We start from the raw sequence: 230686 nt of genomic DNA, 5'->3' as shown, positions 1-230686 counted from the left end.
TCTCACGCCGAGCGAGCGCGCGGCGGCGATCGAGCTGCTCCAGAGCGCGACGCTCGACGGCGGTGTGCATCTGGTGTCGACGCTCGTCGCGGGTTCGGCGGCGCTGTCGGTGGAGGAGCTGCGCGCGCGCTACGACGGCTGGGCGGTGAGCGTGGAGCGCGACGGCGGCGGCGCGGCGAGCGCGCTCGGCACGACGTTTCTCGCGCGGAAGTCGGCGCTCGCGCAGTGACCGCGGGTGTCGCGTTCCGCGACACCTCGTGTCCTCGGAATGTCGCGGATCGCGACACCCGGCCGCCCGCGAGGCGGCCGTTAACATTTCCAAGATCTTGCCGTCCAACGACTTAACGAAAGCGTCCGACGTGGCACCGTCGCTGCCTTATGGGCGCGTGGTCCGGAGCCACCGGACGTACTCATACCGGAGAATCGGACATGAAGCAGATACGTCAGAAGAGCGACGTGCAGGAAGCGATGGGCATCGTCATCTCGGCCGGGAAGTCGTACGACGCGCCGCCGCGGTTCGCGGCGTTCGAGTGGGCGCCGGGGCCGGAGCCGATCGCGACCAACGACGCCACGGAGCCGCGCGCCGCGTGAGCGTGCACGCCGCATAGAAGCAGGATCCCGAAAACGATGAAGCCCCGCCTGAGGCGGGGCTTCAGTCGTTATCGGACCTACCGTTAGTCGCGACGCGCGACGATCACGCCGCGCCACCGGTGGCGCCACCGGCCGCGGCGCCCGACGAGCCGGCGCTCTTGCGGCCGCCCTTGCGCGCGCCGCCCTTCTTCGCAGAGCCGCGCTTCGCGCCGCCCTTCGATGCGCCCTTCCGCGCGCCGCCCTTCTTCGCCGAGGCGCGCTTCGCCGTCGACTTCTTCGCGCCGCCGCGCTTGGCGCCGCCCTTCTTCGCGCTGCCCTTGCGCGCGCCACCCTTCTTGGCCGAGCCGCGCTTGGCGCCGCCCTTCTTCGCGCCGCCCTTCTTCGCGCCGCCCTTGCGCGCGCCCTTCTTCGCGCCGCCCTTCGACGACGTCTTGGAAGCAGCCATCGTGTCGCTCCTTGTGCGAGTGAACGATCCGCGGTCCCCCGGTGGACCGTCGGCCGTGACACGCCGCCCAACATCGGCGGCGCTCCCTCCCCTGCGTCTCGCTGATCGCGTCGGCAGGGAGTCCCACCTCGCGACTCCGGCGGCGCACCGCCCGAGTCGCTCGACCTGCTCACTGCACTGCGGTCCTGCGTGTCGTTCAGCGCTGCTCGCGGCGCGTCGTCCTCCGTCATCCTCGCGCCGCTCGCTATCGGACGGTCGAACGCGCGAGAAGTAACTCGACCACCGCCCCGCGCCTCTACGATCATAATGCAACTATCGTGCATGACTTCGTAGCGATACGCGAAGTTAGATATTGGCGCACTTAGACGCAATACCAGTGCGCACGGTTTGCGCAACCCTCGCGCGACCGCTCGCGCAGCCTCACGACGTCGCGCGAGCACTCGCCGCACGCCGTCGCGCGACACGGCGATGGCGTCGCGGGTGCGATACGATGCGCGCGCGCCGCGGACGGCGCGCGCGCGGGCGAGACGCGTCGACGCGGCGACGTCACGCCGACCGCTGGAACGGCGCGGGGTACCGTGTCAGCTTTCGGGCGCGCCGGGCGGCTCGCGCCGCGGCGCCACCATCACGTACAGATCGCGGAGCAGCCGCCGTGAAGGCATTGGTGAAAGACCGGGCAGCGCCAGGGTTCTCGCTGCGCGAGGTCCCCGAGCCGCGCGTCCGGGACGACGAGGTTCTCATCCGCGTGCGACGCGCCGGCGTGTGCGGCACCGACGTGCACATCCACCAGTGGGACGCGTGGGCGAGCGCGCGGTGCAAGCCGCCGTTCGTCGTGGGGCACGAGTTCGCCGGCGACGTCGTGGAGGTCGGCGCGCTCGTGGAGACGGTGAAGGTCGGCGACCGCGTGACGGCGGAGGGCCACATCGTCGACGGGATGTGCCTGCTCTGCCGGACGGGGAACTCGCACGTCTGCCCGCACACGAAGATCATCGGCGTCGACCGGGACGGCTGCTTCGCGGAGCTGATCGCGATGCCGGCGTCCAACATCTGGCACCTGGACGCGTCGATCTCGTACGACGTCGGCGGCATCCACGACCCGATGGGGAACGCGTTCCACACCGCGCTGACGGCGGAGATCCCGGGGGCGACGGTGCTCGTCACGGGGTGCGGTCCGATCGGCATCTTCGCCGTGGGCATCTGCCGCGCAGCGGGAGCGTCGCACGTCATCGCCTCCGACGTGAACGACCGGCGGCTCGAGCTCGCGCAGCAGATGGGCGCCCACGAGATCCTCCACCCCGGTCAGGTCGCGGAGGCGGTGCGTCGATCGACGGCGGGCTACGGCGTCGACGTCGTGCTCGAGATGAGCGGCGTCCCGTCGGCGATCCACCAGGCGCTGGATCTCGTGCGCGTCGGCGGCCGCGTGCAGATGCTCGGGATTCCGTCGAAGCCGATCGAGCTGGACCTCGCGTCGGAGGTGATCTTCAAGGGGATCACGATCTACGGCGTGGTGGGGCGGCGAATGTACGACACGTGGCACCAGATGACCCGCTTCCTCCGCTCGGGCGAGTTCGATCCGACGCCGGTGATCACGCACCGGTTTCCGCTCGAGGGGTTCGAGGACGCGATGCACGTCATCAGGAGCGGCGAGGCGGGCAAGGTCATCTTCGAGATCACGTGAGGCCATGACGAGCGACTACGAGGACCACGAGGACATCCTCACCGCGGCCGCGGCGGGGGACATGGACGAGGTGGCGGCGGTGCTGTCGATGGACAACCGGCTGACGCGCGCGCGCGCGATGCGGCCGGGCGGACCGCGCTCCATCTCGCGGCGGCGAACGGCCACGTGACGACGGTGGAGACGCTGCTGCACAACAACGCCGACCCGAACGTACGCGACGCCGAAGGGCGCACGCCGCTGGCGCTCGCCGACGCGGCGGGGCATCGCGAGGTGGTCGACCGACTGCGCGCCGCGGGCGCGCGCTGAGGACGGAGCGCATGTCGATCAACACGGAGTTCACCGGCGCGCTGCAGGCCGAGCTGGATCAGCTCAAGGCCGATCGCGTGTACAAGCAGCTCAACCACCTCGAGTCGCCGCAGGCGGCGCGGGTGCAGATGGAAGGACGCGGCGAGGTCGTGATCCTGTCGTCGAACAACTACCTCGGCCTGTCGAACGAGCCGAGCGTGGTGGAGGCGGGGATCGACGCGCTGCGGCAGTTCGGCGCAGGAACGGCGAGCGTGCGGTTCATCTGCGGTACGTTCACGGTCCACCGCGACCTCGAGGAAGCGATCGCCCGCTTCGTGGGAACGGAGGCCTCGCTGTCGTACGTGTCGGCGTGGAACGCGAACGAGGCGCTCACGTCCACGATCGTGGAGTCGGGAGACTTCGTCGTCTCGGACGAGCTGAATCACGCGTCGATCATCGACTCGGTCCGGCTCGCGAAGGCGATCAAGAAGTGCACGACGGCGGTCTACAAGCACGGCGACCTGGACGACCTGCGCGCGAAGCTGGCGGCGAACCGCGGGGCGCGGCGAAAGATCATCTGGACCGACGGCGTGTTCTCGATGGAGGGCTCGATCGCCAAGCTGCCGGAGATCGCGCAGATCGCGCGGGACGAGGGCGCGATCGTGGCAATGGACGACTCGCACGCGACGGGCGTGCTCGGGGAGACGGGACGCGGCACGGCCGAGCACTTCGGCATGCTCGGCGAGGTCGACATCATCACGTCGACGCTCGGCAAAGCGCTCGGCGGCGCGGCGGGCGGCTTCATCGCGGCCTCGTCCGCGCTCGTCGACATGATGACGCAGCGCTCGCGTCCGCAGCTCTTCTCGAACGCGCTGCCGCCGACGGTGGCGGCGAGCTCGCTGCAGGCGATCCGATTCGCGGAACAGCATCCGGAGCGCGTGCGGCAGCTGCGCGAGAACGCGCGCTACTTCCGCGAGGCGATCACCGAGGCGGGGTTCTCACCGCTCGCCGGCGAGACGCCGATCGTGCCGATCATCGTGGGCGAGACGGCGAAGGCGATCGAGATGAGCAACCGCCTCCTCGACGAGGGCGTGTTCGTGACGGGATTCGGCTTTCCCGTGGTGCCGCACGGACAGGCGCGCGTGCGCTGTCAGCTCAGCGCGGCCCACACGCGCGAGGACATGGACTTCGCGCTCGCGGCCTTCAGAAAGGTCGGACGCGCGCTCGGCGTGATCTAGGTCACGTCGTGCGCGTCACGTTCGACACTCGACGCGCACGACGAGACGGCGCCAGCTCTCGACGTCGTCGGATCCGACCTTCTCCACCCACGCGCCGCATCGACCACCGGCGAACATCCAGGGCGCGAGCCAGGCGGCGATCTGCAGCGGGAGGTGACCGACCACGTCGCCTCCCGCTGCGTGCACCCACACGGCGGGGATCTGCGCGACGGGTGGATCGGGCACGAGGATGAGGCGGTCGCCGCGCTGCAGGCGGTGCACGACCTCTGTGCGTTTGCCGAAGACCGTCCCGAGCACGGCGGTACGGAACGGCTCGGGATAAGCGGGCGCGTACGGCGGCGCCGTCTGCATGGAGGTCCTCCGGTCGCGGAACTGGGCGGAGTGCTTACCGACGCAACTTCCGTCACAAACCATGGATGCGCCAGCGGGCGCGGAGCTCCTGTCGCGTCGATGCCACACCAGCGCGGCGTGACCGGAGCGGCCGGCACCTCGTCCCCATGACGATGCGCCGCGCCGACGCGCGGCACGCGATCAGTCCCCAGAGACCCGCACCATGCTGCGTCCGCGTCATCCGGCCCGCGCCGCGCTCCATCTCGGAGCGCTCGGCGTCGCTCTCGCCTCGCTCTCGCGCCCCGCATTCGCGCAGGGTGCCGCCGTCGGCCTTCCGAACCCGCGCCACGTGTTCGAGGACTCGTGGTACTGGGGCGCGAAGGGCGGCGTCACTCGCTTCGGCACGCTCGTCGACGGGCGCGTGACGGCACCGGTGACGGGCGCGGAGTGGCTCGTCACGCATCGTCAGGGCGCGCTGCTCGTGTCCGCCGAGCAGTCGTTCTTCGATCGCACGTCGGTGGTCGCGGATCCGTACGCGACCGACGGCGTGCGCCGAGTGTCGCTCCACGACGCGCGCCGGTACTCCGCGGCGGCGCTCGCGGCGCCGGTGCAATACGGCCGCGTGCGGCCGTACGCGGGGCTCGGGCTCGCGGTGCAGGTGATCCGCAGCGCGACGCCGATCGGCGACTTCACCACGCAGCAGCAGGTGGTGTACGTGCGCGACGCGCTCGACGCGGGGCAGAGCTTCGTGACGCCGTTCATCGTGGCGGGCGCGCAGGCGCAGTTCGGCGCGGCCGCGGTGTTCGTGCAGGGGAACCTCTCGTCGGCTCGCGAGCGCTCGCTGCTGAACCGCGGCGGCTCGTCGCAAATCGAGGCCGGACTGCGCTACAACCTCGCGTCGGCCTTCGAGCGGTAAGGCGCACGCGGGAAGCGCGCGGGCGTCGGCGACACGAACGGGTCGTCGCGCACGAGGAAGCGATAGGGGAGGTCCGCCGCGCGCGTGATGCCGATGCGCGGCGTGACCTCCACGCGCGCGTCGGGGAGCGGCGTGCCGGCGCGCAGAGTGAGCGCGCCCGTGTCGAGCGGCGCGCCGTCGAGGCGTCCATCGATGCCGAGCGCCGCGCACAGCTTGCCCGGACCGTTAGTCAGGTCGCGGTCGCGGCGCGCGCGCGGACGGCGGCGGCGCATGAGGTCGATGCCGAGCGTCGGCGCCAGGGCACGCAGCAGCACCGCGCAGCCGATGCCTTCCGGCAGCGTCACCGCGTTCACGCACCAGTGCATGCCGTAGATGCGGTAGACGTATGCGGTGCCGGGCGGGCCGAACAGGTGCCACGTGCGCGACGTGCGGCCGACCACCGCGTGACACGCAGGATCGTCTTCGCCCAGGTACGCTTCGGTCTCGACGACGACGCCGGCGGTGAGGCCCTCCGACGAGTCGCACACGAGCACGGTGCCCAGCAACTCGCGCGCGACGACGCGCGGGTCGCGGTCGTAGAACGACACGGGGAGCGGCGTGCCTAACGACACGACGGTCCCGCCGGCAGCTGCCGGCGGGACCGTCGCTCGTCGTGCGCGGGGCGATGCGGTACGCTGCCCCGCCCCGCTCCGTCGGCTCACGCGCCGCGACTCGCGGCGGGACGCTTGCGGGCCCCGCGTGCACCACGCGCGGGCGCGGCGCCCTCGCTCGCGGGAGGCGCGCTCGCGGCCGGTGCGCTCGGCGCCGGCGCCGCGGACGCGTTGGGCGCAGCGCCTGCGCCACCGCGTCCACGACCACGCTTCGTCGCCCCGGCGGCGGGCGTGCCGCGCTTCGTCGCCGCGGGCGTCGCGGTCCTCGGCGCCGGCGTGGGCGCTGGTGTGGGCGCCGCAGCGGCGGCGCTCGGCGCGCTCGGCGCCGTCGCGGCATTCGCGGCCTTCTTCGCACCGCGACCGCGGCGACCGCGCGCACCACCGGATGCGGCGCTCGTCGGCGCCGACGTCGTGGCCGGCGGCGCGGCGGGAGCCGGTGCTGGTGCCGGCGCAGGCGCGGCGGCCGTCTTTGCGGCGCTCTTGCGTGCACCACGTCCACCGCGTGCACCACGACGACGCGAGCCAGCCGCAGCACCCTCCGCGGGCGCAGCCGACGATGGCTCCGCGGCGGGCGCCGTCGCCGCGGCGCCGCCATCCTCGAGCGCGACGGGCGGCTGCGGCGCTGCGGTCTCGAGCGGCGGCGCGAAGTGCGCGGTATCGGTCGGCGTGTCGACGCGCACGACACCGACGGACAGCAGATCGGGCGGCGGCGCCGCACCCCGTCCGCCGAGTCGTCCGCGCGCGAGACCGCGCGGACCCATGCCGCGCGGCGTGGCCGAGCCACTCGGTGCGGCGGTCGCGGCGGGCAGCTGCGACGCCGCGGCGGCGCGATTGAGCTGGTCGGCGACCGACTCCGTCGCCGCAGCACGCGACAGCTCGAACGTGTCGCCGCGACGGCGCAGATCGAGCAAGCCTGCGTCGTGGGCGTCGCGCAGGATGCGCTCGAACATGCGCGACGTGAGGCTCTCGCTGTCGCGCCCGAGCAGCTCGTGCGCGCGCGTGCGCACGGCGTCCGCACCGACGCTCTCGTCGGTCGACGGCACGAGCGACTCCACGGCGCGACGCACGAGATCGAACGCCTCGTTGCGCGTGAGCCGCTCGCCACTGACGCCGATCGCGGGCGCGGCCGGAGCCGCCGTGGGCGCGGTGCGCGGGGTCTCGCGCGACGGCTCCTCGACCTCGCCGCCGACGTCGGTCGCGGCGCGCGGCGCGCGCTCGGCGTCGCGACCGCGACCACGCCGACTGCGACGACCGCGGCCACGCTCCTCGCGACGCCCCTCGCGCGCCGGCGCCTCGGCACCCTCGACCTCCACCTCCTCGCGCGGCGGCTGCGGGCGACGCTCCTCGCGGCGCGGCTCCTCGCGGCGTTGGGCAGCACGCGCCTCGGGCGCGGCGGCCTCCGCGGGCCCGATCTCGTACTGTCCGTCATCGCGCCGCGTGAGCGTGATGAGCCCACGTCCCGCGGCCTCGTGCACGAAGCGCGAGAACTTGGACATGCCGAGATCCTTCTCGTCGAAGGACGGATCGACGTCCTGCATGACCTGCTTGAGGCGGTCGGCGCGCATGACGTCGCCGTTGCGCGCCATGCGGCCGATCGCCTCGGTGACGAGCTCCCACGGGTCCCACCGCACGACTTCCTCGTCGCCGGCGCGCACGAGCCCCGCGAGCGCGTTGTAGCTGTAGTACTCGTCGCAGTTCTGGACGAGCAGGTCGCTCGAGCTCTCGCGGATGCCGACACCGATGACGTACTTGCCGTACTCCTTGAGCTTGATGACGAGGCTCGAGAAGTCGGAGTCGCCGGAGAGCAGGATGAACGTGCCGATCTCGGGGCGGGTGAAGACGAGCTCGATCGCGTCGACCGCGAGGCGGATGTCGGTGGCGTTCTTCTTCGCCGACCCGTACGCGGGCGCCCAGATCAGGTCGATCGAGTTCTCGGTGAGCGGGACGATGTAGCCGGGGTAGCGCCGCCAATCGGCGTACGCGCGCTGCACCGAGACCTTGCCCTTGATGATGTCGGAGGACAGCAGGTTGCGCAGCTCGCTCTGCATGTCCTTCTGGATCCCCATCGTGACGTTGTCGAAGTCGATGAGGAGCGCAGCGTTAGGCGCGTGGGCGAGATACGAGTACGGCGCCGCACCGGCGCCCTGCGGCATGGCCTGCGGGCCGCGGTGCACGGGGGCGACCGGCGCGGAGGCGCGCGGCGGCTGGAAGCGTGAGCTCATGTACCTGTGAGGACAGTGGGGTCGAGCGCGACGGTGCGCTCGAGCTCTCGGCGCCGCACCTTCCCGCTCCCGGTCATCGGGAAAGCGTCGAAGAAGCGCACGATGTCTGGGACCTTGAAATCGGCCATCGTGTCACGGGCGAACGCCTTGATCTCGTTGCCCGTGATGACGGCGCCCTCGACGGGGACGATGCACGCGCAGATCAGCTCCCCGAGCACGTCGTGGGGAACGCCGATCACGCAGACGTCGTCGACGCCAGGGTGTGCGCGGAGCCGATCCTCCACCTCGCGGGGAAAGATCTGGAAGCCGCCGCGCAGGATCGTCTCCTTTCGCCGCCCGATCACGCGGAGATAGCCGTCCTCGTCGATGATGCCGAGATCACCGGTGAGGAAGAAGCCCTCGGGCGTGAACGAGCGGGCAGTCTCGCCCGGCATGCGCGCGTAGCCGAGCATGAGGCCGGGGCCGCGCACCGCGATCTCGCCGACGGCCTCCGCGGGACCGTGCAGCTGTCCGGTGAGCACGTCCACCGCCATGACCTCGACACCGGGAAGCGGACGCCCCACGGTGGTCGCGCGCTTGTCCGCCGGGTCGGCGAAGCACGTGACGGTCACCGTGGGGCCGGTCTCGGTGAGGCCGTACGCCACCTGCACGTCGCACCACCGGCGAATGCGACGCACGAGATCCTCGCTCACCGGACTGCCGGCGACGATGCCGGTGCGCAGCCCCGCCTGACGCAGACGCGCGCCGTCGAAGCTCGGCTCCCGCATGAGCAGGTGGAAGGTGGTGGGCACGCCGTGCAGCACGGTGACGCGCTCGCGCACGATGAGCGCGAGCGCATCGCGCGCATCGAACTCCGGCTGGAGCACGAGCGTCGCGCCGGAGGCGAGCACGCCGACGGCGACGCTGAAGCCGAAGATGGCGAAGATCGGCACCGCGGCGAACACGCGGTCCGTGGGGTCGATCTCGATCGCCTCGCCGGTGCGCACCGCGGTCTCGACGACGCCGCGGTGGCCGAGGCGCACGCCCTTCGGCTTGCCGGTGGTGCCCGAGGTGTAGATGAGCGCCACGTCGGCGTCGTCGCCGACGTCGGCGCCCGACGGCGCCGGCCGCCCCTCGCCCTTCGAGAGCAGATCCTCGAACTGGAAGATGCGGTCGTCGTACCAGAGATCTTCGTCACCAACCGTGACCAAATACTGCAGGTCGGGAAGCTCGGTGATGAACTGCTCGAAGATCTGCAGGAAGTCGATCCCGCCGAGCCGCTCGACGGTGAACGCGCAGGACACCTCCGCGTGCCGAAGCTGGTACTTCAACTCGTGGAAGTTGAGCCGCGGACTCACCGGCACGACGACGGCGCCGAGCTTCGCGGTGGCCCCGAGCGCGACGAGCCACTCGAGGCAGTTCGGCATGTTGACGGCGATGCGGTCACCGGCACCGATGCCGAGCTCGGAGAGCGCCGCGGCCATGGCCGACGCGCGCGCGTCGAGCTGACCGTAGGTGAGCGTGCGCCCGTTCGCGGCGACGGCGGCGAGGCGCTCCGGGTGCTCGTGGGCACGGCGCGCGAACACCTGGGCCAGCGTCCAGTTCTCGGCCATCAGTGGGCTACGGGCGGGATCATCAACCGCGCAAGCTAAGTCACGCGGCGGGCGCCAGGTAGAGGCCGCGACGCGGCCACGCAGCGGCGGCGCCGCGGGTCATTCGCCCATCGCCTTCAGGATCACGCGCTTCGGGCGCTGGCCGTCCCACTCGCCGTAGAACACGCGCTGCCACGGACCGAAGTCGAGCCGCCCCGCAGTGACGGGGACCATCACCTCGTGCCCAACGGTGAGCGAGCGCAGATGGGCGGCGGCGTTGTCCTCGCCGGTGCCGGCGTTGTGCCGGTAGGCATCGGGGGACCACGGCGCGATGCGCTGCTCGAGCCACTGCAGGATGTCCTGCCAGAGCCCCGGCTCGTGGTCGTTCACGAAGACGGAGGCGGAGATGTGCATCGCGGAGACGAGCACGAACCCCTCGCGAATGCCGGCGGCGGCGCGGCAGGCCTCGACCTCGTCGGTGATGTCGATGATCTCCTGCCGCTTCTGGGTTTCGAACGTCAGGTACGCGGTGTGGGTCTTCATGGCACGAGGGCAGGTCCTTCGCTTCGCTCAGGAGTCGCCGGAAGGTGGGCGGAGGGGTAAGTTCTGGAAACCCCATCCGCGCGCACAGCGTACGGCGTTCCAGTGAAGCGTTACCGGTTCCGCTCGCGCCTGTTCACCATCCTGCTGCTCTTCGCCGTATGTCCGTCGGTGCTCCTGACGCTGCTGTGGGCGGGAACGGTGAGCCGCGCGTTGCCGCTCGTGAGCGGGAGCGCGGCGTGGGAGCGGGCAGCGACGACGGGCGAACGCGCGCTGGCCGTCGCACGCGCCCGCGCCGCGAGCGGCGCGGCGCTCGGGGCGGCGGAGCGCCGTGACCTCGACGCGCACGAGCAGGAGCTGCGTCGGTCGCTCGAGCTCGCGCGCCGCTACAGCTTCGTCGCCCCACGCGTGGTGCGCGCGGTGCTGGTCGTGGGCGTGCTCGGCGCGTTGGTGCTGACGGTGGTCGCGTCGCGCGTGGCGGGGCATCTCAGTCGGCAGCTCAGCCGACCGCTCGATCAGCTCGTGCGGTGGACGGCGCTCGTGCAGGCCGGCCGGTCGCTCCCCGAGGAGCCGGAGCCGCGCGGCGCACCGGAGTTCGGAACGCTGCGCGACCGCATGCGCACGATGGCGCGCGAGCTGGAGCTCGGACGCGCGCGCGCGCTGGAAGCGGAGCGCGCGGCGGCGTTTCGCGAGACGGCGCGCCAGGTCGCGCACGAGCTCAAGAACCCGCTCACGCCGATCCGGTTCGCGATCGATCGGCTGCGGCGCGACGCGACGCCGGCGCAGGCGGACGCGGTGGACGTGCTCGCGGCGGAGACGGCGCGGCTGGAGGCGATGGCGCGCAGCTTCGGCCAGTTCGGTCGCCTGCCCGATGGTCCGGCATCGGAGGTGGACGTCGGGGAGCTCGCGCGTTGGGCGGCGAAGACGACGGTGCCCGAGTCGCTCCCCGTGGACGTCGACGTGGCGCCGGATGTGCCGCTCGTGCGTGGACATTACGACGCGCTGGCGCGCGCGCGCTGTCGAACGTGCTGCTGAACGCGGTGGACGCGTGCGCGGGCGGCGGACGCATCGCGGTCCGCGTGTCACCGACACGGCTGCGCGACTGTACGGCCGTGGTGGTCGCCGTCGCGGACACCGGGTGCGGCATCGCGCCGACCTTGCTGCCGCGCATCTGGGATCCGTACGTGACACACAAGCCGAGCGGCACGGGGCTCGGCCTCGCGATCGCGCGACAGACCGTGATGGCGCACGGCGGCGCGGTGGAGGCGGAGAGCGCCGAGGGGCGCGGCACCGAGATCCGATTCATCCTGCCCGTCGCCGGTCCGCCGGCGTCGGCCGAGTCGTGGAGCGTGAGCGCATGATCTATCCCTTCCTCATTCCGATCGTCGGCATCATCGCCGCGACGGTGATGGTGATCGGCATCCCGCTGGCGCGCGCCTACGCGCGGCGCATCGAGAGCGCGCCGAGCGGCGTGCCGCCGGAGCTGAGCGCGCGACTCGCGCAGATGCAGCAGGCGATCGACGCGATCGCGGTGGAGGTGGAGCGCATCTCCGAGGGGCAGCGATTCACGACGAAGCTGCTCGCCGAGCGCACGAGCGCCGAGGTCGCACCGGGCGGCGCGCCGTGGGCCGAGAGCGCGCAGCGAGAGGAGCGGCCGCGATGAGCGTCTTACACGTGCAGCCACAGACCCCGGCTCCGCCGCCGGTCCCCGACGCGCGCGTGGCGAGCGAGCTGGCGCGCGCGCGTGACGCCGCGCGCGACGCGGAGCGCGCCGCCGGACGCGCGGGGCACGCCTCCGTCGACGTGCGCCCCGTGCTCGCGGCGCAGGCCCCGACGGGGGGCGTGGTGACGTCGTCCGATCAGGAAGGCACGCAGCAGACGACGATCCAGCACGACGGCAAGACGACGACGATCTCCACGGATCCGAGCGGCGTGACGACGATCCGCGAGAACGGCAAGGTCACGACGGTGATCGACCCACAGGCGATCGGGCGCGACGCGGCGCGGGCGGCGTCGCGCGCGATCGCGGCGCAACCGCCGATGGGGCCGTTCGGGCCGCCGCGCGGCGACTTGCCGGACGGCGTGATACAGTTGATCGGGATGGTGCTCAGCATCCTCGCGATCGTCATCATCGGCTTCCCGCTCTCGCGCGCGTTCGCGCGGCGGATGGACCGTCGCGGGGCGCCGCCGGCCCCGTCGGATCCGGAGCTCTCGCGCCGGCTCGACCGCATCGAGCAGGCGATCGAGACGATGGCCGTGGAAGTGGAGCGCGTGTCGGAGGCGCAACGCTACTCCGTGAGACTGCTCACCGAGCGGCTGCCGGAAGCGCCGGCGCGCTCGATCGCTGCCGCCGAACAGGTTCGCTGACCGATGCCGACACAATCCAACGACGACTCGTTCGGCCGCGGCGTGGAGGTGACGACGCGCGGCGGCGTGCAGGTGATCACGAGCCCGGACGGGCGCTCGACGACGATCACCGACCGCGGACGCGTGACGACTGTGACGACGACGCCCGAGGGCAAGGTGACCGTGACGGTGAACGGGCGCCCCGTCGTCGACCCGCGCGCGCTGAACGACGCGATCACGCGGGTGGCGTCGACGTCGCAATCGGGACGCGACGCGATGGTGAAGATCAACGGCCGCCCGCTGCAGGAGGACGACCTGCTCGTGCTCGGCGCGGTGGGCGGCGCGGTCGCGGCATCGCTCGCCGCGCTCATGCTGTACATCGTGCTGCACACGATGGGGCGCATGTTCCGGCGCGCGACCACGCGCCGCACGGACGACGCGCCGCGGCTGCAGCGCATCGAGCAGACGGTGGAGTCGATCGCGCTCGAGGTGGAGCGCGCCGCGGAGGCCCAACGGTACTCGGCGATGCTCCTCACCGAGCGACTTCCGGATCCGCCGGCGCGCGTCGCGGGGCCCACGCGCGCGGAGGCGGGGGGGCGCGTCCTAACGCCGCACTGATGCCGAGCGTCCTGCTCGTCGACGACGAGCCGAACATCCGCCGGATGGTCGGCGCGCTGCTCGCGTCGGAGGGCTACGAAGTGCGCGACGCGGCGGACGGGGCGAGCGGGCTCGCGCAGGCGGCGGCCGCGGAGCCGGACGTCGCGCTGCTCGACCTCATGATGCCGGGGGAGCTCGACGGGCTCGTGGTGCTGGAGAAGCTGCGCGAGCGTTTCCCGGACGTGCCGGTCGTGATGATGAGCGGACGCGCGGGGCTCGCCGACGCAGTGCGTGCCGCGAAGCTCGGCGCGTTCACGTTCCTCGAGAAGCCGCTGACGCCCGAGGGCGTGCTGCTCGCGCTCGCGGCGGCGCTTGAGCTGCGGCAGGCACGGCGCGCCGCACGCGCGCTGCGCGAGGACTTGGGGCTCGCCGGGACGATGATCGGCGACAGCGCACCGATGCACGCGCTGCGCGAGCTGCTCGCGCGCGTGGGGTCGAGCGACGCCCGCGTGCTGATCACGGGCGAGAGCGGCACGGGGAAGGAGCTCGCGGCGGCGGCGATCCACGCGGCGAGCCCGCGGCGCGACAAGCCGTTCGTGCGCGTGAACTGTGCGGCGATCCCGCGCGACCTCGTGGAGAGCGAGATGTTCGGCCACGAGCGCGGCGCGTTCACCGGCGCGACCGAGCGGCGCATCGGGCGGTTCGAGCTCGCGAGCGGCGGCACGCTGCTGCTCGACGAGGTGGGCGACCTCGGCGCGGAGGCACAGGCGAAGCTGCTGCGCGCGATCGAGGCCGGCGAGATCGAGCGCGTGGGCGGCGGAAAGCCGATCCGCGTCGACGTGCGCATCGTGTCGGCGACGAACAAGGACCTCGCGCGCGGCGCGAGCGAGGGGACGTTCCGCGACGATCTGCTGTTCCGCCTGAACGTCGTGCCGGTGGCGCTGCCGCCGCTGCGCGACCGACTGGAGGATCTGCCCGCGCTCGTGACGCACTTCACCGCGCTCTACCGCGCGCGGTCGGGGGCACCGGCGCCGCAGTGGGGCGAGGACGCGATGCGGGCGCTGGCGCGCTATCGTTGGCCGGGGAACGTGCGCGAGCTGGCGAACATCGTGGAGCGGCTCGCGATATTGCACGGCGGCGAGCGCGTGACCGGGTGGCACGTGCGCGAGGTGCTGCCGGTGGACGACACGCCGACGTCGGCGCTCGCCGCCGTGCCGGCCCCACGCGATGCCGCGCGGGGAAGCGTCGACGGCGAGGTGCCGCTCACGGAGGCGCTGGACGACTACGAGCGCGAGCTGATCTCGCGCGCGCGCTCGCGGCGGCCGCGGGGAACGTCGCGGAGGCGGCGCGCCGCCTCCAGACGGATCGCCCGAGCCTCTACCGGCGTATGAAGCGGCTCGGCATCAGCGGGCCGTGACCGTCAGACGACGATGATCCAGCGAATCCTGCGACTTCTGCTCGCCGTGCTGCTCGCGGCGCCCGCACTCCGCGCCCAGGTGTCGGAGCGCGACGAGCCGTCGCTGCCGCGCGACGTGGCGCGCGCGGTGGTGGAGCTGTACAACGCGCCGACGACGACGCGCGTGGTCGGTCCGCTCACCGTGGACTCGGGACGCACGATCACGGGGGACGTCGCGTCGCTCGGCGGGCCGGTGACGGTGGCGGGGCACATCACGGGACGGCTGCTCGCGATCAACGCGGACGTCACGTTCCAGCGCGGCGCGCGGGTGGACGGGGACGTGACCGTCGTGGGCGGGATCGTCGACGGGCGCGGGCAGGCGTTCATCGGCGGCGAGCTGCAGATCCATCGCCAGGTGCTCTACTTCCACCGCGACGGCGAGCGGATCGTCGCGGAGACGCCGGAAGAGGAAGGGACGATGCGGTGGTGGCGGTGGCTCAGCGGCGGCGCGCGTCGCAACTACGCCGGGCTCACGGTGACGTCCGCGCACACGTACAACCGCGTCGAGGGGCTGCCGATCATGGTCGGCCCCACGCTCGTGCACTCCAGCGGCCCGCTGCGCGCGCGCATCGACGCGTTCGTGATCTACCGCACGTCCGGCGGGTTCGACGGCGCGAAGGACAGCGCGTCGGTCGGGCATCTCGTGAAGACGGAGCTGGCGTTCGGCCGCTCGCGCGGGATCCGCGTCGGCGCGCGGCTGTACGACGAGATCGCGCCGGTGGAGTCGTGGCAGCTCGGCGACGGCGAGGTGGGGCTGGCGACGTTCTTCCTGCACCGCGACTTCCGCGACTACTACGGCCGCCACGGCGGCACCGCGTACGCGTCGCTGCACGCGGGCGACGACCGCACGCTCACGCTCTCGTTAGGCGACCAGCGATGGGCGAGCCGCGCCGCGCGCGACCCGTGGACGCTGTTCCGCAACACGGCGTCGTGGCGGCCGAACCCGCAGCTGGACGACGCGCGCATGCACGTCGCGAACGCGACGGTGCACATCGACACGCGCAACGACGAGGCGACGCCGTGGGCGGGCTGGTACCTCGACGCCGACTACGAGCACGGCGTCGGCGACGTGACGACGTTCGGGCCGGTCGCGGCGGACGTATCGCCGGTGTTCTCGCCGGTGCCGCTGCCCGGCGCGCGCGACGCGAAGCCGGGGCGCCACCGGTACGCGCGCGGGTTCCTCGACGCGCGGCGGTACAACCGGCTGTCGCCGGACGTGCAGCTCAACGCGCGCCTGGTACTCGGCGGATGGCTCGCCGGCGACCCGCTGCCGCTCGAGCGACGACTGTCGGTGTCGGGGCCGGGTGCGCTGCCGGGGTTCGACTTCCGCAAGCCGACGTCGAGCGCGACGGACCTCGGTCAGTGCGGCCTGCTCGGGCTGCAGCCGTCGGGATCTCCCGCGCAGTGCGAGCGGATGGCGCTCGCGCAGCTGGAGATGCGCGGCGCCGTGCATCTCGGTCTCCCGTTCGGCGACGCGCTGTGGGAGCACGTGGCGGTGCACACGGCGGCGCGCTGGGTGGTGTTCGCCGACGCGGGACGCGGGTGGCTCGTGGGCGACGCATACCGCGATCTCGTGTACCCGGCGAGCAAGTTCCCGCCACTGAGCACCTTCCTCTCCGACGTCGGCGCAGGGATCGACTTCGGGAGCGGCGGCGTGGCGGACGTGGCGAGCTTCGGCCTGTACGTCGCGAAGTCGGTGTCGCGGCCGAGTCAACCGGCGAACGTGTTCGTGCGCGTCCGGCGCCGCTTCTGACCCACGCGTGATGTCCGCGGCGAGCTTCCGCCGACGGTTCCTCGTCCCGCTCGCGTCCGTCGTCGCGTTCTCGACGGCGCCGGGGGTGGTGCGTCCGCTGTCGGCGCAGGGCGGACGGCCGGGGATCGAGATCCGGCTGCCCGACCCCGCGTCGCGCGCGACGGAGGGCCCGCTCGTGCTGATGTCGGGGGTGCTCGCCGAGCGCGAGATGCGCGACCTGCTCGAGCACGGGTTCCCGCTACGCGTGCACTTCCGGGTGGAGCTGTGGACGGTCGCGGGGTGGTTCGACGACCTGCGCGGCACCCAGGAGTGGGACGTGGTGCTGCAGTACGACCCGCTGCGCAAGTCGTACGGCGTCGCGCGCGTCGTCGACAACCGGGTCACGCCGCTCGGCGTGTTCGACTCCTACGAGGACGCGTCGCAGGCGGCGGAGCGGCCGTACCGCGTGCCGCTCACGGCGCGGCGCGGACGCCGCTCGTACTACAGCGCGGTGGTCGACGTGGAGACGATCTCGCTGAACGATCTCGACGAGGTGCAGCGGTGGCTGCGCGGCGAGCTGCGGCCTGCGGTGCGCGGAGAGCGCAATCCAGGCACGGCGTTAGGCCGCGGGCTGCGGACGCTGGCCACGCGACTGCTCGGGTCGGAGTCGCGGCACTACGAGACGCGGTCGGGGACCTTCCGCCCTTGATGGGGCGGCACTGATACATCGGCGTCGATACGGCGGCTCCGAAAAAGCGGCGCTGGACACGCGCGGTTCATAGGACCGCCGGTCCAGCGCCGATGCATCAGCGCCGCCGCATCAGCGCCGCCGCATCAGCGCCGCCGCATCAGCGCCGCCGCATCAGTGATGGTGATGCGTCCGCCGCTCGAGGCGTTCGACCTGATGCAGCGTCTCGGGCCCGTAGAAGACGCGGATGTACTTCGCCTGCGTCGGGGTGAGGCGTCGCACGGCCCAGCTCAGGTGGACGAAGTGCGGCTCGACCGGCACGGTGAGCGGGTGCATCCCGATCTCGTTCGGGAAGTGGTTCGCCTTGCGCGTGTTGCACGTGCTGCACGCGGTCACGACGTTCGTCCACTCGTTCGTGCCGCCGCGCGACATCGGGATGAGATGGTCGCGCGTGAGCGCCTCGCGCGGCTTCAGCTCGGCCGCGGACCGGCCGCAGTACTGGCAGCGGTAGTGGTCGCGCGCGAAGAGGAACGTGTTGGTCACCTGCCGGCGGAACCGACGCGGGACGTGCACGAACTTCGTCAGGCGGATGACCACCGGACGTGGCATGCTCAACGACGCGGAGCGCACGAGACGCGCCGGGTCGTGCTCCACGATCTCCGCCTTGCCGTCGATCACCAGGCGCAGCGCGCGGCGGACGGGGACCATGGTGAGCGGCTCGAACGAGGCGTTCAGGGCCAGGCAGCCGACGATCACGCACACCTCCGAAGTGCGACCGTTGACGAACCGTCCTTAACAGTATAAACGCACGCGCGAAGTTGATGCCACCGGCACCGATGCAGTTTCTCGCGTGACGTTCCCGCTACGAGAGGACCCGCCCCTGCCCCACCACGGTCACCCGCCCCCGATCAGCGCTGGGCCGCGGCCCACGTGCGCAGGGCGTCCGTCGTGGCGGCGACACGACCGGGAAGCTCCGGATCCGCGTCGAGCACGCGGCCATCGCGCACGAGCTCGCGGCCGGCGACCGTGACGAGCGTGGCCCGTCGGCCGGCGATCGAGTAGACGAGCGTCGCGACGACGTCGCCGGCCGCGATGCCGCGCGGCTCGTCGAGCGCGAACGCGGCGAGGTCGGCATCCTTGCCCACCGCCAGCGATCCGACGCGATCCGCGAGGCCCAGCGCGCGAGCGCCGCCCAACGTCGCGAGCTCGAGCGCGCGCGTCGCATCGAGCGCGTCGTGACGGCCGGTGCGCGCGCGCTGCACGAGCACCGCCTGGCGCGCCTCGTCGAGGATGTCCATGCGGTTGTTGCTCGCCACCGAGTCGCTCCCGAGCCCCACGACCGCACCCGCGTCGAGGAGCTCGACGAGCGGCGCGGCGCCGTGGCCGAGCTTCGCGTTCGACGCGGGACAGTGCGCGACCGGGCAGCCGTACTCGGCGACGAAGTGCACGTCGCTCGCGTCGAACGTCACGCCGTGGATGAGCAGCGGCCGCGCGACGGCGGCGACGCCGAGCTCCACGAGCAGATGCACGGGCGAGTGCGCGCGCCTAACGACCTCGATGCCGCGCGCGCGCAGGCCGTCGGCGAACGGGCCACTCGCCTCGCGCAGGAACTCGGTCTCCTGCCGACTCTCCGAGACGTGCATCGCGACGGGGAGGCCCTCGCGCATGGCGAACGCGCACGCGTCGACGAGCAGATCCTCGTGCACGGTGAACACGGCGTGCGGAGACACGCCGACGCGCACGAGCGGCGTCGCCAGCGCGCGGAGGCGGGCGACGGCCTCGCGCAGGCCCGCCATCGACGCCTCGCGCTGCTCGGGCGCGGGGCCGAACACTTCCTGGTAGACGATGCCGCGCGCGCCGGCCTCGACGAGCGCGCGCATCGGCGTGCCCGAGGCCGACGTGTCGGCGAACGTCGTGATGCCCGCGGCGAGGCCCTCGGCCACGCCCAGCCGCGCGGCGTCGAGCAGCCGCGCGTCGTCGAGGACCTCGCCGCGGGCGCGCGTCAGCGTGCGGATCCACGTCACGAAGTCGAGCTCCTCGAGGAAGCCGCGCATCGCGGTGAGCTCGAGGTGCGTGTGCGCGTTCACGAGGCCGGGGAGGAGCGCGGCGTCGCCGAGGTCCACGCGCTCGCCGGTGGGCGCGCCGGCGGCCGACCCGACGTACGCGATGCGGCCGGCCTCGTTCACCGCCACGGCGGCGTGCTCGATGGGCGGAGCGACGACGGGGACGACCCAGCGGGCGTGGTAGACCCGCATGCCTAACGGTCGTGACGCCGACGGCCGTGCGCGTCGGGATCGTACAGATCCTCGTCGCGCACGCCGAGCGCGCGCGCGACCGAGAGCGGCCACGCGACGTCGGCGACCTGCTCCGGCGTGTGCCCGTCGGAGCCGAGCGAGAGGCGCACCCCGGCGTCGACGGCGCGGCGCACGAAGCGCTCGTGCGGGCGATAGCGGTTGCTGACCTCGAACGCGACGCCCGCCGCGGCGAGCGCGCGCACCGCGCGCTCCTCGCGCGCCTCGGTCCACAGCTCCTCGAGCGGCCGCTTGCGCAGCGCGAGCGGCAGGAGCGTCGGATGCGCGAGCACGTCGACGGGCATCTCGACGGCGAAGCGCTCGAGGTTCTCGACGTGGCTGTCCATGTACGCGTCCGCGGTGAGGCCGTCCGGCCAGCGACGCTGGAACGCGTGCAGCGACGTGCCGTCGTCGAGCCACACCGCGTGGAGGGAGCCGACGGTGTGCGTGAAGCGGTCCCACAGCTCCGCGGGGAGCTCGCGCCACAGCGCATCGTGCCAGCAGAACTCCCCGCCGCGCGCGAGGTCGGGCGCATCGGACGCGGCGAGCGACTCGAGCGCGCCGAGGTAGGCGCGCACCTGCGCGACGGTGGCCACGCTGAGCGACACGTCGCCCGACAGGTGGTCGGTGATGCTCGGCCGGACGCCGCGCGCGCGGGCCGTGGCGACGACGTCGCGCGGCTCGAGCGCGCCGTCGGAGAACGTGGAGTGCGCGTGGCAGTCGCGCGGACGCCAACCCGCGTCGGCGGGCGGGCTCGCGCGCCCCGTCATCGCGGGATGGTGTCGGGTCGCGGCCGCCGCAGGCTGTCGGTCGCGGCGCGGCGCGCGCTGTCGGCACGCGGGCGGCGCGCGCTGTCGGCGCCGGGGAACGATGGCGCCGGACGGCGCACCACCGCCGAGTCGGGTGCCGGCACGGTGGGGCGCGGCACCGGTCCGGGCTCGGCGCGGGGCGGCGCGTTCGGCAGCGGCCGCGGCGCCGGGTACGCGCCGGTGTCGGGCGTCACGCCGCCGAGCGTGTCGCCGGGGAGACCCGAGCCGGGGTACGGCATGGTGGCGCAGGTCTCCACCGGCTCGGTGCCGGCGATGAAGATGTCGGTCGATACGGGCGCACCGGGACAGGCCGCGGGGTCGTACAGCACGTTCGTGTTCGCGACGAGCTGCCGCTCGACGATCCCCGGCGGGACCGGCCAGTCGGGCGGCGCCGGCTTGCGGCGGTAGACCTCCGTCATGAACGCCGTCCACGCCGGCGCCGCGAGCTCGCCGCCCTGCGCGTTGTTCTTGATCTTCTGCGGCTTGTCGAGCCCCATCCACACGCCGGCGACGAGGTCGGACGTGTAGCCGACGTACCAGACGTTCGTGCCGTCGTTCGTGGTGCCGGTCTTTCCCGCCGACGGGATGTCGAAGCCGGCGCCGGCGACGGCACCCGCCGCCGTGCCGCGCACGTTCACGTCCTTCATCATGCTCACCATGAGGTAGGACTCCTCCGGCGACATGATCTGCATGCGCTGCGGCTCCGGCTGCCAGAGCACGTCGCCACGCTGGTTCTCGACGCGCGCGATGGCGAACGGCACCGCGCGTGTGCCTAACGTGGCGAACGTGGAGTAGGCGGAGATGAGCTCGAGCGGGTAGACGTCCGCGGAGCCGATGAAGATCGACGGGTACGGCGGGATGGGCGTGGTGATGCCGAACTTGCGCGCCTCGTCGATGACCGCGCTCTCGCCGAGCTCCATGCCGGTCTTGATGGCGATGATGTTGCGCGACGTGTAGAGCCCTTTGCGCATCGGCATGGGCCCGAGGAACTTGCGGTCGTAGTTCTCGGGCGTCCACGTCTGGCCGCCCATGTTGTCGATGCTCACCGGCGAGTCGTCGACGATGTACGACGGCGGGCGGCCGTTCTGCACCGCGGTCGCGTAGACGATGGGCTTGAACGTGGAGCCGGGCTGCCGCTGCGCCTGCACGGCGCGGTTGAACTTCGAGTCGTCGAAGTCGCGGCCGCCGACGAGCGCGCGCACGGCCCCGGTGCGCGGGTCGATGGCGATGAACGCGCCCTGCAGGTACGGGCTGTTCGGCGCGGCGCGCGACGCCTCGGGGTCCTCCTGGCCGCGCGCGACGTACTGCTCGTACGTGGTGTGCGCGAACGGGCCGTAGCGCCCCGCCTCGATGTTGCGCAGCTGTCGCTCGAGCGCGCGCTCGGCCGCCGACTGCATGTCGAGGTCGAGCGTCGTGTAGACCTTCAGACCGTCGGAGTACAGCTGCTTGCCGAACTTCGCCTCGAGCTGCTGGCGGATCCACTCGACGTAGTAGGGCGCGATCTCGCCGCTCTCCGTCTTGCTCGCGAGCTGCAGCGGGTACGCCTTCGCGAGCGACGCGTCGGCGTCGCTCACGACGCCATTCTTCCGCATCAGCTCGATGATGGTGTTGCGGCGCTGGACCGAGCGCTCGGGATAGCGGCGCGGGTCGTAGCGATTGGGCCCCTTCGGCAGCGCGGCGAGCGTCGCCGCCTCGGCGAGATTGAGATCGCGCACGCTCTTGCCGAAGTAGCGCTGCGCGGCCGTCTCCACGCCGTACGCGCCGGAGCCGAGGTAGATCTGGTTCAGGTACAGCTCGAGGATCCGGTTCTTCGGATACCGCGCCTCGATCGCGCGCGCGACCTTCGCCTCGCGGAGCTTGCGCACGGGCGTCTTCTCGCGCGTCAGATCCTCGGTGAAGATGTTGCGCGCGAGCTGCATCGTGATCGTGGAGAAGCCCTCCTTCCACGACCGCGAGACGATGTCGCGGGCGAGCGCACCAGGGATGCGCAGCCAGTCGATGCCGCCGTGGCGGTAGAAGCGCTTGTCCTCGACGGTGAGGAACGCCTGCCGGACGACGGGCGGGATGTCCTCGAGCTTGATGAGCGTGCGGCGCTCGTTGCCGATCTCGGCCAGGAAGCGGCCGTCGGCGGAGAACAGCTTGGACGTCTGCGCGGGCGCGTAGCCCTCCAGCGCGTCGGCCGACGGGCAGGTGCCGCCGCGGCACGCCAGCGCCCACGACGCGTACAGGCCGCCCGCGGCGCCGGCGGCAAGGAACGTCATCACGAGCAGCGTGGCGCGGATGGCCCCCGCGTGCCGCTTGCGGAACGGGACCCGGCGCGGTGGCGGCGACGCGGCGGGACCGCGTGGACGCGGCGCGGCGGCCGCGGGCGCCGGCGCGGGAGCCGGATCAGCCACGGGACGACGGTGGAGGTTGCTGCATAGATGGAAAAGCTAACGGTCGATGAACCCGACGCGCGACTGACACGCGTCACCAGCCCGCCTATCTTCCGCGAATGTCCGTGACCACATCTCTACTCGACGAGCTCGCCTGGCGCGGGATGCTGTACCAGTCCACCGACGGTGCCGCGGAGGCGCTCGCCGCCGGCACGGTGCGCGGGTACTGCGGGTTCGACCCGACCGCGCCCAGCCTGCACGTCGGCAACCTCGTGCCCGTGATGGGGCTCGTGCATCTGCAGCTCGCCGGTCACCGCCCGGTCGCCCTCGTCGGCGGCGGCACCGGAATGATCGGCGACCCGAGCGGCAAGACGGCCGAGCGGCAGCTCAACCCGCGCGAGGTCGTGGAGCAGAACGCGCGCGCCATCCGCGACCAGCTCGCGCATTTTCTGGACTTCGAGGGGCCGAACGGCGCGATGATGCTCGACAACGCGGAGTGGCTCGCGAAGCTGAACCTGATCGAGTTCCTGCGCGACGTCGGCAAGCACTTCTCGGTGAACGTGATGCTCGCCAAGGAGTCGGTGCGCGGCCGCATGGAGTCGGGGATCTCGTACACCGAGTTCTCGTACATGCTCCTGCAGGCGTACGACTACCTCGAGATGCATCGTCGCCACGGCGTGACGCTGCAGCTCGGCGGCAGCGACCAGTGGGGGAACATGACGGCCGGCACGGACCTCATCCGCCGCATGGATGGGGGCTCGGCGCACGCGCTCACGCTGCCGCTGCTGACGACCGCGTCGGGCACGAAGTTCGGCAAGACGGAGGCGGGCGCGGTGTGGCTCGATCCGCAGCGCACGTCGCCGTACCAGTTCTACCAGTTCTGGATGCACGCCGACGACCGCGACGCGGGAAAGCTGCTGCGCTACTTCACGCTGCTGCCGCGCGACGAGATCGAGGCGCTGGACGAGGCGACGGCGGAGCGGCCGGAGCGGCGCGAGGCGCAGCACGCGCTGGCGTACGACGTCACCGCGCGCGTGCACGGCGCGGAGGCGGCGCGCGTGGCGCAGGAGGTCTCGGGGCTGCTGTTCGCGAAGGGCGACCCGCGGCGGCTGTCGCCGGCGGCGTTCGGCGCGCTGGCGAAGGAGATCCCGTACGTGGAGGTCGCCGCGCCCGACCCCGGCACGTCCCTCGACGCGGTGGACCTCTTCGTCACGGCGGGGCTCGTGAAGTCGAAGGGCGAGGCGCGCCGGCTGCTCGACCAGGGGGGCCTAACGGTGAGCGGGCGCCGGCTCACGGCCGACACCCGCTTCGTGACCGACGAGGACTACCTCGCGGGACGGTACCTGCTGCTCCGAAAGGGCGCGCGCGACTACGCCCTGGTGCGGGTGAACTGAGCGGCGTGGCAGGCCGGGCTCCACGTACAAGTTCTTGAAGGACTGAAGAAGGACTGAAGGAGGACTGAAGCAGGACTCTTGAAAGGTTCCTTCTTCAGTCCTCCTTCAGTCCTTCTTCAGTCCATCAGAAACACGTACGTGGAGTCCGGGAAAGGCGCGCCACTCGTCTCAGGGCCGCTTGGCACCAGCGGGCGCGGCCTGCGACGTGGCCGCCTGGCCGCCGGCGGGCGGGGTGGCCGTGGCGTTCGTCGCGGCAGGGGCGATCATGGACGTGTCGGTGTTCTGGCCGGCCAGGGGACCGGGCTGCGGCGCGGGGCCGGCACCGTTGCCCGACTCGCCGGCGGCGTCCCGGCCTCCGTCGTTGCGGCCACGGACGCAGCCGGTGGAGGCGAGCACGGTGAGCGTGAGCGCCAGAGCGGCGGCGGCGCGGATCCTGGACATGGCGTGTCGTCGTTCGTGTGAGGAGTGACGCCGTCAGCCGGCGAGGGCGTCGAGCGCGCGGTCGATCTCGTCGTCGGTATTGTAACAGTGCGGGGCCAGTCGCACGGCCCCCTCGCGCAGCGAGTGGATGACTCCCGCCGCGCGGAGTCGCGCCGACGCGGCCGCCGGATCGCGCGGTGCCACGGAGACGATGCCCGCGCGCCGCGCCGGGTCGGCCGGCGTCACGAGCCGCACGTCGTCGCGGTCGAGCGCCCACGCGACGATGCGATCCCCGAGCCGGCGCACCTGCGCCGCGACGGCGTCGAGCCCCAATCCGTGCAGCAGCTCGAGGCTCGCGATCATGCCGACGAACGCCTGATAGTCGTGCGTCACCACCTCGAACCGCCGGGCGTCGTCGCGCAGCGTGTAGTCGTAGTCGACGAGGCGCGAGAAGTCGTCCGAGCCGCGCACCGCCATCCAGCCGACGCTCGACGGCTCGAGATCGGCGATCAGCTCGCGGCGGACGTACGTGAACCCCGAGCCCCACGGGGAGAGCAGCCACTTCTGCGCGCCGCACGACAGCACGTCGACGTTGCAGGCGCGCACGTCGAGCGGCCGCGCGCCGACGCCCTGGATCGCGTCGACGACGAGGAACTTGCCGCGCTCGCGGCAGCGCGCGCCGAGCCGCGCGAGGTCCACGCAGTAGCCGGTGGCGAACTGCACCCAGCTCACGGTCACCGCCCGCACCTCGGGACGATCGAGCGCGCGCTCCAGTGCCGCCTCGTCCGGGAGGTCGTCGAGGCACGGGAGCTGCTCGAAGCGCACGCCGCGCGAGCCGAGCGCCATCCACGGGTACACGTTCGCCGGGAACTCGCGATCGAACGACAGCACGACGTCGCCGTCGCGGAGCGGCAGCGCGCGCGCGCGGCGACGTTGATCCCGTACGTCGTGTTCGACATCAACGCGATCTCGTCGCTCGTCGCGCCGATGAGCCGCGCGGCGAGATCGCGCGAGCGGCGCATGATGTCGAACAGCTCCGTGTCGCCGATGCGCCATGGCTCGGCGCGGCGGCGCGTGAACTCGGCGACCGCCGCGACGGTGCGCTCGGGCAGCGGCCCGGTGGACGCGTTGTTCAGGAACACGACGTCGCCGCGCTCGGTCCAGGGGAACTCCGCGGCGCGCAGCGCGTCGACGTCGTAGTCGAGCGCCGGGGCGGTGACGTGCCTAACGTCGGTCATCGGGTGGTGCGGACGGTGCCCGCTTCGGTCGGCATGTCGGAGCGGCGCATCTTGCGGAGCCCCGCGGCTCGCGGGTCGAGCGCGTCGCGCAGCGCGTCGCCGAGCAGGTTGAAGCCGAGCACCGCGGCGCCGATGGCGAGCCCCGGGAACAGCGACGTCCACGGCGCGCCGCGGAGCTGCGACAGGTCGCGGCCGTCGGCGATCATCGCCCCCCAGCTCGGCGTCGGCGGCTGCACGCCGAGCCCGAGGAACGACAGCGCCGCCTCCGCCATGATGGCGCCCGCGACGCCGAGCGTGGCGGCGATGACGACGGGCGCGATGACGTTCGGCAGCACGTGACGGAGCATGATGCGGGTGTCGCCCGCGCCGAGCGCTCGCTCGGCCTGCACGTACTCCGTCTGCCTGACGACGAGCACCTGGCCGCGGACGAGGCGCGCCATTCCCGCCCATCCGACGACGCCGATGGTGAGCATCACGGTGCCCAACGACGGCGAGAGCGCGGCCGCCATCGCGATGAGCAGCAGCAACGTCGGGAACGCGAGCGTGATGTCGGCGAGCCGCATGACGACGTCGTCGACCCACTTGCCGTAGAAGCCGGAGACGAGCCCCGCGCCGACGCCGAGGACGAGCGCGAGCGCCTGCGACACCACGCCGACGGTGAGCGACACGCGCGCGCCGTAGACGAGCCGCGCCCACACGTCGCGTCCCTGCACGTCGGTCCCGAGCCAGTGGACCCCCGAGGGGGCGGCGAGGGTGTTCGTGAGGTCGATCGTGGTCGGGTCGTGGCGCGCGATGAGCGGCGCGAGCAACGCGCCGAGCCCGAGGATCAGCACCACCGCGACGCCGAATCGCGCGCGTCCGTCGCGGCGCAGCAGCGGCCACACGCGGCCGGACGGGCGCGAGAGGCCCGACTCGCCGATCTGCGCGGCGGGCGCGTTCGTCGACGGGAGGTCGGCGCGCGGCGTGCCGGCCTGCGCGGGTTGGCTGTTGTACGGAGTCGGATGGGTCATGGCTCGCGCAGGTGCGCCGGCGTGTCCGGCGGCTGGTGGCGCCAGCGGCGGTGCTGCCAGAAGTACTGCTCCGGCACGCGTCGTACCCACGCCTCGAGCGCCTGCGTGTAGCGCGTGACGGTGGCGTCGACGTCGCGCTCGCGGTCGCCCGTGTCGACGATGGGCACGCGCTCGAACGTGAGGACGAACCGCCCGTTAGGCTGGCGCAGCGACACTGCGAACAGCGTCGGCGCGCCGAGGCGCAGCGCGAACACGGCCGGCCCGCGCGGCGTCTTCGCGAGCCGGCCGAAGAACGGCACGTACGTCGACGCAAGGCCGAGCGCGCCCTGGTCGGCGAGGAACGCGACGGCGCGCCCCTGCCGCAGCGCGCGCGGCGTGCGCCGCACCGCGTCGGCGTCGTGCACGATGCGCATGCCGAGCCGCTCGCGGGTCTCCGTCAGGTAGCGGTCGAACAGCGGGTTCGCCATGCCGCGCGCGATGCCGTCGATCGGCACGCCGCGCGCGGCGACGTACGAGCCGCCGATCTCCCAGTTGCCGAGATGGCCGGTGACGATGATGACGCCCTTCCCTTCGGCGCGCGCGGCCTCCAGCACGTCCCACCCGTCGACGCGCTCGAACAGGTCGAGCACGCCCTTCTTGCCGAGCGACGGCAGCAGCGCCGCCTCGACCGTCGTGCGGCCGAGCGACTCGAACGACGCGACCGCGACCTGACGCACGCGCGCCGCGTCGAACTCGGGGAACGCGGCGGCGATCTGCCGCTCGACGACCTCGCGACGGATGCCGAACGGCGCGTAGCCGAGGCGTCCGAGCCGCGCACCGATCGCCGTCGCTCGGCGCCAGCTCAAGCGATCGAGTCCCGCGAGCGCGGCGCGCAGCGCGTAGTACTCCGCGCGGTGCGCGGCGGTCGGCGCCGCGCGCTCGCGGTCGACGGGCGACACCTCGGCAGCGGCCGACGGCGGTGCGGAGTGGAGCGGAGCGGAGGCGCCCATCGGTCAGCGCGCGTTGCGCGTGCGGAGCTCCGCCGGCTCGGACGCGCGCGGACCGCCGCGCACCGCGTACGAGCGGTCGCGCCGCGAGAGCGCCCAGAGCTGCGACCAGCGGAGCGCCATCTCGGTCGCGTCGAGCGACGCGAGACCGAGGCCCGCGCGTCCGTCGCGCCAGCCGCCGCGCCACACGAACGACGCGAAGAACTGGCCCACGAAGTGGCGCACCACGGCGAACGACGACGCGCGCTCCCCGCGCGTGAACTGCTGCAGCGCCCAGTCGCGTGCCGCGCGCACCATGCGCTCGGCCACCGCGTCGTGCGCGACGTCGACCTCTCGCACGAGCGTCGACGAGAGCGTGCCGACGGCCGCGTGCTCGGTGTCGAGCCGGTCGGCGCCGGGGATCTCGTCGAACCGCAGCCGGCGACGGAACAGTCGCACCGGCGCGTCGGGGCGCCACCGGCCACCGCGCAGCGCGCGTCCGTCGAACAGGCTCGTGCGCGGCACGGCGAACGCGTCGCGTGCGGCGCCGCCGAGCATCACCGGGGCGCCGGGGAGCGCGGAGGCGACGAGGTCGCGGACCTCCGTCGCGAGCTGCGGCGTGCATCGCTCTTCGGCATCGAGCACGAGCACCCACTCGTGGCGCGCACGCTCGACCGCGAGGTTGCGCTGCCGGCCGATGGTGGAGAACGGGTGCGTGAACACCGTCGCGCCCTCGGAGAGCGCGAGCAGCCGCGTGTCGTCCGACGAGCCGCCCTCGACGACGAGCGTCTCGGCGGCCCATGCCGCGCTCGCGACGCAGCGCCCGATGTGGGCGGCCGCGTCGCGCGCGGCGATGACGACGGTGATGGGGACGGGAGCGTACATCGCGGGACCCGGCACCATGCCTAACGAGGCGCGACGCGCGGCGTGGCGGCGCGCTGCTGGGTGGCGGCAGCCGCGCGCGCGAAGCCGTCGATCATGCCGGCCTCGCCGAACGTGCGCGCGACGCGTGCACGCCCCGCGTTGCCCATGGCCTGCCGCGTCTCGTCGCGCGCGAGCAGCGTGGCGAGCGTGGCGGCGGTGTCTGGCACGTCGCCCGGCGTGATGTGCGCGCCGGTGATCGCGTCGGCGACGTAGCGCGCGCCGATCGACCCGCGGTCGACGAGCACCGGCACGCTGGACGCCATGAAGTCGAGCGCGCCGAACGCGCCGTCGTCGCCCGCGGCGGTCACCCATCCGACGTGCGCCGCGCGACGGTGCGCGACGTCCTCGTCGCGCGTGTGCGCCGAGCGCACGAAGCGGTGGATGCCGAGCGCCGCCGCGTGCAGCCGCAGCTCCTCGTCGTCGGCGCCCGGGCCGACGAGCACGAGACGCAGGTCGCGGTGACGCGGCGCGAGCATGGCGACGGCGCGCAGCACCACCGCGGTGCGCGCGCGATTCCCGCGGTCGCACACGCAGACGAGCCGCTTCTCACCGGGCCACGCCTCCGCGTCGGGGAGCGCGGTCGGCGGCTCGGCCGGGACGTCGACGCCGAGGTCGGCGACGACGGTCGGCACGGGACCGAGGTCCGACGGGAGCTTCGTCTGGTCGGTGGAGGTGAGGAGCAGCGTGGTGGGCGCCGTGCGGAGCGCGGCGCGCGTCGGTCGGCCGGCGACGAACGACTCGCCCGCGCACACGCGGCGCACGACGACGCCGCGCCGCGACCGTCGCACCGCGTTGGCCGCGGCGACCTGCTCCTGCTCGCCGTGCACATACACGACGTCGACCTCGCGGTCGAGCAGGGCGCGGCGCAGCCGGTCGGCCTCCCCGAAGAACGACGGGCGCGACGGCAGAGGGACGACCTCCAGCCCCGCCTCCGCCACGCGCTGCTGCACCACGCCGTCGGCGAGACAGGCGAACGCGACGCGCCAGCCGCGCGCGGTGAGCCCGCGCGCCGCGGCGAGGAACGCGCGCGCGCCGCCGGACCATCGCTCCGACTCGTGCAGAAAGATCGCGTCCACCTACGCCGCCTCCTCCCCCGCGGCTCTGAACTGCAGCGCGTGCAGCCGCGCGTACATGCCGCCGATGGCGAGCAGCTCCGCGTGCGTGCCGCGCTCGACGATCGCCCCGCGGTCGAGGACGAGGATCTGGTCGGCGTGCACGACCGTGCTGAGTCGGTGCGCGATCACGAACACGGTGCGGTTCGCGAGCAGCCGGTCGATCGCCTCCTGCACGAGGCGCTCGCTCTCCGTGTCGAGCGCGGAGGTGGCCTCGTCGAGGACGAGGATCGGCGGGTCGACGAGCAGCGCGCGCGCGATCGCGATGCGCTGGCGCTGGCCGCCGGAGAGTCGCGCGCCGCGCTCGCCGAGCACGGTGTCGTAGCCGTGCGGCAGCTCGGCCACGAAGCCGTGCGCGTTCGCGGCGCGGGCGGCGGCCTCCACCTGCGCGTCGGTGAAGCGGTCGCCCGCGCCGTAGGCGATGTTGTTCCGCACCGTGTCGTTGAAGAGCACCGTGTCCTGACTGACGATCCCGATCAGCGCGCGCAGGGCATCGAGGCGGAACTCGCGCGTGTCCACGCCGTCGAGCAGCACGCGGCCGGCGGTCGGCTCGTGGAAGCGGGGGATGAGGTCGACGAGCGTGCTCTTCCCCGCCCCGCTCGGGCCGACGAGCGCGACCACCTGGCCGCGGCGCGCCGTGAGCGAGACGTCGCGCAGCACGGGGTCGCCCCCGTACGCGAACGTCACGCGGTCGAACGTCAACGAACGCTCGAAGCGTGCCGGGGCGATCGTGCCGCGGTCGAGAGCCTGCTCCGTCGGCCGGTCGAGCACGTCGAACAGCCGCTCGGCCGCCGCGAGCGCCTGCTGCGCCGTGGTCGGCACCTGCGAGAGCTGCTTCAGCGGCCGCAGCATGTTCATGACGTAGACGAGGAACAGGATCAGCGCCGAGGCGCCGAGCGTGTGGTCGACGATGACGAGCCGCGCGCCGTACCAGAGCACCGCGACCGCGATCCCCGTCGACACCACCTCCGTCACCGGCTGGGCCATCGTCGCGAGACGCGCCGCGCGCACGCCGCCCTTCGCGAAGTCGTGACTGGCCGAACGGAAGCGCTCGATCTCGTAGCGCTCGCCGCCGAACGACTTCACGAGCCGCACGCCGTTCACGGTCTCCTGCGCGACGCTCGTGATCTCACCGTACTGCGCGCTCTGGCTGCGGTGCCGCTTGCGCAGCTTGCGCAGCAGCGGGTTCAGCGCGCCGACGAGCGCCACCGCGGCGACGGGGATGATGAGCGACAGCCGCCACGAGATCGCGATCATGAGCGCGACGGTGACGAGCACCTGCGCCGCGCTCTGCAGCGACCGCGTGACCACCTCGACGACGAGCTGCTTCGCCTGCGCCGTGTCGGTCAGCACGCGGGCGAGGATCTGCCCCGTCTTCGTCGAGAGGAAGTAGCCGAGCGGCAGCCGGGCGAGATGCGCGTAGACGGCGTCGCGGAGGTCGCGCGTGACGTACTCCTGCAGCTGCGCGCCGAGGTGGCCGGCGAGCCACACGAACACGTTCTTCACGAGCACCGCGGCGATGATCACGAGCACGACGCGCTGCAGCGACGCCATCTGGTCGCCCGGCACGAGCAGCGTGCTGACCGTCGCGCGGAGGACGCGGCTCACGAGGTCGGTGCCGGTCACGCCGTAGCGCGGCTCCTGGAACAGCGCGCCGAGGAACGGGATGAGCAGCGCGAGCGTGAACGCGTCGAACACCGCGGCGAGCAGCGAGCTGCCGATCGCGCCGACGAGCCGAGAGACGTGGGGGCGGAGGAACGGCAGCAGCCGGCCGTACATTCCTCCACGCTCCACGCTCCACGCTCCACGCTCGACGTGTTCGCGAGTCATGGTGAGCGTGGAGCGTGGAGCGTGGAGCGTGGAGCGGACGCGCTCATCTCGGCGTCAGCAGCGCGAGCGGCAGGATGCACTCCTCGGGCGTCACGCCGCCGTGCAGGAACGAGCCGCGGTAGCGGCCCTGGTACTCGCGCAGCTTGGTCGGGTAGACGAAGAACGTGTCGCCGACCGCCATGAGCGTGTTCGCGCCGCCGCCCCATCCGCGGCGCGGCAGCTTGAGGTCGTCCGCGTTCGCGAACGACAGCGCGTGCTCGGGCCGCTCGGCGCGCAGGTCCTCGCCGAACTTGTATCGGAGGTTCGCGGTCGCGTCGCGCTTCGCGAACACCGTCGCCGGCGTGTTGCAGTGGATGGAGCCGTGGTCGCTCGTGATGACGACTTTGACTTTGCGGCGCGACGCTTCCTTGAGGAGCGTGAACAGCGCCGAGCGCTGGAACCACTGCAGCGTGAGCTGGCGCAGCGCCACCTCGTCGCGCGCCACCTCGTAGAGGATCATCGACTCCGATCGGCCGTGCGTGAGCAGGTCGATGAAGTTGAACACGAACGCGGAGACGCCCTCGCCGACGAGCAGCCCCGGGAGGTGCCGCTCGAGGTCGTCCGAGTCGAGCGCGTTGGAGACCTTCTGGTAGCGCACGTTCGTCGCGCCGCGAACGCCCTCGAGGTGCGCGGTGAGCAGCTCGCGCTCGTGCGCGTTCAGCGTCTCGTCCTCGCGCTCGCCCCACCAGTCAGGGAACCGCGCGGCGAGCTCGCCGGGAAAGAGCCCGCTGAACAGCGCGTTGCGCGAGTACGGCGTGGCGGTCGGCAGCACCGCGTAGTAGTGCGTGGTCTCGACGTCGAAGAAGGGCGCGAGCAGCGGCTCGAGCACGAGCCACTGGTCGAGGCGCAGGCAGTCGACGACGATGAACGCGGCCGGCCGCTTCTCCTCGATGATGGGGAGCAGGAACTCGCTCACCACGTCGACCGAGAGCGGCGGGCGGGGCCCGTCGAGGTTCTTGAGCCACGCCGGGTACGCCGTGCGCATGAACGCGGCGAACTCGCGGTGCATGTCGGGATAGAGCGAGCGGAGCGAGTCGTACAGGCCGCTCTCGCCGGCGTTCGCGAGGTCGACGTCCCAGCGCGTGAGCTCCGCGTAGCGGTCGATCCAGCCGCGCCAGTCGAGGTCCGTGTCGCGCTCCAGCTCGAGGGCGCGGAACCGCTCGACGAACGCGCGGGCGACGGCCTGCTGGCGAATCGTGGGCCCCTCGAGCAGTCGGGCGACGGCGGTGAGGACCTGGCGCGGGTTGATCGGCTTCACGAGGTAGTCGCGGACGTTCGCGCCGATCGCCTCGCGGAACGTGGCGTCCTCCTCGCTCTTCGTGACCATGACGACGGGGAGGTTCGGGGCGAGCTCGCGCAGCTCGCGGTAGACCTCCAGCCCGCGCTTGCCCGGCATCTGCTCGTCGAGGAGGACGAGGTCGAACGGCCGGCTGCGCACGAGGTCGAGCGCGTCGTCGGCGTTCGACGCGAGCTCGACGTCGTAGCCGCGCTCCCGGAGAAAGATCCGGTGCGGCTCGAGCAGGTCGGCTTCGTCGTCGACCCAGAGGAGGGACTTGGGCATGCCCTAACCTAACCAGAGGCCCTCCGCGCTCCACGCTCCCCGCTCCACGCTCGCTCCGGCGGACGTGGAAGTGAGCGGGGAGCGTGGAGCGTGGAGCGCAGAGGCTCTATATTGTTCGACTGCACCGACTTGTCCCCTCCTCAGGTCCGAGATATGGCTGGTCACAGTAAGTGGAAGCAGATCAAGCACTACAAGGCGGCGACCGACGCGAAGCGCGGCGCGCTGTTCACGAAGCTCATCCGCGAGATCACCGTCGCGGCGAAGGCGGGCGGCGGCGACCCCGAGCACAACGCGCGGCTGCGACTCGCGATCGACACCGCGAAGCAGAACTCGATGCCGAAGGAGAACATCGAGCGCGCGATCAAGAAGGGGACGGGTGAGCTCGAAGGCGTCGACTACGTCGAGGTCATGTACGAGGCGTACGGCCCGGGCGGCGTCGCCCTCATGATCCAGACGCTGACCGACAACCCCACGCGCACCGTCGCCGACGTCCGCCACAAGCTCTCACGCAACGGCGGCAACATGGGCACCTCGGGCTCCGTCGCGTTCCTGTTCGACCGCAAGGGACAGATGCAGGTCGACGCGAACCGGTGGGACGAGGACGCGGTGATGGAGGCCGCGCTCGAGGTGGGAGCCGAGGACGTGACGCGCGACGAGGACGTGTGGGTCGTGACCACCGAGCCGGCGGCGCTGCACGCGGTGCGCGAGGGGCTGCACGCGAAGGGGATCGAGACGACCGAGGCGGCGCTGAACTGGGTGCCGAAGAGCACCGTGCGCGTCGAGGGCGCCGACGCGTCGGCGCTCGTGAAGCTCATCGAGGCGCTCGAGGATCTCGACGACGTGCAGAAGGTCGAAGGGAACTTCGACATCGACGCCGAAGCTCTTGCCGAGGCCTGACGCCCGCTCCACGCTCCACGCGCCACGCTCGCTTCGTGGACCGGCGAGGCGAGCGTGGCGCGTGGAGCGTGGAGCGTGGAGGAGCCGTGCTCGTTCTGGGAATTGATCCGGGCACGGCGACCACGGGCTACGGCGTGGTGCGACGCGACGACCGCGGGCTCACGCAGCTCGTGGAATGCGGCGTGGTGCGCACCCGCGCGCGCGATCCGCTCCCGGCGCGGCTGCGCGAGATCTTCGAGGGCGTGCAGGAGCTCATCGCGCGCCACCACCCCGACGTGCTCGCGGTCGAGAGCATCTTCTACGCGAAGAACGTCCGCACCACCGTCACGCTCGGCCACGCGCGCGGCGTGATCCTCCTCGCCGGCGAGCTCGCTCACCTGCAGGTGCACGAGTTCCCCCCGGCGGAGATCAAGAAGGCCGTCGTCGGCACGGGCGCGGCGACGAAGGAGCAGGTGCAGTTCATGCTCACGCGGCTGCTCCGACTGAAGGCCGTGCCGCAGCCGTCCGACGCCGCCGACGGTGTCGCGGCCGCGCTCACGTACTGCATGGCGCCGAACCTCGCCTCCCGCGCCCGTCCCTCCTCGCGCCTCCTCGTTCCGTGATCGTTCACGTCGCCGGCCGCGTCGTCGCCAAGGAGCTCGACCGCGTCGAGATCCTCACCAAGGGGGGCGTCGGCTACGAGCTGCTGATCCCCCTCTCCGTCTACGAGTCGCTGCCGAAGCTCGGCGAGGATGCGGCGCTGCACACGCACCTCGTCGTGAAGGAGGACGGCTGGCAGCTGTTCGGCTTCTCGACGCCGTTCGAGCGGCGCGTGTTCCAGCGGCTGCTCGGCGCGAAGGGCGTCGGCCCCGCGCTGGCGCTCGGCATGCTCTCCACGCTGAGCGCGGAGCGCGTGGTGCGCGCGGTGCGGGAGAAGGATCTCGCGACGCTCCAGAGCGTGCCGCGCATGGGGCGGAAGAAGGCCGAGCAGCTCATCCTCGACCTCGCGGACAAGATGGACGACGTGCAGGTCGACACCGGCGCCGGCGGCCCGCGCCCCGCCGGCGGGTCGGCCGACGACGCGATCCGCGCGCTCGTGTCGCTCGGCTACACGACGGGCGATGCGGAGCGCTACGTGAAGGCGGCGATCGACGGCGGCGGGGGCAAGCTGACCGCGCCGGAGCTGATCCGCGCGGCCCTCGGCAAGGTCGGCACGCGGTAGCGCGCCAGCCGCGCGTTAGGCACCCGCGGGTCGTCCGACCCGGGTCGTTCGGCTCACGCGGCTCGCAGCGGGCGCGCGCATCATCGGTCCGACTTCCCACACGAGGAGAACGGACCATGCTGCGCTCGCTCACCGCCATCTCGCGCCGCGCCATCGCGGCCGCGATGCTGCTCGCCGCCGCGGCGTGCAGCGACTCTGCCACCGAGCCCGCGTCCGCCGGCGAGACACCGGGGACGCCGACCGGCACGCCGACCGGCACGCCGACCGGCACACCGACCCAGAGCGGCACCGCCGCGCCGGCGAACATCCCCGGCAACTGGGTCTACGGCGTGCTGTCGATGAACGACTACTACAACGTCCAGAACGGCTCGTACGTCGGCAACGGCTACGGCACGTCGGTGCTGTTCAAGTTCACCGCCGACGGCAAGTACGAGCAGTCGATCTACATCGAGGCGACGACGTACAGCTGTCACACCAAGGTGTGGGTCTACAACGCCGGCACCGTGAAGTGGGGCGCCTCGGAGTTCCGCGTGTATCCGACGACGGGACGCGTGCGGTCGAGCGACACCTGCAACGCGCAGTTCAACTTCGACCGCGCGGACGACATCGCACGCAAGCAGGGCGACCTGTACTCGTGGGCGTTCGAGCGGAACGCGAGCGACGGCAAGGTCTACCTGATGATCGGGCCGAACGGGACGACGGAGAACCGGTCGTCGTTCCGGCGGGCGGACTGAGCGGGGGCGGCCGGGCACGCGGCGCCTTGACGGCGACGCGCCCGCGTCGTGTTCTTCCGTCCGTCCCGAGCCGCCCCTGTCGCACTCCGCACCCGACCCCGCGATGCCGATCGCCGCACGTGCCCGGACGTTCACCGAGTCGGTCATCCGCGAGATGACCCGCGTCGCCCAGCAGCACGGCGCGATCAATCTCGCCCAGGGCTTTCCCGACTTCCCGATGCCGGAGCCGATGAAGGACGCGGCGTGCGCGGCGATCCACGGCGACATCAACCAGTACGCGGTGACGTGGGGCGCGCCGGCGCTGCGCCTCGCGATCGCGGAGAAGTACCACCGCTGGTACCAGATGGACGTCGACCCGGATCGCGACGTCACGGTGACGTGCGGCGCGACGGAGGCGATGGCGTCGGTGTTCCTCGCGCTGATCGATCCGGGCGAGGAAGTCGTGGTGTTCGAGCCGTTCTACGAGAACTACGGCCCGGACGCGATCCTCGCCGGCGCGACGCCGGTGTTCGTGCCGCTGCTCGCGCCCGACTGGCGCGTCGACGAGGAGCGCCTAACGGCGGCGATGGCCCGGCGGCCGAAGGCGATCGTCCTGAACACGCCGCACAACCCGAGCGGCAAGGTGTTCACGCGCGCAGAGATCGATCTCATCGCGCGGCTCGTGCTCGAGCACGACGTGCGGTGGGTGATCACCGACGAGATCTACGAGCACATCGTCTACGCCGGCCATCATCATCCGATCGCGACGTGGCCCGGTCTGCGCGAGCGCACCGTGACGATCAGCGGCCTGTCGAAGACCTACAGCTGCACGGGCTGGCGGCTCGGCTACGCCATCGCGCCGGAAGCGGCGTCGAACGCGATCCGCAAGGTGCACGACTTCCTCACCGTCGGCGCGCCGGCGCCGCTGCAGGCGGCGGCCGCGGTGGGCATGGCGTTCGACGCCGACTACTACAACCACCTCATGATGGACTACCGCGCGCGCCGCGACCTGCTGTGCGGCGCGCTCGTCGAAGCGGGATTCACGCTCACGCCGCCGGAGGGCGCGTACTACGTGCTCACCGGCTTCCAGGATCTGAGCGACAAGGACGACGTCTCGTTCGCGCGCTGGCTCGCGTCGGACGTCGGCGTGGCGACGGTGCCGGGATCGAGCTTCTATCGCGACGCGGCCGACGGGCGCGGGCTGGTGCGCTTCGCGTTCTGCAAGCGGCGCGAGACGCTGGAGCAGGCGGTGGAGCGGTTGGCGAACCTGCGCGCGGCGGTGTGAGGCGCCTACATTCGTCGCGCCAGCTCGGGAAGGAGTCCCGAGCTGGCGCGTCAGTGGACGACGACGAAGTCCTTCCCGTCGTACGCCCGCACGCGCTCGCACACCTCGTAGCCCTCGCGCGAGCCGTCGTCGTTCGTGTTCCCCTCGATCGTGTGGAACGCGTCGCGCTCGGCCGACGTCACGATGCCGATGTGCTGCCAGTCGTCGGCGGTCTTGCGGACGAGGAACAGCGAGCCCGGGGTGATCGCGCGGAAGTCGGGGCAGCCGGCGACGAAGCACGCGGCGCGCTTGGCGCCGCGGGCCATGTCGTCGCACGAGAACGTGCGCGCGACCGGAACCTGCACGCCCAACGTCGTCGCCGCCTGGCGCTGGCAGAACGTCGCGAACCCCGAGCACCAGAGCCACTCGGCGCCCTGGTTGCCGTCCATGTAGAGCCGCACCCACGGCCCCATGTTCTCGCCGCCGACCTCGCGCGGCTTCTGCGCGAGGTGCTGGCGCGCGTAGGCGACGGTCATCGCGCCGAGCGTGGCGCCGGGCGGGGGCGCGATCGTGTGGAGCGCGGCGAGCATCGGCGCGACGAGCCGGTCGAACGTCGCGCGGTCGACGATGCCCGTGACCGGAAGCACGTTGCGCGTCTGGAACAGCTTCACCGCCGCCGACGTCGCGCCGCCGTAGTCGCCGTCCACGCTCGTGCGGATGCCGTACAGCGACAGCCACTCCTGGACGAGCCGCACGCGCGCCGTCGGGCTGCCGCGGGCGATGTCGCCCTGGTACGTCGCCTCCTTCGGCAGCGGGGTCGCGAGCGGTGCCGTGAACGGGGTGCCGCCGACGGCGGTGAGCGGCGAGGTCATGACGGGCTCCGGGTCGAGGTGCCGCAACGGTGCGGGCCACGGCGCGATCCCGCCACCCGTGGCCGTGACTTCGGTCGATCTTCGGGGTAGATTTCAGGGTTCTCGAACGGTTGGCTGATCCCTAGAGCGCAGGTAGTCTGAAGCATGGCCTCTCGCCCCCCCCGCCCCCCGCGTCCTGCGGTTCCCGCCCCGACGCGCGCCGAGATCACGACGCCCGAAGTGCTGAGCGAGGAGAGCGTCATCGAGCTCTCGCTGCGCCCACAGCGGCTGGTCGAGTTCATCGGCCAGGAGAAGGTGAAGAGCAACCTCCGCATCGCGATCGCCGCGGCGCTCGCGCGCAAGGAGCCGCTCGACCACATCCTGTTCCACGGCCCGCCGGGGCTCGGCAAGACGACGCTCGCGGAGCTCATCGCGCGCGAGCTGGGCGTGAACATCCACACGACCAGCGGCCCGGCGATCGAGAAGCCGGGAGACCTCGTCGGCAAGCTGACGAACATGCGCGAGGGGGACATCCTCTTCATCGACGAGATCCATCGGCTGCGCCCCGTCATCGAGGAGTTCCTCTATCCGGCGATGGAGGATTACAAGATCGACATCCGCCTGAGCGAGGGGCCGAAGGCGACGACGATCACGATGCCGATCGAGCGGTTCACGCTCGTCGGCGCGACGACGCGGTTCGGCATGCTCACGTCGCCGATGCGCGCGCGGTTCGGGATCGTGGAGCGGCTGAACTACTACCCGGACGACGCGCTCGAGCTGATCGTGCGGCGCACGGCGGAGGTGCTCCAGGTGCCGTGCGACGTCGACGGCGCGTCGGAGATCGCGCGCCGCTCGCGGGGCACGCCGCGCATCGCGAACCGACTGCTCAAGCGCGTGCGCGACTTCGCGCAGGTGGAGGGCGAGGGGCGCATCACGAAGGCGATCGCCGACGAGGCGCTGCGCCGGCTCGACGTCGACGAGTTCGGGCTCGACGACATGGACGCGCGCGTGCTGCGCGCGATCATCGAGAAGTTCGACGGCGGCCCGGTGGGGATCAGCACGATCGCCGCGGCGGTCGGCGAGGACGCCGGCACGATCGAGGAGGTCTACGAGCCGTTCCTCGTGCAGCACGGCTTCCTGCAGCGCACGCCCCGCGGGCGCGTCGCGACGGGTCAGGCCTACCGCCACTTCGGGTACACGCCGCCCGTCGTCACGCCTCCACCGGCGCCGCAGCCGTCGTTGTTCTAGGGCAGGAGGACAGGAGGGCAGGAGGGCAGGAGGGCTGTTAGGCGCTCCTGCCCTCTTGCCCTCCTGCCCTCCTGCCCTCGCCCGTCAGATGGGCTTGATCGCGAAGTCGATCAGCACCCCGCCCACGAAGCTCGCGGCGACCTCGAGGCCGTCCTTGCGGTAGGTGCGCTTCGCGACGGTCATGGTGCCGTTCTTCGTCTCCGACGCCGTCGAGGCGGGACCGAGCAGCGTCTCGACGTCCTTCAGCGACATCCCCTTCTTGAGCGCCGCGACACCGCCCGCACTCGGCGCCGCGTCGACCGGCGGCGCTGCGGCGGGCGCAGCAGACGCGGGAGCCGGGTTCGACACGAACGAAGCGCGCGGCGCGGCGGGCGCGGGGCTCGTCGCGACGGCGGCCGGCGCGTCGGGGAACGTCACGAACTTCTCGAGCGCCTTCACCACGCCGTCGGCCGTGAGCGCCTCGGGCGGGATGCCCTGCCGGTAGTAGATGTTGAAGCGGCTCCCCGCGTCGAGGCGCTTCGTGCGGATGTTCGCCTCGCGCGCCATGTTCGCCTGCGCCGCCTCGGCCTGCGCCTTGGAGTTCTCGCGCTCGCGCGACGAGCGCTCGCTGGAAAGCTCGCGCTCGAGCCGCTTCTTCTCGTCGCCGCTGCTGTTCTTGATCGCCGACTTGAGGTCCTTCTCGCGCTGCGACTCCCCCTCGGAGATGCTGTTCACGCTGGAGGGGCTCGTCATCCAGTCGCCGAACGTGCCGTAGCCGCCGCCGCCGAGCTGGAACTCGATGTGGTCCTTCTTCACGACCACCTTCGTGACCATGATCGAGGTGCCCATCTTCAGCGCGGTGCCGTTGTCCTTGAGCCGCTGCGCGAGCTCGCGGTAGTCGAGCGGCATGCCGTCCTGCGGGTAGACGTTGACCCCCTGGCTCGTCGCCGGCATGTCGATCTTCACGGCGACCGTGCGTCCCTCGAACGCCTGACGCAAGGCCGCCTCGTTCTGCGCGGCCGCGCCGCGCGCCATCGCGGCGAGTGCCACTGCCGCGCCGATGATCCTCCGCATGGTCCCCGCTCCCCGGTGAGGTGATGTGCCGGGAAGTTAGGCGCGGCGATCGCGCGCACCCGGGTCGAATGACCCAGACGCCGCTCAGGTCGTGAACAGCACGGTGAAGAAGAGCAGCGCCCGGTACGCGGCGAGCACGAACATCAACCCGAAGACGAGCAGCAGCGCCTTCGCCGCCGCGGCGAGGCGGCCGTCGCCGTACGCGCGCCGCAGCCCGAGCGTCAGCCAGATCATGAGCGGCGCCCCGACGCCGACCGAGAGCACCGAGTCGATGTCTCCAGCCGTCGGGCGTGTGTGCATGGCGACGAGGGCGATGCCGACGGGGAACCCCACGACGTACTGCGCCACGATGACGAGGAGCAGCAGGAACGCCATCGTGTGGGTGGCGAACACGACGTCCTGCAGTGCGAAGCGCCGCCTGCGCCACTCGAGCGCGGCGACGAGCAGCGCGAACATCGGCACCATGGCGACGACGAGCGACTTCGCCTGCGTCGTGCTGTTGCGGTCGAACGCCGGCGCGTAGTCGCGCGTGATGCGCGCCGAGTACGCAGCGCTGTCCTCGCCGGCTCGTGGCGGCACGCGCCGCCTGAGGAAGCGCCGCGCCACGTATCGGTGCGCCACGCCGTTGGTGTGCACCGCGAGCGGCGTGTCGAGCATCCGGTTGCCGCCGAACGAGAGCCGCACGCGCCCGGCGCCGGGCACAGACACGCGCGTCGACAGCGACAGCGACGCGTGCAGGAAGAACAGCACGTTCACGATCAGGAACAGCCGAAGCGGCGGCAGGTACGTGAGACGCACGCCGCGCATGTAGGCGACGGTGAGCTCTCCGGGCCGCCGCACGAGCGACCAGAGCGTGCGACCGATGCGCCCGTCGACCGGCGAGAACGCGTCCCAGATCTCCTCGCCGAGCGCGGCGAGCGACCGCGGACGGTCCGCGGCCCGCCGCTCGCCGCACGACGCGCAGTACGGCGTGCCGGCCGGTTCGCCGCACGTCACGCACCGCTCGACGTCGGCGGCGGGCGAGTACGAGGGCTCGGCGCGGATCTCGGACACGGCCATGGGCAACGGATACGCCGGTGAAGCGGAGCACGCCAGGGCAGCGGCACCGGGTGCCGAGGCGGTGGGAACGGCTCGAACCGCAGAGGGCCGCAGAGGACTGCCTCTTTGTGTTGAACCACAGAGGACACAGAGGACGCAGAGGAGAACCCTTTCAAGAGAGTTGATTTCCTCCGTGTCCTCTGCGTCCTCTGTGGTAAGAAAGCAGTTGTCGTTCTCTGCGGCCCTCTGCGGCCCTTTGCGGTTCAACTCGAACGGCAACGATCTGCCGTCACCGCACGCCGACGATGTTCAGCATGACGCCCGACGCGCGTCCCGCCGCCGCGTCGCGCAGCGTGTACGCGCCGGCGATCTCGAACGCGCCCAACCGCAGCCCGAGACCGGCCGCCGCCTGCCAGCCGCCGGTGACGTACGCCGCGCCGGCGCGGAGCGGGAGCGCCGTCAGCGCGCGCGACTCCACGCCCACACCCACGTGCGTGCGCGGGCCGATGACGATCGCGTCGTCGCCGCCGAGCTGGTGGCGCGCGTCGGCCGTCACGGTGAGCGCGTGCGCGCCGCGGAACGCGAGTCCCGCGCCGATCGCGGGCGCGAACCGCTCGGCCGCGATCGCGTCGCGCAGCGGCTGCGGGGCGTCGGCGTACGGGCGCTCGTCGAAGTCGGAGCTGCTCGTCGTACCGTCGAACGACGCCGAGCCGGCGCGGAAGCTGAGCGCGGTCTCGTCCCAGCGGAACGTGTTCACGACGTTCTCCACGCGTGCGCCTAACGTCACGCGCTCGCCCTGCCACGCCGCGCCGACGTCCACGCCCGTGCCGCTGCCCGCGTCGGTGCCATGCGACACGACGACCGGGAAGCGCACCGCGATGTCCGACGCCGTCACCGACGAGCCGGCGTCCTGCGCGCGGAGCGAGGCGACGCCGCGCACCAGCTTCGCCGTGACGCCGAGCGCCGCGCGTCCGCCGGCGACCTCGCCGAGCGGGTGCGCGTAGCTCGCCGCGGCCGTCGCGAACGCGCCCGCGCGCAGCGACGAGCCCGCGAGCGCGAGGTCGCGCGGCTGGCCGGTGCGGCCGGCGTTGCCGAAGAACAGCGCCTCCACCGCGTCGGGGCTCAGGCTCGCCGTCGCGTAGCCCACGCTGCCCACGTGCACGCCGAGGCGGCCGACGTTGAACGCGACCGCCGTCGCCCCGCCCTCCACCGCGCCCGACTGCGCACCGCTCGCCGCGACGCGGTCGACCCACTGCAGGCGTACGTCGCGCGGGATGGTGCCGTCGCCGTAGCCGACGAAGTCGCCCCACGACACCGGATCGAGCCCCGATACGCCGCCCGCGGAGAGCGCGCGGAGCGAGAACGTCGGGTTCCCCGGCAGGCCGAGGTTCGCCGGGTTCCACGTCGCGGCGTCGGCGCCGCGCGCGGCGGCCGTGAAGCTGCCCGCCATCCCCGCCGCGGCGGCGCTGCCGTTAGGCAGCTGCGCGCCCGCGGTCGCGGCGACGAGGGTCGTGCACGCGGCGAGCGCCGCCCGGAAAGTCTGCTGCGTCGTCATGGGAGGCGTCCGTCAGTTGGTGGAGTTGATCACGAGCTCGAACCGCGTGGCGATGCCGATCGTCTGCGCCGGCGTCACCGTCACCGGCCCGGCGACGCTGAGCGGCCCCGAGAGCTCGATGCTCACGCTGTGGCCGAGCAGCGACCGCACCTCGTCGCGCGTGAACTCGATCGTGTAGCCCTTGTCGCCGCCCGTGACGTCGACCGACTTCGTGAGCGCGACGCCCGGCGCCGAGAGCCGCACGCCGAGCGCGCCGCGGACCGCGAACGGGTCCTTCACCGAGAGCAGCAGCCGGCCGCTCTGCACGCGGTCACCGATGGAGCTCGACACGTCGAGGTCCGCGCTCGTCGACTGCCGCACCTGCGCGCCGCGCACCATCACCGTCGCCTGCGTCACGCGCAGCGGCGACGGCGTCGCCGTCACGTCGAACGTGCGGCTCGGGTCGATCGGCGCCGCGGCGCCGGTGGGGGAGCTCAGCGTGACGTCGACCGTCACCGCGCCGCTCACCGTCGCGCCGCCGAGCGTGAGCGAGCGCACGAGCTGCCCGCCCGCCGGCATCGCCGTCGTCGCGCCGTTCACCGAGTCGCGCGCCAGCACCGTCGCGCCGTTGCGCACGACGATCGTCGCCCATCCGAACGCGCCCGCGCCGGGGCGCAGCGGATCGAAGCCGTTGCCGTTCACCACGCGCACGTCGGTCCGGCCGCCGGGAGCGAGCGCGCCGCCCTGCACGTCGCCCGGCAGCGCGGTGCTCGCGCTCACGTGCGCCTCGAACGCCGGCTTCGGCGAGACCGTCCCGGCGAGCGCCACGCACTGCGCGCAGTCGTCGCCGACGCGCTTCGACAGGGACACGGGCGACAGGCTCACGAGGAACGCGGCGCCGTCGGGGGACACCGTCACGCCGCTCGGGAGCACCTGGCTCACGCCGACGGAGAGGCTCTGGCTCGGGACGTTCCAGGTCGTGTCCCAGCTCGGGACACCGCTCGGGATCTCGCAGCCGGCGAGCAGGGCGAGCGCGAGGACGGGAAGGACTCGACGCGACATCAGGGGGGAGGTGGGCAGGAGAGAGGACGCGCCGGCGGACTGGCCAGGCGCTGCGGTCGAGTATCGGCAGGAGGGGTCGTTCTCTCGACGATTAGGTTGGGGGATGCCCGAGCGCCCCGGTAACCGCACGTCCGACTTCGACTTCGAGCTCCCCGAGCGGCTCGTCGCGCAGACCCCGCTCGAGCGCCGCGACGCGAGCCGCTTGATGGTCGTCGACCGCGCCGCGGGCACGATCGCGCATCGCACGTTCGCCGACCTGCCGTCGCTCATGGCGGCGGGCGACGCGCTGGTGCTGAACACGACGCGCGTCTTCCGCGCCCGGCTGCTCGGCCGCCGCGACTCGGGGGCGCCGGCGGAGGTGATGCTGCTCCGCGCGCAGGACGACGACCCCGCGGTGTTCGAGGCGATGGTGCATCCGGGCGCGAAGCTGAAGCCGGGGCGCCGCGTCGTCGTCGCGGACGATCTCGAGGTCGAGATCCTCGGGACCTCGGGGCGCGGCACGCGGTTCGTCCGACTGCACGCGCACGGCGATCCGATGGAGGCGGTCGAGCGCAACGGCCACGTGCCGCTGCCGCCGTACATCCACCGCACCGACGCCACTGCCGACGTGCAGCGGTACCAGACCGTCTACGCGCGCGAGCGCGGCTCCGTCGCCGCGCCCACGGCAGGGCTGCACTTCACGCCCGAGCTGCTCGACGCGATCGCCGCGCGCGGCGTGCGTCGCGTGGACGTCGTGCTGCACGTCGGCGCGGGAACGTTCAAGCCCGTCGCCGTCGAGGACCCCGCGGAGCACGTGATGCACAGCGAGTGGTACGCGGTGAGCGCCGCCGCGGCCGCCGCGGTGAACGCGGCGCGCGCCGCGGGCGGCCGTGTGTGGGCCGTGGGCACGACGTCGGCGCGCACGCTGGAGAGCGCGGCGAACGACGACGGTACCGTGCGCGCCGAGTCGCGCGACACCGCGCTGTTCATCCGGCCCGGCTACCGGTTCAAGGCCGTCGACCGCCTGATCACGAACTTCCACCTCCCCCGCTCCACCCTGCTCATGCTCGTCGCCGCGATGGTCGGCTACGACCTCGCGATGCACGCGTACCGGGTCGCGGTCGAGGAGGGCTATCGCTTCTACTCGTACGGCGACGCCATGGTGATCCTGTGATGCGCCGGGCGGGACTCCACGTACGAGGTCGTGTGGGACTGAAGAAGGACTGAAGGAGGACTGAAGAAGGACCAACAACTCTGCTGGTGTTCTCCTTCTTCAGTCCTTCTTCAGTCCTTCTTCAGTCCTACAACAACACGTACGTGGAGCCACGCCCGGCGCGCCCCGCCCACACTCGAGAATGCCCTTCGACTTCACGACGCACGGCATGTTAGGCCGCGCCCGCACCGGCACGTTCACGACGCCGCACGGCCCGATCGCGACGCCGACGTTCATGGCGGTCGGGACGCTCGCCACGGTGAAGAGCCTCGACCCCGAGGACCTGCGCGCGATGGGCGCGACGATGATCCTCGCGAACGCGTACCACCTGCACCTGCGCCCCGGCGACGAGCTGGTACGCGAGATGGGCGGGCTGCACCGGTTCATGGCGTGGGACCGCCCGATCCTCACCGACTCCGGCGGCTTCCAGGTCTTCTCGCTCGAGGGGCTGCGCACGATCGACGAGGACGGCGTCGACTTCCGCAGCCACATCGACGGCTCGCGCCGCCGCTTCACCCCGGAGTCGGTCATGCGCATCGAGCGCAACCTCGGCGCCGACGTCGTCATGCAGTTCGACCACGTGCCGCCGGGCCAGAGCGAGCCCGCCGTCGCGCGCGACGCGATGGAGCGGTCGCTGCGCTGGCTCGCGCGCTGCCGCGCCGAGCACGCGCGCCTGCGATCCGACGACCCCGACGCGCCGACCCCGGAGCAGGCGCTGTTTCCCATCGTTCAGGGCGGCATCCACGCCGAGCTGCGGCAGGCCTCCGCGCGCGGCATCCGCGACATGGGGGACTGGGTCGGCTACGGCGTCGGCGGGCTCTCGGTGGGCGAGGCGAAGCCCGACATGTACGCCATGCTCGAGGTGGTCGACGACGAGCTGCCCGCGGACCGGCCGCGCTACCTGATGGGCGTCGGCTACCCCGAGGACCTCGTGGAAGCGGTGCGGCGCGGCGTCGACCTGTTCGACTGCGTGGCCCCGACGCGCATGGGGCGCAACGGCGCCGCGCTGACGCAGGACGGGCGCATCAACCTCAAGAACGCGCGCTACCGCAACGAGCCCGGTCCGCTCGACGAGGCGTGCGACTGCACCGCCTGCCGCCGCTTCTCGCGCGCCTACGTGCGCCACCTCGTGGCGGCTGACGAGATGCTCGGGCTACGCCTCCTCAGCCTGCACAACGTACATTTCCTGGTCGCGCTCATGCGCGACGCCCGCGCCGCGATCGAGCGCGGCACGTTCGACGGGTGGAGCGCGGCGTGGCTCGACCGCTATCTCGCCGGCGAGCGCGCCCGCGGCGCGGTCTCCCGACCAGTGTTGCCGCATGCGAAGAAGTCGGGACTCGGGACTCGGGACTCGGGACTCGGCAGCCCAGAGCCCACGAGTCCCGAGTCCCGAGTCCCGAGTCCCGAGTCCCGAGTCCCGAGTCCCGAGTCCCGAAACCGTTAGGCACCGGAGCGATAGATGCAGGGAACCCCGACGTGGGCCCCCACGCTGTTCATGTACGTCGCGTTCGCGGCGATCTTCTACTTCATCCTGTGGCGCCCCCAGGCGCAGCAGCGCAAGCGGCACGAGCAGCTCATCCAGCAGCTCAAGCGGGGCGACGAGGTCGTGACCGCCGGTGGGGTGCTCGGCAAGGTGGAGCACATCCAGGAGCTGACGGCCGGCCGCCCCACGTCCGACGACCGCATCACCATCCGCTCCGGCGACTCGCGGCTCATCGTCGAGCGGCGGAGCATCGCGCGCGTCGCGTCGGCGACGGCGGCGCCCGCGTCGACGGCGGCGAACGGCTGAGGAACGGCGCGTGGCCCTGCTGGACATCCACGTCCTCGGCTCGCCGGTGCTGCGCGAGCCGACGAAGCCGGTCGAGCGCGTGACCGACGACCTGCGCCGCCTCGTCGACGACATGTTCGAGACGATGCACGCCGCGAAGGGGATCGGTCTCGCCGCGCCGCAGGTCGGCCGCCTCGAGCGGCTGTTCGTCGCCGAGGTCGACGAGGTGCGCGTGGCGATCTTCAACCCCGAGATCGTCGACGCGACGGGCAAGCCGGTGAAGGCCGAGGAGGGATGCCTCTCCATCCCGGACATCTACGGCGACGTCGAGCGCCCGCCCGTCGTCACCGTGCGGGGCCTCGACCCGAACGGCCAGCCACTCGAGCTGGAGGCGTCCGACCTGCTCGGCCGCTGCTTCCAGCACGAGATCGACCACCTGCACGGCCGGCTGTTCATCGACTACTTCAGCATGTTCAAGAAGCGGTCGGCCATGGCGGCGTGGGAGCGCGAGAAGGCGAAGTATCCCGCGCTGCGCCGCACGCTCGTCGCCGCGAAGGATCTCGCCGAGCAGCACAATGAAGAAGCCCTGTGAACGCTCCACGCTCCACGCTCCCCGCTCGGTTCGTCGACTGGCGGAGCGAGCGGGGACCGTGGCGCGTGGAGCGTAGAGCGTGCGGATTCTGTTTTGGGGGACTCCCGATTTCGCGACGCCGCCGCTGCGCGCGCTGTTAGGCGAGGGGTTCGACGTCGTGGGCGTGGTCACGCAGCCCGATCGCCCGCGCGGGCGCAGCCGGTCGCGTCTCGAGCCGTCGCCCGTGAAGGAGATCGCGGCCGCCGAAGGGCTGCCCGTGCTGCAGCCCGAGCGCCCGCGCGGCGACGCGTTCCTCGACGAGCTGCGCGCGCTCGCGCCCGACCTCTCGGTGGTCGTCGCGTACGGGCACATCCTGCCGAAGGCGGCGATCGACCTGCCGGCGCGCGGCACGATCAACATCCACGCGTCCGTCCTCCCCGCCCTGCGCGGCGCCGACCCGATCCGGGCCGCGGTGCGGCAGGGGCTCGCCGAGACCGGCGTGTCGATCATGCGCATGGTCCCCGCGCTCGACGCCGGGCCGGTGCTCCACGTGCTGCGCACCCCCATCTCGTCCGACGAGACGTTCGGCGAGCTGGAGCTGCGCCTCTCGGAGCTCGGCGCGCTCGGCCTCATCGAAGCGCTCGCGCTCCTGGAGACCGGCGCCGCGCACGAGACGCCGCAGGACGACGCGCTCGCGACGTACGCGCCGAAGACCGAGCGCGAGCACGCACGCGTGCGCTGGAGCGCGCCGGCCGAGGACGTCGCGCGCGCGATCCGCGCCTACGACCCGCGCCCGGGCGCCTACGCCACGCTCCGCGGCGCCGACGTGAAGCTGTTCGGCGCGCGCGCCGTGCCGGTGGAGGAGCGTCCCGACGCGGCGCCGGGCGAGGTGCTCGCGTTAGGCGGCGACGGGCTCACGGTGAAGTGCGGCGAGGACGCGGTGCGCGTCGCGATCGTCCAGCCGGCGGGCAAGGCGCGCATGACCCCGGGCGACTGGGCGCGCGGGCGCGGGATCGAGCTCGGGGACGTCTTCGCCTGAGGGTTGGGCGGGTGGCTATCTTTCGATCATGCCGCACTCCCCTCCGCAGCCCCGCCCGGCGACGCCGAGCATCACGCCCACGCGCATCCTCGCGGCCGACGTGCTCGCGGACCTGCGCGGCGGCGCCCTGCTCGACCACGCGTTCGAGCGTCGCACCGCGGGGCTCGAGGCGCGCGACCGCCGCTGGCTCCACGAGCTGCTGTGGGAGATGCTGCGGCGCCGGGGGTGGCTCGACGCGCTGCTGACGGAGCGCGTGCGCGGCGGCCTCGCGCGCCTCGACGCCGACGTCACCGACCTGCTGCGGCTCGGCGCGTACCAGCTGCTGTACATGGGGAGCGTGCCGGCGTACGCGGCGATCGGCCAGACGGTGGAGCTGGCGAAGCGCCGTCACGGGCTCGGCGCGAGCAAGCTCGCGAACGCGGTGCTCCGCCGCATCGACCGCGACCGGCAGGATGCGGCGGACACCGGGCTCGCGCCGATGCTCCCCGACGATCCGATCGACGCGCTCGCGCTCCGGCACTCGCACCCGCGGTGGCTCGTCGCGCGGTGGGCCGAGCGCTTCGGCCTCGTGGAGACGGCGCGGCTGCTCGCCGCGAACGACGCCGAGGCGCCGGTGGTCGTGCGTCCGTTCGGCGTGACGCGCGACGAGCTCGTGGCCGCGCTCGCCGGGGCGGGCGTCGGCCTGGCCGACCCGGGGCGCGACGTGACCTGGGCGCGCGACAGCGTGCAGCTCGCGTCGGGCACGCAGCTCACGGCGTTAGGCGCGTTCCGCCAGGGCCAGTTCTTCGTGCAGGATCCGGCCTCGACGCTCGTCGTGCAGTATGCCGCGGTGCCGGAGGGCGCCGACGTCGCCGACGTGTGCACGGCGCCCGGCGGCAAGGCGCTCGAACTGTCGCGCACGGCGCGCGCCGTGTACGCGAGCGACGTCTCCACGTCTCGGCTGCGACGCGTCGTCGCGAACGTCGAGCGGCTGCACGCCGACCGCGTGCACGTCCTCGCCGCCGACGCGCGCAACCCGGCGGTGCGTCCGGTGGACGCGGTGCTCGTCGACGCGCCGTGCACCGGCACCGGCACGTTCCGTCGGCACCCGGACGCGCGGTGGCGCCTGAAGATCTCCGACCTCGCGGTGATGGCGTCGCTCCAGCGCGCCGTGCTGCGCGGCGCGGCGTCGATCGTGCGCCCGGGCGGGCTGCTCGTGTACAGCACGTGCTCCCTCGAGCCCGAGGAGAACGACGCGCAGGTCGACGCGTTCCTCGCCGAGCATCCCGAGTTCACGCCGGAGCCGCCGCCCGACGGTGCCGTGCCCGCCGCGGTGCTCGACGGCGATCGCCTGCGCGTGCTGCCGCACCGGCACGGCGTCGACGGCGCGTTCGCCGCGCGGCTGCGTCGCTCGGACGAGGTGGCCGCGTGAGCGCGGGCGTGCCGCCGGAGACCCCGCCGCGCGCCCAGCCGCCGCGCGCGCAGCCGCCGCGCCCCGAGGCGCCGCACGGCAGCCCGTGGCGCAGCCGCGCGCGGCGCGTGCTGCCGTACTTCGTGGTCGGCGGCGCGGGGTTCCTGCTCGCCTACCTCGTCGTCTACCTATTCGTCTTCCCGTCGCGGCTGGTGCCGAACGACCGCCCGGTGCCTAACGTCGTCGGTATGCTGCAGGTCGACGCCGAGCGGGCGCTGCGCGACGCGGGGTTCCAGCCGCAGCAGGGCGAGCGGCGCGTGAACGCGTCGGTGCCGCCGGAGACGGTCGTCGCGCAGACGCCGCCGGCCACCACCATGAAGCCGCCCAACACCACGGTGATCATCGACATCGCCGCTAGTCCCTGAACAGCCGGGACTCGGGACTCGGGACTCGAGACTCGCGTCTCGGGCCTAACGAGTCTCGAGTCCCGAGTCCCGAGTCCCGAGTCCCGAGTCCCGAGTCCCGAGTCCCGACGCGTGCCCGTCCGCATAGCCCCGTCCATCCTCAGCGCCGACTTCGCGCGCCTCGCCGACGACATCGCCATGTGCGAGGCGGGGGGCGCGGACGTGATCCACGTCGACGTCATGGACGGACGCTTCGTGCCCAACCTCACGTTCGGCGCGAAGATCATCGAGGCCGTGCGCCGCGTGACGTCGCTGCCGCTCGACGTGCACATGATGGTCGTCGAGCCCGAGCGGTGGTTCGACGACTTCGCCGCCGCCGGCGCGAGCGGCATGACGATCCACGCCGAGGTCGCGCCGCACCTCGACCGGCAGATCGCGCGCATCAAGGAGCTCGGCTGCCGCGCCGGCGTCGCCGTGAATCCCGCCACGCCGCTCGCGTTCGTCGAGGAGATCGCGCACGAGCTCGACCTGCTGCTCGTGATGACCGTGAACCCCGGCTTCGGCGCGCAGCGGTTCCTCGAGTACTGCGTCGGCAAGATCGCGCGCGCGCGCGCGATGCTCGACGAGGCGCGCAGCGGCGCATGGCTCGAGGTCGACGGCGGCATCAACCGCGCGACCGTCGCGCGCTGCCACCGCGCGGGCGCCGACACGTTCGTCGCCGGCAACGCGGTGTTCACGGCGGCCGACCCGCGCGCGGAGATCGCCGCGCTGCGCGACCTCGCGACGACGGTGACGGTATGACGGCGCGCGCGCAGTGGCTCACGGTGCTCGGCGTCGTCGCCGCGCTCGCCGTCGCGCTGTGGGCGGCGACGCACTTCCTCGGCGACGAGCTGTTCGAGGTCACGGTGGGCACGAAGGCGCCCACGTTCGCCGCGCGCACGCTCGATCCCGAGCCCGCGACGCGGTCGTTCGACGCGTACAAGGGGAAGGTCGTGCTCGTGAACGTGTGGGCCACGTGGTGCGCGCCGTGCCGGCAGGAGATGCCGAGCATGGAGGCGATGTACAAGGACTTCGCGCCCCGCGGCTTCAAGATCGTCGCTGTCAGCATCGACGACGCGGGGCAGGAGCAGAAGGTGCGCGACTTCCTGCAGGAGTTCGGCATCACGTTCGACGTGCTGCACGACCCCACGGGCGCCATCCAGAAGACGTACATGACGACGGGCGTGCCGGAGAACTTCCTCGTCGGCGCGGACGGCGTGATCCGCAAGAAGTCGTACACGCAGGACTGGAACTCGGAGACGAACCGCGCGCTGGTCGCGCGGCTGCTCGACGAGGCGGGCGCGCCGCCGGCGGCGACCGCCACCATCAAGCCGCACACGCCGACGCCGGTGGTGGAGCGCGCGGGCATGTCGGTGGAGGTCGTGCCCGACACGGCGGCCGCGACGCCGCCCCGCGCGGGAGCGCGGCGGTAGATGGCGAGCGCGCCCTGGACCGACGCGGTCACCGAGGCGTTCACCGAGCGGCTCGGCTACAAGTTCGCGGCACTGTTCTTCGCGCTGGCGCTGTGGGTCGTCGCGAGCGGCGAGGAGACCGCGTCGCAGTACGTGCCCGTGCACTTCGCGCCCGTCGTCGACAGCGCGGTGCGCATGGTGGGCGACGCGCCGCACGTGCGCGCGCTCGTCGAGGGCCCCACGCGGCAGCTGCTGAAGCTCTACCGCGATCCACCGACGGTGCATCGCACGTTCGGTCCGGCGACCCCGACCTCGCTCACCGTGGAGCTGCGCGCGAGCGACGTCGACCTGCCGACGGGGCTCGACGGCGTGACCGTGCGCGACGTGCAGCCGCACGTGCTCGTGCTCCGCTTCGATACGGCGGCCGACCGGAGCGCGGCATCCCGGTGAGCACGCTGGTACTGGGCATCGAGACGTCGTGCGACGAGACGTCGGCCGCGGTGGTGGAGCTCGGCGACGCGTTCGCGCTCCGCTCGCTCGTCATCCTCTCGCAGGACGTGCACCGGCTGTTCGGCGGCGTCGTGCCGGAGATCGCGAGCCGCGCGCATCTCACGAGCGTGGTGCCGGTCACGCGCCGCGCGCTCGCCGACGCCGGCGCGTCGTTAGGCACCGGCGACGGACGCCCGATCGATGCGGTCGCGGTGACGCACGCGCCGGGGCTCGTCGGCGCGCTGCTCGTGGGCATGAGCTACGGCAAGGCGCTCGCGTACGCGGCGGGCATCCCCGTGCTCGGCGTGCACCACATGGAGGGGCACCTGTTCGCGACGGCGCTCGAGCACCCGGACGCGGTGCCGCCGTTCACCGCGCTGCTCGTGTCGGGCGGCCACACGCTGCTGCTCGACGTGGAAGCGTGGGGGAGCTACCGGCTGTTGGGCGCGACGCGCGACGACGCGGCGGGCGAGGCGTTCGACAAGGTCGCGAAGCTCATGGGGCTCCCCTACCCCGGCGGGCGGCTCATCGAGCAGCTCGCGCGCGACGGCGATCCGGCGCGCCACCGCTTCGCGCGGCCGATGGTGCGGGCGAACCAGACGCTCGGCGACGCCGACTACTTCGACGTCTCGTTCAGCGGGCTGAAGACGGCGCTGCTCCACGCCGTGCGGCGCGCCGAGTCGGCGGGCACGCTGGAGACGGAGCGCGCGCACCTCGCGCGCGGCTTCCAGGACGCGCTCGTCGACACGCTGGTCGAGAAGACGGATCGCGCGGCGCGCGCGTTCGGCCGCGAGCGGATCGTCCTCGGCGGCGGCGTGGCGTGCAACCGCGCGCTGGCGGAGGCGATGCAGTCTCGCGCGAACCCGCGCGGCGTTCGCGTGTACGCACCTACGCCGCGGCTCGCGACGGACAACGCCGCGATGATCGCCGCCGCCGGCGCGTGGCGTCTCGCGCGCGGCGAGCGCTCCGACTGGTCGTTGAACGCCTACGCGGCGCAGCCGCTGCCGGGACTCGGGACTCGGAACTCGGGACTCGGTTAACGTACTTTCACCTTCCGAGTCCCGAGTCCCGAGTCCCGAGTCCCGAGTCCCGAGTCCCGAGTCCCGAGTCCCGACCTTGTCCGCTCCCTTCACCATCGAGCCCGCCACGCTGCAGGTCGGCCCCCTCTCCCTCACGGGGTTCGGGCTGGCGGTGCTGCTGGCGTTCGCCATCGCGCACATCATCTCGCAGCGCGAGCTGGCGCGACGCGGGCACCTGGCGGAGGCGGCCGCGATCCCGGACCTCGTGACCGCGGCGCTCATCGGCACGCTCGTCGGCGCGAAGCTCTACTTCGTGATCCTGACGCGCGACTTCGGCGCCATCTTCAGCCGCGGCGGGTTCGTGTTCTGGGGCGGGTTCATCGGGTCGGTGCTCGCCTGCTGGCTCGTCATCCGGCGGAAGGGGTTCTCCTTCCTGCGCTTCGCCGACGTCGCGGGGATCGCCATCGCGGCCGGCTACTCGGTGGGGCGCAGCGGCTGCTGGGCCGTGGGCGACGACTACGGCAAGCCGTGGGACGGCTTCCTGGCGGTGAAGTTCCCGCACGGGTTCCCGCCGTCGACGGCGGAGAACATGATCCGACAGTTCGGCGCCCAGCTGCCGGCCACGGTGCCGCCGTGGGAGGTCATCGGCGTCTACCCGACGCAGCTTCTCGAGGTAGTGCTCGGCTTCGTGATGTTCCTCGTGCTGTGGCGGCTCCGCGCGCACACGCACAGGGAGGGCTGGCTGTTCGGTGTCTACTGCGTGCTGGCCGGCCTGGAACGGTTCGTCGTGGAGTTCCTGCGCGCGAAGGACGACCGGTTCGCCGGGCCGCTGTCGACGGCGCAGCTCATCGCGCTGACGATCACCGTCGTGGGGGTGCTGATCATGTGGTCGCGCCGCGGCCGCGAGCTCGCCCCGCCGGCCTACGCCGCGGCCTGAGGCGCGGCCTGCGCGCGCCGGGGAATACCTGGCAGGTTCGCGGTGTAATTCCGAGTGTGGTTGACCTGATTCGCAGCCAGTATAAGATTACAACAGCCTAGTTGAGAACGATTCTCAATTAGCTCTCGACCGCACCGCGACTCGTGTTCCGCTTCCTGCGTCCCAAGGCCGCCACCGCGCGGCAGCTCAACGTGCTCTCGGAGCCGGCAGCGCCGGTGACCGAGGTGGCGCGTGACTGCCTGCTGGCGTCGTGCGCCGTCGGGGACCGGGCGACGGTGCTCGAGATGCGCTGCGACGACGTGCAGGCGTGCCGGCTGCGCGCGCTCGGCGTCTGCGAGGGCGCGTGCGTCTCCGTGCTCGACGCGCGGCACGCCATGGTCCTCGACGTGCGCGGCACGCGCATCGCCCTCGGCAAGGCGCTCACGGCGGGCATCACGGTCCGGCCGCTGCCGGTCTGAGCGTGTCCCCCCCGCCAGCCGCGGCGGGCCGGCGCCGGTCGAGCGCCGACGCGGCGCCCGACGCTTCCGCGGTCCCGCCGCTCGTCGCCCCCGCGGCGACCCCCGCCGTCCTCCGGGTGGCCCTGGTCGGGAACCCGAACACGGGCAAGAGCACGCTGTTCAACGCGCTCACCGGGCTGCGCCAGAAGGTCGGCAACTTTGCCGGCGTCACGGTGGAGCGGCACGAGGGCAGCTACCGCGGCTCCGACGGCACCCGCGTCAGCGTCCTCGACCTGCCGGGCAGCTACTCGCTCTCTGCCGGGTCGCCCGACGAGGCGATCGCCCTGGAGGTCCTGCTCGGCCGCGGCCGGGACACGCCGCTCCCCGACGTCATCGTCTGCGTCGCCGATGCGCAGCACCTCGAGCGCAACCTGTTCTTCACGAGCCAGCTCCTGGAGCTCGGGCGTCCGGTGGTGCTGGCGCTGAACCAGATGGACGCGGCCGAGGCCGCGGGGATCCGCATCGACGTGCCCGAGCTGATCCACGAGCTCGGCGTCACGGTGATCCCGACGGTGGCGAAGCGCGGCGAGGGGGTCGAGCGTTTGAAGCTCGCGATCTCGCGCGCGACGTCGCTTCCCCGCCCGCAGCGGCTGTTCGCGATGCCGCCCGCGGCCGCGGACGCGCTCGCGCCGGTGACGGCGGTGCTGGAGGCGGCCGGCTTCGACCCGATGCCGGCGGCGATGGAGGCGCTGCGCCTGCTCGCCGTGACGCGTCCCGAGTCGCACCTCGCGGCGGCGACGGATCTGCGGCCGCGGCTGGAGGCGGCGCGCGACCAGCTGCGCCGCGCCGGGCACGCGCCGGAACGGCTCGAGGCGGAGCTGCGCTACGATTGGATCGGCGGCGTGCTGTCGCGCGTCGTGACGCGGGCGGAGCGGCGCGCGCGCACCGCGAGCGACCGGATCGACGCCGTCGTGCTGCACCGCGTGTGGGGGTGGGTGATCTTCCTCGCGCTCATGGCGGTCGTCTTCCAGTCGATCTTCACGTGGGCGACGCCGGTGCAGGACGCGATCGAGGGTGCGATCTCGTGGCTCGGCCAGACGCTGGGCTCGGGGCTGCCGGCGGGCGATCTCCGGAGCCTCGTCGTCGACGGCGTGATCGCGGGCGTGGGGAGCGTGCTGGTGTTCCTGCCGCAGATCGCGCTCCTGTTCCTGTTCATCGGCCTGCTCGAGGACTCGGGCTACATGGCGCGCGCCGCGTTCCTCATGGACGCGCTCATGCGCCGAGTGGGGCTGCACGGCAAGAGCTTCATCCCGATGCTCTCGGGCTACGCCTGCGCGGTGCCGGGGATCATGGCCGCGCGCACGGTGGAGAACCCCGAGGACCGGCTGGCGACGATCATGGTCGTGCCGCTCATGAGCTGCTCGGCGCGGCTCCCGGTCTACACGCTGCTGATCGGCGCGTTCGTGCCGGCGACGGCGCTGCTCGGCGGCATCCTGAGCCTGCAGGGGCTCACGATGCTCGCCATGTATCTGTTAGGCACCGTCACCGCGCTCGGCGTCGCGGCGCTGTTCAAGCGCACGCTGCTGCGCGGGCCCATGCGACCGATGATCCTCGAGCTGCCGCCGTACCGGTGGCCGAGCGCGCGCAACCTGCTGATCGGCGTGACGGGGCGGGCGAAGCTGTTCCTGCGCAAGGCGGGCACGGTGATCCTCGCGCTCTCGGTGGTGCTGTGGGCGCTCGCGACGTATCCGCGCGCGACGCCGAACCCGGGGCTCGCGCCCGAGGTGCAGCAGGAGCAGGCGCTGGAGCACTCCGCGCTGGGACGCATCGGCCATCTCATCGAGCCCGCCGTGCGCCCGCTCGGCTTCGACTGGAAGATCGGCGTGTCGATCGGCGCGTCGTTCGCCGCGCGCGAGGTGTTCGTGTCGACGATGGGCACGATCTACGGCGTGGGCGAGGCCGGCAACGACGTGACCGCGCTGCGCGCGAAGCTGCGCGACGAGCGCGACCCGCGCACCGGACAGGCGGCCTACACGCCGCTCGTCGCGGTCGCGCTCATGGTGTTCTACGTGTACGCGCTGATGTGCATGAGCACCGTCGCCGTGACGGTGCGTGAGACGGGGGGCGGGCGCGAGGGCTGGCGGTGGGCGGCGATCCAATTCGCGTACATGCTCGCGCTCGCGTACGGCGCGGCGCTGCTGGTGTATCAGGGCGGGCGGCTGCTCGGCCTCGGATGATGGAGGTGGGTTCGTGAGCTCTCTCGTGCAGACGTTGATCGTGGCGGCGATCGTGCTCGCGGCACTCGGCTACGCGGGCCGCCGGCTGTGGCGCACGCTGCACCCCGTGAAGGCGGCGGGGTGCGATGCGGGGTGCGGCTGCGGCGGCGAGTCGGCGTCGAACGACTGGGCCAAGACCTGAGTCGGGGCCGGTGCGGGTCGTCGCGGTCGTCGCGTTAGGCGCCGCACTCGCTGCGCGCGCCGCACCGGCGCAGCACGCGCCGCCGCTCCCGCGCACGACGTTCGGCGCCGAGCTGGGGCTCGGCGGCTCGCTCGGCGGCGCGCTCGATCAATCGTGCAGCTGGCGCGTGTCGCTGAGCGGTGGTGGGTCGATCGTGAAGCACCTCGCGCGCGTCGTCGTGCTCGAGGGGAGCGCCGCCGCGCACGGCACCGTGCGACTGACCTCGTGCAGCTACGGCATCGTATACCCGCCGCCGATCGTCAGCGCGTTCGAGCCGCTGAACGTCGTCGCGGAGCACGATCCCTCGCGCCACCCGTTCGTGTCGACGGTCGCTCGCGCCGGGCTGGAGACCCCGCGCGAGTGGAGCGACGGAACCGTGGTGCGCGTGACCGCCGGCGCGGGTCGGATGTGGGGCATCGGCGTGCCGTTCCGCACACTCCGGTTCGCGTCGCTCCTCGGCTCCGAGCGCCTGCTCTGGTCGGCGGCACTCGAACGCTGGTGGTACCAGCTGCCGGTCGTCGGCCAGGCGGCGATGAGCCCGACGCCGCGCTCGGAGATCCGTCGCCTTCCCACGCACCACACCACGCTGCAGCTCGGCGTCGAGTGGATGCCGCGCGTGGCGCCTAACGCGGCGCGCGCGGCGACGGCGCCTCGTTGAGCGCCGGCAGCACGGCCGCCCAGCAGCGGTCGGCGGCCACGAACGTCGCACCGAGCGCGGAGCACCACGCGCGCCACGCCGCCACGCGGTCGCGCTCCGATGCGACGCCGAGTCGTTGGGCCGCCGCGGTGAGCTCGTCGAGCGCGGCGAACAGCGGCTCGGTCTCGTCGAGCAGCTCGGCCTCGAGCGCGCGCCGGTCGGGCGCCGACGCGGGATAGCGCGACGCCGCGAGCGCGCCGAGCGCGGCGCGGATCTCGGCCGCCGCGCGCGTGGCGCCCACCGACTCGGCCACGCGCCACGGCGCCGCCGTCGCGCCGGCGCCGAGCGCGCGCTCGTGCGACGCGCGCAGCGCGCGAAGCGGCTCGACGAGCGGCGCGAAGAAGCGGTCGTGATCGGAGCCGGGCAGCGCGCGTCCGGCGCCGTAGGCGCGCATGCCGCGCATCAGCTCGGGGAGCGAGAACACGTCGGCGACGAGACGCGCGGCCTCGGCGTCGAACGACTCGGGCGCGCCGGCCGCCGTGAGGCGCAGCGCGCCGCCGTTCACGAGATGCAGCACGACGAGCAGCCCGTCCGCGCCGCGCGTGACCGCGACGCCGACGATCCGCGCGTACCGCACCTCGACGTCCCTCCCCGTCGTGCGCGCGAGCACGACGCGGCGCTCGGGCTCGACCCGCATCGTCGCGGGGCCGATCCCCTCCACGTGCACCGGCGCGCCGTCAGTCGCGGTCATCGTCGTCGGACTCCGATGGATCGAGGTCGCGCGCGGACAGCGCGGCGCGCTGGCCGGTGCGCCGCTCGTACTCGGCGGCGAGCGCGGAGAGACGCGTGTCGGTGAAGCGATCGCGCGGCATGCCGAGCGCCACGATCGCGCGCTCGATCGCCGGGCCGTCTCCCTCGACCTCCACGAGCGTGTCCATGCGCGGATAACGCTCGAAGCGCACGGTCGCGTCACCGAGCGCGTACATCGCGACGTCGCGCTCCACTTCGCGCGTGCGCACGTAGCCGAGCCGCGTGAGCACGATCTCCACCGATTCGGCGTCGACCCGCGCACTGCGCTCCTCGCGCGCCTTGTAGCCGTCGAGCGTGCGCGTGGGTCCCTTCCAGTCGAGCGAGCCCTCGACGGAGCCGTCGCGGTGCTCGATGCGGCGCGTGCGCAGCACCTCGTCGCGCGCGGTCATCGAGCCGTCGGGCGCGTCGAAGCGGCGGTCGATCATGCGCCCCTCGAGCAGCAGTCGGCCACCGGCGAGCTCCACCCGGCGGCGGACCGCGTCCACGTCGTCCACGACGGCCTTCAGCTCCAGCTCGAGCATGCGCGTCTGGTGCCTAACCCATGATCGCCGCGATCACGGCGTCGGTGTCGGAGAGGTCGGCGAACACGGCGCTCGGCCCGTGCGCGGCCAGCTCCTCGACGGAGTAGCGGCCGGTGGCGACCGCGATGGTGCGAGCGCCCACCGAGCGCGCGCAGTCGATGTCGGCCGGCGTGTCGCCGATGACGACGATCGCGTGGCCGGTGAGGTCGACGCCGAGCGACTCGCGCGCGCGCCGCTGCGCGATCTCGGGCAGCCGCGGGCGATGCTCGTGGTCGGAGCCGAACGCGTTCACGCGGAAGCGCGAGAAGTCGATCCCCGCCGCGTGGAGCTTCGCCGCGGCGCCCTCTGCCACGTTGCCGGTGAGGAGCCCGAGCACGACGTCGGAGCGGCGCTCGAGCGCGTCGAGCAGCTCGCCCACGCCGGGGAGACGGCGGACGTGGCGCGTGCCCGACGCGAGCTCCTCGCGCAGCCCCGCGAGATACAGCGCGAACAGCTCGTCGAGCCGCGCGTCGATCGCGTGGTCCGCGTGCCCTTCCTGCCGCATCAGCTCGCGCGCGATCTGGATGTCGGTCTTGCCGTCGTAGCGGTAGCGCGGATCGCCGGTCGAGCCGAACACGCGCGTGAGCGCGCCCTCCATCGCGCGGCGGCCGACGCCGTCGCCCCACAGCAGCGTGCCGTCGATGTCGAACAGGACGAGACGGTCCCCCGCGGTCATGCGCGCGACACCACGAGGCCGGTCATGATGAGCGACGCACCGCCCAGCTGCAGCGCCGTCGGCACCTCGTGGAACGCGAAGTATGCGACGACGAGCGCGATGATCGGCTGCAGGTTGCTGAACATCGCGGTCTTCACGGGGCCCAGCACGCGCACGCCGCGGTAGTAGAACAGGTACCCGATGACGAGCGCCACGATGCCGCTGTAGATCGCCGCGGCCCACGCCACCGGCGGCAGCGTCGACGCGTCGAGTCGCAGGAGCCCCGGGAACGCGACCACGGCGTACACCGCGACGCCGCCGACGAGCGTCCAGGCGGCGAGCTGTACGGGGTGCACGCGCTGCGCGTACCGCTTCAGCAGCGCGCTGTAGAACGCCCACGCCGCGCACGCACCGAGGATGAACAGCGTGCCCGAAAGCGATCCCTCTCCCGCCGCCGCGGTCGCGCTGCCGAGCACCACGCCCGCCATGCCCGCGAGCTGCAGCGCGATGCCGAACCACGCACGCCGGCTCGGATGCTCCGTGCCGAGCATGCGTCCCACGATGCCGATGAACGCGGGGCTCGCCGCGAACACGAGCGCCGCCGTGCCCACCTTCGAGCGCGCCACGCCCTCGACGAAGCCGACCTGGTAGACGCCGTGTCCGAGCACGCCGAGCACGGCGAGCCGCCGCCGGTCGCGCCACGTGGGCAGTTGGTCGCGCAGACCGTACGCCATCGCACCGAGCACGACGAACGCGAGCGCGATCCGGATCGCGTTGAAGACGAGCGGCTCGAAGTGGTGCGTCGCGACCTTCACGACGCTGTAATTGATGCCCCACGCGAGCGCCATCCCGACGAGCATCACTTCCGTGAGCCAGACGCCCGACCGCGGAGCACTCTCCGACCGGTCGGGCGCCCACTCACTCCGAAACGTTGAAGCCATGCCGGAAGCTAACCGGGCCCACCCTCCCGGCGAACCGTGCGCGACTCCACGTGCTCCTCCAGCGCGGCCAGCGACCGCGGCCAGTCCTGTCGCAGCAGGCGCGACATCGCGCGGTCGGCAAGCAGGCGGCCGCCGGTCTGACACGTCGCGCAGTAGTTCGTCTCGTTCTCCGCGTACCGGATGCGCTGCACCGGCGCCCCGCAGTCCGGACACGGCAGGCGATAGCGGCCGTGCACCGCGAAGTCCGCGCGGAACGCGGTGACCTTCTCGGGGAAGCCGTCGCCCACCTCGGCGCGGAGCCGCCGCGTCCACTCGGCGAGCGTGTGCGACGTCGCGGTGTGCAGCCGGTCGACGTCGTCGTCGGTGAGCCGCGCGGTGAGGGCGAGCGGCGAGAGCCGCGCGCGGTGCAGGATCTCGTCCGAGTAGGCGTTGCCGATGCCGCTGAACAGCCGCGGATCGGTGAGCGCGCGCTTCAGCGTGTGGTTCTCGAGACGCAGCCGACTGGCGAACGCGTCGCGCGTCGCGTCGAGCGGCTCCAGGCCGCCGCGGTCGAACGGCGTTAGGCCGTCGGTGCCGCGCACCGCGTGCAGCGACGCGCGGCGCTTGCTGCCCGCCTCCGTGAGCACGAGCGTGCCCGTGGGGAACGCGAGCTCGGCGAGCACGAGCGACGGCGGCACCTTCACCTTGCCGCCGAGCGGCTTCCACCGCAGCCGACCGGCGATCATGAGGTGCACGACGAGGAACAGCTCCCCCTCCAGCTCGAGGACGATGCGCTTGCCCATGCGCCGCACGCCCGTGACCTGCTTGCCTTCCAGCTCCGCGAGCGGCGGATCGACCGAGCGCAGCACGAACGGGTTCGCGACGCGCACCTTCTCCAGCACCTGCCCCACGACGCGCGGACGCAGCGACTCGATGTATACCGTGACGTCCGGCAGCTCCGGCATCGCGCGCTAGAAGTAGCGGCGCGCGCAGACGAACCGCTGCGCGAGCTTGCGCGCGTACGGATCGTTCTCGTCGAGCAGGTCGTCGTACGCGAAGCCGCCGCGGCCGAGCGCGAGATGCACCACGCGGCCGGCGCCCGCGGAGATCGCGACGTGCGTGACGAGCCGGTCGGGCCGGTCGGAGAAGAACAGCAGGTCGGCCGGCTCCAGCGCCGCGAGGTCGTGACCCGCGTCGCGCCCCGTCTTCGCCTGCATCCACGCGTCGCGCGGGAGCGAGATGCCGTGCATGCCGAACACGGTCTGGGCGAGCCCCGAGCAGTCGGCGCCCCACGGCGTCACGCCGCCCCACTGGTAGCTCGTGCCCTCGAACCAGCGCGCCGCGGTGCGCACGAGCTGATCGCGCTCGGTCGGGAAGCGCACCGCGAGCTCGTCGAGCCCGATCACCTGCCCGTCGAGCAGGGTCTGCGCCGAGTGCACCCACGCGCCGAGCGGAAGCCGCAGCCGACGCTCGCCGGCGAGCACCGTGCAGCCGAGCGAGAAGCGCGGCACCGCATCGCCGCCGAGCAGGTTCTGGAGTCGCGTCGGATCGAACCGGCCGCCGGTCGCGCCGCCGTTCGCGCCGTTCGTCGCGTTGCCGTTCGTCGCGTTGCCGTTCTTCGGCGGCGGCGTGACGTCCTCGGCGAGCAGGTCGCGCAGCGACGCCTCCGACACCGCGATCGGCGTCGGCGTGTCGAGCACGGCGAGGTAGCCGACGTGCGTCCACCCCTCGTAGCCGTCCAGCGTGCGCAGCCGATGCCAGTCGCCGTCGGTATCGACGACGCTCGGCGCGTGGCCGAACAGCGTCTGCGTGACCTGGATGCTCTGCACGCTCGGCTCGGCGTGCATCGGAGCGATCGGCGCGCGGACGAGCGCGAAGGCGGGGGCGGCGACGAGCGGTGGGGGGCTGGTCATCTGCGTAATCCTTCGGAGGCGGCGCGTTCAGTCAAGCCCGGAGTTCACGAGCCGTCCGCGAGACCCGGGATCCCGTCGCGGCCGACGGCCTCGCGCACCGCGCGCTCGATCGCCGCCTCGAGCGCGCGCACGGCGAGCGACTCGGCGCGCAGCGCGAGCGCGGGATCGTCGATCGGCGTGCCGAGCGGCGAGACGGCGAACACCGTGTCCCCGTCGAACGTCGTGCCGCACGGCGTGATGCGGCGATAGAGCGCGGCGGTGGCGGCGCGCGCGAGCTGCGCGAGCGCCTGCCGGCCGAGCGGCGCGTCGACGGCGACGAGGCAGAGCGTCGTGTGCTGCAGCGCATCGGGCGACGCCGCGCTCGCGGCACCGAAGCGCGAGGCGCCGCCCACGCCGGCCGCGAGCATCGCCGCCGTGTCCGCGAACCCGTTCTCCCCGCGCGCGCCGGCGACGATGCGGCCGTCCGCGTCGCGCACGTCGCCGAACGCGTTCACCGCCGCGACGCCCGTGGCGCGCATCCCACCGCCCTCGACGACGACGCAGCCGACGCCCCCCTTCATCGCGCGCGCGGCGCCGAGCGCCTTGCCGACGGTGGCGCCGGTGCCGGCGCCGACGCTGCCCTGCTCCGTGACGAGCGGCGCCGCGCGGTCGCAGGCGTCGTACGCCATCGCCGGCGTGGGACGCGCGTCGAAGCGGCCTAACGGTCCGAGGTCGAACAGCACCGCCGCGGGGACGATCGGCACGACGCCGGCGCCGACCGGAAAGCCGCGCCCTCGCTCCTCCATCCAGCGCATCACACCGGCCGCGGCGTCGAGGCCGTACGCGGAGCCGCCGGTGAGCAGGATCGCGTCGACGCGGTCGACGAGATGCGCGGGCGACGCGGCATGCAGCTCGCGCGTGCCGGTCGCGCGGCCGACGATGGCCGCCGCGGCGCGGAACGACGCATCGATGCCGCGTACGACGGTGAGCCCCGTGGCGCCGTCGGCGTCGGTCGCGTGGCCGAGCGCGAGACCGAACGGCGCCAGATCGACCGGCGAGTCGATCGCGCTCACCCGTCGCCCGCCGCGCCTAACGGCAGCGCGCCCGCGTCGGCGCTCAGCGCCGGGGGCGGCACGTACGGGAGCTCGACGACCACCGCGGCGCCGCCGTCGGGCACGCGCTCCACGCGGATGCGGCCGCCGTGCGCGCGCACGATCTCGCTCGACACCGCGAGGTCGGCGTCGTGCTCGGTGTCGTCGCCCGCGCCGAACGGTTCGAGCAGCCGTGCCGCGCGCTCGTCGCTGTACCCGCGTCCGCTGTCGACGAACGCCGCCTCGATCGCGTCGCCGACGCGGCGCGTGCGCAGCGCGAGGCGGCGGCTGCCCGCGGGCACGTCGGCGAGCGACTGCTCCGACGCGGTGACGATCTGCAGGAACACCTGCTGGAGCTGGTTCGCGTCGGCCCACGTCACGGGCAGCTCGTAGTCGAGATCCACGTCGATGTCGACCTCCTGCATGCGCAGCGCGTAGCGGCGCAGCTCGAGCGCGTCGAGCACGACGCGATTCACGTCGGTGCTCGTGCGCTCGGGCGCGCGCTGACGCGCGAACGCGTGCAGCTTCCCCATGATGCGCGCCGCGCGGCGCGCCTCGGCGCGGATGGCGAGCGCCGCGTCGCGGACGTCGGCGGGATCGGGCGTGTGCTCGTCGTCATCGGCCGGCGCCGCGCCGTCGCCGACGAGCAGGTCGGCGAGCGTCAGCACGCTCGTGAGCGGGTTGTTCAGCTCGTGCGCGATGCCGCGCACGAGACGGCCCACCGTCGCGAGCTTCTCGCGCTGCATGAGCTGATCGGAGAGCCGTCGCTCGTCGGTCACGTCGCGCATGACGCCGAGCACGCCGACCACCATCGCGTCCTCGACGATCGGCGCGGCGACGAGCGACCCGGTGTGCGCGCCGCCCGCGGCGTCGAGGAAGCGCACCTCGCGCCGCACACGCTCGCCGCGCAGCGCCGCGGCGAGCAGCTCCGCCGCCACCTCGCGCGCGTCGGCGCTCGCGAGGAGCGCGTCGTACCGCTCGCCGATGAGATCCTCGCGCTCGCGGCCCGTCGCGCGCTCCACGGCGTGGTTCACCGACGTGATGCGCCCGTCGGCGTCGACGGTGAAGATCGCGTCGGTCGCGGACTCGACGAGGCGCTCGTAGCGCGCCTCGGAGCGCGCGAGGGCCGCGGCGCGCTCGCGGTCGGCGGTGACGTCGTGGAACGTCACGACCGTGCCGCCGTCGGGGTGCGGCGAGGCGAGCACGTCGAGCCACACGCCGCGCGTGGCCGCGCGCACGATGTCGCGCGCCTCCTCGCCGAGGGCCAGCGCGCGGTCGATGACGTCGAACGCGGGCGCGTCGAGCGACGGACGGCCGGCGGGCGCGATGCCCAACGCGTCGCGGAAGCCGCGGCCGAGCAGCGCCTTCGGGCCGGGCGCGCCCGCCAGCTCCGCCGCGCGCTGGTTGCATCGCCGTACGCGCCCCTGGTCATCGAGCACCACGAGCCCCGCCGCCACCGCGTCGAAGGCGACCTTCCACTCGCGCGTCGCCGACGTGACCTCCTCGAACAGACGCGCGTTCACGATCGCGACGGCGACGTGGTCGGCGAGCCGCTGCAGCACGCGCGCATCGAGATCGGTGAAGTCGGCCTCGCGGTTGATGGCGACGATCACGCCGATCGGGCCTTCGGCGCCGACGAGCGGCACGAGCACCGCCTTCTCGATCGGCGCGACCCGGCGCAGCGGCGCGTAGTAGCCTTCGTCCTGCGGGACATCGTTCGAGATGTACGGGCGGCCGTCCTGCATCGAGCGCCCCATCATGCTCGCTCCCGCCGGCACGTGCACGCCGGAGAGCAGGCTCGCCGCGCCGACGCCGGCGACGATGTGCAGGTAGTCGTCGCGCCTCAGCGCGACGCACGCGCCGCCCGCCTTCAGCAGCGCCGACGTGTGGCGGAGGATGAGGCGCAGCACCTCGCCGAAGCGGAGCGAGCCGCCGACCGCGCGCGCCACCTCGGCGAGCGCCTCGCTCTGTCGACGCTCCGCCTCGCTCTCCGCGAACAGCCGCGCGTTCGCGATCGCGGTGCCGGCCTGCGCGGTCACCGCGCGGAGCAGCTCCTCGTCCTCCGCGCGATACGCGCGCGGCGCCGCGGCGTGCACGGCGACGACGCCGACGAGCTGCGTGCCGACGCGCATCGGCATGACGAGCACCGAGCCGGCGGGTCCCGCGTCGCCGACCACGTCGTCGGCGGCGGCGAGCGGCGACTGCGACGGATCGTAGTCGTCGACGCGCACGGTCTCGCCGCTGCGCGCCGCTTCGGCGAGCGGGCCCGCGCCTAACGGCTGGTCGGCGCGTGGACGCGACAGCCCGCGCACGAGGCGCAGCGCGGTGCGCACCACGCCGCTCTCGAGGTCCGGGTGCGCGACGACGATGCCGTCGGCGGGGACGACGCGGCTCACCTGCTTCGCCAGCTCGCGCACGATCTCGCCCTCGTCGAGCGAGCGGGTGAGCGCGGCCCCGGCCTCCTGCAGCCGCTGCAGCCGCTCGGCGCGGCGCCCGGCGAGCGCGGCGAGCCGCGCCTCCGCCACGTGGTGCCCGATCTGCTGGCCGAGCAGCTCCACGGCGCGCACCACGTCGGGTGAGGGCGGCCACCGGTCGGGCAGCTCCTGCACGAGCGTGGCGAGCACCGCGCCGTCGCGCGCGAGGATCGGCGCGACGAGCAGCCCGGCGGGGCCGACGCGCTCCGCCGTCGGCGCGGCGCCCATGGTGCTCTCCGGCGGCAGTCCGGCCAGCGCCTGACCGAACTCGCTGCGCGCCCACTGGTCGGAGAGGTCGAGGGCGTAGACCGGACCCGTGGCGCCCGGCGCCGCGAGCTGCGCGCGCCGCGCCTTCAGCAGCCGGAGCCACCGCCGCCACACGGGAGCGGCGATCGTCGATCGGTCGGCGGCGGGCACGTCCTCGACGCCGCCCCCGGCGGGCCGGACCTGCACGGTGCGGATCGCGGCGAGCGACTCGTCGCGCACGACGATCGTCGTCTGGCCGCCGGCGAGCGTCGCGAGCGCGGTCGCGAGCACGCGCAGCTGCTCGCCGAGCTCCGCGGCGCGGCCGGCGGCGAGAAGGGCGTCCTGCAGGACGACGAGCGAATCGACGGGCGACGACGGAGCGGCCATGCGGCGCGGAAGCTAACGCCCGGAGGCGGGAACGAGCAGCGTGGCGGCCAGCGGCACCACGCGCACCGCGATCGGCGTCCGGCCCAGCAGCTCGCCGTCGGCCTGCGCCGCGCGCGGCTCCGCCGGTTCGACGAGGAACTCGCGGCCGGCGCGATAGACGAGCGACGCGTCGTCGCGGAAGTCCTTCCGCACGAGGCGCCACAGCACGCGCACGGCGTCCGTGGCCGAGCGCGGCGCGAACAGGCAGAGGTCGAGCAGCCCGTCGTCGTGGCGGATCCCTGGCCCGAAGCGGAACAGGTCCCCGAGCACGGCGCCGAAGTTCACGATCATGACCGCCGCCGCGTCGCGCCGGATCTCCTCGCCGTCGACCACCACGCGCACGGGAAAGCGGTCGCCGGCGAGGATCGCGCGGCTCGCCGTGAGCGCGTACGCGAGCACGCCGAGCCGCCGCTTGAGCCGGGCCGGCGTCTCCTCGATCATGCGCGCGTCGATGCCGACGCCGGCCGCGAACGCGAAGTGGCGCGCGGGGATGCCGCTCCCTTCCACCACGCCGAGGTCGATCCGCGCCGCGTCGCCGCCGACGAGCGCGCGCACCGCCTTCGCGACGCCGAGCGGCGTGCCGAGCGTGCGCGCGATGAGGTTGCCCGTGCCGCCCGGCAGGATGCCGACGGGGACGTTCCCACCCGCGAGCGCGCCCACGACCTCCATCGCCGTGCCGTCGCCGCCGAGCGTGAACACCGCGTCGATCGCCCCGTCGCCGACGGCGGCGGCCGCGATGTCCGCCGCGTCGCCGGCGCGGTGCGTGTGTCTGACGTCGATCGCGACGCCCAGCTCGCCGAACGCGCGCACCGCGTCGGCCTCGCGGCTCGCCGCCTTCCGAGCCGCGGGATTCACGACGAGCAAGGCGCGTCGGATGAGGGAACCGCTCACGGGCGGCTGCCGTTGGACGCGGATCGCGCGGATGACGCGGATAGACCGGAGACGTTAGGCGGCAACCTATCCGCGCCATCCGCGCGATCCGCGTCCAACCGACGAGCAGCTCGACATGCGCGCGGGACCCCGCGCCGCCACACCGCCGCCGTCTTCAGAACGACCACTGACGCAGGAAGTCGAACCCGCCCTGCGGGGGCGTCTGGAGGATGGACGTGGACGAGATGCTCGCGTTGCAGGCCTGCGTCTGCGAGCCGGGCTCGATGCCGAACTGCACGCTGAACATCGGCGTGAGGCGGTGCTCCACCTTGAACCCGAGGTTGCGCCGGAAGAGCCGGAAGTCGGTGGGCGAGCCGCCGAGGCCGAGGCCGCAGATGCCCGTGCTGAACGTGTAGAACGTCTTCTCGCCGAACTGCCCGCCGACGCCGAGTCGGGTGCGCTCGAGGATCGAGCGGCCGGAGCTGAGGATGCTCGTGCTGCCCGGGTCGGACGACGACACGGTCTCGACCTGCACGACGTCGAACGGTCCGCCCGCCGAGAGCGCGCCCGACGCGTAGCTGCCGACCAGGCGCAGGCCTAACGCGACCGCCTGCTCCGCGCCGGACGTCCCGCCCTGCTGGCCGAGGACGACCGCCGCGGGCTCGCCGGTGACGAGGTAGCTGATGAGATCCGTCGTCGCGATCGACGGATCGTCGGGGCTCGACAGCGTGAGCGAGGGGCTGTTCAGCGTGCCGCCGATGGCGACCTGCACGCGCACGTCGGGGCGGTTCGTGCCGTGCCGCACCTGCCTGACGGTGTGGATGGCGCGGATGTCGAGCGTCGGGTTGAGATCGGGCGTGCCGAAGAAGCGGAGCGTCCCGGGCTGCACGTCGAAGATCGGCGCCGCGATCGGCGGGAGGCTGAGCCGGTACGTGCCGCGCTCCACCGCGAGGCTGCCGCGCAGCGCGAGCTGCTCGCGGGTGCGCCCGCCGAGCAGCGCGGCGCGCGCGCGCGTCACGGCGAGCGATCCGCCGAGCTTGATGTTCGCTTCCGGGGAGCGCAGCCACACGTCGTCGCCCACGCCGACGCTCACGTCCTCCACCGCGAGGTTCTCCACGAACGCGCTCGGCGCGCCGGGCAGCAGCGACCGCGTCGCGAGCGCCGACGTGTCGACGACGTCCTTGTACTCGTTCAGGTCGACGACGCGCTTCTCGATCAGCTCCGGGATGTAGATGCGGCCGCGGTCCGCGCGCACCGCGCCGCGCAGCGTCGCGCCGAGGTACGGGCCGGTGAGCGTCACCGTCTGCGGCGTCGAGAGCCACAGCGTGGCGAGGCGCGGGCGGTCGATGGCGAGGAAGTTGTGCGCCGTGAAGCGGAGGTCGAGCCCCGGGTTGCGGAGCGGCGCGAACGTCACGAGCCCGCTCAGCCGCGCCGTACCGGTGCTGCGCACGGAGACGCTGTCGATGCGCAGCGTGTCGCCGGAGAGCGCGACGTCGGCCACCATGTCCTGCAACTTCAGTCCACCAGGCAGGACGTTCGCCGCGCCGCCGCGCAGCCGCAGCGCGCCGAACAGCAGCGGGTGCTCCCACGTGCCGCGCAGATCCGCCGTCGCGCGCACGTTGCCGGCGACGTTCTGCACACCGGGCATGAGCGCGGCAAGCAGCGCGAGGTCGAGCGAGTCGGCGCGGAGCGCGCCGTGCAGCGTGTCCGGGAGCTGCCGGTTCGCGACGGGGGTGAGCGCGAGGTCCAGCGGCAGTGCCGCCGTCGCCGTGAGCAGCGGCGCGCCGGCGCGGAACAGCGTGAGGTCACCGTCGAGCCGCCGCGCCGCGTAGCGCGCCGAGAGGCCTAACGAATCGACCGGCGCGCTCGCGACGCGCAGCGCGTCGGTGTACGCGCGCACGTCGACGACCGGCGCGACGCGCGTGCCGCCGAGCGTGAGGCGTCCGTTCAGCCGCCCCTGGACGTCCGCCGCGGCGCGCACGCCGGCGAGCTGGCCGAGCTGCAGCAGATCACCGAGCGGCACGCGCTCGACGGCGAGCAGCCCGTACACCGCGCCGGTGTCCTGCAGCAGCCCCGCCACCGAGAGCTGCGCGCCGATCTCGTCGCGCAGCGTCAGCGTGTCGAGCGCCGTCGTGTTCCCCGCCGTCGTCATGACGACGCGCGCCGGCGCGGTCAGGCGGTAGGCGTGCCCCGGCGTGAGGCCGAGCCGCGCCGAGTCGACGACGACGCGCGTCGTGTCGTCGCCGATCGCGGTGCTGCCGGCGACGGCGACGGCGGGCCCGGAGTCGGAGAGCGCGCGCACCGCGAACCGCCCGCACTGGACGGCCGGCTCGGCCGGCTCGGCCGGCGACGCGGCGTTCGCGGTCGTCGCGGATCGTAGTTCCCTGGGGAGGGCCCCCCCCCTTCGCCCAAGGTTCGGCAGCGGCGACCGACCCGCCGCACCGATCGAACGCGCGACGGTGCATTCCCGCGGCGCCGAGGCGCTGGTGTCCGTCACGTACGTCGCCTGCGCGAACCCGAGCCGCAGCTTCCCGAGCCCCACCGAGTCGGCGTCGAAGCGCGCGTCGACGAACGGATGCCGCATCGCGTCGTCCACGCGCACGCGCCCATCGAGCGACGAGGCGAAGAACGTGCGGCGCGCGAGCCCGCGCCCGCGCACCCGCGCGTCGACCACGAGCCCGAGCGACGCCGCGCTCGTGTCGATCGTCCCGACCGCCGTGCCGGCGACGGAGAGCGAGCCGGCGAGCGAGTCCTCCGCCGCCGTCGGGCCGGAGACGAGGTAGCGTCGCAGGCCGCCTAACGAGTCGGCCGACGCGGTGAAGCGGAGCGAGTCGCGCGCGCCCGGCGCGAGCCCGAGCGCGCCGCGCGCCGAGAGGTCGAACGCCGCCGACTCGAGCGCCAGCGAGTCGACGCGCAGCCGCCCGTCGCCGAACCCGAGGCGCGCGATGCCGCTGCGCAGGCGCAGGCTGTCGATGCGCGACCGCGACAGGTCCATCGTGAGCGAGCCGGCGAGGTCGGCGAGGCTGCTGCCGCGCACGTCGGCGTCGTAGCCGAACGTGAGCGACGTCGCCGGCGTGCGGCTCGCGGCCGATCCCGCGGGCGCCGACGCGGCGCCGAGCAGCGTGCGCAGGTCGAGCCCCGTCGCCGTGCCGCGTCCGCGCAGCGCGTACGACGGCTCGAACGAGTCCACCATCCCCTCGTACGCGAGCGTGCCGGCGTCGCCGGTGAGCGTCGTCTTCACGTACAGGTCGTCCACCGTCCCCTTCAGCTCCATGGGCCCGGTGAGCAGGCCGCGCGCGGGCAGCGTGGGATACGAACGGGCGAGCGTCGTGAGCGACAGCGGCGCGGCCTGCAGCGCGAGATCGTAGGTGAGGAACTTGTCGCCGATCGTGACACGCCCGCCGCCGGTGAAGTGGTTCGGCGGTGCCGGCCCATCGTGGTGCGTGACGTCCGCGTTCGAGACGCGCACGTCGAGCCACAGCGAGTCGAGCCGCGCGCGCCCCTCCACCCAGCCGCCTAACGGCGGGAAGCTCTTGTTCAGCGCGCGCGGCGTCCGCAGGTCGAGCCGGTCGACGTTCAGGTCGAAGCCGCGGAACACGGTGAACGCGGGGAACAGGATGTCCACCTGCCCGCGCCCCGTGAACCGCGACACCGCGCCGGGCACGTGTGCGTCGTCGTACGCCAGGCGCGCGTCGTCGATGTTGAACCGGTTCACCGGCCCGCCGCGCGCGCGCACCGTGCCCGTGAGGTTCCCCTGGAAGTCGTACGGGAACGGCTTGCCGTTGATGACGCGCAGCAGGTCCCAGTTCACCGGCTGCGCGGTCATCACGACGTCCTTCACGCCGAGCACCGGGCCGCCCACGGCGAACGTGACGTCGCCGGTGAGGTGCGACTTCGTCGTGCGCACGTCCATCTTCGACACGGCGTACTGCAGTACGCGGAGGTTCTTCGGGTCGTTCACGATGCGCAGCAGCATCGAGCCGCCGCCCGTGCGCGGGAGCGTCGGGTACACCCACGCGACGTCCTGCAGCGACACCGAGTCGCCGACGACGCGGATGTCGTAGCGCGTCGGCAGCCCGCTCCCCCACACCACGTGCGCCGTGCCACTGCCCGTGGAGCCCGGGAGATCGAAGTGCGCGATGCGCGCGCGCAGTGTGTCCTGCTCGATCCGCACCGCGCCGCGCACGTCGCGCCACACGAACGGCGGATCGCTCTCGTCCACGTTCAGCCGCTCCACGGCGAACGTCTTCGCGGCGCTGTCGGGCTCCGCGAGGCTCATGTGCGACAGCGCGAGGTCGATGCCGGTCCACCGGTAGGTGCGCCCGAAGCCGTCGGCGCGGCGCCGGATCTCGGCGTCCCTACGGCGCGTGTTGTACGCGATCGCCGAGTCGCGACGCGTGCCCCTGAGCGAGTCCGCCGGATGCCACGGCAGCGTGAGGAGGAACTGGCCGCCGCGGATGCGCACCGAGTCGGCGACGATGAAGTCGCCCCATCCGCGCTGCGTCCGCTTCGGGCCGGCGGGCTGCGGCTTGAGCACGGTCTTGTAGTTCCAGCTCATGTCCTCGTACTGCGTGAGGTGCACGACCGGGCGGTCGAGCTCCAGCCGCTTCACGAGCACGCGCTTGTCCACGAGGTCGCGCACGTCGTACCACACGCGGATGCGCCCCACCGCCGCGACGAGCGAGTCGTCGGGCCCGCGCAGCTCCACCGAGTCCACCGTCACGCCGTCGAAGAAGCTGCCGCTGATGCGGCCGACGTACAGCTTCCCCTGCAGCCGCGGCGCGATCTGGTCGGTGACGACGTGGCGGATGTAGTCCTGCCCCGTCCCCGTCTGCGTCACGCCCACGACGAGCGCCACCACACCGACCAACACGGCGAGGAGGAAGGCGGCGCTGACGAGGGCGACGAGCTTGCGGCGCGACATGAATGAATGGTGCGTGGCTGCGTGGCTGCGTGGCTGCGTAACGACACGTCCACGCAGCCACGCAGCCAGGCAGCTAGAACGCGTTCCCGATCCAGATGCTGGGGTTGAGCCTCTTCAAGAAACCCCGCTCGGCGATCGGCTGGAAGGTCGCCGGGCAGGTGCCGGGACCCTCCGTCGGCAGCTCGGCGCCGACGTTCGTGACCGGGATCGTGTTGCCGGGGCTCACGCAGTACAGCCCCTGCCCTCGCTCCGTCGGCTTGATGACGTACGCCGGCCCCTCGCGCAGGGCGTACGGGTTGTACCCCAGATCGAGTCGGATGACACCGAAGAGCGACTTCACCCGCACGCCCAAGCCCGGGGTCACGCGGAGCCCGCGGAACGCGGCCGCCGAGTTCCCGCGGTCCCACACTTCCCCGGCGTCGGTGAACAGTGCGAGCTGCAGGAGCTCCGGCAGCACCGGGCTCCTGAGCTGGAGCTCCAGGTTCCCCACGACGAGCGAGTTGCCCCCCGTCGGGATGGTGCGCTCGGGGCGCGCGGGCAGCGTGTCGCGCAGGTACACCGTGTCGGCGTGCACGCGCACGGTGTCGTAGGCCGCGTTCACGTCCAGCAGATAGACCGCCGGCCCGAGCTCGTTCTGCCGGAAGCCGCGCACCGACGTCGGCCCGCCGGCGTAGAGCCGCTCCTGCTGCGGCGCGCGGTTGCGCTCCTGCCCCAGCAGGCTCCCGAGCTGCACGTGCGCGATGAGCTGGTTCTGGTCGCCGAGGTTCCAGTACCAGCTCGCGTCGGTGACGAGCTTCGTGAACCGCTGCGTCACGTCGGAGCCGGTGAACATCGACGAGTGCCGCACGTTCAGCCGCTGCAGCGAGCCGCGCGTCGGCGCGAGCGCGTCGTCGGTGCGGTCGCGCAGGATGGTGTAGCCCAACGCGCCGAGCGGCCGGTTCCCCGACAGCGCGTCGCGCGCCGCCGCGTTGCAGGCCGAGAACACCTGGCAGAACAGCGCCGGATCCGCCTCCGTGCGTCCGACCTCGAACTGGTACGTGAGAGTGCTCGGCAGGCGCGTGCCCGTGCGGCTCGCGAGCGAGAACAGCGCGCCGACCGTCGTCTCGCGCCGGTACGCCTTGTACTCCGACGTGCGCGACGAGAACAGCGTGAGCGTCGGCACGCGATTGAGGCGGAAGAACGTCGGCTGCGCGAGCGTCGCGCCGAGATAGTAGTTCACCTTGTCGCTGAACGGATCGCTCCGCGCCTGCGGGCACAGATCCGGGGCGAAGCCGAGCGGCTCGCCCTTGCCGATCTTCGACAGCCGCGCCTGCAGGTCGAGGTGCTGCGCGTACGGCACGAAGTAGCGGTCGGTGAAGTCGGCCTGCGTGCGGAAGCAGTCGAGCGTCGCCCATCCCGCGGAGAGACGCGCCGCGTACAGATCGCCCTCCTGCAGCCCGACGACGAGCGTGACGAGCGTGTCCGGCTGCCCCACGGTGTCGACGCGCACCTCGACGCGGCGGTACGCGTCGGTCTGATAGAGCGCCCGCTGCGCGGCGATGATGTCGGAGGCGCTGTACGGATCGCCGGGGCGCACGCCGATCGTGCGTCGCACGACGCTCTCCGGGATGTGCGGCCGACCGCCGGCCGCCGTGTCGAAGCGCACGACCACCGCGCCGATGCGCGTGAACGGGCCGGGCTGCACGTCGATGCGCGCCGTGATGGAGTCGATCGTGCTCCACGAGAACAGCGCGTCGGCGCGCAGGTAGCCGCTGTTGTGCAGGCGCTGCACGATCGTGTCGCGGAACGCTTCGAGCGCCGCGCGGTCGAACGGCTCGCCCGGCTGCACCGGCACGTTGCGCAGCGCGCGCGCGGAGTCGCGCACGCCGGCCATCCCGGTGATCGTGAGACGGTCCAGCCGCAGCGGCGTGCCCTCGGCCACGCGGAACGTGACGTCGACGCGCCGCGCATCGCCGTTCACGGTGCGCACGGTCGTGTCCACCGTCGCCTGCGTGTAGCCGCGCTTTCGATAGTACGCCTCCAGGCGGATGACGTCGCGCGGGAACTCGTCGGGGTCCAGGCAGTGGCGCGTGCCGATGACGCGCAGCCGGCTCGCCGCCGACGAGGGCGTGGTGACGACGACGCGCGACAGCTCGACGTCGGAGAACGCGCGGTTGCCGGCGAAGCGCAGCGAGCGCACCTCGCGGTCGCCGGGCTGGCAGGTGATGTCCTGTGCCGCGACCGCGCGCGTGCCGGCGAGCGTCGCCAGCGACCCGAGCGCGAGGTGCGCGAAGAGCGCAGAATGCGCGAGCCGCAGCGCGCCGCGGCGGCGCTGCCTCACGGCGCCGCGCGCCGCGGCGTGACCGTACGGTTCATCGCGCCGCGCGGCGCGTCGTCGTCGGCCGGCGGGGGCGGCGGCGGTGGCAGCACGTCGGAGCGCTCGATCCACACCTTCGCCACGTAGAAGCAGGCGAGCCCCAGCCCGAGCCCCACGCCCGCGGCGGCGATCAGCTCGCGCGGCGTTAGGCGCTTGCGCGTGACGTACGCCGGCTCGAACTCGCCGCGCACGGCGCGACGTGCGCGCACCGCCGACTCGGCGGGGGCGGACGGAAGCGCCGGACGCGCGGCGCGGTCGGCGGACGGAGGAACGGAACGCGAAGGCACGTGAGGAATCTAGAGAGTGTCGACGAGCACGGTGTCGCCGCCCGCATGCTTCGCGCGGCGCTTCAGCTCCGCGGCGCGCTCCCCGAGCGCGACGGCCGACTCGTAGCGCGCCGGCGCGACGACGAGCACCGCCGCCGAGAGGCTCGACAGCCGGAACGTCCGCTCGGCGCCGTCGCGGTCCGCCGCGGTGAACGAGCCGCGCGCGGCGACGTCGGGGCCGACGATCCGACGCACGAGCGCGCGGAAGCGGCGCACGCACAGCCGCGCCATCGCCTCGCCGCGGTCCGCCTCGGTCACGAGCAGGAAGTCGTCGCCGCCGATGTGGCCCACGAAGTCCCCCGCCCCGCCCGCGTCGCGCACCACGTCGCGCAGCGCCTCGCCGGTCGCGCGGATGACGGCGTCGGCGGCCGCGAACCCGAACACGTCGTTGAACGGCTTGAAGTGGTCGATGTCGAGATAGCCGACCGCGAACGCCTGGTCCGCGTCGATGCGGCGGGTGATCGCCTCCTCGATCGCGCGGCCGCCGGGGAGCCCGCTCGTCGGGTTGCGCTCCCCCTCGCGCTGCACGATGCGCAGCAGCGCGCCGACGCGCGCCCGCAGCTCGCGCGGGTCGAACGGCTTCGTGAGATAGTCGTCGGCGCCCGCCTCGAAGCCAGTGACCTTCGCGTCGACGTCGGCCTCGCCGGTGAGCATGAGCACCGGCACGCGCGCCGTGAACGGGTTGGACTTCACCACACGGCACACCTCGTAGCCCGAGAGCCCCGGCATGGAGACGTCGAGGATGAGCAGGTCGGGCTCCCGCTCGCGCACACATGCCAGCGCCGACGCGCCGTCGACGGCGAGGGCGACCTCGTGACCCGACGCCTGCAGGACATCGCGGACCATGAGCCGCATGTGCTCATGGTCGTCGGCGTAGAGGAGAAAGCTCACGTCGCTCGTTGACGGCCTGATGTAAGAGCGGGTAAGTTCTCGCGCCCGATCGGGTTATGTCAACCGGGTGCGGGAGTTGCGGACGAGGCGTCGTGCGTCACGCCGTGACGCCGCGCACGGCACGTTCAGCACCATTCAGTCCGCGCAGTCCGCGCAGTCCGCGTCACCCGCGTACCCGCCCCGCTCCGCCGTGATCCGCCAAGACCCGATGCGTCGGCTCCTCGTCCTCACCGGCCTGTCCCTCGCGACCCTCGCCGGCTGCCGCGGCGGGACCGCCGACGCCGCGAACCGGCGCAGCATCGTCGACTCGCGCGACACCTACGACCCGCGCTCGCTCGACCCGTCGCTCTCCACCGACGTGCCTACGGGGCGCGCGGTGAGCTACGTGTTCGACGGCCTCACGCGCTTCACGCCCGACGCACGCGTCGTCCCCGGGCTCGCCACCCGCTGGGAGGTCAGCCCCGACGGGCGCACGTACACGTTCCACCTGCGGCCCGGGGTCAAGTTCCACGACGGCACGCCGCTCACGGCGCGCGCCGTGGTGGCGACGTTCCGCCGCGTGCTCGCCCCTGGCTCGACGGCCGGCCGGACCTGGCCGCTGCAGCCGATCGAGGGCGCCGCCGCGTTCCTCGGCGGCAAGTCCAAGGCGCTCGAGGGCGTCGCCGCGGTCGACGACAGCACGGTGAAGGTGACGCTGCACGAGCCGCTGTCGATCTTCCCGAAGTTCCTCGCCATGCCCGTCGCGTCGATCGTGCCGGAGAACGCGGGCGCCGACTTCGGCCAGCACCCGATCGGCACGGGGCCGTGGAAGTTCGTGGAGTGGAAGCACGACGACTACCTGAAGTTCGCGAAGAATGCGAGCTACTTCGGCGGCGCGCCGGGCATCGACACGCTCATCGCGCGCATCATCCCCGAGCCGAGCACGGCGCAGGCCGAGTTCGAGAGCGGCAACGTCGACATCCTCGCCGTGGCCGAGGGGGAGACGCGCAACTGGGAGCAGACCGACGACAAGGCCGCGCGGCTCCAGAGCGCGCCGGCGCTGCGCCTGTACTATCTCGCCATCAACACCACGCGCGGCCCGCTCGCCGACGCGCGCGTTAGGCAGGCGATCAACCTCGCGATCGACCGCAAGACGATCCTCGACCGCCTCATCGCGGGGCGCGGCCGCCTCGCCGCGGGCGTCATCCCGCCGGCGCTCGACTCCGGCGGCCCGCAGCGCGACCCGTACCCGTACGACACGGTGAAGGCGAAGCAGCTGCTCGCCGCCGCCGGCCACGCGAACGGGATCGACGTCGAGCTGTGGTCGTCGCAGGACGCCACGTTCGCGCGGCTCGCGCAGACGATCCAGGGCTATCTCGCGAAGGTCGGCATCCGCGCGAAGATCGTGCAGCGCGACGCGTCGAGCGTGCGCGAGGCGGCGCGCAACGGACAGGTCGACCTGTACATGAAGGACTGGTGGGCCGACTACCCGGACCCGGACGCCTTCCTCTATCCGCTGCTGCACTCGGCCAGCAAGGGCGTCGGCGGCAACGTCTCGTTCTATGGAAACGCGACGTTCGACTCGCTCGTCACGACGGCGCGCCACACGCAGGACGAGACGTTCCGCATGCGGCTCGCGCGCCAGGCCGACTCCGTCGCGTTCGCCGACGCGCCGATGGCGTACCTGTTCTTCTACAACGAGCTGTACGCCATCCAGCCGTGGATCCGCGGCTTCCAGGTGCCGCAGATCTTCAACGGACAGCCCCTCAACGCCGTGCGGATCGAGACGGCGGGTACGCGCTGACCGATGCTCGGCGTCCTGCTCCGGCGCCTGCTGCTCGCCATCCCGACGTTGATCGGCGTCCTGATCGTCGTCTTCCTCCTGCTCTACGTCGCACCCGGCGACCCGGTGCAGGAGATGGTCGGCGAGCGCGCCGACGCGGCGACCATCGCGCGCCTGCGCCACGAGCTGCATCTCGACGAGCCGCTGCCGAAGCAGTTCGCGCACTACGCCGGCGGCGTCGTGCGCGGGGACCTCGGTCGGTCGTTCATCACGAACCGCCCCATCGCCGCCGACGTCCTGGAGCGGTTCCCGAAGACGCTGCTCCTCGCCGGCGCCGCGATGACGCTCGCCGCGATCAGTGGCATCGCGTTGGGCGTGCTGAGCGCGCGCCGCCCCGGCGGCTGGGTCGATCGGCTCGCGCTCGGCGGCGCGTACCTCGGGATCTCGTTCCCCGTCTACTGGGTCGGGCTGCTGTTCGTGCTGCTGTTCGCCGTCACGCTGCGCTGGCTGCCGCCGAGCGGCTACGGCGGCGTGAAGTACCTCGTGCTCCCCGCGCTCGCGTTGGGCATGCGGTCGGTCGCGTTCCTCGCCCGCGTCACGCGCTCCGCGATGCTCGAAGTGCTCGGCGGCGACTTCGTGCGCACCGCGCGCGCGAAGGGCCTGGCGGAGCGCACCGTCGTCATGCGCCACGGCCTGCGCAACGCGCTGATCCCCGTCATCACGGTGCTCGGCCTCGACTTCGGGTACTACCTCACGGGCAGCATCCTGACGGAGACCATCTTCTCGTGGCCGGGGCTCGGACGCTACGTGGTGAACGCCATCAGCCGCCGCGATCTGCCCGCCATCCAGGGGTCGGTGCTGTTCCTGAGCGCCGTGTTCGTGCTCGTCAACCTGCTCACCGACGTCGCGTACGCGAAGGCCGACCCACGCGTGCGGTATGACTGAGCCCACTCTCGCGCCGTTCGCGCACCGTTCCTAACTTCGCGGAGAGCACGCCGCCGCGGCGGCGACACCCGTGAACCGAACGAGAGCGAGGCCACCGTCTTGGCGTACGCGCGCACCCTGCTCACCGGCGCCGTCGGCGAGAAGTATCTCGGCAAGCCGGCGCCCAACAAGGCGGATGACGTCCGCAAGCTCCAGACGCTGTTCCGCAAGGTCTTCGGCTCCCGGGCGCCCGCCTTCAAGGACGGCGTCTACGACGACGCGGTGAAGGAGGCGATCACCCGCTTCCAGAGCGCGTGGGGCGGCACCCCCGACGGCACCGTCGACCCGCACGGGCAGACGCTGAAGCGCATCGATCGCCTCGCGAACCCGCTCACGCTGAAGCCGATCACGCTCGCCCGCGTGCTCGAGGCGTACGACAAGGGGAAGCTCGTGAGCGACGGCGGCGGCTACCGCATCGCGTACGGGACGTGCGACGGCGGACCGCTTCCGCCGGCGGCGAGCGGCTACTCGCCGGTGCTCACCGTGATGACCGACGCGAACGCGATCGACGTCGGCGGCCGTCCGGCGTACGACGTGATGAACCTCGCGAATCTCGCCGAGCTGCTCGGCATCTTCGATCGGCTGGGGGTTTGGGGGGGCGTCCCGGTGCAGATCCGCATCCAGCTCCGCTACGGGCCGGACGTCGTCACGACGTCGGATCCGCAGCTCCTCACCACACCGCTGCTGCCGCACAACGGCCGCATGCTGCCGCTCGACGAGGAGAACAACGGGCCGAAGCTCACCTACCAGGGCGACCCGGCGGCGGCGGACTTCCACGGCCGCATGTTCGTGCAGGTGCCCGGCTTCTCGAAGAACCTGTTCGTGTGGGCCGGCCAGTTCGAGACGCGGAACGAGAACCGCGGCTTCGACTGCATCACCTACGTCGGCACCACGTGCGGCGCGTCGAACTTCCACATGGCGGAGTCGGCGGACCTCGCGGCGTCCCTCAACGCGACGACGGTGAGCGTCCAGCACACCGAGAAGGACAAGAAGGGGAAGGACGTCACGACCACGGTGCAGCTCGAGCAGGCGGAGCCGAAGTACGTGAAGGAGTTCTTCGCCGGCACCGCGCCCGACGACTATCTGATGTGGTCGGGTGGACACATCGTGCTCGTGTCCGGCGGCAACGTGTACGAGTTCAAGGCGAGCGAGCCGTCGGGGTACAACTGCACGCCGGTCGACGACTGGCTCGAGCCGTACAAGCAGAAGCGGCTCACCGTCCGCAAGCTCCCCGAGCGCCCGGCGCGCGCGAACTGACGCGCGACCTGAGACGCCCCGCTCACAGCGGGATCCGGAACTCCACGCCGACGGTGAACGACGGGAGCACGTGCCACCGCGCCGCCCCCTCGCCCAACGGCGACGCGGCGAACGCGCCCCAGTGCATCGATCGGCGCACCTCCGCCTCGTCGACCCGCAGCACGTCGCCCTTCAGCGCCGCGCGCAGCCGCAGCCCGCGCCACTCCGGCGTGAACACGTCGGCGCCTAACGTCGCCCCCGGCGTCGTGAGGTCGAGCGCGGGCGCGCACGGCTGCCCCGGCGGCGGGAACACCAGCGCCGGCGCGACGACGACGCTCTGACACGCCTGGCCGCCGCTGCGTACGGTGCCGTAGGTCCCGCCGACGAGCAGCGCGCCGGTGAGCCGCGCGGGCAGCGGCACCGCGCGCACCACGCCGAGGGTGCCGCGCCAGCTCGTCACGCCGCGCAGCGGGGCGTTCAGCGTGTCGAGCACCGCGGTCGTGACGGGACTCGCCACCTGCCGCGCCGCATCGAGCCGGCCGCGCCCACGGAACCGCGCCCCGTACGCCTCGATCCCCCACACCTTCGCGCGGCCTAACGGCACGCGTCCCTCGGCGATGATCCCCCACTGGCCGTCGAGGCGCAGCCGCATCGACTCGTGGTACGCCTGGCCCCCGCTCGTGCCGGTGACGCTGCGGTCGGCGAGCGTCGCGCCGAATGCGCGCGCGACGCCGATGTCGAGCAGCGGGAACAGCCGCCCCGCATCGTCGGCCGCGTCCTGCGCGCCGACCCGCTCCGTGCCTAACACCGCTGCTGCTGCCACCGCCCACATCGTCGCTCGCCGCATCGTCCGCTCCGCTAGTCGTCCTTCTGCCCGAAGATCGCGAGGTTCGAGGAGTGCCCCGGCGCGACCTTCTTCTCCGGGTAGATCCAGTGCACCGCCTGGTTCACCGCGATCGCCGCCTCGGAGAACCCCGCGGCGATGAGCTTGAGCTTCCCCGGGTACGTCGTGATGTCGCCCGCCGCCCACAGCCCCTCGCGCCCGGTCTCCATCTGCGAGTTCACCACGATCTCGTCCTTGTCGAGCGTGAGCCCCCAGTCGCCGAGCGGGCCGAGATCGCTCACGAAGCCGAGCATCGGGAGCACGACGTCCGCCTCCACCTCGCGCGTGCTCTTGGCCTTGATGTCCTTCAGCACGATGTGGCTGAACCGCTCGCCGTCGTCCGCGGGGCGGATGTCCGCGAGCTCGTGGAACGTGTGCAGCGTCGCGCGCCCCGCGCTCACCGCGGCCTGGAACTCGGCAACGGTCGCGCCGTGGGCGCGGAATCGGTCGGAGCGGTGCACCAGCGTGACGTGGCGCGCGCGCTCGACGAGCTGCGTGCCCCAGTCGAACGCCGAGTCGCCGCCGCCGATGATGACGACGCGCCGCCCGCGGTACTCATCCGGGTCCGTGACGACGTCGTAGATCCCGCGGCCGTACCACCCTTCGGCGCACGACTGCGGAAGCCGGCGCGGCGAGAACGCGCCGATGCCGGCGGCGACCACGATCGAGCGCGTGGGGAAGCGGTCGGTCTCGGTGACGAGCACGAACTCGCGCTTGCCGTCGGCGCCGGTGCCGTCCTCGAGCCCGGTGACGCGCTGGTTCAGGTGCGTGGGGAAGTTCCAGCGCGCGGTCTGCTCGGCGAGCGCCTTCACGAGGTCCTTCGCGAGCACCTGCGGAAAGCCGGCGACGTCGAAGATGTACTTCTCGGGATAGAGCGCGGTGAGCTGTCCGCCGAGCTGCGGCAGGGCGTCGACGATCTGCGCCGTCGCGCCGCGCATGCCGGCGTAGAACGCGCCGAAGAGGCCCGTCGGGCCGCCGCCGATGATGGTGATGTCGGTGATGGGATGCGTCGTCATCCGAACAACCTAAACCCCTCCACGCTCCACGCTCCACGCTCCACGCTCCACGCTCCACGCTCGGCCAGTTCGCGGCACCGAGCGAGCGTGGAGCGTGGAGCGCGGAGCGCGGAGCGTAGAGAAACCTTTCGCGCGTGCGTACCGTCTCACTCCTGTCAGCGACTGACAGGAACCCCGACCCGAGCTCCCGCGCCATGCCCGCTCCCCCGCTCGACCGGCTCCCCGGCACCCTCGACATGCTGATCCTGAAGACGCTGTCCCTCGGCCGCCTGCACGGGTGGGGGATCTCGTTCCACATCCGACAGACCTCGGGCGACGTGCTGCGCGTGAACCAGGGCGCGCTCTACCCCGCCCTGCACCGCCTCGAGGAGCGCGGCTGGGTCGCCGCCGAGTGGGGGGTCTCCGAGAACAACCGACGCGCGCGCTTCTACGCCCTCACCGCCGCCGGGCGACGCCAGCTCGCCCGCGAGAGCGAGGGCTGGCTCGACTTCGTGCGCGCCGTCCACGCCGTCATGCAGTTCGCTCCCGCCTGAGGCCCGCGCCATGTCCCTCGCGTCCTGGTCGTACCGGCTGCGCCGTCGCCTGCATCGCGTCGTCACTCCGCAGGCGCACGCCGAGGAGCTGAACGACGAGCTGAAATTTCATCTCGAGATGGAGATCGATCACAACGTCCGCTCCGGGCTCTCGCCCGAGGCCGCGCGCGCGAAGGCGCTTCGCGAGCTCGGCGCGCACGGCGAGTGGCGCGGCCGCGCGCCGGGGAGCGCAACGAATGACGACGCGCCGCCGCGCACCGCGGCGCTCGAGTCGCTCGTGCGCGACGTGCGCCAGTCCGCGCGCGCGCTCCTCCGCGCGCCCGCGTTCAGCGTCGTCGCCGTCCTCACCATCGCGCTCGGCATCGGCGTCACGACCGCCGTCTACTCCGCGGTCGACGGCGTGCTCCTGCGGCCGCTGCCGTATCCCGCGCCCGATCGGCTCGTGCGGCTCTACGAGCACACGCGCGGCAGCGACCACGTCGCGTTCGCCGGCGCGAACGCGCTCGACGTGCAGCGCGAGGCGCGCACGCTCCAGCAGGCGGCCTACGTCGCCGGCTTCGAGTCGACGGTGCTCGGTGCCGACGAGCCGCTGCGCGTGCGCGTCGCCGCCGTGTCGCGCGAGTTCTTCGACGTGTTCCGCGTACCCGCCGCGCGCGGCCGCCTCGTCGGCGCCGGCGAGGGCGTGCTCCATGGCCCGCAGGTGGCCATCGTGAGCGACCGCTTCTGGCGCGAGTCGTTAGGCGGCGACGTCGCGTTCTCGCGCCGCGCGCTGCGCATCGAGGGAGAGCTCATCCCCGTCGTCGGCGTGATGCCGCCGTCGTTCAACTTCCCCGCGCGCACCGACGTGTGGTACACGACGGCCGACGACACGCCGTCGCGCACCGCGCACAACTGGGCGATGGTCGCGCGGCTCGCGCCGGGCGCCTCGGCCGGCGACGCGCAGCGCGAGGTCAGCGCGATACTCGGCCGGCTGAAGGCGCAGCTCGGGAAGGAGATGGACGCCGAGCGCGCGCGCGTCGTCGGGCTGCACGAGGATCTCGCGCACGACGTGCGTCGCACGCTGCTCATCCTGCTCGGCGCGGTGGGCCTCGTGCTGCTCGTCGCGTGCGTGAACCTCGCCAGCGCGAACCTCGCCCGCGGCGAGACGCGCCAGCGCGAGTACGCGGTGCGCACGGCGATGGGCGCGCGCCCGGGGCGCATCGTGCGACAGGTGCTCACCGAGAACATCCTCCTCGCCGCGGCGGGCGGCGCGCTCGGCTGCGCGCTCGCGTGGGGGCTCACGCGCGCGCTCGTCGCCCTCGCCGGCGCGGCGCTCCCACGCTTCGCCATCGTCGCGGTCGATGGACGCGTGCTCGCGTTCGCCGCCGCGGCGTCGGTCGTCACCGGCATCCTCGTGAGCCTCGCCCCGGCGCTGCGCATCACCGGCGATCTGCGCGGCGCGATCGGCGCGGGCGGGCGCGCGGGCATCCAGGGCGCGCGGCTCCGCGCGCGCGGGCTGCTCATCGGCGCCGAGGTCGCGATGGCCGTCGCGCTGCTCGTGGGCGCCGGATTGCTCGCGAAGAGCCTCCGCGCGCTGCTCTCCGAGGACCCCGGCTTCCACACCGAGGGCGTGCTCACCGCCGACATCGCGCTCCCGAGCGCGCTCTACGCCGACACGGCGCGCGTCGCGTCGTTCTTCGACCGACTGCTCCCGACGCTGCGCGCCGTGCCGGGCGTGACGTCGGTCGGCGTGATCAACGCGATCCCGATGGGCGACGGCGGCGGCAACTCCGCGTTCGCCATCGACGGCGCCACCGAGTTCGCGGGCAGCACCGACTATCGCGTGACCGACAGCACCTACTTCCGCACGTTGGGCATCCCGCTCGTCCGCGGGCGCGGGTTCCAGCCGGGCGACCGACCGGGCGCCGAGCACGTCGCCCTCGTGAACCAGGCGATGGCTCGGAAGTACTGGCCCGGCGCGTCGCCGCTCGGCCACCGCATCCGCTTCCCCGGCATGGACCGCCACCCGAATCTCTGGCTCACCATCGTCGGCGTGGTGGGCGACGTGCGCAGCGAGTCGCTCGACGAGCCGCCGGTGCCCACGGCGTACGTGTACTACGGCCAGCGCCCCGAGCGGCTCGGCTGGGAGTCGACCGTCGTCGTCCGCACGTCGTCGCTCACGCCGGCGCTCGGGACCACCGTGCGCGAGCGCGTGCGCGCGCTCGATCCGAACGTGCCCGTGCGCCTCGGTACGCTCGCCGGTGTCGTCGGCGGCACGGTGGAGTCGCGCCGCTTCACGACGACGGTGCTCACCACGTTCGCCGCGCTCGCGCTGCTGCTCGCTGCCGTCGGCATCCACGGCGTGCTCGCGTACCTGGTCGCGCAGCGGCACCGCGAGATCGGCGTGCGCATGGCGCTCGGCGCGGCACGTGGCGCGGTGCGCGGCATGGTGCTGCGCGACGCGATGGCGGCCGTGGTCCCCGGCATCCTGATCGGCGTCGCGGGCGCGCTCGCGCTGAGCCGCGTGCTGCGCGGCATGCTCTACGGCGTGAGCGCCACCGACCCCGCCGTGTTCACGGCCGTGGCCGTTCTGTTAGGCGCCGTGGCGCTCGCCGCCGCGTGGATCCCCGCCGCGCGGGCCACGCGCGTGGATCCGCTCGAGGCGATTCGGGCGGACTGAGGGCACGCCTAACGGCGCGACGATCCACTGCGGGACGATCCACTGCGGGACGATCCACTGCGGGACGATCCACCGCGGGACGATCCACTGCGGGACGATCCACTGCGGGACGATCCACTGCGGGATGGTCGAGGGCGGGATTGAACGGCGCGTACCTAGGTGCCAGGGGGGCTCCCCCCCCTTCGCCCAAGGTGCTATGCGCGGAAGCCGCTGCCGTACCACTCCGACGCGGACCGGATCCGACCATCGCGGCGCCGTCCCACGCCGCCGAGCCCAGGAAGACTCCTCGTGTTCGGAACGCGGATCGACGGATTCGCGAATCCGCTGATCCGCGTTCCAAACCACTGGGAGGATGGTCTCTTCGAGGAGCCACGCCCCCGCGCACCGAACGCGCCTCTCGCCTCCGCCCGCCCCAGAGCCATCCCGCGTTCGATCGTCCCGCCGTTGATCGTCCCGCCGTTGATCGTCCCGCACTCGGGCGTCCCGCCGTTAGCCGTCCCGCCGTCCCCCCGTCACGCCGTCTCCGTCCGCTCCACGATCCGGTCGATCAGGAACGACGACTGCTCGAGCGCCTCCGCCGTGAAGCCGCCGAAGAACGCGCGCACCTCCTCGAACATCGCGCCGAACCGCGCCTGATCGCCCGACGTCACGATCTCCGACAGCTCCGCGGCCGCCTGCTCGAACGCCGCCGTGACGTCGGCCGAGCGCGGGTTGCGCATCTCGATCGGGCCGTAGAGGCCGGGCGACTGCGCGAAGTGGCGCGCCGCGACGTAGAGCTCCAGCAGATACGCCGGCGACGTGAAGCGCAGCGTCTCCGGCAGCGGGGTGCCTAACCGCGCCAGCGTGAGGCCGAGCACCTGCGTCTGGAAGTGCGTCAGCACCTGCACCACCGACATCGCGCGGTCGTGCGCCGCCGGCGTCGTCTCCGTGACCACCAGGCCGCGCGCCACGAACGCCTGCGTGAGCCACTCCGCCCACGCGTCGCCGCGCGCGCGACAGAGCACCACGCGCTGCCCCTGCAGCGTGTGCACGCTCGGGCCGAACATCGGATGCGTGCCGACGACGCTCCCGCGCGTCGACGCGAGCATCGCCGAGACCGGCGCCTCCTTGATGCTCGTCACGTCGGCGAGCAGCGCGTCCTCGCGCACGTGCGGCCCGACGGCGCGGATCACCGCGTCCGTCGCGTCGATCGGCACGCTCACGATCGTCACGTCGGCGAGCGATGCCGCCTCCTCGGCGCGCAGCTCGGTGTTGAGGTCCACCACGAGCACGCGATGTCCGAGATCGCCGAACACGCGCGCCATCACGCGCCCCATGCCGCCGCTCCCGCCGACGATCGCCACCGTGAGCGGCGCCACGTCGGGCGCGACCTCGGCGCGCAACGCGGCCTGCTGGTCGCGGCTCGCGCGCAGCAGCAGGCGGAAGATCGATTCGATCTCGCCGGGGGGCAGGCCTAACGCTTCGGCGTGGCGCGCCCGATCGGCGAGCACCTCGCGCTCGCGCGTGACGTCGCGGATGTGCAGCCCGTGCGCGCGCTTGTACGCCGCCACCTCGGCGACCAGCGACATGCGGCGCGCCATGATCTGCAGCAGCTCCCGATCGAGCGCGTCGATCATCGCGCGCAGCAGCGGGAGCGGACGGGGGGAGGACTCGGAGCTCATGGACGGCGAATTTACTCTACGGCGGCGCTGAAACGGCGGCGCTGATGGCTCGGCGCTGGAACGGCGGCGCTGCTGCCGCGCGCGTTCAGCGCCGTAGCATCAGCGCCGAGGTTCCAGCGCCGCCGTACCAGCGCCGCCACACCGGGGATTAGATTCGCCCTCCATGAGTCTTCGGATCTACACACGGACGGGCGACCAGGGGACGACGGGGCTGTTCGGCGGCGGCCGCGTGGACAAGCACCATCCGCGCGTCGAGGCGTACGGCGACGTCGACGAGCTGAACGCCGCCCTCGGCCTCGCGCGCTCCATCGAGATGATGCCGCGCATCGACGAGGTGCTCGTGCCCGTGCAGCGCGACCTCTTCGCCATCGGCGCGCTGCTCGCCACGCCCGACCGCGACAAGATGCAGCAGCAGCTCGAGAAGGCGCGCATCGACGAGGGGCGCATCGCGCAGCTCGAGCGCGCGATCGACGACGGCGAGGCCGAGCTCGAGCCGCTGAAGTCGTTCATCGTCCCCGGTGGCACGCCGAAGGCCGCCGCGCTGCACGTCGCCCGCACCGTGTGCCGCCGCGCCGAGCGTCGCGTCGTCGCGCTCGCGCGCGATATCGAGATCCCCGCCCTCGCGGTGCAGTACCTGAACCGGCTGTCGGACCTGCTGTTCGTGCTCGCGCGCGTCGCGAACCGGCGGGCCGGGGCCGGCGAGGTGACGTGGTGACTCGCGAGGACGCCGCCGGCGGCGTCCTGCCCTACCCCGTCTGGGTCGCCCCCGGGCTGCTCGCGGACATCGGCGCGCTCGTCGCCCGGGTCGCGCCGGCCCACCGGTACGTTGTGATCACCGACACAGCGGTCGGGCCGCTCCACGGCAATGCTGTGGCTGGCATGCTGCCCGACGCCCTCCGCCTCGACGTCCCGCCGGGGGAGTCGCAGAAGACTCGCGACAGTTGGGCGCGGCTGACGGACGCGATGCTCTCGGCCGGTTGCGGGCGGGACACCACGGTCGTCGCCGTGGGGGGTGGGGTGGTGGGTGATCTCGCCGGGTTCGTCGCCGCGACGTTCATGCGGGGCGTGCCGGTGGTGCAGGTTCCGACGACGCTGCTCGCCATGGTCGATGCGTCGGTCGGCGGCAAGACGGCCGTGGACACGCCGCACGGGAAGAACCTCGTGGGCGCGTTCCATCCGCCGGCCGCCGTCGTCATCGACCCGCTGGTGCTCGCGACGCTGCCGCGGCGCGAGCTCGTCGCCGGGCTCGCGGAAGTGGTCAAGCACGGCGTGATCGCGGACGCGGCGTACTTCGACGCGGTGCGGGCGGCGCTGCCGCTCCTCACGGCGCCCGACGGTCACAACGCGACGACGCTCCTCGCGCACGTCGTCGCCGGCAGCGTCGCCACGAAGGCCGCGATCGTCGCGGCCGACGAGCGGGAGGGAGGCATGCGCAAGATCCTGAACTTCGGACATACGATCGGACACGCCGTGGAGACGTTGAGCGGTTACTCGCTGCTCCACGGCGAGTGCGTCGCGATCGGCATGGCCATGGAGGCCGAGGCCGCCGAACGTGCGGGCATCGCTGTCGCCGGCACCGCCGACGCCATCCGCGCGACCCTCGACGCCGCCGGCCTCCCGCGGCGCCGTCCCGCCGGCATGGCCCCCGATGCGATCCTGGAGGCCACGCGCGGCGACAAGAAGGCGCGCGCCGGCCGCGTCGAGTACGCGCTCCCCGAGCGCATCGGCGCGATGGCGAGCGCCGGCGGCCGCTGGTCGATGCCGCTCGACGACGCCCTCCTGCTGGAGGTGCTCGCTTGACCGGCGGGCGCACCATGGACCGCCGCCGCCGTCGTCCGCTGGCGCGTCGTCCGGGGCTGTTCGTGTTCGTCGGATGGGTGCTGCTCGCCGGCGTCGTCGCCGTGGGCCGCTTCCTCGACGACGATGCCGATGACGAGCAGGAAGAGGTAGCCGTCTCCCCGGCGACCGTCGTGGCGGAGCCCGAGCACGCGCCGGTCCTCGTCGTCGCTGCGCCACCGGCTTCCGCGGCCGAGCCGGTTACTACGCCGAAGAAGAAACGCGCGCTCCCGAAGCCGTTCGAGACGGTGCGCGAGTTCGCGTCGCCGCTCCTCACGCCGCGGCTGCACCTGTCGCGCGCGCTCGTGCCGAAGCTCATCGGGCTGCGGAGCCTCCTCGCCCGGGCGCGCCCCGGCGAGCCCGTGGCGGTCACGCTCACCGCGTACTGCCTCCAGGGCCGCACGCGGCGCGGCCGTCCCGTGCGGCCGGGGATCATCGCGGCCGATCCGCGCGTCTTCCCGCTCGCCCGCCACGTCGAGCTGTTCGCCGGCGGCCGGTTCATCGGCCGGTTCCTCGTCGACGACACGGGCAAGCGGATCCGCGGCACGCGCATCGACATCTGGACGCCGGACTGCGACGACGCCCGTCGCTTCGGCTCCCGCTCCGGCGTCGCGACGCTCGTCGCCGCCGACTGATCGCGGGCGGCACGGCGGCCGAGCCTGGCCCCGCACTTGCCTCGTACGCGGGCGTCACCCGTCGACGGAGCGTACGCCATGTCATCGTTCGGGACCTATCTCATCGGATATCTGCTCGTCATCGTCGGGCTCGCGATCGGCGCGTACCTGCTGAACGTCCCGACGACCTGGATCGGCGTCGGCGTCGTCGTGCTGATCGGCCTCGGCATCCTGACCGCGACCACGCGCACCCGCCCGAAGGATCCGCCGCCCACGACCTGAGGGCAGGAGGGCAGGAGGGCAGGAGGGCAGGAGGGCAGGAGGGCAGGAGGGCAGGAGGGCAGGAGGGCAGGAGGGCAGGAGGGCAGGAGGGCAGGAGGGCAGGAGGGCAGGAGGGCAGGAGGGCAGGAGGGCAGGAGGGCAGGAGGGCAGGAGGGCAGGAGGGCAGGAGGGCAGGAGGGCAGGAGGGCAGGAGGGCAGGAGGGCAGGAGGGCAGGAGGGCAGGAGGGCAGGAGGGCAGGAGAGCGATAGGGTCTCCTGCCCTCGCTTCGTGCCCTCCTGCCCTCCTGCCCTCGTTTGCCGGCGCTAACCACCGACGGCGTTTTTTTCGTTGACGGCCCCCGTACTCGGCCTTATCGTGGCACCCCGCTGGGCCCCGCGCGCAACGGAGGGGCTGCGCGCTCAACGTCTCCGCCACGGTGAGGAGCGTCCATGCAGCAAGCGACCGAAGGTCGGACCCGGAACTACTTCCGCTCGTCTCCTTCCACCGCCTTCGACCAATACCTCCAGGACATCCAACGCCTTCCCCTCATCAACGACCCCGAAGAGGAGCGTCGCCTCGCTCGCCGGGCACAGCAGGGTGACCAGACCGCCGCCGAGCGGCTCGTCACGGCGAACCTCCGGTTCGTGATCTCGTACGTGAAGAAGTACCAGGGCCACGGGCTCGACCTCTCCGAGCTCGTCGCCATCGGGAACGAGGGCCTCCTGAAGGCCGTGAAGAAGTTCGATCCCGATCAGGGGGTGAAGTTCATCTCCTACGCCGTGTGGTGGGTCCGCCAGGCCGTCCTCAAGGCCCTCGCCGAGCAGACGCGCTCCGTGCGCATCCCGCTCAATCAGAACTCGGCGCTTATCCGCATGGGCCGCGCGGAGACGATCCTCTCCCAGGTTCTGAAGCGCGACCCCACCGACGCCGAGCTCGCGAAGCTCCTCGAGGAGAGCCCCGACGAGGTCCGGGCCGCCCGGCAGCTCACCACCTCCGAGGTCTCGCTCGACGCCCCCGTCGACCGCTCCGATCGCGACGCGAGCACGTTCGGCGAGCGCTTCGTCGCCACCGACGACGACATCGAGGAGACGACCGACTCGAAGCTGATGCGGGAGCACATCGACCGCGCGCTCCGGAACCATCTCACGCCGCGCGAGCGCAAGATCCTGTACCTGTACTACGGCCTCGACGAGACCAGCGAGGCGATGACCCTGGAGCGCATCGGCGAGCTGCTCGGCGTCACCCGCGAGCGGATCCGCCAGATCCGCGAGCGCGCGTTCGAGAAGCTGCGCGAGTCTCCCGAAGGCAACGCGCTCGCCGGGTTCTGGAACGTCGCCTGACGAAAACGTATGATCGTTGAACGAGGGGGCGCGGTGACCACCACCGCGTCCCCTCGTCTGCTGTGCGGGCTACACGTCGCCCCGCTCCCTCCGCTCCCCTCCCGGTCCGTATGCGCCGATGGCCCACCGCCGCCCTCGCCGCCGCCGGCGCGCTCGCGCTCGGCGGTGCCGGCGTCTGGCGCGCGAGCGTCGTGCGCGCAGGGCTGTACGAGCGCGTGGAGCGGCGGCTCGAGGGAAACGCGGCGTCGACCGAGGCCGCCGTGGAACGGTGGATCGAGGAGCGGCGCTACGACGCCGCCACCGTCGCCGGTGAGGTCGCTCCGGCGCTCCCGCGCGGTGGACGCCCGAACCTCGCGCTGCTCGACCCGATCGTGCACCGCGTCCGCGACGGCCACGGCTACGTCGACGTCTGGGTCATCGACTCCGCCGGGCATCTGATCGGCTCCGCCGGAGCCGGCGCGCCACATCCGGCCGAGTACCGCGCCGCGAGAGCCAGCCTGGCCGACGGCCGCGCGCATCTCTGCGACCCGTTCCGCGGCGACGATGGCCGTCTCACGCTCTGCTACGTCGCGAGCGCCGACGCCGCGGGCGGCGCGAGCGCGGGGATCACCGTCGGCGCGGCGAGCCCGTTCGTCGTCGTGCTCCGCTCCACGCCGTACGGGTCGCTCGTCCCGCTGCTGAAGTCGTCGGCGGCGGGCGGTGGCACCGAGCGCGGACGCCTCGTCGCGCGCGTCGGCGATTCGCTCGTCGTCATCGGCGGCTCCGATCGCCCGCACGCCCGCGCTGCCCTCGAGCAGGAGCCGTGGGCGACGGCGCCGGCCGTGTTCGTGCGCGCCGTGAGCGGCCAGGTCGCGCACGGGCTCGTCCCCCGCCCCGACGGCCGCGTGGTCATCGCCGGCGCGCGCCACGTCGCCGGCACCGAGTGGGCCGTCGTCCGTCAGGTCGACCGCAGCGAGATCGACTCCGTGCTCGCGAGCCAGCTCCGCGGCGAGGCGCTGCTGCTCGCCGCCGTGCTGCTCGCGGTCGGATGCGGTGCGGCGCTCGTCTCGCGCGCGGAGCGCACGCGCCGCCTGCGGGAGGTCGCGGCGAGCGAGGCACGCCTCGTCGACACGCTGCGCTCGTCGCTCGACCCCGTCATCGCCGTCGACGACGCGCTGCAGATCACGTTCTTCAACGGTGCCGCCGAGCGCACCTACGGCTGCCCCGCGCACGAGGCGATCGGCAAGCCGCTCGTGACGTTCATCCCGCCCGCGCTGCGCGAGACGCACCTCGCGAATCTGCGCGCGTGGATGGCGAGCGCCACGCCGTCGCTCGATTTCGGGGGCCGCGAGACCTCGTTCGCCATGCGCGCCGACGGCACATGGTTCCCCGTCGAGGGCGTCATCACGCGCGCCGGCGCCGGCGACCAGCGCATCTACACGTTCATCGTGCGCGACGTCACCGAGCGCGTTAGGCACCAGGCGGAGCGCGAGGCGACGCTGTCGCTGCTGCGCGCGACGCTGGAGTCCACCGCCGACGGGCTGCTCGTCGTCGATCTCGACGAGCGCGTCACCGCGTACAACCGCAAGTTCCTCGACATCTGGGGCATCTCCGAGGAGCTCGTGCGCGGCGGCGACGACGAAGCGATGGTCGCCGCGGCGCGCCGCCAGATCCGCGAGCCGAAGGAGTTCGCCGATCGCGTGCGCGCGCTCTACGCCGATCCGAGCCTCGAGGGCTACGACGTCCTCGATCTCGTCGACGGCCGCAAGGTCGAGCGCGTGTCGCGCCCGCAGCGCGTCGGCGACCGTGTCGTCGGCAGGGTGTGGAGCTTCCGCGACGTCACAGCGCGCGAGCTCGCCGCGAACGCGCTCCGCCGCTCCGAGGCGAGCGCACGCGCGTTCGTCGAGCGCTCGCCGTACGGCATCTGCCGCGTCACGCTCGACGGGCGCGTGATGACCGCGAACCCCGCGCTCGTCGACATGCTCGGCCACCCGTCCGAGGAGTCGCTCCTCCGCACCGACGTCGGCGCGCTGTTCGCGGAGCCGGGCGCGCGTGCCGCGCTCGTGCGTCGCCACGAGGCGGGCGAGGACTCGGTGTGTGGCGAGGCGATCTGGCGTCGCCTCGACGGCGGCACCATGCCGGTGCGGGTCACGTCGCAGCGCGTGCGCGACGCGCGCGGTGCCAGTCTGCACTTCCTCTGCTACGTGGAGAACCTCGCGCCGCTGCGCACCGCGGAGAACGCGCTGCGCCAGGCCGAGAAGCTCGCCGCCGTCGGCCAGTTCGTGAGCGGCGTCGCGCACGAGCTGAACAACCCGCTCGCCGCGGTGCTGCTGTTCTCGGAGGGACTGCTCGAGGAGTGCGCGACGGATCGCGAGCGCGAGACGCTCGTGCTGCTGCAGGAGCAGGCGTCGCGCGCCCGCGCGATCGTGCGGGACCTGCTCTCGTTCGTGCGCGGCTCCGACGGCGACCCCACGACGCTCCCCGCGGCCGAGGTGCTCGCGCATGCCGTGCGCGCGCTCGAGCGGCAGGCGCTCTCCGCCGGGTCGCGCGTCGACTACGTGAGCGCGGGCGATCTCGGGTGGGTGCGCGTGGACCGCGTCGCCATCGAGCAGGTGCTCACGAACCTCGTGGTGAACGCGCTGCAGGCCGCGCCCGGCGGCACGGTGCGCGTCGTCGCGTCGGCCACGCCGACCGAGCTGCGCGTGGCGGTCGAGGACGAGGGGCCGGGGATTCCGCGCGACGTGCTGCCGCGGGTATTCGAGCCGTTCTTCACCACGAAGCCCGTGGGCATGGGCACGGGGCTCGGCCTGTCGGTGTCGCTCGGCATCGCGGAGCGGCACGGGGGGACGCTGCGCGCGGAGAACCGCGAGGCCCCGCACGACCGCGGTGCGCGTCTCGTCCTCGCGCTCCCGCTCGTCGACGGGCCCGCCGTCGCGCACACCGGCGTCGCCGCGCCGGCCGCCGTCGAGTCGGCGGTGGCGGGCCCGCGTCGCGTGCTCGTCGTCGACGACGAGGAGGCGATCCGTCGCGCGCTCGCCCGGTTCTTCGTCCGACGCGGCTGGGAGGTGGACGAGGCGGCCGACGGTGGCCCCGCGTTCGACCGCCTCGTCGACGGTGCCGAGGGGCGCGCCCCGAGCTACGATCTCGTCATCTCCGACCTGCGGATGCCCGGCGTCTCGGGCGCCGCGCTGCACGACCGCGTCGCGGAGCGGTACCCCGACCTGCTCGATCGCCTGATCTTCGCGACCGGCGACCTCGTCTCGCCTGAGGCCGCGGAGTTCGTGGAGCGCACGAGCTGTCCGGTGCTCGAGAAGCCGTTCCGCTTCGCGACGCTGGACGGGCTCGTCGAGCGCGCCACCACCCGCGCCATCGCGTCCTGACGCACTTGCCGCCCTCGGATGGTGCAGTCATCATCCGGGGCACATGTCCGAGTCGTCGCATCCATCGCCCGAACCCACGCCGCCGCGCCGCCGCGCGCTGCTCGTGGACGATGAGCCGGTCATCCGCTTCGCGCTGCGCCGATTCTTCCAGCGCCAGGGTTGGGCGGTGGACGAGGCCGAGGATGGCTACGCCGCGCTCGCGCTGCTGCTCGACGACGATGTCTCCGCCGAGACGTACGACGTCGTCATCACGGATCTGCGCATGCCGGGCCTGTCGGGCATCGAGCTCCATGCGCGCATCGAGCGCGAGCGCCCGGAGCTGCTGCGCAAGCTGATCCTCTCCACGGGCGACGCCGTGTCGCCGGAGGCGGCGGCGTTCCTGCGACGCGCGGCGTGCCCGGTGCTCAGCAAGCCGTTCGAGCTCGCCGAGCTCCGCGCGATCGTGGAGCGCGTGTGCGCGCAGTGACGTGATCGCGCGGCGTCTCCCGCTGTTCCCGCTGCCCCTCGTGCTGTTCCCCGGCACGGTGATGCCGCTCCACATCTTCGAGCCGCGCTACCGCGAGATGCTCGCCGACTGCCGCGACGGCGACGGCCGCTTCGGCATCATCCTCACGGGCGGTGAGCCCGAGCGCGCGCTCCCCGCAGGCCACGTCGGCTGCGTCGCGGAGCTGCGCGAGGTGCAGATGCTCGCCGACGGCCGCGCGAACGTGCTCGTCGAGGGCACGCGGCGCTTCGCGCTCGAGCGACTGGTCGACGCGCCGCACGCCTATCACGTCGCGCTCGTCGCCGACTACGACGACGAGCCGGGTGACGACCGGGCCGCGCTCGACGACGGAGCGCAGCGCGTGCGCTCGGCGTTCGCGCGCGTGGCCCGCGCCGCGCGCGCCATCGCCGACGACGACGCCCCGCTCCCCGACCTCCCCGACGACCCCGCGCTCGTCGCGTTCCGCGTCGCGTCGCTCGTCGACTTCGACCGTGCCGATCGGCAGGCGCTGCTCGTGTCGCGCTCCCCGCTCGCGCGGCTGGTCACCGTGGCATCGCTGCTCGAGCGCGCCGTTCCCGGCGTCGAGGACCGCGCGGCGACGCACCGGCGCGCGCGCGGCAACGGGCACGGACCGGCCGACGCGTTCGGCGCCGCATGAGCGACGGGACGACGGCCACGCTGCCCAACGCCGTTAGGCCTTCCCTGCCCGACGGCCTCGCGCGTCGGCTCGCGGACATCGTCGGCGAGCGCTTCGTGCTGCGCCGCACGAGCGAGCTGCGCGTGTACGACTCCGACGGGCTCCCCGGCTACCACCGGCAGCCGTCGCTCGCCGTGCTCCCCGGCACGCGCGACGAGACCGTCGCCGTGGTCCGCGCGCTCGCGGCGGAGCGCGTGCCGTTCGTGCCGCGTGGCGCGGGCACGGGGCTCTCCGGCGGCTCGCTCGCCGACGGGTGCGTGATCGTCGGCCTGAACCGGCTGACGCGAATCCTCGCCGTCGAGCCCGAGGATCGTCTCGCGGTCGTGGAGCCGGGCGTCGTGAACACCACACTGACGCGGGCCACCGCGCCGCACGGCCTGCACTACGCGCCCGATCCGTCGAGCCAGACGGCGTGCACCGTCGGCGGCAACGTCGCAGAGAACGCCGGTGGCCCGCACTGCCTGAAGCACGGGGTCACGCTGAACCACGTGCTCGCCTGCACCGTCGTGCTCCCCGACGGCGAGATCGTGACGTTGGGCAGCGCCGACGGCGAGCGCGCGGGCTACGACCTGCTCGGCGCGTTCGTCGGCAGCGAGGGCTGCTTCGGCGTGGCGCTCGACGTGACGGTGCGGCTGTCGCGCGACCCCCAGGCGGTGCGCACGATGCTCGCCGACTTCACGTCGCTCGAGGCGGCTGCACACGCCACGTCGGCGATCATCGCGGCCGGCATCACGCCGGCGGCGCTCGAGGTGATGGACGGCCCCGCGATCCGCGCGGTCGAGGCGTCGATCTTCGCCGCCGGCTACCCGCAGGACGCGGCCGCGGTGCTGCTGTGCGAGTTGGACGGCCTCGCCGACGGCATCGACGACGATGCGGCGCGCGTGACGGCACTGTGCCGCGAGGCTGGCGCGCGGAGCGTGCGCGCGGCGAGCGACCCGGCCGACCGCGCGCGGCTCTGGCAGGGACGCAAGAAGGCGTTCGGCGCGATGGGACGCCTCGCGCCGCACCTCGTGCTGCAGGACGCGGTGGTGCCGCGCACGCGGCTCGCCGACGTGCTCGCGCGCATCGAGGCGATCGGCACCGCGCACCGCGTGGCCGTCGCGAACTTCTTCCACGCCGGCGACGGCAACCTGCACCCGACCATCCCGTACGACGCGCTCGACGCGGACCAGGCGGCGCGCGTGCATGCGGCGATGTCGGAGATCATGCACGTCTGCGTCGACGCCGGCGGCACCATCACGGGCGAGCACGGCGTGGGGCTCGACAAGCAGGGCTACATGGACCTCGTGTTCGACGACGCGACGCTCGCCGCGATGTGTCGACTGCGCGACGTCTTCGATCCCGAGCGGCGCGCGAACCCGGGCAAGGTCGTCCCCGCGCGCTCGTGCCGCGAGTGGCTGGCCGCGCCGCAGCTCCGTCGGTGAGCGCGGCGACCGAGTCCGTCGCGCCGCCGCCTGTCGGCGCGCCTAACGACACCGCCGACGTCGCATCGCTCGTGCGCGACGCCGCGGCGCGCGGCACGCGGCTCCGCCTCGTCGGCGCCGGCACGTGGCTCGACGCGGGGCGGCCCGTGACGGCCGACGCGTCGCTGCCGCTGGACCGGCTCAGCGGCGTCGTCGACTACGTGCCCGGCGACCTGACGCTCACCGCGCGCGCGGCGACGCCGCTCGCCGAGATCGCGCGCGTCACGGCGGCCGAGCGGCAGCTGCTCGCGCTCGACCCGTTCGGCGAGGGCACGCTCGGCGCCACGGTCGCCACGGCGTCGGCGGGACCGCTCGCCCACGCGTTCGGGACGCCGCGCGACAACGTGCTGGGGCTCACGTTCGTCGACGGCTCCGGCGAGATCGTGCGCGCCGGCGGCCGCGTCGTGAAGAACGTCGCCGGCTTCGACCTCGTGCGCCTGCTCACCGGCGCGTGGGGCACGCTCGGCGCGCTCACCGAGATCACCGTGCGGCTGCGTCCGATGCCGGAGCTCGACGTCACGGTCGCCGCGCCGCTGCCGTCGACGCACGCGCTGCAGCCCTTCCTCGCCCGGCTGCGCGCCGCACCGCTGTCCGCGTGGGCGCTGGAGCTCGCGAACGCGCCGCTCGCCGAGCACCTCGGGCTCGTGAAAAGACCGCTGCTCCTCGCGCGCCTCGCGGGCAACGAGGCGCTCGTGCGCGCGCAGCGCGCGACGCTCGCCGACCTCGCGGGCGTGGGCGACGTCGCCGACGTGGGAAGCGACGTGTGGCGCCGGTTGCGCGCCGTGGAGCCTGCGGTCGCGACGGTCGTGCGCGTGTCGGCGCGACCGTCGCGCCTCGCGGCGCTGTGCGCGCAGCTGTTCTCTCCCGCCGCGGGCGCGTTCGGCGTGCTCGCGCACGCGAGCGTGGAGCGCGGCATCGCGCGCCTCATCCTGCCGGGCGACGCCGGCTTCGGGCTCCCACGCTTCGACGTCGGCGACGCGGCGCCGGCGGTCGTCGTCGAGCGCCTGCCCGCATCGCTGTGGGCGGAGCACGGCGCCCACCTCGCGCCGCCGCGCGAGCCCGACCGCCTGACGCTCGGCGTTAGGCGCGCGTTCGACCCGCACGGGATACTCAATCCCGGCATCCTGTAGCCGCATGGTGCTGCTTCCCAATTCCACCGCGCCCTGCGCGCTGCCCGACTCGCCGCTCGCCGCCGCCAAGCCGGGGATCGACGCGTGCGTGCACTGCGGGTTCTGCCTCCAGGCCTGTCCCACGTACGTCAATCTCGAGGACGAGAACGACAGCCCGCGCGGCCGCATCCTGCTCATGCGCAGCGTGCTCGAAGGCACGCTGCCGGCCGACGACGCCGACGTCCGCACGCACATCGACCGGTGCCTCGGCTGCCGCGCGTGCGAGACCGCGTGCCCGTCGGGCGTGCCGTACGGCCACATGCTCGAGGCGATGCGCGCCACGCTGTACACGCGTCAGCCGCCGCCGCTCGTCGCGCGCGTCATCCTCGCCGTGTTCGCGCGACGCGCGCTTCTGTCGCTCGCGCTCCTCGGCGCGCGCGTGCTTCGCGCCACGCGGCTGCCCCGGCTCCTGTCGCGTCTTCCGGGTCGGATGGGCTTCGCGTTCGCGATGCTCGCGTCGACCGAGGCGCCGCTGCGCGGGCGCCGGTGGACGCCGCGCGGCACGGGCGCGCGCGGCACCGCGACGCTGCTCGAGGGATGCGTGATGCGCGGGCTGTTCCGCCACACGAACGCGGCGACGAAGCGCGTGCTGCGCGAGAACGACTACGCGCTCGCCGACACGCGCGGGCAGGCGTGCTGCGGCGCGCTGCACGCGCACGCGGGCGACCTCGACGCGGCGCGCGCACTCGCGCGCGCGAACGTCGCCGCGTTCGAGCGCTCGAGCGCGGAGTGGATCGTTGTGAACTCCGCGGGATGTGGAGCGATGATGAAGGAGTACGGCGAGCTGCTCGCCGACGATCCCGCGTGGTCAGCGCGCGCGCGCGCGGTCGCGGAGCGCGTGCGCGACGTGAGCGAGCTGCTCGTCGCCGCGGGACCGCGGCCGACCGGCGGACCCGTCCTGCTGCGGTCGAACGGCGGTGGTACGAGCGCGCCGCTGCGCGTGACGTACGACGCGCCGTGTCACCTGCTGCACGCGCAGCGCGTGTCGCTGCCGCCGCTGCAGGTGCTCGGCGCGGTGCGTGGCGTCGACCTCGTCGCGCTCACCGACAGCGATCAGTGTTGCGGCAGCGCAGGGATCTACAATCTCGTCGAGCCCGACACGTCCGACGCGGTGCTCGCACCGAAGCTCGCGCACATCGCCGCGACCGGCGCGGCCCTCGTCGCGACGGGCAATCCCGGGTGTCTCATGCAGCTCGGCGCGGGGCTGCGTCGCGCCGGCGCGCATGCACGCGTGCTGCATCCCGTGGACCTGCTCGACGCCGCGTACGCGAGCGGCGAGCGCGCGGCGCCGGCCTAGAAACACACGTTTCGCCGAGAGAAAACGTCGCCGTCGCCCGCTTGCGTCGCGAACCGGATTGGCGAGCTTTCAGGCGCAATTTCCGGCGGCCGCACGCCGTCGAGGGCGTGGTGCGGCGCGACGAACGCGCTCAGCCGTCGCGCACGACTGTTGCATCGTCCGCAGGCGTCCTCACTCCCGCGGTTGGACCATACTACGGAAGGCAACATGAGAACTCGCTCTGTCGTCGCCACGTTGGCTACGGTGTCCGTCCTGCTGCCTGCCGCTGCGTCCGCGCAGCGGCGCAGCGCCATCGAGGTCGGCGGGTTTGGGCGCTACACGATCCAGCCCGACACGCTCAACGTCGAGAACGTCTTCGCCGGAGGCGGCCGCCTCGGGTATTACATCTTTCCAGGCCTGTCGGTCGAGGGTGAGGCCTCATTCGGCGTCTCGAATCAGAAGCGCAACACGGCGACGGTGCCGGACTCGCTGCAGGACGTGTCGCACACGCTCTGGCAGGCCCGGCTCCTCTACAACACGCCGCGGGCCGCGCGCACGAGCTTCATGATCGGCGCCGGCTACGCGTACGACGGCTTCGGCCGCATTCGCCTCGTCGCGCCGCGCGGCCAGGGCATCAGCGGCCTTGTCGGCCTGCGCTGGTATCTCACGAACCGGATCAGCGCCCGGTTCGAGGCGAACGGCTACTATGTGTTCGCCGACGACAGCGCGAACCCGTACCCGCGCAAGGCGACGTTCACGCCGAACTTCCAGGTCGGCCTGAGTGGCCTGTTCCGCAACGCCGCGTCGGTGCCGACGATCGTCACGCGCTACGACACCGTGCGCGTCACGCAGACGCGCGTCGACACGATCTTCCGCGACCGCATCGCCGAGGCGACCACGCCGTCGCCGAGCGCCGGCGCTGGTGGTGGTGGGGGTCTCGCCCGCGGCGCCACGGTCGTCATCGGCGTCGTGAACTTCGACTTCGACAAGTACGACCTGAGCAGCGACGCACGCCGCATCCTCGACGACGTCGCGTCGTCCCTCGCCCGTCCCGAGGCGTCCAACCTCAACCTCGTCGTCACCGGTAACACCGACGCGATCGGCGGCGAGAGCTACAACTCCCGACTCGGCGAGAACCGCGCGAAGGCCGTCGCGGACTATCTCGTGAGCAAGGGCGTCTCGCAGTCGCGCATCACGCAGCGCTCCGCCGGCGAGACGAACCCGGTCGCGAACAACACGAACCCGGAAGGGCGCGCGACGAACCGCCGCGTGCTCATCGAGCTGCAGAACGGCGCGCCCTGACGCACCCGCGTCAGTCGTCGCACCCGACGCTCCACGTTCGCCGGCCCCGGCCCGCGCGGACGTGGAGCGTCGGCCGTTGGTGCCCTCGAGCTCCTGACGTGCGCGCCGACCGCCCGGGCCCCGCAGCGCTGCTGCTCGAGCTGGAGGGCGTCCTCGCGGACACCGTCGCCGCGCGCCGCGCGGCACTGGCCGACGCGCTGGCCGGGCGCGGCCTCGCCCTCCCCGACGACCTGCTCGCGCGCGCGGCGGACGGCCGCGCGCCCGCCGTCGCCGCGGCCCGCGCGGCCGAGCTCCTCGCGCGCGAGCCCGGCGCGCCGGGGCTCGACGCGGTCGACGTGGACCTCGTGGCGCTCGCCGCGACGCGTTCCTTCGCCGACCGTGCAGCGCACGGCGTGTCGCTCGTGCCCGGCGCGCGAGACGCGATCGATGCGCTTGCGGACGTCGTGACGCTCGCCATCGTCACGCGTGCGCCGGCCCGGCTCGCGGACGACGTGCTCGCGCTCGCGAAGCTCGACGGGATCGTGCGGGTCGTCGTCGCGGCGGAGCACGTCGCCGCCCCCAAGCCGTCGCCCGCCGCGCATCTGCGCGCGCTCGCTCGGCTCGCACGCATCGGACCGCTCGCCCCGGAGCGGGTCGTCGCGATCGAGGACGGGCCCGACGGCATCGCCGCCGCAGCCGCGGCCGGCGTGCTCGCGCTCGGCGTGTGCCGCGGCGCGCCCGATGCGAGGGAACGCGGCGTTTGGGTGGCGAGCGCCGAGGCCCTGACTTACGATGCGCTCGTGGAACTCGTCGTCACTCGCGGAGTGCGAGGCACATGACCTCTCCGTCGTCTCCCGCTGACGCGCCGCCGGCGACCGCCGCGCCGGGCGCGCAACAGAGCGCGCAGCCGAACGCGCCGCAGCAGGCGCCGCGTCGGCCGGTCGTCCTCGACTACGGCGATCCCGCCACGGAGTACGCCGCGCTCCGCACGGGCGCACTGCTCGTGGACCACGGCGACCGCGACCTGTGGATCTTCCAGGGCGCGCAGGCGCGCGAGACGCTCGCGGGACTCGTCACGAACGACGTCGTCGCGCTCACGCCGGGACACGGCGCGTACGCGGCCGCGCTGACCCCGAAGGGACGCATCGTCGCCGACCTGCGCCTCCTCGCGCTCGCCGACGCGACCATCGCACCGGGTCCCGCACCGTCGGTCCGTGCACGCGCCGCGACAGCGCCGAGCGCCGGCGACGGTACGACCGTCGAGCCGACGTGGCCGACCGCCGCGGCGGTGCTCGTCGACGTGCCGGGCAGCGCGGCCGAGGGATGGGACGGCGTCGTGCGGAAGTTCGTGAACCCGCGTCTCGCCGCGTACCGCCGCGTCACCGAGCACGTGCGCCTGTTCGCCGTGTACGGCGTGCGCGCGCGCGACGCGGTCGCCGAAGCGTTCGCGCTGCCGCCGTCGGCGCTCGCCACGCTCGCGCCGTACGGGCACGCGACGGTGGAGACCGGAGATGGACCGTTGATCGTCGTGCGACTCCCCGACCTGGGACTCGACGGCTTCGGCGTGTACGCACCGACGGCGGCGTTCGACGCGGCGTGGGCGCGCGTCGCGCGCGCGTCGAGCGTCGTGCCCGGTGGGCTGCGCGCCTACGACGTCGCGCGCATCGAGGCGGGGCGCCCGGCATGGGGAGTCGACGTCGACGACACGACGATCCCGCAGGAGGCGAACCTCGACGAGCTGCACGCGATCTCGTACACGAAGGGGTGCTACACCGGACAGGAGGTCGTCGCGCGCGTGCACTTCCGCGGACACGTGAACCGGCATCTGCGCGGGCTCGCGTATCCGCCCGACGACGGGCTGCTGCCGACCGGCGCGCGCCTGCTCGACGCGGACGGGCGGGACGTCGGCGACGTGCGGAGCGTCGCCGTCTCGCCGCGCATCGGCGGCATCGCGCTCGGCATGGTGCGGCGCGAGGTGGCGCTCGGCGCGACGCTCGTCGTGCGCACGGCCGACGCGTCGAGCGACGGCGCGAGCGGCGATCGGTTCGTCACCGTCGGCCCACTGCCCTTCCCGTTGTAACGAACGTCGTCGCGGCGTTGCAAACGCGCGCTGGATCGCGCGACGGCCATGAACGCGACGGCGGGGCGCAGCACCGAGTGCCGCGCCCCGCCGAGGGCCCATGCGAGCGAGATCGCTTACGGCTTCTTGGTCGCCGTGTCGTGCTTCATCGCACCGGTGTCCGACTTCATCGCGGCGCTGTCCATCTTCATCGCGCTGCTGTCCGTCGCGGCGGGCGCAGGCGTCGTCGACGGGGCCGGGGTCATCGCCGGGGCGGCGGTGTCGGCGGCAGGGGCCTGCTCCTTCGTGGAGCAAGCGGCGAGAGCGAACACGGCGGCGACCAGGGCAAGGCGCTTCATCGACGATCTCCTAGGAGGGCGGTATGAACTGCATTGGAGACCCGCGCCCGACGGTTGGGCCCGGATTCGGCGGAAAACTAGCCGCGCCTCCGGAGGTGTCAAGACCGCCGCGGATTAAGTCGTGCAGCGGCAACGCGTTCGCATTCTCGCGCATGCGTCGCGCGTCGCTCGCGCGAGAGTTGCGCGCGTCGTGACCGCGTCGAACGTTACAGCAGGTCGCATCTCAATCACGGACAGGAGCCCCCTTGGCATCACTCCCGCAGACCCTCGGCGCCCTGAAGCGCTCGCCGTTCGGCGCGCCCGAACGCGCGACGCGCTCGGTGAAGGACGAAGTACGGCAGAACCTCCTGGCGCGCCTCGCGTCGGGCGGTCCGCTGTTCACCGGCGTGCTCGGGTACGAGGACACGGTGATGCCGCAGATCGTCAATGCCCTGCTCTCGCGACACAACTTCATCCTGCTCGGACTGCGCGGGCAGGCGAAGTCGCGCATCCTGCGCGCGCTCGTCACGCTGCTCGACCCCGAGATGCCGATCGTCGCCGGCAGTGAGGTGAACGACAACCCGTTCGCGCCGATCTCGAAGTACGCGCGCACCCTCATCGACGACGCCGGCGACGACGCGCCGGTCGCGTGGGTGTCGCGCGACGCGCGCTACGTCGAGAAGCTCGCCACGCCCGACGTCACGGTGGCCGACATCATCGGCGACGTCGATCCGATCAAGGCCGCGCGCGGCGGACACCTGCTCTCCGACGAGCTGACGATCCACTACGGCATGCTGCCGCGCGCGAACCGGGGCATCTTCGCGCTGAACGAGCTCCCCGACCTCGCGGGCAAGGTGCAGGTCGGGCTGTTCAACATCATGCAGGAAGGCGACGTCCAGATCAAAGGCTATCCCGTTAGGCTCTCGCTCGACGTGCTGCTCTGCTTCACGGCGAACCCCGAGGACTACACGGCGCGCGGCAAGATCATCACGCCGCTGAAGGACCGCATCGGGTCCGAGGTGCTCACGCACTATCCCGACGAGGTGGAGCTCGGGATGGCGATCACGCGGCAGGAAGCGTGGACCGACCGCCCGTCGCTGGACGGCCGGAAGGTGCGCGTGCCCGACTTCGTGCTCGAGGTGATCGAGCGTGTGGCGTTCGAGGCGCGCACCGACAAGCGCATCGACAAGCGCTCCGGCGTGTCGCAGCGCATGCCGATCACGGTGCTCGAGAACGTCGTCTCGAACGCCGAGCGGCGCGCCGTGCTGTCGGGCGAGCAGGAGGTCGTGCCGCGCATCTCGGACATCTATGCCGCACAGTCCGCGATCACCGGCAAGATCGAGCTCGAATACGAGGGAGAGCTCGTCGGCGGCCACGCGATCGCGCGCGAGCTCATTCGCCGCGCCGCCGATGCGACGTTCCGCGCGCGCGCCGGCGGCGTGAACGTGGACGACGTCATCATGTGGTTCGACGAGGGTGGCGCGCTGCAGGTGAGCGACGACCTGCCGCCCAAGGTCGCGGCGCAGGCGTTCCGCACGGTGCCGGCACTCACCGAGGTCGTGCACCACGTCGGCCTCGCGACGCCCGACGACGATGCGTTCACCGTCGCCGCCTGCGAGCTCGCGCTCGAGGCACTCGTCGCGCGCCGCAAGATCTCCCGCTCCGACGCGGGGCAGTACGGCCGCGCGCAGCCGGAGCAGCGCCGCCGATCGTCGGGTGGGCAGGACATGTTCGGGGGCGGGCTGAGTGCGTAGTACGCCGAGGCGCCGGGACTCGGGACTCGGGACTCGGGACTCGGGACTCGGGGGGCACGAGTCTCGAGTCCCGAGTCCCGAGTCCCGGCTGTCCATCCGGGCCGCGGCCGCCGACGATCTCGAGACGGTGCTCGCGTTCCGTCTCGCGCTGCTGCGCGAGCACGCCGGGAACCCGGTCTACGGCCGGCTGCGCGCCGACGCGCCCGAGCGCGCACGCCGGCTGTTCGCGGCGCAGCTCGTGGCGCCCGACGAGGTGACGTTCCTCGCCGAGCGCGGACGATGTGCGGTGGGCGTGCTGCGGTGCATGGAGAGCCGCGGCTCGCCGCTGCTCGACCCCTCGCGCTACGGCTACGTGGCGTCGGTCTACGTGGTCCCCGCCGAGCGGCGGCGCGGCGTGCTGCACGCCCTGCTGGACGCCGCGGCGCAGTGGTGCACCACCCGCGACCTGGACGAGATGCGCCTCCACTCGGCCGCCGACAACGACGTGGGCAACGCGGCCTGGGACGCCCTCGGCTTCACCGTGGTGGAGCATCTGCGAACCCGCGCCGTCCCGCGCTCCCGCTGACGGCGAGCTTCCGGGCGGGCTCGAGCGCGTCGTCGTGTGACGTAACGCACACGCCGGCGTTGCCTGCGGCAGTGGTCATGCGTCAAGAGGGTTTGCGGCGCCCACGCCCGTCGCCGGCCGCCGCTCGACCCTTCGCTCGACGATGCCCCAGTCGCCGTCAGCCGCGACATCACATGCTCCCGGAAGGCCGCCGTCGGCGGCTCGGGGCGGACCGTTTTCGCGACGCCCGCGGCTCGGCGTCCGCGGACTGCTCATCGCGCTGGTGTGTGCGGTCGCCGCGCCGTTCGTGCTCGGCACCGCGTTGCGGGTCCGCGAGCGGGTCACGGCCGCGCGAGTGGAGGCGGGGCGGCGCGCGCTCGACGTCGCGGGGCTCGTGGCCGCGCGGCTCGACGACCGCGCACGGGACGCGGGCACCGTGATCGCCGACGCATTCCGCGGCGCGCGCCTGCCCGACGGAGCCACCATCACGATCCTCGACGCGCAGGGCGTGGTGCTCGGCCACGGCCCGCGCGGCGAGGAGCTGGTCGGGCGGCGCATGCCGAATCTCGCGGCATTGCCCGACGCGGGCCGGCGCGAGGCCATCGAGGTCGTGGGATCGGACGGGGCGCCGTGGCTCGCCGCGTTCGCGACGGCACCGGCCACGGGATGGCGTGTGCGGGTCGCGGTCCCGCGCCGCGCCGCGGACGCCGCGGTGCGAGGAGAGGTCGCGCGGGACGTGCTGCTCACGGCCGCCGCGCTGGCGCTCGCGTTAGGCCTCGCCGCGGTCGTCGGGCGGAGGGTCGTCGGCTCGCTCGATTCGACGTTCGACGAGATGGCGGCCACGATCGACGCACGCACCGCCGCGCTCCGCCGCATCGAGCAGCGCTATCAGCTGCTGTTCGAGGCGTGTCCACTGCCGCTGTTCCTCTCCGAGTTCGCGACGCACCGCATCCTCGCCGTGAACGACGCGGCGTGCGCGGAGTACGGCTACACGCGCGAGGAGTTCACGCATCTCACGCTGCTCGACCTGCGGCCGGCGGAGGAGCGGCTGCGGTTCCTCGCCGTGTCGCGCGCGCTCACGGAGGCGCAGGGGTTCCGCGAGCGCAGCTCCACCGGCGTGTGGCGCCACCGGCACAAGGACGGCTCCATCGCCGAGGTGGAGGTGTTCACGGTGATCACGGAGTTCGAGGGGCAGCCCGTGCGCCTCTCGGTGTCGCTCGACGTGACGGCGCGACGTCGCGCAGAGCGCGCGCTGCAGGAGTCGCAGGACCAGCTCCGCCGCGCGCAGAAGATGGAAGCGTTAGGCCGGTTCGCCGGCGGCATCGCGCACGACTTCAACAATCTGCTCACGGGGATCCTCGGCTACTGCGACCTCGCGCTCTCCGACGAGGGGCTGCCGAGCGAGACGCGCGAGGACTTCTCCGCCATCCGCGACGCCGCGCAGCGGGCGGCGGGCCTCACGGGGCGCATCCTCGCGTTCAGTCGCGGCCGCGTGATGCAGCCGGTCGCGCTCGACGTGAACGACGTGGTGGAAGGACTGCAGCCGATGCTCGGCCGCATGATCGGTGAGCACATCCGACTGGAGAGCGACCTCTCGCCGTCGGCCGGCACGGTGCTCGCCGACTCCGGTCAGGTCGAGCAGGTGGTGCTGAACCTCGCGCTGAACGCGCGCGACGCGATGCCCGACGGCGGCGTGCTGTCGATCTCGACGTCGGACGTGCACGTGGAGCACGACGACGCGCACCATCCCGACGTGCCGCCGGGCCGCTGGACCGTGCTCGAGGTGCGCGACACCGGCGTCGGCATGGACGCCGAGACGCAGACACACATCTTCGAGCCGTTCTTCACGACGAAGGACCGCGCGCGCGGCACGGGGCTCGGTCTCGCGACGGTGTACGCGATCGTGCAGCAGGGGGGTGGCGCGGTGCGCGTGTGGAGCGCGCCGGGCGCGGGCAGCCGGTTCGCCGTCTACCTGCCGCGCGTCGACGAGCCGGCCGAGGAGCGCCGCACGCCGCCGGCACCGCAGCTCGCCGTCGGCGGCGACGAGACGATCCTGCTCGTGGAGGACGAGGAGGCCGTGCGCGCGATCGCGCGCGAGACGCTCATCCGCCGCGGCTACCGCGTGATCACCGCCGCCGACGGGCCGTCCGCGATCGAGGTCGCGCGGCGCCATCCGGAGATCGACCTGCTGCTCACCGACGTCGTGATGCCGGGGATGAGCGGCCGCGAGCTGGCGGAGCTGCTCGCGCGCGACCGGCATGCGCTGAAGGTGCTGTTCATGACCGGCTACACCGAGGACGAGGTGCTGCACCGCGGGGTGTCGAGCGACGACGTGGCGCTGCTCGCGAAGCCGTTCACGCCCGACACGCTGTGCGCCGAGGTGCGCGCGGTGCTCGACGCGGAGCAGCCCAGCGCGGTCTGACGTTGCGCTGCCCGGTCAGAGCGACGCCGGCCGCTCCACGAGCTGGAACAGCGCCACGGCGCCCGCCACGCACGCGAGATACACCACCGGCATCAGCGCGGCATAGATCAGCGGACCGTTCGCGAACAGCCGCTGGCCGGCGAGGCCCCAGAAGACCATCGCCACGGTGTTCGTGACGAGTCCGTGAATCAGGTAGAACGAGTAGCTCGCGATGCCGATCGCGCGCAGCGGTCGTGAGGAGAGCGAGCGCGAGACGGGACTCGTGCGGTTGCTCGCGCACAGCACGAACACGCCGATGCCGAAGGCGAGCACGCAGAACACCAACGTCGCCGGCGTGAGCGACGCGGTGAGCACGCCCGCGAGCGCCGGCTGTCGGCGGAGCAGCGGCACGCTGCACACGGCGAACAGGAACACGCCCCAAACGAGCGCACTCGGAATCCGGCCGAGCCACCGATGCACGCGCTCGATGCTGCTGATCTCCCAGACGAGGATTCCCGGCAGGAAGAGCACGAAGCTCTTCGCCAGGTGCTGCACGTAGGTGCCGGCCAGCACCCACACCAGCAGCCACCCGAGAACGAACGCGATGCGCACGGGCCGCGGCCAGCTGCGCAAGCGCAGGCCGGCGACGATGCATCCGAGCCCGATGTAGAAGAAGATCTCGTAGCTCAGCGACCACGCGACGGTGATGATCGGCTTCACCTTGAACACGCCCGGCAGCAGCAGCGCGTTCTTCAACACGTACAGCAGCGTCCCGTCGGGCGGCAGCTTGCTGCGCGCGGGGAACACGAACCCGAGCAGCAGGTAGATCCCCAGCACCGCGAGAAACGTGGGGTAGATGCGCCGCACGCGCCGGCGGAAGAACGTCAGCAGCCGGGTCGGGCGTCCCATGAGCGACCCATAGATCAGGAAGCCGCTGAGGACGAAGAACACGTCGACGCCGTGGTAGCCGACCTGCGCCAGGTACGCTCCGACGCGCATCGGCGACGAGCCGCGCGGCAGCAGTAGGCGGCCGAACGCCGCCTGGAAGTGCACCAGGAAGACGAGGCTCGCGGCGATTCCGCGCACCGCTTCCAGCGCGGGAATCCCCTTCACGTCGTCGATCGGGACCGTGAAGAAACGCCGCCAGGCGGCCGGCAGCGCCACGGCCACCGGGGCCGGCATGACGCCCTCGGCCCCAGTGGCCCGCAACGGCACGTCGACCTCCGCTCCGACCGCGGGAGTCAGGCCAGACGAGGGCAAATCACGCGTCATCACTGCCTCGTCCGAGCCGGGGGCGTTTGCGGTGCTGCGTTCTGCCATTACGGGAGCGAGGGGGAAAGCGAGCGACGCCTCCTAGATTAGGCCCGCGCCGCCGATTGGCCAAGGCGCGGGCGCCCGACGGCGCGCAACGTCCTCGCGACAGGTCACTGGTCGATGGACCACCGCCGCGCACGATGCGCGTACTCCCACAAGCCGTAGCCGAGCATGACGGCGCTGCCGCCACGAATCGCCCACGCCGCCCCGGCGGCGCGAGCGACGGCACCGGCCATGAGGGAGCCTGCCACCTGCGCCATACCGACGACGGCGAACGAGTACGCGGCCATCAGCCGGCCTCGAAGCACGTCGGGCACGCGCGACTGGAGCAGCCCGTTCGCCAACGCGCCGTTGCAGATCATCGCGAATCCGATCGCCAGCAGCAGCGCGCGCGCCGCCGGCACCCACCGCACGAACGAGAACACGGCGAGCAGGATCGCGTACAGGGCCGACGCCGCCACCAGCGTCCGTGTGCGCGGCAACCGCGTGCCCGCGCCGGCGATGAAGAGTGCCCCCGCGAACCCACCGACGCCGACCGCCGCGAGCAGCACCCCGTACCCGCTCGCGCCGAGGCCGAGCAGATCGCGTGCAACCACGGGCATGAGCGTGAGGTATGGCACGCCGAACACCGAGAAGACGAGCACCATCGTCATGAGGGCGCGCACGTCCGGCGTGTGCCAGATGTAGGCGAACCCCTCCTGCAGCCCGGCCAGCGGTGAGCCCTTCGGAGCGGCGCGCTCGCGCTCCGGCAGCCGCACCATGAAGAGCCCGACGAGCACCGCCAGGTAGCTCGCCGCATTCACCGCGAAGCACCACGCGATGCCTAACGCCGCGATGACGGCCGCGCCCAACGCCGGCCCCACCACGCGGGCGAGGTTGAACCCACTCGAGTTCAGCGCGATCGCCGAGCCGAGATCCTCGCGGCCGACGAGCTCCACGACGAGCGACTGCCGCGACGGGATCTCGAACGCGCTGAACACGCCGTTCGCGAACGCGAGCCCGATGAGCCAGCCGATCGTAAGGTGCCCGGTGAGCGTGAGCACCCACAGCGCCGTCGCCTGGCAGAGCATGAGCGCCTGCATCGCCTGCACCACCCGCAGGCGGTTCACGCGATCGATCACCACGCCGGCGATGAACGAGAGCAGCAGCACGGGGAGCGACGCGGCGGAGGCGACGACGCCGACGAGGAACGCGTTGTTCGTCAGCTCCAGCGCGAGCCATCCTTCGGCCATCACCTGCATCCACGTGCCGACGAGCGACAGCGTCTGCCCGGACCAGAAGATGCGGAAGTTGCGGTGGCGTACGAGCGGCGCGAACGGGTTCAAGGCGATCGAGAAATGGAGGTCGCGTCCTTCGCTGCGCTCGGGATGCCGGGGCCGGGACCTTGCCCCCCGAAGTGTATCAGCCCACCATGCAGTATCGCCTGCACGGCGCCCCCATCGCTGCCAACTTCCGGCCATGCGATTTCACACGTACACGAAGTACAGCCCGGAGCTCGCCGACGCGGTCGACCTGCAGTCGCTGCTCGACAAGCTCGCCGACTTCCTGCTCGACTCGGGATTCGCGGGTGGCCCGCACTACCACCCGTACTGGGGGGAGACGGGCGACGAGGCCGACCGCTCGCTCGACGCGCTGCGTCAGGCGATCCTCGAGGCGCTCATGGAGAGCGGGCAGTTCACGCCCGAGATGCTCGAGGCACTGCGCGGCGACGCGCAGGAGGGGAGCGACGCGGAGGCGAGCCTCGCGCAGCTCCTCGACCAGATCGTGCAGCGGCTCACCGCCGAAGGCTACCTCAACGTGCAGGCGCCGCCGCAGATGCCGAGCACGCAGCAGCCGGTCACCGGGCGCGGCAGCCTGAGTCACAAGGCGAGCAAGGACGTGCAGTTCCAGCTCACCGACAAGGGAATCGACTTCCTCGGCTACAAGACGCTGCGCCACATCCTCGGCGCGGTGGGCAAGTCGAGCGTCGGCAGCCACGACACGCCGTACCTCGCCACCGGCATCGAGGCCGACGGCGTGTCGAAGGCGTACGAGTTCGGCGACGTGCTGAACCTCGACGTGAACGCGACGCTCATGAACTCCCTCGCCCGCACGGGCAAGATCGAGGTGCCGATGGACCTCGACTACCCGGATCTCATGGTGCGGCAGGCAGAGTATCGATCGAGCTGTGCGACGGTGCTGATGCTCGATACGTCGCACTCGATGATCCTCTACGGCGAGGACCGCTTCACGCCGGCGAAGAAGGTCGCGCTCGCGCTCACGCACCTCATCCGCACGCAGTTTCCCGGTGACTCCATCCGCGTGGTGCTCTTCCACGACTCGGCCGAGGAGATCCCGCTGGCCCGTCTCGCACACGCGCAGGTCGGCCCGTACCACACGAACACCGCCGAGGGCCTCAAGCTCGCGCGCCGCATCCTGCTCGCGCAGAAGAAGGACATGCGGCAGATCGTGATGATCACCGACGGCAAGCCGAGCGCGCTCACCATGCCCAACGGCATGGTGTACAAGAACTCGATGGGGCTCGACGCGCAGGTCATCGCGCAGACGCTGCGCGAGGTCGCCGACTGCCGGCGCGCGGGGATCGTCATCAACACGTTCATGCTCGCCCGCGACCGCGCACTCGTGGAGTTCGTCAAGCGCGTCTCGGAGATCAGCCGCGGCAAGGCGTACTTCACGAACACGATGACGCTCGGGCAGTTCATCCTCATGGACTTCCTGCGGCGGAAGACGCGCAAGGTGAGCTGACGACCCCTCGGGGAATGTGATGCGGGGCACGCCCCGCTCGTTGACAGACTCGTGACAGCGACATTACCGTCGCCCCGAACGCCACGGACTCGTCACGACCTCCCCGATGCGGGCAGACCAATGCGTCTCGAGCGCACTGGGCGCGGCTCCGACCCGGCGGCGCTGACCGCCGCCTCCCCGACGGCCGTCGGGCGACTGTCGCCGACCGTCGACGCGCCCCCGGAACGGCACGAGCGCCCCGCCGAGCGCCGCACGGAGCCGGCTTCGGGCGTCCGCGTCGCAGCGCTGTACCCGGCGCTCCTCGCGGTCTTCCCCACCCTCCACGTCGTGACACGCACGGTGGGCACGTACAGCATGGGCGACCTGGCGCTCATCGTCGCGGTGGTGCTGGGGCTCACGCTCGCCGTGCTCGCGCTCGGGGCGGCCGTCGCCCGAGCGCTCGGCCGCGACGCGCCGCTCGCACGCGGCGCGCTGCTCACCGCGGTGGCGGTCGCGTGGACCTTCTACTTCATTCCGTTCCAGAACGCGCTCGCGCCGATCGCGGGCCCCCTCGCGCGCAGCGCGGTGTTGGGTCCGATGTGGCTCATCGGCTCGGTGGCGCCGCTGTGGCTCGCCGTGCGGCGGCGGCGGTGGACGCTCGACGGCGTCGCGCACGTGCTCTTTCTCGCCGGGGTGCTGCTCGTCGTGAGCGCCGCGATGCGGGTGGCGCGGGCGAACGTCGGCAGTCGCGCGCGGGTCGAGCGCAGCGCCATCTGGCGCGCTTTGCAGACGCCGGTGCGGACCGACCCCGCGCGCACCGCCGTGGGGCCGAAGCGCGACATCTATCTCATCGTCCTCGACGGCTACCCGAACGCCGCGGTGCTGCGCACGAAGTTCGGCTACGACAACTCGCGCTTCGTCGACAGCCTACGGGCGCTCGGCTTCACCATCCCGAAGCACGTCCGCTCCAACTACGTCTCGACCCTGCTGTCGCTGTCGTCGGTGCTGAACTTCGAGCACGATACGTTGCTCGCGCGCGACGTCCCGCCGAACAGCGTCGACAACACCATCGTGACGGCGCTGACCCGGGAGAATCGCGTCGCGCGCTTTCTGAAGGAGCGCGGCTACCGCTTTCTGCTCTTCCCCACGGAATGGGTGGAGTTCACGCGCGACAGCCCGCTCGCCGACTACGTGTACCCGGGACCGCCCCGCATCGACGTGCGGGCCGAGTTCCAACGCAGCGAGCTGCGGCGCGTGATGTTCGAGTCCACGCTGCTCTCGAAGTTCCGCGCGCTGCACGGCGGCTACGGTGGGCGCTTCGTGCTGGACGAGTTCCGCCGACTGCGCGACGTGCCGGGGGACAGCGCGCCGACGTTCACCTTCGCGCACTTCATGCTGCCGCATCAGCCGATCGTGCTGGACAGCGCATGCCGACCGGTCAACCCCGGCGGCGTGGTGATCGGCGAGCGTATGGGGATGCCCGGGCCGCGGGCCGGTTTCCTCGGCGTGCTGCAGTGCAGCAACGCGCAGGTGCTCGCGCTCGTCGAGGCGCTCTTCCGCCGCTCTCCCGTGGCGCCGATCGTCATCGTGATCGGCGACCACGGCACGCTGAGCCGCGGGTGGGCAGTGGACGCCAAGCTGCCCACCGACAGCATCGCCGCCGAGCGGCTCGGCGCATTCGCGGCGTTCTACATGCCGGACGGTGGCGCGGCCATGTTCGAGGATTCGACCACGCACGTCAACATCTTCCGCAACGTGTTGCGCCACTACTTCGGCGCGGACCTGCCGCCGGCGTCCAACGAGGGGTTCTTCAACCAGGCCGGCGAGGCGTATCGCTTCCGACCGGTGAACGAGAGCGTGGTGCTCGGGGGCTGACGGTCGGGAGACGGCGGCCGGCTCGGCGATTTTCGGGAGTTCCGGCGGTCGAGTACATTCCAGCGAGGCCGCTCGACGTCCCTCCTGTCACCCCCGCGCTGGCGCACGTGCCGTCCGTCGGGGAGACGCCCCCCAGCGCGCGCCATGAAGCTGATCGAGGCACTCCAAGTCATCCGATCCCGCCGGGAGCTCCCGGACGCTCGCCCGTTCGGCCTGGCCACTGGGTTCACGCCGCTCCATCTCGCGACGTTCCTCACGGCGCACCTCCAGCAGCGGCTCTCCACCGCGCGTGTGGAGCTGGAGGTCGGGCGCTACGGCGACCTGCTGGGCAACGTGCGCCGAGCCGCGGACGGCGGCGCGCGGAGCGCGGGCCTCGCGGTGGTGATCGAGTGGCAGGATCTCGACCGCCGCCTCGGGCTGCGCGAGAGCGGCGGCTGGGCCCCGGCGGTGCTCGACGACGTGCTCCAGACGGCCCGCGCCGCATTCGGTCGGCTCGGCACGGAGCTCGCCGCGGCGAGCGAGCGCACGCCGGTCGCGGTGTGCCTCCCCACGCTGCCGCTGCCGCCGATCGCGTTCACCGTCGGGCAGCAGGCCAGCGCGTTCGAGCTGCAGCTGCGGGCGGCGCTCGCGCAGTTCGCCGCCGCGCTGTCGTCGAGCCCCGCCATCCGCGTGGTGAGCGAGCGCGCGCTGGCCACCACGTCGCCGATGGGCGACCGCCTCAGCGTGAAGTCGGAGCTCGCCACGGGCCTGCCGTACGCGCAGCCGCACGCCGACGCCGTCGCGGCGAGCCTCGCGACGCTGCTGCTTCCGCGCGCGCCGAAGAAGGGGCTCGTCACGGATCTCGACGACACGGTGTGGCTCGGGATCCTCGGCGACGTGGGCGTCGCCGGCGTCGCGTGGGACCTCGAGCATCACGCGCAGGTGCACGGCCTCTATCAGCAGTTCGTCGCGTCGCTCGCCGACAGCGGGGTGCTCGTCGCGGTGGCGACGAAGAACGACGAATCGATCGTCGAGGAGGCGTTCCGGCGCGCCGACATCGCGCTGCCGCGCGACCGGGTGTTCCCGTTGCTCGCCAACTGGGGCTCGAAGTCGAAGTCGATCGACGCGGTGCTGCGCGCGTGGAACGTGGGCGCCGACAGCCTGGTGTTCGTCGACGACAGCCCGCTCGAGATCGCCGAGGTGCAGAGCCGGCATCCCGACGTGGAGTGCCGGCTGTTCCCGAAGGACGATCCGGACGCGGTGCTCGCCCTGCTGCACGAGCTGCGCGATCTGTTCGGCCGGCCCGCGCTGCAGGCCGAGGACGCGCTGCGCCGCGAGAGCCTGCGCAACGCGCAGGCGTTCGAGCAGTCCGCCGGCGAACAGGACGACGAGGCGTTCGCGGCGAGCCTCGGGGCGACTGTGTCGTTCGCGGTCGGCGACGGCGCGGCCGACACGCGCGCCTTCGAGTTGATCAACAAGACGAACCAGTTCAACACGAACGGCGGACGGTATCTCGAGGCGGATTGGGCGGCGCTCCGCGCGCGCGCCGACTCGCTGGTGATGACCGTGAGCTACGGCGACAAGTTCGGGTCGCTCGGCAAGATCGCCGTGCTCACCGGCACGCTCGAGTCGAACCGCGTGCGCGTCGAGCGGTGGGTGATGAGCTGCCGGGCCTTCGCGCGGCGCATCGAGCACGCCACGCTGCGCACGCTGTTCGACACGTACGACGTGAACGAGGTCGTGGTCGACTATGCGCCCACCGCGCGCAACACGCCGGCGCGCGAGTTCCTCGCGTCGCTCGTCGAGCTGCCGGACGGCCCTGGCGACGTCGTGATCTCGCGCGCCCGGTTCGAGGCCGCGTGCCCGCCGCTCTATCATCGCGTCGAGCGCTCGGCGCTCCAGGAGACCGCCAATGGATGACGTTCGTGCTCGGCTCGAGCAGTGCTTTCTCGCCGTCTTTCCCGATCTGACGCCCGCCGAGATCCCGGACGCGAGCCCCGCCACGGTGGAGGCGTGGGACTCGCTCGCGAACGCGACGCTCGTCTCCGTGATCGAGGAGGAGTTCGGCGTCGAGCTGCCGATGGAGGAGCTCGCGGAGCTCGCGTCGTTCTCGCTGCTGCTCGATCATCTTCAGAGCGAGCCGAACGTCCGCTGAGGCGCGGCGTGGCCGCGCCTAACGCTCACAGGTGAATCCGGCCGTCGCCGTCGCCGCGCGTGAACTGCAGCATGCGCCGCTCGAAGTCCGCCGTTCTCGGCACGAGCTGCGGCGACGGCGCGAGGATGTAGTTGGACCGCGCGCTGCGGTACGCGGCCCGGTGGAACGCGGCGCGCCACGCGGGATGCGACTGGTTCGTCACGACGAGGTCCACGTCCTCGTCGAGCAGGAGCCGCGTGGCGGCGAGGGCGGCCGCCGTCTCGTACCCCGGCGGCGTGAGCGCATCGATCACCGCGCCGACCCGCAGGTTCCCGAAGTGTACGTTGCCCGACATCTGCCGCACGGAGAGCGCCACCCAGCCGACGTGGCGTCCGCCGTCGAGCAGGGCGTGCGCGCGGACACGCGTCTCGTCGGTCGGGTACAGCGCGCGCAGGGTGGTCGCATCGCGCACGCCGATCACCGCGTACGCACCGCGAGCGCTTTCCCAGATCGCGTCCGCCCACGGCTCCCAGGCGGTCACCGGGCGCGTCGTTAGGCGGGCGACGCCGCGCGTGCGCGCGGCCGCGAGCGCAGCCCACGCCGCGCGTCCGACGAGCGACCCGCCGGTCGCCGTCAGCGCGCCGCCCGCGAGCCGGCGGCGCCACGCCGGCCCGAGCGCGCGCAGCTCGCGGACGCAGCGCCCCACGTTCGCCAGCCGGAACTGGAATGGCACCGGCCACACCGCCCACTGCATGGCGTGCAGCAGCTGCGGCAGCGGCCGGTCGGTACCGCCCATGCCGAGGGCGAAGCAGCGCGGGTAGCGGCGGACGACCTGCTTGATGATCCACATGCCGAGGAACGCGAACTGGCGGTCCACGATCCCCTCGGACAGCGGCAGCTGGATGTTCGCCACCGTCTGCACGGCGCCGTCGACCCAGAACGGCTGCACCTGCAGATGCACGCCGCCACGCACCTGTCCCTCGTCGACGACGAACAGCCGCTCCTCGACGATGCCGTGCTGCTGGTTGCGGATGTAGATCGGCCCCGGCCCCGCGTGGAGCCGATACTCCGGCGGCGCCCCGCCGGCGTCGAGCCGCGCATTGAACGCGGTGATCGCGTCGCCGAGTGCCGGGTCGTACGGCACCAGCTCGAAGGTCTTGGACGTCCGGCGCGCGGAAGGCGTCGTCATCGGCGGAAGGTAAGCGGTCACCGGCACCGCGAGCCACGGACGTGCGGCGAACGTCCCACCGCGCACTCCTCTTGTGGGCGCGCACGCGGTCGGCGAGGTTCCGGTCGATGAAGCTGATCTCGTTGATGTATCACGACGTCGTCGGCCCCGAGGGGTTCGAGTCGAGCGGGTTCGCGGGCGGCGACGCGCACATCTACAAGCTGACGCGCGAGCGCTTCGACCGACACATGGCGGCGCTGAGCGCGACGGCCCCGTTCCCGGGCCTCGTCACCGATGTGCTGGCGCGCCCGGCCGACGGCACGCCCTGCGTGGTGCTCACGTTCGACGACGGCGGCGTCGGCGCGCTGCGTCACGCCGCGCCGGCGCTGGAGGCGCACGGTTGGCGCGGTCACTTCTTCGTCACCACCGACCGCATCGGCCAGCCGGGCTTCGTGACCGAGGCGGACGTCCGTGAGCTGGCCGCGCGCGGCCACGCGATCGGCAGCCATACCCGCACGCATCCGCCGCGCATCTCGCACCTTCCCGAGCCGCAGATCCGGGCCGAGTGGCTCGACAGCGTTAGGCGGCTCGCGGATCTCGTCGGCGACCGGATCCGCACGGGCTCCGTGCCGGCCGGCTTCTACTCCGACCGCGTCGCCGACGCGGCGGCCGACGCCGGCATCGAGGTCCTCTTCACGTCCGAGCCGACGGCCGCCGTCGCGCGACGTGGCCGCTGCACGATCCTCGGCCGCTACGCGATCATGCGCGACGACGACGCCGACGTGCCGCAGGCGCTGGCGCGCGACAGCTGGCTTCCACAAGCGCGCCAGGCCGCACTGTGGAAGGCGAAGAAGGCGGTGAAGGCCATCGGCGGCGAGCGCTGGCTCGCGTTCCGGCGACGTGTCCTCGCCGACCGCTGACGACGGCGCCTCGCGGCGCGGTCGCGGGCGACCCACCGCGACGGTCGACGCGGCGACGGCGCGCGACTTCGGGCGCCGACTGCGTGCGTGGTTCCGTCGACACGGGCGCGACCTGCCATGGCGCCTCACGCGCGACCCGTATCGCGTCCTCGTCTCGGAGCTGATGCTGCAGCAGACGCAGGTCGCGCGCGTGGTGGACTACTACCACGCGTTCGTGACGCGATTCCCGACGCTGAGGCACGTCGCCGAGGCGCCCCCGAGCGCGGTGACGGAGGCGTGGGCGGGGCTCGGCTACTATGCGCGTGCTCGTAACCTGCACGCGCTCGCGCGCGAGGTGGCCGCTGCCGGCGGCGCGCTGCCCGCCGAGCCGGCGGCGCTGCGCGCGCTCCCCGGCATCGGGCCGTACACCGCGGGCGCGGTGGCGTCGTTCGCGTTCGAGCGTCGCGCGGCGCTCGTCGACACGAACGTCGCGCGCGTGCTGCGCCGCGCGTTCGCGCCTGCGCTCGATCCGAAGACCGGCGCCGGGCAGCGCGCGCTGTGGGCGATCGCCGAGTCGATCCTGCCGCGGTCCGGCCGCGCGGCATGGACGCACAATCAGGCGCTCATGGAGCTCGGCGCGCTGGTGTGCACCGCGCGCGCGCGACACTGCACGCGCTGTCCGGTGCGCGCGCACTGCGCGACGTTCGCGGCCGAGGTGCCGCTCCCCGCCCGACACCGCAGCAGCTAGCTTCGCGTCATGTCGCTCGGCCAGAAGGTGCGGCGCGCGGTCCGCGAGCCCGGCGCGGCGTGGCTCTGGGCCACGTCGCTCCTGCGCGGCCACTGGGTCCGCGTGTGGTGCCGCGTGCGCGGCATCGACTTCACCGTCGGACGCAACTTCCGCGTCGTCGGACGGATCGTGTTTCGTGGCCCGGGTCGCGTCGTGTTCGGCGACGACGTCGTCGTCGATCGCGTCGTCACGCCGTGGACGCACGCGCCCGACGCGGTCATCGAGGTCGGCAGCCGGAGCTATCTGAACGGCACGCGCTTCGGGTGCCAGCAGTCGATCGTCATCGGCGAGCGCGCGATCATCAGCGACGCGTCCATCGCCGACACCGACCAGCACAGCACCCACGTCGACCGACACTCGCCGACCGCGCCCGTGCGCGTGCGCCCCGTGACGATCGGCGACAACGTGTGGATCGCAGGCTCGGTCGGCATCCTGCCCGGCACGCGCATCGGCCGGAACTGCGTCGTGGGGTACGGCGCCGTGTGCGCGGGGACGTACCCGGCCCACTCCATCATCGTCGGCAACCCGGCGCGCGTGGTGAAGCGCGTGCCGGGCACGGACGGCATGCCCGACGAGTGACGCGCCGTCAGCTCGCGGCGGCGACCGGAACGCGGCGCGGCGCCGACACGGCCGCGGGCTTCCGGAGGGTGCAGATCATGTTGGAGCGGTAGCGCGCGAGCGACGGGCGTTGCAGCGCTCGGAGCACGACCAGCTCCACCGCCGCGACCGGCGGGATGGCGCCCAACACCGGCGCCGACGAGACGAGCGTGACGTCCGCGACTTCGAGGCCGGCGCTCGCTGCCACCTCAGCGACGTCCTCCGGGCGGTTCGCCCGGTAGAGCGTCGGGAAGACGTCCGACTCGTCGCGCCCGTCGAGGAACTTGGCGACCCGCCGCTTCAACCCGTCGGGCAGGAGACGAGCGGTGGCGACGAAGTACGACCGAGCGTTAGGCGTGTGGAACAGGAACGCCCCGCCGGGCCGCAGCACGCGACGCACCTCGGCGAACTGCGCGGCCGGGTCGTCGAGATGCTCGACGACCATGTTCGCGGTGACGAGGTCGAACGTGTCGTCGGCGAACGGAAGCTGGCGCGCGTCGGCCCGCGCCAGCTCGTGGATTGTGCGGTGCTTCAGGAGCGACTCCAAGTCGTAGTCCACGCCGACGACGAGCGGGACCCGCTTCAGCAGCATCCGCTCCGCCTCCGCACGCCACTCCGGAAGCAGTTGGTGTCCGCAGCCGAGGTCCAGCCACGCCGAGGCGCGGAGCGCTTGGCCCGTGAGGAACTCCTCGAAGTGCGTCTGGGAGTAGCGCAGGTCCGGCACCAGACGACGTTGCATGGCGGAGGTGATGCTCCACCCGCGGCTGCCGAGCGACATGTAAGCGGAGTGAGGGGTCCGCGCACATCATGTAGCTCGGTCGCGCGGGCCGGAAGTACCGGACGGCGCAGGGCGAGCCTCCACGAGGACCCGCCCTGCGCCGTCCGTGACCTGCCGCACAGGCGCGGCTTACCGGCGGATCGAGTCCTTCCGGGTACGCGGCGCCTTGTCGGCGAGCGTGCTCTGGTACTGCCGCTCGGCCGGCCCGATGTAGATCTGCCGCGGGCGCGCGATCTTCTGCTCCTTGTCGAGCAGCATCTCCTCCCACTGGGCGAGCCAGCCCGCGGTCCGCGCCACGGCGAACAGCACCGTGAAGAAGTCCGTCGGGAACGCCATGGAGCGGTAGATCAGCCCCGTGTAGAAATCGACGTTCGGGTACAGCTTGCGCGACACGAAGTAGTCGTCGCTCAGCGCGGCTTCCTCGAGCTTCAGCGCGATCTCGAGGTCCTTGTCCATGCCGACCTGCTGGAACACCTCGTCGGCGAGCTTCTTCACGATGCGCGCGCGCGGATCGTAGCTCTTGTAGACGCGGTGCCCGAAGCCCATCAGGCGCCCGCCCTTCCCGCTCTTCACCTCGTCGATGAACGCGGGGACGTTCTTCGGGTGCTCGATCTCCTCGATCATGCGGAGCACCTGCTCGTTCGCGCCGCCGTGCAGCGGCCCGTAGAGCGCCGCGATCCCCGCCGCGACCGCCGAGAACGGATCGACGTGCGACGAGCCCACCGCGCGCACCGCGCTCGTCGAGCAGTTCTGCTCGTGGTCCGCATGCAGGATGAACAGCACGTCGAGCGCCTTCGTGAACACCGGGTTCGCCTCGTACTTCGGCTCCGACATGCGCGCGACCATCGAGAGGAAGTTCTCGACGTAATTCAGGTCGTTGTCGGGGTAGACGAACGGCAGCCCCTTCACGTGGCGGTAGATCATCGCGGCGAGCGTCGGCATCTTCGCCAGCAGGCGGATGATCGAGATGCTGCGCTCCGCGGGATCGAAGATGTTCTTCGCCTTCGGGTAGAACGACGACATCGCCGCGACCGCGCTGCACAGCATCGACATCGGGTGCGCGTCGTAGCGGAACCCTTCGAGGAACCGCTTGATGTTCTCGTGCACGTACGTGTGGTACGTGATGTCGTGCACCCACTGCTCGTACTCGCCCTGCGACGGCAGCTCGCCGTTGCGCAGCAGGTACGCGACCTCGAGGAACGTCGCGCCCTCGGCGAGCTGCTCGATCGGATAGCCGCGATAGCGCAGGATCCCGTTGTCGCCGTCGATGTACGTGATGGCGCTCTTGCACGACGCCGTGTTCATGAACGCGGGGTCGTAGCTCAGCAGACCGAAGTCGCCGGGGTTCACCTTCATCTGCCGGAGGTCGGCGCCGCGCACCGCCGTGTCGCCCTCGGTGCCCGGCTCGAGGATCTGGATGTCGTAGCTCTTGCCGGTCCGTCCATCGCGGACCTCGAGCGCGTTGCGACCGCCCTGCGTGGCGTCGTTCGACGGCGTGGTCGCGGTCTCTGTCTGGCTCATCGTCTCTCCCGTTATGATGTGCCCGCGGAAATCTAAGGGGCGTCCAATCCTCAGCGCAGGCCGCCGAGCTTGCGCACGAGCTTCCACTCCGCCGCCGTCACCGGCGTGATGCTCAGTCGGTTGCCGCGCCGCAGCGCCTGCATCTCGGCGAGCCCCGGCTCGGCCCGCAGCGCGTCGAGCGTCACGAACTGCGGCAGCTTCTCCACCGCGCGCACGTCGACCATCAGCCACGTCGGCGCGTCGGGGCGGCTCTTCGCGTCGTAGTGCGGGTCGCGCGGGTCGAACGCGGTCGGATCGGGGTACGCCGCCCGCGCGACCTCCGCGATGCCCGCCACACCCGTGGGGGTGCCGCTGGAATGGTAGAACAGCACGCCGTCGCCGACGTGCATGTCGTCGCGCATGAAGTTGCGCGCCTGGTAGTTGCGCACGCCGTCCCATCCCGTCGTGCGGTCCGGCGCGTTCCACAGGTCGTCGAACCCGAACGACTCGGGCTCGGACTTCATCAGCCAGTAGCGGCGGTCGGTGGGCGCGGGCATGCTAGGGATGGGTCGCGATGGTCGTCGCGGGCAGGGTCGGCGCATCGTGCCCGTCTCGCGCGGGGCGCAGCGAGCGGATGACGCGGGCGGGATTGCCCGCGGCGAGCGAGTACGGCGGCACGTCCCGCGTGACGATCGCGCCCATCCCGATCACGCTCCCCTCGCCGACCGTCACGCCTGGAAATATCCTGGCGCCGGTGCCGATCCAGACCTTGTCCCCGATGCATACGGCGCGGATGTCCTCGGGATCCGGCGCCATCCCCGCCGTGCGCCGCTCGGCGTCCAGCGGGTGGCCGGGCGAGTCGAAGATCGTCACGCCGTTCGCGATGTGCACGTGTCGCCCGACGGTGATCCGCCGCGCCGCGATGAACGTGCAGAGGTGACTGACGTACGTGTCGTCGCCGAGCTCGATGCGCGGCCGCTCGGGAAGGATCGACGCGAAGATGAAGCTGACCTTGCCCTCGACGTGCACGCGGTCGCCGACCACGATGTCGCCCGCGCCCATGATCCAGTGGAGGAACGTGCCCGTGCGGACGCCGTCGCCGTAGCGCGCGCACTGCGCCTTGAAGAACGGCTCGCACACGAACACGCGCACCAGCCAGTAGTACACGGCGCGCAGCGCGATGAACCCCTTCACCAGCGGCACCACGACGGGCCGAGGCACGGGCAGCGTGAAGTTTCGCGCACCGTACACGGCCCCGCGCAGCAGCCGCGCGGCCCAGTGGTTCGAGTGTTTGACGGTGGCGCGAAGGCTCGGCATGACGCGGAATGGCGGGATTCGGGGCGGGACTCCCCGTCGGCGGCGAAAGATGCCCGTATGGCTGGGGTGCGTCCACTCCGGCCGATCGGCCGTCGACCGATGCGCGCACGCGACTTGCCCGAGGCCGAGGCATGGCTTCCGACGTGCATTCCCCGCACTCGCACGAGTCGCCACCGCACGGCAGCGATGCGGGCGACCACCGGCCCCGCGCGCTGATCGACGGATCGAACGTCGCCCACGCGACGGAGGGCGACACGGCGCGCCTGGCGAACATCCTCCTCGTGCGCGAGAAGCTCGTGGAGCAGGGCTTCGAGCCGATCATCGTGGCCGACGCCGCGCTGCGCCACCAGATCGACGAGCACGACGAGTACGAGCGGCTCGTCGCCGACGGCACCGTGCATCAGGCGCCCGCCGGCACCGACGCCGACTACTTCCTGCTGTCGTTCGCGAAGGAGCTCGACGCCGCGCTCGTCTCGAACGACCGCTTCCGCGACCGCAGCCGCCAGTTCGCGTCGGTGCGTCGGCAGATCATCCGCTACATGATCCTCGCCGACGAGGTCGTGCTCGAGCGGCGCACGTCGCGCCGGAAGGGGCACCCGGACAAGCCCCAACCGCCGCACCCCACGAACGGCCAGCACTCCGGCCGCTCGCGGGGCTTCTGACGCCGATCGCGGCTCGACCGCGTCAGGCGGCGGCCGGTCCGGCCGGGGGCAGCTCCAGCTCGAAGCGGAACGTCGTCCCCACGCCCTCCTCCGACTCCACCTGGAGCTCCGAGTCCATCGCCGACAGGAGCTTCTGGCAGATCGCGAGACCGAGCCCCGCGCTCGAGAACGCGTAGTCGTCGCGCGCCGCGCGGCGGCGGAACGTCTGGAACAGCTGCGCGAGCACCGACCGTGGGATCCCACGCCCCGTGTCCTCGACCGAGAACGCCACCCGGGTGCGCGATCGCGCCTCGACCCGGAGCGACACGCGGCCGGCCGGGGTGAACTTCAGCGCGTTCGTCACGAGGTTCACGAGCACCCGGTGCAGCGCCGCACCGTGCCCGATCCGCACCTCGCGCGGCAGCTCCGGCATCTCGAGCAGGATCCCCTTCTCCTCGGCCAGCGGCGCGGCGATCGACGCCACCGCCTCGACGACGTCGGTGAGGACCAGCGGCGCCGGCTCGCCGGCCGCCAGGCGGTCGCCGCCGCGCGCGAGCTCCATCACGTCGCTCACCATCGCGCTCAGCCCGAACGCGGCGCCGTAGACGAGAGCGAGGGTGCGGTCCTCCGCCGGCGGTCGCGGATCGACGCCGAGCGCCGGGCGGCGCAGCCGCTCCACGAGGAACAGGATCGAGCCGAGCGGCGAGCGCATGTCGTGCGCGACCTCGACGAGCAGCTCCATCGCCGTCGCGCCGGTGAGCTGACCCATCGCAGTCCGCACGCCGTCCTCCTCGAGCGCCGTCTCCACGCGCTCGAGCGCGAGCAGGGCGCGCAGCACGTCCGCCGGATCGGCGGCCGGCAGGCCACGGCTCCGCGCCTCCACCGTCTGCGTCGTAAGCCGCTGCCGCATGGCGCGCACGAGCGCCGTGGCCGGCACGGTCGCCGGCAGGTCCTCGCGCCGGAGCGGCGCCGGCGACCCCGGCACGTCGAGCGTCGCCCAGGTGGCGCGGGCCGCGACGCACAGCAGCCGCAGCGCCCGGCGCGCCCGCTCGCGCGCCGCGCCGTCGAGCGCGGGCCCGGGCACCACCGCGAGGCGGCCGTCGGTCATCTCATCCTGCACCCACGCCGCGGCTCGGTCGAGCTCCTCCCAGATGTCAGCCCCGGCGCCGGCTGCCTCGCGGGACGGCAGGAGCGGGGCATCGGAGGTCGTGAGCGGATGCGCGTCGAGCACCGGCTCGGACACGAGCCGCAGCGGTGGACGGGACATCGCCCCTCACTCCCCGGTGTTGGTCAGCAGCGTCGCGGTGACGTCGTCGCGTCGGAGGCCGTGCTTCTCCATGAGTCGGTACAGCGTCGTGCGGTCGATTCCGGCGAGGCGCGCCGCGCGCGACATGTTGCCCCCCGTGCGCGCCGTGAGGCGCAGCAGGTACTCGCGCTCGAAGTGCGCGATGACCTGCTCCTTCGCGTTGTGGAAGCTCTCGTTCAGGACGTTCGGCAGGACCGAGTTGCCCCCGCTCGTGCCGACCGCCTCGTCGTACAGCGACACGTCGTCGGGCGACAGCATCGCGCCCGGCTCGGCCACCACCGAGACGTGCTCCACGACGTTCTGCAGCTGGCGCACGTTCCCCGGCCACGTGCGCGACTTCAGGAACGCCATGCACTCGGCGCCGAAGCGCGGCGACGGCGCGGAACCGCGGTGCTGCTTCCAGAACCGCGCGAGGAAGTGCTCGGCGAGGAGCGCGACGTCCTCCGGCCGCTGGCGGAGCGGCGGGAGCTTCACCGGCACGACGCACAGGCGGTAGAACAGGTCCTCGCGCAGCAGACCGTCGCGCACCGCCTCCTGCGGATCGCGGTTCGTCGCCGCCAGGATGCGGACGTTCACCACCGTGTCCGACTTCTCGCTGCCGACGCGGCGCACCACGCCGTCCTGCAGGACGCGCAGGAGCTTCGCCTGCAGCGACATCGGCATCTCCCCGAGCTCGTCGAGGAACAGCGTGCCGCCGTTCGCGACCTCGAACAGGCCGGGCTTGTCGCGGTCGGCGCCGGTGAAGGCACCCTTCCGGTGGCCGAACAGCTCGCTCTCCAGGAGCCCCTCGGGGAGCGCGGCGCAGTTGATCTCCACCATCTTCCGGCTCGCGCGCCGGCTGTGGCGATGGATGAACTGGGCGATGAGCTCCTTACCGGTGCCGCTCTCGCCGAAGATCATCACCGACGCGTCGGTCGGCGCGACACGGCGGGCCATCATCACCGCCTGACGGAACGCCGGCGAGTCGCCGAGCAGCGCGGCGTCGGCATCCTCCGACTCCTCGCCGTCCCCGGTATCGACGCGCAGCTCGCGGGCCGGGCGCGGTCCTTGGCGGGCGGCGTGCGCGGCCCGCCCGATCAGCACCTGGAGGTGCGACGCCGCGAACGGCTTCGGGAGGTAGTCCCACGCTCCCGCCCGCAGCGCGTCGAGGCTCGAGGCGACCGTCGGGTTGCCGGTCATGACGACGACGAGCGTGCTCGGGTCGGCGGCCGTGATGGCGCGCAGCACGTCGAGCCCGCCGACCGGCGTCATGTACAGGTCGACGAGGGCGACGTCGAAGTGCCGGCGCGTCGCCGCCTCGATCGCCTCGTCGCCGCGGGCGAACGCCGCGACGTCGTGCCCGTCCAGGCGCAGGATGTTGGCGCATCCTTCCCGGAGCGTGCGGTCGTCGTCGACGATGAGGATGCGAAGGCGACGCGCCTCGTCGGGCGCCTGCGGCGGGGTAACCAGCGAGGACGGCATGGCCATGGCGACCGACGTGGATCGGTGAGAGGGAGTCCGATCTGCGGCGGCCCGTGAGCCACGCCCCCAGCGGCGCAATTCGCTCTCGACACAACTCGCGAGCGGCGCTTACTTAGGGTGGTCCGGGCACCGCACAGAGCGGTGTGGGTTGCCAGCCACGTTCTGTGGCATGGGCGCCCCACCTCTGGTGTCGGTCGCCTGGGGGCGGATCTTGAGCGCCCGTCGTGGGTACCGTAGCGCGTCGCGAGCTGCTGGGGCGTCGCGGGCTGGTGGACGAGTCCGCTGGCACGCACCGTGACGCTTCAGGCGATACCTGCGTCTCTCGGCGTACCGCGCGTGCCGCCTCCGACGGGCACCGGGTGCCCGTCCCCGGCTCTGCTCGCCCACGCGCCGCCCGTTCGCTCCCGCGCGGGCAACCTCCACGAAGGCTGTCCCAGCTCTGATGTCCGCGAACCTGCCCCCGCTCCCCGCCGGATCGGACGCGCCGCTGCCTGTGCCGGCCGCCGAACACGCGCTTCAGCCGTACGACCCCGCCGCCTACGCGCCGCCCGCGGCGCCGGCCGATGAAGCGGGCGGTGCTCTGAGCGTCGGCCGCTTCATGGCGGCAATGTCGCGCTACAAGTGGCTCGTGGCGGCCCTCGTCGTCCTCGGGCTGGGTGGCGGCTTCGTCGCGACGCGGTTCATCGATCCGGAGTACGAGGTCAACGCGACGATCTTCAGCAGCGGTTCCGGGAACGAGAAGCCGAGCATGATCAACCCGGCGCAGCTCACCGGGAACGCGGGATGGCGCGATCTGTTCCAGAGCTTCGCCATCATCGACCCGGTGGTGCAGAAGCTCTCGCTCTACATCCAGCCGGCGAAGGCGTCCGACTCGCTGCTCTTCGCGACGTTCCAGATCGACCCGGTCAAGAAGCAGTTCCGGCCCGGCACCTACACGCTGAAGACCGAGCGCGGACGATTCTCCCTCACCGACAAGGTGGGGTTCACGCACGAGGTGGGAACGGTCGGCGACTCCGTCGGCCGCAGCGCGGGCTTCGCGTGGGTTCCCCCCGCTCGCCTGCTCGGCACCCGGTCGCGTGAGGTGGAGTTCACCGTGCTCACGCCGCGTGAGGCGTCGCGCGACGTGCAGAAGCGGCTGGCGATCACCATCAAGCAGGCCAGCCCGGTCATCGGGCTCACGCTCACGGGTACGGCGCAGCAGAAGCCCGCCGCCACGATGAACGCGATGCTGACGCAGTTCGTCGACGTCGCGACGGAGCTGAAGAAGCGCGAGATGGTCGCCTCGACGACGACGCTGAACACGCAGCTCGACGAGGCCTCGAAGGGTCTCCAGGCCGCGGAGCAGGCGTTCGAGGACTACCGCGTGAAGACGATCGCCGAGCCGTCCGAGACGCCGACGGTGATCTCCTCCGACCCGAAGTCGCAGAACATGGCCGTCGGCCAGCCGATCTTCAACGCGTTCTTCACGCGCAAGACGGAGGTCGATCAGCTGAAGCGCGATCGCGAGTCGCTCGAGCGGCTCCTCGGGCAGATCAAGGCGCCCGGTTCCACGCTGGCGCCCGAGATCCTGCTCACGGTGCCCACGCTCGCGAACGATCCCGGCGCGGCCGGCGTGAAGCAGACGGTCGACGAGCTCACGCACGCGACGGTCGACCTGCGCGTGAAGCTGCAGACGCTCACCGATTCCAACCCGCTCGTCGTCGACGCGCGGCGCAACATCGCCGAGCTGCACGATCGGGTGCTGCCGCAGCGGCTCACCGACTACATCGCCACGCTCCGCACGCGCGAGTCGCAGTACGGCCAGGAGCTGCAGACGGCAACGCACGAGCTGCAGGGGATCCCGGAGCGGACGATCCAGACGGGCGTGCTCGCGCGCGAGCGCGACGTGCGGGCCGAGATCTACACGAAGCTGCGCACCGCGTCGGCGCAGGCGCAGCTCGCGCAGCAGTCGGCGGTGCCGGACGTGAAGATCCTCGACACCGCCATCACGCCGCTCGCGCCGTCGTCGAACACGGCGCCGACGTTCATCGGCGGCGGTCTGTTCGCCGGTCTGGTGATCGGCATCGGCCTCGCGTTCCTCCTCGACCTCCTCGACAACCGCTTCCGCTACCCGGAGCAGGCGCGCGTCGACCTCGGGCTCGAGGTACTCGGCGTCGTGCCCGTCGTGGACCAGTCGGGACGCCAGTCGCCCGAGCAGATCGCGCAGATCGTGGAGGCGTTCCGCTCGCTGCGCATGAACGTCCGCTACGCGGCCGGCGCGGGCAGCCAGCGCAGCGTCGTGTTCGGGATCACCAGCCCGGGCCCGGGCGACGGCAAGTCGCTGGTCGCGAGCAACCTCGCGCTGTCGTTCGCCGAGGGCGGCTGGCGCACGGTGCTCATCGACGCCGACACGCGCCGCGGGCAGCTCAACGCGACGTTCGACACGCCGGCCGTGCCGGGGCTCGTCGAGTACCTCGAGGGCACGAGCCTGTTCGGCGAGGTGTGCTACCCGACGCGGCACGACAACCTGACGATCATCCCCTCCGGAACGCGGCACCGCCGCGCGCCCGAGCTGCTCGCCACGCCACGCATGCAGCAGCTGGTGGCGTCGCTCGCCGCGGAGTTCGACGTCGTCATCATCGACACGCCGCCGCTCGGCGCGGGCACCGACGCCTACGCGATCGGCACGGCGTGCGGCCAGCTCGCGGTCGTGCTGCGCAGCAACCGCACGAACCTCAAGATGGCGAAGGCGAAGCTCGCCGTGCTCGCGCAGCTGCCGGTCACGCTGCTCGGCGCCGTCCTGAACGAGGTGCGCACGGACAGCGGGATGTACCAGTACTACTCGTACGATCCGGACTACGTGCTGCCCGAGGAGACGCCGGCGCTGTCCGCCGGCGGCGGCGGCGGCACCAGCGTCGCCGTCCGCGAGGGCTGAAGCGAGAGCGGCCGCCGCGATCCGATGGGATCACGGCGGCCGCTCTGCTTTCGGGCTGGCCCGTTAACAGTCGGTCGCGGCGAGCGTCAGCATGTCGGCGACGGAGACCGTCGCCAGCCGCACGTTAGGCACCGCGAACACGCCCACCCGGAGCGCCGCCTCGGCCGCCATGGTGCCCGCGATCGCCCGTCCGATGCGATCGACGAGCCGACGCACGCCGGTGGCGTCGGCGCCCGGCGCGATCACCCCGAACTCGTGCGGGGTGAGGCGCGCGAACACGTCGGAGCCGCGCCCCGCGCTGCGGCACGCGTCGGCCACGCGCTGGGCGAGGCCGCCCCGCTCCGCCGGCCCCGTGGCGTCGCCGTCGACTCGCGGCGCCACGGTGAACACCGCACACGCGACCGCGCTGCCGTCTCGCCGCGCCGCCGCCTCGACCTCGCGCGCGCGCCGGAGCAGCCCACGCTCGTTGTACAGGCGCGTCGTCGGATCGACGAGCCCCTCCGCGCGCGGCACGCTGCTCCGCCGGACCCACGCCGCGAGCTGCGACACCCAGCTCCCGCCGCCGAACGGATACGTCGCCAGCCCCCATGCGCCGGCGTCGAACAGCGCGTCAAGCTGCCGCGGGTCCACGATCTCACGCGCGAGCACCATCGCGGGCAGCGGCACGGCACCGGCGTTCACGAGGCGCCCGCAGGCGTCGGCGCCACGGGTTCGCGGGTCGCCGGCCGCGCGCTCGTCGATCAGGAGCGCGTCCACGGCGCCGCTGGCGCACGGGCCCATCGCCGCCTGGACGTCCGGGACGTGAACCGTTTGGAGCCCTGCCGCGCCGAGCGTCACCTCGAGCGTGCGTGCCGTCCAGCGGCACGGCGTGACGAGGAGCACCGTCGGTTGGGACGTTCCGTCCCGAGATTCTCTGGTCTGCGATGGCACGAAGGCGCGGAGTCGGGTTACGAGATGCGCCGCGCGCGTCTTGCAAGTTTCACCGCACGCACCGTCGTATCGTGCCCACCCCGCTGCGCACGAACTATCTCCTTACCGCGTAACCATTTCGGTCGCGTATAGGATCCCTCGCGCTTCAGTAACCGCCAGCCGGAGCCGACAATTGTTGATGCGCCGCATCACGAATTGTAGTATAGGTCGAACAGATGAGAGCCCCCATCCTCCGCAAGGGGACGCGTGGTGGCGTCTAAGCTGTTGATCGATCGGCAGTTCCCTCTCGCGCGGCCACTTCGTCGCCGAGTAGCACGCTCGCTGCGTATCTCATCATCGTGACGTCTCACTCGCTTACCTCCCGCGCGGGCCGCTCGTTTGTGTCCGCCGTGCATGTCGCCGTGCTGCTTGGCACCGTGGCCGCCGTGGCCGCGGGTGCGCAGACCGGCCGCCAGTCGGGCCCCATGTCGCTCGCCTACGCCACGCGCGCGCAGATCACCCATCGTCTCGACTCGCTCGTTCAGGTCGACCAGCAGGGACTCGGAAAGCCGAAGGACAAGAAGGCGCGCGCCGCGGAGATCGCGCGGCTCCGCAGCCGGCTGACTGACGGCGACTTCCAGACGGGCGATCGCTTCCTCGTGGACTTCGGTGCCCCGGGGCAGCGACCGGACACGGTCATCGTCCTCGACAGCGTGAAGATCGCGATGGTGAACTGGCCGGCGACGTCGCTGCACGGCGTGCTGCGCTCGGAGCTACAGGGCGCCGTCGAGAAGTACGTCGCGGCGTTCGTGCGCGAGCCGCGCATCCGCGTCTATCCGCTCACGCGCCTGCAGTTCGTCGGCGGGTTCGGGCGGCCGGGCGTGTACGCGGTCGATCCGACGCGTCCGCTCAGTGACGCGCTCATGGTCGCCGGCGGAACGCAGAACAGCTCCAAGCCGGACAAGGTCACGATCCATCGTGGCGACGACGAGATCATGAGCCAGAAGAGCGTCGAGCAGGCGATCGCCGAGGGCGCGACCGTGCAGGATCTCGGGCTCGAGTCGGGCGATCAGATCGAGGTGCCGCGTCCACGGCAGGTCAACTCGTTCGGCCGCGGCCGACTGCAGACGATCCTCTTCTCCGTCTCGATCGTCACGGCCGTCCTGGCCTTCGTCCGCGCCTCCTACGCCGGTCAGTGACCGACATGGAAGAATCCTCGTTGCACCTCACATCGGGTGACGCGGCGCCTGCCCTCGGCGGGCGCGTCAAGGATGCGAGTACATCATCGAGCCAGCGGCTGCGCGCCCTTGGCTCGGTGGCGACGGGTTCGCCCAGCATTGCGTTCGACACGCCGGTGGAGCTGACCGCGGTCTCCGAGCTCCCCCACTTCGGCGTCCCGGAGCAGCCGTCCGCAGTGATCCCGGCCGAGCGCTGGGAGGTGCTCACCCGCGTCGTGAACGTCGTCATCGCCGGCATCGCGCTGCTGGTCCTCGCGCCGATCTGCGTGCTGGTGGCGATCGTGGTCAAGCTCACCTCTCCGGGGCCGGTGTTCTACACGCAGACGCGTGTCGGCGCCGATCGGCGGTGGAACCGCACGACCGCGCTGAACGAGCGCCGCATCGAGGACCTCGGCGGGCAACCGTTCACCATCCTGAAGTTCCGCTCCATGCGCACGGACGCGGAGGCGAACGGTCAGGCGGTGTGGGCGACGAAGCACGACGCGCGGGTGACGCCGGTCGGTCGCGTGCTCCGCAAGACGCGGCTCGACGAGCTGCCGCAGCTCATCAACGTGCTGCGCGGCGAGATGAACATCGTCGGCCCGCGCCCGGAGCGGCCGAGCATCGTCGTGCGTCTGCGCAACGACATTCCGGAGTACCCGTTCCGCCACCGCGTGAAGCCGGGGATCACGGGGTGGGCGCAGATCAACCACAGCTACGACTCGTGCCTCGAGGACGTGCGCAAGAAGGTGCACTTCGATCTCGAGTACATCGCGAACCAGAGCCTGTGGTTCGATTTCAAGATCATGGTGCTCACCCTGCCCGTGATGCTGTTCCGCAAGGGCGCGCACTGACGGCAGCCACGCCGACGACGACGAAGGGGCGGCCCGCGAATTTCGCGGGCCGCCCCTTCTCGCTCTCGCGATCCCGACCGACGCTCAGTCGGCGATGCTCGCGCGGCCGATGCTGTGGTACGTCAGTCCCGCCGCCGTCATCTCCGCCTGCCGGTAGACGTTGCGCATGTCGACGACGATGGGACGCGCGAGCAGCGACCGCACGCGCTCCAGGTCGAGCGCACGGAACTCGTTCCACTCGGTGAGCAGCACGAGCACGTCGGCGCCGGCCGCCGCCTCGTACGCATCGCTGCACCAGCGCACGTCGGGGAGCAGCTTCGTCGCCTCGTGCACCGCGGCCGGATCGAACGCCTGCACCGTGGCCCCGGCCTGCTGCAGCGCGGGGATGATGTCGAGGCTCGGCGCCTCGCGCATGTCGTCGGTGTTCGGCTTGAAGCTCACGCCGAGCACCCCGATCGTCGCGCCGTCGACGGAGCCGCCGGCGGCAGCGACCACGCGCTCGGCCATCGCGCGCTTCCGCTCCTCGTTCACCGCGATCACCGTCTCGACGAGCCGCAGCGGCGCGCCGGCCTGACGCGCCGACTGCGCGATGGCGCGCGTGTCCTTCGGGAAGCACGAGCCGCCGTAGCCGGGACCCGCGTGCAGGAACTTCTTCCCGATGCGGCCGTCGAGCCCCATCCCCTTCGCCACGTCCTGCACGTCGGCGCCCACGCGCTCGCACACGTCGGCGATCTCGTTGATGAACGTGATCTTCGTGGCGAGGAACGCGTTCGCGGCGTACTTGATCAGCTCCGCCGTCTCGAGCGTCGTCATCACGATCGGCGTCTCGAGCAGAAAGAGCGGTCGATAGAGCGCGCGCATCACCTCGCGGGCACGATCGCTCGTCGTGCCGATCACGACGCGGTCGGGACGCATGAAGTCCTCGATCGCCGAGCCCTCGCGCAGGAACTCCGGGTTCGACGCCACGTCGAAGTCGGCGTCGGGCCGCGTCTCACGGATGATGCGCTGCACCTGCCGCCCCGTGCCGACCGGCACCGTCGACTTGTCGACGATCACCGCGTAGCCGTCGAGCGTGCGGGCGATCTCCTCCGCCGCGGCGTACACGTACGTGAGATCGGCGAACCCGTCGCCGCGGCGACTCGGCGTGCCGACGGCGATGAACACGGCGGCGGAGCCGGGAACCGCGTCGGCGAGCACGGTGGTGAACGAGAGGCGACCGGCGCGCACGTTGTCGGCGACGAGCTGGTCGAGCCCCGGCTCGTAGATCGGGATCTCACCGCGCAGCAGCCGGGCGGTCTTCGACTCGTCCTTGTCCACGCAGACGACGTCGTGCCCGAACTCCGCGAAGCAGGCGCCGGACACCAGGCCGACGTAGCCGGTGCCGACCATCGTGATTCGCAACGAAACCTCCGAGGGGAGTGAGTGCCGGCGTCAGGTCGCGGTGGGCACCGCGGCGCCGTAGTACGACAGGTACCACTCGGCGAAGCGGCGCACGCCCACCTCGATCGGCGTGTGCGGCGCGAAGCCGACGTCGCGCGCGAGGTCGTCCACGTCGGCGTACGTCGCCGGCACGTCGCCGGGCTGCATCGGCAGCATCTGCTTGATCGCCGGCCGGCCGAGGCACTCCTCGAGCACCTCGATGAAGCGCAGGAGCGGCACCGAGTCGTGATTGCCGATGTTGTAGACGCGGAACGGCGCGTCGCTCGTCGCCGGGTCGGGCGCATCGCTGCGCCAGTCGGGGTTCGGCGCCGCCGTGCGGTCGAGCGCACGCACGACCCCCTCGGCGATGTCGTCGACGTACGTGAAGTCGCGCCGCATCTGGCCGTGGTTGAAGACCTGGATCGGCTCCCCGGCGAGGATCGACTTCGCGAACGTGAACAGCGCCATGTCCGGGCGACCCCACGGCCCGTACACGGTGAAGAACCGCAGCCCCGTGGTCGGGAGGCGGAAGAGATGGCTGTACGTGTGCGCCATCAGCTCGTTCGCGCGCTTGGTGGCCGCGTACAGGCTCACCGGGTGCCCCACCCCATCGTGCTCGCTGAACGGCATGTGGGTGTTCGCCCCGTACACGGACGACGTGGACGCGTAGACGAGATGCTCGATGCCGCCATGGCGGCATCCCTCGAGCACGTTCACGAATCCCGTGACGTTCGCGTCCACGTACGCGTGCGGGTTCACGAGCGAGTAGCGCACGCCCGCCTGCGCCGCGAGATGCACGACGCGCGTGAAGTCGCGGCGCGCGAACAACGCCTCCATCCCCGCACGGTCCGCGATGTCGAGCAGCACGAACTCGAAGCTGTCGCGCTCGCGGAGGTGGGCGAGGCGCGTCTCCTTCAGCGTCGGGTCGTAGTAGTCGTTCAGGTTGTCGAGACCGATGACCCGGTCCCCACGCGCGAGCAGCCGCTGCGCGACGTGGTAACCGATGAAGCCAGCGGCGCCGGTAACGAGGACCGTGCTGGGCATGGGCGCGTGAAGGGGACGCGTGCAGGATGCGGGGCGACTGGCGCACCGCCGCCTAAGCCTACACGCGGCCCTGGGTCGAGCCAAGCGCGCTTCGTGCGGCACGTACGCCACAGGGCCCGAGATTCGCCTGGCGGAGGTATATTCTCCGCCGCACTCCTCTTCCGACCTTCCCGCCACCGTTGTCGCAGAATCACCGCCGCCCCACCGCCGCCGCACCCCACGCCGTACGCGACCGGGTGCGCCTCCTGTTCCTGATCCGGGAGCTGTCCGTCGGCGGTGCGGAGCGCCAGCTCGCGGCGCTCGCGCGGGGGCTCGACAAGGCTCGCTTCGACGTGACCGTCGCGGCCATGTACGCGGGCGGCGGCATGTGGGAGGACCTCGCGCGCAGCGAGAACGTCCGCCTGGTGTCGCTCGACAAGGGAGGCCGCTGGGACACGCTCGCGTTCGCGCGCCGACTGATCGGGCTCGCGCGCGAGATCCGCCCGCACCTCGTGCACGGCTACATGATCCCGGCGAACGAGCTGTCGCTGCTCGCCGGGCGTGCGGTGGGAGCCAAGGTCGCGTGGGGGATCCGCATCTCCGACCAGGATTTCTCACGCTACACGACGTTCCGCCGCGTGGTGCACCGGACAGGAACGCGCCTGTCGCGCTTCCCCGACCTGCTCATCGCGAACTCGCACGCCGGCCGCGCGTCGCACATCGCCGAGGGCTATCCGGCGGAGAACTTCATCGTGATCCCGAACGGGATCGACGTCGAGGCGTTCCGGCCGGACGCGGAGGCTGGGGCGCGGTGGCGCGCCGCGAATGGCATCGACGCGGCGGAGACGGTCATCGGCCTCCCCGCGCGGCTCGACCCGATGAAGGACCACCACTCGTTCCTCGCCGCCGTCGCGCGGCTCTCGGCTGACCTGGGCGCGCGCACGCCTCTCTTCGTGTGCGCCGGCAACGGCGAGCCTGCGTTCCGTGCGGAGCTCGAGGCGGAGGCCCGCCGGCTCGGCGTCGCGGAGCGCGTCCGGTGGATGCCCGCCGTCCGCGAGGTGACGGGGCTCTACAACGGGGTCGATCTCGTCACCAGCGCGTCGGCGTTCGGCGAGGGGTTCCCGAACGTGCTCGGCGAGGCGATGGCGTGCGGCACGCCGTGCGTGGCGGCGACGAGCGGCGACGCGGCGGCGGTCATCGGCGACACGGGCGTCGCCGTGCCGCCGCGCGATCCACCGGCCCTCGCCACGGGGTGGCGGACGCTGCTCGCCATGCGGCCGGAGGAGCGTCGCGCGCTCGGGGCGCGGGCCCGCGAGCGGATCGCCACCGAGTACACGATCGCGCGGCTCGTCGAGCGCTCCAGCCGGGCGTTCGAGGCGGTGGTGCGCGGCGAGCACGCGGTCGGCGTGAGCGCCGCGTGAGGGCCGCGTGAGCGCCGCCGCGTGACATGCGGGGGTGCGCCGATCGCCGGCGCATCCCACAGTTACCTTTCCCCGGCTCGGCCAGTCGACGCCGGGACCTCATCCGCCTCTGGACATGCACTATCTCGTCACCGGTGGCTCGGGCTTCATCGGGCGCTACGTGTGCGAGCGCCTCGCAGCCCGCGGCGACCGGTTCACCATACTCGACCTCGTGCCGCCGGACGCCGACGCGCCCGCGGCCGCGCGCTTCGTGCAGGGCGACGTGCGCGACGAGCGGGCGGTGCGCGCCGCGCTCGAGGGGTGCGACGCCGTCTTCCACCTCGCCGCGGCGCACCACGACTTCGGCATCGCCCGCGACACGTACTTCGACGTCAACGAGCGCGGGACCGCGCTGCTGTGCGACGCGATGGACGACGTGGGGCTGCCGGAGCTCTGCTTCTACTCGAGCGTCGCGATCTACGGCGACGCCCCGGAGCCGCATCACGAGGACTCGCCGACGGCGCCGAACAACAACTACGGCGCGTCGAAGCTCGCCGGCGAGCGCGTGGTGCGCCGCTGGACGGAGCGCGGCGACGGGCGGCGCGCGCTCGTCATCCGGCCGACGATCACGTTCGGGCGGCGGAACTACGCCAACATGTACTCGCTCATCCGCCAGATCGCGGGCGGCACGTTCCTCCCCGTCGGCGCGATGGAGAACGTGAAGAGCCTCTCCTACGTCGAGAACCTCGTCGACGCGACGCTGTTCCTCTGGGACAGGCGCGACCGCGGCGCGTTCGAGGCGTACAACTGGGTGGAGAAGCCGGACATGTCGAGCCGCCAGATCGCGGACGCGATCTACGCGTCGCTCGGCCGCACCGCGCCCGCGTGGTCGGTGCCGCTGCCGCTCGCGCTCGCGCTCGCGACGCCGTTCGATCTCGTCATCAAGCTGACCGGGCGCAACCTGCCGGTGTCGTCGATGCGCATCCGGAAGCTCGCGAGCGAGCAGACGAAGTTCGAGTCGGACAAGGCACGCGCGGCGGGCTTCGTGCCGCGCCACACGCTCCGCGAGGGCATCGAGGCGATGGTGCGCTGGTTCGTGGCGGAAGGGCGGAGCCGGCGCCCGGTGTGGCGCGTGCCGCCGGCCGTGCCGCCCGCGTTCGCCGTGCACCCCGGCGGCTCGCGGGCCGACGGCCCGATCGACGTCCGGTCCCCCGCCCCACTGACATGAAGGTCCCAACCGCCCGCGAGTTCTTCTTCCCGTCGCGCCCCCTCTCGCCGGCCGAGCAGGTCGACGTCGAGACGCGCTTCTTCCGGGCCCTGCGACTTCCCAACGGGACGTACAAGACCACGTACGCCAACCGGCTCCCGGACGTCGACGCAGCGCTGTGTGACTTGCTCGAGGCCGACGGCGCGGCCTCGGCGACGACGCCCGTGCGCGTGCTCGACGTCGGTGTCTCGTCGGGGATGACGACGCTGGAGCTCGTGCAGGCGATGGAGGCGCGCGGCATTCCGCGCCAGGTCGTCGCGGTGGACCTCACCGTCAACGCGTACCTCCACCGCGCGTTCGGCGTCGCGGACCTGCTCTGCGATCCGAGCGGCCAGGTGCTGCAGATCGCGCTGCCGTTCGCCGCGAAGGGACGCCCGCACGATCCCCGCGGCTCGTTCCCTCGGCGCGCGCTGCAGTCGGCGTTCGAGCTCGCCGAGCGCTGGGTGGGTGGCCCGAACCGGGCGCGCGTGGGGCGCCTCGTACAGCTCATCTCCCCGCGCCTGCGCGAGCGCAGCGACGTGACCGTCGTGGAGCACGACCTGACGCGCGCCAACGCGGCATGGGACGGGCAGTTCGACGTGGTCCGCGCGGCGAACATCCTGAACCTCGACTACTTCGACGAGGCGACGCTCGCCCGCATGGTCGGGTATCTGCGCCGCGCCCTCCGGCCCGGCGGCATCCTCGTCGTGGCGCGGACGCACGACGACACCCGCCGGAACCACGCGACGCTTTTCCGCCTGGTCGACGACGGCCTGCATCCGGTGCGACGGATCGGCGACGGCTCGGAGATCGAGAGGATCGCCCTCGTGCCGGCCGGCGTCTCGTGACGTCGGGCACCGTCACGGGGCCAGCCGAATCGCGCGGCGCGCCCGCCCGCGAGGTCCGCCGCCTGGCGGGCGGCCGACCGCTGCGGATCGTGCTCGCATCGGAGACGGAGGTGATCGGCGGCGCCGAGATGATGCTCCTCCACCTCACGCGCACGCTGCAGGCGCGCGGGCACGAGGTGCATTTCGTGTCGCCGCTCCACAAGCGCGACTGGCTCGGCGAGCGGCTGCGCGAGCTCGGCACGGCGACGCACTCCGTCGAGTTCCGCCGGGCGCTCGATCCGGCCGCAGTGCGGCAGCTCCGGACGATCGTGCGGCGTGTGGATGCCGACGTGGTGCACAGCCACATGTTCGGCATGGCGGTCTACGGCACCGCGGCCACGCGTCTCACGAGGGTGCCGCACGTCATCTCGATGCACGGCACGGGGCACGAGACGGCCGAGCGACGGCGGCGGATCGCGCTCCGCTGGGCGTTCCGACAGAGCGATGTGGTGATCGCCGTCTCGCGTGGGCTGCGCGAGGAGCTGCGCGGCCTGCTCGGTCGCTCCGCGGCGGATCGCATGCGCATCCTGTACAACGGTGTTCCCGACGTGCGCGGCGACGGGACCGCGATTCGGCGGGAACTCGCGTTGGCGCCGCACGAGCTGCTCGTGGTTGCCGTCGGGAACCTGTTTCACAACAAGGCGCACCTCAACCTGCTGAAGGCGCTCGCTCAGCTTCCTCCCGAGCTGCCGTGGCGGGTCGCCATCGCGGGTCGCGAGGAGGAAGCGACGGACGACCTCCGCGCGTTCATCGCCGCCCAGGGGTGGGAGCGGCGCGCGCACCTGCTCGGCAGCCGGCGGGACGTGACGGATCTGCTGGCGGCCGCCGACGTGTACGCGATGCCGTCGCTACGCGAGGCTTTACCGATGTCGCTCCTCGAAGCCATGATGAGTGGGACGCCGGTCATCGCGTCGCAGGTCGGCGGCATTCCCGAGGTCGTGACGGACGGCGTCGACGGGCTGCTCGTGCCGCCGGGCGACGTGTCTGCCCTGGCCGCAGCGGTGCGCCGGCTCCTCGGCGATCGCGATCTGCGCGCCAGCGTGGGCGCCGCCGGTCGGACACGCGCGCTCGCCGACTTCAGCCTGCAGGCGATGACCGAAGCGCACGAGGCGGTGTACGACGAGGTCGCTCGGCGCGGTGCCGGTCGCCCGTCGACCGCACCCGGATCGCGTTGACCTCGCGTTCGCCTTCACCTCTCTTCACCGAATCGATGCTTCCTGCGAACGCCCAGCCGCGCCAAGCTCTCCGGCCGCCACCCGTGGCGATCGCATCCGCCGCGGCCGCCGCCGACGTGAAGCTGTACTGGGAGAAGGCGTGGATGGCCGCGACCGCGCTCACGGTCATCCTCGTCATTCGACTGCTCGAGGTGTATGCGCCGCTCGCGGCGCTGCATCCCGCGGTGCTCGGCGTGTTCGCGTCGGTCAGCGTGCTGCTGGTGCGCACACCCGGGAAGGCGTGGAACACGGCCCTGCGGGACCGGCAGCTGCGCGCGACGCTCTTCTACTGCGTCATCATCTGCCTGAACGTGCCGTTCGGGCTGTGGCGCGGCGGCTCGATGCCGACGGTCAACGCGCTGCCGTACCTGATCGCGCTCACCGTCGTGATGTTGCTCGTGCAGCCGAAGCGACAGGATCTCGATCGGCTCATGAACTGGACCGTGATCTTCGGCGGCGTGTTCGCCGCGTACACCGCCTTGATCGCGCGCACGCGCTTCGACGTCGTCGGCGGCGCGCGGCTCAGCACGTACGGCAGCTACGACTCGAACGACCTCGCATCGATGATGAGCATGCTCATGCTGCTCGCCATCGGCATGGCGATGCGGACGCGAGGCCGGTGGCGGCTCGCTGCCCTGGGCTGCCTCACGATCATGTTCGTGGTCTTCGTGAAGACCGGATCGCGCGGCGGCGTCGTGGCTTTCGCGCTGGCGACGTCGGTGCTGCTCCTCGGTCAGAACATCCGTCGGTTCGTCGTGCTCGTGCTCGCTCTCGGCATCGCGCTTCCGGCCGCGTGGACGTTCGGGCCGCGCACGTTCCGCGTCCGAACGATGTCCCTGTTCACGATCGAGCAGGATTACACCTACACCTCGCACCAGGGACGCATCGAGATCTGGAAGCGCGGCCTCGGCTACTTCGCCGAAAGCCCGATCCTCGGCGTCGGGCCGAACAACTTCCCGGTCCGCGACGGCGCCGCGCTCACGCAGATGGGCATTCCCGGGAGCTGGCTGACCGCGCACAACACCTACGTCCAGGCGATGGTGGAGGTAGGGATCTTCGGCATCGGCGGCCTGCTGTACATGCTCTATCGCGCGGCGCGAGACGCGCTGCCGCTGTACCGACCGCGCAGCCGGGGGCCGACGAAGCTGCACCGGCCGGAGATCCTCGCAGCGCTCATCTCCTTCGCCACGGCGGCGTTCTTCCTGTCGCACGCCTACTCGTACCTGCTGTTCTATGCGGTCGGGCTGTGCGCGCTGGCTCGTCGCGTCCGCGCGGCGGAGATGGCCGGCGCGACGAGCGCGCTGCCGCGCCCCGTCGCCCAGGCGCCGTCACGCGTCCTGGGTCGCGGCCGACCGGCCTTTCGGCCCCGTCACGCGGCGATTCCGCCGCATCGTCCGTAGCGCGTCGACCATCGCGGCGAAGCGGGCGGCGTAGAACAGCTCGACGAGGAGCAGGGCAACCGGAAGGTTCACGAGTCGGCGCACCTGCGCGACACGGAACGCGTACGTCAGCAGCGGCACGAACAGCAGCAGCGCGGCGCTCACTCCGACCCGCGCTGCGCCGCTCAGCGGGAGCGGGAGCACGGCCACGAGGAGCGCGAGCGCGAGCAGGCCGACGTTCACGAGCATCATGATCGTCGGCTTCTGCGAGAGGTTCACGCGCCGACCGTCGCTGATCCCCTGGGCGTGCCACCGAAGCCGTCGGTAGAACGCGCCGACCGTCTTCGCGTTGCCGAGGTGCTGCGCGGCGAGCGCCTGGCTCTGATAGATCGGCTCCCCCGACGCGCGCACGGCGGCGCAGAGCTCGACGTCCTCGCCCGTCACGAGATGCTCGGGAAATCCGCCGACCCGCTCGAACAGCGCGCGCGTGATCGCGAAATTGCCGGCGTTCAGGTAGTGCCGGAACGCGTCGTCTTCACGCACGGTCAGCTCGTGCCACACCCGCTCGATCACGGCCGGGTGGTCCGGGAGGTGGTACTCGCAGCCGACCGCCCGCGCGCGCCCTTCGGCGAAGACGGCCACCAGACGGTCGAAGTAGTCCTCCGGGACGACGACGTCGGAGTCGATGAACGAGAGCAGCTCGCCACGCCCCCGCCGAGCGCCCCAGTTGCGCAGCGCCGAGATCGTACCGCGCATCTGGTGGACGACGGCACGGCCCGCGTGTGCCTGGACGAGGTCGAACGCGCCGTCGGTCGACCCGTTGTCGACCAGCACGACCTCGACGTCGTCGCGACGCTCGGCGGCGCGGAACAGCGCCTCGAGAGTCGGCTCGAGCAGTGCCCGCTTGTTGAACACGGGAACGACGACCGTGATGCGCGGCGAAGACGCGGGCATGAGGGGCTGCGGAGTGGCGAGCGGCGCCGCGACGCTCAGCTGAGCGTCCTCGCCGCGGGCGCCGGCGGCCTCGTGTCCGCCTCGCGCGCCGCGTGCGACGCCCAGACATGCCAGCGGCCGCGAAGTGCGTTCGCGGTCGCGATGAGGGGCACCATGAACAGCCGCCCCGCCCACAGCGCGGACGTGCCGAGCGCGGGGCGGCGCAGCAGCACGAGCGCGGCGACCAGCGCCGTCACCACGGCCGCCGCGAGCACCACCAGCCCGCCGAGCACGAGGTACGCCGTCCACGCGATGCCGACGAGCGACAGCAACGCCAGGTACGGGATGATGATGCGCGTGAGCTTGTGGATGGCGAAGTCGATCCACATCGCGTTGCGCCACGGCAGCAGCACGGCCGGCTCCCACACGCAGAGTTGGATGAGGCCCGTGAGCGTGCGGACCTTCCGGTCGAAGTGCTGCTGCCGGGTGAACTCTCGCGGGTCCTCGGCGCGCGCCGTCTCGCAGAACCCGACGCGCCACCCGCGCAACACGAGGCCCTGCGTCACGAACAGGTCGTCGCAGATCAGTGCCGGCGGCATGGGCCGCCAGAGCTCCCGGCGGAGCGCGTAGACGGCCCCGGAGACGCAGATGATGCTGTGGATCGCAGCCTGCCGGCGGCGGATGGCGACCTCGTATTCCCAGTACCGATCCATCAGCGGATCGTCCTTCGCCGAGACGATGCGGCCGCCGACGGCACCGACCCCCTCACCGCGGAGACCGGTGACGAGGTCGGTGATCGTGTTCGGCGAGAAGGACTGCTGCGAGTCCGCGAAGACGAGGACGGAGCCGCGCGCCGCACGCACCCCGGCATTCAGCCCGGCCGCCTTCCCGCCCGGCTCGTCGCCTCGGACGACGGTCGCCTGTCCGTTCACGGCGTCCACGTACGCCGAGAGCGGCTCCGCGGCACGGGCGTCGACGGACACCACGACCTCCATCCGATCGGCCGGATAGGCGGAGGCGCGGAGGTTTCGCACGCGGGCAGCCACCACCTGCGGCGCATCCCGCGTGGCGACGACGACCGAGATTTCGGGCAGCTCCGCGGCCGGCTCGACCTTCGCGCGCGCGATCGCGACGTCGGACGGCGCCTGGCGTCCGGTCGCGCGCAGACGGACCAGGAGCGGGTAGCCGGCGAGCACGAAGAGCAGCACGGCGGCCGGAATGGCGGCCAACCCGAGAGCAAGAAGGAGCATCAACGGACCGAGTTGGATCGCGCTGCGCCCGCCGGGGCGGGAGCGAGCGCGGGGCTGGCGCACAGTGGGCGCCAGCCCCGCGGATCGAGCGATAGCTGCACCTATCCTACGACCGAGGTGGTTTCAGCGTAACCCGGCACGATAGGCGAGCGTGTTGAAGAGGTGCGAGAAGGCCTCGTCGAACGCCTTCGGCGAGCTCGCCCACCAGTTGCGGCTGACCGGCTGCGCGAGACCAGCGAGAATCTGATCGACCTTCGCGTCGTAGCTGCCGTCCCCCGTCACGCGCGCGTACCAGGCGAAGGGATGCGCCATGAACCCGTTCAGCCCGGGCTCCGGGTTCGGATGCGCGGCGACCTTCGCGCCTTCGTCGGTGCCGCGGAGGCTGTGATACTCGAACGCCAGCTGCGACGGCTCCCACTCGCGCGTCCACATGTCGTCGATGCACTTCTTGACCGCATCCGGGATACGCGGGTCCGGCGTGACCTCCTCGTAGTAGCGGATGAGCGCCGAGAGCAGCATGCCGACCATGTAGTTCGACTGGCCGCCCGAATCCGGGCTCCACGTGCCGTAGCTGTAGTAGCGGCCGCCGAACTGCCCGTCCGTCCGCTGGGTGCCGAGCACCGCGGTCACCCACGTGCCCAGCGTCGACGGCGTGAGGTACGACGCGTAGTAGGTGTTCGCCGCGCCGACCGACTTGTAGTAGTTCCCCGCGTCGGCGGGCTGCGTGGAGATCTCGAGCATCGCCGCGTCGAGCGCCGCCATCATGGCCTTGGCGCGGAAGCGATCGTCGCCGTACGTGCCGCCGATGTAGGCCGAGAAGCCGGGGCGGACCATCCAGGCGAGCATCTCCGCCATCTTGCGCAGCTGGTAGCGGCTCATCTCGTCGCCGGTCGCCCAGTAGTGCACCGCCATACCCTCGGACTGGGCCCACCACGCCGTCGGCGCCCCGCTCGGCACGATATAGCCCTTCACGTAGTCGGCGGCCGCGGCGGTCGCGTGATACCAGTACGTGGGATTCGCAGTGCGCTGCCACGCCTGGTACAGGATGTACGCGCGGTCGTAGCCCGCCGTCCGGTTACATCCCCACCGGGGCCCGCACTTGGACCAGTCGGCGGCCTCGAGACGGGCATAGTCCGCATCGAACTGCGCGGCGAGCACCGACGGCGCGGGAGGGCGCGCGGCGTACAGCACACCACCCCACCGGCTCGCCGCGAGGTAGTTCGGGTCTGTCGGGAGCGCGGCCGCCGCGGGCACCTGCTGCGTGGGACGCGCCGCAAGGTCGGGCTGCGTACGCGGCCCGCCGCCGATCACGAGCGTGGCCGGGATCGCACCGCTCGCCGGGACGTCGTAGTCGAACTGCACGAGGACGGCGCGCAGCGAGCCGTCCTTGAAGTGGCCGGCGAGCGGCCGCACGTATACGGCCTGCTCGGCGCCATTCACGCGCACGTGGAACTGCCCGAGGTTCGACTCGTTCGCGAGGCCCTTCGTGAGGGGGATGCCGTTCGAGACCGTCACGACTCCGCTCCCGCCATCGAAGCGCTGCACCATCAGCGCGACCTGCCCACTACCCGGGGCGACGAACGTGGAGTCGGGGGATGGCTGAGGGGGCGTCGCGGTCGAGTCCGGCGGCGCGGGTGTCGAATCCGGCGGTGCGGGCGTCGAGTCGGGCGGCGGCGCGACCGTGTCGACCACGGTGATCACCGGGCTCGACCCCGAGATCCCGTTCACGGTGGCGACGACCGAGGCGGCGCCGAGGTGCACGGCGAGCAGCTGCCCGGTCGTCGAGTCGACGGCGAGCACCGAGTCGTCGGAGCTGTGATACACCGCCCCGGACACGGCGAACTTGTTGTTGCTGCTATCGTAGGCGACGGCGGCGAAGTTCGCCGCACCGCCGAGCCGGACCGTCCAGGTGGTGGTGTCGACGTCGCCGGCGAGGAACGTGAGCTCGAGACGGCTCGCCGAGGCCAGCGTGAGCCGGGACGGCACGGCGCGCGCGGCGAGCGCGGTCGGTGTCGAGTCGCATGCCGCGGCGAGCGCGATGCACACGGCGATGGGCGCGGCGATCAGCAGGCGAGACTCCGACAGGGGCATGATCCGGGCTGCAGAGACGAAGCCGCGTACAGGCGGTTCGATCGGTGCCCCGGAAGGCGAGAGCCGATCCGTCCGGGCGCGACGGTCGGCTCCCAGGGGCTGGGAGGCCGAGCTGAGGGCTTTCGCGATCACGATCGCGTGAGCGACTCTGAATCGAACCCGGGCGTAACGAAAGCGCGTGATCTACAGCACAAGATAGCGCACATTCCGGTTCGGGGCAGCCGTGCGCCGAAAGAGACGCGGGGCCGGTGTGCATCGATGCACACCGGCCCCGCGTCCAGCCGACGTCCCGACGTCAGGACGTCAGCACGTCAGGTGACGCGCCTCAGTGCAGCCCCGCGCGGAACGCGAAGGTGTTGAACAGGTGCGCGAACGCCTCGTCGAACGCCTTGCCCGACGCCGCCCACCAGTTGCGGCTCACGGACTGCGCGAGACCCGTCAGGATCTGGTCGACCCGTGCGTCGTACGTCGCACCGCCGGCCACCCGCGCGTACCACGCGAACGGGTACGCCATGAAGCCGTTCAGCCCCGGTTCCGGGTTCGGGCGCGCCGGCGTGGTCGCCCCCTCGTCGGTGCCGCGGAGGCTGTGATACTCGAACGCCAGCTGCGACGGCTCCCACTCGCGCGCCCACATATCGTCGATGCACTTCTTTACCGCCGCCGGGATACGCGAGTCGGGGCTGACCTCGTCGTAGTAGCGAATGAGCGCCGAGAGCAGCATGCCGACCATGTAGTTCGACTGGCCGCCGGAATCCGCGCTCCACGTGCCGGCGCTGTAGTACCGGCCACCGAACTGGCCGTTCTTTCGCTGGGTGCCGAGCACCGCGGTCACCCACGTGCCCAGCGTCGACGGCGTCAGGTACGACGCGTAGTAGGTGTTCGCCGCGCCCATTGACTTGTAGTAGTTCGCGGCGTCGGCGGGCTGCGTGGAGATCTCCAGCATGGCGGCGTCGAGTGCCGCCATCATCGCCTTGGCCCGGAAGCGATCGTCGCCGTACGTGCCGCCGATGTAGGCCGAGAAACCGGGGCGGACCATCCACGCGAGCATCTCGGCCATCTTGCGCAGCTGATAGCGACTCATCTCGTCGCCGGTCGCCCAGTAGTGCACGGCGACGCCCTCGGTCTGACTCCACCACGCCGTCGGGCCGCCGTTCGGGATGACGTACCCGTTGAGGTAGTCGGCAGCGGCGGCGGTCGCGTGATACCAGTACGTGGGATTACCGCTGCGCTGCCACGCCTGATACAGGATGTACGCGCGGTCGTAGCCCGCCGTCCGGCCGCAGTCGAACTTGGGCCCGCACGCCGACCAGTCGGCGGCCTCGAGGCGCGCGTAGTCGCTCTCGTACTGCGGCGCGAGCGACATCGGCGTCAAGCTCTTCGCCGCGTACGTGACACCGGTCCAACGCGTGGACACGAGGTACGTGGCGTCCGTCGGGAGCGCGGCCGCCGCCGGAACCTGCTTCGCGGGGCGCGCCGCGAGGTCGGGCTGCGTGCGAGAGCCGCCGCCGACGACGAGCGTCGCCGCGATGGGCGCCGCGTTCGGGATGTTGTAGTCGAACTGCACGAACAGCGCGCGGAGCGAGCCGTCGCTGTGCCGGCCGTACAGCGGCCGCACATATACACGCTGCTCGACACCGTTCACGACGACGTGCACCTGCGCGAGGTTCGCCACGGTGACCATCCCGCGCGTGAGCGGGATGCCGTTCGAGACCATCACCGGGCCGCTGCCGCCGTCAAAGCGCTGGACCGCGAGCGTCACCTGCGTGCCCATGGGGAGGGCCGCCGCGGTGACCGTCACCGGCACGGTCGCCTTTACGGTGCCGGCGGTGGCGACGACGTTCGCGGTGCCGGCGGCGACGCCCGTCACGCGGCCATCGCTGGCCACGGTCGCGACGTTAGGCGCGCTGCTCGACCACGTGACGGTCGTGCCGGCGACGGCAGTGCCGTTCGCGGCGAGCGTCGACGCGACGAGGAGCTGCGAGCTGCCCGCCTGCACGGTGAGCTTCGCCGGCGACACCGTGACGGTCGCTACGACCGGCGTGCTCGTGGACGTGCCGGTCGGCGCCGTCGGCGTGCTCGCCGTCGTCGTGGGCGAGGTGGTGGTGGTCGTGGTCGTGGAGGTCGAAGTCGACGACGTCGTCGACGACGTCGACGCCGTGCCGACTTCCACCGGCACCGAGACCGTTAGGCCGTCGCACGAGACCTTCACCGTCGTGGTCCCGTTCGCGACGCCCTTCACGACGCCGGCCGAGGTGACGGTGGCGATCGCCGTCTTCAGCGCGCTGTACGAGAACGTGCGGCCCGTGATCGCCTTGCCCTGCGCATCGACGGGCGTCGGCGTGAGCTGCGTCGTGCCGCCGACGGCGACCTTCGCGGTCGTCGGCGAGACCTTGAGCGCGACGGTGTTGCCGGCCACGGCGTCGACGACGTTGAGCACGACGCCCGTCTGCGCTCCGAGCGTGTCGTTGCGCTGGCGGACGACAATCGACACCTGGCCGGGCTTGAGCGCGCGCGCGAGGCCCGTGGAGTCGATGGTCGCGACGTCGGCGCGCGACGAGGACCAGACGAACGCGGGGACGGGCGTGATCTGCTGCCCGCTCGGATTTAGGGCGAGGGCGACGTAACGGAAGCTCTTGCCCACGACGAGGCGCGTGGTGCTGGCGGAGAGGCCGAGCCATTTGACGGTCGCGCCGGTACCGGACTCGCGATTCGGAGCCTGCGGGACCAGATCGGAGGGCGCGGTGGACGGGGAGTCGCAGGCGCCGACCAGAACCAACAGCGACGCCGCCGCGGCCCAGGTGCCCCGCGGGGCACGAGGGAGGGTGGGGGACATCTAGTACTCCGGGGTGGATCGTTTGGCGGCTCGACTGGCGTGGCACGCTGGAGCGAGTCCGGCGTGCGGTAGCCTCGTAGCTTTGCGTCCCCGGTTTTCACCGGGTTTGCCGTTGTCAGCCGATCTCCGTCACCAGGAGATCCGACCTACGTTGCGCGCGGCGGCGGGAAGGCGGCGGGAGGTGGGACGTACCGATGATGCCGGGCCGTCCGCGCGCATCCAACAGACGAGAGACGCGTGACGGGAGTCACGCGTACACCGTCACGACTCTCGTGAAATTGCCGTTAGGCGGTCGACGTGCTCCAGCAGCGTGACCGCCTGTCGTCGGCGGCTGAAGCGTCCATCGGCGCCGACGGCGACGGGGCGCTCACCGTTGCGGTACTGCAACACATGACGACGAATGACCTGCGCGATTCCCGCAACGTCGTCGGGCGCCACGACATCGGCGCTGGAGCCCTCGAGCACGAGCGCCGTGGCGCTGTCGCGACGCGCGAGCGCGAGCAGCCACGCATCGTACGTCGCGTACTCGAATACCTTCGACGGCACGGCGGTCTCGGTATCCTGCGGGAGCGACACGAGCAGCGACGCGCTCGCGAGCAGCCGCGCCGCCGCCGAGCGCGGGCCCGGCGGGTGATAGCGCACGAACGGCTCGACGCCCTCCTGTTGCGCGAGCGCAACGACCGGCGGCGACAACACGTCGACCGGGCCCATGAGCTCCAGGCCGAACTCCGCGGGCGTGAGCCCGAGCTCCGCGATCACCTGCGCGGAGGCGCGGAACAGCAGCCGCGGGTCGCGGTCGAAGTAGATTGCGCCGGTGTACGCGACCAGGAAGCGTGGATCGCGCGCGACGCTCGGACGATCCTCCGCGTCGCTGCCGTTCATCACGGTGACGATGCGATCGGCGCGCCTTGGGTACGCGGCGCGCATCGCACGCGCCGCGAGCTCGGTGTTGCAGACGATGAGCGCCGCGTCGTCCATCACGCGCCGCTCGAACTGCTCCGTGACGCGAAAGTACGTGGGGCTCGCGAGGCCGACCGCGACGCGCTCCCCGAGGAGCCACGGATCGCGCATGTCGACGACGTGCGGCAGCCTGGCGCGCCGGGCGATCCGGCGCGCCGCCACATGCGCGAAGTGCGGCGGTCCGGACGACACCACCACGTGGTGACGCGCGTCGAGCAGCCGACTGCCTAACGCAGTCGCGGTCGACGCCCAGCGCAGCTCGCCGCCGATCCACTGCAGCGACGTGACGTTGCGGAACAGCTCCCGCGACGACAGGCGGAGGCGGCGCGCCTCGTCGCGCGCGACGCTGCCCGGCGTGCCGCCGCCCGGCGCCCGCGCGCCGTCAGGCATGGCGCCGGCCGCCGCCCCCACCGCGCGGCCGCGCGGCCGCGCGGGAACGCGCAGGCCCCGGGTCACGCGCAGGAGCGCGTCGAGCGCGCGCAAGCCGACCGCCCTCGAGTGCGGCACGCCGAAGAGCCGCATGCCAGGCGGCAGATCGCGCAGTCGCGCGACATCCGTGTCGTCGAGGGTCGCCGGGTCGTTGCACACGACGTCGGTGCCCCACCCCCACTCGGCCGCCACCTGTGACATCTTCTGCCAGCGGAGCCCGCCCACCGTCGTCGATGGCGGGAAGTGCGGGCTCACGAGAAGGATGCGCCGGGCGAACGGCGACGGCGGCTCCGCGGTGTGGTGGAACGGCACCGGCGCGTCGTCGCTCCTCGCCGCGCTCATCGCGCGGCGAGCGCCGCGACCGCGCGCACCCCTGCACAGCCGTCCCACCCCTCGGGACGCCGCGGCACGGCGGGGCGCTTCGCGGCCCGCACGAGAGCGGCGAGCGGCGCGGGGTCGGGCGTCAGCCGGTTCGTCCCCTCGGTGATCGTCACCGGCCGCTCGGTGTTCTGCCGCACGGTGAAGCACGGCACGCCGAGCGCCGTCGTCTCCTCCTGCAGGCCGCCGGAGTCGGTCACCACCGCGTGCGCGCCCTCCACGAGGTCGAGCATCTCGAAGTACGATACGGGGTCGAGGAGTCGCACGCCGCCGGCATCGAGCCCAAAGCGCGTCAACCGCTCCCGCGTACGCGGGTGCGCCGGGAAGTACACGGGCCGCTCGCGCGCGATCTCGGCCAGCACGTCGACGACCGCGCGCAGACGCTCCGGCGTGTCGACGTTCGACGGCCGGTGCAGCGTGACGACGACGTGCGAGCCGTCGGCGCCGAGCGACTGGCGGAAGCGCGTCGCGCGGGCCGCGGGCAGCGCGTAGAACAGGCTGTCCACCATCACGTTGCCGACGAACGCGATCTCCGACTCGGGCTCCCCTTCCCGCAGCAGCTGCTCGTCGGCATCGCGCGAGGGAGTCAGCAGGAGATCCGCGAGGCGGTCGGTGACGAGGCGGTTGATCTCCTCCGGCATCGTGCGGTCGTGGCTCCGCAGCCCCGCCTCAACGTGTGCCACTCGCAGGTGCAGCTTGGACGCGACGATCGCCGCCGCCATCGTCGAGTTCACGTCGCCGTAGACCACGACCCAGTCCGGGCGCCGCTCCTCGAGCACCGGCTCGATGCGCTCCATGATGCGCGCCGTCTGCGCCGCGTGCGTGCCCGAGCCCACCGTGAGGTTCACGTCGGGCGCGGGGATGCCGAGGTCGCGGAAGAAGTCCTCCGAGAGCGCGGCGTCGTAGTGCTGGCCGGTGTGCACCACGAGCTGCTCGATGCCCTGAGCCTTGGCGGCGCGGTGCACCGGAGCGAGCTTCGGGAAGTTCGGCCGAGCGCCGACGACGTGAAGGATGTTCATGAGTGCGAGAGACGATCCGGGCGCGCCGCGCCCGACGGATGGGGGGAGGCAGCCCGAAACCTTCGTCGGACCGCCGATACGGGTCAAGTCTCGGCAGGTCGCGCGCGATCACGCACCCTGCATGACACTGCCGTGAATTTGTGGCGACCGTCTCACGGCGCGGATGGCGACGAATACATTGTTCTCACCCGCCATTCGACAATCGGTCCGGTGGCGGATGGTCCGTGCGAACGCCGGGGGCGTCGTCGTGCGGCGAGGACCTGACTCCAAGCTCGACGTGGCCTCTCCACTCCCAACGGACCCCGCACCACGACCGGCCCCTGGGGCCCCCCGCGCGGCACCGCAGGACGCCGGGTCGATCGTGCCGCGCCCCGGATCACGCCCTGAACCCGCTCCGACGCCGTTCCTGAAGCGCCCGATCCTGCTCGTGACGCCCTGGTACGGGGGGAACCTGGGCGGCGTCGCGGTGAGCGCCGCGAGCACGGTGGCGGCGCTGCGACGCATCGGTGTTCCGGTGGTCGTCCTGCAGATGGAGTCCGCGTCGAGCCTCGTGTCGATCAGGCGAGGCGCCGTCGGCGAGCGGGTGATCTCGCTGTCGATGACCCCGTTGCTCTCGACGACGCCGCTGCGGACCCCGGGACGTCTCCTGCGTGCGCTGGTGGGCAACTGGGTCAAGCGGCGGTTCATCAGTCTCGTGCTGTGGACCCTGATCCACCGCTACGGGCTGCGCCTGGTGCACTTCCAGTACTGCGCGGAGAGCTACGACGAGATTCGCCGCGCGGCGGAGCGCTACGGGATTCCGATCGTCGTGACGTTCCGTGGCAGCGAGGTGAACGTCCACTTCGACTCGCCGGAGATCGGCGGCGTGATCCGCCGGCTGATTCGCTCGGCGGTACGGATCACGACAGTCTCGGCCGGGCTCGGAGCCACGCTCGCCGAGCTGTCGCCAGAGGCGGCGAAGAAGTCGCAGGTGATCCGCAACGCCGTGCCGCTCTCCGTCTGGGATGCGTCGGCGGCGCGCGAGCCGGAGCCGAGCCGTGCGCGCGACATCGACGTCCTGTACGCCGGCAACCTCGTGCACGTGAAGGGGCCCGACCAGCTCCTCCAGGCGTTCGAGATCGTTCGCGCCGCCGTGCCGCGGGCGAAGCTGGTGCTCATCGGCGCCGGCACGATGGAGGCGCAGTTGCGCCGCCAGGTCAGGGCCGCGGGACTGGAGGAGGCGGTCCGCTTCGACGGGCGGATCGACCGTGCGGCGATCCTCGACTACTACAACCGCGCGCGCGTCCTGGCCCTGCCGAGCCGCAACGAGGGGATGCCCCTCGCGGCGATGGAGGCACAGATCGTCGGCGTTCCGGTCGTGGCGATGGACGTCGGCGGGGTGCGCGAAGTCTTGCTGCCGGGCGAGACCGGCTTCGTGGTGCCGGCCGGCGATGTCAAGGCTTTCGCGGATGCCCTTCGGACACTACTAGAGGACGAGCCCCGGCGGGTGCAGTTCGGCAAGGCGGCCCGACGTCACGCGCTGGCGGCGTTCGACCCGATCGACATGGCGTCCCGGTACGAGGCGATGTACGAGCAGATCGCGCCGGACGCCAAGACGTAGGAGTCCCCTCCCCGCCGCCCCTCCTCCCGCACCGCCATGTCCCACGCTGCGCCGTCGATCGAGGAGCAGACCCACTTCTACGACGCGCGCTGGCGTGACGTGCGCTTCGTGAACGCCATGAAGCTGCAGCGGGCGGCGGCGATCCTGGAGGCGATCGGCGAGGCGGACCTCCACCAGCCGCGGATGCTCGAGCTGGGGTGCGGCACGGGATGGCTCACGGCCATTCTCGCGCAATTCGGTCCGACGGTCGGCGTGGAGCTCTCCGGCGAGGCGGTGGAGGCCGCGCGGGCTCGGTTCCCATTCGCCGAGTTCGCGCAGATCGATATCGGGAGCTGGCAGCCCGAGCGCGAGGGCTTCGACGTGATCGTGAGCCACGAGGTGGTCGAGCACCTCGAGGACCAGCGGGCGCACCTCGCGCTCGCGCGGCACGGGTTGCGGCGGGGTGGGCTGCTCGTCCTCACTACGCCGAACGCCGACACGGTGCGAGCGAGCGAGACGCCGAGCACACCGCTCTCCGATCAGCTCATCGAGCACGTGCTGCCCCGGAGGGAGCTGGTGGCGCTCGTCGCGTCCTGCGGGTTCGAGGTGGTGCGCCATACGACGCTGATCGGCCGACACGGGACGCGCGGGGTACGCCGTCTGCTCAACTCGCCTCGCCTCCGCGGCCTGCTGGCTTCGGCCGGGCTGCTCCGGACGGTCGATCGCGTGTCGCTCGCGGCGGGCGCCGGCCTCCACACGCTGGTCGTCGCCCGTCGTACCTGAATGCCGCTCGATCACGGGCGCGCGCACGCTCCGTCTCCCTCTCGATGAACCGCGCCGCTCCCGTCGAACTCCCGCCAGCCCCGACCCCCGCGTCGCCCCCGATCCCGCCAGCACCCGGCGCCGGCGCGCACGCCGGTGCGCAGCAGCACCTCGACCGCCGGCTGTTCCACAGCCTCGCGTGGAGCGCCGCGAGCCGGTGGCTGATGCAGCTCGTCACGTGGGCATCGACGATCGTCGTCACGCGCCTGCTCTCGCCGTCGGACTACGGTCTGCTCGGATACGCGACGCTGTACATGGGCTTCGTCACCATGGTCAGCGAGCTCGGATTCGGCTCGGCGATCGTCGTCCTGCGCGGGTTGTCCGACGACGAGGTGGCGCAGATCAACACGATCTCGGTGCTCTCGGGTGTGGCGGCGTTCGCGCTGTCATGCGCGCTCGCGGTCCCGCTAGGGCACTACTTCCACGCACCGAACCTGCCGCCGGTGCTGTTCGTGCTCGGCACGACGTTCGTGATCGCGTCGCTGCGTGCGGTGCCGCTCGCGCTCCTGCAGCGGGAGCTGCAGTTCCGCCAGCTCGCGGTGCGGGACTCGATGGGCGCGTTCGTCGCGGCCGCGGTCGCGATCGCGCTCGCGGAGATGGGCTACCGCTACTGGGCGCTGGCGTGGAGCCAGGTCGCGTCCACCGCGGTCGTGCTGGTGCTCACGCTCACGCTGCGGTCGCACCGGTTCATGTGGCCGCAGTGGAAGCCGCTGCGGCACGTGCTGACGTTCAGCAACCGCATGGTGATCGGCCGCCTCTCGTGGTACGTGTACTCGAACGCGGACTTCTTCGTCGCCGGCCGCCGGCTCGGGCAGGTGGCGTTAGGCGGCTACACGTTCGGCTGGACGCTGACGAGTCTCCCCGTCGACAAGATCACGGCCCTGATCGGGGGGATCACGCCGGCGTTCTTCTCCGCCGTGCAGGACGACCGCGCGCAGCTGCGGCGCTACCTGCTCATGATCACCGAGGGGCTCGCGCTCCTCTCGATCCCGGCGTCGATCGGCATCGGCCTCACGGCACGCGAGCTCGTACCCGCGGTGTTCGGCCGGCAGTGGGTCGGCGTGGTGCCCGTGGTCCAGGTGCTGTGCCTGTACGCGGCGATCCGCACGGTGCGGCCGGTGCTGAACAACGTGCTGACCGTCGTCGGCGAGACGCGCATGCTCATGTGGCAGGGCATCGTGTCGGCGATCGTCTTTCCGCTCGGCTTCTGGTTCGGCAGCCGGTGGGGTCCGGTGGGCATCGCCACGGTCTGGACGGTGATCTATCCGTTCCAGTTCTGGTGGGGGATCGACTGCCTGTTCCGGACGGGCGTCGTGAGCCGCGCGGAGTATCTACGGGCGCTGTGGCCGGCCGTGAGCGGCACACTCGTGATGTGCGTGGTGGTGCTCGCGGCGCGCGCGCTGCTCCCGGCGCAGCTGTCGCTGCTGGCGCGCGCGCTGCTGGAAGTCGCGGTCGGCGCGACGGCGTTCGGCGCGGCGACGTGGCTCGTGCACCGCGAGCGCGTGATGCGCGTGCTGCGGGTGCTGCGCAACCTGCGCGCGGGGGCCGCCTGAGGGCGGCCCGGCGGACGGCCTAACGAGTCGGGCCGCTCAGCTCCCAGCGGGCGACGGCGGCAGCGCCTTCGTGACCGCGGGCAGCAGCTGCGTCGCCACCTGCCCCGCGAGCGAGTCCGCCGCCGCGTACGTCGCCGCCTGCCCGTCGCGCTGCAGCTTGCGCATGTCGATCGGGACGACGACGCGCACGAGCGCCTCCTCGGTGCGCCCGTACAGCGCGGCGTCGTGGAGGAGGTTGTACTTCACCTTGTACTCGTTCGCCTCGACGCGGCCGCGCCCCTGGTACCAGTAGTACACGAGCGCCTGGGCCCCCTTGTTGGCGAGCATGTACCGGTTCACCGGGTACGTCGCGCCGCCGGCGTGCACGGGCTGCACGCTCGCGGAGAGCGCCTCCCAGCCGGCGCCGGGGAGGCAGTTCTTCGGGGAATGAATCGTCTTCCCCTGAACCTGGTAGTCGTAGTAGCCGATGTAGACGCTGAACCCCAGGTCGGTCGAATCGCGCTCGAACAGCCGGAGCACGTAGTCGCTCATGCCGGCGATCTTCTGCTCGTCGGCGGAGATCACGGTGTCCTTCGAGGCGAAGCCCGGCGCCGATATCTGCACGGCGCTCATGTGCGTGCGCGGCGGCACACGCTTCTGCGTGCGCATGCCGGAGATCATGACACAGCCGACGCCGAGGATCGCCGCCGGCGCGAAGCGCATCGCGTCACGCATCGAGGACCGCCTTCGAGTCCGACATGGCACCGGCGCGCCGGCTGGCGACGAACCGCTCCAGCGCGAGCAACGCCCACGCGACGCCGCCGAGGATGAGGAACGCCACGAGGAAGATCAGCCACCCTTCCGTGATGTGCATGAACCCCTCGCCGAGCGCCGGGTCGACGAAGAACACCAGGAAGCCGGTGAGGAACACGCGCACTCCGTTCAGCACGATCGCGACCGGGATCGAGATGAGCAGCAGCAGCACCCGGTTGATCGGGTACGTGAGCGTGATGGCGCCGAGCAGCACACCGAGGCTGAGGAGCGCGGTGAGCGACCGCAGACCGCTGCACGCCTCGGCGACGAAGAGCTGGTGCCCGGGAATGCGAATCACGTTGCCGGTGAGCATCACCGGGATGTCGCGCCATGCGAGGAGCCCGGCGCCGATCTTCGACGCGGTGAACTGCAGCGGCAGCGCGATGCGATTCAGGATCAGCTCGGGCAGCGGCACCGACAGCGCGATGAGCGCGAACGGCAGCCACCAGCGAAGGAGCTGACGGAAGCCGAAGTACCACACCGTGAGCCCGGCGGCCGCCATGATCATCGACCCGCGCATCGTGAACAGCTCGGCGGCGAGGTCGGAGAGATAGCGGAAGAACACCGCGGCGAGGAGCAGCAGCCCGCCGACGAGGCGGTTCGGCCGGGCGTCGGGCGCGATGCCGAGCTTCCACGCGAAGTACACGGCGAGCGGCGCGAGCAGGAGGCCGTGTCCCGCCTCCGGGTTGCTCCACCAGTCCTTCACGAGAAGCTCGAACGGCCGCTCGAACAGCACCGCGAACAGCGCCGCCGACAGCAGCAGCGGGATCGGCGGGATCCCACGCAGCGAGAACGGGCGCGGCGACGCCGCGGGCGGCGTCGCGAGCGGCGTCGCGTCGGCCGGCCGCGGGGCGGCGGCATCCGTCATCGGGAGCGGGCGGGCGGGGTCGGACATGGGCGCGGGCGGCGCATGCGGCGCGGGCGACGTGAGCGCGGAGCCCCCCACCGACTCGGGCGGCGCCTCCAGGCTCAGCGTGCTGTCGTCAGAGGACAAGCTACACCAGAGAGGAAGAGGAGTCCCCGATCGACGCCGCCGACGCGCTCACTCACGCCTCGCCGCGCCCGGCGACGACGAGCGGCGCGCCCGCGGGCTGGGTGCGCCGGGCCGTCGCGCCCGGGGCGCCGCGGCTCGCCGCGAGCGCGCCGCGGCCGAGCGAGAACAGCGTGAAGACGCCGAACAGCCCCGCGAACATGGCGCCGCCCGACGAGAGCAGCACGGCGCGCTTGTAGTTCGGGTTCGCGAGGGTGCGCATCTGCACCGCGTCGAGCGCGAACAGCGCGAGGACGGCGATGCTCACGGCGCTCAGCACGAGCGTGACGTAGCCGATGATGCGGAGGAGGCCCCGGTGTCCGTTGAACGCCGCGAGCAGCCCGGTGAGCCCGATCCCGAGCAGGATCGTGCCGAAGTTGCCGAGCAGCGTCCCCACGGCCCCGAAGCGCCACTGCAGGGACCCGAACTGGGGCGGGAAGATGCGCAGGCTGAGATCCACGAGCGGGACCAAGATCAGCAGCAGCGTTACGGGGTACATGGCCCGAGTGTACCGCTGGATATTCCCGTCGGAAAGCACGTGTGGCGCCGGGTCGAATGGGTGAAGGCGGACCGCCGAGCGCCGCGACGCGAGAGTGCGGTCATGCGCGCATGCCGCACTACGACGTGCGGAGGACGCCGGGTCCGAGAGGACGCAACAATCGCCGAACCTGACCGCATCATCGGGCTCGGCGACGTCCGTACCTCAAACTGCCGCCCGGTAGGCAGCCGGGCAAGTAGCGTCCGCTCACGGCCGACAGGGCGCCCGATTACCGTCCATCCGATGTCCGCCCGTCCCGTCCCGAACGCGCCCCGCCCTGCCCCGGACCCGCCGGAGCGAAGCCCGCGCCCACGGCCGCATCGCGTCCGTCGGTGGCTGGGCCTCGCGCTCACGGCGTGCGCGACCGCCGCCATCCTCGCGCTCACGCTCTCGCCGCAGCCGACCGCGGAGGCGATGGCGCCGCGGAAGGCGTGCGTGATCTGCGGTACGGCGGCGGGATCGGACGTGCTGGCGAACGTGCTGCTGTTCGCGCCGCTCGGCGTGGGGCTGGCGCTGCTCGGCGTGCGCTGGCGGCGCGCGCTGCTCGCCGGGCTCGCCCTGTCGCTCGGCATCGAGCTGACGCAGTACCTGGCGATCCCGGGCCGCTTCGCGTCGGTGAGCGACGTGCTCACGAACACGACGGGCGCGGCACTCGGCGCGCTGCTCGTCGCGAGCTGGCGGACGTGGTGCCGACCGGCGCCGCGGGCCGGGATCGCGCTCGCGACGATGGCGTCGGCGGTCTGGCTCGCGGCGCTCGCGCTCGCGTCGTGGGCGCTGTCGTATCAGGGGACGATCGGCCGGTACCCGCCGACGCCGATCCGGCGTGCGGCGAGCTTCGCGATCGGGATGCCGTGGTTCGACGGCGAGGTGCTGCGCGCCCGCTTCGACGGCGTGACGACCGAGCATCGCGGCACGGGGCCGGTGTACGTCAAGGCGGTGCCGACGTCGCCCGCCGTGGCCGAGGTGGTGGCGCGAGGCCGCGACCACCGCCCGGAGCAGGTGCCCCTGCTCATCGTCTACGCGCCGGAGATGCGGATGCCGTGGCTCGTGCTCGCCCAGCGCGGCGACGGCGCGGTGGTGGCGCTCGGGACGCGCGCGTGGCGCCTGCGGCTCCAGACGCCGACGGTGGCGATCGACGGCGTGCTCGGCGCCGACGCGCCGGCGACGGAGCCGTACCGCGTGCGCGGCGAGCGGATCGGCGACTCGGTGACGGTGACGTTCGAGCGCGGGCGCGAGCGGCGGCAGCGCGAGATCCGTCTGTGGCCGTCGCTCGGCTGGGCGCTCGTGAGCCCGATCCCGCGCATCGACGCGCCACTCGCGCCGCTCGCGTCGGTGGCGTGGCTGGCCGGGCTCGCGCTGCCGATCGGGTACTGGGTGCGGTGGGGCGCGCGCGGCGGGTGGCGCTCGGAGCTGACCGCGACGGCGTGCCTGCTGGCGACGCTACTCGGCGGCCTGGTGCTGATCCCGGCGGCGGCCGGTTTCGGCCCCGCGCGACCGTGGGAGTGGCTCGCGGCGCTCGGGGGCGTGCTCGCCGGCGCCGGGCTGGCCGAGGGGGCGCGCCGGCTCGGTGCCGGAGGCGTCAGCCGAGCGAGCCGTACGCCGTGATGCGCACGCGGCCGTCGACCAGCTCGTAGCGGTCGCCGGTGTGCTCGCAGACGGCGTGTCCGTTGCCGGTGAGCGGGAGATCGAGGCGCTCGCCGTAGCGGCTCATCCATCCGACCTGGCGCGCGGGGACGCCGACCATGAGCGCGAAGTCGGGGACGTCGCGGTTGACGACGGCGCCGGCGCCGACGAACGCGTGCTCACCGATCGTGCTGCCGCAGACGATGGTGCAGTTGGCGCCCAACGTCGCGCCGCGCTTCACGAGCGTGTCGCGGTACTCGTCCTTGCGCGACACGGCGGAGCGCGGGTTGTAGACGTTCGTGAAGACCATGCTCGGCCCGCAGAACACGTCGTCCTCGAGCGTCACGTTGTCGTAGACGGAGACGTTGTTCTGGATCTTCACGTTGTCACCGATGACGACGCGGTTGCCGACGTAGACGTTCTGGCCTAACGAGCAGCGCGCGCCGATGCGGGCGCCACCGGAGACGTGCACCCAGTGCCAGACGCGCGTGTCGTCGCCGATCACGGCGCCGTCGTCGACGATCGCGGTGGGATGGATCTTCGCGGGCACGGTCAGTACTCCAGCGGAAGCGCGACCCGGCGGCCGTCGCGCGCCGAGAGGTACGTGGCGATGAGGATCTCGAGGGAGCGGAGTCCCTCGCGTCCGTCGGTCTCGGGATCGGCCTCGCCGCGGAGCGACTTGATCACGTTGTCGTAGTACAGCGGGTGCCCGTGGCCGTACACCGACGTCGTCTCGTAGCTCGCATCGTTCACGAGCGCGTCGTCGGCGTCGGCCTCGGCGAACTCCCAGTGGTCGAAGCGGTTCACGGCGACGCCGCCGAGGCGCACGGTTCCCTTCTCGCCGAGGATCGTGATGGAGCCCTCGAGGTTCTTCGGGTAGGTGAGCATGGTGACGTTCATGGAGCCTAACGCTCCCGTGCGCCACCGGATGCTCACGACGCCGCTGTCCTCGACCTGGATGTCGCGCGCGAGCGTCGCCGTGTAGGCCTGCAGGCTCTCGACGGGCCCGATGAGCCAGTCGAGCAGATCCACGTAGTGGCTCGCCTGGTTCATGAACGCGCCGCCGTCGAACTCCCACGTGCCGCGCCACGCCGCGCTGTCGTAGTACGACTGCGGTCGCGACCAGAACACGTTGACGTTCACCATGTAGATGCGGCCGAAGCGCTTCTTCTCGATCGCGCGCTTCACGAGCTGCAGCGTGGGATTGCGGCGGTTCTGCTTGACGACGAACAGGAACACGCCCGCGGCGTCGCAGACGCGCACCATCTCCTTGCCGTCCTCCCATCGGGTGGCCATCGGCTTCTCGGTCACGACGTGACGCCCGTCGCGCGCACAGCGGATGGCCTGCGCGGGGTGCAGCCCGCTCGGCGTGGCGAGGATCACCGCATCGGCGTCGCTCCGTGCGAGCAGCTCGTCGAGCGAGTAGAACGCGGCCGCGCCGCTCTGCGCGGCGGCGGCATCGGCGCGCGCGGGGTCCACGTCGCAGACGGCGACGAGCTCCGCGCGGTCGGCGTGGCGCGCGATGGCCTGCAGGTGGTTCGCCGAGATGCGGCCGCAGCCGACGAGCGCGAACCGGATCCTGCGGTCCGTGATGAACGGCTTGTGCCGGAAGAGCGAGTCAGCCACGGTCGGCGCGGTGAGATGGTCGGCGCGAGGAACGCCGCAGCGTAATCTCGCCGTGTCGCGCGGGCGAGGGGAAGCGCCCACTACCGCGTCGCGTGGCGTCACGCGAGCTTGTTCGAGTGACCACCATCATCGGCGCGCTCGACGCGTTCATCGCCGTGCTGCGCATCCTGCTCTTCGGCGGCGGGGTGCTCGTCGCCGCGCTCGCGGGGCTGTCCTACGTGGTGCGCACGCGCCGCGTCAGCCCGTTCAGCTCCGTCGCGCGGCTGACGCGCGACTCGATCGACCCGCTGTTCGCGCCGGTGGAGCGGCGCGTGATCCGCGCCGGTGGCCGGCCCGCGAGCGCGCCGTGGTGGACGCTCGCCGCGGTGGTCATCGGCGGCATCGTCGTCATCAGCGTGCTCGGGTTCGTGCGCCAGCAGATCGCGATGGCGACCGTCGCGGCGACGATGGGCCCGCGCGGGCTCGCGACGCTGCTCGTGTCGTGGACGTTCGGGCTGCTGCAGCTCGCGCTGCTCGTGCGCGTGGCGTCGTCGTGGTTCCAGATCGCGCCGCACTCGCCGTGGGTGCGCTGGTCGTTCGGCCTCACCGAGTGGCTGCTACGCCCGCTGCGCGGCATCATCCCGCCGCTCGGGATGATGGACGTGTCGCCGATCGTCGCGTACTTCCTGCTGTCGATCCTCGAGAAGGGCGTGCTCAGTCTCTTCAATTGACCGCAGAGGGCGCAGAGGGCCGCAGAGAACAGCAACAGCAAGGCCCTGGGGATGAAAGGATCGTTGGATCCTGAGGATCCATTCATCCCCAGGGCTTTGCTGTTCGAAGAGGCAGTCCTCTGCGGCCCTCAGCGGCCCTCTGCGCCCTCCGCGGTTCGAACGCCGAGCCGGATCAGCGCTCCCGCGTGTACGCGAGCACCGGCGACAGCCACCGCTCGGCCTCGGCGACGGTGATGCCCTTGCGCGCGGCGTAGTCCTCGACCTGATCGCGGCCGATCTTGCCGGTGCCGAAGTAGCGGGCCGCGGGGTGCGACAGGTAGTAGCCGCTCACCGCCGCGGTGGGATACATCGCGAAGCTCTCGGTGAGCGTGATGCCGACGCGCTCCGTGGCGCCGAGCAGCGCGAACAGCGGGCCCTTCTCGGTGTGGTCGGGGCACGCGGGGTAGCCGGGCGCGGGACGGATGCCCCGGTACTCCTCGCGGATCAGCGCCACGTTGTCGAGCGCCTCGTCGGGCGCGTAGGCCCAGAGCTCCGTGCGCACGCGCTCGTGCATCCGCTCGGCGAGCGCCTCGGCCAGCCGGTCGGCGAGCGCCTTCGCGAGGATCGCCGAGTAGTCGTCGTGCGCGGCGTGATACTCGGCCACGAGCTCGTCGACTCCGATGCCCGCGGTGACCGCGAAGCCGCCGATCCAGTCCGCGCGGCCGGACGACGCCGGCGCCACGTAGTCCGCGAGGCAGAAGTTCGGGCGGTCGTCGCCCTTCGCGAGCTGCTGGCGGATGAAGTGCACCGTGCCTAACGATCGCGTGCGCGCGTCGTCCGCGAAGAGCTCCACGTCGTCGCCGACGGCGTTCGCCGGCCAGAAGCCGACGACGGCACGCGCCGTGAGACGCTTCTCGGTCACGATGCGGTCGAGCATGCGCCGCGCGTCGTCGTACAGGCCGCGCGCGGCGACGCCGACCACCGGGTCCTGCAGGATGTCCGGGTAGTGACCGGCGAGCTCCCACGTCTGGAAGAACGGCGTCCAGTCGATGCGCTCGACGAGCTCCGGGAGCGGGTAGTCGTCGAACGTGCGCACGCCGGTGAACGTCGGCGCGGGCGGCTCGTACGCCGCCCAGTCGATCGGCACGGGGTTGCGGCGCGCGACCTCGATGGGCACGAGCCGCTCGGCGTCGCGGCGGCCCGCGCGGTTGGCGCGCACCTGCTCGTACTCGTCGCGCACATGCGACACGAACTCGTCGTGCAGCCCCTCGCTCAACAGGCTGCCCGCGACACCGACGGCGCGCGACGCATCGAGCACGTGCACGACGGGGCTCGCGTAGTTCGGCGCGATCTTCACCGCGGTGTGCACCTTCGAGGTCGTGGCGCCCCCGATGAGCAGCGGCACCGTGAAGCCCTGGCGCTCCATCTCCCCGGCGACGAACGCCATCTCCTCGAGCGACGGGGTGATGAGGCCGGACAGGCCGACGAGATCGACGCCCTCCTTCTTCGCCGTGTCGAGGATGGTCGACGCGGGGACCATGACGCCGAGGTCGATGACCTCGAAGTTGTTGCACTGCAGCACGACGCCGACGATGTTCTTGCCGATGTCGTGCACGTCGCCCTTCACGGTGGCGAGCAGCACCTTGCCGGCGGCCTTCGGCGCCTCGCCGCTCTCGGCGCTCGCACGCGCCTTCTCGGCCTCGATGTACGGGATGAGATGCGCGACGGCCTTCTTCATGACGCGCGCGCTCTTCACGACCTGCGGCAGGAACATGCGCCCTGACCCGAACAGGTCGCCGACGACGTTCATGCCGGCCATGAGCGGCCCCTCGATGACCTCGAGCGGACGCGGGTACTGCTGCCGCGCCTCCTCGGTGTCCTCGACGACGTACGCGTCGATGCCGTGCACGAGCGCGTGCGACAGCCGCTCGGCGACGGGGAGCTGACGCCACGCGAGCGTCGTCTCCACGGTCGCGCCGCCGGCGCTCCCCTTGATCTGCTCGGCGATCTCGAGGAGCCGCTCGGTGGCGTCCTTGCGGCGCGCGAGGATGACGTCCTCCACGCGCTCGCGCAGCCCGGGCTCGATGTCGTCGTAGATCGGGAGCGCGCCGGCGTTCACGATGCCCATGTCCATGCCGGCCCTGATGGCGTGGTACAGGAACACCGCGTGGATCGCCTGCCGCACCGCTTCGTTGCCGCGGAACGAGAAGCTGACGTTCGACACGCCGCCGGAGATCTTCGCGTGCGGCAGCTCGGCCTTGATGCGCCGCACGGCCTCGATGTACTCGACGGCGTAGCGGTCGTGCTCCTCGATGCCCGTCGCGATGGCGAAGATGTTCGGGTCGAAGATGATGTCCTCGGGCGGGAAGCCGACGCGCTCGGTGAGGATGCGATACGCGCGCGCGCAGATGTCGACCTTGCGCTGCGTGCTGTCCGCCTGCCCCTGCTCGTCGAACGCCATGACGATGACCGCGGCGCCGTAACGGCGGACGAGCGTCGCCTGCCGCACGAACTCCGCCTCGCCTTCCTTCAGCGAGATGGAGTTCACGACGCACTTGCCCTGCAGGTTCTTGAGGCCCGCCTCGATCACGCTCCACTTCGACGAGTCGACGACGATCGGCACCTTCGCGATGTCCGGCTCCGCGCTGAGCAGGCGCAGGAACTTCGTGATCGCCGCCTCGGCGTCGAGCATCCCCTCGTCCATGTTGACGTCGAGGAGCTGGGCGCCGTTCTCCACCTGCTGGCGCGCGACGACGAGCGCCTGATCGTAGTTGCCGGCGAGGATCAGCTTCGCGAACTGCCGCGAACCGGTGACGTTCGTGCGCTCGCCGATGTTCACGAAGTTCGTGTCGGGGCCGACGACGACCGGCTCGAGACCGGAGAGGCGCAGCCGCGGCTCGATCTCGGGACGCGCGCGCGGCTTGAGGTCGCGCAGCGCCTCGGCGATCGCCCGGATGTGATCCGGCGTGGTGCCGCAGCAGCCGCCGACGATGTTCACGAGACCGCTCTCGGCGAACTCGCGCAGCACGCTCGCCATGGCTTCCGGGCTCTCGTCGTAGCCGCCGAACTCGTTAGGCAGCCCGGCGTTCGGGTGCGCGGAGACCCAGCACGGCGCGAGGCGCGCGACGTCTTGCACGTGGCGGCGCAGATCCTTCGCGCCGAGGGCGCAGTTGAAGCCGATGCTGAACGGACGCGCGTGCATCATCGAGTACCAGAAGGCCTCGGCGGTCTGCCCGGTGAGCGTGCGGCCGCTCTGGTCGGTGATGGTGCCGGAGATCATGACCGGCACCCGCTCGCCGCGCGCGGCGAACACCTGCTCGATGGCGAACAGCGCGCCCTTCGCGTTCAGCGTGTCGAAGATCGTCTCGACGAGCAGCAGATCCGCACCGCCGTCGAGCAGCCCATTCGTCGCCTCGGTGTACGCGGCGACGAGGTCGTCGAAGTCGATGCTGCGGAAGCTCGGGTCGTTCACGTCCGGCGAGATGGACGCGGTGCGGTTGAGCGGGCCCAACACGCCGGCGACGAAGCGCGGGCGATCCGGATCCGCGGCCTCGAACTCGTCGGCGACGGACCGCGCGAGCCGAGCACCGGCGACGTTCAGCTCGTAGGCGAGGTGCGACATGCGGTAGTCCGCCATCGCGACCGCGGTGGAGTTGAACGTGTTCGTCTCGAGGATGTCGGCGCCCGCGTCGAGGTACTCGCGGTGGATGCCGGCGATGACGTCGGGACGCGTGACGACGAGGAGGTCGTTGTTCCCCTTCAGGTCCACGGGCCAGTCGGCGAACCGATCGCCCGCCGGGCCGCCGATGCCGCGGTAGTCGGCCTCCTGCAGTCGATGGCGCTGGATCATGGTGCCCATCGCGCCGTCGAGCACGAGGATGCGTCGCGCGAGCAGCGGCTCGAGACGGGCGAGGCGCTCGGCGCGGGTCAGGGGCGAGGGGGGGGCGATGGCTGTGGTCACGGTCCTAACGGTTCACTTTGGCGAAGCAGATTCACGCGGAGACGCGGAGAACGCGGAGGAGACCAGAGAGGCATTCTCCGCGTCCGGCGCGTCTCCGCGTGAGACGTCGAGAGGCCTAACGGCACCCGGCGTACGCGCGGCAACCCACACGACGACGTCGAGCGGCTGGCCGGGGACGACGCGCGGCTCCGCGCAGCCGAGGCCCACGGCGCGGAACCAGCTCGCGACCTCGCGGTCGCTGAAGCCGAGCCGCCGGTGCGCGTGCTCGGCGCGGAGGAACTCGAGGTCGTGCGGCGCGAAGTCGACGACGAGGACGCGGCCGCCGGGGCGCAGCACGCGCGCGGCCTCGGCCACCGCGGACGCCGGATCGTCGGCGTAGTGCAGCACCTGGTGGAACACGACGAGGTCGAACGCGCGCGGCGCGAACGGCAGGTGGTACATATCCGCGTGCCGCACCTGGACGTTGGGTCGCGACGCCGCGTCGACGGTGGCGCGGGCGACGCCGAGCATCGCGGTGCTGAGATCGACGCCGACGGCGCGGCGCGCGCTCGGCGCGAGCAGCTCGAGGATGCGCCCGGTCCCCGTGCCGACGTCGAGCACCTCGCCGAGCGGGCCGGGCCCGAGGACGTCCAGCATCACCCGCTCGACCTCGCGCTCGTCGGCGTACAGGGAGCGGGTGCGGTCCCAGTCGGCGGCGGCGGCGCGGAAGTAGGCGTCGGCCGCGGCAGCGCGGGTCCGGCGCACGGCGTCGAGGCGGGCGCGGTCGGCGACGAGGACGGGATCATCGTCGGCGAGCTTCTCGAGCGCGGCGCGGGCGATGGCGGCCGGGTCGCCGCGGTCGGCCAGTCTATAGAAGACGGAGGTCCCCTCGGGGTAGCGGTCGAGGATCCCGGCGTCGCAGAGCAGCTTGAGGTGGCGTGAGACGCGGGGCTGGCTCTGGCCGAGGACCGCAGCGAGCTCGCCGACGGTGAGCTCCCCGCGGCCGAGGAGGGCGAGGAGTCGGAGGCGGGTACGTTCCCCGGCGGCTCGGAGGGCAGCGAGCACGATGTCCACGATGTCGGCGCCTCCGTAGGTTGGGGTGGTGGCAGGTCCGGGCTCGACGCGTGAAGTATAAGGATATATTTATATCTCGCACATCTCGCTACCCCCGCTTCCCTCGCCGACACCGATCGTGACCGCCTCCCCCCCCGACCGCCAGGCCGCCGTCCAGCGACTGCTCGATCCCGCCGAGATCGTGCTGTTCGACGGGGCCATGGGGACCGAGCTGTACGCGCGCGGCATCTTCATCAACCAGTGCTACGACGAGCTGTGCCTGCGCGCGCCGGACCTCGTGCGCGACGTGCACCACACGTACGCCGCGGCCGGCGCGGAGGTGCTGGAGACGAACAGCTTCGGCGCCAACCGCGCGAAGCTCGTCGCGTACGGGCTCGAGACCCAGGTGGAGGCGATCAACCGCCGGGCGGCGGAGCTGGCGCGCGAGGCCGCCGACGCGGCCCGCCCGGTGAGCGGACGGCGACAGCACCCGGTGCTCGTCGCCGGCGCGGTCGGTCCGTTAGGCGTGCGCATCGAGCCGTACGGCCCGACGTCGCGCGACGAGGCGCGGGAGATGTTCCGCGAGCAGCTCGCGGCGCTCCGCGCCGGTGGGTGCGACGTGTTCCTGTTCGAGACGTTCGTCGACCTGCTGGAGCTCGAGCAGGCGATCGCCGCGGCGCGCGACGTCGATGCGACGGTGCCGGTGATCGCCCACGTCACCGTCGGCACCGACCTGCGCACGCCGTACGGCGCGTCGCCGGAAGACGCTGCGCGCGCGCTCGACCACTGGGGCGCCGACATCGTCGGTCTCAATTGCTCGGTGGGGCCGCAGGCGATCCTCGAGGGGATCGAGCGCATGGCGGGGGTGACGCGGCGCAAGCTGAGCGCGATGCCGAACGCCGGCATGCCGCGCGAGGTGGGCGGCCGACGCATCTACATGGCGAGCGCGGAGTACTTCGCGACGTACGCGCGGCACCTCGTGCAGGCGGGAGCGAAGGTCGTCGGCGGGTGCTGCGGCACGACGCCCGACCACATCAAGGCGATGTGCTCGGCGCTCCGCGTGGAGCGCGCCATGGTGCACGTCGAGTCGGGACTCGGGACTCGGGACTCGGGACTCGTGAACGACAACCGAGTCCCGAGTCCCGAGTCCCGAGTCCCGCGGGCGAAAGAGCCCGTCCCGTTCGCCGATCGGTCGCGGTTCTCGGGGAAGATCGCGCGCGGCGAGTTCGTGACGAGCGTGGAGATCGTGCCGCCGCGCGGCGTCGACACGGCGAAGCTGCTGCGCGACGCGGCGACGCTGCACGCCGCCGGCGTGGACGCGATCAACGTGCCCGACGGGCCGCGCGCGCAGAGCCGCATGGGCGCCATCGCGACGAGCCTCCTGCTCGAGCAGCAGGTGGGCATCGAGAGCGTGACGCACTACGCCTGCCGCGACCGCAATCTGTTAGGCATGCTGAGCGACCTGTTAGGCGCCTCGGCGCTCGGCCTCCGCAACCTGCTGCTCATCACCGGCGACCCGCCGAAGATGGGCCCCTACCCCGACGCGACCGCGGTGTTCGACATCGACGCGATCGGGCTCACGAACCTCGTGCGCAACCTGAACCGCGGGCTGGACCCGGGGATGAACGAGATCGGCGCGCCGACGCGGTTCGCGATCGGCGTCGGCGTGAACCCGGCGGCGATCGATCCCGCGCACGAGCGCCAGCGCTTCGCGTGGAAGGTGGAGGCCGGCGCGGAGTACGCCATCACGCAGCCGGTGTTCGACGCGGCGCAGCTCGAGCGGTTCCTGCGCACGATCGAGGACGTGCGCATCCCGGTGATCGCCGGGATCTGGCCGCTCGTCTCGGCGCGCAACGCGGAGTTCCTGGCGAACGAGGTGCCGGGCGTGACGGTGCCGGACGCGGTACTGAAGCGGATGCGCGCGGCGAACGAGCGCTCGAAGGAGCACGCGGTCGCGGAGGGGATCGCGATCGCGCGCGAGATGCTGGAGGCGGTGCGCCCCGAGGTGCAGGGGGTGCAGGTCTCGGCGCCGTTCGGGAAGGTGGAGCTCGCGCTCGACGTCTTCGAAGACGTCACGGCCCCGCGCGCCGCCGGTGCCGACGTCGCCGCGTCCTATTAGCATCACGTGATGCGCGCTACGAAGGCACTCCTCCGGCGGGCCGCCACGTCGACGCCGGTCGGGCGGCTCCTGCGGCTCGCGACGCGCGGCCGCGCGACCGTGTTCATGCTCCACCGCTTCGCGAGCGAATCGAACGGGGGGCGCGGCGCGCCCGCGTTGCTCGTCGAGGACACACTGGATGCGCTGCGGCGTGGCGGCTATCGGCTGGTGTCGCTCTCGACGCTCCTGGACGCGGTTGAGCGCGGGGATCGCGTCGGCGGCTGGGTCGCGTTCACCGTCGACGACGGCTACGCCGACTTTGCCGAGGTGGCGCTACCGCTCTTCGCGCGCTACGAGGCACCGTGCACGGTGTTCGTCACCTCCGGCGCTGTCGACCGCGCGTGCTGGTTCTGGTGGGACCAGGTGGAGTACCTCTTCGAGCGTACGCGCGCAGCACGTGTCGCGGTGGCGACCAAGGAAGGGCCCCTTAATGCGCAATGGGCGGACGCCCACGAGCGGGAGGCCGTCGTGGCCGCCGTCTGCGCCCGGCTGAAGAGCCTGAGCACGGAGGAGCGTCTGTCCGTGACGGCGCGCCTCGCCGCCGAGCTGGGCGTCGCGCTCCCCGAGACGGCGCCCGCGATGTACGCGAGCATGACCTGGGAGCAAGTGCGCGCGTGCGAGCGGGCCGGCGTCACGATCGGCGGACACACGGTGACGCACCCGGTGCTCGCGCGCTGCGACGACACGCAGGCCGAGCGTGAGATCCGCGACTCCTTGCAGCGGCTGCGCGAGCAGTGCGCGGGCCCGATCGACATGTTCGCCTACCCGAACGGTCAACCGGCCGACTACGGTGCGCGCGAAATGAAGTTGCTCGCCACAGCGGGGATTCGCGCGTCCTTCGCGACACATCCCGGCTACGTCACCGCCGACTACCTGCGATCCGACGACTCCGCGGCGCGGTGGCGTGTGCCGCGGTTCCCCGAGCAATACAGCGTGCCCGGGATGGTCCGCGTCGTCACCGGGTTCGGCGCGATGCAGATCAGCGCGCCAGCATGACGAACGGACCGCAGGCGTCAGTCGCGCACTCCGAGCAGCGATCGCGCCGCACGGACCCGACCGCGCGTGGTACCGCCGCGGTGCCGCCCGTCGAGCTGCTCGCTGTCGACGATCCGCGCTGGTCCGCGTTCGAGGGCGAGCTGGATCGCGCTGGCGTGCCGCTCGCGCTCTCGAGTCGTCTGGCGTGGAGCGAACTTCTCGCCGCGCGGCGTGCGCAGCTCGTGGCGGTGCGCGACGCCGACGGCGCGCCGAGCGTCGGCGTCGCAATCACGGCGTCGTCGAGCCGCGCGCTGCCGGGACACGAGATCTGGCGGGTGGAGCGGCTCGGGCTCGACGTGCCGATCGCCTCGCTCGTCCGCGCGATCGACGCCATCGCCTTGGCGGCGCGGCGTCAGCCTCGCGTGCTCATGGTGGAGACGACGGTGGTGACGCCGGACGAGCAGCGCCGCCGCGCCATCGGCGCGGCGCTCGCCGCCCTCGGCTTCCGACGTCGGAACGTCCACGAACGTATCTATCGCCGCACGATCACGCTCGGCCTAACGACCGGCGACACCGCGTCGCTGTTCGCGGCGCTGCCGGAAAACACGCGCCGCAAGATCCGTCTGCCGACGCGGCGCGGGCTGGAGTTGCGCGAGATCGACGATCCGGCGTACGGCACACGGCTCGACGCGCTGGTGCGGGAGACCATGGCGCGCACGGGAGGCCATGCGTCCCCCATGGACTGGTCGGCGATCATCGAGCTGTGCCGGGGCCACCCGGGCCGCTCGCGCCTCATCGGCATGTTCGTCGCCGGCAGCCGCGACCCAGGGGACCTGCTGGCGTTCTCGTGGGGATGCCACCACGGCGAGTACGCGCACTACGACGCGGGCGGATCGACGCGGCGCGCGGACGTGAACGCTCCGCTCGCGTACGCGCTCCTCTGGGACCTGGTCATATGGGCGAAGACGAACGGCGCGCGCTGGTTCGACTTCGCGGGCGTCACGGACGGCACCCCGGGATCGGATCCCCTCGCCGGGATCTCCGACTTCAAGCGCCACTTCTCGCAGGACGAGCGACTCGTGGGCGAGGAGTGGGTGCTGACCCCACATCGCGCGCGCGCGCGCGTGGCCGCGGCCGTGAGCGGTGCGGCACGCCGCGCGCGCGAGTGGCGAGCCCGCGCCGAGCGGCGCGCAGCCGCAGTCTCCGCGGGCGCCGACGCACGTGGTCCCCGGTCCGGCAGCGCACGTCCCGTCGCCGCCATGGTTCGACGCCTCGCGCGGGGCATCGCGACCCGGGTCGCCAGTCACGGCGAGTTTCGCGTGTACGCGATGCCCGCGGACCACGCGCGCTCGCTGCCCGGCGGCGAGGAGCTCGCACGCGACGCCGAGGACCACCTGGGACGCTATGGGCCCGATGAGCCATGGCATCCCGCGCCGGAGGAGCACGCGCGGGTCGTGCGCGCGCGCCTGTCGTCGGGCAGCCACGTCTACACGGCGGTGGTCGACGACCGGTTGGCGCACTGGAGCTGGCTCACCGCGCCGGCGCGCTCGCTGGACACCGACCTGGGGCTCCCGCCATATCCGCTGCCCGAGGGTTCGGCCGTCCTCTGGGATGACAACACGATCCGGGCGGCCCGCGGTCGTGGCCTGCACACGCAGTCGATCCGGCGCCGGGCGCGCGACGCGGCGACCATGCCGGGCGTCGACACCGTCGTTATCGGCGTGCGAGCGAACAACGTGACGTCGCGGCACAACATCGAGAAAAGCGGCTTTCGGCACGTAGCGAGCTTGCACGTCCTCCGTGTGCTCGGCGCGCGCTTCACGTGGATGAGGCGCGCCCGGACGTCCCCGTGACGGCTCCGTCCGGAACGCCGGCGTGACCGTTCTCGTCACCGGCGGCGCGGGATTCATCGGCTCCGCGCTCGTGCGCCATCTCGTGCACGGTGGCGCGCGCGTGGTGAACGTCGACGCGCTCACGTACGCCGGCAATCTCGACTCGGTGGCGGACGTCGCGGCGTCGCCGCTGTACGCGTTCGAGCACGTGGACGTGTGCGACGCGCCGGCGCTGCGCGCGGTGTTCGAGCGGCATCGGCCGACGGCGGTGGTCCACCTCGCCGCGGAGTCGCACGTCGACCGCTCGATCGACGGCCCGCGCGCGTTCGTCGACACGAACGTGGTCGGCACGTTCACCGTGCTGCAGGAATCGCGGCGCCACTGGGCGGGGCTGCGCGGAGCGGCCGCCGACGCGTTCCGCGTGGTGCACGTATCCACCGACGAGGTGTTCGGCTCGTTGGGCGCGACGGGGACGTTCGACGAGGCGACGCCGTACGATCCGAGCTCGCCGTACGCGGCGACGAAGGCGGCGTCGGACCATCTCGCGCGCGCGTGGCACCGCACGTACGGGCTGCCGTGCGTGATCACGAACTGCTCGAACAACTACGGCCCGTACCAGTTCCCGGAGAAGCTCATCGCGCTCACGATCCTCAACGCGCTCGCCGGCGAGCGGCTGCCGGTGTACGGGCGCGGCGAGAACGTGCGCGACTGGCTGTACGTGGAGGATCACGCCGCGGCGCTCGTCGCGGTGCTGGAGCGCGGACGGCCGGGCGAGACGTACGCGATCGGCGGCCGGAGCGAGCGCCGCAACCTCGACGTCGTGCACGCGGTGTGCGACCTCGTGGACGAGCTGCGCCCCGACGCGCGATTCGGCTCGCGCCGAGCGCTCGTCACGTTCGTCGACGACCGGCCGGGACACGACCTGCGCTACGCGATCGACCCGTCGAAGATCGAGCGCGAGCTGGGGTGGCGCGCGAGCGTGTCGTTCGAGGACGGGCTGCGGCGCACGGTGGCGTGGTACATCGACAACGCGTGGTGGTGGACGCGCGTGCGTTCCGGCGTCTATCGGGGCGAGCGGCTGGGGCTCGCGGCGCGCGCGTGAAAGGAATCCTCCTCGCCGGCGGCTCGGGGACGCGCCTGTACCCGCTCACGCGCGTCGTCAGCAAGCAGCTGCTGCCGGTGTACGACAAGCCGATGATCTACTACCCGCTGTCGGCGCTCATGCTGGCGGGGATCCGCGAGGTGCTCGTGATCTCGACGCCGCACGACCTGCCGCGGTTCCAGGATCTGTTAGGCAACGGCGAGCAGTGGGGGATGTGCTTCCGCTACGCGGAGCAGCCGACGCCGGCGGGCATCGCGCAGGCGCTCGTCATCGGCCGCGACTTCCTCGGCGGGGAGGGCGCGGCACTCGTGCTGGGCGACAACATCTTCTACGGCGGTGGCCTCATCGCCCTGCTCCGGCGCGCCGCCGCGCAGCGCGACGGCGCGACGATCTTCGGCTATCGCGTGGCGGACCCGCAGCGCTACGGCGTCGCGGAGCTCGACGCCGCCGGCCGCGTGCTGTCGATCGAGGAGAAGCCGGCGACGCCGCGGTCGCCGTACGCGGTGACGGGGATGTACTTCTACGATGCCGACGCGCCGGCGATCGCGGCGGGCCTGCGGCCGTCGGCGCGCGGGGAGCTCGAGATCACGGACGTGAACGCGGCGTACCTCGAACGCGGCACGCTGCGCATGGAGGTCCTAGGCCGCGGCTACGCGTGGTTCGACACGGGGACGCACCGGTCGCTGCAGGAGGCCTCCGCGTTCATCGAGGCGATCCAGTCGCGGCAGGGGCTGATGATCGCATCGCCGGAGGAGATCGCGTTCCGCGCGGGATACGTCGATGGGGCGCAGCTGCTGCGGCTCGCCGACGCGTGCGGGAAGTCGAGCTACGGGCAGTACCTGCGCGGGGTCGTGGAGCAGCCGGGGCTGGACGCGCTGGCCTAACGGCGTGGTACGGCGGGACGATCAACGGCGGGACGACGCACGGCGGGACGACTGACGGCGGGACGTTCGACAGCGGGACGATCCGCCACGGGACACGGCGCGCCGGATCGCAGTTACCAGGGGGGGGCTCCCCCCCCTTCGCCCAAGGTGCTGTGCGCTGATCGAGCCGCGGTACCAATCCGACGCACACCGGATCCCGGGATCGCGGCGCCGAGCATCGCGGCTCGATCTCACATCGCCTCGCCGGAGAAAACCCCTCGTGTGTTGGTAAGCGGGTCAGCGGATTCGCGAATCCGCTGATCCGCTATCCGAAACCTTGGGAGGGTCGGCCCGTCGAGGAGTCGGACTCGCGCGCGCCGCTCACCGCACCCGCACGATCGCCAGCCCCACGTCCGTCGGCGCCTGCAGCGAGAGGAGCTGCTTCGTCCCCACGGGCCCCGACAGCTCGACGAACGCCGACGTGTACGACCGCAGCAGCGGCACGTCGACGACGAAGTCGCCGAACGACGCCGTGCGCTCGAGCAGCGGGAACGGCCGCGGAAAGCCGATCGGGTTCGCGGCGCTGAGACCGCGGAACACGTCGCGCGTGTTCCAGCTCGGGATCGTCAGCGTCGCGTCGCGCGGCGTGAAGCCGGGGCGATCGTCCACCGCGAGCGCGAGCGACCAGTCGGGGAGCATGTCGTACGGCGCGCGCACGGTGCGGCGCACGAGGTTCTGGATCCCCGTCACCGCGGTCTCGGTGGTGAGCGCGCGGAAGAACGCCGCCTCGTCCGACGCGAAGTTGTCCGCCGCCCACCGCACGAGCAGCCACCCGCTGCCGTAGAACGACCCGTCGAAGCGCGACACGGGACCGAGCGGCGTGAGCGAGTCGACGCGCGCGTAGTAGTCGCCGAGCGCGGAGAAGTGCTTCAGCATCGCGATCGGACGGCCGTCGCACGACGTGAGCTCGCAGCCGACCGTCGGCGCGAACGCCGCGTTCCCCTTCCACGTCGCGCCCGAGAACGTGCGCGCGTACAGCTCCTCGGCCACGCGCGCCGTCGCCTCCTCGAGCCACGTCTCCTCGAGCACGGGCTGCCCCGCCCCCGCGCGCGCGAACCGCTCCGCGTACGCGGCGAGATGCTTCGTCTCGTGCACGAGCGTCGCGCGCAGCTGCCGTCGCCATTCGGTGGCCGTCTCCACGCCGAGCGGCAGGCGCGCGTAGAACACCGCGGCCTCGTTGCTCGACGCGAGCTGCGTCTTCGGCACGAAGTTGCATCCCGTCATGAAGCCGAACGTGTTCGGCACGCTGTCCGTCACGTACGGCGTGAACAGGATCCGCACGCGGCCGTCGCCGCCAAACTTCGCGTCGAGCGCGAGCGGATCGCCGAAGTACGTCGTCACGATCGGAAGCATGACGCGATCGAACTCGTCGGCGAGGTCGCGGTACAGCGCGTCGCGCGACCCCGCGCCGGCGGCCGCCGTGTCCTCGACCACGAGGCTGTGCGCGCCGACCGCGGCGACGCGCGCGCGCACCGGCGTCGGCGCGGCGCAGTCGAAGTACATCGCGTTCAGCGTCACCACGTCGCCGACCGCCGGCACGGCCACCGCGCGCGCGCCGAGCGGGCGGCGGGGCGGCGGCGCCACGGCGCGCGCGCCTAACGCCCTCAGGCGCGTGCGCTCGCGCGCCAGGTGCACCGCGTGCGCGAGGGCGACGGGATCGGGCTGCACGCGCGGCGCCGCCGCGGCCGCGCGCACGGCGACGGGCGCGCGCACGGCGATCGTGCCGCCCATCGACCGCCCCCGAAGCTGCGCGGCGACGCCGCCCGGCGCGGTCGTGCTCGCGTCGTAGATCGACACGACGAACTCGCCACCATGCTCCAGCCGCGTGCACCGCAGCTCGTCCGGCCGCGCGAGCACGGCGCGCTGGCCGATCGCCAGGATGCGCGGCGTCGCGGGGTCGAGCGGCGCCTCGCCGACGACCGAGTCCACCACGCCGCCACTCGTGCGCCGGACCACGATGCGCGCGACCGACGGCGGCGCGCACGGCAGCCCCGACGCCGACGGCACGGCGATGAGCAGCCGCGTCGACGTCACGTCGAGGATGCTCGCCGGAAATCCGGCGATCGACGCCGACATCGCGCCCGGCGCGAACCCGTCGCCGGTGAGCGTGAGATTCGCGCTCGCCTTCAGCGTGTCGGTCGGGATGCGCGTGACCGTGAACGGCGCCGGTCGAGCGATCGTCACGGTGGACTGCGCGCGCGCGCCGTGTCGGCGACGGCGATGACCGACACGGCGCCGGCGTTGAACGCCTGGAAGTTCCCGACGCTGTCGATCGACGCGACGTTCACGTCGCTCGTCGACCAGCGCACGATCGCCGAGGCCGGATTGCCGTAGCGGTCACGCACCGTCGCGGTGAAGCGCACGCGCGCGCCCGGCACGAGCGCGATGGTCGTGTCGCGGGCGATCGTCACGGTGGCGGCGCGGTCGGCGGTGGCCGTCGCAGTGAACGTCAGCGATGGGGCCGAGCCGGCCGTCGCGCTCAACGACTGCGTACCGGCCGCGGGACCGAGCGTCCAGGTCGTGGTCGCGACGCCGCCCACATCCGTCGTGCTGGACGTGGCCGACACGCCGCCGGCGAACGTGCTCCACGAGACCGGGACGCCGCGCAGCGCGTTGCCCTGTGCGTCCGCGACGCGCACCCGGACCGCGACCGGCGAGCCGACGACGGCGGAGAGCGTTCCGCCCGGCGGCTCGACAGCGGTGATGGACGCGGGCGTGGCGGCGGGCTGCTCGCCGCCCCCACCGCCGCACGCGGCGAGCAGCGACACCAGCGACACGAGCGGGAGGACGACGGCGACACGGTGCGACGAGGAAAGCATGGGGCGGAATCTACAATTCGCAGGGCCAGGCCGGCATTTTCCATCGGCACACCCCTCCCACCGCCTCATGTCCACCGACCTCGCCTCCCGCCCGCCGCTGACGCTCCTCTCCGAGGAGGAGGTCATGTTCCGCGACGCCGTCACCGCCCTCGCCGACTCCGAGGTGCGCCCACGGGTGCACGCGATGGAGCAGGCGGGCAAGATCGATCCCGCGCTCACGCGCCAGTTCTTCGAGCTGGGCCTCATGGGCATCGAGGTGCCCGAGGCGCTCGGCGGCGCGGGCGGCACGTCGATGATGGTCGTCCTCGCCGTCGAGGAGCTGTCGAAGGCCGACGCCTCGGCGGCCATCCAGGTCGACGTGCAGAACACGCTCGTGAACTATCCTCTGCACACGTACGGCACCACCGACCAGCACGAGCGGTTCCTCGCCCGCCTAACGAGCGGCACCGTCGGCGCGTACGCGCTCTCCGAGCCCGGCTCCGGCTCCGACGCGTTCGGCCTCGCGACGCGCGCCACGCGGGCCGACGGCGGCTGGCGGCTCGACGGCTCCAAGCTGTGGATCACGAACGGCGGTGAGGCGGAGATCTTCGTGGTCTTCGCGAACGCGAACCCCGACGCCGGCTACAAGGGCATCACCGCGTTCGTCGTCGAGAAGGGCACCGACGGCTTCGCGGTGGGCCGCAAGGAGGACAAGCTGGGCATCCGCGCGTCGAGCACCACGGCGCTGCACTTCGAGAACGTGTTCGTCCCCGACGCGAACGTGCTCGGCGAGGTCGGCCGGGGCTACAAGATCGCCATCGACACGCTGAACGGCGGCCGCGTCGGCATCGGCGCGCAGATGATCGGCGTGGCCGGCGGCGCGCTCGCCGCGGCGACGTCGTACCTCAAGGAGCGCAAGCAGTTCGGCCACGCGCTCGCCGAGTTCCAGGGCATCCAGTTCCAGGTCGCGCAGGCGGCCACGGAGCTCGAGGCGGCGCGACTCATGGTCTACAACGCCGCGCGCCTCAAGGACGCGGGCCAGGACATCGCCCGCGAGGGCGCGATGGCGAAGCTGTTCTCGTCGCAGGTGGCCGAGCGCGTGACGTCGCTGTGCGTCGAGCTGTTCGGCGGCTACGGCTACACGAAGGAATACCCGGTCGAGAAGTACTACCGCGACGCGAAGATCGGCACCATCTACGAGGGCACGTCGAACATGCAGCTCCAGACCATCGCGAAGGCCGTCCTCAAGTAGGAGTCGCTCCGTGCCCGCCTGGCATCTCCGCCCCCGCTCCGGCCCCGAGGTCGTGGACGCGAGCGTGCAGCTGCTGAAGCAGAACGCGCGGCCGCTGCTGCTGCTCGCGACCGTGCTGACGATCCCCAGCCTCGCGTTCAGCCTCGTGAACTCGCTGCTGTTCGGCGACGCGCTGGAGACGGCGCGCACGAGCGCGCGCCCGACGGACGTGCTGAGCGCGGTCGTGGTCATGCTGCCGGTCATCGTCGTCGTCACGATGTGGTTCCTCGTCGCGTTCGGCGCGCTCGTCGGCGCGGCGTCGAGCGCGTACGTCGACGGCACGCCGATCGATCCGGTGGAGGCGATCCGCCGCGCGTGGCCGCGTGCCGGCGTCCTGCTCGGCGCGGGGCTGCTGACGTACCTCCTGGTGTTCGTGCAGCTCATCGGCGTCGTCCTCGTGTTCACGACCGCGTTCGGTCTGCTGGCGGGCGCGATCGGCCTCATCGCCGGCGGCATCGGCGGCAACACGGCGGGCACCATGGTGGTCGGCATGATCGGCGTCGTCGTCATGGTCGTGACGTTCCTCAGCATGCTCGGAGCGGGCGCCTGGCTCGTCGCGCGCTACGTGACGCTGCCTGCCGTGGCGGCGAACGAGCAGCTCGGCGTGACGGCCACCATGCGCCGCGCGCGTGAGCTCTCCCGCGGCTCGCTCCGGCGCCTGACGGTGCTGCTGCTGCTCGTCGGCGCGATCTTCCTGGTGGTGGTGTTCGGCGGCACGATGCTGCTCGCGATGGTGCTCGGCAGCCCGACCGCGGCCTCGGTGCTCGCGAACATCGTGAACATCCCCGTCTACGCGTTCGGGGCGGTGCTCGTCGCGGTGCTGTACTACGACCTGCGCATCCGGCACGAGGGGCTCGACATCGAGCTGCTGGCGCGCGAGCTCGACGCGGAGCCGACGATGGCCGAGGGCGCGCGGCCCTGACGCCGCCCGCGGTGCTCCCTCCCGCCGCCGACACCGCGGTCCGCGCCGCGCTCGAGGCGACGTTCCGTCAGCGTGCGTACGACCGCACGGTGCGGGAGACACTGTGGAGCAAGATCCTCGCATGGCTCGCCCGGCTCATGGAGCTGATCCGCGGCGAGGCGCAGCGTTCGCCGCTCCTGACGTGGGCGCTCGTTGCGACGGTCGGTGCGCTCGCCGCGCTCGGCGTCGCGCGGTGGTGGTGGCTCGCGCGCCGGCGTAGCGAGGCAGCCGGCGGCGCGATCGACGGCGCGCGCGGCGCGGCGGCGGCCGACCCATGGCGCGTCGCCGCGACGCTCGCCGCCGCCGGCGCGTTCACCGACGCGGCGCACGCGCTGTACGCCGCGCTCCTCGCGCGCCTCGCGCGGCACGAGCGCCTGTCGCTGCACCCGTCGAAGACCGCCGGCGACTACGCGCGCGACCTGCGCGGCCTCGGCTCGCGCGCGTTCGCGCCGTTCCGCGAGTTCGCGCGCGACTACGACCGCGTGGTGTACGGGCTCGGCACGTGCGACGGCGCGCAGTTCGCGCGCCTGCTCGATGCCGCGAATCGCACGCTGCCGCTGGGGGACGCGAAGTCCCCGCGCCGTGGCTGATCGCGTGCTGGGCGGCGTGCTGACGCCGCGCGTCGTGGGCGGCGTGTTCGTGCTGCTGCTCGTCGCCGCGCTGCTCGTGAGCCCCGAGGAGGGACGCACCGGCGACGCGCGGCTGTCGTCGCGGTCCGCGGCGCCGCAGGGTGCGCGCGCGCTCGCCGAGACGCTGCAGCGCGTGGGCTGGCGCGTCGAGCGGCGCGATGCGGCGTATGCCGGCCAGCTCGCCGAGCCGCCGCAGCCGCGCGTCGTGCACGCCGTGCTCGACCCGCGCACGCCGCTGCGCGCGTCGGAGGTCGGCGTGCTGCTCGACGCGGTGCGGCGCGGCGCGGGACTGCTCGTCGTCGTCACCAACCACACGCCGCTCGCCGACTCGCTCGGCTACTCGGCGAGCGTGAACGCGGGGACGCTCGCGCCCGAGCGCGAGGACACGGTGCGCTGTCCCGCCGGACCGTGGGGCGCCGGCGGCGCGATCACGTGGGCCGACGGCATGGTGCACACGCTCTACCTGCTCTCGCGGCGCCCGGAGCCGGGTGCCGTTCGCTTCGCGCGCGCCGAGACGCAGTTCCTGCGCGGTGGCAGACGGGGCGCGTTCGACGCCGCGCGCGGCTTTCCGTTAGGCCGCGGCCGCGTCGTCGCGATCGCCGATCCCGACCTCCTGCGCAACGACGTGCTGCGCGTCTGCCGGTGGGGCGCCGGCGTGGCGGCGGTGCGCATGGCCGAGTGGCTCGCCGTCGCCGGCGGCGAGCGCCGCATCGTGTTCGACGAGTACCATCAGAGCGGTGCCGGCGAGCCGCATCCGCTCCGCGTCGTCCGACGCGCGCTCGCGAGCACACCGGGTGGCCGCGCGACGCTGCAGCTCGCGCTCGCGGCGCTGGTGCTGTTGGCCGCCGCCGGCGCGCGCGCGCTCCCCCCTGCCCCGCGGGCCCGCACGGCGCGCCGCTCGCCGCTGGAGCACGTGGATGCGCTCGCGCGTGCGTACGCGCACGTGGGCGCCACGCGCGTCGTCGCGCGCCGTCTCGCGCGCGGCATCCGCCGGCGACACGGCCGCGGCGTGTGGCGCGCCGGCGATCCGCACGGCGACGCCGCGTTCCTGCGCACCGTCGCGTCGCGCCGCCCCGCCGTCGCCGACGATGTCGAGCGTCTGCTCGCTGCGACCGAGCATGCCGACGCGGATCCGGCGGCGCTCGCCACCGCCGCCGCACGCGTCGATCGCGCCCTCACCCCACGCACACCGCCGACGTGACCGAGCCCGCCGAGTCTCCAGCCCCGCTCTCCAACCACGCGCGCGTCGTCGAGGCGCTCGGCCGCGTGCGCGCGTCGGTCGCCCAGCGCGTCGTCGGACAGGACGCGGCGATCGACGACGCGCTCGTCGCCGTGCTCGCACGCGGCCACGTGCTGCTCGAGGGCGTGCCCGGCGTCGCGAAGACGCTGCTCGTCCGCACGCTCGCCGCGGCGCTCGGCGCGCGCTTCGGGCGGATCCAGTTCACGCCCGACCTCATGCCCGCGGACGTCACCGGGGTGAGCGTGCTGCGCACGCAGGGACCCGATCGCGCCGCCGGCTTCGAGTTCCATCCCGGGCCCGTGTTCACCGATCTGCTGCTCGCCGACGAGATCAACCGCGCTCCGGCGAAGACGCAATCGGCGCTGCTCGAAGCGATGCAGGAGCGACAGGTGACCGTCGAGGGCGAGCCGCGGCCGTTAGGCGGGCTCTTCACCGTGTTCGCGACGCAGAACCCGGTGGAGTACGAGGGCACCTACCCGCTCCCCGAAGCGCAGCTCGATCGCTTCCTGCTGAAGGTCGTCGTCCCCTATCCGACCGCGGAAGCCGAGGCGGCGATGCTCGACCGCCACGCGGAGGGCTTCGATCCCGAGCGCAGCGCACCGCCCGCGCCGGAGCTCGACGCCGCGACGCTCGGCGCGCTGCGCGACGCGGCGGACGGCGTGCGCGTCGCCCCGGAAGTGCGCGCCTACGTCGTGGCGCTCGTGCGCGCGACCCGCGACGACGCCGCGCTCACGTTAGGCGGCTCGCCTCGCGCGACGGTCGCGCTGCTCCGCGCCGCTCGCGCCGCGGCGCTGCTCGACGGTCGCGACTTCGTCACGCCCGACGACGTGAAGGCGCTCGCGCCGGCCGTGCTGCGCCACCGCGTGCGCGTCGCCCCGGAGCTCGAGGTCGAGGGACGCACGGCCGACGACGTGCTGCAGGCGCTGCTCACGCGCGTTCCCGCGCCACAGTGAGAGCGACGAGCGTGGTGCCGACGCGCCGCCTGGCGCTCGCCGCCGCGCTCGTCGCGCCGGCGTGGCTGCTGCCCGGCACCGCCGGCGTGGTCGTCGGCGCCACGCTGCTCGGCGCGCTGGTCGCCGCGGCGGCGAGCGACTGGCTGCGCGCGCCGGGCGCGCGCGACGTCGAGGTGGCGCGCGAGCTCCCCGACGTCGTCGGACTCGGCGACCGCGCCGAGGGAGCGTATCGGGTGACGTCGCGGTGGCCGCGCGCGCTCACCGTCACGCTGCTCGACGCGCTGCCGCCGGCCGTGGTACGGCTTCGCGCCGGGGGCGCCGACGCCGGCGTGGACGACGAGTCGCACGAGCCGCCCGCGACCGCGGTGCGCCTACCGCCGTTAGGCGCCGCCACCGTACCGGCCGCGTTCGTGGGACGCGCGCGCGGGCGGCACGCGCTCGGCCCCGCGGCGCTTCGCGTCGAGGGAGCGCTCGGCCTCGTCGCGCGCGTGATCCGTGTCGCGCTCGACGACGAGGTGACCGTCGCGCCGTCGCTCGCCGGCGTGCGGCGCTACCGGCTGCTCGCGGCGGAGCACCGACTGCGCGAGGCCGGCCTGCGTGCGCTGCGGCGGCGCGGCGAGGGGACGTCGTTCGCGTCGCTGCGCGAGTATCTCCCCGGCGACGATCCGCGCCACGTCGACTGGAAGGCCACCGCGCGCCGCGGCAAGCCGATCACGCGCGAGTACGCCGTGGAGCAGCGGCAGACGGTGATCGTCGCCGTCGACGCGGGACGGCTCATGACGCAGCTCGCCGCCGGCGACCCGCCGCAGCCGCGCTTCGAGTTCGCGCTCGCTTCGGCGACGCTCCTCGCCGACGTCGCCGTGCAGTCGGGCGACAACGTCGGGCTGCTGCTGTTCGACGACGAGGTGCGCGCGTGGGTGCCGCCCGCATCCGGCGCCGACGCGCTCCGGCGGGTGCGCTCGGCGCTCGTCCCCGCGCGCGCGACGCTCGTCGAGCCGGACTACGAGACCGCGTTCCGCACGCTCGCCGCGCGGCAGCGCCGACGTGCGCTCGTCGTGCTGTTCACCGACGTCATCGACGCGCGCGCGTCGCAGGTGCTCGTCGCGGTCGCGGGGCGCAGCGCGTCGCGCCATCTGCCACTCGTCGTCGCGCTGCGCAACGACTCGCTCGTCGCCGCGTCGCTCCCCGCGCCCGACGCACCCGCACGCGATGCGTACGCCGCGGCCGCCGCCGAGGAGCTGCTCTCCGCGCGCGACGAGGCGCTCGCGCGCATGCGGCGCGCCGGCGTGGACGTCGTCGACGTCGCGCCCGCGGCGATGGCGGCGGCGGTGGTGAACCGTTACCTCGAGATAAAGGCGCGCGGGGCGCTGTAGTTCAGCGGCTCGTGCGGTCGCGCCGGTCCGGGACTCCACGTACGTGTTTTCGGAGGACTGAAGAGGGACTGAAGGAGGACTGAAGAAGGACTCTTGAAGGTTCCTTCTTCAGTCCTCCTTCAGTCCCTCTTCAGTCCTACGAACGCAGGTACGTGGAGCCGTAAGAGCGGTGCCACGGTCACGCGGCCCGTCGCGGCCACAGCCAGCCCGCGAGCATCACCGCCGTCGCCGCCGACACGGCACCCTTCGCCGCGAGCGGCCACACGAGCGGCGACACGTTGCCCTCGAGCAGTCCCGCGACGACGAGCATGAGCGTCGACGCGCAGATGAGTCGCACCGCGCGGGCCGACTCGTCCACGAGCGCGTCGCGCCGCGTGCGTGCGCCGGGGAGCAGGATCGCCGACGCGAGCAGCAGCCCCGCGCCCCCCGCGATGCAGATGGCCGACAGCTCCAGCACGCCGTGCGGCAGCACGAAGCCGAGGATCTGGCCGAGGATCCCCTTGCTCGCGTACAGGCCGAGCGGCGCACCGAGCGCGGCGACGCCGTTCATCACGAGCAGGAAGCACGTGCCGATGCCCGCCGTGATGCCTAACGCGAACGCGCCGAACGTGATCTGCACGTTGTTCGACATGATCACGCTCGCCAGCACCGGGCCGCGGGCGCCCGCCTCGTCCTCCGGCAGGTAGCCGCCGCGCGGCCCGCGGCGCTGCCCCGACTCGGCGCGCTCGAGCAGGCTGGGGGGCACCAGCTCCGTCACCAGCGTGGGGTCGCGCACCACGGCGGTGAACGACGCGACGGCCGGCGCGAACAGCAGCAGCGCGGCGATCGCGATCGGCCGCCACGACCGGCGCACCTCCGCCGGCACCTGACGCAGCACGAAGTCGATCGCCGTGCGCGCGGTCGACTCCTCGCGCCGGTACACGAGGTTGTGCCCCGCCGCGACGAGCCGCGCGAGATAGAACACCGCGTCGTGGTCGCGGCCGCGCGCGGCCGTCTGCAGGCGCGCGAGGTCGGTGGCCACCTCGCGGTAGCGCGCGACGAAGTCGCTCACCTCGTCCTCGCCGAGCGCGCGCAGCCCGCCGCGTCGCCGCTGCACCGCGGCGAAGAGCGCCGCGAACTCTCGCCACCGCCCCGCGCCGCGCGCCACGAGCGCGTGCGGCAGCGCCGTCGGCGACGACCCACGCGCCGTTCCCGCCGCGCGCAGCACCGCGACGCCGGCGCGGGCCCGCCGCTCGCGGTCGTGCAGCGCGGCCAGCCACGCGTAGTCGGTGGCGCCGAGCCCCGCGTCGACCTCCGTCGGCACACGCGGCTTGAGGCGGCGCGCGAGCTGCAGCGCGATCGCCTGACGACGCGCCGGGTCGATCGCCTGTCGGCGCGCCATGTACCGCTCCAGCAGCGCGAACTCCTCGTCGCTCAGCAGCGCCGCGGGCGGCAGCGCGCGCTCCGCATCGTTAGGCGCGCCCGGCACGACATCGGCCGCGAACGGCGCCGACACGGCCTGCTCGCGCACCACGATCGTGCCCGCCACGACGTCGCCGAGTCGCCGCCCGCGCGGCGACATCGCGGCCGACACGATGCCCACGAGGTACGTGAACGCGGGCTGCATGTCCACGATGCGCACGAGGTTGCGCGCCGCCGCGCCGCCGAGCGAGAGCGCCTGCCCGCCGTCCTGCACCACCCGCAGCCCGAGCAGCCGCTTGCCCGGCGTCTGTCCGTCGTGCAGCACCTCGAACAGCACGTAGTAGCCCCACAGCAGCGCGAACTGCGCGAACACGACGATCGCGAACAGCCACCGCTCCGCGGCGCCGAGCCGCCCGTGTCCCGGTGCGCCGAGCGCGTTCCACACGATGCCGACGACGACGAATGCGCCGACGCAGATCAGCGCGTCGACGATCGCCGCGGCGGCGCGCGAGCCCACGCCGGCCACGGTGTACGAGAGCACGACCTGCTCCGGCGTCTCGACGTCGACTCGACTCTCGAGTCGCGGCGGCGTGGCGGACGGACGGAGCACGGGCGCGGTCATGCGGTGAAGATACGACGCGGGGCGGTGCCCGGAGAGCACCGCCCCGCGCGATCGCCTACGGCGAGCGTCGTCAGTCCGCGCGCGTGCGCCGCCGCGCGTGCACGCCGAGCGCGAGCAGCCCGAGCGCCGTGAGCGCGATCGTCGTCGGCTCAGGCGTCGAGACGACGACCGCGGACGAGTTGAAGCCCGCGATCTGCGAGAGGATCCACGCCTCGTTGTACTGCACGCTCGCGAACCCGTTCAGCGAGCCCCACCCGTCGATCACGTTCGTCCGGAACAGCGGCGGCGAGGCGAACGTGTTGCAATCCGGATCGCCGCAGAACACCGTGCCGAACGACGCCACGCCGGCGAGCTGTCGATCGATGAACAGCGGCCCGCCCGAGTCGCCGGCACCGAGCCCCATCTCGGTCGGGCCGCGGCCGCGGTTGCAGAATGGATTCGGGTCGCCGCCGCCCGTCGCCCAGCAGAACGCGTCGCTGCGCCGCAGCCCGTTGTCGAAGTCCGTCCACAGGATCCCGTCGCCGGGGCCGAAGAACTCGTCGGACACGAGGTCGACGCGGTTCTGCCCCCACCGCCGCCGCCCGTCGAATCCCAGGTCGCCGAGCGCGCCGTTGCCGAACGTCCCCGCGCCGATGAAGTCCGTGTTCTGGAAGAACGGGTCGCCGTGGAAGATCGAGTACGGCGTCAGCCAGTTCGGGATGGTGCCATCGAGATCGATCAGCGCCACGTCCTGACCGCCGTCGGAGGCCGGGTTGAAGAAGCCCTGCCACGAGTCCCGCACGACGACCGAGCGCGACCAGATGTCGACCGGCGTGTTGCCCGGGCCGACGAACCGCGCGCGCACTCGGTCCTGCCCCGTCACGAGATCGCCCGTGAGATCGTCGGTCACGCAGTGCGCCGCGGTGAGGATCGTGTGGGGTCCGACGAGCGCGCCCGTGCACGAGAATCCGCTCGTCGGCGTGATGAAGACGCTGAGCCGCGCGACCGCGTTCGCGTTGATGCCGTCGACCACCGCGTCGAAGAAGTTGATGAGCGACGGGTCGACCGTGCCGTCCAGACCGAGGATGTCGCTGCGCAGGATCAGCGGCACGTGATCCGCCGTCTTCGGCAGCGTCGGCAGCGGCTGGGCGGCGGCGACCGTCGCGACGAAGAGCGTCGCGACGGAGAGGAGACGGCGCGCGACTCGAGCGGGTCGGGCGGGCATGCGGGGCTCCGCGAGGCAGGGTGGCCGGCGCCGGGGGGACGAACGCGCCTACGGGAGGGTGTGGTGCCGGCACCACAGTAGGTGCACCCATCCGTTGCGCAAGAGATCTCCCGAACGCAGGCCCCGCCTCACGGATTCGCCGTCGGCGACGGGATCGAGCTCCCGTACTTCTGGTTGATGAGCGCGACGAGATCCTGCGCCACCACCAGGTGCGCCGCTGCCGAGGGGTGCACGCCGTCGAAGGACACGAACTGCCCGAACGGCGACGTGCCCGCGGGCGCCGCGAGGTTCGGGAACGGCGGCACCTGCCCCGTCGCGCGCCAGGTGAAGAGACGCGTGTTCGGGTCGTAGTACGCGAACCCGATCGAGTCCGCCTTCGCGTGGATGTAGCCATTCCACCCCGCCACGCGGTTGACGAAGAACGTGCGGTCGGCGTCGGAGAGGAGCCCGGGGGTCTTCGTGGCGACGCCGGGGATGTCGGCACAGACGAACGTGAACGGCGCCGCCGCCGGCAGCGCGGCGATCGCGGTCGCGATCCCCTGCAGTGCAGGGATGGAGATCTGCGGCGTGCCCGTGCTGCAGTTGGGCGCGAACGCGATGGGGTGGCCGAGCAGCGACACGACCGCCGCCGCCGCGGCCGGCTGGTACGCGAACGCCGGCTGCGACGGCGTCGCTGCCTGATCGAGCACCGAGATCGGGATCCCGAGCGGCGCGTTCACGACGTTCACCACGCCGATCAGCACGCCCTTCGTCAGGTTCGGGCTCCCGGCGCGCAGGTCGTCGATCATCCGCGCGTAGTTGCGGACGAATGTCGACGAATCGGTGACGCCGGCGCGCGTGCCGCCTAACGCGAAGCTCAACACGTCGTTGTTGCCGATCCAGACCGTCGCGAACGTCGGGTCGACCTCGACCGCCTTCTGCACCTGGGTCAGCCCGCCGAGGATGAACGTCGTCAGCGCGCTGTAGCCGCCGCCCGCCTGCCCCGTCGGGTCGAACGAGTTCGCGCCGGGCACGGCGACGTTGTTCAGCACCGCGTTGATCGAGCCGGTCGCGCGTAGGTCGCACGTCAGCGCCGTGCCGCCGCCGACGCGCGTCTGCAGCAGGAAGTTCGTGAGCGGCGGGCGGCAGCCGCGCCCGGCGAGGGCCGCGTACGCGTAGCGCGTGCCCGCCGCGGCCGCGAGCAGGCGCGCGTAGCTCTGCTTCTGCGTCGAGTCGTTGATCCCGTCGGACTGGAAGCCGGCCGTGATGCTGTTGCCGAGCGCGACGTAGCGCGCCATGAACGCGGCGCTGTTCGCCGGCTCCGGGGGCGTGAGCAGCTCGGCGTCCTTGGCGCACGCCGCGAGGACGGACGCCGCGGTCGCACCGGCGACGAGCGCGCGGCGGCCGGCACGGGAGAGGATCCGCATGGTCATGGTCGGCTCAGAACTGCGCCTTGAGGCTCAGCGAGAAGACGTTCGCGTTCAGGGTGTACCAGCCGCCGTTGAGCTGCGCGGCCGTCTGGCTGTCCGCCGTGCGCTCGATGACGCGTCCGCGGCGGCCCTGTGTCTCCACGCGCAGGTACGACGCGTCGAGCGCGAACGTGGTGCCGATCGGGATGCCCAACCCGCCCGCGAAGTTGAAGCGGCTCATGTCGGGGAGCAGCGGCGTCACCGTCACGTCGGGCGCCGGCGTCTGCGCGTACGCGAAGCCGAGGCGCAGCGCGACGCCGTTCTGCGCCGCGGGTGTCGCGGCGACGTCGTCCGGGTCGACGAACGTCGCGAAGAAGCGGTGCTCGAAGCCGACGCGCAGCGAGTTCGAGTTCTCGTAGTCCTCGCGCAACGTGCGCGTCAGCGGCGAGCCGGGGCCGAAGTCCACGGGTAGCGTCGTGAAGGAGCTCCACTGGATGCGCGCGTAGTCGACGGAGAGCGTCGTGTTCGCGATCCCGCTGTAGCCGACGCCGACCTGGAGCTGCGCGGGGAACTCGAGCCGCGTGCTCGCGTGCTGACCCGGGTGCAGCAGCCCGCTCCCCGTGAACTGCCCGGCGAGCACCGCGTCGAACGGGACGCCGGTGGGAGGTACCGTGGTGCCCGCGGGGATGATCGGGCTTCCCGGGAACAGCGTCACCCCGCTCGGCACCTGGGTGAACGTCGCGTCGGCGCCGTCGTACTCGAATCGGACCCTCGACAGATAGCGCGCGCCGAGGCCGAGCGCCGGCGTCGGCTGCCAGTGCGCCCCGACGTTGAATCCGACGCCGCTCGCGCTCCCCTTCACGCGCGCGCGCGCGCGAACTCGGTGCCCGGCGCGATGCCGAGCTGCGCGAACGTGACGCCCGACGGCGCGCCCGGCGGCGTCTGCGACGAGATGTCGATCGACTGCCGCAGCTCGAGCTGCGACCAGCCGATCGTCGGGCCGCCGCCGACCGAGAGCTTCCCGGGTACCAGCTCCACCGCGACGTTAGGCTGCACGTACACGCTCGCCAGCGACGCCTTCTGCGCGCTGAAGCGGCCGACGAAGTCCGGCGCCCACTGCGACGTGAGCCCGTAGGGCACGTACGCCGCGACGCCGAGCGCGACGCGGTGGCTCGCCGGTGTCCAGTTCACCCCGAGGAACGGCGGGTACGCCGTCGGCACCTCGCTCGGCCACACCTTCCCGGTCGTGTCCGCCCTGAACGACCCGTTCACCGCGATCGCCGACGCCCCGGCATACACGGCGAGACCACGCAGCGTCGTCGTCGCCGCTGGATTCCAGTAGATCGTCGACACGTCCTCGCACGGTGAGCCGGTCGCCGCGAAGCCGCGGGCGATCGCGCAGCTCCCGATCTCGTTCAGCCCGAAGCCCTGCGCGCGCGCGACGCGCGGCGCGACGCCGGACAGGCTGCAAGCGGCGACGGCACTCCACCAGCCCGCCACGCGGATCGCCCGCCCACGAGACGTCATGTGCGAGACTCCTGAGATGAAGCGCAGAGACGGTTGCGCTATGATCCGGGCGGCGTCGCCCGACTCCGAGTAACCTGGACGCCCGGAACGCCCGGCCAAAGTCCCGACCTCATGCACGCTCGCCGACATCCGCTCGTCACTCCCGCGCTGCTCATCCTCGGCATCGCGCGCGCCACCATCGCGCAGCCGGCCGATCTCGTCGTCACGAACGCGCGCATCTACACGGTCGACGGCGCGCGCCCCGTCGCCGCGGCGATGGCCGTGCGCGACGGGCGCGTGCTGTTCGTCGGCGACGAGCGCGGCGCGCTCGCGCTGAAGGGCGGCGCGACGCGCGTCGTCGACCTGCAGGGGCACACGGTCCTCCCCGGCCTCGTCGACGCGCACGGACACCTGCTCGGACTCGGCCTCGCGCTGCGCAACGTCGATCTCGTCGGCACCACGTCGTACGACGAGGTCGTGCAGCGTGTCGCCGCGCGCGCGCGCGAGGCGCCGGCGGGATCATGGATCGTCGGCCGCGGATGGGACCAGAACGACTGGGGCGATACGCGCTTCCCCACGCACGAGGCGCTGTCGCGCGCCGTCCCCGACCACCCCGTGGTGCTCGAGCGCGTCGACGGACATGCGGTGCTCGCGAACGCCGCCGCGATGCGCGCCGCGGCCGTCACGGCGCGCACGCGCGACCCCGAGGGCGGCCGCCTCGAGCGCGACGCTTCCGGCGCGCCGACCGGCGTGTTCGTCGACAACGCGATGGCCATCATCGACCGCGTCGTGCCGCAGCCGTCGCGCGAGGAGCAGCGCGCCGCGCTGAAGGGCGCCATCGCCGAAGCGCACCGGTGGGGGCTCGTCGGCGTGCACGATCCGGGAGAGCCGCGCGCCGTGATCGAGCTGATGGAGGACATGGCGGCGAAGGGAGAGCTCGACCTCCGCACGTACGTCATGATCGCCGACGACAGCGCGGCGCTCGCCTATTACTTCGCTCGCGGGCCGCGCGTCGCGCTGAACGACGGTCGCCTGTGGGAGCGCGCCGTGAAGCTGTACGCCGACGGCGCGTTAGGCTCCCGCGGTGCGGCGCTGCTCGAGCCCTACGCCGACGACCCGAAGAACTCCGGCCTGCTCGTCTCCGCGCCGGCGCACATCCAGGACGTCGCGACGCGCGCGCTGAAAGCCGGCTTCCAGGTGAACACGCACGCCATCGGCGACCGCGGCAACCGGCTCGTGCTCGACGCGTACGAGAAGGCGCTCGCCGCCGTGCCGGTGGCCGACCATCGCTTCCGCATCGAGCACGCGCAGATCCTGAATCACGACGATATCCCGCGCTTCGCCGCGCTCGGCGTGATCCCGAGCATGCAGGCGAGCCATCAGACGAGCGACATGTACTGGGCCGCGAACCGCCTCGGAGCGGCGCGCCTGCTCGGCGCCTACGCGTGGCGGTCGCTGCTCGACGCGGGCTCCGTGGTGCCTAACGGAAGCGACTTCCCCGTCGAGCAGGTGAACCCGCTCATCTCGTTCCACGCCGCGGTGTCGCGGCAGGACGCGCGCAACTGGCCCGCCGGCGGCTGGCTCCCCGAGCAGCGGATGACGCGCGGGGAGGCGCTGAAGTCGATGACCCTGTGGCCGGCGTTCGCCGCGTTCCAGGAGCGCGACATGGGCTCCCTGACGCCGGGCAAGTACGCCGACTTCGTGGTGCTCGACCGCGACATCATGCGCGTGCCCGATGACCAGATCCTGGGTACGCGCGTCTTGTCCACGTGGATGGGCGGGCGGGTGGTCTACGAGGCGAAATGAGCCCGGTCGCGAACCCTGGATGCGGGGCGAGCCCCGGGGTTGACAAGGTTCCCCTGCTCGCGTTGCGTGCGAATCTATGTTGAACGACACATCCTACGCGTTCCTCAAGCGGTTGCTCGACGCGCCCGGCCCCTCCGGCTTCGAGACCGTCCCCGCGCGCGTCTGGCGCGCCGAAGCGAGCACCTTCGCCACGGTGAGCGGGGACGTGATGGGCAACAGCATCGCCGTCGTGAACCCGGGCGGGTCGCCGACGATCATGCTCGCCGGCCACATCGACGAGATCGGCGTCATCGTCACCTACGTCGACGACCAGGGCTACGCGTACGTCGGCCCGATCGGCGGCTGGGATCCGCAGGTGCTCGTCGGGCAGCGCGTGCGGTTCATGGGGAAGGACGGTGACGTCGTCGGCGTCATCGGCAAGAAGCCGATCCACCTCATCAAGCCCGACGAGCGCGAGAAGGCGTCGCGCATGTGCGACTTGTGGGTCGACATCGGCTCGACGAGCAAGGCGGAGACGCTCGCCCGCCTGTCCGTCGGCGACGCCGGCGTCGTGGACAAGCAGCTGCTCGAGCTGCCGAACGGCCGCATCGCGTCGCGCTCGATCGACAACCGCATCGGCGCGTTCGTCGTGCTCGAGGCGCTCCGGCGCTACGCCGCGCGCCCCGGCGACGCGCGCGTCGTGGCCGTCGCGACGACGCAGGAGGAGATCGCATGGCGCGGCGGCGGCGCCCTCGCGTCGGCCGTGAAGGTCGCGCCGGCCATGGCGATCGTCGTCGACGTGACGTTCGCGACCGACCACCCGGGCGTCGACAAGAAGGAGCACGGCGAGGCGAACCTCGGCGGCGGTCCCGTGCTCACGCGCGGCTCGATCGTCTCGCCGATCGTGTTCAACATGGTGCGCGACGCCGCCGAGCGGCTGAAGATCCCGTACCAGCTGCACGCCGCCGGCCGCGAGTCGTTCACCGACGCCGACGCGATCCACAACGCCGCCGAGGGCATCGCCACCGCGCTCGTCTCCGTCGCGAACCGCTACATGCACTCGCCGAGCGAGATGGTCGCCGTCGACGACCTCGATCGCTCCGCGGAGCTCATCGCCGAGACCTGCCGCGCGGTCGGGAAGAACGCGGACTTCACTGAGAGATAGCGCAGAGCGTAGAGCGTAGAGGGGGCCCTGGGGAACTCAGTCCTCAGGGCCCCCTCTGCGCTCTACGCTCCACGCTCTATGCTTACGACGCCAGCGCCGTCGTCGCGATCAGCCGCTTGGCCGCGTCGCGCACCGCGGGCTCGGCGTCCGTCAGCAGCGTGCGCAGCGTCGGCATCGCGGAGTTGCCGCGGGCGGCGGTGAGCGCTTCGAGGGCGGCGATGCGGAAGCTCACCGGGCGCGGACGCAGGTTCGACGGCATCACCGCGCGCACCAGCTTCTGCACCGCGTCCGGCGTCCCGAGTCGGCCGAGCGCGTAGATGATCCCGAGCTGCACGTCCGTGTCGCTCTCCGCCTCGAGCGCCGTGGCGAGCGGCGTGGCCGTCTTCGCCGGCGAGGCCGCGAACGCGCCCGCCGCGTGCAGCCGCACCTGCGGCGAGCGGTCCTGCAGCATGCGCTGGAGCGCGATGCGCGCGATCGGCGTGTCGATCCGCGACAGCGCCGCGGCGGCCGCCTCGCGCACGCGCTCGTCGCGGTGCTCGAGCAGTCGGGCGAGCGGGCCGTCCGCCTGCGGCTCGCGCATCTCGCCGAGCAGGCTCGCCGCGTTGCGCACCACGTACCACTGCGGGTGGCCGAGCGCGTCGATCAGCATCGGGATCCCCGTGCGCAGCTCGACGATCGCGTTGTAGAAGACCCGCCGCTCCTCGAACGAGTCGGCCGCCATGAGATGCGCGAGCAGCGCCGCCGCACCCGGGTTGCCGCACCGGCCGACCGCGTCGCGGTGCTCCGCGTACTCCTTCTGGCGTCCCGCCGAGAGAAGCCCCGGCAGCAGCTGCGCGACGAGGCGCGTCAGGTGCGGCCGCGACAGCCGCTCGATCGTCTTCGCGCAGGCGGCCTTGATCGTTTCGTCGGAGACCTCCCGCTCGATCCGCCAGAGCCCGACGAGCACTTCGGCCACCGCCTCGGCGTGCCCCGCCTCCATGTGCTGGTCGGTCAGCTCCACCAGCTCCGCGAGCGCGTGCGTCGCGTCGAGCGGCACCGATGCCTGTCGCACGCGTGCGAGGTGGTGTTCGACCTTCAGGTGGTCGGGCGACGGCGCGGTCGGCTCGGGCGACGGATCGGAGGCCGCGGCAGCCGTCACGTCGACGTTCCACAGCTTCTGCGCGGCGATGCGCTGCGCGAACTCCTGCGGGTCGATGACGGCTTCCTCGGCCAGCAGGCGCACCAGCTTGATGAGCTCCGACGCCGACGCGAACTGCCGGATCGTGAGCTCGCGCACGCCGTGCGCCTTCAGCTGCTCGGTCAGCTCCTCCATCCCCGTCGCGGACGCCGGCACGACGTCCCCGTCCAGCGCCAGCTTCCACTCGTCGAGCCGGAACGCGATGGTGCGCTCCCGGGAGTGGGTGACGGCGAGACGGAGCGTGTCCTTGACCTCTTCGATCGTGCTGCCGGAATGCCGAAGCAGTCCGACGAGACGGGAGAGGGTGCGGGCAAAGGCGAGTTGGGGCTCCATGCGATCGAGTATCGACGCGGCCCCGCCGAAGTTGAGGCGTCCACGCCGCAGGCTGCCGGCGACGCCGGGCGGCGTTAACATTCGGGCGGCTCCCACCTCGGCGCATCGCGCCAACTCCATGTCCCCGATGACGTTCCGCCGACTCGGCGGCCGCGGAGCAGCGGCCGCCGCGGCGATCCTGCTGGCCGCCTGCCGCACCGCCGGCACCCCGGGCGGGGCCCGCGGCGCCCCCTCCACCGCCGACGCCGCCCGCATCCACGCCGACGTCGCCTACCTCGCCGACGACCGGCTGGAGGGACGGCTCGCGGGCTCGCCGGGCAACGACAGCGCGGCCGCGTACATCGCGCGACGCTTCCGCGCCCTCGGCCTGAGCACCGTCGAGCAGCGGTTCACCGCGCAGGTGGCCGCGTTCGCCCACGCGGGCCGGTCGCCGGAGCTGACGAGCCAGAACGTCGTGGCGATCGTTCCGGGCCGCGACCCGGCGCTCCGCGGCCAGTCGGTCGTCATCGGCGCGCACTATGACCACCTCGGCCGCGACCGGCTGTTCGCGAGCGACACCGGCACCGCGATCCGCAACGGCGCCGACGACAACGCTTCGGGGACGGCCGCGGTGCTGGAGCTGGCGCGGCTGCTCGCGGCGCACCCGCCGCGCCGGTCGGTGCTGCTCGTCGCGTTCAGCGGCGAGGAGGAAGGGGCGCTCGGCTCCCAGTGGTTCGTCGACCACCCGCCGGTGCCGCTCGACAGCGTCGTCGCGATGCTGAACTTCGACATGGTCGGCCGCCTCGCGAACGACAAGCTGCTCGTCTACGGCGTGGGCACGGCGCCGGAGCTGCCCGGGCTCGTCGACTCGCTGAACGCGGCCGGGCCGCGCCTCGCCCTGAAGACGCTTCCCGACGGCGTCGGGCCGTCCGACCACGCGCCGTTCTATCTCAAGGAGCTCCCCGTCCTCCACTTCTTCACCGACGTCCACCCCGATTACCACGCGGCGGGCGACGACGTCGAGAAGATCAATGCCCCGGGCGAGGCGCGCGTCGTGGACCTCGGCCACGCGATCGCGCGGGCCATCGCCGACCGGCCGGGCCGCCTCACGTTCACGCCGACCGCGACCACGCAGCGCATGGCTTCCGACCCGACGGCGGGACCGCGCCCGTGGTTCGGCAGCATCCCCGACATGGGCTCCGACGCCGCGGGGATGCGCCTCACCGGGGTCACCCCGGGCAGCCCGGCGGACAAAGGTGGCGTGAAGGCGGGGGACGTCGTCGTACAGTTCGGGGACCGGGTCGTCACCGACCTGTACTCCTACACCGACGCCCTGAACGCCTACAAGCCTGGTGACGTCGTTCGCGTCGTGGTCCAGCGCGGAACGATGGGTGAGCGCGTCACGCTCACGGTCACGCTCGGGAAGCGTGGCGAATGACGGAACCGCCAACGCCGCAGGAGACGCCGCAGATGACGCAATCGGTCATGGAGCCGACGACGACGCCGTTCACGGAGCCCGGCATGGCCGCGGAGCCGGCGCCGGAGCACGAGCCCGCGCCCGCCCTTCCCCGGCCCGAGTGGTGGCAGACCGTCGGCGCGTTCCTGCTGTGGACGGTGCTGCACAGCATGTCGGTGTTCCCGGCGAACCCGCTCGCGATGCGCAACGGGGCGCCGCTGCAGCCCGTCATCCCGCCGCTGGCGGGGCTGTTCTACAACCTCGCGCTGGCGGCGCTGTTCGTCTGGTGGTTCGTGGTGCGCGGCGGACGGCTCGCGAGCTACCGGCGCGAGACGTTCCGGCTGCGCGTGCCGCCGCGCGCCGCCATGGTCCGGCTGCCGATGATCGCCGCGGCGGTCGTCGTCGCTGTCTACGCCTCGCTCGTCGTCGTGCCGCGGTTCATTCCCATCCCGCACGACCGCGACGATCCGCTCACCGCGTTCCTCCAGCTGCCGTTCGGCATCGCGACCGTCGTGACGCTCGCCGCGGTGCTCGTGCCGCTGCTCGAGGAGTTCCTGTTCCGCGGCTGGCTCCAGAGCCGGCTCGAGCGGCGCTTCGCCCCGGGCACGGCGATCATCGCCACGGCGGTGATCTTCGGACTCGCGCACTTCCAGCTCTTCGGGCTGCCGGTGCGCGTCATCTTCGGCCTCACGGCGGGCTACCTCGCGTGGTCCACGCGGTCCATCTGGCCGGGCGTCATCCTGCACGCGATCTACAACGGCATGCTGCTCGGCGGCGGCACGGCCGCGCCGGGGATCGACGAGCACGTGCTGCAGCGGTGGGCCAACACGCCGTCGATCTTCTGGCCGTCCGCGGCCGCGTTCTTCCTGAGCTGTCTCGCGTTGGTCGCGCTGCTGCGGAGCGTCGGCCGGGCGCGGGTGGCCGACGAGCCGCTCCACACGTCGCTCGCCTCGGCCGCCTAACGTCACACCCGTCGGGCATGGCGCTGCACCTCTGGTCGTCCGCCGCCTACGCGATCCCGCTGCCCGACGGGCATCGCTTCCCCATGCCGAAGTACGCTCTGCTGCGCGACGCGGTGCTCGCGGCGGGGCTCGTCACGCCGGCGCGGCTGCACGACCCGGGTCGCGCGCCACGCGAGGACCTGCTGCTCGTCCACACGCCGCGCTACGTCGACGCGGTGACCGCCGGCACGCTGAGCGCGGCGGAGCAGCGGCGCATCGGCCTTCCGTGGAGCGAGGCGTTCGTGGAGCGCGCCTACCGCGTCGTGCGCGGCACGTGCGAGGCCGCCGCCGCGGCGCTCGTCGACGGCGTCGCGATGAACCTCGCCGGCGGCACGCACCACGCCTTTCCCGACCGCGGCGAGGGGTTCTGCACGTTCAACGACGTCGCCGTCGCGATCCGCCGGCTGCAGCGCGCCGGATCCGTTAGGCGCGTGTGCGTCGTCGATCTCGACGTGCACCAGGGCAACGGCACCCACGCGTGCTTCGCCGGCGACGCGAGCGTGTTCACGTTCAGCATGCACGGCGCGCGCAACTTCCCGTTCCACAAGATCCCCGGCTCGCTCGACGTGGAGCTCGACGACGGCACCGGCGACGAGCGCTACCTGGAGCTGCTCGGCCACCATCTTCCGCGCGTGCTGCGCGACGCCGCGCCCGACCTGGTGGTCTATCTCGCCGGCGCCGACCCGCACGAGCACGACCGGCTCGGCCGCCTGCGGCTCACGTTCGATGGGCTCATGCGCCGCGACGCCGTGGTCCTCGAGGCGTGCCGCGACGTCGGCCTCCCGGTGTGCCTAACGATCGCCGGCGGATACGGCCGCGACGTGCGCGACACCGTCGCCGTGCACCTCAACACCGTGCGCGTCGCCCGGCAGTTCGCGTGACTAGGTTGTCCGCATGCCCAAGCACATCCCCGCGCCCCGCGCGTCCGGCTACGCCGCCACCACCGACTTACCGCTCTACTGGGCCGCGTGGGGACCGGTGGGCGCGCCGCGCGTCGTCGTGCTCCACGGCGGGCCGGGCGCGCACCACGACTATCTGCTGCCGCAGATGCTGCGGCTGGCCGAGCGGTACGACGCGTTGTTCTACGACCAGCGGGGCGGCGGCCGCTCGAAGACTGACGATCCGGCGCCGATCACCTGGCGCACGCACGTCGACGACCTCGCACGCATCGCCGACGAGCTGGCCCCCGGGCCGCTGCACCTCGTCGGCTACTCGTGGGGCGGGCTGCTCGCGCTGCTGTACACGCTGCACGGGCGAGGCCGTCCGCCGGCGTCGCTCACGCTCATCGACCCCGCGCCGATCTCCCGCGCGTACCGCGCCGAGTTCGAGGCGGAGTTCCTGCGGCGGCAGCAGAGCCCCGCGGTGCAGGCGCTGCGCGCCGAGCTCGCGGCCTCCGGCCTGCGCGAGCGCGATCCGGCGGCGTACCGGCAGCGCAGCTTCGAGCTGAGCGTCGCGGGCTACTTCCACGACCCCGCCGCGACGCACGACCTCACGCCGTTCCGTGTCACCGGCCGCGTGCAGGAGTCGGTCTGGAAGTCGCTCGCCGACTACGACCTGCACGTGTCGCTGGCCCGCGTCTCCTGCCCGACGCTCGTCGTCCACGGCCGCGAGGATCCGATCCCGCTCGCGTCGTCGGAGGCGGCCGCCGAGACGATCCCCGACGCTCGGCTCGTGGTGCTGGAGCGGAGCGGTCACGTCCCGTACGTCGAGAACCCGCAGGGGCTGTGGGACGCCGTGGAGCCGTTCCTGCGCGAGGTGGTCGGCTGACTGAACCGCCGACTGCGGCGATTCTGGAGCCGCAGATCCACAATTGCCCACCGTCTGTCGCACCTGAAGTGTTGCGCCAATGCAACACTGGCGCGGTCCCGGCGTATAATGGTGAGGAACCTGCGCCCGTGCGGCGCACGTAAGTCCTTGTGTGGCCGGAGCGTGGAACGGCGGTCGCCCCCTGTGACGTCGCGAAGCGTGAAGGCCGCTCCTCCGGCCGGCCGGGCGGAGTCTCGGAAAACACGTTCGGTCGGTCGGGGGTTTTCACTCTGGCAGCGCCGCCAGCGCCCCTACCTCGCCCCGGGTCCGACCGCGGTGAAGTAGGTCACGCGGGCGGCGTTGCGTTCGGTGTGAGCGGTACGGGCCGCCGTATATTGGTTGCCATGGACCCCCGCTCCGCCGCCCACGTCCTGACGCGGATCGCCGCGCTGCTCGAGCTGAACGGCGTCAACCGGTTCAAGTCGCGCGCCTACGCCACTGCCGCCCGCAGCGTGCTCGCGCTCGACACGGACGACATCGGGCCGCTGCTGCGGGCGGGAGAGCTGGAGACGCTGCCGGGGCTCGGCCCCGCGACGCTCGCCGTATTGCGCGACCTCGTGGCCACCGGCGACTCCTCCCTGCTCGAGCAGCTCCAGGAGGACACGCCCGAGGGGCTGCTGGAGATGCTCCGCGTCCCCGGCCTCGGCACGACGAAGATCCACGCGATCCACGAGGGCCTCGGCGTCGAGACGCTGCACGATCTGGAGCTCGCGGCGCGCGACGGTCGGCTCGCGGGGCTGCGCGGCTTCGGGCCGAAGACGGCCGAGAAGATCGCGAAGGGGATCGCGTTCCTGAAGGCGAACGGCGCGCTCGTGCTGTACCCGCACGCCGCCGCCGAGGCGGGACGCCTGCTGGAGGACGTGCGGCGTCATCCCGAGGTCGTCGAGGCGGCGGTCGCCGGCTCCGTGCGCCGTCGGCGCGAGGTGATCTGCGACGTCGACGTCGTCGCTGCGGTGCGCGGCAAGCCGGCCGCCGTCGCGCAGTCCTTCGGCCGCGCGCCCGGTGTGCGCGACGTGCTCGGCGCCGGAGGCGGTTCGGCGCGGCTGCGCTACGTCGACGGCACGCAGCTCGACGTGCACTGCGTGGTCCCCGAGCAGTTCGCCGTCGCGCTCTGGCGCGCCACGGGCACCGCGGAGCACGTGGCGGAGGTCGCGGCGCGGCTCGCGGCGCGCGGCTGCCGCCTCGATGGCGACGCCATCACCGACGCGCGCGGTCGTGTCGTGCCCGTACCCGACGAGCCGGCGCTGTACGCGCTCGCCGGGCTGGCGTTCGTCGCGCCCGAGCTGCGCGAGGGCCGCGGCGAGGTGGAGGCGGCGGCCATGGGAGCGCTGCCGTGCCTCGTGTCGCCTAACGACGTGCGCGGCGTGCTGCACTGCCACTCCGACTACTCCGACGGCAACACGACGATCGCCGAGATGGCGGCGGCGGCTCGCGCGCGGGGGTGGAGCTACCTCGGCATCACCGACCACTCGCAGAGCGCGTTCTACGCGGGCGGTCTCACGCGCGACGCCGTGCTCCGGCAGCACGACGAGATCGACGCGCTGAACGAGTCGCTCGGCGCGGAGGGCGCCGCGTTCCGCGTGCTGAAGGGGATCGAGGCCGACATCCTCGAGGACGGACGCGTGGACTTCGGCGGCGACCTGCTCGAGCGGTTCGACTACGTCATCGGATCCGTGCACTCGCGGTTCGGCATGAGCGAGTCCGCGATGACGGAGCGCGTCTGCCGCGCGCTCGACGATCCGCACCTCACGATCCTCGGCCATCCCACCGGACGCCTGCTGCTCACGCGCGAGCCGTACGCCATCGACATGGAGGCGGTGATCGACAAGGCCGCGGAGACCGGTGTCGCGATCGAGCTGAACGCCGACCCGCATCGCCTCGATCTCGACTGGCGGCTCTGCAAGCGCGCGAAGGAGCGCGGCGTGCTCGTGGAGATCGGCCCCGACGCGCATTCCGCGCACGGGCTGGACAACGTGGAGATCGGCGTCGGCGTCGCGCGCAAGGGCTGGCTCGAGCCTAACGACATCCTGAACACCCGCACCGCCGACGACGTGCTCGCGTTCGCGCGCGCGCGCCGCGAGGCGCACCGCTGATGGCCACGAAGACCACGACGAAGACCACGAAGGCGCGGAAGTCGAAGACCGATCCGGCGCGCATCTACGCGCTGCTCGAGGAGACGTATCCCGACGCGCACTGCGAGCTGGACTTCCGCAACGCGTTCGAGCTGCTGTGCGCGACGATCCTCAGCGCGCAGTGCACGGACAAGCGCGTGAACATGGTCACGCCCACGCTGTTCGCGAAGTATCCCGACGCGCGCGCGCTCGCCGACGCGCGGCAGGAGGACGTCGAGGAGATCGTGAAGACGACCGGGTTCTTCCGCAACAAGGCGAAGAGCCTCATCGCGATGGCGCGCGCGCTCGTCGAGCGGCACGGCGGCGAGGTGCCGCGCACGATGGAGGAGCTGGTCGTGCTGCCCGGCGTCGGCCGCAAGACCGCGAACGTGATCCTCGGCAACGCGTACGGCATCAACGAGGGGATCACCGTCGACACGCACGTGCTGCGGCTCGCCGCGCGGCTCGGGCTGACGAAGGAGGACGACGCGGTGAAGGTGGAGCAGGCGCTCATGCCGCTGTTCCCGCGCGACCGCTGGGGGATGCTGTCGCACCTGCTGATCTTCCACGGGCGGCGCACGTGCGACGCGCGCAAGCCGCGGTGCGGCGACTGCGCGCTCGTCGCGCTGTGCCCGTCGGCCGCGGTGTGACCACGCCGCTCGAGCGGGTGCGCCGGCGCGCCAGTCGCGTCCTCTATCGCCAGCTCAACCGGCTGTACCGCACGCTGTTCCCCACCGACGCGCCGGCCGGTCATCTGCGTCCCGCGTCGGTCCGTCGCGTCCTCGTCGTCCGCCACGACGCGGTGGGCGACATGGCCGTGACGCTGCCCGCGCTCGCCTATCTCTCGGCGACGCTCCCCGCGGCGGAGATCGACGTCGTGGCGAGCCCGCGCAACGCGGCGCTGCTGCACGGCGACGCGCGCGTGCGCCGCGTGGAGGTGAACGACCACTCGTGGCGGTCGTGGCTGCGGCTCGTGCGCACGCTGCGCGCGCGGCGCTACGACGTCGTCGTGAGCCCGCTCATGAGTCGTGGGCTGCGCGAGGGACTGTTCGCCGGAATGGTCGCCCGGCGGCACGGGGCGCGTGTGTCGCTGTGGCGCCAGCCACAGTACGTCGGACTGTTCACGCACCTGCACCGCGTGTCGCGCGCGCACCGGCACATGGCGACGCGGCTGCTCGCGCTCGTTCAGGCCACGATCGGCGACGGCGCGCCGGCTCGCCCCGACGTCGCGCAGTGGCCCGCCGTGCTCGCGCGCGATGCCGCGGCGGAGGGGCGCGTCGACGCGTTCCTGTGCGCGCACGTGCGCGGGCCGTTCGTCGCGCTGAACGCGTGGGCCGCCGAGCCGGCGCGCGCGCTCGGTCGCGCGCTGACCACGGAGCTCGCCTGCGCGCTCGCCGGCCACGATGCGGGCCTCACGGTCGTGCTCACGCCGCCGCCGACCGTGGTCGGGGAGGCGGAAGGCGTCGCCGCGGACGCCGCCGCGCGCCTCGGCGACGCCGGGCGCGTGATCGTCGCGCGCCCCGGACCCACGCTGCGCGACCTCGTCGCGCTGCTCCGCCGCGCTGCGGTCGTCGTCACCCCCGACACGGCGAACGTGCACCTCGCGTCCGCGGTCGGCACGCCGGTGGTGTCGATCCACACGCCGCTCGCCGCCGACGTGCGCGACTGGGGACCGTGGGGCGTGCCTAACAGGACGGTCGTGCTGCCCGACGCGCGGCCGCTGCGCGAGACCGATCCCGCCGTCGTCCTCTGCGCATTCGACGCGCTCGTGCGCGAGCTCGGCCTCGGCGTCAGCGCGCTCGCGCGGCCCACGCGCGAACGCGGTCGGCTACCGCATCCGGCGTGATCGCGGCGAGGTCGTCGGCCGCCGTCCCGCCCGTCCGCTCCGGGACGAGCACCTCCGCCCGCTCCCCGATCGGCGCCCATCGCCCCGGGTGAATCGGGCGCCGCGGCGAGAACAGGCCGAGCGTGCGGGTGCCTAACGCCGCGGCGGCGTGCAGCGGGCCGGTGGACGCGGCGACGAAGCCGGCGGCGGCGGCGAGCAGCGCGAGCAGCTCGCGTCCGTCGGTGCGGCCGGTGACGTCGTGCACGTGCGGCGGCTGCGCGTCGAGCCACGCGCGCAGCGCGTCACCCTCGGCGCGCGTGCCCGTGACGAGCACGCGGAACCGCTCCGCGGGCAGCGCGCGGGCCAGCGCGCTCCAGTGGTCGAGCGGCCACTCCGCCGCGCTGCCGCCCGACTGCGGGTGCACGACGAGCGTGAAGCGGTCGCGCGCGACGAGCGGCTGCAGCGCGTCGGGTACCGGCACGCGCGGGCGCAGGCGGCCGCGCGCCGCGAGCCGGTCGAGGGACAGTGCGAGCGCGTCGGCGGGGAGCAGCGTGCGCGCGAGCTGCACGTTCAGCTGCGCCTCGTGGAGCGGCGAGCGCTTGCGCGCGAGCGACTCGAGCCGGTTGCACAGCAGCCAGTGGAACGCTCGCCGCGTGGTGCCGACGCGCAGCGGGATGCGCGCCTGGAACGCGGCCCACGCGATGTCGACGTCGGGCTTCACGTGCAGCACCACGTCGGCGCGGGCATCGGCGAGCCGCGCGCGGGCCTCCGCGCCGCGCGCGTCGTCCCACTCGAGGATCTCGTCGACCGCGTCGCTCGCCTCGAGCACCGGACGCGTGTAGCGCCGGCCGAGGAACACGACGCGATGGCCGCGCGCCTTCAGCAGCCCGCACAGCGGCAGGGTGAGCACGACGTCGCCGATGCGGTCGGTGCGGCTGACGACGACGTTGAGGGCGGTGGGCGGCGGTACCATCGAGGGCGGAACCTACTAGCTTGTTCTCCGTCTCTCACCCGCATCCATGGCCAAGCGCGCTACGTTCGAGACCAACCGCGGCACCATCGTCGCGGAGCTGTACGACGCCGAGGCGCCGAAGACCGTCGCCAACTTCGAGAAGCTGGCGAACGAGGGCTTCTACGACGGCGTGAAGTTCCACCGCGTGATCCCGGACTTCGTGGTCCAGGGGGGCGACCCGCTGTCGCGCGACCTGCCGGCCGGCGACCGTCGGATCGGCACCGGAGGGCCCGGCTACAAGATCCCGGACGAGCTGGCGGGCAACCCGCACAAGCACGAGGAGGGCGCGCTGTCGATGGCGCACGCCGGGCCGAACACGGGCGGCAGCCAGTTCTTCATCGTGCTGAGCGAGCGGACGACGCGGCACCTGAACGGGGTGCACACCGTGTTCGGAAAGGTGGTGGAGGGGCTCGACGTGGTGAAGCAGATCCAGGCGAACGACGTGATGAACACGGTGCGCGTGAGCTGATCCGCTCCGCGCCGATCGATCGGAACCGAACCGTCCCATGGCGAACCAGACGACGCATCACCACCCCGCCCCGAACGTCGACAAGCCGGCCGCGTACCTCGGCCTGCTCTCGGCGGTCGTGTTCCTGCTCGTGGTCGTGGTCACGATCGTGACCCTGACGAACAAGAAGTACGCGGGCGAGGCTCCCGAGGGGGCGGCTGCGGCGGCCACGCACTGAGCCGCACGGGGGTCGGGTTGACACCCCGGCGGGGCCCCTTAGATTACTGACCGGTCAGTCATTAAGCGCGCCACGTGGCGCGCTTTCTTATGGCAAGCTCGTGACTGACTGGTCAGTTATTACAACCATGACGCTGCCTCTGGACTCGGCGCGCCGACGCGCGCCCGACGAGCGCCCCCAGCAGATCCTCGACGCTGCCCTCGCCGTCTTCGACGAGGAGGGCCTCGACCGCGCCCGCCTCGACGACATCGCCCGACGCGCCGGCGTCGCGAAGGGGACGATCTACCTCTACTTCCCGAACAAGGAAGAGCTGTTTCGCGAGGTCGTCCGCCACACCATCGTCTCCCGCCTCGAGGCCGCCCGCGGCAAGCTCGCCGCCGAGCCCGACCTCTCGGCCGTCGACCAGCTGTGCAGCTACATGCACGACTGGTGGGAGTTCCTCCGCACGCCGGCCACGCTCGCCGTCTACCGGCTCGTCATCGGCGAGCTGCACCGCTTCCCCGAGCTCGCCGCGTTCTATCTCGAGGAGGTCGTGAAGCCGGCCCGCGCCTTCGTGTCCGGCATCATCGCCCGCGGCATCGAGCGCGGCGAGTTCCGACGGGTCGACCCCGCCGCCACCGCGCGCACGCTCGCCGCGATGTTCGTCGGCCACGCGCTCTGGTACTGCAAGCCCGAGATGGCGCGGTCGGTCGGCGCCGAGGCGCCGGAACAACTCTTCCAGCAGCTCTGCGACTTCGCTCTTCACGCACTTCGCCCCGCCGTCGGCGAGGCCTGACGATAGAATGACCACGATCTCACGATTTCTCGCGCTCTCCGCCGCCGCGCTCGTGGCCGGGCGCGCCGCATCGCCCGCTTCGCTCGCCGCGCAGACGCCGACGACCCCGCACGACACGATGCTCACGCTCGGCCAGGCCGCCCGCCTCGCCGCGCGCCAGAGCGCCGCGGTGCTCGCCGCGCGCGAGCGCTCCCGTGAGGCCGCCGCGCGCGTCACGCAGGCGCGCTCCGCGCTCCTGCCCGACCTGTCCGCGAACGCGAGCCGCACGGGCCGCACGTTCAACACGGCCACGTTCGGCATCGACTTCCCCGCCCCGCCCGGCCAGCCGCCGCTGTTCGACCCGAACGGCCAGGTCGAGGGGCCGGTGAACCTGTGGGACGTGCGCGGCCGCGTCGCCGCGAACCTGCTGGACCTCGGTGCCCTCGGGCGCGTGCGTGCCGCGCAGTCCGCGCAGCGCGCGACCGGCGCCGAGGCGGAGAACCAGGGCGACCTCGCCGCGACGCAGGCGGCGAGCGCCTACCTCCGCGCCCTGCGCGCCGAGGGACAGTACCGCGCGCGCGCGGCCGACTCCGCGCTCGCGCTCGATCTGCTCGGCATCGCGCAGGAGCAGCTCCGCGCCGGCACGGGTGTCGCGCTCGACGTCACGCGCGCGCAGTCGCAGATCGCGCAGTCGCAGGCGGCGCTCATCACCGCGCGCGCCGACCGCGACCGCGCGCAGCTCGACCTGCGCCGCGCGCTGAACCTGTCGCTCGACACGCCGATCCGGCTCGCCGATTCGTTAGGCACGCTCCCGGCGAACGAGTCGCTGCCGAACGAGACCGATGCGGTGCAGCGCGCCCTCGCGAACCGGCCGGACCTCCGCGCCGCCGCCGCGCAGGTCGAGGCGGCGCGCCGGCAGACGAGCGCCATCAAGGCGGAGCGGCTCCCCACCGTGTCGGCCTTCGTCGATCAGGGGAACATCGGCAAGGACCTGAACCACATGCTGCCGACGTACGACTACGGCGTGCAAGTGTCGCTGCCGATCTTCGACGGCTTCCGCCGCGAGGGGCGCGTCGAGGAGCAGCAGGCCGTCGCGAACGAGGCGGAGCTGCGCCGCCGCGACCTGGAGGCGCAGGCCGCCGTCGAGGTCCGCGGCGCGCTGCTCGACCTCCGCGCCGCGCGCGAGCAGGTCGCCGCGACGGCGGAGCGCGTGCGCCTCGCCGAGCAGGAGCTGTCGCAGGCACGCGAGCGGTTCCGCGCCGGCGTCGCCGGCAACGCGGACGTCATCACCGCCTCGCTCTCGCTGAACGCCGCGCGCACCGCGTCGGTGGACGCGCTCACCGCCTACCAGACGGCCCGCGTCTCGCTCGCGCGCGCGCAGGGCTCGCTCACCGAGCTGCCCTGACCGTGATCGACGACGCGCCTAACGATCCGCACACGACTTCTCCGTCACGCCCGAGGATTTCCGACATGTCCGCCGCGACCGCTCCCGAGACCAGCCGCCCCGCACCCGCCCGCGTGCCGACGCCCGCACCCGATCCCGCCCCCGCGGGCTCCAAGAAGCGCTTCGTCCTGCCGATCGTCGGGCTGCTCGTGCTCGGCGGCGCCGCGTGGGGCGTGAAGCAGTGGACGTACGGCCGCGCCCACGAGTCGACCGACGACGCGCAGGTGGACGGCCACATCGTCCCCGTCATCGCGAAGGTCGGCGGCTACGTGAAGAACGTGACCGTCGTCGAGAACCAGGCCGTGCGCGAGGGGCAGCTCCTCGTGCAGATCGACGACGCGGAGTACCGCGTGAAGCTCGCGCAGGCGGAGGCCGACCTCGCCGCCGCGCAGGCGACGACGACCGGCGGCACCGCCGCGGTCGGCCAGACGCGCGCGCAGGTGCAGAGCGCGACGAGCCAGACCGCGGCCGGCGAGGCGCAGGTCGCCGCCGCGCGCGCGAACCTCGACAAGGCGGAGAGCGATCTGCGCCGCTATGAGGATCTCGCGTCGAAGCAGATCGTGTCGCAGCAGGCGCTCGACGCGATGCGCGCCGCCGCCGCGTCGGCGCGGGCGAACCTGCTCGCGGTGCAGCGCCAGGCCTCGGCCACCGGCGCCGGCGTGACGGGCGCGCAGGCGAACGTGCAGAGCGCGGAGGCGAATGTGCGGCTCGCGCAGGCGCGCACCGGCGCGGCGAAGGCGGCGCGCGACAATGCCGCGCTGCAGCTCTCGTACACGACGGTGAACGCGCCGGCCTCCGGCACCGTGTCGCGCAAGACGGTGGAGGTGGGGCAGCTCGTGCAGCCCGGGCAGACGCTGATGTCGGTCGTCGCCGACACCGGCACGTGGGTGACGGCGAACATGAAGGAGACGCAGCTCAAGGATCTGCGCGTCGGGCAGAAGGCGGAGGTCGAGGTCGACGCCTACGCCGGCGCGACGATCGAGGGCACCGTGGAGAGCCTGAGCAGCGCGACGGGCGCGAAGTTCGCCCTGCTGCCGCCGGACAACGCCACGGGGAACTTCACGAAGGTCGTGCAGCGCGTGCCGGTGCGCATCCACATCACGAAGGGGCTCGGCAAGGACCGTCCGCTGCGTCCTGGCATGAGCGTCGTCGTGCACGTCGACACGAAGTGAGCGCGACCGCCGTCGCCCGTCCGAGCGGGCGACACGCCGCCCAGGCGATCCCCGGCGTCGAGCAGTACCGCTGGTTCATTCTCCTGGGCCTCATCACCGCCGCGGTGATGGAGGTGCTCGACACGACGATCATCAACGTCGCGCTCCCGCAGATGGCGGGGAACCTGAGCGCGACGCAGGAAGAGATCGCGTGGGTGAGCACCTCCTACATCCTCGCGAACGTCGTCGTGCTGCCGATGACCGCGTTCTTCACGGCGCGGTTCGGGCGCAAGCGCTATCTGACGTTCTCGATCGTGCTGTTCATCGTCGCGTCGTTCCTGTGCGGCACGTCGTCGAGCCTCGGGGAGCTCGTGTTCTTCCGGCTGCTGCAGGGCGCCGGCGGCGCGGCGCTGCTCTCGACCGCGCAGGCGACGCTCCGACAGATCTTCCCGGCGCGCGAGCAGGGGCTGGTACAGGCGATCTTCCTCCTCGGCATCATCGTCGCGCCGACGCTCGGGCCGACGCTGGGCGGCTGGATCACCGACAACTACACGTGGAGCTGGTGCTTCTTCATCAACGTGCCGATCGGCGTCGCGTCGACGCTGCTCGTCTCCACGTTCCTGCACGATGCGCCTAACGCGCAGCGCCACACCGGCGACATCGACTGGCTCGGCATCGGGCTGCTGATCGCCGGCGTCGGCTCGCTGCAGTACGTGTTGGAGGAGGGGAACTCGCACGACTGGTTCTCCGACGCCTGGATCGTGCGGCTGTCGATCCTCTCGGCGGTGTCGCTCGCCACGCTGCTCTGGTGGCAGCTCTCGTCGCGCAACAAGCACCCCGTGATCGAGCTGCGGGTGCTGAAGAACCGTCAGCTGTCGGCGTCGATCTTCCTGTTCATCGTCCTCGGCTTCGGCCTGTACGGCGGCGCGATCCTGTTCCCGCTGTTCACGCAGACCATTCTCGGCTTCACGCCGACGGCCACGGGGCTGTCGATGATGCCGGGCGGCATCGCCACGGCATGCGTCGCGCTGTTCTGCGGCTTCATGCTGAACGGCGACAAGCCGAAGGCCGACGCGCGCGTGCTGATCCTCGTCGGCATGGCGCTCATGCTGTGGGCGATGTGGGACCTCGGCCACCTCACGACCGTGGCCGGCGAGCGCGATGCGCGCATGGCGCTCATCATCCGCGGCCTGTCGCTCGGCTTCCTGTTCACGCCGATCAACAACGTCGCGTTCGGGAGCCTGAAGCCGCACGAGGCGCAGCAGGCGTCGGGGCTCATCAACCTCTCGCGGCAGCTCGGCGGGTCGTTCGGCATCGCGGTGCTGACCACGTATCTCACGCGCCACATCGCGTTCCACCGCGCCGACCTCGTGACGAACCTCTATCCCGGCAATCCGGCGTTCGAGCAGCGCTATCAGGCGCTCGTCGGGGGGATGCTGGCGAAGGGCGGCTCGCTGATCGACGCGCGGACGCAGGCGCTGAAGATCCTTGAGGGGTCACTGATGAAGCAGGCGGCGATGCTCGCCTACAACGACGCGTGGATGTTCATCCTGCTGTCGTTCCTGTGCGTGATCCCGGCGGTGTTCATCCTCCGGCGGCCGAAGGGGCGGGTGGCGGTGGACGCGCACTGAGGGCTGGTGCGCGCGGCCTGGGGTCCACGTACGCGTTTCTGTAGGACTGAAGAAGGACTGAAGAAGGACTGAAGGAGGACTGAAGAAGGACCAACACTTCTTGTTGGTGTTTCCTTCTTCAGTCCTCCTTCAGTCCGCCGTGGTCCAACGAACACTCGTACGTGGAGTCGCGACCGGCGCGCCGCTCCGCAAGCGGTGGGGCACGCCCTTGTCACGCGCCGTGGGCCTCGCCATGATGGCGCACACACGCGGAGGTGCGCCATGCCCCGTCTCCTGCTGCCCGGCATCGTCCCCGTCGTTCACATCAGACGCGTCGGAGGTGGCCCTCCTCCGGTGTACGTGATCGACCAGGCCGTGGGCCGCGCGGCGCCGAACGACCGAGCGGACGTGCTGCTCGTGCAGTACCTGCTCCGCGTGGCGACGGAGAAAGCATTCGCCCAGCCGGCGCCAATGCAGGCCGACACGGTACTGGCGGGGTCGTACACGCCGCCTCCCCCGGGTGGTCTCCGCGCGGCGATCGGGGTGGCACCACGGCACACGCCGCACCCGCCGCCGCCGGCTCGGCCGCCGCTCCCCGACACGTCGCCGATCGTCATCGACGGTGTCTGCGGTCCACAGACGATCGCTTTCATCGAGTACTTCCAGGCGACACAGCCGACGATCCCGGCTCGCGACGGCAGAGTCGAGCCGCCCGCCCCTTCGACTCCCACCCTCGCGGCGCTCAACGCGGTGCTGTTCGCCGAGCGCCAGGGGATGATCTTCAGGCTGTTCGCCGACGGTGCCTTTCCCGCCGAGCTGCGCGAGTACTTCTACGACGGTTAGCCGACGCCGCCCCGCGGCCCCGGAACTCCCGGGGACCGGCGCGACGAACCCTGGCCGACGCCTGGCGCGCAAGAGCCCGCCAGGCGTTATCGTATCCAACATGCCCCTCCCTTCCCGCCAGGACGCGCTCGCGCTGGTCCACGAGTACACGAAGTCGGAATCGCTGCGGAAGCACATGCTCGCGGTCGAGGCGGCGATGCGGGCCTACGCGCGGCGGTTCGGTGAGGACGAGGAGCGGTGGGGACTCGCCGGCCTGCTCCATGACTTCGACTACGAGCGGTGGCCGAACGCGGCGCGCTCGCCGACCGAAGAACACCCGTCAGCGGGGGTGCATATCCTCCGCCGGACCGGCTATCCTGAGGATGTCCTCGAGGCGATCCTCGGCCACGCCGAGTACACCGGGACACCCCGTACGACCCGCATGGCGAAGACCCTGTTCGCGGTCGACGAGCTGACGGGATTGATCACGGCCACCGCTCTGGTGAAGCCGTCCCGCAGCGTCCACGACGTCGACGCTGGCGGCGTTCGGAAGAAGATGAAAGACAAGGCGTTCGCCCGCGGAGTGAGCCGGGAGGACGTTCTACGTGGGGCGGAGGAGCTCGGCGTTCCGCTCGACGAGCACATCGCGTTCGTCATCGAGGCCATGCGCGCGGAATCCGCAGCGCTCGGTCTCTGATTTCCCGATACAGCTCTTCGATTTCCCCCGCCAACGCTCCTCGTGAGCGGCGCGTAGACCGTGCGAACTCCTCTCCTGCCCCCCCAGGATGACTTCACCCGCGCTCGCCGTGCCCTTCGGACTCCCCGATAGGGCTGCCGCCGTCCGTCCCGCTGCGCGCGTCGAGACCCAGGTGCCGCTGCCGGCACCGGTCTCGGACGCCGCGCTCGCGGAGCGCGAGCTGGTCCTCGCCGCCCAGGCGGGAGACACGCACGCGTTCGCCGGGCTCGTCCGGATGCACCAACGGCGCGCGTACGCCGTGGCCCGCGCGATCGTGCTGACGCACGAGGACGCGGAGGACGCGGTCCAGGAGGGCTTCCTGCACTCGTACCGGGCGCTCGATCGATTCCGCCCGGAGCAGGCGTTCGGCGCGTGGCTCCATCGCATCGTCGCCAACGCCGCGCTCGACATCGCGCGCCGCCGCAAGGTGCGCGACGCCGACGAGCTGCCGGAGACCGTCGCCTCGCCGCGCCCGTCGCGCGATCCGGCGGAGTCGCAGGAGCTGCGGGCGCGTCTGCAGGCTGCGATGGCGCAGCTCGGGGCGCGGCAGCGTGCGGTGATCGTCCTGCACGACATCGAGGGGTTCAAGCACGCCGAGATCGGTGCCGCGCTCGGGATTCCCGAGGGCACCGCTCGGTCGGACCTACACCACGCCCGCGCCCAGCTCCGCCGGCTGCTCGGCGACGTGCGAGAGGACCTCTGATGCGACGCTTCCGCGTCATTCGCGGCGGACTCGATCGCCCACCGACCGACACGCACGACGTCCAGGAGCCACCGGAGGACCAGGAGGACCCGGCGCTCACCGGTCGGCTGCGCTCGCTGTACGCGCCGCCGGCGGAGAACTACTGGGACGGCTTCGAGGCGACGATCATGGCGGCGGTGCGGGCCGGGCGCGCCGCGCCGGCGGCTGCCGCGGAGTGGATCCAGACGCTCGCGCGCTGGGCGCGTCCGGGGCTCGCCGCGGCGACCGTGCTGCTCGGGGTGCTGGGCGGCGTGTGGCTGCAGACGCGCGGCAGCCGGTCCGACGCGCTCTATCGCGCGGTCCTCGAGGAGTCGCCGGCGTTCACCATCGAGCCGCTGGACGAGGAGTTCGCGCGCGCCACCGACAACTGGGGACCGGCGTCGAGCGCGACGTCGGACCAGGCGCGAGCGGCCGCATACTTACTGACCGACGGCGTGAAGCGACCCGCGCGCGTGCCGCGGGAGCTGGAAGGCTCGCCCGACGCCTCCGCCGACCCGGCGCCCGACGCCGCGTCGCCGGTGGACTCCGCCCGCGCCCGTCGCGACACCACGCCCCGACGCCCGACGCCCTGAGAGCGATTCCGTGCTGCGCTCTCAGCAACTGGCGGCGATGTTCCTGCTCGGCGCCTTCGTCGTCGGCGGTACGTTGGGCTTCACCGTGGATCGCATCGTGAGCGACCGGCTGCGCGCCGGGGCGCCGCAGATCTCGGTCGTCGACGCGTTCGCCGAGGAGCTCGAGCTCTCCGCCCCGCAGCGCGCGGCCGTGGACTCGATCCTCACCGCGCGCAACCGGGTCATGGACTCCATCATGGGCCCGCTGAAACCGCGGCTCCACGCGGTGCGCGACTCCGCGCGCCACGCCATCGCGCTCCGGCTCACCGACGCCCAGCGCGCGAAGTTCGACGCCTACATCGAGCGGACGAAGAGCCACAACTGAGAGGGCAGGAGGGCAGGAGCGCAGGAGGGCAGGAGTCCGATGCTCTCCTGCCCTCCTGCGCTCCTGCCCTCCTGCCCTGTCATTCGATCCGGAACTCGAACGGCAGCTCCACGAGCTGACGCACGCGGTGGCCGCCGGCTTCGGCGGGACGGAACCGCAGCGAGCCGACGGTGCGGAGCGCGGCGTCGCCGAACGCCGGGTGGGTCGCGGTCACGAGCTGCACGCTCACCTGCTCGACGCGGCCGAGCGTGTCGACGACGAAGCGCACGACGACGCGGCCGCCGAGCCCCTGCGCGCGCAGCGCCTCCGGGTAGCGCGGCCGGAGCTGGCCGAGCGGGACCGCGACCTTGTCGACGTAGCGCGCGTCGCGCGGCGCGTCGCCCGTCGGCGCACCGGCGCTTCCGTCCTCCGCGCCGCTCGCCAGCCCCTTCACGAACGTGTCGCCGAGCCCGCGCGTGGGGTCCGGCATCGAGCCGATCGGCGGGATGCCGTCGACGATGGGCCCGATCGTGAGCGGCGGCGCCTGCGGCGCGCTCGGCGCGGCCGGCGACGTGGACGGCGTGGTGGACCGCGACGTGCGCGACGCCACGGGGGTCGGCGGCGGGTCGCGCGGCGGCTCGTAGAAGATGGTCTTCTCGCGCGTCTCGTGGTCCTCCAGCCCGGCGTGCGCGCTCGCCGTCGCGACCGCCGCACCGGCGATCAGCGTCGCATGCACGAGGATGCTCACCGCCGTTCCGGCGCGGCTGCGCCGCCGCCGCGCGCTCGACTCCAGTAGCTGCATCGCGCTCCCTCCTGGGGTTGGGGTTCGGAAGAAGCATCGCGCGCCGAGATGAACGCCCCGTGGCGGCGGCGTTAGCGTTCGCTCGCGAGTCGATGAAGAAACGGCGGCGTTCTCATGAGCGAACGATGAAGCTCGCTCGCTGGACGCTGCCGGCGGGGGCTCTCTATCATTCACGACGGTCGCGGCTCGGCCCGCGACCCGATTCTTGCGAGACCGGCGTAGCTGGCCGATCCGCGTCTCTCTCAGACCCGGCATGTCCGCTGAGTCAGCTCGACCATCCGGTGGGCCGGACGAACCCTCGGGCCTCGTGACGCAGGCGTTCCCGACGGAGACGCACCCGACCACCGGCGCGCCGCACCACCACCGCCCCGACGCCAACCCCACCGGCCGGCGGCTCGCCACCCTGATGCTCACGGCGCTCGGCGTCGTGTACGGCGACATCGGGACGAGCCCCCTGTACTCCATCAAGGAGTGCTTCCGCCGCGAGTTCGGGCTGGCCGTGACCCCCGTCAACGTCTACGGCGTGCTGTCGCTCATCGTGTGGGCGCTCGTGCTCGTCGTGAGCGTGAAGTACGTCGCGTTCATCCTGCGCGCCGACAACAAGGGCGAGGGCGGCGTGTTCGCCCTGCTCGCGCTCATCCTCGCGCGGCAGCAGCGCGACACGGAGCGTCGCACGCGCGCGATCCTCATCACGATGGGGCTGTTCGGCGGGGCGTTCCTGTACGGCGACGGCATGATCACGCCCGCCATCTCCGTGCTCGGCGCGGTCGAAGGGCTCCAGATCGTGACGCCGGCGCTCGCGAAGTTCATCGTGCCGATCACGTTCGCGATCATCTTCACGCTGTTCTACTTCCAGTACAAAGGCACCGCGAAGGTGGGCGGCGCGTTCGGCTGGATCATGCTCGCGTGGTTCGTCTCCATCGGCGTGCTGGGCATCATGGAGATCACGCAGCACCCGGGCATCTTCCGCGCGATGAACCCGTGGTACGCGGTGACGTTCTTTCCCGCGCACCCGAAGGAGTCGTTCGTCGTGCTCGGCGCGGTGGTGCTCGTGATCACGGGCGGCGAGGCGCTGTACGCCGACATGGGGCACTTCGGCCGCAAGCCGATCCGATGGGCGTGGTTCGGCTTCGTGCTTCCGTGCCTGCTGCTGAACTACTTCGGGCAGGGCGCGCTGGTGCTGCGCGACCGCACGGCGGTGTCGAACCCGTTCTACATGCTCGCGCCGCCGGCGTTCCAGATCCCCCTGCTCGTGATCGCGACGCTCGCCGCGATCGTCGCGTCGCAGGCGCTCATCTCCGGCGCGTTCTCGCTCACGCAGCAGGCGGTGCAGCTCGGGTACACGCCGCGGCTCAACATCGTGCACACGTCGAGCGAGCAGGCGGGGCAGATCTACATCCCCGAGGTGAACAAGGCGCTCGCCGTCGGCACGCTGCTGCTCGTCGTCGCGTTCCGCTCGTCCGCCGCGCTCGCGGCGACGTACGGTGTCGCGGTGACGGCGACGATGGCGATCACGACGATGCTGTTCGTGGTGATCGCGCGGCAGCGCTTCGGCTGGTCCAAGCTCAAGGCGCGCACGTTCCTCTACGGCTTCCTGTTCATCGACCTGCTGTTCCTCGCGTCGAACCTGCTGAAGGTGCCGCACGGCGGGTGGGTGCCGCTCACCATCGCGGGGATCGTGTTCCTGCTGATGACGACGTGGAAGAAGGGGCGCGACATCCTGCTCGAGCACATGGAGACCAGCTCGCTGCCGATGGACGCGTTCATCTCCGACGTCGCGCGGCGCAAGCCGCACCGCGTGAGCGGCACGGCGGTGTTCATGACGTCCGCGCGCGGCGGGGCGCCGGTGGTGCTGCTGCATCACCTGAAGCACATGAAGGTGCTGCACCAGCAGGTGATCCTCCTCTCCATCCGCACGGCCGACGTGCCCGACGTGGACGAGCAGGAGACGCTGGAGGTGGAGGAGCTCGGGCAGGGCTTCTGGCGCGTGCTGGCCACGTACGGCTTCATGGAGCAGCCGAACGTGCCGGACATCATGAAGTTCCTGAACGCGCGCGGCGTGCGTACGCGGCCGGGCGACACGTCGTTCTTCCTCGGGCGCGAGCGACTGATCGCGACGGGCAAGAGCCGCATGGCGCGCTGGCGGAAGAAGATCTTCGCGCTCATGTCGCGTAACGCCCTCTCGGCGACGGAGTTCTTCTCCATCCCGCCGAACCGCGTCGTGGAGCTGGGCGCGCAGATCGAATTCTGACCGTGACCACGCCCTCCCCCTCCCGCGGGCTCACGCCGTCCGTCATCGCCGAGCCAGCCGCCACCACCGCCGAGACGCCCGCGAGCTCGCATCCGCACCATCACGCGGACGCGAACCCCACTGGGCGACGGCTCGCGCTGCTCACGCTCACGGCGCTCGGCGTCGTCTTCGGCGACATCGGCACGAGCCCGCTGTACACGCTGCAGGAGTGCTTCAGCCGCGAGCACGGCGTGCCGGCGACCATACCCGACGTCTACGGCGTGCTGTCGCTGATCGTGCTGTCGCTGACGATGATCGTGACGATCAAGTACGTCACGTTCATCATGCGCGCGGACAACAAGGGCGAGGGCGGCATCCTCGCCCTGCTCGCCCTGATCATGCAGCGTCGGCGGCGCGACGACGACAAGGGCTCGCGCTTCGTGCTCATCTCGCTCGCGCTGTTCGGCGCGGCGCTGCTCTATGGCGACGGCATCATCACGCCGGCCATCTCCGTGCTCGGCGCGGTCGACGGCCTGAAGGTCATCGCACCGGCGCTCGACCGCTGGGTGATCATCATCACGATCGTGATCCTCTTCGGGCTGTTCTCGTTCCAGCGGTCCGGCACCGAGCGCGTGGGCCGGATGTTCGGGCCGGTGATGCTCGTGTGGTTCGCGACCCTCGCGGTGCTCGGCGTCGCGGGCTTTCGGCATCACCCGGAGATCCTGAAGGCGGTGTGGCCGGGCTACGGCGTGTCGTTCTTCTTCCGGCACGGGCTGCACGGCTTCCTCATCCTCGGCTCCGTGGTGCTCGCGGTGACCGGCGCCGAGGCGCTGTACGCCGACATGGGCCACTTCGGGAAGAAGCCGATCCGCCTCGCGTGGCTCACGTTCGTGTTCCCGTGTCTGCTGCTGAACTACTTCGGCCAGGGCGCGCTGCTCATCGCGCACCCGGAGGCGGCGGCGAACCCGTTCTACCTGCTGGCGCCGCGCGCGCTGCAGATCCCGTTGCTCGTGATCGCGACGTTCGCCGCGATCGTGGCGTCGCAGGCGCTCATCTCGGGCGCGTTCTCGCTCACGCAGCAGGCGGTGCAGCTGGGCTTCGTGCCGCGGCTCGACATCCGCCACACGTCGCACCACGCGGCGGGGCAGATCTACATCCCCGAGGTGAACCAGGCGCTGGCACTCGGCTGCATCGTGGTGGTGCTGTTCTTCAAGTCGGCGACGGCGCTCGGCGCGGCGTACGGCATCGCGGTCACGGGCACGATGGCGATCACGACGCTGCTGTTCCACGTCATCGCGCGCGAGCAGTGGGGATGGTCGCCGTGGAAGGCCACCGCCGCATCGGCCACGTTCCTGCTCATCGACCTCGCGTTCTTCGGCGCGAACGTGCTGAAGATCGAGCAGGGGGGCTGGGTGCCGCTCGCCATCGGCGTCGCGCTGTTCACGATCATGCGCACGTGGAAGGAGGGGCGGCGGCTGCTGTGGACCATCCTGCAGGGGCGCACGCTCCCGATGTCGATGTTCATCGAGGACGTGGCGCGCAAGAAGCCGATGCGCGTGAACGGCACCGCGGTGTTCCTGACGTCGCATTCCGAGGGTGCGCCGGTCGTGCTGCTGCATCACCTCAAGCACAACCAGGTGCTGCACGAGCAGGTCGTGCTGCTGTCGATCGGCGTCGCCGACGTGCCGGACGTCGACGAGCGCGAGACGCTCGTCGTCGAGGAGCTCGGCGAGGGCTTCTTCCGCGTGCGGGCGACCTACGGCTTCATGCAGCAGCCGAACGTGCCCGATCTCATGAAGCACCTGAACGCGCGCGGCGTGAAGACCCGCCCGATGGCGACGTCGTACTACCTCGGCCGCGAGCAGCTCATCCCCAGCGGTCCGGGCAAGATGGCGCGCTGGCGCAAGATGCTGTTCATCTTCCTGTCGCGTAACGCGCGGTCCGCGACGCAGTTCTTCTCCATCCCGCCCAACCGCGTCGTGGAGCTGGGCACCCAGATCGAGTTCTGACGTGAGATTCTCCCGCCTAACGATGGCGCTGGCCCTCGTGGCCGCGCCCGCGCTGGCCGCTGCCCAGACTCCCGCCGCACCCGACTCCGCGCCGCCGCCGATCGAGGACAACAGCTTCCTGGTCGAGGAGGCGTACAACCAGGAGCGCGGCGTGGTGCAGCACATCAACACGTTCTCGCGCGCGACCACGGGCAACGGCTGGCTGTACACGTTCACGCAGGAGTGGCCCGTCCCGACGCAGCTGAATCAGCTGAGCTACACGATACCGATCGCGCGCCCGGAAGGACGCGGCGCGTCGCCGCGCTTCGGCGACCTGCTGCTGAACTACCGCTACCAGGCCCTCGCCCACGAAGACCTGCTGTTCGCGCCGCGTCTCTCCGCGATCCTGCCGACCGGCAGCGCTTCGGCGGGGACGGGACTCGGCGGCGCCGGAGTGCAGGTGAACCTGCCGGTCACCGCGGTGCTCACGCCGTCGCTCGTGTCGCACTCGAACGTCGGCGGCACGCTCGTGCCGCGCGGCAAGACCGGCGACGGCGAGCGGCTGCGCAGCGCGAACGTCACGCTCGGCCAGAGCTTCATCTGGCTCGCGCGGCCGACGTTCAACGTGATGCTGGAGTCGCTGTTCTCGCACACGTCGAACCGCGTCACGCCGCGCGGGGCGGGTGACGCGGTCACGCTGTCGAACCAGTCATTCACGCTGTCGCCGGGCGTGCGCTACGCGTTCAACTTCCGCTCCGGGCTCCAGATCGTCCCCGGCGCGGCAGTGCCCGTGACGTTCAGCGGCGGCGACGCGGATACGGGCGTGTTCCTGTACCTGTCGTTCGAGCACCCGTTCGCGCGGACTCGTTAGGCCCGAGAGCTCACGCGGAGACGCGGTCAGCGCCGAGCGGTCACATCTCGATCACGCGACGGGCGCGCGGCACCGCGACGGCGCGCGGGACGACGACGCGCGGGGTGACGAACGACGTGGTGCGCACGCTCGCGCGCGGGAGCGCGGGACGCACCGGCGCGGACATCCACGTGCGCGGCAGCACGCGCAGCGACGGCACGTCCATGCGCATCGGCGTCGACGGCAGCAGCGGCGCAACGGGAGTGCGCGGCAGCGCGATGGCGCCGTCGCCGTCGCCGAACGAGAACGCGAAGCCGCTGCGGTTCTTCCACACGTCCGCGGCACGGGCCGCCTTCACGGTGAGCGTGCGCAGGCTCCCGCTCTGCCACACGCGCAGCGTGATGTCGTCGCCCGCCTTGTGCTTCTCGAGCTCGCGCGTGAAGCGGCGCGCGCGGAGCGCGGAGAACTCCGGGTCCTCGGCGTCGTCGCGCGAGAGGCGCAGATCCACGCCGTCGATGCCCGCGATGCGCGCGCCTTCCACGATCCCCGCCTTCTCCGCGGGGCCGTCGGTGGCGACGGAGCTCACGAACAGGCCGAGCGTGTCGCGGCGGCTGCCCGTGGTGCCGACCGTTAGGCCGAGCGCGGGGCGCTGCTCCATGCGCGTGCGGATGCTGTCGGCCCACGCGCGCGCCGACGCGCCGCTGCGGAAGATCGTCGAGCCGCCGGGCCCGAAGCCCACACCGTACGCGCGGCTCGGCTCCAGCGACGACGCGGCGACCGTCTTCACGCGGACGGTGCGCGTCTCGCGGCCGCGCTGCACGACGAGCGACACCTCGTCGCCCGGCTTGTGCTTCGCGAGCGCGCGCTGCAGTCGGCGCGATCCGAGGTCGCGGAACACGGGATCGTCGGCATCGGCCGGGTCGACGCGCAGCGTCGTGCCGTCGATCGACACGATGCGGTCGCCCTCCTCGATGCCGGCCTTCGCGGCGGGGCCGTCCTCGGCGACGTCGGCGATGCGCACGCCGATCGTGTCGCTGGAACTGCGCGCCGGCGCGAGCGAGATGCCGAGCACCGCGCGCGTGGAGTCGTCGCTGCGCCAGATGCTCACGCCGCCGGGGCCGAGCGCCTGGACGAGGGTCTCGTACGTTCGACGGCTGCCGGCGTCCTGCGCGGCGGCGGTGTGCGGAGCGAGGAGGGACGCGGCAGCCAGCGCCGCGGCGGCCGTCAGGTAGACGGTGGGTCGCATCGTCGGGGTGTCTCCAGGAAGGGGTGGTTCACCCGGTAGGACACGCCGGCGTGCGGGGAGGGTTGCCGACCAGACCTCGCCGCGCCGCCCCCTGCGATGTAGCGGCTTCCTTGACAGGGGCACCGGAGGGTGGCATGTCCCCACACCCGCTCACGGTCCCGCCGTGATCGCCCATCTTCGGACGCCCCCGTCCATTCTCGGGGCCGAGCGGGCAATGCAAGACGGAGGATCCATGCGTCCTCGACTGACGTTGCTCGCGATCGCCGGGTGCCTGCTCCCCGCACTCCCGCTGCACGCTCAGCCCGCGGGCCCGCCCGTCATCCTGCAGATCTTCCGCGAGGATGTGAAGGTCGGCAAAGGGTCCGCGCACGAAACGATCGAGGCGCAGTGGCCGGCAGCGTTCCGCAGGGCCGCGACGAAGAACCACTATCTCGCCGCCACGACGAGCACCGGCGGGCAGGAAGCCTGGTTCATGACGGCCGTGCCGGACTACGCGACGCTCGAAGCATACGACCAGGAGATCGCGAAGGCGCCGGGGCTCAGCGCCGAGCTGCAGCGGCTCTCGGCGGCGGACGGCGAGATGCTCTCGGGCGCGCGGACCTTCCTCGCCGAGCTCCGTCCGGACTCCGGCCCGCCCGGCGCGCCCCTGGATATCGGAAAGATGCGCGGGTTCGTGATCACCACGTACCGGCTGCGTCCCGGGCACACCGCAGATTGGATGGAGATGCGCGGCGCGCTCGTCGCGGCGTACGCCAGAGCCGGCCTCGAGCACGGCACGGCCGTCTACGAGATCGTGCAGGGCGTCACCACGCCGACGTACATGGTGATCCGTCCGTTCCGGTCGATGGCGGAGATGGACGCGCGCTCGGCGAATGCGTCGAAGGTGCGGGCGGCGATGTCCATGGAGCAGCGCGCGCGCTACGACAAGCTGACGTCGGACGCCGTGATCTCGCGCGAGGTGGAGACGCTCATGTTCAACCCGAAGATGAGCTATGCCCCCGAGGGGATGGTCGCGAGCGATCCCGCGTTCTGGACGCCGAAGCCCGTGGTCGCGCAGCGACCGAGCCTCGTCAAACCCGCGGTCAACGTGAAGGAGCCGCCGAAGCCATGACCGGCGCCGCGGCGGGGCGAGCCCGTACCCGCCGCGGCACTCGACCGCTCGGCCGTCGTCACACGACGACGTTGAGCAGCCGTCCGGGGACGAAGATGACCTTCTTCGGCTCCCCCGTCACGAACTTCGCGATGTTCTCCTCGCGCAGCGCGGCGGCCAGCGCATCCGCCTGCGCGATCTCCTTCAGCACGCGGATGCGGCCGCGCAGCTTCCCGTTCACCTGCACCGCGAGCTCGATCTCGTCCTCGGCGGCGAGCGCCGCATCGAACACCGGCCAGCCGGCGTCGAACACGCTCCTGGCGTCGCCCGTGCCGCGCTCCCACAGCTCCTCCGCGAGGTGCGGCGCGAACGGCGCGACGAGCTGCACCAGCGGCATCACCTCGTCGCGGTGCGGCGTGCGCTCGTTGAAGCGCAGCGTCTTCATGTACTCCATCATCGCCGCGATCGCCGTGTTGTACGACAGCCGCGGGATGTCGTCGCCGACCTTGCGGATCGTCTGGTGCAGCTTGCGCAGCACCGCCGGATCCGGCGCGGTCTCGGTCGTCATGTCGCGCACGCTCGCCCACAGGCGGTCGAGGAACCGCCGCACGCCGCTGATGCTCGCGTCGCGGAAGTCGCCGCCCTCCTCGTAGGGACCGAGGAACATGAGATACGTGCGGAGCGTGTCGGCCCCCCACTTCTCCACGTACTCGTCCGGGTTCACCACGTTGCCCTTCGACTTCGACATCTTCGCGCCGTCGCGGATCAGCAGCCCGTGCGCGCGGAACTTGGTGAACGGCTCGTCGAAGTCGACGTGCCCCATGTCGTGCAGCACCATCGTGACGAAGCGCGAGTACAGCAGGTGCAGGACCGCGTGCTCGTTGCCGCCGATGTAGCTGTTCACCGGCAGCCACTTCTTCGTGAGCGCCGGATCGAACGGCACGTCGTCGCGGTCCGCGCTCGGGTAGCGCAGGAAGTACCATGCGCTGTCGAGGAACGTGTCGCTCACGTCGGTCTCGCGCCGGCCTAACGCGCCGCACTTCGGGCACGGCACCTCGTACCACTCCTTCACGCGCGCGAGCGGCGACACCCCGCTGTCGTCGGGCTTGAAGTCCTGCGTGAGCGGCAGCTCCACCGGCAGCTGATCGACGGGCACCGGCACCGTGCCGCACGTGTCGCAGTAGATGACCGGGATCGGCGGGCCCCAGTAGCGCTGGCGCGAGATGGTCCAGTCGTGCAGGCGGTAGTTCGTCACCGCCTTCCCCTGCCCCATCTCCTCCAGCCACGCCGAGATCGCTCGGATGCCTTCCGGCACCGACAGCCCGTCGAAGCGGCCCGAGTTCACCAGGCGACCCTGCTCGTCGTCGGTGTAGGCCTCCGTGAGCGGCGCGTCGGCGTCGCCGTCGGGGCCCGCGACCACGCGCACGATCGGCAGCGCGAACTGCGTCGCGAACTCGAAGTCGCGCTCGTCGTGACCCGGGACGGCCATGATCGCGCCCGTGCCGTAGTCCATCAGCACGTAGTCGGCGACCCACACGGGGATGAGCGCGTTCGTCGCCGGGTTGTGCGCGTACGCGCCGGTGAACACGCCGGTCTTCTCCTTCGCGGAGACGGCCGACTTGCGCGCGACGAGGTCCTTCCGGCCGGCGCGCACGCGGTAGTCGTCGACGGCCGCGCGCTGGGCCGGCGCCGTGATGCGCTCCACCAGCGGGTGCTCGGGCGCGAGCACGAGGTACGTCGCGCCGAAGATCGTGTCGGGGCGCGTCGTGAACACGGTGATCGGCGTGCCCGTCATCACCATCGGGTTGTCGCTCGCGCCCGCCTCCTCCTCCGCCGTCGTGTCGCCGTCGTTAGGCACGAGGAAGTCGACGCGCGCGCCCTCGCTCTTGCCGATCCAGTTCCGCTGCGCGGTCTTCGTCGTCTCCGACCAGTCGAGCCAGTCCAGATCGTTCAGCAGCCGCTCGGCGTACGCGGTGATACGGAAGAACCACTGCTCCAGCAGCCGCTGCTCGACCGGCGTGCCGCACCGCTCGCATGCGCCGGCGATCACCTGCTCGTTCGCGAGCACGGTCTTGTCCTTCGGGCACCAGTTCACGGCCGCGCGCTTCTTGTACGCGAGGCCCTTCTCCAGCAGCTGCAGGAAGACCCACTGGGTCCACTTGTAGTAGTCGGGTCGGCTCGTGTCGACGACATAGCGCCAGTCGACCATGAGCCCCGCGCGCTCCAGCTGCCGCCGGAAGTTCGCCACGTTGCGCGGCGTCATCTCCGCCGGATGCACGCCCATCTTCAGGGCGAAGTTCTCCGAGTGGATCCCGAACGCGTCGAAGCCGAGCGGCTCGAACACCGTGTGGCCGAGCTGCCGCTGGTGACGCCCCTGGATGTCCGCACCCGTGAACGCGAACAGGTTCCCGACGTGGAGCCCCTCGGCCGAGGGGTACGGGAACATCATGAGCTGGTAGTACGGGCGCTCGCCGCCCGACAGGTCGACGCGGTTCGTGCCGCGCTCCTGCCAGCGCTGCTGCCACTTCCGCTCGACAGCGGACGGATCGTACGGCGCCGGCTGGTCGGCCGGCGACGGGGCGTGCGGGGACTCGATGGGGACGGTCATGGAGCGGCTGCGGGGTCGGAATGGTCCACGGAATCTAGCGAGTCCGGCTACGAGGCGGTCGCCACGCGCACCGTTTTCCGCGCCAGACGTTCCCGATGGTACGTGAGATGCCCCTCGCCCGCTCGTCGTCTCGCGAGAGCTTCTCATGCGCAGCACTCTCCCCCCGATCGTGCTCGCCGTCGCCACGATCGCCATCGCCGCCTGCACGTGGCGCGACGGGGAGCCGGCGGTTCGCATCATTCCCGATCCCGCCGGACAGCGGGCCGCGTCGCTGCTGGACGCCGCGGACACCGCCATGGCGCACGGCAAGCCCGACATCGCCCGCGCCGCGCTCGCCTCCGCCTACGGCCAGCCGACGCCGAGCCCGGACGTGGCGTACCGCGTGGCCCGGCTCGCCGACCGGCTCGACGACGTCGGCACGGCGGCCCGCGCCTATCGTCGCTACCTCGCGCTCGCCCCGACGAGCCCGGTCGCGGACTCCGTGCGGACCCGGCTGCTCGCGCTCGTGTCCGGCCCGATGCGCGCGCGCATCGTCGACCCGCTCGGCGTCGAGCAGCTCGTGGCGACGGGCGAGGTCGAGCCCGCGACGGACAGCGCGCCGACCGGCGCGCACCATCCTGCCGCGAAGCCCCATCGTCCTCGCCGTTAGGAAACATCTGATTGGCCCGGGGGTAGAACTACGTATCCCCCGGTAGCGAGATCGCCGGCGGATGCACGTTGCCCCTTTTCCGGAGCCACGCATGCATCGTCGCTTGTCCGTGCTCGTCGTTCTCGCCATGGCCGCCGGCTGCGACCGCAAGTCCGACGTCGCGCCCCTCGACCACGACGCATCGATGCTCCGGCCGGACACGGCGGTGGCCGCCGTCCCGAGCACGCGCGTGGACGAGCTGCTCGACGAGGCCCGGGGCGCCGTGACCACCGGCGACACCGCGACCGCGGAGGGGAGCCTCGCCGGGGCGGTGACGGTCGCCGACACCGACGCCGCGCTCGTGGCCCGCATCGCCGACCGGAGCCTCGCGCTCGGCCTCGCCGCGTACGCGGAGCTCGGCTACCGCCGGTACCTCGCGCTCGCCCCCCGCGGGCCGCTCGCCGAGCAGGCCCGCCAGCGGCTGGCGCTGCTCGCCCCGGAAACCGTCGCTGCGGCGCCCCGCGCCGTGCCCGTGCCCGCGACGGCGGTCAGTCATGAGGTGAAGCGCGCGACGGTGCGCGCGGTTCGTCGCACGCCCGCCCTCGGCACAGCCGCCCGCGGTATGCCCGCGCGCGGTATGCCCGCGCGCGGTACGCCCGCACGCGTCACGCGCGTCGCCAGCGCCCCCGCCCGCCGCGTTCCGCCCGCGCCCACCGTGAGCGCCGGCGAGACCGCGCGCGTGGACGGTGTGTCGACGACTGCCGCGCCCGCCGCACGGGCCGACGGCGCGAGCGCGCCGACGACCACCGTCGCGAGCGCGGCGCCGGACACGACGACGACGACGACGGCCTCGCCCGCTCCGACCCGGCGCCGCTCGTCGGCCGGCAAGGGCGCCGTGCTCGGCGCGGCGTCGGGCGCGGTGCTCGGCGCGGTCATCGGGGGCGGCGCGCGCGGCGGCATCATGGGCGCCGTGGCGGGCAGCGTGCTCGGCGCCGCCGTCGGCGGGCACTCGCAGCGTTAGGCGGCGGTCGCTCCGCGTATCGTCATCCCGGCGAAAGCCGGGATGACGACTCGGTGCTCCACGCGTCGCGGCGCACGATCTCGGGCACCGGCGCGCCGTCGCTGTCGGGCAGCTCGACGCCGAGCATGGCGGTGAGCGTCGGCGCGAGATCGTACGGGGAGAGCACGCGATCGAGGCGGCCCGGCGCGATCCCCGGTCCCGCCGCGAGGAGCCACCCGCCGGGACGGTGCTCGCCGGTGCGCCCGTAGTCGTTCGCGCCCTCCACCACGCCGATCTTCGGCGAGCGCGCGCGCACCCGCGCCGCGGCGCCGCCGGCGAGCGCCGTGCTCCCCGTGGGCACGTCGTCGCTCCACTCGACGAGCAGGTCGGGGAGCGCATCGCGCGCCTCGCCGGCGTACAGGTCGTCGGTGCGCAGCACGCGGCGCACGAGCGGCGCACCGGTGCGCTCGTCGACGATCGCGAGCAGATCCGCCGCGAGCTCGTCGCAGAACGCCTGCGCCTCGGCGCCGGGCCGCAGCACGCCCTGCGGCTCGCGCCCGACGAGGTTGAGCCGGATGCCGCCGACGGCGAGCCCGTTGTTCAGCGGGAAGCACCGGCTGCGCGCGGGGTCGAACGCGAGCGACGGGATCGCGTGGGTCGGCGGCGTCGGACGCACCGCGCGGAGCAGCGCGCGCACCGGGCGACGCACGACCTCGGGCAGCGCGTGCCACAGCCGGCGCGCGAGCGACGGCGCACCCCGCTCGCGCGATCGGTCCGCCACGGTGACGCTGAGCCGCAGCAGGATCTCCCGGAGCAGGAACTGGGCGCCGAACCAGTGCGACATGCCGTGCGCCGAGAACACGACGACGTGCGTGTCGGTGCCGGCCGCGGCCAACACGTCGCCCAACGCGTCGTCGACGGCGCGGTACACGCGCTCGAGCGGATCGCCGGTGCGCGCGACGACGGCGGGATCGTGCGCGGGATGCGCGGCGTCGTGCAGGTGCCAGCACTGGTGTCCCGCGCAGTGCGCCTCGGTGAAGACCTGGACGAACAGATCCCACCCGCCGCGCGCGAGCAGCTCGCGCGTCCATTCTCCCTTGCGCCGCGCGCCGAGCGTCAGCCGCTCGACGAGCGCCGCGTAGTCGTCGGCCGAGCGGCGTGCGCCGTCGCACGACGGGCCTAACGGGTGCGACCCGTGCCGCGACGTCAGCTCTCGCGCGAGCTCCCGTGGATGCGTGCGGAAGCCGTACAGCGCGTCGTGCCCGCCCCACTCCACCACCTGGACGCCGTTCAGCGACTCGTCCAGTCGCGTGAGCGGCACATCGAGCACCGCGACGCGCATGCCCGCCCGGCTCACCGCGCGCCAGAACGGCTCCCGCGTGACGAACGCCGCGTCGGCCACGCGGTGCAGCGCGTACGTGCCCGGCACGAGCTGCAGCAGGTAGTGCACGCCGTGCTTCGCGGGGCTCGTGCCGGTGTACGCCGACGGCCACGTCGACCCGATGAAGAATCCCTCCACGCCGCGCGTGCGCGCCACCAGCCCGCGTTCGGCGAGCGCGCGCAGGTTCGGGAGCGTGCCGTCGCCGATCCACCGGTCGAGCAGCTCGGGCGACGCGGCATCGACGCCGAGCACCACGAGCCGCGCCGGCGGGCGCTCGGTGTCGCGGGTCACGAGCGGTCGAGCGATGCGCGCGCGAGATGGCGCGTGAACGGCAGGAAGTGCCAGCCGCCGCGACCCACGAGCGACCACGCGTGATAGCGCCATGCGTCGACGAGCGCGCCGTCGCGCAGCGAGTCGACGGCCGCATCGTGGTAGGCGTGGGCGACGCGCTCCCGCAGGGCGGCACGCACGTCGGCCGGCAGCGGCAGCGACAGGATCCGGCGGAGCGCGTCCATCTGCCCGCCGACGTACGCCGCGGACTGGGACTCCGCCGAGGGGCTGCCGACGCGGTAGACTACCGTCGGGTCGCCGAGCCAGCGCATGCGGTGCTCGGTCGCGAAGCGCACCGCGAGCCACGTGCACTCGAGGTAGCGCGGCATCCCCGCGAACAGCGACACGCCCACCGCGTCCGTCCGACAGAGCCACGAGCCGGGGAGAAGCCAGTTGCGACGCAGCAGCGCGCGAATCGGATCCGCGTTCACCTCCGCGGCGCTGTCGGGCGGCACGTTCGGCTCGCAGCACGCGCCGTCGTGACGGAAGCCGTTCGTCACGACGACGTCGAGCTGCGCCGACCGCTCCAGCGCGGCGAGCCGCAGCGCCATCGCGCCGTCGACGAGCCGATCGTCGTCGTCGAGCGTCGCGAACCACGGCGTGTCCACGGCGGCGCGACCGGCGAGGAGCGCAGCGGGAAGGTCGGCCTCGTCGCGCAGCAGCAGCCGCACGCGCGCGTCGTTGCGCAGCGTGCGCATCACGTCCGGATCGCAGCGCACGCCGTTCACGACGACGAGCGGCACGCAGCGCACGCCGTGTTGCGCCGTCACGCTGTCGATCGCCTCGAGCAGCAGCTCGGCGCGCTCGCGCAGTCCGCGGGTCGGTACCACGACCGTGATCGCGCGCTCGCTCACGCGCGGCACCGCCTAACGATCACGCCGGTGGTCGCGCCGTGACGCACGCGTCGACGGTCGACACCGACGTCTGCATCGTCGGCGCGGGGCCGGCCGGGCTCGTGGTCGCGCGCGAGCTCGTCGCGCGCGGGCGCGAGGTCGTGCTGCTGGAGAGCGGCGCCGAGGAACCCGATGACGAGGCCGACGCGCTGAACGACGGCGACGTGGTCGGCGACCGCTACGCGGGGCTGCGCGTCACGCGCCGCCGGCAGGTCGGCGGCGCCATGCAGAGCTGGAACACCCCCGTGCGCGGCGCGCCCGGCGCGAAGTGGGTGCCGCTCGACCGGGTGGACGTCGACGGCCGCTGGCCGTTCGACGGCGCGACGCTGCGCCCGTACTACGAGCGCGCGCAGACGCTGTGCGGCCTGGGGCCATACGCGTATGACGCGGCGTCGTGGGCGCGCCCCGAGACGGGGCGTGCACCGGTCCAGCTCGAGGGGCATGGGCTCGTGTCACGGGTGTATCAGCTCGGCGCGCGTCAGGCGCTGCTGGGGCCCACCTTACAGCGCCTGCGCGAGTCCGGCAACGCGACGCTGCTCACGCGCGCCACGGTCACGCGGCTGGCGACGGAAGCGTGGCGCGTACGCCACGCCGTCGTGGCCTCGCCCGATGGCGTGCGGCGACTCGTGCGCGCGCGGCGCTTCGTGCTCGCCGCCGGCGCGGTGGAGAACGCGCGGCTGCTGCTCGCGTCGGGCGACGGCGCGGGGCTCGGCAACGCGTGGGGACTGGTCGGGCGCGGCTTCATGGAGCATCCGCGCGACACGGCGATCACGCTGTTCCCGCGGCCGGGCGCGTACCGGGACCTCGGTTTCTACGACGCGCACGTCGTCGACGGCACCACGATACTCGGCCGCCTCGCGCTCGACGCGAACACGGTGCGCGCGCACGATCTGCCGAACGCGTCGGGCACGCTGCTGCCGCGGATCCGGCAGTGGGGCGCGCGATGGCTGCGGGGGGGACATGGCTGGTCGCGCCGGCGCGCGCCCCGGCTCGCGTACGACGGACTCACCGTGCTGCTGAACGTCGAGCAGCGGCCGCACGCGGACAACCGCGTGGTGCTCGGCCGCCGCGGCGACGTGTACGGCGTCCCCGTGCCGGAGCTGCACTGGCGCTGGCATACCGAGGAGCACGCGCGTCTGGTGCGGCTCCGCGCGGTGGTCGCGCGCGGGCTCGCCTCGCTGGGCCGGGTGCACGTGCGCGACGACGCGTCGCCCGACCCGAACGCGCACCACCACGCGGGCACCACGCGCATGCACGAGGATCCGCGCGAGGGCGTCGTGGACGCGGACGGACGCGTGCACGCCGTGGAGAACCTCTACGTCGCCGGCGCGTCGGTGTTCCCCACGGCGGGGTTCGCGAACCCCACGCTCACGATCGTCGCGCTCGCGCTGCGGCTCGCCGACCACCTCGCGGCCGGCGAGCGTTAGGCACCCGCTACGGCTTCGGCGCCATGCCGGAGAGCGGCTTGTTCGACGGGCGCTCGCTCGACTTGTAGAGGAACGCCATCGGCTCCACGCGAGCGCCCTTCGCGTCGGCGACGGCGAAGTTGGCGCCCTCGTAGGCGGTCGCGCCGGCGTAGCGTCCGTCCTTCGACACCGCGTAGTACTGCAGGTCGAAGAACGGCCGGCCCTTCTCGTTCAGCAGCCGCGGCTCGGTCATCGCGATCACGCGCTCCATCACCTTCATGAGCGCGGTCTGGGGGTCCATCCCCTGCCGCATGAACTCCACGGCGAGGAACGCGCCGCAGACCTTGATGTTCGCCTCGCCGCGTCCCGTCGACCCCGCGGCGCCGACGGTGTTGTCGCAGTACTGTCCCGCGCCGATGATCGGGCTGTCGCCGACGCGTCCCGGGATCTTCCACGACAGCCCGCTCGTCGTCGTCACGCTCGCGATGTCGCCGCCCGCGGTGACAGCGTTCATGTTGATCGTGCCGGTGGTGTACGCGAGATCGCCCTCGGCGGCCCACTCGTGCGCGCGCTGGAACGCCTGCGACGTGCGCTTCGGGGCGCCGGGCCGCGTGTCGAGCCAGTTGTGCACGTCGCCGCCTGTCTCCTTCCACTTGAGCCACCGCTCGCGGCTCTTCTCGGTGAGCAGGTTCTGCTCGTGAAAGCCCATACGCAGCGCGAACCGCTTCGCGTCCTGGCCGACGAGCAGCACGTGGTCGGTGTGGTCCATCACCGCCTTCGCGACCAGCGACGGCGTCGCGATGCCCTCCAGGCAGGCGACGGCGCCGGCGCGTCGCGTCGGTCCGTGCATGCAGCTCGCGTCGAGCTGCACGACACCGTCCTCGTTAGGCAGCCCGCCGAGCCCCACCGACTGGTCCTCGGGGTTCAGCTCGACGACGTTCACGCCGGCGACGATCGCATCGAGCGGGTCGCTGCCGGCGTTCAGCAGATCCCAGGCGACCTGGATGCCGCGCTTGCCGCTCGCGTCGGCGGTATAGCCGTTCTCGGCCGACACGATCACGGGACGCGTCGCCACGCGTCGCGCGGGCTCGAGGCTGGCGCGGTCGACGACGCGCGTGACGAGCGGCTGCGCGTCGGCGGCACGCGCGAGCGAGAGACCGGCGGCCGCGGCACCGGCGCCGAGGAAGTCGCGACGGGAGATCGACACGATGGGATCGGGTTGAGGTTCGTTCGACGTCAGAGCTGCGGCTCCGGTTCGCGCACGCGACGCGGCCGCGGCCACGGCTCGCCGCCCTCGCGCTCGACGCCGGCGTAGATCTCGTCGAGCGTGAGACTCGTCGCCGGACACGGCACCGTGACGTCGCCGCTGCCGGTGACGTCGTCTCTCCGCCACGTGCCGTCGTCGTCCCGGTGGTGCCGCTCCACGCGACGGTCGTGCTGGTGTACAAGGAGGAACGATTGCAGACCGGGCTTGCGCGCGTAGTAGACCGCCTTCTCGTGTCGGTCGGTCGCTTCCGTGGACGGCGACAGCACCTCGACGACGAAACCGGGCGCGGCCTCCTCGTGACCGTCGTCGGGCTCCTCGCATGACACGACGACGTCCGGATAGTAGAAGACGTCCTCGTCGACGCGCACACGAAGGTCGTTCACGTAGACGCGGCACCCGCTGCCGGCGGCGTCCATGAGACGGCGGGCGATATTGAGCACGATCCGGATGTGACGCCGCGACGCGCCGGTCATCGCCCGCACGGCACCGCGCACGTACTCGTGTCGCAGCTCCGACGTCGCCTCGAGCGCGCGGTACTCGTCGACCGTCAGGAAGCGCGGTCCGCCGGCGGGTTCGCTCATGCGGCCGAGTATATGCCCGGGCGCACCCGGCGGAAAGCACGCGGCATCCGCTCCCCTACCCCGCGCACGGGCGTCCGCTAGCTTCGACCGCATGACCGAGACGACTCTCTCCCCATCCTCCGTCGCCGAGCAGCTGCGGGCCACGGCGTTCCTGCAGGGGTTCCCCGACTCGTACTTCTGGCGGCTGTCGCGCGCCATGGTCCCGCGGCACTTCGCCGCCGACGAGACGCTGTTCCAGGAAGGACGGCCGCGCGAGCTGTTCGCGATCGTCGTCTCCGGCGCGGTGGCGATCGAGAAGTCGGCCGAGGGGCACACGGCGCGACTGGGCACGCTCGGGGCCGGCGAGGCGGTCGGCGAGGGGCTGCTGCTCGGCGACACGGCGAAGCACGGCACCACCGCGCGCGCCATCGGCGACGTCGAGGCGCTCATCCTCACGCACGAGGCGCTCGAGTCACTCGTGAAGGAGGCGCCGCAGCTCTACGCCGCGCTCGTCCAGCGGTCGGCGCGCACCATCGCCCAGCGGCTGCGCGTCGCGTCGGCGACGCTCGTCGGCCACGGACGCGTGATGGCGTTCTCCGGCGGCGGCATGCGACGCGAGCACGACCTGCTCGGCGAGCGCGAGGTGCCCGAGGCCGCGATGTACGGCGTGCAGACGTTGCGCGCGCTGGAGAACTTCCCCATCACCGGCGTCGCGCTGCGCGAGTTCCCCGAGCTCGTCTGCGCGCTCGCCATGGTGAAGGAGTCCGCGGCGCTCGCCAACCGCGACCTCGGCCTGTTAGGCACCGAGGTCGCCGACGCGATCGTCGCGGCGGCGCGCGAGGTGGCCGAGGGGCGGCACCACGAGCACTTCCTCGTCGACATGATCCAGGGTGGCGCGGGCACCTCGACGAACATGAACGCGAACGAGGTGATCGCGAACCGCGCGCTGGAGCTGCTCGGGCGCCGCCGCGGCGAGTACGACGTGGTGCACCCGAACAACCACGTGAACCTCAGCCAGTCGACGAACGACGTCTACCCGACGGCGGTGAAGCTCGCCCTGCACGCGAGCATCGACCGGCTGCGCGAGGCGATGCGCGACCTCGCGCAGGCGTTCCTGACGAAGGGGCGCGAGTTCGCGCCGCTGCTGAAGATGGGGCGCACCCAGCTGCAGGACGCGGTGCCGATGACGCTCGGCCAGGAGTTCACCGCGTTCGGCCACACGATCCTCGAGGACGTCGACCGGCTCGGCGAGGTGCAGGGGCTGATCCGCGAGATCAACATGGGCGCGACCGCGATCGGCACGCGCATCAACGCGCCGCAGGGATACACCGAGGCGGTGCGCGCGCATCTCTCGCGTGTGTTCGGCCGCGAGCTGATCACCGCCCCCGACCTCGTCGAGGCGACGGCGGACACCGGCGTGTTCGTGCAGCTCTCGGGCGTGATGAAGCGCTGCGCGGTGAAGCTCTCGAAGATCTGCAACGATCTGCGTCTGCTCGCGTCGGGG

The 230686-nt window shown here is 72.4% G+C and carries 201 protein-coding genes, 2 pseudogenes and 1 riboswitch (2 of these 204 cut by a window edge); of the genes and pseudogenes, 122 read left to right on the top strand and 81 right to left on the bottom strand.

Translation table 11 applies throughout. The annotated features are described in order from the left end of the window. Together J421_RS13045 and J421_RS32780 are read left to right on the top strand one after the other, a co-directional pair. Window positions 1-229, top strand: the end of a protein-coding gene (locus J421_RS13045; RefSeq protein ID WP_025411622.1) for an SAM-dependent methyltransferase. It extends 560 nt beyond the left edge of the window; the window shows 229 of its 789 coding nt (coding positions 561-789); the start codon falls outside the window, past its left edge; it ends in the stop codon at window positions 227-229. 200 nt (window positions 230-429) lie between these two features. Further along, window positions 430-591 carry a hypothetical protein gene (locus tag J421_RS32780; RefSeq protein ID WP_158508785.1) on the top strand — a complete coding sequence of 54 codons (162 nt, stop codon included), beginning with the start codon at window positions 430-432 and terminating at the stop codon, window positions 589-591. Between the two features lie 103 nt (window positions 592-694). Here the strand turns inward: J421_RS32780 and J421_RS13040 are convergent, their stop codons facing one another. Beyond that, window positions 695-1036 carry a hypothetical protein gene (locus J421_RS13040; protein WP_025411621.1) on the bottom strand — a complete coding sequence of 114 codons (342 nt, stop codon included), beginning with the start codon at window positions 1034-1036 and terminating at the stop codon, window positions 695-697. 664 nt (window positions 1037-1700) lie between these two features. Between J421_RS13040 and tdh the strand changes: the two genes are divergently transcribed. The 4 genes and pseudogenes from tdh to J421_RS13025 all read left to right on the top strand — a co-directional run bounded on the left by tdh (window position 1701) and on the right by J421_RS13025 (window position 4237). Continuing rightward, entirely contained in the window at window positions 1701-2714 is a 1014-nt protein-coding gene (gene tdh / locus J421_RS13035; protein ID WP_236646247.1) for an L-threonine 3-dehydrogenase, read from the top strand. Between the two features lie 4 nt (window positions 2715-2718). Beyond that, window positions 2719-2883 carry a hypothetical protein gene (locus J421_RS32775; protein ID WP_158508784.1) on the top strand — a complete coding sequence of 55 codons (165 nt, stop codon included), beginning with the start codon at window positions 2719-2721 and terminating at the stop codon, window positions 2881-2883. Then, a pseudogene (locus tag J421_RS13030) lies at window positions 2856-3020 on the top strand (ankyrin repeat domain-containing protein); the annotation flags it as partial. The gene J421_RS32775 and the pseudogene J421_RS13030, both read left to right, overlap by 28 nt. Before the next feature lie 17 nt (window positions 3021-3037). Further along, window positions 3038-4237 (top strand): glycine C-acetyltransferase, encoded by a 1200-nt coding sequence (locus J421_RS13025; RefSeq protein WP_025411619.1) that lies wholly within the window; start codon window positions 3038-3040, stop codon window positions 4235-4237. 15 nt (window positions 4238-4252) lie between these two features. Here J421_RS13025 and J421_RS13020 read toward each other — a convergent pair whose 3' ends face one another. Further along, window positions 4253-4588, bottom strand: a complete 336-nt coding sequence (locus J421_RS13020; protein ID WP_025411618.1) for a hypothetical protein — start codon at window positions 4586-4588, stop codon at window positions 4253-4255. Window positions 4589-4790: 202 nt separating this feature from the next. Here J421_RS13020 and J421_RS13015 point away from each other — a divergent pair, with 202 nt between their 5' ends. Next, window positions 4791-5483 (top strand): hypothetical protein, encoded by a 693-nt coding sequence (locus tag J421_RS13015; RefSeq protein WP_025411617.1) that lies wholly within the window; start codon window positions 4791-4793, stop codon window positions 5481-5483. On the opposite strand, the gene J421_RS13010 is transcribed toward J421_RS13015, so the two are convergent. From J421_RS13010 to J421_RS12995, 4 genes are all read right to left on the bottom strand, one after another. Further along, window positions 5453-6094, bottom strand: coding sequence for a DNA-3-methyladenine glycosylase (locus tag J421_RS13010; protein ID WP_025411616.1), 642 nt, complete (start codon window positions 6092-6094; stop codon window positions 5453-5455). The two genes, J421_RS13015 and J421_RS13010, sit on opposite strands and share 31 nt — an antisense overlap. A gap of 86 nt (window positions 6095-6180) precedes the next feature. Further along, window positions 6181-8355 carry an NYN domain-containing protein gene (locus tag J421_RS13005; RefSeq protein ID WP_025411615.1) on the bottom strand — a complete coding sequence of 725 codons (2175 nt, stop codon included), beginning with the start codon at window positions 8353-8355 and terminating at the stop codon, window positions 6181-6183. Beyond that, complete coding sequence (locus tag J421_RS13000; protein WP_025411614.1) at window positions 8352-9947, bottom strand: class I adenylate-forming enzyme family protein; 1596 nt, start codon at window positions 9945-9947, stop codon at window positions 8352-8354. The genes J421_RS13005 and J421_RS13000 overlap by 4 nt, the downstream gene beginning before the upstream one ends. A 99-nt stretch (window positions 9948-10046) precedes the next feature. Next, the gene (locus J421_RS12995) at window positions 10047-10469 is read right to left on the bottom strand and encodes a secondary thiamine-phosphate synthase enzyme YjbQ (RefSeq protein ID WP_025411613.1); all 423 of its coding nucleotides are present in this window, start codon (window positions 10467-10469) and stop codon (window positions 10047-10049) included. A gap of 102 nt (window positions 10470-10571) precedes the next feature. Between J421_RS12995 and J421_RS12990 the strand changes: the two genes are divergently transcribed. From J421_RS12990 to J421_RS12955, 9 genes and pseudogenes are all read left to right on the top strand, one after another. Continuing rightward, window positions 10572-11501, top strand: a complete 930-nt coding sequence (locus J421_RS12990; RefSeq protein ID WP_025411612.1) for a histidine kinase dimerization/phospho-acceptor domain-containing protein — start codon at window positions 10572-10574, stop codon at window positions 11499-11501. After that, window positions 11492-11827, top strand: a complete 336-nt coding sequence (locus J421_RS12985; protein WP_025411611.1) for an ATP-binding protein — start codon at window positions 11492-11494, stop codon at window positions 11825-11827. Before J421_RS12990 ends, J421_RS12985 begins: the two co-directional genes overlap by 10 nt. After that, window positions 11824-12129: a hypothetical protein gene (locus J421_RS12980; protein ID WP_025411610.1), complete on the top strand. Its 306-nt coding sequence runs from the start codon at window positions 11824-11826 to the stop codon at window positions 12127-12129. The genes J421_RS12985 and J421_RS12980 overlap by 4 nt, the downstream gene beginning before the upstream one ends. Continuing rightward, the gene (locus tag J421_RS12975) at window positions 12126-12833 is read left to right on the top strand and encodes a hypothetical protein (RefSeq protein WP_025411609.1); all 708 of its coding nucleotides are present in this window, start codon (window positions 12126-12128) and stop codon (window positions 12831-12833) included. The genes J421_RS12980 and J421_RS12975 overlap by 4 nt, the downstream gene beginning before the upstream one ends. A 3-nt stretch (window positions 12834-12836) precedes the next feature. After that, window positions 12837-13430 carry a hypothetical protein gene (locus J421_RS12970; RefSeq protein ID WP_025411608.1) on the top strand — a complete coding sequence of 198 codons (594 nt, stop codon included), beginning with the start codon at window positions 12837-12839 and terminating at the stop codon, window positions 13428-13430. Further along, window positions 13430-14518: pseudogene (locus J421_RS34605) on the top strand (sigma-54-dependent transcriptional regulator); the annotation flags it as partial. The gene J421_RS12970 and the pseudogene J421_RS34605, both read left to right, overlap by 1 nt. After that, window positions 14446-14826 carry a helix-turn-helix domain-containing protein gene (locus tag J421_RS34600; protein ID WP_343123348.1) on the top strand — a complete coding sequence of 127 codons (381 nt, stop codon included), beginning with the start codon at window positions 14446-14448 and terminating at the stop codon, window positions 14824-14826. The pseudogene J421_RS34605 and the gene J421_RS34600, both read left to right, overlap by 73 nt. A 13-nt stretch (window positions 14827-14839) precedes the next feature. Further along, on the top strand, window positions 14840-16618 hold the full coding sequence (locus J421_RS12960; RefSeq protein ID WP_025411606.1) for a polymer-forming cytoskeletal protein: 1779 nt from the start codon (window positions 14840-14842) through the stop codon (window positions 16616-16618). Window positions 16619-16628: 10 nt separating this feature from the next. After that, window positions 16629-17306, top strand: a complete 678-nt coding sequence (locus J421_RS12955) for a DUF4390 domain-containing protein (RefSeq protein ID WP_025411605.1) — start codon at window positions 16629-16631, stop codon at window positions 17304-17306. A 153-nt stretch (window positions 17307-17459) separates the two neighbouring features. Here the strand turns inward: J421_RS12955 and J421_RS12950 are convergent, their stop codons facing one another. The 4 genes from J421_RS12950 to J421_RS12935 form a co-directional block, all read right to left on the bottom strand. Next, entirely contained in the window at window positions 17460-18041 is a 582-nt protein-coding gene (locus tag J421_RS12950; RefSeq protein ID WP_104023111.1) for an HNH endonuclease, read from the bottom strand. A gap of 152 nt (window positions 18042-18193) precedes the next feature. Next, window positions 18194-19540, bottom strand: coding sequence for an amidohydrolase family protein (locus tag J421_RS12945; RefSeq protein WP_025411603.1), 1347 nt, complete (start codon window positions 19538-19540; stop codon window positions 18194-18196). Between the two features lie 2 nt (window positions 19541-19542). After that, window positions 19543-20346 (bottom strand): hypothetical protein, encoded by an 804-nt coding sequence (locus J421_RS12940; RefSeq protein WP_025411602.1) that lies wholly within the window; start codon window positions 20344-20346, stop codon window positions 19543-19545. Beyond that, window positions 20343-22781, bottom strand: a complete 2439-nt coding sequence (locus tag J421_RS12935) for a penicillin-binding protein 1A (RefSeq protein ID WP_025411601.1) — start codon at window positions 22779-22781, stop codon at window positions 20343-20345. Before J421_RS12935 ends, J421_RS12940 begins: the two co-directional genes overlap by 4 nt. Before the next feature lie 98 nt (window positions 22782-22879). Here J421_RS12935 and tyrS point away from each other — a divergent pair, with 98 nt between their 5' ends. Next, window positions 22880-24154 carry a tyrosine--tRNA ligase gene (gene tyrS / locus J421_RS12930; RefSeq protein ID WP_104022589.1) on the top strand — a complete coding sequence of 425 codons (1275 nt, stop codon included), beginning with the start codon at window positions 22880-22882 and terminating at the stop codon, window positions 24152-24154. A 168-nt stretch (window positions 24155-24322) separates the two neighbouring features. Here tyrS and J421_RS12925 read toward each other — a convergent pair whose 3' ends face one another. Both J421_RS12925 and J421_RS12920 read right to left on the bottom strand, forming a co-directional pair. Then, complete coding sequence (locus tag J421_RS12925; protein ID WP_025411599.1) at window positions 24323-24595, bottom strand: hypothetical protein; 273 nt, start codon at window positions 24593-24595, stop codon at window positions 24323-24325. Window positions 24596-24628: 33 nt separating this feature from the next. Further along, window positions 24629-25630 (bottom strand): aminotransferase class V-fold PLP-dependent enzyme, encoded by a 1002-nt coding sequence (locus tag J421_RS12920; protein WP_104022588.1) that lies wholly within the window; start codon window positions 25628-25630, stop codon window positions 24629-24631. Between J421_RS12920 and J421_RS32770 the strand changes: the two genes are divergently transcribed. Next, window positions 25523-25774: a hypothetical protein gene (locus J421_RS32770; protein ID WP_158508782.1), complete on the top strand. Its 252-nt coding sequence runs from the start codon at window positions 25523-25525 to the stop codon at window positions 25772-25774. The two genes, J421_RS12920 and J421_RS32770, sit on opposite strands and share 108 nt — an antisense overlap. A 34-nt stretch (window positions 25775-25808) precedes the next feature. Here J421_RS32770 and J421_RS12915 read toward each other — a convergent pair whose 3' ends face one another. From J421_RS12915 to porX, 6 genes are read right to left on the bottom strand one after another with little or no spacing between them, the layout of a single operon-like run. Next, complete coding sequence (locus J421_RS12915; RefSeq protein ID WP_025411598.1) at window positions 25809-26822, bottom strand: ABC transporter permease; 1014 nt, start codon at window positions 26820-26822, stop codon at window positions 25809-25811. Then, on the bottom strand, window positions 26819-27811 hold the full coding sequence (locus J421_RS12910) for a lysophospholipid acyltransferase family protein (protein ID WP_104022587.1): 993 nt from the start codon (window positions 27809-27811) through the stop codon (window positions 26819-26821). The genes J421_RS12915 and J421_RS12910 overlap by 4 nt, the downstream gene beginning before the upstream one ends. Before the next feature lie 3 nt (window positions 27812-27814). Continuing rightward, on the bottom strand, window positions 27815-28672 hold the full coding sequence (locus J421_RS12905) for a glycosyltransferase family 2 protein (RefSeq protein ID WP_158508781.1): 858 nt from the start codon (window positions 28670-28672) through the stop codon (window positions 27815-27817). 20 nt (window positions 28673-28692) lie between these two features. Then, window positions 28693-29787 (bottom strand): glycosyltransferase, encoded by a 1095-nt coding sequence (locus tag J421_RS12900; protein ID WP_025411595.1) that lies wholly within the window; start codon window positions 29785-29787, stop codon window positions 28693-28695. Further along, window positions 29788-31653 (bottom strand): ABC transporter ATP-binding protein, encoded by a 1866-nt coding sequence (locus J421_RS12895; RefSeq protein WP_104022586.1) that lies wholly within the window; start codon window positions 31651-31653, stop codon window positions 29788-29790. Between the two features lie 43 nt (window positions 31654-31696). Next, on the bottom strand, window positions 31697-33253 hold the full coding sequence (gene porX, locus J421_RS12890; RefSeq protein ID WP_025411593.1) for a T9SS response regulator signal transducer PorX: 1557 nt from the start codon (window positions 33251-33253) through the stop codon (window positions 31697-31699). 153 nt (window positions 33254-33406) lie between these two features. Between porX and J421_RS12885 the strand changes: the two genes are divergently transcribed. The 5 genes from J421_RS12885 (at window position 33407) to J421_RS12865 (ending at window position 37349) form a co-directional block, all read left to right on the top strand. Then, window positions 33407-34150: a YebC/PmpR family DNA-binding transcriptional regulator gene (locus J421_RS12885; protein ID WP_025411592.1), complete on the top strand. Its 744-nt coding sequence runs from the start codon at window positions 33407-33409 to the stop codon at window positions 34148-34150. 86 nt (window positions 34151-34236) lie between these two features. Further along, entirely contained in the window at window positions 34237-34752 is a 516-nt protein-coding gene (ruvC, locus tag J421_RS12880) for a crossover junction endodeoxyribonuclease RuvC (protein ID WP_025411591.1), read from the top strand. Further along, a complete protein-coding gene (gene ruvA, locus J421_RS12875) occupies window positions 34749-35351 on the top strand; it encodes a Holliday junction branch migration protein RuvA (protein WP_025411590.1) in 603 nt (200 codons plus the stop codon). Before ruvC ends, ruvA begins: the two co-directional genes overlap by 4 nt. 116 nt (window positions 35352-35467) lie before the next feature. Beyond that, window positions 35468-36085, top strand: a complete 618-nt coding sequence (locus J421_RS12870; protein ID WP_025411589.1) for a hypothetical protein — start codon at window positions 35468-35470, stop codon at window positions 36083-36085. 103 nt (window positions 36086-36188) lie between these two features. Next, on the top strand, window positions 36189-37349 hold the full coding sequence (locus J421_RS12865; protein WP_104022585.1) for a pyridoxal phosphate-dependent aminotransferase: 1161 nt from the start codon (window positions 36189-36191) through the stop codon (window positions 37347-37349). 50 nt (window positions 37350-37399) lie between these two features. Here the strand turns inward: J421_RS12865 and J421_RS12860 are convergent, their stop codons facing one another. After that, window positions 37400-38200, bottom strand: a complete 801-nt coding sequence (locus tag J421_RS12860) for a peptidoglycan-binding domain-containing protein (protein ID WP_025411587.1) — start codon at window positions 38198-38200, stop codon at window positions 37400-37402. Between the two features lie 144 nt (window positions 38201-38344). Between J421_RS12860 and ruvB the strand changes: the two genes are divergently transcribed. Then, window positions 38345-39427, top strand: coding sequence for a Holliday junction branch migration DNA helicase RuvB (ruvB, locus tag J421_RS12855; protein WP_104022584.1), 1083 nt, complete (start codon window positions 38345-38347; stop codon window positions 39425-39427). A gap of 84 nt (window positions 39428-39511) precedes the next feature. Here ruvB and J421_RS12850 read toward each other — a convergent pair whose 3' ends face one another. The 4 genes from J421_RS12850 to J421_RS12835 form a co-directional block, all read right to left on the bottom strand. Next, window positions 39512-40480 carry a hypothetical protein gene (locus J421_RS12850; RefSeq protein ID WP_148306297.1) on the bottom strand — a complete coding sequence of 323 codons (969 nt, stop codon included), beginning with the start codon at window positions 40478-40480 and terminating at the stop codon, window positions 39512-39514. A gap of 84 nt (window positions 40481-40564) precedes the next feature. After that, a complete protein-coding gene (locus J421_RS12845; RefSeq protein ID WP_025411584.1) occupies window positions 40565-41539 on the bottom strand; it encodes a DUF3667 domain-containing protein in 975 nt (324 codons plus the stop codon). A 268-nt stretch (window positions 41540-41807) separates the two neighbouring features. Next, the gene (gene traF / locus J421_RS12840) at window positions 41808-43073 is read right to left on the bottom strand and encodes a conjugal transfer protein TraF (protein ID WP_025411583.1); all 1266 of its coding nucleotides are present in this window, start codon (window positions 43071-43073) and stop codon (window positions 41808-41810) included. A gap of 12 nt (window positions 43074-43085) precedes the next feature. After that, window positions 43086-44114, bottom strand: coding sequence for a P-loop NTPase family protein (locus J421_RS12835; RefSeq protein ID WP_025411582.1), 1029 nt, complete (start codon window positions 44112-44114; stop codon window positions 43086-43088). A gap of 103 nt (window positions 44115-44217) precedes the next feature. Between J421_RS12835 and queA the strand changes: the two genes are divergently transcribed. From queA to J421_RS12755, 16 genes are all read left to right on the top strand, one after another. Beyond that, window positions 44218-45267 carry a tRNA preQ1(34) S-adenosylmethionine ribosyltransferase-isomerase QueA gene (gene queA / locus J421_RS12830; protein WP_025411581.1) on the top strand — a complete coding sequence of 350 codons (1050 nt, stop codon included), beginning with the start codon at window positions 44218-44220 and terminating at the stop codon, window positions 45265-45267. A 181-nt stretch (window positions 45268-45448) separates the two neighbouring features. After that, complete coding sequence (gene tgt / locus J421_RS12825; RefSeq protein ID WP_025411580.1) at window positions 45449-46750, top strand: tRNA guanosine(34) transglycosylase Tgt; 1302 nt, start codon at window positions 45449-45451, stop codon at window positions 46748-46750. A 15-nt stretch (window positions 46751-46765) separates the two neighbouring features. Further along, window positions 46766-47095, top strand: coding sequence for a preprotein translocase subunit YajC (gene yajC / locus J421_RS12820; RefSeq protein ID WP_025411579.1), 330 nt, complete (start codon window positions 46766-46768; stop codon window positions 47093-47095). Window positions 47096-47105: 10 nt separating this feature from the next. Further along, window positions 47106-47666 (top strand): peptide deformylase, encoded by a 561-nt coding sequence (def, locus tag J421_RS12815; protein WP_025411578.1) that lies wholly within the window; start codon window positions 47106-47108, stop codon window positions 47664-47666. Between the two features lie 79 nt (window positions 47667-47745). Continuing rightward, entirely contained in the window at window positions 47746-48684 is a 939-nt protein-coding gene (fmt, locus tag J421_RS12810) for a methionyl-tRNA formyltransferase (protein WP_025411577.1), read from the top strand. 28 nt (window positions 48685-48712) lie between these two features. Beyond that, window positions 48713-50095: a 16S rRNA (cytosine(967)-C(5))-methyltransferase RsmB gene (rsmB, locus tag J421_RS12805; protein ID WP_025411576.1), complete on the top strand. Its 1383-nt coding sequence runs from the start codon at window positions 48713-48715 to the stop codon at window positions 50093-50095. Further along, entirely contained in the window at window positions 50092-50499 is a 408-nt protein-coding gene (locus J421_RS12800; RefSeq protein ID WP_025411575.1) for a PASTA domain-containing protein, read from the top strand. The genes rsmB and J421_RS12800 overlap by 4 nt, the downstream gene beginning before the upstream one ends. 111 nt (window positions 50500-50610) lie before the next feature. After that, entirely contained in the window at window positions 50611-51279 is a 669-nt protein-coding gene (rpe, locus tag J421_RS12795) for a ribulose-phosphate 3-epimerase (RefSeq protein ID WP_025411574.1), read from the top strand. Beyond that, window positions 51276-51950, top strand: coding sequence for a TlpA disulfide reductase family protein (locus J421_RS12790; RefSeq protein ID WP_025411573.1), 675 nt, complete (start codon window positions 51276-51278; stop codon window positions 51948-51950). The genes rpe and J421_RS12790 overlap by 4 nt, the downstream gene beginning before the upstream one ends. Next, window positions 51951-52379, top strand: a complete 429-nt coding sequence (locus J421_RS12785) for a hypothetical protein (RefSeq protein WP_025411572.1) — start codon at window positions 51951-51953, stop codon at window positions 52377-52379. After that, window positions 52376-53458, top strand: a complete 1083-nt coding sequence (gene tsaD, locus J421_RS12780; RefSeq protein ID WP_025411571.1) for a tRNA (adenosine(37)-N6)-threonylcarbamoyltransferase complex transferase subunit TsaD — start codon at window positions 52376-52378, stop codon at window positions 53456-53458. Before J421_RS12785 ends, tsaD begins: the two co-directional genes overlap by 4 nt. A gap of 76 nt (window positions 53459-53534) precedes the next feature. Further along, the gene (locus tag J421_RS12775; RefSeq protein WP_025411570.1) at window positions 53535-54374 is read left to right on the top strand and encodes a prolipoprotein diacylglyceryl transferase; all 840 of its coding nucleotides are present in this window, start codon (window positions 53535-53537) and stop codon (window positions 54372-54374) included. A gap of 143 nt (window positions 54375-54517) precedes the next feature. Further along, the gene (locus J421_RS12770) at window positions 54518-54832 is read left to right on the top strand and encodes a FeoA family protein (RefSeq protein WP_025411569.1); all 315 of its coding nucleotides are present in this window, start codon (window positions 54518-54520) and stop codon (window positions 54830-54832) included. 2 nt (window positions 54833-54834) lie between these two features. Beyond that, window positions 54835-57048 carry a ferrous iron transport protein B gene (gene feoB, locus J421_RS12765; protein WP_104022583.1) on the top strand — a complete coding sequence of 738 codons (2214 nt, stop codon included), beginning with the start codon at window positions 54835-54837 and terminating at the stop codon, window positions 57046-57048. Between the two features lie 13 nt (window positions 57049-57061). Next, window positions 57062-57229 (top strand): FeoB-associated Cys-rich membrane protein, encoded by a 168-nt coding sequence (locus tag J421_RS12760; RefSeq protein WP_104022582.1) that lies wholly within the window; start codon window positions 57062-57064, stop codon window positions 57227-57229. 10 nt (window positions 57230-57239) lie between these two features. Then, window positions 57240-57926: a hypothetical protein gene (locus J421_RS12755; RefSeq protein WP_025411567.1), complete on the top strand. Its 687-nt coding sequence runs from the start codon at window positions 57240-57242 to the stop codon at window positions 57924-57926. Here the strand turns inward: J421_RS12755 and J421_RS12750 are convergent. The 13 genes from J421_RS12750 to J421_RS12695 all read right to left on the bottom strand — a co-directional run bounded on the left by J421_RS12750 (window position 57892) and on the right by J421_RS12695 (window position 76346). Further along, window positions 57892-58656, bottom strand: a complete 765-nt coding sequence (locus tag J421_RS12750; RefSeq protein ID WP_025411566.1) for a hypothetical protein — start codon at window positions 58654-58656, stop codon at window positions 57892-57894. The genes J421_RS12755 and J421_RS12750 overlap by 35 nt on opposite strands. Beyond that, window positions 58643-59236, bottom strand: a complete 594-nt coding sequence (locus J421_RS12745; RefSeq protein WP_025411565.1) for a class IV adenylate cyclase — start codon at window positions 59234-59236, stop codon at window positions 58643-58645. The genes J421_RS12750 and J421_RS12745 overlap by 14 nt, the downstream gene beginning before the upstream one ends. A 13-nt stretch (window positions 59237-59249) precedes the next feature. Continuing rightward, window positions 59250-59951, bottom strand: coding sequence for an HAD family hydrolase (locus J421_RS12740; RefSeq protein ID WP_025411564.1), 702 nt, complete (start codon window positions 59949-59951; stop codon window positions 59250-59252). Continuing rightward, window positions 59948-60871 carry a DMT family transporter gene (locus J421_RS12735; protein ID WP_104022581.1) on the bottom strand — a complete coding sequence of 308 codons (924 nt, stop codon included), beginning with the start codon at window positions 60869-60871 and terminating at the stop codon, window positions 59948-59950. Before J421_RS12735 ends, J421_RS12740 begins: the two co-directional genes overlap by 4 nt. Before the next feature lie 8 nt (window positions 60872-60879). After that, window positions 60880-61815, bottom strand: a complete 936-nt coding sequence (locus J421_RS12730; RefSeq protein ID WP_025411562.1) for an Fpg/Nei family DNA glycosylase — start codon at window positions 61813-61815, stop codon at window positions 60880-60882. Window positions 61816-61821: 6 nt separating this feature from the next. Beyond that, window positions 61822-62763: a C40 family peptidase gene (locus tag J421_RS12725; RefSeq protein ID WP_025411561.1), complete on the bottom strand. Its 942-nt coding sequence runs from the start codon at window positions 62761-62763 to the stop codon at window positions 61822-61824. 44 nt (window positions 62764-62807) lie between these two features. Continuing rightward, entirely contained in the window at window positions 62808-63815 is a 1008-nt protein-coding gene (locus tag J421_RS12720) for a P1 family peptidase (RefSeq protein WP_104022580.1), read from the bottom strand. Continuing rightward, window positions 63812-66940, bottom strand: coding sequence for a GAF domain-containing protein (locus J421_RS12715; RefSeq protein WP_025411559.1), 3129 nt, complete (start codon window positions 66938-66940; stop codon window positions 63812-63814). Before J421_RS12715 ends, J421_RS12720 begins: the two co-directional genes overlap by 4 nt. A 12-nt stretch (window positions 66941-66952) precedes the next feature. After that, window positions 66953-67870 (bottom strand): diacylglycerol/lipid kinase family protein, encoded by a 918-nt coding sequence (locus J421_RS12710; RefSeq protein ID WP_158508779.1) that lies wholly within the window; start codon window positions 67868-67870, stop codon window positions 66953-66955. A gap of 154 nt (window positions 67871-68024) precedes the next feature. After that, entirely contained in the window at window positions 68025-72773 is a 4749-nt protein-coding gene (locus J421_RS12705) for a translocation/assembly module TamB domain-containing protein (protein WP_025411557.1), read from the bottom strand. A 73-nt stretch (window positions 72774-72846) separates the two neighbouring features. Further along, a complete protein-coding gene (locus J421_RS12700; protein WP_025411556.1) occupies window positions 72847-75093 on the bottom strand; it encodes a BamA/OMP85 family outer membrane protein in 2247 nt (748 codons plus the stop codon). Then, entirely contained in the window at window positions 75090-75338 is a 249-nt protein-coding gene (locus J421_RS32765; protein WP_025411555.1) for a hypothetical protein, read from the bottom strand. Before J421_RS32765 ends, J421_RS12700 begins: the two co-directional genes overlap by 4 nt. An 87-nt stretch (window positions 75339-75425) precedes the next feature. Next, window positions 75426-76346, bottom strand: coding sequence for a GGDEF domain-containing response regulator (locus J421_RS12695; protein WP_025411554.1), 921 nt, complete (start codon window positions 76344-76346; stop codon window positions 75426-75428). A 190-nt stretch (window positions 76347-76536) separates the two neighbouring features. Between J421_RS12695 and J421_RS12690 the strand changes: the two genes are divergently transcribed. The 3 genes from J421_RS12690 (at window position 76537) to J421_RS12680 (ending at window position 80349) form a co-directional block, all read left to right on the top strand. Beyond that, complete coding sequence (locus J421_RS12690) at window positions 76537-78129, top strand: ABC transporter substrate-binding protein (RefSeq protein WP_148306296.1); 1593 nt, start codon at window positions 76537-76539, stop codon at window positions 78127-78129. Between the two features lie 3 nt (window positions 78130-78132). Next, complete coding sequence (locus J421_RS12685) at window positions 78133-79053, top strand: ABC transporter permease (RefSeq protein WP_025411552.1); 921 nt, start codon at window positions 78133-78135, stop codon at window positions 79051-79053. A gap of 99 nt (window positions 79054-79152) precedes the next feature. After that, a complete protein-coding gene (locus J421_RS12680) occupies window positions 79153-80349 on the top strand; it encodes a peptidoglycan-binding domain-containing protein (RefSeq protein WP_025411551.1) in 1197 nt (398 codons plus the stop codon). A 22-nt stretch (window positions 80350-80371) separates the two neighbouring features. Here J421_RS12680 and J421_RS12675 read toward each other — a convergent pair whose 3' ends face one another. Both J421_RS12675 and J421_RS12670 read right to left on the bottom strand, forming a co-directional pair. Beyond that, window positions 80372-81175, bottom strand: coding sequence for a hypothetical protein (locus J421_RS12675; protein ID WP_148306295.1), 804 nt, complete (start codon window positions 81173-81175; stop codon window positions 80372-80374). 11 nt (window positions 81176-81186) lie between these two features. Continuing rightward, complete coding sequence (locus J421_RS12670; RefSeq protein ID WP_025411549.1) at window positions 81187-82227, bottom strand: NAD(P)/FAD-dependent oxidoreductase; 1041 nt, start codon at window positions 82225-82227, stop codon at window positions 81187-81189. 194 nt (window positions 82228-82421) lie between these two features. Here J421_RS12670 and J421_RS12665 point away from each other — a divergent pair, with 194 nt between their 5' ends. Together J421_RS12665 and J421_RS12660 are read left to right on the top strand one after the other, a co-directional pair. Continuing rightward, window positions 82422-82760 (top strand): PadR family transcriptional regulator, encoded by a 339-nt coding sequence (locus J421_RS12665; RefSeq protein WP_025411548.1) that lies wholly within the window; start codon window positions 82422-82424, stop codon window positions 82758-82760. 10 nt (window positions 82761-82770) lie between these two features. Continuing rightward, window positions 82771-85419 (top strand): ABC transporter permease, encoded by a 2649-nt coding sequence (locus J421_RS12660; protein ID WP_025411547.1) that lies wholly within the window; start codon window positions 82771-82773, stop codon window positions 85417-85419. Window positions 85420-85931: 512 nt separating this feature from the next. Here the strand turns inward: J421_RS12660 and tyrA are convergent. Next, window positions 85932-87080, bottom strand: coding sequence for a bifunctional chorismate mutase/prephenate dehydrogenase (tyrA, locus tag J421_RS12655; RefSeq protein ID WP_104022577.1), 1149 nt, complete (start codon window positions 87078-87080; stop codon window positions 85932-85934). A 163-nt stretch (window positions 87081-87243) separates the two neighbouring features. Here tyrA and J421_RS12650 point away from each other — a divergent pair, with 163 nt between their 5' ends. The 14 genes from J421_RS12650 to ygfZ all read left to right on the top strand — a co-directional run bounded on the left by J421_RS12650 (window position 87244) and on the right by ygfZ (window position 102941). Beyond that, entirely contained in the window at window positions 87244-87795 is a 552-nt protein-coding gene (locus J421_RS12650) for a cob(I)yrinic acid a,c-diamide adenosyltransferase (protein WP_025411545.1), read from the top strand. Beyond that, window positions 87792-88880, top strand: a complete 1089-nt coding sequence (gene aroB, locus J421_RS12645; protein WP_201773012.1) for a 3-dehydroquinate synthase — start codon at window positions 87792-87794, stop codon at window positions 88878-88880. The genes J421_RS12650 and aroB overlap by 4 nt, the downstream gene beginning before the upstream one ends. A 14-nt stretch (window positions 88881-88894) precedes the next feature. Further along, window positions 88895-89551 (top strand): 3D domain-containing protein, encoded by a 657-nt coding sequence (locus J421_RS12640; RefSeq protein ID WP_025411543.1) that lies wholly within the window; start codon window positions 88895-88897, stop codon window positions 89549-89551. A 78-nt stretch (window positions 89552-89629) separates the two neighbouring features. After that, entirely contained in the window at window positions 89630-89812 is a 183-nt protein-coding gene (locus tag J421_RS12635; RefSeq protein WP_025411542.1) for a hypothetical protein, read from the top strand. Window positions 89813-90241: 429 nt separating this feature from the next. Continuing rightward, window positions 90242-91132, top strand: coding sequence for a sigma-70 family RNA polymerase sigma factor (locus tag J421_RS12630; RefSeq protein WP_025411541.1), 891 nt, complete (start codon window positions 90242-90244; stop codon window positions 91130-91132). A 110-nt stretch (window positions 91133-91242) separates the two neighbouring features. Further along, window positions 91243-94491, top strand: coding sequence for a hybrid sensor histidine kinase/response regulator (locus J421_RS12625; RefSeq protein WP_025411540.1), 3249 nt, complete (start codon window positions 91243-91245; stop codon window positions 94489-94491). A gap of 43 nt (window positions 94492-94534) precedes the next feature. After that, complete coding sequence (locus tag J421_RS12620) at window positions 94535-94957, top strand: response regulator (protein ID WP_025411539.1); 423 nt, start codon at window positions 94535-94537, stop codon at window positions 94955-94957. A 1-nt stretch (window position 94958) separates the two neighbouring features. Further along, the gene (locus J421_RS12615) at window positions 94959-95633 is read left to right on the top strand and encodes an LON peptidase substrate-binding domain-containing protein (protein ID WP_025411538.1); all 675 of its coding nucleotides are present in this window, start codon (window positions 94959-94961) and stop codon (window positions 95631-95633) included. Further along, window positions 95630-97096 (top strand): FAD-binding oxidoreductase, encoded by a 1467-nt coding sequence (locus J421_RS12610; RefSeq protein WP_025411537.1) that lies wholly within the window; start codon window positions 95630-95632, stop codon window positions 97094-97096. Before J421_RS12615 ends, J421_RS12610 begins: the two co-directional genes overlap by 4 nt. After that, window positions 97093-98265 (top strand): FAD-binding oxidoreductase, encoded by a 1173-nt coding sequence (locus tag J421_RS12605; protein WP_025411536.1) that lies wholly within the window; start codon window positions 97093-97095, stop codon window positions 98263-98265. Before J421_RS12610 ends, J421_RS12605 begins: the two co-directional genes overlap by 4 nt. A 7-nt stretch (window positions 98266-98272) precedes the next feature. Further along, on the top strand, window positions 98273-99601 hold the full coding sequence (locus J421_RS12600) for a (Fe-S)-binding protein (RefSeq protein ID WP_158508776.1): 1329 nt from the start codon (window positions 98273-98275) through the stop codon (window positions 99599-99601). Between the two features lie 207 nt (window positions 99602-99808). Then, window positions 99809-100882: an OmpA family protein gene (locus J421_RS12595; protein ID WP_104022575.1), complete on the top strand. Its 1074-nt coding sequence runs from the start codon at window positions 99809-99811 to the stop codon at window positions 100880-100882. 98 nt (window positions 100883-100980) lie between these two features. Then, window positions 100981-101700 (top strand): HAD family hydrolase, encoded by a 720-nt coding sequence (locus tag J421_RS12590; protein WP_025411533.1) that lies wholly within the window; start codon window positions 100981-100983, stop codon window positions 101698-101700. Next, window positions 101697-102941 carry a CAF17-like 4Fe-4S cluster assembly/insertion protein YgfZ gene (gene ygfZ, locus J421_RS12585; RefSeq protein WP_025411532.1) on the top strand — a complete coding sequence of 415 codons (1245 nt, stop codon included), beginning with the start codon at window positions 101697-101699 and terminating at the stop codon, window positions 102939-102941. The genes J421_RS12590 and ygfZ overlap by 4 nt, the downstream gene beginning before the upstream one ends. A 116-nt stretch (window positions 102942-103057) precedes the next feature. On the opposite strand, the gene J421_RS12580 is transcribed toward ygfZ, so the two are convergent. Continuing rightward, entirely contained in the window at window positions 103058-103279 is a 222-nt protein-coding gene (locus J421_RS12580; protein ID WP_025411531.1) for a hypothetical protein, read from the bottom strand. A gap of 245 nt (window positions 103280-103524) precedes the next feature. Between J421_RS12580 and J421_RS12575 the strand changes: the two genes are divergently transcribed. The 3 genes from J421_RS12575 (at window position 103525) to J421_RS12565 (ending at window position 107978) form a co-directional block, all read left to right on the top strand. Further along, the gene (locus tag J421_RS12575; protein ID WP_025411530.1) at window positions 103525-105012 is read left to right on the top strand and encodes a magnesium chelatase ATPase subunit I; all 1488 of its coding nucleotides are present in this window, start codon (window positions 103525-103527) and stop codon (window positions 105010-105012) included. 127 nt (window positions 105013-105139) lie between these two features. Beyond that, complete coding sequence (locus J421_RS12570) at window positions 105140-105577, top strand: GNAT family N-acetyltransferase (protein ID WP_025411529.1); 438 nt, start codon at window positions 105140-105142, stop codon at window positions 105575-105577. Between the two features lie 262 nt (window positions 105578-105839). Beyond that, a complete protein-coding gene (locus tag J421_RS12565) occupies window positions 105840-107978 on the top strand; it encodes a response regulator (protein ID WP_025411528.1) in 2139 nt (712 codons plus the stop codon). 15 nt (window positions 107979-107993) lie between these two features. Here the strand turns inward: J421_RS12565 and J421_RS12560 are convergent, their stop codons facing one another. Beyond that, entirely contained in the window at window positions 107994-109139 is a 1146-nt protein-coding gene (locus tag J421_RS12560; RefSeq protein WP_025411527.1) for an acyltransferase family protein, read from the bottom strand. Window positions 109140-109381: 242 nt separating this feature from the next. Next, window positions 109382-110596 (bottom strand): MFS transporter, encoded by a 1215-nt coding sequence (locus tag J421_RS12555; RefSeq protein WP_025411526.1) that lies wholly within the window; start codon window positions 110594-110596, stop codon window positions 109382-109384. 133 nt (window positions 110597-110729) lie between these two features. Here J421_RS12555 and J421_RS12550 point away from each other — a divergent pair, with 133 nt between their 5' ends. From J421_RS12550 to J421_RS12535, 4 genes are all read left to right on the top strand, one after another. Further along, window positions 110730-112016: a vWA domain-containing protein gene (locus tag J421_RS12550; protein WP_025411525.1), complete on the top strand. Its 1287-nt coding sequence runs from the start codon at window positions 110730-110732 to the stop codon at window positions 112014-112016. Between the two features lie 120 nt (window positions 112017-112136). Then, window positions 112137-113870 (top strand): hypothetical protein, encoded by a 1734-nt coding sequence (locus J421_RS12545; RefSeq protein WP_025411524.1) that lies wholly within the window; start codon window positions 112137-112139, stop codon window positions 113868-113870. A gap of 144 nt (window positions 113871-114014) precedes the next feature. Further along, window positions 114015-115769 (top strand): HAD-IIIC family phosphatase, encoded by a 1755-nt coding sequence (locus J421_RS12540; RefSeq protein WP_025411523.1) that lies wholly within the window; start codon window positions 114015-114017, stop codon window positions 115767-115769. Continuing rightward, on the top strand, window positions 115762-116004 hold the full coding sequence (locus J421_RS12535) for an acyl carrier protein (RefSeq protein WP_025411522.1): 243 nt from the start codon (window positions 115762-115764) through the stop codon (window positions 116002-116004). Before J421_RS12540 ends, J421_RS12535 begins: the two co-directional genes overlap by 8 nt. A gap of 25 nt (window positions 116005-116029) precedes the next feature. Here J421_RS12535 and J421_RS12530 read toward each other — a convergent pair whose 3' ends face one another. Continuing rightward, on the bottom strand, window positions 116030-117172 hold the full coding sequence (locus J421_RS12530) for a hypothetical protein (protein ID WP_148306294.1): 1143 nt from the start codon (window positions 117170-117172) through the stop codon (window positions 116030-116032). A 107-nt stretch (window positions 117173-117279) separates the two neighbouring features. Here J421_RS12530 and J421_RS12525 point away from each other — a divergent pair, with 107 nt between their 5' ends. From J421_RS12525 to J421_RS12515, 3 genes are read left to right on the top strand one after another with little or no spacing between them, the layout of a single operon-like run. Then, window positions 117280-118071: a polysaccharide deacetylase family protein gene (locus tag J421_RS12525; protein ID WP_104022571.1), complete on the top strand. Its 792-nt coding sequence runs from the start codon at window positions 117280-117282 to the stop codon at window positions 118069-118071. Continuing rightward, window positions 118052-118798 (top strand): A/G-specific adenine glycosylase, encoded by a 747-nt coding sequence (locus J421_RS12520; protein WP_025411519.1) that lies wholly within the window; start codon window positions 118052-118054, stop codon window positions 118796-118798. The genes J421_RS12525 and J421_RS12520 overlap by 20 nt, the downstream gene beginning before the upstream one ends. Window positions 118799-118807: 9 nt before the next feature. Further along, on the top strand, window positions 118808-119416 hold the full coding sequence (locus J421_RS12515; RefSeq protein WP_025411518.1) for an acyltransferase: 609 nt from the start codon (window positions 118808-118810) through the stop codon (window positions 119414-119416). Between the two features lie 7 nt (window positions 119417-119423). On the opposite strand, the gene J421_RS12510 is transcribed toward J421_RS12515, so the two are convergent. From J421_RS12510 to J421_RS12495, 4 genes are all read right to left on the bottom strand, one after another. After that, window positions 119424-120173, bottom strand: a complete 750-nt coding sequence (locus tag J421_RS12510) for a class I SAM-dependent methyltransferase (protein WP_201773011.1) — start codon at window positions 120171-120173, stop codon at window positions 119424-119426. 168 nt (window positions 120174-120341) lie between these two features. After that, window positions 120342-121733, bottom strand: a complete 1392-nt coding sequence (locus J421_RS12505) for a citrate synthase (RefSeq protein ID WP_025411516.1) — start codon at window positions 121731-121733, stop codon at window positions 120342-120344. A gap of 50 nt (window positions 121734-121783) precedes the next feature. Next, the gene (locus J421_RS12500; RefSeq protein WP_025411515.1) at window positions 121784-122269 is read right to left on the bottom strand and encodes an EVE domain-containing protein; all 486 of its coding nucleotides are present in this window, start codon (window positions 122267-122269) and stop codon (window positions 121784-121786) included. A gap of 1 nt (window position 122270) precedes the next feature. Continuing rightward, window positions 122271-123029 carry an acyltransferase gene (locus J421_RS12495; RefSeq protein WP_025411514.1) on the bottom strand — a complete coding sequence of 253 codons (759 nt, stop codon included), beginning with the start codon at window positions 123027-123029 and terminating at the stop codon, window positions 122271-122273. A 131-nt stretch (window positions 123030-123160) separates the two neighbouring features. Here J421_RS12495 and J421_RS12490 point away from each other — a divergent pair, with 131 nt between their 5' ends. Further along, window positions 123161-123691 carry an NYN domain-containing protein gene (locus J421_RS12490; protein WP_025411513.1) on the top strand — a complete coding sequence of 177 codons (531 nt, stop codon included), beginning with the start codon at window positions 123161-123163 and terminating at the stop codon, window positions 123689-123691. 22 nt (window positions 123692-123713) lie between these two features. Here the strand turns inward: J421_RS12490 and J421_RS12485 are convergent, their stop codons facing one another. Together J421_RS12485 and J421_RS12480 are read right to left on the bottom strand one after the other, a co-directional pair. Next, window positions 123714-124937 (bottom strand): sensor histidine kinase, encoded by a 1224-nt coding sequence (locus J421_RS12485; RefSeq protein WP_025411512.1) that lies wholly within the window; start codon window positions 124935-124937, stop codon window positions 123714-123716. A gap of 6 nt (window positions 124938-124943) precedes the next feature. Beyond that, on the bottom strand, window positions 124944-126443 hold the full coding sequence (locus J421_RS12480) for a sigma-54-dependent transcriptional regulator (RefSeq protein WP_025411511.1): 1500 nt from the start codon (window positions 126441-126443) through the stop codon (window positions 124944-124946). A 436-nt stretch (window positions 126444-126879) separates the two neighbouring features. Here J421_RS12480 and J421_RS12475 point away from each other — a divergent pair, with 436 nt between their 5' ends. Beyond that, window positions 126880-129351, top strand: a complete 2472-nt coding sequence (locus tag J421_RS12475) for a polysaccharide biosynthesis tyrosine autokinase (protein WP_025411510.1) — start codon at window positions 126880-126882, stop codon at window positions 129349-129351. A 63-nt stretch (window positions 129352-129414) separates the two neighbouring features. Here J421_RS12475 and J421_RS12470 read toward each other — a convergent pair whose 3' ends face one another. Next, the gene (locus J421_RS12470; RefSeq protein ID WP_025411509.1) at window positions 129415-130233 is read right to left on the bottom strand and encodes a GGDEF domain-containing protein; all 819 of its coding nucleotides are present in this window, start codon (window positions 130231-130233) and stop codon (window positions 129415-129417) included. 449 nt (window positions 130234-130682) lie between these two features. Here J421_RS12470 and J421_RS12465 point away from each other — a divergent pair, with 449 nt between their 5' ends. Next, complete coding sequence (locus J421_RS12465) at window positions 130683-131459, top strand: polysaccharide biosynthesis/export family protein (protein ID WP_148306293.1); 777 nt, start codon at window positions 130683-130685, stop codon at window positions 131457-131459. Window positions 131460-131575: 116 nt separating this feature from the next. Beyond that, window positions 131576-132331 carry a sugar transferase gene (locus J421_RS12460; RefSeq protein ID WP_025411507.1) on the top strand — a complete coding sequence of 252 codons (756 nt, stop codon included), beginning with the start codon at window positions 131576-131578 and terminating at the stop codon, window positions 132329-132331. 84 nt (window positions 132332-132415) lie between these two features. Here J421_RS12460 and J421_RS12455 read toward each other — a convergent pair whose 3' ends face one another. Further along, on the bottom strand, window positions 132416-133732 hold the full coding sequence (locus J421_RS12455; RefSeq protein ID WP_025411506.1) for a UDP-glucose dehydrogenase family protein: 1317 nt from the start codon (window positions 133730-133732) through the stop codon (window positions 132416-132418). Between the two features lie 30 nt (window positions 133733-133762). Then, window positions 133763-134794, bottom strand: a complete 1032-nt coding sequence (locus J421_RS12450) for an NAD-dependent epimerase (RefSeq protein WP_025411505.1) — start codon at window positions 134792-134794, stop codon at window positions 133763-133765. A 179-nt stretch (window positions 134795-134973) separates the two neighbouring features. Between J421_RS12450 and J421_RS12445 the strand changes: the two genes are divergently transcribed. From J421_RS12445 to J421_RS12430, 5 genes are all read left to right on the top strand, one after another. Continuing rightward, a complete protein-coding gene (locus tag J421_RS12445; protein ID WP_104022567.1) occupies window positions 134974-136194 on the top strand; it encodes a glycosyltransferase in 1221 nt (406 codons plus the stop codon). A gap of 115 nt (window positions 136195-136309) precedes the next feature. After that, complete coding sequence (locus J421_RS12440) at window positions 136310-137401, top strand: NAD-dependent epimerase/dehydratase family protein (protein WP_025411503.1); 1092 nt, start codon at window positions 136310-136312, stop codon at window positions 137399-137401. After that, entirely contained in the window at window positions 137398-138267 is an 870-nt protein-coding gene (locus J421_RS32760; protein ID WP_025411502.1) for a protein-glutamate O-methyltransferase CheR, read from the top strand. The genes J421_RS12440 and J421_RS32760 overlap by 4 nt, the downstream gene beginning before the upstream one ends. Further along, window positions 138264-139481 (top strand): glycosyltransferase family 4 protein, encoded by a 1218-nt coding sequence (locus J421_RS12435; RefSeq protein WP_025411501.1) that lies wholly within the window; start codon window positions 138264-138266, stop codon window positions 139479-139481. Before J421_RS32760 ends, J421_RS12435 begins: the two co-directional genes overlap by 4 nt. An 83-nt stretch (window positions 139482-139564) precedes the next feature. Continuing rightward, window positions 139565-140920 (top strand): O-antigen ligase family protein, encoded by a 1356-nt coding sequence (locus tag J421_RS12430; RefSeq protein ID WP_025411500.1) that lies wholly within the window; start codon window positions 139565-139567, stop codon window positions 140918-140920. Here J421_RS12430 and J421_RS12425 read toward each other — a convergent pair. From J421_RS12425 to wecB, 6 genes are all read right to left on the bottom strand, one after another. Further along, a complete protein-coding gene (locus J421_RS12425) occupies window positions 140849-141853 on the bottom strand; it encodes a glycosyltransferase family 2 protein (RefSeq protein WP_025411499.1) in 1005 nt (334 codons plus the stop codon). The genes J421_RS12430 and J421_RS12425 overlap by 72 nt on opposite strands. A 35-nt stretch (window positions 141854-141888) precedes the next feature. Further along, on the bottom strand, window positions 141889-143082 hold the full coding sequence (locus J421_RS12420) for a glycosyltransferase (RefSeq protein ID WP_104022564.1): 1194 nt from the start codon (window positions 143080-143082) through the stop codon (window positions 141889-141891). A 123-nt stretch (window positions 143083-143205) separates the two neighbouring features. Continuing rightward, the gene (locus tag J421_RS12415; protein ID WP_025411497.1) at window positions 143206-145173 is read right to left on the bottom strand and encodes an Ig-like domain-containing protein; all 1968 of its coding nucleotides are present in this window, start codon (window positions 145171-145173) and stop codon (window positions 143206-143208) included. Between the two features lie 325 nt (window positions 145174-145498). Further along, window positions 145499-148006, bottom strand: coding sequence for an Ig-like domain-containing protein (locus tag J421_RS12410; protein WP_104022563.1), 2508 nt, complete (start codon window positions 148004-148006; stop codon window positions 145499-145501). A 21-nt stretch (window positions 148007-148027) separates the two neighbouring features. Further along, a riboswitch (cyclic di-GMP riboswitch) is annotated at window positions 148028-148127 on the bottom strand. Between the two features lie 140 nt (window positions 148128-148267). After that, window positions 148268-149737, bottom strand: coding sequence for a glycosyltransferase (locus J421_RS12405; RefSeq protein ID WP_025411495.1), 1470 nt, complete (start codon window positions 149735-149737; stop codon window positions 148268-148270). Beyond that, window positions 149734-150792: a non-hydrolyzing UDP-N-acetylglucosamine 2-epimerase gene (gene wecB / locus J421_RS12400; protein ID WP_025411494.1), complete on the bottom strand. Its 1059-nt coding sequence runs from the start codon at window positions 150790-150792 to the stop codon at window positions 149734-149736. Before wecB ends, J421_RS12405 begins: the two co-directional genes overlap by 4 nt. 466 nt (window positions 150793-151258) lie before the next feature. Here wecB and J421_RS12395 point away from each other — a divergent pair, with 466 nt between their 5' ends. From J421_RS12395 to J421_RS12385, 3 genes are read left to right on the top strand one after another with little or no spacing between them, the layout of a single operon-like run. Further along, window positions 151259-152392 carry a glycosyltransferase family 4 protein gene (locus J421_RS12395; protein WP_158508774.1) on the top strand — a complete coding sequence of 378 codons (1134 nt, stop codon included), beginning with the start codon at window positions 151259-151261 and terminating at the stop codon, window positions 152390-152392. A 36-nt stretch (window positions 152393-152428) separates the two neighbouring features. Next, window positions 152429-153154, top strand: coding sequence for a class I SAM-dependent methyltransferase (locus tag J421_RS12390; protein WP_025411492.1), 726 nt, complete (start codon window positions 152429-152431; stop codon window positions 153152-153154). 44 nt (window positions 153155-153198) lie between these two features. Beyond that, complete coding sequence (locus J421_RS12385; RefSeq protein WP_025411491.1) at window positions 153199-154746, top strand: lipopolysaccharide biosynthesis protein; 1548 nt, start codon at window positions 153199-153201, stop codon at window positions 154744-154746. Window positions 154747-154782: 36 nt separating this feature from the next. Here the strand turns inward: J421_RS12385 and J421_RS12380 are convergent, their stop codons facing one another. The 3 genes from J421_RS12380 to J421_RS12370 form a co-directional block, all read right to left on the bottom strand. After that, the gene (locus J421_RS12380; protein WP_025411490.1) at window positions 154783-155460 is read right to left on the bottom strand and encodes an exosortase C-terminal domain/associated protein EpsI; all 678 of its coding nucleotides are present in this window, start codon (window positions 155458-155460) and stop codon (window positions 154783-154785) included. After that, window positions 155453-156433, bottom strand: coding sequence for an exosortase/archaeosortase family protein (locus J421_RS12375; RefSeq protein WP_104022561.1), 981 nt, complete (start codon window positions 156431-156433; stop codon window positions 155453-155455). The genes J421_RS12380 and J421_RS12375 overlap by 8 nt, the downstream gene beginning before the upstream one ends. Before the next feature lie 151 nt (window positions 156434-156584). Then, window positions 156585-157067, bottom strand: a complete 483-nt coding sequence (locus tag J421_RS12370; RefSeq protein WP_025411488.1) for a hypothetical protein — start codon at window positions 157065-157067, stop codon at window positions 156585-156587. Between the two features lie 282 nt (window positions 157068-157349). Between J421_RS12370 and J421_RS12365 the strand changes: the two genes are divergently transcribed. After that, window positions 157350-158711: a VanZ family protein gene (locus J421_RS12365; RefSeq protein ID WP_025411487.1), complete on the top strand. Its 1362-nt coding sequence runs from the start codon at window positions 157350-157352 to the stop codon at window positions 158709-158711. Here J421_RS12365 and J421_RS12360 read toward each other — a convergent pair. Together J421_RS12360 and J421_RS12355 are read right to left on the bottom strand one after the other, a co-directional pair. After that, on the bottom strand, window positions 158686-159279 hold the full coding sequence (locus J421_RS12360) for an acyltransferase (RefSeq protein WP_025411486.1): 594 nt from the start codon (window positions 159277-159279) through the stop codon (window positions 158686-158688). The two genes, J421_RS12365 and J421_RS12360, sit on opposite strands and share 26 nt — an antisense overlap. A 2-nt stretch (window positions 159280-159281) precedes the next feature. Next, window positions 159282-160355, bottom strand: coding sequence for a Gfo/Idh/MocA family protein (locus J421_RS12355; protein WP_025411485.1), 1074 nt, complete (start codon window positions 160353-160355; stop codon window positions 159282-159284). A gap of 116 nt (window positions 160356-160471) precedes the next feature. On the opposite strand from J421_RS12355, the gene J421_RS12350 reads away from it, so the two are divergent. Then, window positions 160472-161065, top strand: a complete 594-nt coding sequence (locus tag J421_RS12350; protein ID WP_025411484.1) for a YggT family protein — start codon at window positions 160472-160474, stop codon at window positions 161063-161065. Window positions 161066-161237: 172 nt separating this feature from the next. Here the strand turns inward: J421_RS12350 and metH are convergent, their stop codons facing one another. Together metH and J421_RS12340 are read right to left on the bottom strand one after the other, a co-directional pair. Continuing rightward, entirely contained in the window at window positions 161238-165005 is a 3768-nt protein-coding gene (gene metH, locus J421_RS12345) for a methionine synthase (protein ID WP_201773010.1), read from the bottom strand. 12 nt (window positions 165006-165017) lie between these two features. Continuing rightward, on the bottom strand, window positions 165018-166049 hold the full coding sequence (locus J421_RS12340; RefSeq protein ID WP_201773009.1) for an ArsR/SmtB family transcription factor: 1032 nt from the start codon (window positions 166047-166049) through the stop codon (window positions 165018-165020). A gap of 208 nt (window positions 166050-166257) precedes the next feature. Here J421_RS12340 and J421_RS12335 point away from each other — a divergent pair, with 208 nt between their 5' ends. The 5 genes from J421_RS12335 to rfbA all read left to right on the top strand — a co-directional run bounded on the left by J421_RS12335 (window position 166258) and on the right by rfbA (window position 172988). Then, entirely contained in the window at window positions 166258-168156 is a 1899-nt protein-coding gene (locus J421_RS12335) for a bifunctional homocysteine S-methyltransferase/methylenetetrahydrofolate reductase (protein ID WP_425485839.1), read from the top strand. A gap of 156 nt (window positions 168157-168312) precedes the next feature. Beyond that, window positions 168313-169191 carry a polysaccharide deacetylase family protein gene (locus J421_RS12330; protein WP_158508772.1) on the top strand — a complete coding sequence of 293 codons (879 nt, stop codon included), beginning with the start codon at window positions 168313-168315 and terminating at the stop codon, window positions 169189-169191. After that, entirely contained in the window at window positions 169095-171023 is a 1929-nt protein-coding gene (locus J421_RS12325; protein ID WP_148306290.1) for a hypothetical protein, read from the top strand. Before J421_RS12330 ends, J421_RS12325 begins: the two co-directional genes overlap by 97 nt. Before the next feature lie 22 nt (window positions 171024-171045). Continuing rightward, window positions 171046-172104 carry a dTDP-glucose 4,6-dehydratase gene (rfbB, locus tag J421_RS12320; RefSeq protein ID WP_025411478.1) on the top strand — a complete coding sequence of 353 codons (1059 nt, stop codon included), beginning with the start codon at window positions 171046-171048 and terminating at the stop codon, window positions 172102-172104. After that, the gene (rfbA, locus tag J421_RS12315; protein ID WP_025411477.1) at window positions 172101-172988 is read left to right on the top strand and encodes a glucose-1-phosphate thymidylyltransferase RfbA; all 888 of its coding nucleotides are present in this window, start codon (window positions 172101-172103) and stop codon (window positions 172986-172988) included. The genes rfbB and rfbA overlap by 4 nt, the downstream gene beginning before the upstream one ends. Before the next feature lie 360 nt (window positions 172989-173348). Here the strand turns inward: rfbA and J421_RS12310 are convergent, their stop codons facing one another. Together J421_RS12310 and J421_RS12305 are read right to left on the bottom strand one after the other, a co-directional pair. Beyond that, complete coding sequence (locus J421_RS12310) at window positions 173349-175211, bottom strand: hypothetical protein (protein ID WP_025411476.1); 1863 nt, start codon at window positions 175209-175211, stop codon at window positions 173349-173351. After that, window positions 175208-175846, bottom strand: a complete 639-nt coding sequence (locus J421_RS12305; protein WP_025411475.1) for an Ig-like domain-containing protein — start codon at window positions 175844-175846, stop codon at window positions 175208-175210. The genes J421_RS12310 and J421_RS12305 overlap by 4 nt, the downstream gene beginning before the upstream one ends. 67 nt (window positions 175847-175913) lie before the next feature. Here J421_RS12305 and J421_RS12300 point away from each other — a divergent pair, with 67 nt between their 5' ends. From J421_RS12300 to J421_RS12275, 6 genes are read left to right on the top strand one after another with little or no spacing between them, the layout of a single operon-like run. Further along, window positions 175914-177077: an acyl-CoA dehydrogenase family protein gene (locus tag J421_RS12300; RefSeq protein WP_025411474.1), complete on the top strand. Its 1164-nt coding sequence runs from the start codon at window positions 175914-175916 to the stop codon at window positions 177075-177077. A 10-nt stretch (window positions 177078-177087) separates the two neighbouring features. Continuing rightward, window positions 177088-178038, top strand: coding sequence for a hypothetical protein (locus J421_RS12295; protein ID WP_148306289.1), 951 nt, complete (start codon window positions 177088-177090; stop codon window positions 178036-178038). An 11-nt stretch (window positions 178039-178049) separates the two neighbouring features. Next, entirely contained in the window at window positions 178050-178667 is a 618-nt protein-coding gene (locus J421_RS12290) for a DUF4129 domain-containing protein (protein WP_025411472.1), read from the top strand. Continuing rightward, a complete protein-coding gene (locus J421_RS12285; RefSeq protein ID WP_025411471.1) occupies window positions 178660-179907 on the top strand; it encodes a DUF4350 domain-containing protein in 1248 nt (415 codons plus the stop codon). The genes J421_RS12290 and J421_RS12285 overlap by 8 nt, the downstream gene beginning before the upstream one ends. Then, window positions 179904-180899, top strand: a complete 996-nt coding sequence (locus tag J421_RS12280) for an AAA family ATPase (RefSeq protein ID WP_025411470.1) — start codon at window positions 179904-179906, stop codon at window positions 180897-180899. The genes J421_RS12285 and J421_RS12280 overlap by 4 nt, the downstream gene beginning before the upstream one ends. Continuing rightward, complete coding sequence (locus J421_RS12275) at window positions 180896-182272, top strand: DUF58 domain-containing protein (RefSeq protein ID WP_104022559.1); 1377 nt, start codon at window positions 180896-180898, stop codon at window positions 182270-182272. The genes J421_RS12280 and J421_RS12275 overlap by 4 nt, the downstream gene beginning before the upstream one ends. A gap of 178 nt (window positions 182273-182450) precedes the next feature. Here J421_RS12275 and J421_RS12270 read toward each other — a convergent pair whose 3' ends face one another. The 5 genes from J421_RS12270 to J421_RS34345 all read right to left on the bottom strand — a co-directional run bounded on the left by J421_RS12270 (window position 182451) and on the right by J421_RS34345 (window position 188414). After that, on the bottom strand, window positions 182451-184295 hold the full coding sequence (locus J421_RS12270; RefSeq protein WP_025411468.1) for a stage II sporulation protein M: 1845 nt from the start codon (window positions 184293-184295) through the stop codon (window positions 182451-182453). 70 nt (window positions 184296-184365) lie between these two features. Continuing rightward, window positions 184366-185499 carry a trypsin-like serine protease gene (locus J421_RS12265; protein ID WP_025411467.1) on the bottom strand — a complete coding sequence of 378 codons (1134 nt, stop codon included), beginning with the start codon at window positions 185497-185499 and terminating at the stop codon, window positions 184366-184368. Between the two features lie 128 nt (window positions 185500-185627). Beyond that, window positions 185628-186911: an SGNH/GDSL hydrolase family protein gene (locus J421_RS12260; protein ID WP_025411466.1), complete on the bottom strand. Its 1284-nt coding sequence runs from the start codon at window positions 186909-186911 to the stop codon at window positions 185628-185630. A 7-nt stretch (window positions 186912-186918) separates the two neighbouring features. After that, the gene (locus J421_RS34350) at window positions 186919-187749 is read right to left on the bottom strand and encodes an OmpP1/FadL family transporter (RefSeq protein ID WP_025411465.1); all 831 of its coding nucleotides are present in this window, start codon (window positions 187747-187749) and stop codon (window positions 186919-186921) included. Then, complete coding sequence (locus J421_RS34345; protein ID WP_158508770.1) at window positions 187746-188414, bottom strand: OmpP1/FadL family transporter; 669 nt, start codon at window positions 188412-188414, stop codon at window positions 187746-187748. Before J421_RS34345 ends, J421_RS34350 begins: the two co-directional genes overlap by 4 nt. Window positions 188415-188525: 111 nt before the next feature. On the opposite strand from J421_RS34345, the gene J421_RS12245 reads away from it, so the two are divergent. Together J421_RS12245 and J421_RS12240 are read left to right on the top strand one after the other, a co-directional pair. Then, a complete protein-coding gene (locus tag J421_RS12245) occupies window positions 188526-190199 on the top strand; it encodes an amidohydrolase (RefSeq protein ID WP_025411463.1) in 1674 nt (557 codons plus the stop codon). Window positions 190200-190275: 76 nt separating this feature from the next. Beyond that, complete coding sequence (locus J421_RS12240; RefSeq protein ID WP_104022556.1) at window positions 190276-191343, top strand: M20/M25/M40 family metallo-hydrolase; 1068 nt, start codon at window positions 190276-190278, stop codon at window positions 191341-191343. A gap of 82 nt (window positions 191344-191425) precedes the next feature. Here J421_RS12240 and J421_RS12235 read toward each other — a convergent pair whose 3' ends face one another. Further along, entirely contained in the window at window positions 191426-192934 is a 1509-nt protein-coding gene (locus tag J421_RS12235) for a HEAT repeat domain-containing protein (protein WP_148306288.1), read from the bottom strand. 37 nt (window positions 192935-192971) lie between these two features. Between J421_RS12235 and J421_RS12230 the strand changes: the two genes are divergently transcribed. From J421_RS12230 to J421_RS12200, 7 genes are all read left to right on the top strand, one after another. Continuing rightward, on the top strand, window positions 192972-194270 hold the full coding sequence (locus tag J421_RS12230) for a M20/M25/M40 family metallo-hydrolase (RefSeq protein ID WP_148306287.1): 1299 nt from the start codon (window positions 192972-192974) through the stop codon (window positions 194268-194270). Beyond that, window positions 194267-195250 carry a CPBP family intramembrane glutamic endopeptidase gene (locus tag J421_RS12225; RefSeq protein ID WP_104022555.1) on the top strand — a complete coding sequence of 328 codons (984 nt, stop codon included), beginning with the start codon at window positions 194267-194269 and terminating at the stop codon, window positions 195248-195250. Before J421_RS12230 ends, J421_RS12225 begins: the two co-directional genes overlap by 4 nt. A gap of 17 nt (window positions 195251-195267) precedes the next feature. Next, a complete protein-coding gene (locus J421_RS12220; RefSeq protein WP_201773008.1) occupies window positions 195268-196170 on the top strand; it encodes a histone deacetylase family protein in 903 nt (300 codons plus the stop codon). 13 nt (window positions 196171-196183) lie between these two features. Beyond that, on the top strand, window positions 196184-197056 hold the full coding sequence (locus J421_RS12215; protein ID WP_025411457.1) for an alpha/beta fold hydrolase: 873 nt from the start codon (window positions 196184-196186) through the stop codon (window positions 197054-197056). 383 nt (window positions 197057-197439) lie between these two features. Further along, entirely contained in the window at window positions 197440-199188 is a 1749-nt protein-coding gene (polX, locus tag J421_RS12210) for a DNA polymerase/3'-5' exonuclease PolX (protein ID WP_025411456.1), read from the top strand. Continuing rightward, window positions 199188-199856: an endonuclease III gene (gene nth / locus J421_RS12205; protein ID WP_104022554.1), complete on the top strand. Its 669-nt coding sequence runs from the start codon at window positions 199188-199190 to the stop codon at window positions 199854-199856. The genes polX and nth overlap by 1 nt, the downstream gene beginning before the upstream one ends. Continuing rightward, a complete protein-coding gene (locus J421_RS12200; protein WP_148306286.1) occupies window positions 199853-201052 on the top strand; it encodes a glycosyltransferase family 9 protein in 1200 nt (399 codons plus the stop codon). The genes nth and J421_RS12200 overlap by 4 nt, the downstream gene beginning before the upstream one ends. On the opposite strand, the gene J421_RS12195 is transcribed toward J421_RS12200, so the two are convergent. Next, the gene (locus tag J421_RS12195) at window positions 200997-202004 is read right to left on the bottom strand and encodes a glycosyltransferase family 9 protein (protein ID WP_025411453.1); all 1008 of its coding nucleotides are present in this window, start codon (window positions 202002-202004) and stop codon (window positions 200997-200999) included. The genes J421_RS12200 and J421_RS12195 overlap by 56 nt on opposite strands. A gap of 46 nt (window positions 202005-202050) precedes the next feature. Between J421_RS12195 and J421_RS12190 the strand changes: the two genes are divergently transcribed. From J421_RS12190 to J421_RS12140, 11 genes are all read left to right on the top strand, one after another. Further along, a complete protein-coding gene (locus J421_RS12190) occupies window positions 202051-202512 on the top strand; it encodes a peptidylprolyl isomerase (protein WP_025411452.1) in 462 nt (153 codons plus the stop codon). Window positions 202513-202549: 37 nt separating this feature from the next. After that, window positions 202550-202729: a hypothetical protein gene (locus J421_RS12185; RefSeq protein ID WP_025411451.1), complete on the top strand. Its 180-nt coding sequence runs from the start codon at window positions 202550-202552 to the stop codon at window positions 202727-202729. 127 nt (window positions 202730-202856) lie between these two features. Beyond that, on the top strand, window positions 202857-203504 hold the full coding sequence (locus J421_RS12180; protein ID WP_025411450.1) for a TetR/AcrR family transcriptional regulator: 648 nt from the start codon (window positions 202857-202859) through the stop codon (window positions 203502-203504). A gap of 7 nt (window positions 203505-203511) precedes the next feature. After that, the gene (locus J421_RS12175) at window positions 203512-204888 is read left to right on the top strand and encodes a TolC family protein (protein ID WP_025411449.1); all 1377 of its coding nucleotides are present in this window, start codon (window positions 203512-203514) and stop codon (window positions 204886-204888) included. A gap of 65 nt (window positions 204889-204953) precedes the next feature. Beyond that, window positions 204954-206099: an HlyD family secretion protein gene (locus tag J421_RS12170; protein ID WP_025411448.1), complete on the top strand. Its 1146-nt coding sequence runs from the start codon at window positions 204954-204956 to the stop codon at window positions 206097-206099. Further along, complete coding sequence (locus J421_RS12165; RefSeq protein WP_025411447.1) at window positions 206096-207709, top strand: DHA2 family efflux MFS transporter permease subunit; 1614 nt, start codon at window positions 206096-206098, stop codon at window positions 207707-207709. Before J421_RS12170 ends, J421_RS12165 begins: the two co-directional genes overlap by 4 nt. A gap of 261 nt (window positions 207710-207970) precedes the next feature. After that, window positions 207971-208531, top strand: a complete 561-nt coding sequence (locus tag J421_RS12160; RefSeq protein WP_148306285.1) for a hypothetical protein — start codon at window positions 207971-207973, stop codon at window positions 208529-208531. A gap of 100 nt (window positions 208532-208631) precedes the next feature. Then, the gene (locus J421_RS12155; RefSeq protein WP_025411445.1) at window positions 208632-209207 is read left to right on the top strand and encodes an HD domain-containing protein; all 576 of its coding nucleotides are present in this window, start codon (window positions 208632-208634) and stop codon (window positions 209205-209207) included. Window positions 209208-209316: 109 nt separating this feature from the next. Beyond that, window positions 209317-209949: an RNA polymerase sigma factor gene (locus J421_RS12150; protein ID WP_158508768.1), complete on the top strand. Its 633-nt coding sequence runs from the start codon at window positions 209317-209319 to the stop codon at window positions 209947-209949. Next, window positions 209949-210560 carry a hypothetical protein gene (locus J421_RS12145; protein ID WP_104022552.1) on the top strand — a complete coding sequence of 204 codons (612 nt, stop codon included), beginning with the start codon at window positions 209949-209951 and terminating at the stop codon, window positions 210558-210560. Before J421_RS12150 ends, J421_RS12145 begins: the two co-directional genes overlap by 1 nt. Before the next feature lie 10 nt (window positions 210561-210570). Continuing rightward, window positions 210571-210924: a hypothetical protein gene (locus tag J421_RS12140; protein ID WP_148306284.1), complete on the top strand. Its 354-nt coding sequence runs from the start codon at window positions 210571-210573 to the stop codon at window positions 210922-210924. 79 nt (window positions 210925-211003) lie between these two features. Here the strand turns inward: J421_RS12140 and J421_RS12135 are convergent, their stop codons facing one another. Then, the gene (locus J421_RS12135) at window positions 211004-211705 is read right to left on the bottom strand and encodes a TonB family protein (protein ID WP_025411443.1); all 702 of its coding nucleotides are present in this window, start codon (window positions 211703-211705) and stop codon (window positions 211004-211006) included. Between the two features lie 253 nt (window positions 211706-211958). On the opposite strand from J421_RS12135, the gene J421_RS12130 reads away from it, so the two are divergent. Genes J421_RS12130 through J421_RS12120 form a run of 3 tightly spaced genes read left to right on the top strand, consistent with a single transcriptional unit; the run spans window position 211959 to window position 216794 of the window. Further along, window positions 211959-213956, top strand: coding sequence for a potassium transporter Kup (locus tag J421_RS12130; RefSeq protein WP_104022551.1), 1998 nt, complete (start codon window positions 211959-211961; stop codon window positions 213954-213956). A 2-nt stretch (window positions 213957-213958) separates the two neighbouring features. Then, the gene (locus tag J421_RS12125) at window positions 213959-215944 is read left to right on the top strand and encodes a potassium transporter Kup (RefSeq protein WP_025411441.1); all 1986 of its coding nucleotides are present in this window, start codon (window positions 213959-213961) and stop codon (window positions 215942-215944) included. A 1-nt stretch (window position 215945) separates the two neighbouring features. Beyond that, complete coding sequence (locus J421_RS12120; RefSeq protein ID WP_148306282.1) at window positions 215946-216794, top strand: transporter; 849 nt, start codon at window positions 215946-215948, stop codon at window positions 216792-216794. A gap of 40 nt (window positions 216795-216834) precedes the next feature. Here J421_RS12120 and J421_RS12115 read toward each other — a convergent pair whose 3' ends face one another. Beyond that, on the bottom strand, window positions 216835-218019 hold the full coding sequence (locus J421_RS12115; protein ID WP_025411439.1) for a PDZ domain-containing protein: 1185 nt from the start codon (window positions 218017-218019) through the stop codon (window positions 216835-216837). Between the two features lie 232 nt (window positions 218020-218251). On the opposite strand from J421_RS12115, the gene J421_RS12110 reads away from it, so the two are divergent. Next, entirely contained in the window at window positions 218252-219130 is an 879-nt protein-coding gene (locus tag J421_RS12110) for a hypothetical protein (protein WP_148306281.1), read from the top strand. Between the two features lie 58 nt (window positions 219131-219188). On the opposite strand, the gene leuS is transcribed toward J421_RS12110, so the two are convergent. Then, on the bottom strand, window positions 219189-221717 hold the full coding sequence (leuS, locus tag J421_RS12105; RefSeq protein WP_025411437.1) for a leucine--tRNA ligase: 2529 nt from the start codon (window positions 221715-221717) through the stop codon (window positions 219189-219191). A gap of 145 nt (window positions 221718-221862) precedes the next feature. Between leuS and J421_RS12100 the strand changes: the two genes are divergently transcribed. Further along, window positions 221863-222366, top strand: coding sequence for a tetratricopeptide repeat protein (locus J421_RS12100; RefSeq protein ID WP_025411436.1), 504 nt, complete (start codon window positions 221863-221865; stop codon window positions 222364-222366). Window positions 222367-222457: 91 nt separating this feature from the next. Next, window positions 222458-223366 carry a hypothetical protein gene (locus tag J421_RS12095; protein WP_148306280.1) on the top strand — a complete coding sequence of 303 codons (909 nt, stop codon included), beginning with the start codon at window positions 222458-222460 and terminating at the stop codon, window positions 223364-223366. A gap of 22 nt (window positions 223367-223388) precedes the next feature. Here the strand turns inward: J421_RS12095 and J421_RS12090 are convergent, their stop codons facing one another. Both J421_RS12090 and J421_RS12085 read right to left on the bottom strand, forming a co-directional pair. After that, complete coding sequence (locus J421_RS12090) at window positions 223389-225017, bottom strand: alkaline phosphatase family protein (protein WP_025411434.1); 1629 nt, start codon at window positions 225015-225017, stop codon at window positions 223389-223391. Then, window positions 225014-225910 (bottom strand): glycosyltransferase family A protein, encoded by an 897-nt coding sequence (locus J421_RS12085; protein WP_148306279.1) that lies wholly within the window; start codon window positions 225908-225910, stop codon window positions 225014-225016. The genes J421_RS12090 and J421_RS12085 overlap by 4 nt, the downstream gene beginning before the upstream one ends. A gap of 38 nt (window positions 225911-225948) precedes the next feature. On the opposite strand from J421_RS12085, the gene J421_RS12080 reads away from it, so the two are divergent. Then, window positions 225949-227376, top strand: coding sequence for a GMC oxidoreductase (locus J421_RS12080; protein WP_025411432.1), 1428 nt, complete (start codon window positions 225949-225951; stop codon window positions 227374-227376). A 7-nt stretch (window positions 227377-227383) separates the two neighbouring features. Here J421_RS12080 and J421_RS12075 read toward each other — a convergent pair whose 3' ends face one another. Continuing rightward, window positions 227384-228562: a glycosylasparaginase gene (locus tag J421_RS12075; protein ID WP_025411431.1), complete on the bottom strand. Its 1179-nt coding sequence runs from the start codon at window positions 228560-228562 to the stop codon at window positions 227384-227386. Window positions 228563-228591: 29 nt separating this feature from the next. After that, window positions 228592-229203: a Uma2 family endonuclease gene (locus tag J421_RS12070; protein ID WP_025411430.1), complete on the bottom strand. Its 612-nt coding sequence runs from the start codon at window positions 229201-229203 to the stop codon at window positions 228592-228594. On the opposite strand from J421_RS12070, the gene J421_RS12065 reads away from it, so the two are divergent. Next, window positions 229202-230686 carry the 5' portion of an aspartate ammonia-lyase gene (locus J421_RS12065; protein ID WP_104022548.1) on the top strand. Its footprint extends 504 nt past the window's final position, so only the first 1485 of its 1989 coding nucleotides appear in the window; it begins with the start codon at window positions 229202-229204; its stop codon lies beyond the right edge, outside the window. The two genes, J421_RS12070 and J421_RS12065, sit on opposite strands and share 2 nt — an antisense overlap.

The organism is Gemmatirosa kalamazoonensis (assembly GCF_000522985.1).
Lineage (GTDB): Bacteria > Gemmatimonadota > Gemmatimonadetes > Gemmatimonadales > Gemmatimonadaceae > Gemmatirosa > Gemmatirosa kalamazoonensis.
This window is presented reverse-complemented; position numbering and strand designations above follow the sequence as displayed.

Bases quoted from the DNA above. Each gene is read 5' to 3' on its own strand.
- J421_RS32780 (WP_158508785.1), top strand. From the start codon at position 430: ATGAAGCAGATACGTCAGAAGAGCGACGTGCAGGAAGCGATGGGCATC.
- J421_RS13040 (WP_025411621.1), bottom strand. From the start codon at position 1,036: ATGGCTGCTTCCAAGACGTCGTCGAAGGGCGGCGCGAAGAAGGGCGCG.
- J421_RS32775 (WP_158508784.1), top strand. From the start codon at position 2,719: ATGACGAGCGACTACGAGGACCACGAGGACATCCTCACCGCGGCCGCG.
- J421_RS13020 (WP_025411618.1), bottom strand. From the start codon at position 4,588: ATGCAGACGGCGCCGCCGTACGCGCCCGCTTATCCCGAGCCGTTCCGT.
- J421_RS13015 (WP_025411617.1), top strand. From the start codon at position 4,791: ATGCTGCGTCCGCGTCATCCGGCCCGCGCCGCGCTCCATCTCGGAGCG.
- J421_RS13005 (WP_025411615.1), bottom strand. From the start codon at position 8,355: ATGAGCTCACGCTTCCAGCCGCCGCGCGCCTCCGCGCCGGTCGCCCCC.
- J421_RS13000 (WP_025411614.1), bottom strand. From the start codon at position 9,947: ATGGCCGAGAACTGGACGCTGGCCCAGGTGTTCGCGCGCCGTGCCCAC.
- J421_RS12995 (WP_025411613.1), bottom strand. From the start codon at position 10,469: ATGAAGACCCACACCGCGTACCTGACGTTCGAAACCCAGAAGCGGCAG.
- J421_RS12980 (WP_025411610.1), top strand. From the start codon at position 11,824: ATGATCTATCCCTTCCTCATTCCGATCGTCGGCATCATCGCCGCGACG.
- J421_RS12975 (WP_025411609.1), top strand. From the start codon at position 12,126: ATGAGCGTCTTACACGTGCAGCCACAGACCCCGGCTCCGCCGCCGGTC.
- J421_RS12970 (WP_025411608.1), top strand. From the start codon at position 12,837: ATGCCGACACAATCCAACGACGACTCGTTCGGCCGCGGCGTGGAGGTG.
- J421_RS12960 (WP_025411606.1), top strand. From the start codon at position 14,840: ATGATCCAGCGAATCCTGCGACTTCTGCTCGCCGTGCTGCTCGCGGCG.
- J421_RS12955 (WP_025411605.1), top strand. From the start codon at position 16,629: ATGTCCGCGGCGAGCTTCCGCCGACGGTTCCTCGTCCCGCTCGCGTCC.
- J421_RS12945 (WP_025411603.1), bottom strand. From the start codon at position 19,540: ATGCGGGTCTACCACGCCCGCTGGGTCGTCCCCGTCGTCGCTCCGCCC.
- J421_RS12940 (WP_025411602.1), bottom strand. From the start codon at position 20,346: ATGACGGGGCGCGCGAGCCCGCCCGCCGACGCGGGTTGGCGTCCGCGC.
- tyrS (WP_104022589.1), top strand. From the start codon at position 22,880: ATGTCCGTGACCACATCTCTACTCGACGAGCTCGCCTGGCGCGGGATG.
- J421_RS12925 (WP_025411599.1), bottom strand. From the start codon at position 24,595: ATGTCCAGGATCCGCGCCGCCGCCGCTCTGGCGCTCACGCTCACCGTG.
- J421_RS12920 (WP_104022588.1), bottom strand. From the start codon at position 25,630: ATGGCGCATCGGCGACACGGAGCTGTTCGACATCATGCGCCGCTCGCG.
- J421_RS12915 (WP_025411598.1), bottom strand. From the start codon at position 26,822: ATGACCCATCCGACTCCGTACAACAGCCAACCCGCGCAGGCCGGCACG.
- J421_RS12910 (WP_104022587.1), bottom strand. From the start codon at position 27,811: ATGGGCGCCTCCGCTCCGCTCCACTCCGCACCGCCGTCGGCCGCTGCC.
- J421_RS12905 (WP_158508781.1), bottom strand. From the start codon at position 28,672: ATGTACGCTCCCGTCCCCATCACCGTCGTCATCGCCGCGCGCGACGCG.
- J421_RS12895 (WP_104022586.1), bottom strand. From the start codon at position 31,653: ATGACTCGCGAACACGTCGAGCGTGGAGCGTGGAGCGTGGAGCGTGGA.
- porX (WP_025411593.1), bottom strand. From the start codon at position 33,253: ATGCCCAAGTCCCTCCTCTGGGTCGACGACGAAGCCGACCTGCTCGAG.
- J421_RS12885 (WP_025411592.1), top strand. From the start codon at position 33,407: ATGGCTGGTCACAGTAAGTGGAAGCAGATCAAGCACTACAAGGCGGCG.
- J421_RS12870 (WP_025411589.1), top strand. From the start codon at position 35,468: ATGCTGCGCTCGCTCACCGCCATCTCGCGCCGCGCCATCGCGGCCGCG.
- J421_RS12865 (WP_104022585.1), top strand. From the start codon at position 36,189: ATGCCGATCGCCGCACGTGCCCGGACGTTCACCGAGTCGGTCATCCGC.
- J421_RS12860 (WP_025411587.1), bottom strand. From the start codon at position 38,200: ATGACCTCGCCGCTCACCGCCGTCGGCGGCACCCCGTTCACGGCACCG.
- ruvB (WP_104022584.1), top strand. From the start codon at position 38,345: ATGGCCTCTCGCCCCCCCCGCCCCCCGCGTCCTGCGGTTCCCGCCCCG.
- J421_RS12850 (WP_148306297.1), bottom strand. From the start codon at position 40,480: ATGCGGAGGATCATCGGCGCGGCAGTGGCACTCGCCGCGATGGCGCGC.
- J421_RS12845 (WP_025411584.1), bottom strand. From the start codon at position 41,539: ATGGCCGTGTCCGAGATCCGCGCCGAGCCCTCGTACTCGCCCGCCGCC.
- traF (WP_025411583.1), bottom strand. From the start codon at position 43,073: ATGACGACGCAGCAGACTTTCCGGGCGGCGCTCGCCGCGTGCACGACC.
- J421_RS12835 (WP_025411582.1), bottom strand. From the start codon at position 44,114: ATGTCGCGTCGAGTCCTTCCCGTCCTCGCGCTCGCCCTGCTCGCCGGC.
- queA (WP_025411581.1), top strand. From the start codon at position 44,218: ATGCCCGAGCGCCCCGGTAACCGCACGTCCGACTTCGACTTCGAGCTC.
- tgt (WP_025411580.1), top strand. From the start codon at position 45,449: ATGCCCTTCGACTTCACGACGCACGGCATGTTAGGCCGCGCCCGCACC.
- yajC (WP_025411579.1), top strand. From the start codon at position 46,766: ATGCAGGGAACCCCGACGTGGGCCCCCACGCTGTTCATGTACGTCGCG.
- rsmB (WP_025411576.1), top strand. From the start codon at position 48,713: ATGCCGCACTCCCCTCCGCAGCCCCGCCCGGCGACGCCGAGCATCACG.
- J421_RS12790 (WP_025411573.1), top strand. From the start codon at position 51,276: ATGACGGCGCGCGCGCAGTGGCTCACGGTGCTCGGCGTCGTCGCCGCG.
- J421_RS12785 (WP_025411572.1), top strand. From the start codon at position 51,951: ATGGCGAGCGCGCCCTGGACCGACGCGGTCACCGAGGCGTTCACCGAG.
- J421_RS12750 (WP_025411566.1), bottom strand. From the start codon at position 58,656: ATGACCGCGACTGACGGCGCGCCGGTGCACGTGGAGGGGATCGGCCCC.
- J421_RS12745 (WP_025411565.1), bottom strand. From the start codon at position 59,236: ATGCTCGAGCTGGAGCTGAAGGCCGTCGTGGACGACGTGGACGCGGTC.
- J421_RS12740 (WP_025411564.1), bottom strand. From the start codon at position 59,951: ATGACCGCGGGGGACCGTCTCGTCCTGTTCGACATCGACGGCACGCTG.
- J421_RS12735 (WP_104022581.1), bottom strand. From the start codon at position 60,871: ATGGCTTCAACGTTTCGGAGTGAGTGGGCGCCCGACCGGTCGGAGAGT.
- J421_RS12730 (WP_025411562.1), bottom strand. From the start codon at position 61,815: ATGCCGGAGCTGCCGGACGTCACGGTATACATCGAGTCGCTGCGTCCG.
- J421_RS12725 (WP_025411561.1), bottom strand. From the start codon at position 62,763: ATGACCAGCCCCCCACCGCTCGTCGCCGCCCCCGCCTTCGCGCTCGTC.
- J421_RS12715 (WP_025411559.1), bottom strand. From the start codon at position 66,940: ATGGCCGCTCCGTCGTCGCCCGTCGATTCGCTCGTCGTCCTGCAGGAC.
- J421_RS12705 (WP_025411557.1), bottom strand. From the start codon at position 72,773: ATGTCGCGCCGCAAGCTCGTCGCCCTCGTCAGCGCCGCCTTCCTCCTC.
- J421_RS12685 (WP_025411552.1), top strand. From the start codon at position 78,133: ATGCTCGGCGTCCTGCTCCGGCGCCTGCTGCTCGCCATCCCGACGTTG.
- J421_RS12675 (WP_148306295.1), bottom strand. From the start codon at position 81,175: ATGCGGCGAGCGACGATGTGGGCGGTGGCAGCAGCAGCGGTGTTAGGC.
- J421_RS12670 (WP_025411549.1), bottom strand. From the start codon at position 82,227: ATGACGACGCATCCCATCACCGACATCACCATCATCGGCGGCGGCCCG.
- J421_RS12665 (WP_025411548.1), top strand. From the start codon at position 82,422: ATGCCCGCTCCCCCGCTCGACCGGCTCCCCGGCACCCTCGACATGCTG.
- J421_RS12660 (WP_025411547.1), top strand. From the start codon at position 82,771: ATGTCCCTCGCGTCCTGGTCGTACCGGCTGCGCCGTCGCCTGCATCGC.
- tyrA (WP_104022577.1), bottom strand. From the start codon at position 87,080: ATGAGCTCCGAGTCCTCCCCCCGTCCGCTCCCGCTGCTGCGCGCGATG.
- J421_RS12650 (WP_025411545.1), top strand. From the start codon at position 87,244: ATGAGTCTTCGGATCTACACACGGACGGGCGACCAGGGGACGACGGGG.
- J421_RS12640 (WP_025411543.1), top strand. From the start codon at position 88,895: ATGGACCGCCGCCGCCGTCGTCCGCTGGCGCGTCGTCCGGGGCTGTTC.
- J421_RS12635 (WP_025411542.1), top strand. From the start codon at position 89,630: ATGTCATCGTTCGGGACCTATCTCATCGGATATCTGCTCGTCATCGTC.
- J421_RS12630 (WP_025411541.1), top strand. From the start codon at position 90,242: ATGCAGCAAGCGACCGAAGGTCGGACCCGGAACTACTTCCGCTCGTCT.
- J421_RS12625 (WP_025411540.1), top strand. From the start codon at position 91,243: ATGCGCCGATGGCCCACCGCCGCCCTCGCCGCCGCCGGCGCGCTCGCG.
- J421_RS12620 (WP_025411539.1), top strand. From the start codon at position 94,535: ATGTCCGAGTCGTCGCATCCATCGCCCGAACCCACGCCGCCGCGCCGC.
- J421_RS12610 (WP_025411537.1), top strand. From the start codon at position 95,630: ATGAGCGACGGGACGACGGCCACGCTGCCCAACGCCGTTAGGCCTTCC.
- J421_RS12595 (WP_104022575.1), top strand. From the start codon at position 99,809: ATGAGAACTCGCTCTGTCGTCGCCACGTTGGCTACGGTGTCCGTCCTG.
- ygfZ (WP_025411532.1), top strand. From the start codon at position 101,697: ATGACCTCTCCGTCGTCTCCCGCTGACGCGCCGCCGGCGACCGCCGCG.
- J421_RS12580 (WP_025411531.1), bottom strand. From the start codon at position 103,279: ATGAAGCGCCTTGCCCTGGTCGCCGCCGTGTTCGCTCTCGCCGCTTGC.
- J421_RS12560 (WP_025411527.1), bottom strand. From the start codon at position 109,139: ATGCCGGCCCCGGTGGCCGTGGCGCTGCCGGCCGCCTGGCGGCGTTTC.
- J421_RS12550 (WP_025411525.1), top strand. From the start codon at position 110,730: ATGCGATTTCACACGTACACGAAGTACAGCCCGGAGCTCGCCGACGCG.
- J421_RS12545 (WP_025411524.1), top strand. From the start codon at position 112,137: ATGCGTCTCGAGCGCACTGGGCGCGGCTCCGACCCGGCGGCGCTGACC.
- J421_RS12540 (WP_025411523.1), top strand. From the start codon at position 114,015: ATGAAGCTGATCGAGGCACTCCAAGTCATCCGATCCCGCCGGGAGCTC.
- J421_RS12535 (WP_025411522.1), top strand. From the start codon at position 115,762: ATGGATGACGTTCGTGCTCGGCTCGAGCAGTGCTTTCTCGCCGTCTTT.
- J421_RS12530 (WP_148306294.1), bottom strand. From the start codon at position 117,172: ATGACGACGCCTTCCGCGCGCCGGACGTCCAAGACCTTCGAGCTGGTG.
- J421_RS12525 (WP_104022571.1), top strand. From the start codon at position 117,280: ATGAAGCTGATCTCGTTGATGTATCACGACGTCGTCGGCCCCGAGGGG.
- J421_RS12515 (WP_025411518.1), top strand. From the start codon at position 118,808: ATGTCGCTCGGCCAGAAGGTGCGGCGCGCGGTCCGCGAGCCCGGCGCG.
- J421_RS12510 (WP_201773011.1), bottom strand. From the start codon at position 120,173: ATGCAACGTCGTCTGGTGCCGGACCTGCGCTACTCCCAGACGCACTTC.
- J421_RS12505 (WP_025411516.1), bottom strand. From the start codon at position 121,733: ATGAGCCAGACAGAGACCGCGACCACGCCGTCGAACGACGCCACGCAG.
- J421_RS12500 (WP_025411515.1), bottom strand. From the start codon at position 122,269: ATGCCCGCGCCCACCGACCGCCGCTACTGGCTGATGAAGTCCGAGCCC.
- J421_RS12495 (WP_025411514.1), bottom strand. From the start codon at position 123,029: ATGCCGAGCCTTCGCGCCACCGTCAAACACTCGAACCACTGGGCCGCG.
- J421_RS12490 (WP_025411513.1), top strand. From the start codon at position 123,161: ATGGCTTCCGACGTGCATTCCCCGCACTCGCACGAGTCGCCACCGCAC.
- J421_RS12485 (WP_025411512.1), bottom strand. From the start codon at position 124,937: ATGTCCCGTCCACCGCTGCGGCTCGTGTCCGAGCCGGTGCTCGACGCG.
- J421_RS12480 (WP_025411511.1), bottom strand. From the start codon at position 126,443: ATGGCCATGCCGTCCTCGCTGGTTACCCCGCCGCAGGCGCCCGACGAG.
- J421_RS12475 (WP_025411510.1), top strand. From the start codon at position 126,880: ATGTCCGCGAACCTGCCCCCGCTCCCCGCCGGATCGGACGCGCCGCTG.
- J421_RS12450 (WP_025411505.1), bottom strand. From the start codon at position 134,794: ATGCCCAGCACGGTCCTCGTTACCGGCGCCGCTGGCTTCATCGGTTAC.
- J421_RS12440 (WP_025411503.1), top strand. From the start codon at position 136,310: ATGCACTATCTCGTCACCGGTGGCTCGGGCTTCATCGGGCGCTACGTG.
- J421_RS32760 (WP_025411502.1), top strand. From the start codon at position 137,398: ATGAAGGTCCCAACCGCCCGCGAGTTCTTCTTCCCGTCGCGCCCCCTC.
- J421_RS12425 (WP_025411499.1), bottom strand. From the start codon at position 141,853: ATGCCCGCGTCTTCGCCGCGCATCACGGTCGTCGTTCCCGTGTTCAAC.
- J421_RS12420 (WP_104022564.1), bottom strand. From the start codon at position 143,082: ATGCTCCTTCTTGCTCTCGGGTTGGCCGCCATTCCGGCCGCCGTGCTG.
- J421_RS12415 (WP_025411497.1), bottom strand. From the start codon at position 145,173: ATGCCCCTGTCGGAGTCTCGCCTGCTGATCGCCGCGCCCATCGCCGTG.
- J421_RS12410 (WP_104022563.1), bottom strand. From the start codon at position 148,006: ATGTCCCCCACCCTCCCTCGTGCCCCGCGGGGCACCTGGGCCGCGGCG.
- J421_RS12405 (WP_025411495.1), bottom strand. From the start codon at position 149,737: ATGAGCGCGGCGAGGAGCGACGACGCGCCGGTGCCGTTCCACCACACC.
- wecB (WP_025411494.1), bottom strand. From the start codon at position 150,792: ATGAACATCCTTCACGTCGTCGGCGCTCGGCCGAACTTCCCGAAGCTC.
- J421_RS12390 (WP_025411492.1), top strand. From the start codon at position 152,429: ATGTCCCACGCTGCGCCGTCGATCGAGGAGCAGACCCACTTCTACGAC.
- J421_RS12385 (WP_025411491.1), top strand. From the start codon at position 153,199: ATGAACCGCGCCGCTCCCGTCGAACTCCCGCCAGCCCCGACCCCCGCG.
- J421_RS12380 (WP_025411490.1), bottom strand. From the start codon at position 155,460: ATGCGTGACGCGATGCGCTTCGCGCCGGCGGCGATCCTCGGCGTCGGC.
- J421_RS12375 (WP_104022561.1), bottom strand. From the start codon at position 156,433: ATGTCCGACCCCGCCCGCCCGCTCCCGATGACGGATGCCGCCGCCCCG.
- J421_RS12370 (WP_025411488.1), bottom strand. From the start codon at position 157,067: ATGTACCCCGTAACGCTGCTGCTGATCTTGGTCCCGCTCGTGGATCTC.
- J421_RS12365 (WP_025411487.1), top strand. From the start codon at position 157,350: ATGTCCGCCCGTCCCGTCCCGAACGCGCCCCGCCCTGCCCCGGACCCG.
- J421_RS12335 (WP_425485839.1), top strand. From the start codon at position 166,258: ATGGGGACCGAGCTGTACGCGCGCGGCATCTTCATCAACCAGTGCTAC.
- J421_RS12305 (WP_025411475.1), bottom strand. From the start codon at position 175,846: ATGCTTTCCTCGTCGCACCGTGTCGCCGTCGTCCTCCCGCTCGTGTCG.
- J421_RS12300 (WP_025411474.1), top strand. From the start codon at position 175,914: ATGTCCACCGACCTCGCCTCCCGCCCGCCGCTGACGCTCCTCTCCGAG.
- J421_RS12270 (WP_025411468.1), bottom strand. From the start codon at position 184,295: ATGACCGCGCCCGTGCTCCGTCCGTCCGCCACGCCGCCGCGACTCGAG.
- J421_RS12265 (WP_025411467.1), bottom strand. From the start codon at position 185,499: ATGCCCGCCCGACCCGCTCGAGTCGCGCGCCGTCTCCTCTCCGTCGCG.
- J421_RS12260 (WP_025411466.1), bottom strand. From the start codon at position 186,911: ATGACCATGCGGATCCTCTCCCGTGCCGGCCGCCGCGCGCTCGTCGCC.
- J421_RS34345 (WP_158508770.1), bottom strand. From the start codon at position 188,414: ATGACGTCTCGTGGGCGGGCGATCCGCGTGGCGGGCTGGTGGAGTGCC.
- J421_RS12245 (WP_025411463.1), top strand. From the start codon at position 188,526: ATGCACGCTCGCCGACATCCGCTCGTCACTCCCGCGCTGCTCATCCTC.
- J421_RS12240 (WP_104022556.1), top strand. From the start codon at position 190,276: ATGTTGAACGACACATCCTACGCGTTCCTCAAGCGGTTGCTCGACGCG.
- J421_RS12235 (WP_148306288.1), bottom strand. From the start codon at position 192,934: ATGTTAACGCCGCCCGGCGTCGCCGGCAGCCTGCGGCGTGGACGCCTC.
- J421_RS12230 (WP_148306287.1), top strand. From the start codon at position 192,972: ATGTCCCCGATGACGTTCCGCCGACTCGGCGGCCGCGGAGCAGCGGCC.
- J421_RS12225 (WP_104022555.1), top strand. From the start codon at position 194,267: ATGACGGAACCGCCAACGCCGCAGGAGACGCCGCAGATGACGCAATCG.
- J421_RS12220 (WP_201773008.1), top strand. From the start codon at position 195,268: ATGGCGCTGCACCTCTGGTCGTCCGCCGCCTACGCGATCCCGCTGCCC.
- J421_RS12215 (WP_025411457.1), top strand. From the start codon at position 196,184: ATGCCCAAGCACATCCCCGCGCCCCGCGCGTCCGGCTACGCCGCCACC.
- polX (WP_025411456.1), top strand. From the start codon at position 197,440: ATGGACCCCCGCTCCGCCGCCCACGTCCTGACGCGGATCGCCGCGCTG.
- nth (WP_104022554.1), top strand. From the start codon at position 199,188: ATGGCCACGAAGACCACGACGAAGACCACGAAGGCGCGGAAGTCGAAG.
- J421_RS12195 (WP_025411453.1), bottom strand. From the start codon at position 202,004: ATGGTACCGCCGCCCACCGCCCTCAACGTCGTCGTCAGCCGCACCGAC.
- J421_RS12190 (WP_025411452.1), top strand. From the start codon at position 202,051: ATGGCCAAGCGCGCTACGTTCGAGACCAACCGCGGCACCATCGTCGCG.
- J421_RS12185 (WP_025411451.1), top strand. From the start codon at position 202,550: ATGGCGAACCAGACGACGCATCACCACCCCGCCCCGAACGTCGACAAG.
- J421_RS12180 (WP_025411450.1), top strand. From the start codon at position 202,857: ATGACGCTGCCTCTGGACTCGGCGCGCCGACGCGCGCCCGACGAGCGC.
- J421_RS12175 (WP_025411449.1), top strand. From the start codon at position 203,512: ATGACCACGATCTCACGATTTCTCGCGCTCTCCGCCGCCGCGCTCGTG.
- J421_RS12170 (WP_025411448.1), top strand. From the start codon at position 204,954: ATGTCCGCCGCGACCGCTCCCGAGACCAGCCGCCCCGCACCCGCCCGC.
- J421_RS12160 (WP_148306285.1), top strand. From the start codon at position 207,971: ATGCCCCGTCTCCTGCTGCCCGGCATCGTCCCCGTCGTTCACATCAGA.
- J421_RS12155 (WP_025411445.1), top strand. From the start codon at position 208,632: ATGCCCCTCCCTTCCCGCCAGGACGCGCTCGCGCTGGTCCACGAGTAC.
- J421_RS12145 (WP_104022552.1), top strand. From the start codon at position 209,949: ATGCGACGCTTCCGCGTCATTCGCGGCGGACTCGATCGCCCACCGACC.
- J421_RS12135 (WP_025411443.1), bottom strand. From the start codon at position 211,705: ATGCAGCTACTGGAGTCGAGCGCGCGGCGGCGGCGCAGCCGCGCCGGA.
- J421_RS12130 (WP_104022551.1), top strand. From the start codon at position 211,959: ATGTCCGCTGAGTCAGCTCGACCATCCGGTGGGCCGGACGAACCCTCG.
- J421_RS12115 (WP_025411439.1), bottom strand. From the start codon at position 218,019: ATGCGACCCACCGTCTACCTGACGGCCGCCGCGGCGCTGGCTGCCGCG.
- J421_RS12110 (WP_148306281.1), top strand. From the start codon at position 218,252: ATGCGTCCTCGACTGACGTTGCTCGCGATCGCCGGGTGCCTGCTCCCC.
- leuS (WP_025411437.1), bottom strand. From the start codon at position 221,717: ATGACCGTCCCCATCGAGTCCCCGCACGCCCCGTCGCCGGCCGACCAG.
- J421_RS12100 (WP_025411436.1), top strand. From the start codon at position 221,863: ATGCGCAGCACTCTCCCCCCGATCGTGCTCGCCGTCGCCACGATCGCC.
- J421_RS12095 (WP_148306280.1), top strand. From the start codon at position 222,458: ATGCATCGTCGCTTGTCCGTGCTCGTCGTTCTCGCCATGGCCGCCGGC.
- J421_RS12070 (WP_025411430.1), bottom strand. From the start codon at position 229,203: ATGAGCGAACCCGCCGGCGGACCGCGCTTCCTGACGGTCGACGAGTAC.